The organism is Actinomadura parmotrematis (assembly GCF_019458805.1).
Taxonomy (GTDB): domain Bacteria; phylum Actinomycetota; class Actinomycetes; order Streptosporangiales; family Streptosporangiaceae; genus Spirillospora; species Spirillospora parmotrematis.
Genome location: NZ_JAIBOA010000005.1, coordinates 1 through 223,878 on the forward strand (window position 1 = coordinate 1; position 223,878 = coordinate 223,878).

At 74.9% G+C, this 223,878-nt stretch carries 217 protein-coding genes and 1 pseudogene (1 of these 218 only partly in view); 102 read left to right on the forward strand and 116 right to left on the reverse strand.

All coding sequences use genetic code 11. From position 1 onward, the window contains the following. The 4 genes from K1Y72_RS09250 to K1Y72_RS09265 form a co-directional block, all read right to left on the reverse strand. Positions 1-705, reverse strand: a 705-nt coding sequence (locus K1Y72_RS09250; protein ID WP_258572193.1) for a histidine kinase, incomplete at its 3' end; no start/stop codon positions are given. Between the two features lie 123 nt (positions 706-828). After that, the gene (locus K1Y72_RS09255) at positions 829-1,455 is read right to left on the reverse strand and encodes an IMPACT family protein (protein WP_220165193.1); all 627 of its coding nucleotides are present in this window, start codon (positions 1,453-1,455) and stop codon (positions 829-831) included. Positions 1,456-1,465: 10 nt separating this feature from the next. After that, complete coding sequence (locus K1Y72_RS09260) at positions 1,466-2,284, reverse strand: DUF3152 domain-containing protein (RefSeq protein ID WP_308286969.1); 819 nt, start codon at positions 2,282-2,284, stop codon at positions 1,466-1,468. A gap of 819 nt (positions 2,285-3,103) precedes the next feature. After that, entirely contained in the window at positions 3,104-3,889 is a 786-nt protein-coding gene (locus tag K1Y72_RS09265) for an HAD-IIA family hydrolase (RefSeq protein ID WP_220165197.1), read from the reverse strand. A gap of 248 nt (positions 3,890-4,137) precedes the next feature. On the opposite strand from K1Y72_RS09265, the gene K1Y72_RS09270 reads away from it, so the two are divergent. Together K1Y72_RS09270 and K1Y72_RS09275 are read left to right on the forward strand one after the other, a co-directional pair. Beyond that, the gene (locus K1Y72_RS09270) at positions 4,138-5,874 is read left to right on the forward strand and encodes a class I adenylate-forming enzyme family protein (protein WP_220165199.1); all 1,737 of its coding nucleotides are present in this window, start codon (positions 4,138-4,140) and stop codon (positions 5,872-5,874) included. Between the two features lie 48 nt (positions 5,875-5,922). Then, on the forward strand, positions 5,923-6,360 hold the full coding sequence (locus K1Y72_RS09275) for a RidA family protein (protein ID WP_308286970.1): 438 nt from the start codon (positions 5,923-5,925) through the stop codon (positions 6,358-6,360). Positions 6,361-6,577: 217 nt separating this feature from the next. On the opposite strand, the gene K1Y72_RS09280 is transcribed toward K1Y72_RS09275, so the two are convergent. The 4 genes from K1Y72_RS09280 to K1Y72_RS09295 form a co-directional block, all read right to left on the reverse strand. Then, positions 6,578-7,153, reverse strand: coding sequence for a TerD family protein (locus K1Y72_RS09280; RefSeq protein ID WP_220165201.1), 576 nt, complete (start codon positions 7,151-7,153; stop codon positions 6,578-6,580). A 669-nt stretch (positions 7,154-7,822) separates the two neighbouring features. After that, positions 7,823-8,266 carry a hypothetical protein gene (locus K1Y72_RS09285; RefSeq protein WP_220165203.1) on the reverse strand — a complete coding sequence of 148 codons (444 nt, stop codon included), beginning with the start codon at positions 8,264-8,266 and terminating at the stop codon, positions 7,823-7,825. A 549-nt stretch (positions 8,267-8,815) separates the two neighbouring features. Continuing rightward, positions 8,816-10,669 (reverse strand): acyl-CoA dehydrogenase family protein, encoded by a 1,854-nt coding sequence (locus K1Y72_RS09290; RefSeq protein ID WP_220165205.1) that lies wholly within the window; start codon positions 10,667-10,669, stop codon positions 8,816-8,818. A 111-nt stretch (positions 10,670-10,780) separates the two neighbouring features. Then, the gene (locus tag K1Y72_RS09295) at positions 10,781-11,761 is read right to left on the reverse strand and encodes an acyltransferase domain-containing protein (RefSeq protein WP_308286971.1); all 981 of its coding nucleotides are present in this window, start codon (positions 11,759-11,761) and stop codon (positions 10,781-10,783) included. A 230-nt stretch (positions 11,762-11,991) separates the two neighbouring features. Here K1Y72_RS09295 and K1Y72_RS09300 point away from each other — a divergent pair. Continuing rightward, positions 11,992-13,215: pseudogene (locus K1Y72_RS09300) on the forward strand (3-oxoacyl-ACP synthase III family protein); the annotation flags it as partial. 40 nt (positions 13,216-13,255) lie between these two features. Here K1Y72_RS09300 and K1Y72_RS36080 read toward each other — a convergent pair. Both K1Y72_RS36080 and K1Y72_RS09305 read right to left on the reverse strand, forming a co-directional pair. After that, positions 13,256-13,672, reverse strand: coding sequence for a DoxX family protein (locus K1Y72_RS36080; protein ID WP_258572194.1), 417 nt, complete (start codon positions 13,670-13,672; stop codon positions 13,256-13,258). Between the two features lie 87 nt (positions 13,673-13,759). Beyond that, positions 13,760-15,205, reverse strand: coding sequence for a PucR family transcriptional regulator (locus K1Y72_RS09305; RefSeq protein ID WP_220165209.1), 1,446 nt, complete (start codon positions 15,203-15,205; stop codon positions 13,760-13,762). 352 nt (positions 15,206-15,557) lie between these two features. On the opposite strand from K1Y72_RS09305, the gene K1Y72_RS09310 reads away from it, so the two are divergent. Continuing rightward, positions 15,558-17,303 (forward strand): glycoside hydrolase family 16 protein, encoded by a 1,746-nt coding sequence (locus K1Y72_RS09310; RefSeq protein WP_220165211.1) that lies wholly within the window; start codon positions 15,558-15,560, stop codon positions 17,301-17,303. A 56-nt stretch (positions 17,304-17,359) separates the two neighbouring features. Here K1Y72_RS09310 and K1Y72_RS09315 read toward each other — a convergent pair whose 3' ends face one another. From K1Y72_RS09315 to K1Y72_RS09330, 4 genes are all read right to left on the reverse strand, one after another. Further along, complete coding sequence (locus K1Y72_RS09315) at positions 17,360-18,139, reverse strand: carbonic anhydrase (protein ID WP_220165213.1); 780 nt, start codon at positions 18,137-18,139, stop codon at positions 17,360-17,362. A gap of 87 nt (positions 18,140-18,226) precedes the next feature. After that, complete coding sequence (locus tag K1Y72_RS09320; RefSeq protein ID WP_220165215.1) at positions 18,227-18,481, reverse strand: three-helix bundle dimerization domain-containing protein; 255 nt, start codon at positions 18,479-18,481, stop codon at positions 18,227-18,229. Between the two features lie 59 nt (positions 18,482-18,540). Continuing rightward, positions 18,541-19,908, reverse strand: coding sequence for a hypothetical protein (locus K1Y72_RS09325; protein WP_308286972.1), 1,368 nt, complete (start codon positions 19,906-19,908; stop codon positions 18,541-18,543). A 3-nt stretch (positions 19,909-19,911) separates the two neighbouring features. Beyond that, positions 19,912-20,400 carry a hypothetical protein gene (locus K1Y72_RS09330; protein ID WP_220165217.1) on the reverse strand — a complete coding sequence of 163 codons (489 nt, stop codon included), beginning with the start codon at positions 20,398-20,400 and terminating at the stop codon, positions 19,912-19,914. 125 nt (positions 20,401-20,525) lie between these two features. Between K1Y72_RS09330 and K1Y72_RS09335 the strand changes: the two genes are divergently transcribed. From K1Y72_RS09335 to K1Y72_RS09345, 3 genes are read left to right on the forward strand one after another with little or no spacing between them, the layout of a single operon-like run. Continuing rightward, the gene (locus tag K1Y72_RS09335) at positions 20,526-22,397 is read left to right on the forward strand and encodes a hypothetical protein (protein WP_220165219.1); all 1,872 of its coding nucleotides are present in this window, start codon (positions 20,526-20,528) and stop codon (positions 22,395-22,397) included. Next, positions 22,394-22,591, forward strand: a complete 198-nt coding sequence (locus K1Y72_RS09340; protein ID WP_220165220.1) for a hypothetical protein — start codon at positions 22,394-22,396, stop codon at positions 22,589-22,591. The genes K1Y72_RS09335 and K1Y72_RS09340 overlap by 4 nt, the downstream gene beginning before the upstream one ends. A 26-nt stretch (positions 22,592-22,617) precedes the next feature. Continuing rightward, positions 22,618-23,394 (forward strand): SDR family NAD(P)-dependent oxidoreductase, encoded by a 777-nt coding sequence (locus tag K1Y72_RS09345; RefSeq protein WP_220165222.1) that lies wholly within the window; start codon positions 22,618-22,620, stop codon positions 23,392-23,394. 31 nt (positions 23,395-23,425) lie between these two features. Here the strand turns inward: K1Y72_RS09345 and K1Y72_RS09350 are convergent, their stop codons facing one another. The 8 genes from K1Y72_RS09350 to K1Y72_RS09385 all read right to left on the reverse strand — a co-directional run bounded on the left by K1Y72_RS09350 (position 23,426) and on the right by K1Y72_RS09385 (position 33,857). Further along, on the reverse strand, positions 23,426-24,250 hold the full coding sequence (locus K1Y72_RS09350; RefSeq protein WP_220165224.1) for a class I SAM-dependent methyltransferase: 825 nt from the start codon (positions 24,248-24,250) through the stop codon (positions 23,426-23,428). After that, complete coding sequence (locus tag K1Y72_RS09355) at positions 24,247-24,555, reverse strand: 4a-hydroxytetrahydrobiopterin dehydratase (RefSeq protein ID WP_220165226.1); 309 nt, start codon at positions 24,553-24,555, stop codon at positions 24,247-24,249. The genes K1Y72_RS09350 and K1Y72_RS09355 overlap by 4 nt, the downstream gene beginning before the upstream one ends. A gap of 91 nt (positions 24,556-24,646) precedes the next feature. Then, positions 24,647-26,749 (reverse strand): glycosyltransferase family 39 protein, encoded by a 2,103-nt coding sequence (locus tag K1Y72_RS09360; protein ID WP_220165227.1) that lies wholly within the window; start codon positions 26,747-26,749, stop codon positions 24,647-24,649. A gap of 20 nt (positions 26,750-26,769) precedes the next feature. Then, on the reverse strand, positions 26,770-28,938 hold the full coding sequence (locus K1Y72_RS09365; protein WP_220165228.1) for an ArnT family glycosyltransferase: 2,169 nt from the start codon (positions 28,936-28,938) through the stop codon (positions 26,770-26,772). After that, entirely contained in the window at positions 28,935-30,179 is a 1,245-nt protein-coding gene (locus K1Y72_RS09370) for a bifunctional glycosyltransferase family 2/GtrA family protein (protein WP_220165229.1), read from the reverse strand. The genes K1Y72_RS09365 and K1Y72_RS09370 overlap by 4 nt, the downstream gene beginning before the upstream one ends. Positions 30,180-30,245: 66 nt before the next feature. Next, positions 30,246-31,685 carry a sensor histidine kinase gene (locus K1Y72_RS09375; RefSeq protein WP_220165674.1) on the reverse strand — a complete coding sequence of 480 codons (1,440 nt, stop codon included), beginning with the start codon at positions 31,683-31,685 and terminating at the stop codon, positions 30,246-30,248. Continuing rightward, complete coding sequence (locus tag K1Y72_RS09380) at positions 31,685-32,386, reverse strand: response regulator transcription factor (RefSeq protein ID WP_220165230.1); 702 nt, start codon at positions 32,384-32,386, stop codon at positions 31,685-31,687. Before K1Y72_RS09380 ends, K1Y72_RS09375 begins: the two co-directional genes overlap by 1 nt. An 85-nt stretch (positions 32,387-32,471) precedes the next feature. Continuing rightward, on the reverse strand, positions 32,472-33,857 hold the full coding sequence (locus K1Y72_RS09385; RefSeq protein ID WP_220165231.1) for a hypothetical protein: 1,386 nt from the start codon (positions 33,855-33,857) through the stop codon (positions 32,472-32,474). A 236-nt stretch (positions 33,858-34,093) separates the two neighbouring features. Between K1Y72_RS09385 and rsgA the strand changes: the two genes are divergently transcribed. Next, positions 34,094-35,176 carry a ribosome small subunit-dependent GTPase A gene (gene rsgA, locus K1Y72_RS09390; RefSeq protein ID WP_220165232.1) on the forward strand — a complete coding sequence of 361 codons (1,083 nt, stop codon included), beginning with the start codon at positions 34,094-34,096 and terminating at the stop codon, positions 35,174-35,176. A 47-nt stretch (positions 35,177-35,223) separates the two neighbouring features. Here rsgA and K1Y72_RS09395 read toward each other — a convergent pair whose 3' ends face one another. Together K1Y72_RS09395 and K1Y72_RS09400 are read right to left on the reverse strand one after the other, a co-directional pair. Beyond that, a complete protein-coding gene (locus K1Y72_RS09395; RefSeq protein ID WP_220165233.1) occupies positions 35,224-36,063 on the reverse strand; it encodes an ABC transporter permease in 840 nt (279 codons plus the stop codon). Continuing rightward, on the reverse strand, positions 36,060-37,040 hold the full coding sequence (locus K1Y72_RS09400) for an ATP-binding cassette domain-containing protein (protein ID WP_220165234.1): 981 nt from the start codon (positions 37,038-37,040) through the stop codon (positions 36,060-36,062). The genes K1Y72_RS09395 and K1Y72_RS09400 overlap by 4 nt, the downstream gene beginning before the upstream one ends. A gap of 103 nt (positions 37,041-37,143) precedes the next feature. Between K1Y72_RS09400 and K1Y72_RS09405 the strand changes: the two genes are divergently transcribed. Beyond that, positions 37,144-37,914 (forward strand): TetR/AcrR family transcriptional regulator, encoded by a 771-nt coding sequence (locus K1Y72_RS09405; protein ID WP_220165236.1) that lies wholly within the window; start codon positions 37,144-37,146, stop codon positions 37,912-37,914. A 48-nt stretch (positions 37,915-37,962) separates the two neighbouring features. Here K1Y72_RS09405 and K1Y72_RS09410 read toward each other — a convergent pair whose 3' ends face one another. The 6 genes from K1Y72_RS09410 to K1Y72_RS09435 all read right to left on the reverse strand — a co-directional run bounded on the left by K1Y72_RS09410 (position 37,963) and on the right by K1Y72_RS09435 (position 42,115). After that, complete coding sequence (locus K1Y72_RS09410) at positions 37,963-38,334, reverse strand: hypothetical protein (RefSeq protein ID WP_220165237.1); 372 nt, start codon at positions 38,332-38,334, stop codon at positions 37,963-37,965. 11 nt (positions 38,335-38,345) lie between these two features. Beyond that, positions 38,346-38,792, reverse strand: coding sequence for a roadblock/LC7 domain-containing protein (locus tag K1Y72_RS09415; RefSeq protein WP_258572195.1), 447 nt, complete (start codon positions 38,790-38,792; stop codon positions 38,346-38,348). 29 nt (positions 38,793-38,821) lie between these two features. Continuing rightward, positions 38,822-39,655: a hypothetical protein gene (locus K1Y72_RS09420; RefSeq protein WP_220165238.1), complete on the reverse strand. Its 834-nt coding sequence runs from the start codon at positions 39,653-39,655 to the stop codon at positions 38,822-38,824. 49 nt (positions 39,656-39,704) lie between these two features. After that, positions 39,705-40,094, reverse strand: a complete 390-nt coding sequence (locus K1Y72_RS09425; RefSeq protein WP_220165239.1) for a hypothetical protein — start codon at positions 40,092-40,094, stop codon at positions 39,705-39,707. Positions 40,095-40,340: 246 nt separating this feature from the next. Next, positions 40,341-41,678, reverse strand: a complete 1,338-nt coding sequence (locus K1Y72_RS37055; protein WP_308286974.1) for an alpha-amylase family glycosyl hydrolase — start codon at positions 41,676-41,678, stop codon at positions 40,341-40,343. Further along, positions 41,675-42,115 carry a MarR family winged helix-turn-helix transcriptional regulator gene (locus tag K1Y72_RS09435; RefSeq protein ID WP_220165240.1) on the reverse strand — a complete coding sequence of 147 codons (441 nt, stop codon included), beginning with the start codon at positions 42,113-42,115 and terminating at the stop codon, positions 41,675-41,677. Before K1Y72_RS09435 ends, K1Y72_RS37055 begins: the two co-directional genes overlap by 4 nt. A 161-nt stretch (positions 42,116-42,276) precedes the next feature. On the opposite strand from K1Y72_RS09435, the gene K1Y72_RS37060 reads away from it, so the two are divergent. Continuing rightward, positions 42,277-43,614 (forward strand): FUSC family protein, encoded by a 1,338-nt coding sequence (locus K1Y72_RS37060; RefSeq protein WP_220165241.1) that lies wholly within the window; start codon positions 42,277-42,279, stop codon positions 43,612-43,614. Positions 43,615-43,651: 37 nt separating this feature from the next. On the opposite strand, the gene K1Y72_RS09445 is transcribed toward K1Y72_RS37060, so the two are convergent. Beyond that, on the reverse strand, positions 43,652-44,200 hold the full coding sequence (locus tag K1Y72_RS09445) for a nuclear transport factor 2 family protein (protein ID WP_220165242.1): 549 nt from the start codon (positions 44,198-44,200) through the stop codon (positions 43,652-43,654). A gap of 140 nt (positions 44,201-44,340) precedes the next feature. Between K1Y72_RS09445 and K1Y72_RS09450 the strand changes: the two genes are divergently transcribed. From K1Y72_RS09450 to K1Y72_RS09470, 5 genes are read left to right on the forward strand one after another with little or no spacing between them, the layout of a single operon-like run. After that, positions 44,341-45,330 carry an NAD(P)H-dependent glycerol-3-phosphate dehydrogenase gene (locus K1Y72_RS09450; RefSeq protein WP_220165681.1) on the forward strand — a complete coding sequence of 330 codons (990 nt, stop codon included), beginning with the start codon at positions 44,341-44,343 and terminating at the stop codon, positions 45,328-45,330. A 7-nt stretch (positions 45,331-45,337) separates the two neighbouring features. Beyond that, positions 45,338-46,018, forward strand: coding sequence for a class I SAM-dependent methyltransferase (locus tag K1Y72_RS09455; protein WP_220165243.1), 681 nt, complete (start codon positions 45,338-45,340; stop codon positions 46,016-46,018). 60 nt (positions 46,019-46,078) lie between these two features. Continuing rightward, entirely contained in the window at positions 46,079-46,633 is a 555-nt protein-coding gene (locus K1Y72_RS09460) for a hypothetical protein (protein ID WP_220165245.1), read from the forward strand. Next, on the forward strand, positions 46,630-47,679 hold the full coding sequence (locus K1Y72_RS09465) for a PrsW family intramembrane metalloprotease (protein WP_220165247.1): 1,050 nt from the start codon (positions 46,630-46,632) through the stop codon (positions 47,677-47,679). Before K1Y72_RS09460 ends, K1Y72_RS09465 begins: the two co-directional genes overlap by 4 nt. A 46-nt stretch (positions 47,680-47,725) precedes the next feature. After that, positions 47,726-48,601, forward strand: a complete 876-nt coding sequence (locus K1Y72_RS09470; RefSeq protein WP_220165249.1) for a LysR family transcriptional regulator — start codon at positions 47,726-47,728, stop codon at positions 48,599-48,601. Positions 48,602-48,618: 17 nt separating this feature from the next. On the opposite strand, the gene K1Y72_RS09475 is transcribed toward K1Y72_RS09470, so the two are convergent. Next, entirely contained in the window at positions 48,619-49,221 is a 603-nt protein-coding gene (locus K1Y72_RS09475; RefSeq protein WP_220165251.1) for a histidine phosphatase family protein, read from the reverse strand. A gap of 224 nt (positions 49,222-49,445) precedes the next feature. After that, the gene (locus tag K1Y72_RS09480) at positions 49,446-49,970 is read right to left on the reverse strand and encodes an Lrp/AsnC family transcriptional regulator (protein WP_308286975.1); all 525 of its coding nucleotides are present in this window, start codon (positions 49,968-49,970) and stop codon (positions 49,446-49,448) included. Positions 49,971-50,066: 96 nt separating this feature from the next. On the opposite strand from K1Y72_RS09480, the gene pdhA reads away from it, so the two are divergent. The 4 genes from pdhA to paaK are packed head-to-tail and all read left to right on the forward strand — an operon-like array spanning position 50,067 to position 54,722. Then, the gene (gene pdhA, locus K1Y72_RS09485; RefSeq protein ID WP_308286976.1) at positions 50,067-51,179 is read left to right on the forward strand and encodes a pyruvate dehydrogenase (acetyl-transferring) E1 component subunit alpha; all 1,113 of its coding nucleotides are present in this window, start codon (positions 50,067-50,069) and stop codon (positions 51,177-51,179) included. Further along, the gene (locus tag K1Y72_RS09490) at positions 51,176-52,156 is read left to right on the forward strand and encodes an alpha-ketoacid dehydrogenase subunit beta (protein WP_220165254.1); all 981 of its coding nucleotides are present in this window, start codon (positions 51,176-51,178) and stop codon (positions 52,154-52,156) included. Before pdhA ends, K1Y72_RS09490 begins: the two co-directional genes overlap by 4 nt. Continuing rightward, positions 52,153-53,454, forward strand: coding sequence for a dihydrolipoamide acetyltransferase family protein (locus K1Y72_RS09495; protein WP_220165255.1), 1,302 nt, complete (start codon positions 52,153-52,155; stop codon positions 53,452-53,454). The genes K1Y72_RS09490 and K1Y72_RS09495 overlap by 4 nt, the downstream gene beginning before the upstream one ends. 2 nt (positions 53,455-53,456) lie before the next feature. After that, positions 53,457-54,722, forward strand: coding sequence for a phenylacetate--CoA ligase PaaK (gene paaK, locus K1Y72_RS09500; protein WP_220165256.1), 1,266 nt, complete (start codon positions 53,457-53,459; stop codon positions 54,720-54,722). A 36-nt stretch (positions 54,723-54,758) separates the two neighbouring features. On the opposite strand, the gene K1Y72_RS09505 is transcribed toward paaK, so the two are convergent. Beyond that, a complete protein-coding gene (locus K1Y72_RS09505; protein WP_220165257.1) occupies positions 54,759-55,334 on the reverse strand; it encodes a helix-turn-helix domain-containing protein in 576 nt (191 codons plus the stop codon). A gap of 47 nt (positions 55,335-55,381) precedes the next feature. On the opposite strand from K1Y72_RS09505, the gene K1Y72_RS09510 reads away from it, so the two are divergent. Beyond that, positions 55,382-56,245: a class I SAM-dependent methyltransferase gene (locus tag K1Y72_RS09510; protein WP_220165258.1), complete on the forward strand. Its 864-nt coding sequence runs from the start codon at positions 55,382-55,384 to the stop codon at positions 56,243-56,245. 6 nt (positions 56,246-56,251) lie between these two features. On the opposite strand, the gene K1Y72_RS09515 is transcribed toward K1Y72_RS09510, so the two are convergent. Then, the gene (locus K1Y72_RS09515; RefSeq protein WP_308286977.1) at positions 56,252-56,740 is read right to left on the reverse strand and encodes a MarR family winged helix-turn-helix transcriptional regulator; all 489 of its coding nucleotides are present in this window, start codon (positions 56,738-56,740) and stop codon (positions 56,252-56,254) included. A gap of 94 nt (positions 56,741-56,834) precedes the next feature. Between K1Y72_RS09515 and K1Y72_RS09520 the strand changes: the two genes are divergently transcribed. After that, positions 56,835-57,035 (forward strand): hypothetical protein, encoded by a 201-nt coding sequence (locus tag K1Y72_RS09520; RefSeq protein WP_220165259.1) that lies wholly within the window; start codon positions 56,835-56,837, stop codon positions 57,033-57,035. Positions 57,036-57,048: 13 nt separating this feature from the next. Here K1Y72_RS09520 and K1Y72_RS09525 read toward each other — a convergent pair whose 3' ends face one another. After that, positions 57,049-58,008: a quinone oxidoreductase family protein gene (locus K1Y72_RS09525; protein WP_220165260.1), complete on the reverse strand. Its 960-nt coding sequence runs from the start codon at positions 58,006-58,008 to the stop codon at positions 57,049-57,051. 87 nt (positions 58,009-58,095) lie between these two features. Between K1Y72_RS09525 and K1Y72_RS09530 the strand changes: the two genes are divergently transcribed. Further along, positions 58,096-58,515, forward strand: a complete 420-nt coding sequence (locus K1Y72_RS09530) for a MarR family winged helix-turn-helix transcriptional regulator (RefSeq protein ID WP_220165261.1) — start codon at positions 58,096-58,098, stop codon at positions 58,513-58,515. A gap of 12 nt (positions 58,516-58,527) precedes the next feature. Here the strand turns inward: K1Y72_RS09530 and K1Y72_RS09535 are convergent, their stop codons facing one another. Next, positions 58,528-59,496, reverse strand: a complete 969-nt coding sequence (locus K1Y72_RS09535) for a Ppx/GppA phosphatase family protein (protein WP_220165262.1) — start codon at positions 59,494-59,496, stop codon at positions 58,528-58,530. Positions 59,497-59,628: 132 nt separating this feature from the next. Between K1Y72_RS09535 and K1Y72_RS09540 the strand changes: the two genes are divergently transcribed. Together K1Y72_RS09540 and K1Y72_RS09545 are read left to right on the forward strand one after the other, a co-directional pair. Beyond that, positions 59,629-60,297, forward strand: a complete 669-nt coding sequence (locus tag K1Y72_RS09540) for a response regulator transcription factor (RefSeq protein ID WP_220165264.1) — start codon at positions 59,629-59,631, stop codon at positions 60,295-60,297. After that, the gene (locus tag K1Y72_RS09545; protein ID WP_220165266.1) at positions 60,290-61,441 is read left to right on the forward strand and encodes a sensor histidine kinase; all 1,152 of its coding nucleotides are present in this window, start codon (positions 60,290-60,292) and stop codon (positions 61,439-61,441) included. Before K1Y72_RS09540 ends, K1Y72_RS09545 begins: the two co-directional genes overlap by 8 nt. Here K1Y72_RS09545 and K1Y72_RS09550 read toward each other — a convergent pair. Continuing rightward, positions 61,393-62,610 carry an RNA polymerase sigma factor gene (locus K1Y72_RS09550; RefSeq protein WP_220165268.1) on the reverse strand — a complete coding sequence of 406 codons (1,218 nt, stop codon included), beginning with the start codon at positions 62,608-62,610 and terminating at the stop codon, positions 61,393-61,395. The two genes, K1Y72_RS09545 and K1Y72_RS09550, sit on opposite strands and share 49 nt — an antisense overlap. Next, the gene (locus tag K1Y72_RS09555) at positions 62,607-62,978 is read right to left on the reverse strand and encodes a YciI family protein (protein ID WP_220165270.1); all 372 of its coding nucleotides are present in this window, start codon (positions 62,976-62,978) and stop codon (positions 62,607-62,609) included. Before K1Y72_RS09555 ends, K1Y72_RS09550 begins: the two co-directional genes overlap by 4 nt. A gap of 400 nt (positions 62,979-63,378) precedes the next feature. On the opposite strand from K1Y72_RS09555, the gene K1Y72_RS09560 reads away from it, so the two are divergent. The 4 genes from K1Y72_RS09560 (at position 63,379) to K1Y72_RS09575 (ending at position 68,288) form a co-directional block, all read left to right on the forward strand. Continuing rightward, a complete protein-coding gene (locus K1Y72_RS09560; RefSeq protein ID WP_220165272.1) occupies positions 63,379-66,429 on the forward strand; it encodes a Tn3 family transposase in 3,051 nt (1,016 codons plus the stop codon). After that, positions 66,407-66,571, forward strand: a complete 165-nt coding sequence (locus K1Y72_RS09565; protein ID WP_220165274.1) for a hypothetical protein — start codon at positions 66,407-66,409, stop codon at positions 66,569-66,571. The genes K1Y72_RS09560 and K1Y72_RS09565 overlap by 23 nt, the downstream gene beginning before the upstream one ends. 107 nt (positions 66,572-66,678) lie before the next feature. Continuing rightward, positions 66,679-67,389, forward strand: a complete 711-nt coding sequence (locus K1Y72_RS09570) for a TIGR02391 family protein (protein ID WP_220165276.1) — start codon at positions 66,679-66,681, stop codon at positions 67,387-67,389. 170 nt (positions 67,390-67,559) lie between these two features. Beyond that, the gene (locus K1Y72_RS09575) at positions 67,560-68,288 is read left to right on the forward strand and encodes a recombinase family protein (protein ID WP_220165278.1); all 729 of its coding nucleotides are present in this window, start codon (positions 67,560-67,562) and stop codon (positions 68,286-68,288) included. Positions 68,289-68,299: 11 nt separating this feature from the next. On the opposite strand, the gene K1Y72_RS09580 is transcribed toward K1Y72_RS09575, so the two are convergent. Next, positions 68,300-68,965 carry a hypothetical protein gene (locus K1Y72_RS09580; RefSeq protein ID WP_220165281.1) on the reverse strand — a complete coding sequence of 222 codons (666 nt, stop codon included), beginning with the start codon at positions 68,963-68,965 and terminating at the stop codon, positions 68,300-68,302. 503 nt (positions 68,966-69,468) lie between these two features. On the opposite strand from K1Y72_RS09580, the gene K1Y72_RS09585 reads away from it, so the two are divergent. The 3 genes from K1Y72_RS09585 (at position 69,469) to K1Y72_RS09595 (ending at position 74,086) form a co-directional block, all read left to right on the forward strand. After that, entirely contained in the window at positions 69,469-69,819 is a 351-nt protein-coding gene (locus K1Y72_RS09585) for a hypothetical protein (protein ID WP_220165283.1), read from the forward strand. Then, positions 69,816-72,674, forward strand: coding sequence for an ATP-binding protein (locus tag K1Y72_RS37065; protein ID WP_220165285.1), 2,859 nt, complete (start codon positions 69,816-69,818; stop codon positions 72,672-72,674). The genes K1Y72_RS09585 and K1Y72_RS37065 overlap by 4 nt, the downstream gene beginning before the upstream one ends. A 476-nt stretch (positions 72,675-73,150) precedes the next feature. Beyond that, positions 73,151-74,086, forward strand: coding sequence for a recombinase family protein (locus K1Y72_RS09595; protein ID WP_220165287.1), 936 nt, complete (start codon positions 73,151-73,153; stop codon positions 74,084-74,086). A gap of 88 nt (positions 74,087-74,174) precedes the next feature. Here K1Y72_RS09595 and K1Y72_RS09600 read toward each other — a convergent pair whose 3' ends face one another. Then, a complete protein-coding gene (locus K1Y72_RS09600; RefSeq protein ID WP_220165289.1) occupies positions 74,175-75,167 on the reverse strand; it encodes a hypothetical protein in 993 nt (330 codons plus the stop codon). A gap of 248 nt (positions 75,168-75,415) precedes the next feature. On the opposite strand from K1Y72_RS09600, the gene K1Y72_RS09605 reads away from it, so the two are divergent. Then, on the forward strand, positions 75,416-75,634 hold the full coding sequence (locus tag K1Y72_RS09605; protein WP_220165291.1) for a hypothetical protein: 219 nt from the start codon (positions 75,416-75,418) through the stop codon (positions 75,632-75,634). 225 nt (positions 75,635-75,859) lie between these two features. Here K1Y72_RS09605 and K1Y72_RS09610 read toward each other — a convergent pair whose 3' ends face one another. Both K1Y72_RS09610 and K1Y72_RS09615 read right to left on the reverse strand, forming a co-directional pair. Further along, on the reverse strand, positions 75,860-78,973 hold the full coding sequence (locus K1Y72_RS09610; RefSeq protein ID WP_220165293.1) for a Tn3 family transposase: 3,114 nt from the start codon (positions 78,971-78,973) through the stop codon (positions 75,860-75,862). Between the two features lie 163 nt (positions 78,974-79,136). Next, positions 79,137-80,135 (reverse strand): hypothetical protein, encoded by a 999-nt coding sequence (locus tag K1Y72_RS09615; protein ID WP_220165295.1) that lies wholly within the window; start codon positions 80,133-80,135, stop codon positions 79,137-79,139. A 958-nt stretch (positions 80,136-81,093) separates the two neighbouring features. On the opposite strand from K1Y72_RS09615, the gene K1Y72_RS09620 reads away from it, so the two are divergent. After that, positions 81,094-82,029, forward strand: coding sequence for a DUF2716 domain-containing protein (locus tag K1Y72_RS09620; RefSeq protein ID WP_220165297.1), 936 nt, complete (start codon positions 81,094-81,096; stop codon positions 82,027-82,029). Between the two features lie 36 nt (positions 82,030-82,065). Here K1Y72_RS09620 and K1Y72_RS09625 read toward each other — a convergent pair whose 3' ends face one another. Further along, entirely contained in the window at positions 82,066-82,518 is a 453-nt protein-coding gene (locus K1Y72_RS09625; protein ID WP_308286980.1) for a winged helix-turn-helix transcriptional regulator, read from the reverse strand. A gap of 86 nt (positions 82,519-82,604) precedes the next feature. Between K1Y72_RS09625 and K1Y72_RS09630 the strand changes: the two genes are divergently transcribed. From K1Y72_RS09630 to K1Y72_RS09640, 3 genes are all read left to right on the forward strand, one after another. Beyond that, a complete protein-coding gene (locus K1Y72_RS09630) occupies positions 82,605-83,813 on the forward strand; it encodes an MFS transporter (protein WP_308286981.1) in 1,209 nt (402 codons plus the stop codon). A 90-nt stretch (positions 83,814-83,903) separates the two neighbouring features. Next, the gene (locus tag K1Y72_RS09635) at positions 83,904-85,064 is read left to right on the forward strand and encodes a tyrosine-type recombinase/integrase (protein ID WP_220165303.1); all 1,161 of its coding nucleotides are present in this window, start codon (positions 83,904-83,906) and stop codon (positions 85,062-85,064) included. Between the two features lie 179 nt (positions 85,065-85,243). After that, on the forward strand, positions 85,244-85,447 hold the full coding sequence (locus tag K1Y72_RS09640; RefSeq protein WP_220165304.1) for a hypothetical protein: 204 nt from the start codon (positions 85,244-85,246) through the stop codon (positions 85,445-85,447). A gap of 121 nt (positions 85,448-85,568) precedes the next feature. Here the strand turns inward: K1Y72_RS09640 and K1Y72_RS09645 are convergent, their stop codons facing one another. Then, positions 85,569-86,030: a CBS domain-containing protein gene (locus K1Y72_RS09645; protein ID WP_220165305.1), complete on the reverse strand. Its 462-nt coding sequence runs from the start codon at positions 86,028-86,030 to the stop codon at positions 85,569-85,571. Positions 86,031-86,141: 111 nt separating this feature from the next. On the opposite strand from K1Y72_RS09645, the gene K1Y72_RS37070 reads away from it, so the two are divergent. Further along, a complete protein-coding gene (locus tag K1Y72_RS37070; RefSeq protein ID WP_220165306.1) occupies positions 86,142-87,467 on the forward strand; it encodes an acyl-CoA dehydrogenase family protein in 1,326 nt (441 codons plus the stop codon). Then, entirely contained in the window at positions 87,464-88,510 is a 1,047-nt protein-coding gene (locus K1Y72_RS09655) for a phosphotransferase family protein (protein WP_220165307.1), read from the forward strand. The genes K1Y72_RS37070 and K1Y72_RS09655 overlap by 4 nt, the downstream gene beginning before the upstream one ends. 31 nt (positions 88,511-88,541) lie before the next feature. On the opposite strand, the gene K1Y72_RS09660 is transcribed toward K1Y72_RS09655, so the two are convergent. The 10 genes from K1Y72_RS09660 to K1Y72_RS09705 form a co-directional block, all read right to left on the reverse strand. After that, positions 88,542-89,021 (reverse strand): hypothetical protein, encoded by a 480-nt coding sequence (locus K1Y72_RS09660; protein WP_220165308.1) that lies wholly within the window; start codon positions 89,019-89,021, stop codon positions 88,542-88,544. Positions 89,022-89,035: 14 nt separating this feature from the next. Beyond that, a complete protein-coding gene (locus K1Y72_RS09665; protein ID WP_220165309.1) occupies positions 89,036-89,644 on the reverse strand; it encodes a TetR/AcrR family transcriptional regulator in 609 nt (202 codons plus the stop codon). Between the two features lie 111 nt (positions 89,645-89,755). Further along, positions 89,756-90,481 (reverse strand): enoyl-CoA hydratase-related protein, encoded by a 726-nt coding sequence (locus tag K1Y72_RS09670; protein ID WP_220165310.1) that lies wholly within the window; start codon positions 90,479-90,481, stop codon positions 89,756-89,758. Continuing rightward, positions 90,478-91,773: an amidohydrolase family protein gene (locus tag K1Y72_RS09675; RefSeq protein WP_220165312.1), complete on the reverse strand. Its 1,296-nt coding sequence runs from the start codon at positions 91,771-91,773 to the stop codon at positions 90,478-90,480. Before K1Y72_RS09675 ends, K1Y72_RS09670 begins: the two co-directional genes overlap by 4 nt. Before the next feature lie 31 nt (positions 91,774-91,804). Beyond that, on the reverse strand, positions 91,805-92,128 hold the full coding sequence (locus K1Y72_RS09680; RefSeq protein ID WP_220165314.1) for a hypothetical protein: 324 nt from the start codon (positions 92,126-92,128) through the stop codon (positions 91,805-91,807). Beyond that, positions 92,094-92,513, reverse strand: coding sequence for a hypothetical protein (locus tag K1Y72_RS09685; protein WP_220165316.1), 420 nt, complete (start codon positions 92,511-92,513; stop codon positions 92,094-92,096). Before K1Y72_RS09685 ends, K1Y72_RS09680 begins: the two co-directional genes overlap by 35 nt. After that, positions 92,510-93,214, reverse strand: coding sequence for an ABC transporter ATP-binding protein (locus tag K1Y72_RS09690; RefSeq protein WP_220165318.1), 705 nt, complete (start codon positions 93,212-93,214; stop codon positions 92,510-92,512). The genes K1Y72_RS09685 and K1Y72_RS09690 overlap by 4 nt, the downstream gene beginning before the upstream one ends. After that, positions 93,211-93,858, reverse strand: coding sequence for an ABC transporter ATP-binding protein (locus K1Y72_RS09695; RefSeq protein ID WP_308286983.1), 648 nt, complete (start codon positions 93,856-93,858; stop codon positions 93,211-93,213). The genes K1Y72_RS09690 and K1Y72_RS09695 overlap by 4 nt, the downstream gene beginning before the upstream one ends. Positions 93,859-93,901: 43 nt before the next feature. Further along, the gene (locus tag K1Y72_RS09700) at positions 93,902-95,881 is read right to left on the reverse strand and encodes a branched-chain amino acid ABC transporter permease (protein ID WP_220165322.1); all 1,980 of its coding nucleotides are present in this window, start codon (positions 95,879-95,881) and stop codon (positions 93,902-93,904) included. Beyond that, the gene (locus K1Y72_RS09705) at positions 95,881-97,260 is read right to left on the reverse strand and encodes an ABC transporter substrate-binding protein (protein WP_220165324.1); all 1,380 of its coding nucleotides are present in this window, start codon (positions 97,258-97,260) and stop codon (positions 95,881-95,883) included. Before K1Y72_RS09705 ends, K1Y72_RS09700 begins: the two co-directional genes overlap by 1 nt. Before the next feature lie 274 nt (positions 97,261-97,534). Here K1Y72_RS09705 and K1Y72_RS09710 point away from each other — a divergent pair, with 274 nt between their 5' ends. The 11 genes from K1Y72_RS09710 to K1Y72_RS09760 all read left to right on the forward strand — a co-directional run bounded on the left by K1Y72_RS09710 (position 97,535) and on the right by K1Y72_RS09760 (position 107,647). Next, positions 97,535-98,227 carry a carboxymuconolactone decarboxylase family protein gene (locus K1Y72_RS09710; RefSeq protein WP_220165326.1) on the forward strand — a complete coding sequence of 231 codons (693 nt, stop codon included), beginning with the start codon at positions 97,535-97,537 and terminating at the stop codon, positions 98,225-98,227. A 6-nt stretch (positions 98,228-98,233) separates the two neighbouring features. Beyond that, on the forward strand, positions 98,234-99,502 hold the full coding sequence (locus tag K1Y72_RS09715) for an aromatic ring-hydroxylating oxygenase subunit alpha (protein ID WP_220165328.1): 1,269 nt from the start codon (positions 98,234-98,236) through the stop codon (positions 99,500-99,502). Further along, positions 99,486-99,806 carry a hypothetical protein gene (locus K1Y72_RS09720; protein ID WP_220165330.1) on the forward strand — a complete coding sequence of 107 codons (321 nt, stop codon included), beginning with the start codon at positions 99,486-99,488 and terminating at the stop codon, positions 99,804-99,806. Before K1Y72_RS09715 ends, K1Y72_RS09720 begins: the two co-directional genes overlap by 17 nt. Position 99,807: 1 nt before the next feature. Continuing rightward, entirely contained in the window at positions 99,808-101,037 is a 1,230-nt protein-coding gene (locus K1Y72_RS09725) for a metal-dependent hydrolase family protein (RefSeq protein ID WP_220165332.1), read from the forward strand. Then, positions 101,027-101,455: a nuclear transport factor 2 family protein gene (locus tag K1Y72_RS09730; RefSeq protein ID WP_220165334.1), complete on the forward strand. Its 429-nt coding sequence runs from the start codon at positions 101,027-101,029 to the stop codon at positions 101,453-101,455. The genes K1Y72_RS09725 and K1Y72_RS09730 overlap by 11 nt, the downstream gene beginning before the upstream one ends. After that, positions 101,452-102,546 (forward strand): acyl-CoA dehydrogenase family protein, encoded by a 1,095-nt coding sequence (locus tag K1Y72_RS09735; protein WP_220165336.1) that lies wholly within the window; start codon positions 101,452-101,454, stop codon positions 102,544-102,546. Before K1Y72_RS09730 ends, K1Y72_RS09735 begins: the two co-directional genes overlap by 4 nt. Before the next feature lie 2 nt (positions 102,547-102,548). Continuing rightward, positions 102,549-103,349 (forward strand): acyl-CoA dehydrogenase family protein, encoded by an 801-nt coding sequence (locus K1Y72_RS09740; protein ID WP_220165338.1) that lies wholly within the window; start codon positions 102,549-102,551, stop codon positions 103,347-103,349. Between the two features lie 84 nt (positions 103,350-103,433). Next, entirely contained in the window at positions 103,434-104,612 is a 1,179-nt protein-coding gene (locus K1Y72_RS09745; RefSeq protein WP_220165340.1) for an FAD-dependent oxidoreductase, read from the forward strand. 59 nt (positions 104,613-104,671) lie between these two features. Next, positions 104,672-105,433, forward strand: a complete 762-nt coding sequence (locus K1Y72_RS09750) for an MBL fold metallo-hydrolase (RefSeq protein ID WP_308286985.1) — start codon at positions 104,672-104,674, stop codon at positions 105,431-105,433. 7 nt (positions 105,434-105,440) lie between these two features. Next, positions 105,441-106,382: an RNA polymerase sigma-70 factor gene (locus K1Y72_RS09755; RefSeq protein ID WP_220165342.1), complete on the forward strand. Its 942-nt coding sequence runs from the start codon at positions 105,441-105,443 to the stop codon at positions 106,380-106,382. 80 nt (positions 106,383-106,462) lie between these two features. Beyond that, positions 106,463-107,647, forward strand: coding sequence for an NAD(P)/FAD-dependent oxidoreductase (locus tag K1Y72_RS09760; protein ID WP_220165344.1), 1,185 nt, complete (start codon positions 106,463-106,465; stop codon positions 107,645-107,647). A gap of 31 nt (positions 107,648-107,678) precedes the next feature. On the opposite strand, the gene K1Y72_RS09765 is transcribed toward K1Y72_RS09760, so the two are convergent. Genes K1Y72_RS09765 through K1Y72_RS09775 form a run of 3 tightly spaced genes read right to left on the reverse strand, consistent with a single transcriptional unit; the run spans position 107,679 to position 111,015 of the window. Beyond that, positions 107,679-108,461 (reverse strand): enoyl-CoA hydratase, encoded by a 783-nt coding sequence (locus K1Y72_RS09765; RefSeq protein WP_220165346.1) that lies wholly within the window; start codon positions 108,459-108,461, stop codon positions 107,679-107,681. A 9-nt stretch (positions 108,462-108,470) separates the two neighbouring features. Further along, positions 108,471-109,646, reverse strand: a complete 1,176-nt coding sequence (locus tag K1Y72_RS09770; RefSeq protein WP_220165348.1) for an acyl-CoA dehydrogenase family protein — start codon at positions 109,644-109,646, stop codon at positions 108,471-108,473. Next, positions 109,630-111,015: an acyl-CoA dehydrogenase family protein gene (locus K1Y72_RS09775; RefSeq protein ID WP_220165350.1), complete on the reverse strand. Its 1,386-nt coding sequence runs from the start codon at positions 111,013-111,015 to the stop codon at positions 109,630-109,632. The genes K1Y72_RS09770 and K1Y72_RS09775 overlap by 17 nt, the downstream gene beginning before the upstream one ends. Before the next feature lie 171 nt (positions 111,016-111,186). On the opposite strand from K1Y72_RS09775, the gene K1Y72_RS09780 reads away from it, so the two are divergent. Next, positions 111,187-111,846, forward strand: a complete 660-nt coding sequence (locus tag K1Y72_RS09780) for a TetR/AcrR family transcriptional regulator (RefSeq protein ID WP_308286987.1) — start codon at positions 111,187-111,189, stop codon at positions 111,844-111,846. Positions 111,847-111,889: 43 nt separating this feature from the next. Further along, positions 111,890-112,729 (forward strand): acyl-CoA thioesterase, encoded by an 840-nt coding sequence (locus K1Y72_RS09785; protein WP_220165354.1) that lies wholly within the window; start codon positions 111,890-111,892, stop codon positions 112,727-112,729. On the opposite strand, the gene meaB is transcribed toward K1Y72_RS09785, so the two are convergent. Genes meaB through K1Y72_RS09800 form a run of 3 tightly spaced genes read right to left on the reverse strand, consistent with a single transcriptional unit; the run spans position 112,709 to position 116,206 of the window. Continuing rightward, the gene (gene meaB, locus K1Y72_RS09790) at positions 112,709-113,590 is read right to left on the reverse strand and encodes a methylmalonyl Co-A mutase-associated GTPase MeaB (protein ID WP_220165355.1); all 882 of its coding nucleotides are present in this window, start codon (positions 113,588-113,590) and stop codon (positions 112,709-112,711) included. The genes K1Y72_RS09785 and meaB overlap by 21 nt on opposite strands. Then, complete coding sequence (locus K1Y72_RS09795) at positions 113,587-114,741, reverse strand: thiolase family protein (protein WP_220165356.1); 1,155 nt, start codon at positions 114,739-114,741, stop codon at positions 113,587-113,589. Before K1Y72_RS09795 ends, meaB begins: the two co-directional genes overlap by 4 nt. Further along, positions 114,734-116,206 carry a class I adenylate-forming enzyme family protein gene (locus K1Y72_RS09800; protein WP_220165357.1) on the reverse strand — a complete coding sequence of 491 codons (1,473 nt, stop codon included), beginning with the start codon at positions 116,204-116,206 and terminating at the stop codon, positions 114,734-114,736. The genes K1Y72_RS09795 and K1Y72_RS09800 overlap by 8 nt, the downstream gene beginning before the upstream one ends. Positions 116,207-116,259: 53 nt before the next feature. Here K1Y72_RS09800 and K1Y72_RS09805 point away from each other — a divergent pair, with 53 nt between their 5' ends. From K1Y72_RS09805 to K1Y72_RS09825, 5 genes are read left to right on the forward strand one after another with little or no spacing between them, the layout of a single operon-like run. Next, a complete protein-coding gene (locus tag K1Y72_RS09805) occupies positions 116,260-117,021 on the forward strand; it encodes an SDR family NAD(P)-dependent oxidoreductase (RefSeq protein WP_220165358.1) in 762 nt (253 codons plus the stop codon). Positions 117,022-117,035: 14 nt separating this feature from the next. Further along, entirely contained in the window at positions 117,036-117,764 is a 729-nt protein-coding gene (locus tag K1Y72_RS09810; protein WP_220165359.1) for a hypothetical protein, read from the forward strand. After that, positions 117,761-118,516, forward strand: coding sequence for a hypothetical protein (locus tag K1Y72_RS09815; protein ID WP_220165360.1), 756 nt, complete (start codon positions 117,761-117,763; stop codon positions 118,514-118,516). Before K1Y72_RS09810 ends, K1Y72_RS09815 begins: the two co-directional genes overlap by 4 nt. A gap of 16 nt (positions 118,517-118,532) precedes the next feature. Further along, the gene (locus tag K1Y72_RS09820) at positions 118,533-119,102 is read left to right on the forward strand and encodes a cytochrome c oxidase subunit 3 (RefSeq protein ID WP_220165361.1); all 570 of its coding nucleotides are present in this window, start codon (positions 118,533-118,535) and stop codon (positions 119,100-119,102) included. Between the two features lie 3 nt (positions 119,103-119,105). Then, on the forward strand, positions 119,106-119,366 hold the full coding sequence (locus K1Y72_RS09825; RefSeq protein WP_220165363.1) for a cytochrome C oxidase subunit IV family protein: 261 nt from the start codon (positions 119,106-119,108) through the stop codon (positions 119,364-119,366). Position 119,367: 1 nt separating this feature from the next. Here K1Y72_RS09825 and K1Y72_RS09830 read toward each other — a convergent pair whose 3' ends face one another. The 11 genes from K1Y72_RS09830 to K1Y72_RS09880 all read right to left on the reverse strand — a co-directional run bounded on the left by K1Y72_RS09830 (position 119,368) and on the right by K1Y72_RS09880 (position 132,149). Then, the gene (locus K1Y72_RS09830; protein WP_220165365.1) at positions 119,368-120,144 is read right to left on the reverse strand and encodes an enoyl-CoA hydratase/isomerase family protein; all 777 of its coding nucleotides are present in this window, start codon (positions 120,142-120,144) and stop codon (positions 119,368-119,370) included. Between the two features lies 1 nt (position 120,145). Continuing rightward, positions 120,146-121,234 carry an acyl-CoA dehydrogenase family protein gene (locus K1Y72_RS09835; RefSeq protein WP_220165367.1) on the reverse strand — a complete coding sequence of 363 codons (1,089 nt, stop codon included), beginning with the start codon at positions 121,232-121,234 and terminating at the stop codon, positions 120,146-120,148. Next, the gene (locus K1Y72_RS09840) at positions 121,221-122,114 is read right to left on the reverse strand and encodes an acyl-CoA dehydrogenase family protein (RefSeq protein WP_220165369.1); all 894 of its coding nucleotides are present in this window, start codon (positions 122,112-122,114) and stop codon (positions 121,221-121,223) included. The genes K1Y72_RS09835 and K1Y72_RS09840 overlap by 14 nt, the downstream gene beginning before the upstream one ends. Further along, the gene (locus K1Y72_RS09845; protein ID WP_220165371.1) at positions 122,092-123,495 is read right to left on the reverse strand and encodes a class I adenylate-forming enzyme family protein; all 1,404 of its coding nucleotides are present in this window, start codon (positions 123,493-123,495) and stop codon (positions 122,092-122,094) included. Before K1Y72_RS09845 ends, K1Y72_RS09840 begins: the two co-directional genes overlap by 23 nt. Next, entirely contained in the window at positions 123,492-124,586 is a 1,095-nt protein-coding gene (locus K1Y72_RS09850) for a CaiB/BaiF CoA transferase family protein (RefSeq protein ID WP_220165373.1), read from the reverse strand. Before K1Y72_RS09850 ends, K1Y72_RS09845 begins: the two co-directional genes overlap by 4 nt. Further along, positions 124,583-125,542, reverse strand: a complete 960-nt coding sequence (locus K1Y72_RS09855; protein ID WP_220165375.1) for a TIGR03564 family F420-dependent LLM class oxidoreductase — start codon at positions 125,540-125,542, stop codon at positions 124,583-124,585. The genes K1Y72_RS09850 and K1Y72_RS09855 overlap by 4 nt, the downstream gene beginning before the upstream one ends. A gap of 69 nt (positions 125,543-125,611) precedes the next feature. Then, a complete protein-coding gene (locus K1Y72_RS09860; protein WP_220165377.1) occupies positions 125,612-126,013 on the reverse strand; it encodes a cobalamin B12-binding domain-containing protein in 402 nt (133 codons plus the stop codon). Next, positions 126,013-127,590, reverse strand: a complete 1,578-nt coding sequence (locus tag K1Y72_RS09865) for a methylmalonyl-CoA mutase family protein (protein ID WP_220165379.1) — start codon at positions 127,588-127,590, stop codon at positions 126,013-126,015. Before K1Y72_RS09865 ends, K1Y72_RS09860 begins: the two co-directional genes overlap by 1 nt. Before the next feature lie 79 nt (positions 127,591-127,669). Then, a complete protein-coding gene (locus tag K1Y72_RS09870; protein WP_220165381.1) occupies positions 127,670-129,097 on the reverse strand; it encodes a FadD3 family acyl-CoA ligase in 1,428 nt (475 codons plus the stop codon). Further along, entirely contained in the window at positions 129,094-130,272 is a 1,179-nt protein-coding gene (locus K1Y72_RS09875; RefSeq protein ID WP_220165382.1) for an amidohydrolase family protein, read from the reverse strand. Before K1Y72_RS09875 ends, K1Y72_RS09870 begins: the two co-directional genes overlap by 4 nt. Positions 130,273-130,307: 35 nt before the next feature. Further along, on the reverse strand, positions 130,308-132,149 hold the full coding sequence (locus K1Y72_RS09880) for an AMP-binding protein (protein ID WP_220165384.1): 1,842 nt from the start codon (positions 132,147-132,149) through the stop codon (positions 130,308-130,310). Positions 132,150-132,213: 64 nt separating this feature from the next. On the opposite strand from K1Y72_RS09880, the gene K1Y72_RS09885 reads away from it, so the two are divergent. The 3 genes from K1Y72_RS09885 to K1Y72_RS09895 are packed head-to-tail and all read left to right on the forward strand — an operon-like array spanning position 132,214 to position 134,715. After that, positions 132,214-133,215, forward strand: a complete 1,002-nt coding sequence (locus K1Y72_RS09885) for a ferredoxin--NADP reductase (RefSeq protein WP_220165386.1) — start codon at positions 132,214-132,216, stop codon at positions 133,213-133,215. 26 nt (positions 133,216-133,241) lie between these two features. Beyond that, entirely contained in the window at positions 133,242-133,961 is a 720-nt protein-coding gene (locus tag K1Y72_RS09890) for an enoyl-CoA hydratase/isomerase family protein (protein WP_220165388.1), read from the forward strand. Then, complete coding sequence (locus K1Y72_RS09895) at positions 133,951-134,715, forward strand: alpha/beta hydrolase fold domain-containing protein (protein ID WP_220165391.1); 765 nt, start codon at positions 133,951-133,953, stop codon at positions 134,713-134,715. The genes K1Y72_RS09890 and K1Y72_RS09895 overlap by 11 nt, the downstream gene beginning before the upstream one ends. On the opposite strand, the gene K1Y72_RS09900 is transcribed toward K1Y72_RS09895, so the two are convergent. Both K1Y72_RS09900 and K1Y72_RS09905 read right to left on the reverse strand, forming a co-directional pair. Then, positions 134,708-135,913 (reverse strand): CaiB/BaiF CoA transferase family protein, encoded by a 1,206-nt coding sequence (locus K1Y72_RS09900; protein ID WP_220165393.1) that lies wholly within the window; start codon positions 135,911-135,913, stop codon positions 134,708-134,710. The two genes, K1Y72_RS09895 and K1Y72_RS09900, sit on opposite strands and share 8 nt — an antisense overlap. Continuing rightward, the gene (locus tag K1Y72_RS09905; protein WP_220165395.1) at positions 135,910-137,403 is read right to left on the reverse strand and encodes an aldehyde dehydrogenase family protein; all 1,494 of its coding nucleotides are present in this window, start codon (positions 137,401-137,403) and stop codon (positions 135,910-135,912) included. The genes K1Y72_RS09900 and K1Y72_RS09905 overlap by 4 nt, the downstream gene beginning before the upstream one ends. 191 nt (positions 137,404-137,594) lie before the next feature. Between K1Y72_RS09905 and K1Y72_RS09910 the strand changes: the two genes are divergently transcribed. The 7 genes from K1Y72_RS09910 (at position 137,595) to K1Y72_RS09940 (ending at position 143,873) form a co-directional block, all read left to right on the forward strand. Beyond that, positions 137,595-138,401, forward strand: coding sequence for a TauD/TfdA dioxygenase family protein (locus K1Y72_RS09910; protein WP_220165396.1), 807 nt, complete (start codon positions 137,595-137,597; stop codon positions 138,399-138,401). After that, positions 138,398-139,102, forward strand: a complete 705-nt coding sequence (locus tag K1Y72_RS09915) for an SDR family NAD(P)-dependent oxidoreductase (RefSeq protein WP_220165397.1) — start codon at positions 138,398-138,400, stop codon at positions 139,100-139,102. Before K1Y72_RS09910 ends, K1Y72_RS09915 begins: the two co-directional genes overlap by 4 nt. Before the next feature lie 65 nt (positions 139,103-139,167). After that, positions 139,168-140,028: a mycofactocin-coupled SDR family oxidoreductase gene (locus tag K1Y72_RS09920; protein WP_220165398.1), complete on the forward strand. Its 861-nt coding sequence runs from the start codon at positions 139,168-139,170 to the stop codon at positions 140,026-140,028. Between the two features lie 23 nt (positions 140,029-140,051). Beyond that, positions 140,052-140,243, forward strand: a complete 192-nt coding sequence (locus K1Y72_RS09925; protein ID WP_220165399.1) for a ferredoxin — start codon at positions 140,052-140,054, stop codon at positions 140,241-140,243. Positions 140,244-140,256: 13 nt separating this feature from the next. Further along, positions 140,257-141,633: a cytochrome P450 gene (locus K1Y72_RS37075; protein ID WP_220165400.1), complete on the forward strand. Its 1,377-nt coding sequence runs from the start codon at positions 140,257-140,259 to the stop codon at positions 141,631-141,633. Then, positions 141,630-143,306 carry a thiolase C-terminal domain-containing protein gene (locus K1Y72_RS09935; RefSeq protein ID WP_220165401.1) on the forward strand — a complete coding sequence of 559 codons (1,677 nt, stop codon included), beginning with the start codon at positions 141,630-141,632 and terminating at the stop codon, positions 143,304-143,306. Before K1Y72_RS37075 ends, K1Y72_RS09935 begins: the two co-directional genes overlap by 4 nt. 36 nt (positions 143,307-143,342) lie before the next feature. Then, entirely contained in the window at positions 143,343-143,873 is a 531-nt protein-coding gene (locus K1Y72_RS09940) for a DoxX family protein (protein WP_220165402.1), read from the forward strand. Here the strand turns inward: K1Y72_RS09940 and mftF are convergent. The 7 genes from mftF to mftA form a co-directional block, all read right to left on the reverse strand. Beyond that, on the reverse strand, positions 143,833-145,323 hold the full coding sequence (mftF, locus tag K1Y72_RS09945; RefSeq protein WP_220165403.1) for a mycofactocin biosynthesis glycosyltransferase MftF: 1,491 nt from the start codon (positions 145,321-145,323) through the stop codon (positions 143,833-143,835). The two genes, K1Y72_RS09940 and mftF, sit on opposite strands and share 41 nt — an antisense overlap. Further along, positions 145,320-146,120 (reverse strand): mycofactocin-coupled SDR family oxidoreductase, encoded by an 801-nt coding sequence (locus K1Y72_RS09950; RefSeq protein ID WP_220165406.1) that lies wholly within the window; start codon positions 146,118-146,120, stop codon positions 145,320-145,322. Before K1Y72_RS09950 ends, mftF begins: the two co-directional genes overlap by 4 nt. Then, positions 146,117-146,788 (reverse strand): mycofactocin biosynthesis peptidyl-dipeptidase MftE, encoded by a 672-nt coding sequence (gene mftE, locus K1Y72_RS09955; RefSeq protein ID WP_220165408.1) that lies wholly within the window; start codon positions 146,786-146,788, stop codon positions 146,117-146,119. Before mftE ends, K1Y72_RS09950 begins: the two co-directional genes overlap by 4 nt. Before the next feature lie 19 nt (positions 146,789-146,807). After that, complete coding sequence (gene mftD, locus K1Y72_RS09960; RefSeq protein ID WP_220165410.1) at positions 146,808-147,989, reverse strand: pre-mycofactocin synthase MftD; 1,182 nt, start codon at positions 147,987-147,989, stop codon at positions 146,808-146,810. After that, entirely contained in the window at positions 147,982-149,211 is a 1,230-nt protein-coding gene (gene mftC / locus K1Y72_RS09965) for a mycofactocin radical SAM maturase (protein WP_220165412.1), read from the reverse strand. The genes mftD and mftC overlap by 8 nt, the downstream gene beginning before the upstream one ends. Before the next feature lie 500 nt (positions 149,212-149,711). Next, positions 149,712-150,023 carry a mycofactocin biosynthesis chaperone MftB gene (mftB, locus tag K1Y72_RS09970; RefSeq protein WP_220165414.1) on the reverse strand — a complete coding sequence of 104 codons (312 nt, stop codon included), beginning with the start codon at positions 150,021-150,023 and terminating at the stop codon, positions 149,712-149,714. Positions 150,024-150,033: 10 nt separating this feature from the next. Further along, complete coding sequence (mftA, locus tag K1Y72_RS09975) at positions 150,034-150,159, reverse strand: mycofactocin precursor MftA (protein WP_220165416.1); 126 nt, start codon at positions 150,157-150,159, stop codon at positions 150,034-150,036. Between the two features lie 98 nt (positions 150,160-150,257). Between mftA and K1Y72_RS09980 the strand changes: the two genes are divergently transcribed. After that, positions 150,258-151,100, forward strand: coding sequence for an NAD(P)-dependent oxidoreductase (locus K1Y72_RS09980; protein ID WP_220165417.1), 843 nt, complete (start codon positions 150,258-150,260; stop codon positions 151,098-151,100). Here the strand turns inward: K1Y72_RS09980 and K1Y72_RS09985 are convergent. Further along, on the reverse strand, positions 151,075-152,550 hold the full coding sequence (locus K1Y72_RS09985) for an amidohydrolase family protein (protein WP_220165418.1): 1,476 nt from the start codon (positions 152,548-152,550) through the stop codon (positions 151,075-151,077). The genes K1Y72_RS09980 and K1Y72_RS09985 overlap by 26 nt on opposite strands. A 381-nt stretch (positions 152,551-152,931) precedes the next feature. Next, positions 152,932-154,110 carry a CoA transferase gene (locus K1Y72_RS09990; protein WP_220165419.1) on the reverse strand — a complete coding sequence of 393 codons (1,179 nt, stop codon included), beginning with the start codon at positions 154,108-154,110 and terminating at the stop codon, positions 152,932-152,934. A 418-nt stretch (positions 154,111-154,528) separates the two neighbouring features. Between K1Y72_RS09990 and K1Y72_RS09995 the strand changes: the two genes are divergently transcribed. Then, positions 154,529-155,551 carry an enoyl-CoA hydratase/isomerase family protein gene (locus K1Y72_RS09995; RefSeq protein WP_220165420.1) on the forward strand — a complete coding sequence of 341 codons (1,023 nt, stop codon included), beginning with the start codon at positions 154,529-154,531 and terminating at the stop codon, positions 155,549-155,551. Positions 155,552-155,559: 8 nt separating this feature from the next. Here the strand turns inward: K1Y72_RS09995 and K1Y72_RS10000 are convergent, their stop codons facing one another. Further along, positions 155,560-156,360, reverse strand: a complete 801-nt coding sequence (locus tag K1Y72_RS10000) for an NAD(P)-dependent oxidoreductase (protein WP_308286999.1) — start codon at positions 156,358-156,360, stop codon at positions 155,560-155,562. 161 nt (positions 156,361-156,521) lie between these two features. Here K1Y72_RS10000 and K1Y72_RS10005 point away from each other — a divergent pair, with 161 nt between their 5' ends. The 3 genes from K1Y72_RS10005 (at position 156,522) to K1Y72_RS10015 (ending at position 159,614) form a co-directional block, all read left to right on the forward strand. Then, complete coding sequence (locus K1Y72_RS10005) at positions 156,522-157,184, forward strand: HEAT repeat domain-containing protein (protein WP_220165422.1); 663 nt, start codon at positions 156,522-156,524, stop codon at positions 157,182-157,184. Positions 157,185-157,190: 6 nt separating this feature from the next. Next, on the forward strand, positions 157,191-158,195 hold the full coding sequence (locus K1Y72_RS10010; protein WP_220165423.1) for a MerR family DNA-binding transcriptional regulator: 1,005 nt from the start codon (positions 157,191-157,193) through the stop codon (positions 158,193-158,195). A gap of 330 nt (positions 158,196-158,525) precedes the next feature. Next, on the forward strand, positions 158,526-159,614 hold the full coding sequence (locus tag K1Y72_RS10015) for a helix-turn-helix domain-containing protein (protein WP_220165425.1): 1,089 nt from the start codon (positions 158,526-158,528) through the stop codon (positions 159,612-159,614). A gap of 86 nt (positions 159,615-159,700) precedes the next feature. Here the strand turns inward: K1Y72_RS10015 and K1Y72_RS10020 are convergent, their stop codons facing one another. Together K1Y72_RS10020 and K1Y72_RS36130 are read right to left on the reverse strand one after the other, a co-directional pair. Next, a complete protein-coding gene (locus K1Y72_RS10020) occupies positions 159,701-160,069 on the reverse strand; it encodes an STAS domain-containing protein (protein WP_220165427.1) in 369 nt (122 codons plus the stop codon). A gap of 69 nt (positions 160,070-160,138) precedes the next feature. Then, positions 160,139-160,402, reverse strand: coding sequence for a hypothetical protein (locus tag K1Y72_RS36130; RefSeq protein ID WP_308286988.1), 264 nt, complete (start codon positions 160,400-160,402; stop codon positions 160,139-160,141). Between K1Y72_RS36130 and K1Y72_RS10025 the strand changes: the two genes are divergently transcribed. Then, positions 160,383-161,066, forward strand: a complete 684-nt coding sequence (locus K1Y72_RS10025; RefSeq protein ID WP_308286989.1) for a cytochrome P450 — start codon at positions 160,383-160,385, stop codon at positions 161,064-161,066. The two genes, K1Y72_RS36130 and K1Y72_RS10025, sit on opposite strands and share 20 nt — an antisense overlap. A 76-nt stretch (positions 161,067-161,142) precedes the next feature. After that, positions 161,143-161,973 carry an SAM-dependent methyltransferase gene (locus K1Y72_RS10030; RefSeq protein WP_220165429.1) on the forward strand — a complete coding sequence of 277 codons (831 nt, stop codon included), beginning with the start codon at positions 161,143-161,145 and terminating at the stop codon, positions 161,971-161,973. Here K1Y72_RS10030 and K1Y72_RS10035 read toward each other — a convergent pair. Together K1Y72_RS10035 and K1Y72_RS10040 are read right to left on the reverse strand one after the other, a co-directional pair. After that, positions 161,954-162,382: a hypothetical protein gene (locus K1Y72_RS10035; RefSeq protein WP_220165431.1), complete on the reverse strand. Its 429-nt coding sequence runs from the start codon at positions 162,380-162,382 to the stop codon at positions 161,954-161,956. The genes K1Y72_RS10030 and K1Y72_RS10035 overlap by 20 nt on opposite strands. Before the next feature lie 59 nt (positions 162,383-162,441). Further along, the gene (locus K1Y72_RS10040; protein WP_308286990.1) at positions 162,442-163,209 is read right to left on the reverse strand and encodes a class I SAM-dependent methyltransferase; all 768 of its coding nucleotides are present in this window, start codon (positions 163,207-163,209) and stop codon (positions 162,442-162,444) included. A gap of 153 nt (positions 163,210-163,362) precedes the next feature. Here K1Y72_RS10040 and K1Y72_RS10045 point away from each other — a divergent pair, with 153 nt between their 5' ends. After that, positions 163,363-163,926, forward strand: a complete 564-nt coding sequence (locus K1Y72_RS10045; protein ID WP_258572200.1) for a TetR family transcriptional regulator — start codon at positions 163,363-163,365, stop codon at positions 163,924-163,926. Positions 163,927-163,936: 10 nt separating this feature from the next. Here the strand turns inward: K1Y72_RS10045 and K1Y72_RS10050 are convergent, their stop codons facing one another. The 3 genes from K1Y72_RS10050 to K1Y72_RS10060 all read right to left on the reverse strand — a co-directional run bounded on the left by K1Y72_RS10050 (position 163,937) and on the right by K1Y72_RS10060 (position 165,817). Continuing rightward, positions 163,937-164,797, reverse strand: a complete 861-nt coding sequence (locus tag K1Y72_RS10050; RefSeq protein WP_220165436.1) for a TIGR03620 family F420-dependent LLM class oxidoreductase — start codon at positions 164,795-164,797, stop codon at positions 163,937-163,939. A 94-nt stretch (positions 164,798-164,891) separates the two neighbouring features. Further along, the gene (locus tag K1Y72_RS10055; RefSeq protein ID WP_220165438.1) at positions 164,892-165,323 is read right to left on the reverse strand and encodes a MarR family winged helix-turn-helix transcriptional regulator; all 432 of its coding nucleotides are present in this window, start codon (positions 165,321-165,323) and stop codon (positions 164,892-164,894) included. Between the two features lie 26 nt (positions 165,324-165,349). After that, the gene (locus K1Y72_RS10060; protein WP_220165440.1) at positions 165,350-165,817 is read right to left on the reverse strand and encodes an NUDIX domain-containing protein; all 468 of its coding nucleotides are present in this window, start codon (positions 165,815-165,817) and stop codon (positions 165,350-165,352) included. Between the two features lie 237 nt (positions 165,818-166,054). Between K1Y72_RS10060 and K1Y72_RS10065 the strand changes: the two genes are divergently transcribed. Next, positions 166,055-167,398 carry a hemolysin family protein gene (locus tag K1Y72_RS10065; protein ID WP_220165441.1) on the forward strand — a complete coding sequence of 448 codons (1,344 nt, stop codon included), beginning with the start codon at positions 166,055-166,057 and terminating at the stop codon, positions 167,396-167,398. Continuing rightward, positions 167,398-168,423: a hemolysin family protein gene (locus tag K1Y72_RS10070; RefSeq protein WP_220165442.1), complete on the forward strand. Its 1,026-nt coding sequence runs from the start codon at positions 167,398-167,400 to the stop codon at positions 168,421-168,423. Before K1Y72_RS10065 ends, K1Y72_RS10070 begins: the two co-directional genes overlap by 1 nt. Before the next feature lie 17 nt (positions 168,424-168,440). Here the strand turns inward: K1Y72_RS10070 and K1Y72_RS10075 are convergent, their stop codons facing one another. After that, positions 168,441-169,250 (reverse strand): SAM-dependent methyltransferase, encoded by an 810-nt coding sequence (locus K1Y72_RS10075; RefSeq protein ID WP_220165443.1) that lies wholly within the window; start codon positions 169,248-169,250, stop codon positions 168,441-168,443. A 186-nt stretch (positions 169,251-169,436) separates the two neighbouring features. On the opposite strand from K1Y72_RS10075, the gene K1Y72_RS10080 reads away from it, so the two are divergent. After that, the gene (locus K1Y72_RS10080) at positions 169,437-170,897 is read left to right on the forward strand and encodes an aldehyde dehydrogenase family protein (RefSeq protein ID WP_220165444.1); all 1,461 of its coding nucleotides are present in this window, start codon (positions 169,437-169,439) and stop codon (positions 170,895-170,897) included. Between the two features lie 24 nt (positions 170,898-170,921). Here the strand turns inward: K1Y72_RS10080 and K1Y72_RS10085 are convergent, their stop codons facing one another. Together K1Y72_RS10085 and K1Y72_RS10090 are read right to left on the reverse strand one after the other, a co-directional pair. Further along, complete coding sequence (locus tag K1Y72_RS10085; RefSeq protein WP_220165445.1) at positions 170,922-171,236, reverse strand: DMT family transporter; 315 nt, start codon at positions 171,234-171,236, stop codon at positions 170,922-170,924. After that, on the reverse strand, positions 171,233-171,571 hold the full coding sequence (locus tag K1Y72_RS10090) for a DMT family transporter (protein WP_220165446.1): 339 nt from the start codon (positions 171,569-171,571) through the stop codon (positions 171,233-171,235). Before K1Y72_RS10090 ends, K1Y72_RS10085 begins: the two co-directional genes overlap by 4 nt. 156 nt (positions 171,572-171,727) lie before the next feature. Here K1Y72_RS10090 and K1Y72_RS10095 point away from each other — a divergent pair, with 156 nt between their 5' ends. The 4 genes from K1Y72_RS10095 (at position 171,728) to K1Y72_RS10110 (ending at position 175,998) form a co-directional block, all read left to right on the forward strand. Beyond that, positions 171,728-172,879 carry a carboxymuconolactone decarboxylase family protein gene (locus K1Y72_RS10095; RefSeq protein WP_220165447.1) on the forward strand — a complete coding sequence of 384 codons (1,152 nt, stop codon included), beginning with the start codon at positions 171,728-171,730 and terminating at the stop codon, positions 172,877-172,879. A 69-nt stretch (positions 172,880-172,948) separates the two neighbouring features. Then, on the forward strand, positions 172,949-174,310 hold the full coding sequence (locus K1Y72_RS10100; protein ID WP_220165449.1) for a cytochrome P450: 1,362 nt from the start codon (positions 172,949-172,951) through the stop codon (positions 174,308-174,310). Then, positions 174,307-175,155, forward strand: a complete 849-nt coding sequence (locus tag K1Y72_RS10105) for an SDR family NAD(P)-dependent oxidoreductase (protein ID WP_220165451.1) — start codon at positions 174,307-174,309, stop codon at positions 175,153-175,155. The genes K1Y72_RS10100 and K1Y72_RS10105 overlap by 4 nt, the downstream gene beginning before the upstream one ends. 75 nt (positions 175,156-175,230) lie before the next feature. Beyond that, positions 175,231-175,998, forward strand: a complete 768-nt coding sequence (locus K1Y72_RS10110; RefSeq protein ID WP_220165453.1) for a crotonase/enoyl-CoA hydratase family protein — start codon at positions 175,231-175,233, stop codon at positions 175,996-175,998. 5 nt (positions 175,999-176,003) lie between these two features. Here the strand turns inward: K1Y72_RS10110 and K1Y72_RS10115 are convergent, their stop codons facing one another. Further along, the gene (locus K1Y72_RS10115; protein WP_220165455.1) at positions 176,004-177,092 is read right to left on the reverse strand and encodes an epoxide hydrolase family protein; all 1,089 of its coding nucleotides are present in this window, start codon (positions 177,090-177,092) and stop codon (positions 176,004-176,006) included. 87 nt (positions 177,093-177,179) lie between these two features. Here K1Y72_RS10115 and K1Y72_RS10120 point away from each other — a divergent pair, with 87 nt between their 5' ends. Then, positions 177,180-177,653 carry a MarR family winged helix-turn-helix transcriptional regulator gene (locus K1Y72_RS10120; RefSeq protein ID WP_220165456.1) on the forward strand — a complete coding sequence of 158 codons (474 nt, stop codon included), beginning with the start codon at positions 177,180-177,182 and terminating at the stop codon, positions 177,651-177,653. 55 nt (positions 177,654-177,708) lie between these two features. Next, a complete protein-coding gene (locus K1Y72_RS10125; RefSeq protein ID WP_220165457.1) occupies positions 177,709-179,571 on the forward strand; it encodes a glycoside hydrolase family 15 protein in 1,863 nt (620 codons plus the stop codon). On the opposite strand, the gene K1Y72_RS10130 is transcribed toward K1Y72_RS10125, so the two are convergent. Beyond that, on the reverse strand, positions 179,572-180,204 hold the full coding sequence (locus tag K1Y72_RS10130) for a nucleoside/nucleotide kinase family protein (RefSeq protein WP_220165458.1): 633 nt from the start codon (positions 180,202-180,204) through the stop codon (positions 179,572-179,574). A 122-nt stretch (positions 180,205-180,326) separates the two neighbouring features. Here K1Y72_RS10130 and K1Y72_RS10135 point away from each other — a divergent pair, with 122 nt between their 5' ends. After that, positions 180,327-181,112, forward strand: a complete 786-nt coding sequence (locus K1Y72_RS10135) for an RNA ligase family protein (protein WP_220165459.1) — start codon at positions 180,327-180,329, stop codon at positions 181,110-181,112. Continuing rightward, positions 181,099-182,253 carry an AAA family ATPase gene (locus tag K1Y72_RS10140; RefSeq protein WP_220165460.1) on the forward strand — a complete coding sequence of 385 codons (1,155 nt, stop codon included), beginning with the start codon at positions 181,099-181,101 and terminating at the stop codon, positions 182,251-182,253. Before K1Y72_RS10135 ends, K1Y72_RS10140 begins: the two co-directional genes overlap by 14 nt. 29 nt (positions 182,254-182,282) lie before the next feature. Here K1Y72_RS10140 and K1Y72_RS10145 read toward each other — a convergent pair whose 3' ends face one another. Genes K1Y72_RS10145 through K1Y72_RS10165 form a run of 5 tightly spaced genes read right to left on the reverse strand, consistent with a single transcriptional unit; the run spans position 182,283 to position 187,088 of the window. Next, positions 182,283-183,350, reverse strand: coding sequence for an alcohol dehydrogenase catalytic domain-containing protein (locus K1Y72_RS10145; RefSeq protein WP_220165461.1), 1,068 nt, complete (start codon positions 183,348-183,350; stop codon positions 182,283-182,285). After that, a complete protein-coding gene (gene phnE, locus K1Y72_RS10150) occupies positions 183,347-184,180 on the reverse strand; it encodes a phosphonate ABC transporter, permease protein PhnE (protein WP_220165462.1) in 834 nt (277 codons plus the stop codon). Before phnE ends, K1Y72_RS10145 begins: the two co-directional genes overlap by 4 nt. Then, on the reverse strand, positions 184,177-184,962 hold the full coding sequence (locus K1Y72_RS10155) for a phosphonate ABC transporter ATP-binding protein (protein WP_220165463.1): 786 nt from the start codon (positions 184,960-184,962) through the stop codon (positions 184,177-184,179). Before K1Y72_RS10155 ends, phnE begins: the two co-directional genes overlap by 4 nt. A 9-nt stretch (positions 184,963-184,971) precedes the next feature. Further along, on the reverse strand, positions 184,972-185,883 hold the full coding sequence (locus K1Y72_RS10160) for a phosphate/phosphite/phosphonate ABC transporter substrate-binding protein (RefSeq protein WP_220165466.1): 912 nt from the start codon (positions 185,881-185,883) through the stop codon (positions 184,972-184,974). 11 nt (positions 185,884-185,894) lie between these two features. Continuing rightward, on the reverse strand, positions 185,895-187,088 hold the full coding sequence (locus K1Y72_RS10165; RefSeq protein ID WP_220165468.1) for a TIGR03364 family FAD-dependent oxidoreductase: 1,194 nt from the start codon (positions 187,086-187,088) through the stop codon (positions 185,895-185,897). Positions 187,089-187,231: 143 nt separating this feature from the next. Between K1Y72_RS10165 and K1Y72_RS10170 the strand changes: the two genes are divergently transcribed. The 5 genes from K1Y72_RS10170 (at position 187,232) to K1Y72_RS10190 (ending at position 192,284) form a co-directional block, all read left to right on the forward strand. After that, positions 187,232-187,993 (forward strand): GntR family transcriptional regulator, encoded by a 762-nt coding sequence (locus tag K1Y72_RS10170; protein WP_220165469.1) that lies wholly within the window; start codon positions 187,232-187,234, stop codon positions 187,991-187,993. Continuing rightward, positions 187,990-188,685, forward strand: a complete 696-nt coding sequence (locus tag K1Y72_RS10175; RefSeq protein WP_220165471.1) for a phosphonatase-like hydrolase — start codon at positions 187,990-187,992, stop codon at positions 188,683-188,685. The genes K1Y72_RS10170 and K1Y72_RS10175 overlap by 4 nt, the downstream gene beginning before the upstream one ends. A 52-nt stretch (positions 188,686-188,737) precedes the next feature. Beyond that, positions 188,738-190,438, forward strand: coding sequence for a SpoIIE family protein phosphatase (locus tag K1Y72_RS10180; RefSeq protein ID WP_220165472.1), 1,701 nt, complete (start codon positions 188,738-188,740; stop codon positions 190,436-190,438). Then, the gene (locus K1Y72_RS37080; protein WP_220165474.1) at positions 190,435-191,430 is read left to right on the forward strand and encodes a cobalamin B12-binding domain-containing protein; all 996 of its coding nucleotides are present in this window, start codon (positions 190,435-190,437) and stop codon (positions 191,428-191,430) included. The genes K1Y72_RS10180 and K1Y72_RS37080 overlap by 4 nt, the downstream gene beginning before the upstream one ends. Positions 191,431-191,528: 98 nt before the next feature. Then, on the forward strand, positions 191,529-192,284 hold the full coding sequence (locus K1Y72_RS10190; RefSeq protein ID WP_220165476.1) for an SDR family oxidoreductase: 756 nt from the start codon (positions 191,529-191,531) through the stop codon (positions 192,282-192,284). Here the strand turns inward: K1Y72_RS10190 and K1Y72_RS10195 are convergent. Then, positions 192,281-192,940 (reverse strand): hypothetical protein, encoded by a 660-nt coding sequence (locus K1Y72_RS10195; protein WP_220165478.1) that lies wholly within the window; start codon positions 192,938-192,940, stop codon positions 192,281-192,283. The genes K1Y72_RS10190 and K1Y72_RS10195 overlap by 4 nt on opposite strands. A 171-nt stretch (positions 192,941-193,111) precedes the next feature. Here K1Y72_RS10195 and K1Y72_RS10200 point away from each other — a divergent pair, with 171 nt between their 5' ends. Continuing rightward, positions 193,112-195,349, forward strand: coding sequence for a sensor histidine kinase (locus K1Y72_RS10200; RefSeq protein WP_220165480.1), 2,238 nt, complete (start codon positions 193,112-193,114; stop codon positions 195,347-195,349). After that, a complete protein-coding gene (locus tag K1Y72_RS10205) occupies positions 195,346-196,077 on the forward strand; it encodes a response regulator transcription factor (protein ID WP_220165482.1) in 732 nt (243 codons plus the stop codon). The genes K1Y72_RS10200 and K1Y72_RS10205 overlap by 4 nt, the downstream gene beginning before the upstream one ends. A 111-nt stretch (positions 196,078-196,188) precedes the next feature. On the opposite strand, the gene K1Y72_RS10210 is transcribed toward K1Y72_RS10205, so the two are convergent. After that, the gene (locus K1Y72_RS10210; protein WP_220165483.1) at positions 196,189-196,902 is read right to left on the reverse strand and encodes a DsbA family oxidoreductase; all 714 of its coding nucleotides are present in this window, start codon (positions 196,900-196,902) and stop codon (positions 196,189-196,191) included. 165 nt (positions 196,903-197,067) lie between these two features. Between K1Y72_RS10210 and K1Y72_RS10215 the strand changes: the two genes are divergently transcribed. Then, positions 197,068-197,625 (forward strand): GNAT family N-acetyltransferase, encoded by a 558-nt coding sequence (locus K1Y72_RS10215; protein WP_220165485.1) that lies wholly within the window; start codon positions 197,068-197,070, stop codon positions 197,623-197,625. A 135-nt stretch (positions 197,626-197,760) separates the two neighbouring features. Here K1Y72_RS10215 and K1Y72_RS10220 read toward each other — a convergent pair whose 3' ends face one another. Beyond that, positions 197,761-198,711, reverse strand: a complete 951-nt coding sequence (locus tag K1Y72_RS10220) for a helix-turn-helix transcriptional regulator (protein WP_308286991.1) — start codon at positions 198,709-198,711, stop codon at positions 197,761-197,763. Positions 198,712-198,817: 106 nt separating this feature from the next. Here K1Y72_RS10220 and K1Y72_RS10225 point away from each other — a divergent pair, with 106 nt between their 5' ends. Next, positions 198,818-199,615 carry an alpha/beta fold hydrolase gene (locus tag K1Y72_RS10225; RefSeq protein ID WP_258572272.1) on the forward strand — a complete coding sequence of 266 codons (798 nt, stop codon included), beginning with the start codon at positions 198,818-198,820 and terminating at the stop codon, positions 199,613-199,615. On the opposite strand, the gene K1Y72_RS10230 is transcribed toward K1Y72_RS10225, so the two are convergent. The 6 genes from K1Y72_RS10230 to K1Y72_RS10255 form a co-directional block, all read right to left on the reverse strand. Continuing rightward, complete coding sequence (locus K1Y72_RS10230; RefSeq protein ID WP_220165487.1) at positions 199,569-200,339, reverse strand: phosphatase PAP2 family protein; 771 nt, start codon at positions 200,337-200,339, stop codon at positions 199,569-199,571. The two genes, K1Y72_RS10225 and K1Y72_RS10230, sit on opposite strands and share 47 nt — an antisense overlap. 101 nt (positions 200,340-200,440) lie before the next feature. Next, on the reverse strand, positions 200,441-202,222 hold the full coding sequence (locus K1Y72_RS10235; RefSeq protein ID WP_220165489.1) for a fatty acyl-AMP ligase: 1,782 nt from the start codon (positions 202,220-202,222) through the stop codon (positions 200,441-200,443). Between the two features lie 82 nt (positions 202,223-202,304). Continuing rightward, positions 202,305-203,252 (reverse strand): acyl-CoA desaturase, encoded by a 948-nt coding sequence (locus K1Y72_RS10240; RefSeq protein ID WP_220165491.1) that lies wholly within the window; start codon positions 203,250-203,252, stop codon positions 202,305-202,307. 352 nt (positions 203,253-203,604) lie between these two features. Beyond that, a complete protein-coding gene (locus tag K1Y72_RS10245; protein WP_258572201.1) occupies positions 203,605-205,155 on the reverse strand; it encodes an AI-2E family transporter in 1,551 nt (516 codons plus the stop codon). Between the two features lie 194 nt (positions 205,156-205,349). Continuing rightward, positions 205,350-206,516, reverse strand: a complete 1,167-nt coding sequence (locus tag K1Y72_RS37085; protein WP_220165493.1) for a hypothetical protein — start codon at positions 206,514-206,516, stop codon at positions 205,350-205,352. Between the two features lie 61 nt (positions 206,517-206,577). Further along, positions 206,578-207,348, reverse strand: coding sequence for a TetR/AcrR family transcriptional regulator (locus K1Y72_RS10255; protein ID WP_220165495.1), 771 nt, complete (start codon positions 207,346-207,348; stop codon positions 206,578-206,580). A gap of 118 nt (positions 207,349-207,466) precedes the next feature. Between K1Y72_RS10255 and K1Y72_RS10260 the strand changes: the two genes are divergently transcribed. The 3 genes from K1Y72_RS10260 (at position 207,467) to K1Y72_RS10270 (ending at position 212,906) form a co-directional block, all read left to right on the forward strand. Further along, positions 207,467-208,459: an ABC transporter ATP-binding protein gene (locus tag K1Y72_RS10260; protein ID WP_220165497.1), complete on the forward strand. Its 993-nt coding sequence runs from the start codon at positions 207,467-207,469 to the stop codon at positions 208,457-208,459. Beyond that, the gene (locus tag K1Y72_RS10265; protein WP_258572202.1) at positions 208,459-209,577 is read left to right on the forward strand and encodes an ABC transporter permease; all 1,119 of its coding nucleotides are present in this window, start codon (positions 208,459-208,461) and stop codon (positions 209,575-209,577) included. Before K1Y72_RS10260 ends, K1Y72_RS10265 begins: the two co-directional genes overlap by 1 nt. A 206-nt stretch (positions 209,578-209,783) precedes the next feature. After that, positions 209,784-212,906 carry a hypothetical protein gene (locus K1Y72_RS10270; RefSeq protein ID WP_220165499.1) on the forward strand — a complete coding sequence of 1,041 codons (3,123 nt, stop codon included), beginning with the start codon at positions 209,784-209,786 and terminating at the stop codon, positions 212,904-212,906. 348 nt (positions 212,907-213,254) lie between these two features. On the opposite strand, the gene K1Y72_RS10275 is transcribed toward K1Y72_RS10270, so the two are convergent. Beyond that, a complete protein-coding gene (locus tag K1Y72_RS10275) occupies positions 213,255-213,620 on the reverse strand; it encodes a cupin domain-containing protein (protein ID WP_220165501.1) in 366 nt (121 codons plus the stop codon). Positions 213,621-213,689: 69 nt separating this feature from the next. Between K1Y72_RS10275 and K1Y72_RS10280 the strand changes: the two genes are divergently transcribed. Continuing rightward, positions 213,690-214,310, forward strand: coding sequence for a TetR/AcrR family transcriptional regulator (locus tag K1Y72_RS10280; protein WP_220165503.1), 621 nt, complete (start codon positions 213,690-213,692; stop codon positions 214,308-214,310). 88 nt (positions 214,311-214,398) lie between these two features. Here K1Y72_RS10280 and K1Y72_RS10285 read toward each other — a convergent pair whose 3' ends face one another. The 4 genes from K1Y72_RS10285 to K1Y72_RS10300 all read right to left on the reverse strand — a co-directional run bounded on the left by K1Y72_RS10285 (position 214,399) and on the right by K1Y72_RS10300 (position 218,733). Then, positions 214,399-214,986 carry an ATP-binding protein gene (locus K1Y72_RS10285; protein WP_220165505.1) on the reverse strand — a complete coding sequence of 196 codons (588 nt, stop codon included), beginning with the start codon at positions 214,984-214,986 and terminating at the stop codon, positions 214,399-214,401. Between the two features lie 828 nt (positions 214,987-215,814). Then, entirely contained in the window at positions 215,815-216,018 is a 204-nt protein-coding gene (locus K1Y72_RS10290) for a DUF3040 domain-containing protein (RefSeq protein WP_220165507.1), read from the reverse strand. A gap of 112 nt (positions 216,019-216,130) precedes the next feature. Further along, complete coding sequence (locus K1Y72_RS37090) at positions 216,131-217,780, reverse strand: glycoside hydrolase family 10-like protein (RefSeq protein ID WP_220165509.1); 1,650 nt, start codon at positions 217,778-217,780, stop codon at positions 216,131-216,133. A gap of 149 nt (positions 217,781-217,929) precedes the next feature. After that, positions 217,930-218,733, reverse strand: coding sequence for an SDR family NAD(P)-dependent oxidoreductase (locus K1Y72_RS10300; protein ID WP_220165511.1), 804 nt, complete (start codon positions 218,731-218,733; stop codon positions 217,930-217,932). A 145-nt stretch (positions 218,734-218,878) separates the two neighbouring features. On the opposite strand from K1Y72_RS10300, the gene K1Y72_RS10305 reads away from it, so the two are divergent. From K1Y72_RS10305 to K1Y72_RS10320, 4 genes are all read left to right on the forward strand, one after another. After that, complete coding sequence (locus K1Y72_RS10305) at positions 218,879-219,607, forward strand: spermidine synthase family protein (RefSeq protein ID WP_220165513.1); 729 nt, start codon at positions 218,879-218,881, stop codon at positions 219,605-219,607. 181 nt (positions 219,608-219,788) lie between these two features. Next, positions 219,789-220,373 (forward strand): biotin transporter BioY, encoded by a 585-nt coding sequence (locus K1Y72_RS10310; protein WP_220165515.1) that lies wholly within the window; start codon positions 219,789-219,791, stop codon positions 220,371-220,373. Positions 220,374-220,919: 546 nt separating this feature from the next. Further along, positions 220,920-222,167 (forward strand): isochorismate synthase, encoded by a 1,248-nt coding sequence (locus tag K1Y72_RS10315; RefSeq protein WP_220165516.1) that lies wholly within the window; start codon positions 220,920-220,922, stop codon positions 222,165-222,167. A gap of 88 nt (positions 222,168-222,255) precedes the next feature. Next, on the forward strand, positions 222,256-223,116 hold the full coding sequence (locus K1Y72_RS10320; RefSeq protein ID WP_220165517.1) for a DMT family protein: 861 nt from the start codon (positions 222,256-222,258) through the stop codon (positions 223,114-223,116). 24 nt (positions 223,117-223,140) lie between these two features. On the opposite strand, the gene K1Y72_RS10325 is transcribed toward K1Y72_RS10320, so the two are convergent. Then, positions 223,141-223,878, reverse strand: partial view of an Fpg/Nei family DNA glycosylase gene (locus K1Y72_RS10325; RefSeq protein WP_220165518.1) — the 3' portion only. It continues 84 nt past the right edge of the window; only the last 738 of its 822 coding nucleotides appear in the window; its start codon lies off the right edge, out of view; it ends in the stop codon at positions 223,141-223,143.

Consider the following 223,878-nt stretch of genomic DNA (forward strand, 5'->3'; position numbering starts at 1 on the left):
CCCGGGGGGGGGGCGCCCCCCCCCCCCCCCCCCCCCCCCCGCCCCGCCCCCCCCGGCGGGGGGGGCCCCCCCCGCCCCCGCCGCGACCTGCAACGCCCCCGCGCGCACCGCCAGCAGCGCCAGCTCGTGGCCGAGCGAGTCGTGCATGTCGCGCGCGATGCGCGCCCGCTCGCGCAGCCGCGCCCGCTCGGCCACCATCCGCTGCTCGCGCTCCAGCCGCGCCGCCCGCTCCCACCCTGCGTGCAGCAGCGCCGTGTACTGGCGCCACGACCGGCCCGCCAGCCACGGCAGCACGCCCAGCAGCACCAGCCACACCGTCAGCGGGAACCACGACGTCACCGCCACCCCGCGCGCCAGGTTCCAGCCCGCACCCGCCACCAGCACCGCCACGAACACCGCCGGGAACGGCCACAGCGCCGCCGACCGCCGCCCCGCCAGGTAGGCCACCACCGGCAGCCCGAACACGAAATTGCCGTGCACTGCCGTCAGCAGCAGGACCGCCGCCAGCGGCACCACCGGCCACCGCCGCCCGGCCGCCACCGCGGCGGCCAGCACCACCAGCCCCGCCGGCTGCGCCCACCACCGCATCCGGTCCGCCTGCTGCGGCCATCCCGCACCCGCCACCACCGGCACGGCCAGCACCAGCCACAGGGCCGCGTCCACCAGCACCGCCACCGGACGCGCCCGCCCCATCCACGCCGTCATCGGCCCCACGCTACAAGCCGCCCACCAGCGGTCGATACTGCCGAAAGTCAGGTCCACCGGGCCGCCGGCGCCCCGCGCAAGAGGGCGACGGGACAGGGGCGCGGGGCGGGAGAGACGGGGGGATCAGCCGGTCACGGGGACCTCGGTGTAGCCGCGGGCGCCCTCGCTCAGCCGTGCGCGGCCCGCCGTCGCCTCACCCGCCCACGCCGCGAACTCGGCGGCCCGCTCCAGCGCGACGGGCACATCGACCTGCACGTCCGCGCCGTAGCGCACCTCGGTCGGCTGGAGTCCGCGCGCGTGCAGATCGCCCAGGAAGCGGCCCGCCGGCGCGTGCTCGAGCCGCACCGTCACCGTGACGACCGGCACCAGCTCGGCGATCCCCACCGCCTGCACCGCCGCCGCGACCACCTGCCCGTAGGCGCGCACCAGACCGCCCGCCCCCAGCTTCACCCCACCGAAATAGCGGGTCACCACCGCGGCGACGCCCGTCAGGCCGCGCCGCGTCAGCACCTCCAGCATCGGCACCCCGGCCGTGCCCGCCGGCTCCCCGTCGTCGCTGCTGCGCGTGAACTCCCCGCGCTCGCCCACCACGTAGGCGCTGCAGTTGTGGGCGGCCTCGCGGTGCGCGCGGCGCAGGCCCGCCACGAACGCGGCGGCCTCGGCCTCATCGCCCACCCGCGCCAGCGTGCACACGAACCGCGACCGGCGCACCTGCAGCTCGGCCGCGCCGCCCGTGCGGACGGTGAACACCCCGCCGGCCCTACCCTCCCGGGAACGGCCAGGGATTGGGACGGCACCCCTGCAGCGACTTGGTCTGCTGCACCATCGTCGGCGCGAGCCGCCCGCGCCCCGGGCACTGCAGATGCCCGTGCCCGAGCGCGTGCCCCACCTCGTGATTGATGACGTACTCGCGGTAGGTCACCAGGTCACGGCCGTAGGTGGCGGCCCCCAGCCCCCACCGGCGCGCGTTGATGACCGACCGCAGACCGCTACGGCACGACAGCTCACCGCCGGTGATCAGCGGCGCGCACATCCGGTCGGTCAGCGCCGGGCTCGACAGCGCCACCTTGAACCGCACCGGCCCCGACGACACCCGCTGGAACCGCATCCGCCCGCCGTGCCCCCACGACCGCGGATCGTTCAGCACCCGCTGCACCTGCGCGGCGAAGTCGGCGCCCTTGAACGGCAGCCCCCGCTCCACCTCGACCGCGTACCGCACCAGCGGCCCCCGCGACCCGCGCGGCGGCGCCGCCGACCCTCTCACCATCGCATACCGGCCCGACGCCGCCTGGGGCGAGCGGACCCGCGGCGGCTGCACCCGCCCGTTCACCACCGGACCCGACGCCGACGGCGATGACGACGATGACGACGGTGACGACGGTGAGGGCGTGGCGGAGCGCGAAGGGGCGGCCGGCGCCTGCGACGATCCGCCCGCCGAGGCGGCGGGAGCACCGGCGCCCGAGCCCGCCCGGTCCGGCTCGTCGCCCGGCAGCAGCGCCACCGCACCCGCGCCCGCGGCCAGCACCGCCGCCCCGGCGACCGCCGACAGCACCACCACCCGCCCGCGCCGCCCCCGCACGCGGGAACCGCGCGGCGGCACCGCGGGCACAGGCTCTTTGAGATCGTGCACGACACTCCGGTCAGTGATCGGTAAGGGGGAGTCACTGCGCATCGTAACGGCCCCGCCCCACCGGCACCCCCCGCCACACCCACCGCACCCGGCACGCCCGCTCGGCGCCCCGCCGTCCGGCCACCCGTCCAGCCGCCGCTCTGCGCCCGAGCCGACGACACGGACACCGCCGGGACGGCGCCGCCAACGCCTCACCCTCGCAGGGCCACCGCAGAAACGCCGCAGGAACACCGCAGGAACACCGCAGGAACACCGCAGGAACACCGCAGGAACACCGCACAGCCGTACACGCGCTGGCGAACCGCCGGCGAACCACCATCCCACCAACGGCGCACCCGACGGCCCACCCTCACGGCGATCGCTCACCTGGCACCAGGGGCCTGGGGTCCTCGGACGCCGAAACGCCGACCGATTCGGCGGCCCGGCGCCCGACCTTGCGCACTACTCCCCCGGCGACGGCCGTCGGGTTCCGCCGCGCGTCCAACGGGACCACTGCACCGGGCGGGACCGGGCGCGGCGCGCGGTGGGCGCGCCGCGCCCATCGGCGGACGGCCCCGAACGCGCGCCCGAACGCGCGTCGCAAGACCGCGTCACGCCGTGGCCCGTCATGGGCGGGACGTGGGCGAGAACGCCCGGTCACGGGGCGAGAGCCGGCGGGCGGGCACGGGAGGCGTGGGAGCGGCCGGTCCGGCGGGCCGGGCAGGGCGGTATGCGGCGATGCGCGGCGGCGTGCGGAACGTTCCAGGGCGGGCCGTGTCCGCGCGCGGCTCAGCCGTCGACCAGGTCCACCACGTCGGCGATCGAGTCCACCACCCGCGTCGGCCGGAACGGGAAGCGCTCCACGTCCTCCTTGCGGGTCACCCCCGACAGCACCAGGATCGTCTCCAGCCCCGCCTCCACGCCCGCCACGACGTCGGTGTCCATCCGGTCGCCGATCATCACGGTGCTCTCGGAGTGCGCCCCCACCACGTTCAGCGCGGTGCGCATCATCAGCGGGTTGGGCTTGCCCACGAAGTAGGGCGCCACCCCCGTCGCCTTGGTGATCATCGCGGCGACCGCGCCCGTCGCCGGCAGCGACCCCTCGGTCGAGGGACCGATCGGGTCGGGGTTGGTGGCCACGAACCGCGCGCCCCGCTCGATCAGCCGGATCGCCCGGGTGATCTGGGAGAAGCTGTAGGTGCGGGTCTCCCCCAGCACCACGTAGTCGGGGCTGAGGTCGGTCAGCACGTACCCGGCCTCGTGCAGCGCGGTGGTCAGCCCCGCCTCGCCGATGACGTAGGCGGTGCCCTCGGGCCGCTGCTGGGACAGGAACGCCGCGGTCGCCAGCGCCGAGGTGAAGATCGCGTCGGCGGGGACGTCCAGCCCGAGCTGCGCCAGCCGCGCCGACAGGTCGCGGCGGGTGTAGATGGAGTTGTTGGTCAGGACCAGGAACGCCCGGCCCGAGTCCTTCAGCCGCTGCACGAACTCGGCGGCGCCGGGGATCGCCTGCCCCTCGTGCACCAGCACCCCGTCCATGTCCGACAACCACGACTCGATCGGCCTGCGCTCGCTCATGGCGCCATCATCGCAGCACCCCGCCCCCGCCGCCGCACACCGCCCCGCCGCCGGCCGGGGCGCCGAGGCCGTCATCGACGTGCCCGGGCGGTGCGCCGCCGGGGCGTGCGGGTCCACAGCGGCGTGCGCGCCGCGTTGTGACGGGGACGCGCGCCGCGCCGCGGCCGCCCGGCCGCCCGGGGCCCGAGGTTGACCCGGCGCCGCCCCCGGGAGCACAGTGATCCACATCACGCCCCGGGAGGAGCACCATGACGACCCTGGCGCAGGCCCGCGACGCCCTGACCGGCCCCGGCGGGCCCTTCGAGATGGACACCGTCGCCATCCGCGGCGTCCCCACCCGCGTCTGGCGGCACGCGCCCACCACCCTGGCCGACATCGCCGAGGTCTCGCGCGGCCACGGCGACGCCCCCTTCCTGATCTACGGCGAGGAGCGCCTGTCGTTCGCCGACCACCACGCCTGGGCGCTGCGCTTCGCCCGCCACCTGGCCGCCGACCTGGGCGTGGCCAAGGGCGACCGCGTCGCCATCGCCATGCGCAACCACCCCGAATGGTCGGTGGCCTTCTTCGGCGCCGCGCTCGCCGGCGCCGTCGTGGTCCCCCTCAACGCCTGGTGGAGCGCGGACGAGCTGGCCTACGGGCTGCGCGACAGCGGCGCCCGCGTCCTGGTCGCCGACCCCCAGCGCGCCGAGCGCCTGGCCGGAGTCCTGCCCGGACTGGACCTCACCCTGCTGGTCGCCCGCGCCACCGGCCCCCTGCCCCAGGGCGCCCGGCCCTTCGAGCAGGCCCAGACCGGCCCGCGCCCCGGCGCGCCCGCCGTCCCCGTCGCCCTGGACCCGGAGGACCCGGCGACGATCTTCTACACCTCCGGCACCACCGGACGCCCCAAGGGCGCCCTGGGCAGCCACCGCAACATCGCCGGCAACCCCGTCAACATCGCCTACGGGGTGTTCTCCGGCGCCCTGCGCGCCGGCCGCACCCTGCAAGAGCTGGCCGCCCCCCAACCGCGCGTCACCCTGCTGAGCGTCCCGTTCTTCCACGCCACCGGCTGCCACTCGGTCCTGGTCGGCAGCGCCCTGCAGGGCGGCACCGTGGTGCTGATGCACAAATGGGACGCCGAGCAGGCCCTGCGGCTCATCGAACGCGAGCGCGTCACCGGCTTCGGCGGCGTGCCGACCATGGCCTGGCAGGTCCTGGACCACCCCCGCTTCGCCGACTACGACACCTCCAGCCTCACCGGCGTGTCCTACGGCGGCGCGCCCGCCGCCCCCGCCCTGCTGCGCACCATCGGCGAGCGCCTGCCCCAACGCACCGCCGGCAACGGCTACGGCCTCACCGAGACCTCCTCGGTCACCACCTACAACTCCGGCGCCAACTACGCCGAGCACCCCGACAGCGTCGGACCGCCCGTCGCGGTCTGCGACGTCAAGGTCGTCGACCCCGGCGCCGGCGCCGACGCCGCCGACGCCGCCGACGGCGGGGAGCCGCTGCCCAACGGACAGGTCGGGGAGCTGCTCATCAAGGGCCCCAACGTCATCAAGGGCTACTGGAACCGCCCCGAGGCCACCGCCGCCGCCTTCACCGGCGGCTGGTTCCGCTCGGGCGACCTGGCCCGCATCGACGACGACGGCTTCGTCTACATCGTCGACCGCGCCAAGGACATGCTGATCCGCGGCGGCGAGAACGTCTACTGCGCCGAGGTCGAGGCCGCCCTGCACGAGCACCCCGCCATCGACGACTGCGCCGTCATCGGCATCCCCGACCCCGTCCTGGGCGAGCAGGTCGGCGCCGTCGTGCACACCCGCCCCGGCACCGACCCCGCCGACGTCACCACCGAGGCCGTGCGGGCGTTCCTGGACGGCCGCATCGCCGCCTTCAAGATCCCGGTGCGGGTGTGGGCGCGGACCGGGGAGCTGCCCCGCAACGCCAACGGCAAGCTGCTGAAGACCCGCCTGCGCGACGAGCTCCTCCCGCCCCCCACCGCATGATCGGCCGCATGATCGGCCGCGGGGGAGGGCGGGGCTACAGTGGTGCCGGTGAGCGACGAGCACCTGCGCACCGGCACCGGCACCGGCATCCGCCAGTACGCCCCGCCCGGCCTGGCCCCCGGCAACGGCTACAGCCACGCCGTCTCGGTCGAGGTCCCCGGCCGCCTGGTCGCCGTCAGCGGCCAGATCGCCCTGGACGCCGACGGCCGGCTGGTCGGCGCCGGCGACGCCGGCGCCCAGACCCGCCGCGTCCTGGCCAACGTGCACACCGCGCTGCGCGAGGCCGGCGCCGGCTGGGAGCACGTGGTCAAGCTCGGCTACTACCTGCGCGACCTGGCCGACCTGCCGGCCGTGCGCGCTGCCCGCGACCAGACCCTGCCCGCCGGCATCGCCCCCGCCTCCACCCTCGTCCAGGTCGCCGGCCTCATCCGCGACGACCTGCTGGTGGAGATCGACGCCCTGGCCGTCGTCCCCCTGCACCCCTGACCGACCCCGGCCCGGCCGGATCCGCAGACCTGGCCCGCAGACCTGGCCCCGACCGGCCTGCGCACCAGGCCAAGGGCAGCGTGCGAACTCGGCCGAGGCCGGCCTGCGCACCGGCGCCCGGACCAAGCCGCGTGCCGGGGCCGGGCAGGAAGACGCCGGGGCGGCCGCGCTCGCACGCGCCCGCCCCGGCGCCCCGGACCCGCCCGCCCGGCAGCGGTCAGACGCTCACTCCGAAATCGGCGGCGATGCCCGCCAGCCCCGAGGCATAGCCCTGGCCCACCGCGCGGAACTTCCACTCCGCGCCGTTGCGGTACAGCTCGCCGAACACCATCGCGGTCTCGGTCGAGGCGTCCTCCGACAGGTCGTAGCGGGCGATCTCGCCGCCGCCGGCCTGGTTGACCACCCGGATGAAGGCGTTGCGGACCTGCCCGAAGTTCTGCGACCGCCCGTCGGCGTCGTAGATCGACACCGGGAAGACGATCTTGGCGGCCTCGGCCGGCACCGCCGCCAGGTCCACCTTGATCTGCTCGTCGTCGCCCTCGCCCTCACCGGTCAGGTTGTCACCGGTGTGCTCCACCGAACCGTCGGGGCTCTTGAGGTTGTTGAAGAACACGAAGTGCTGGTCCGACAGCACCTTGCCCTCGCCCGAGACCACCAGCGCGCTGGCGTCCAGGTCGAAGTCGGTCCCGGTCGTGGTCCGCACGTCCCAGCCGAGGCCCACCACGACCGCGGTCAGTCCGGGAGCCTCCTTGGTCAGCGAGACGTTGCCGCCCTTGCTCAGACTGACACCCACTGTTGTCCACCTTCCGTATCGCGACCCGAACGCGGGCGCTCACCGCCCGCACGTTCTGTAACCAAGAACGGTAACCAACCGGCGCTGGTTCCACCCGCCGCCACGAGGACCCCGACGCGACCCGCACCGGCACCGGCACCGTCCCCCGGCCCGTCCCCTCCTGCCCGCCGCGAGACCTTCCGACTCATGCCCGGTGCGCTTGCGGCAGGCGCACGACGGCGGCACCGGCCTGGGACTCCCCGAACTCCCAGCCCGCCACCAGCGAGCACCCGAGCGGTTCCAGGACGTCGGGCACGGGCCAGTGGTCGGTGCCGCATCGGTGCCGCAGTAGAAGCCGCCCTCGCTGCGCGCGGCGTCCGGCGTGCGGCACAGCAGCCGCAGACGCTCGCCAAGGGCGGGAGGGGAGACCGCCTCCAGCCGCTCCCGCCAGCGCTCGTCGGTCGAGCCGGGCCGCGCGGCCTCGCGCGCCGCCACCAGGTGGCCGGGGCCGCGCCCGGTGAACGTCGCCGCCCGCATCGCCCCCTCCAGGGTCCCGTCGGTGGCCACGCGCAGCAGCACCGCCAGCCACCCGTTCAGCTTCCTGGCCCTCCTGCCCGTGAAGTCGACGCCGTGACGGCCCAGCAGCGGTCCCAGCCGCGCCCCCGACACCACGGCCTCACCGTCTTGCTCTCAGCAAGACGCCGCCCGCAGGTCGGCGACGAAGGCGTCGTCGAACGGCCGCGGGCCCTTGTGCCCGCCCTCGCCCCACGGCCCGGTCCCGGCCAGCAGGTCGGGGTCGAAGCAGAACAGCGACGCGCCGACATCGAACCGCCACGGATAAGGCGAGAAGGGGAACTCCTCCTCCTCGGCCTCCGGCAGCAGCCGCGGCTCCCGGGCCGCCAGCGCCTCGGGCGTCGCCCAGCGGCAGGGGAACAGGAACTCATCGAACGACTCCGAGGCGTAGTACACCCCGTAGCGGGCGGCCGGGTCACCGGCCGGCCGCCCGCCGAGCAGAAGCGCGAAGGCATCGCTCAGCGCCTCGTCCCAGTCGCCGGGAGCGGCCTGCGGGGACGTTTCGGCCGTCCTGATCGGTGCTCCCCGGACAGGACCGGCGGAACCGGCGGAACGTGACATCGACCGCACCCTGGCCACCCCCGCCGACACCGGGCCGGACCGGCTACGGCGCGGGACGGCGCGTGCCGGTCAGGGCGACTTCGGGCGCGGGCGTCCGCCGGTCCGTCGCGGGCCGCACCGGCGGACCCGGTGTGCGGCAGCGCGGCCAGGAGCCGCAGTTTCTCGTCGCTGTCACTGCCCTTCTCATGCACCGCTGGACCGAACGCGACGGCACCCACGACGACCTCGTCGCACAGCGATCCCAGGCCCTGGCCATGCTCCCCGACCGCTAAGGCCGACACCCCTGCTTCCCGGCCGGCGACCTCATCACTCCTCATCGCTCCTCGCCCGAACCCCGCCACCCGAACGGCCTCGCCCTGCGCGGCCCGCCGCCGGACGGCGACGGCTTCAGCGGCGGACGCTCTCCGGTTTCCGGCGTCCTGAACCCGATCCGCCCGCTGTGAAGGCCCGGCCCGGCATGCGGGCCGGGCCTTCACAGTCCCCGCCGCCCGAAGGCGGGCGGAGAGGGTCCAGCGGGCCGCCCGGGGCGCGGCGGCGGAGGCGGGGCGGTCAGGGGGCGGTGATGAAGGAGATCGGGGCGGTCAGTTCGGTGGGCGGGTCCAAGGCGGCGGCCAGGGCGGCGGCGCGCGGGCCGAGCTCGTCGCTCAGGCGGCGGCGCGCCTCCCAGACGCCTGCGATCAGCCCCGGGCCCGCCACACCGGTGTCCAGCAGCAGACCCGCGCGGCGCTCCATCCAGTCCAGCGCGTACAGCCCCAGCAGCGGGCGCATCACCGCCGGGCCCGCCTCCACCGCCTCGGCCACCACCGCCAGCTCCGCCCGGTCGGCGAACGCGCCCGCCGCCGCCGCGCCCAGCGCCAGACGGTCGTTCCAGACCGCGAACGGCTCGGCGCCCGCCCGCGCGGCCTCGGCCACCCCCGCGGTCAGCCGGTCGCCCAGACGGCGCTCCAGGTCGCCCGCCAGGTGCAGCCACACCCGCGGATCCAAAAAGTCGCCGCCCGCCGGCACCGCGCCCGCCACCTGCGGCGGCGCGTAGCGGTCGCCCTCGGCCATCGCCCGCGCGGTGTCGAACAGGATCAGCTCGTTGTCACCGCCGGCGTTGGTGTAGGCGTGCGCCAGCTGCCGGTAGCCGTTCAGCCGGTCGACGGCGGCGAACCCCGGCGCGCCGCTGTGCAGCCGGCACAGCGACACCGCCTCCTGCGCCCGGCCCGTCGCCGACACCTTGAACAGCGCCAGGTCCCGGTCCACCGCCGACCACGGCGCCCACGCGCCCCCGCCCGCCCCCGGCGGCAGATCGGCGTCGATGCGGCGCGCCTGCACGTGCCCGGCCACCGCCGTCAGCGCGTACGCCGACGCCAGCGCCCCCAGCACCGCCTCGCGCTGGTTGCGGTAGTCGGTCAGCGGACGCTGCGGCGCCAGCCGCCCCAGCGTCACCCGCCCCGCCGAATGCGCCAGCAGCAGGCCCGCCGACGCCCGCGTCACCGCCGCCATCGCCGAGATCACCGCCCGCCACACCGCCGGCGCGATCCCCATCGAGCGCGTCAGCCGCGCCGCCGCCCCGCCCGCCGGATCCACCAGCGACCCGTCGGCCGCCAGCGACGCCCCGTCGCGCAGCCAGGCGTCATAGGGCACCCGCACCCCCGACAGCCGCACCGCCGCATAATCCACCTGCAGCCCCGACGTCTCGGGCGCCGCCACGATCGACACCCCCGCCGGCACCGACCCGTCCAGGCCGCGCAGCGGCACCACGAACACGAACACCCCCTGCTCGCGGCCCTGGTGCACCAGCGTCGCGTACACCGCCGCGACCTTCGGGACGTCCGGGTGCGCGCTGTTGGTGGGGAACTTGGCCGCCGCCGCGTCCGGGGTGTCCAGCACGAACTCGCGGGCCGCCGCGTCGAAGCGCGCCGTGGTGCGCGGCGACAGGTGGCTGTTGCTGCGCCCCGCCTCGGTCATCAGCAGCGTCCCGAACGAGCGCAGCGACTCCAGGTCCTCGCGCGCCCCCGCCACCCCCGGCTGCCCCGCCCCGAACCGCAGGATCGGCCCGAGCGCCAGGGTGTAGTGCAGCAGCATCACATGGAACAGCGCCGGATCGGCCACCGCCGCCCGCTCCAGCAGCGCGCACAGCGCCGGCGGATCGGCCAGCAGCTCGCGCGCCGGCGGCGCCTCCCGCCCCGCCCGCGCCAGCCGCCGGTACGTCAGCTCCTGCCGCTCGCGCGCGCTCAGCCCGCCCGGATGGGAGAAGAACTCCGCCGGGACCGCCCGCGCCAGCCGCTCGCGCACCTTGCCGTCCAGCGGCCCGCGCACGAACCGCAGCAGACCCGCGTCGGGCACCGGCAACGCCGACGGGCCGGGGGACGGACCGGAGGACGGACGGGAGGACGGGGCCGGGGTGGGTGTGGTCATCGCACTGCTCCTGCCGCTCGAAGGACACGCAAGGACGTTGAGGGACGTTGAGGGCGCTGGGGGGGGCGTGGGGGGCTGCGGGACGCGGGGACGTTGAGGGACGCGGGCCGCTCAGCCGCCGCCGGGCGCGGCCGCCTCCAGGGGCGCCAGCGTCCGCGCGCCCGGGATCGCCAGCCGCGCGCACTGGCACAGCGCCGCACCGCCGCCCGCCTCCACGAACACCCGCGCCCCGGCGCGGTGCACCGCGCGCAGCGCCGCCGGCAGCCGCACCGGCGCCACGATGCAGTCCGCCAGCGCCCGGTGCAGATCGTCGTCGTCGCGGTAGGCGCGGCCGCGCACCGGCGAGTGCACCGCCATCCGCAGCGGCCGCTGCCGGAAACCGCGGATGATCTTGTACCATTCCTCGTCGGCGCCCGCCATCGCCGGATGGTGCGCCAGGTAGGGGACCGCCAGGCGCACCGCCCGCACCCCGCCCTCGCGCGCCGCCGCCAGCACCCGCTCCAGGGCGCCCTGCGGACCCGCCAGCACCGTCGCCTGCGGCGCGTTCACGCACGCCACCACCACCGACGGCTCCCCCGCCGCCGCGACCAGCTCGCCCGCCGCGCGCTCGTCGGCCAGCACCAGGCCCATCCCGCCGCCCGCTCCCCGCTCGCCCAGCACCCCCACCAGGCTCGCCGCCATCGCCGCGCCCTCGGCCACGGTGAACACCCCCGCGCACACCAGCGCCGCGATCTCCCCGAAGCTCTGCCCCACCGCGAACCCCGGCACCACTCCCGCCGCCGCCATCCCCCGCACCACCGCCACCGACGCCGCGTACGCCGCCAGCTGCGCCGTCCCCGCGTCCCCGGCGACCGCGCCGTAGGACGCCGGATCGTCCACCAGCACCCGCTCCAGATCCGGCCCGCCCGCCGGCACCCCCCGCGCCACCTCCGCCAGCGCCCCGCGCACCGCCTCCTCGACCGCGCCGCCCGCCGCCACCGCCCGCCGCAGATCCGGCGGTCCCGACGAGCCGGTGCCCGCGAACAGGAACGCGCACACCGCCCCCGGCCCCGGATCCGGCGGCCACGCCGCTCCCACTGCCCCGTCACCCACGGCCTTTCTCCTTACCTGAAGGGAAGAAAACCCACCCCGAGTAGATAAACACCACCTAACGGACAGATACGGGATATAAATGACGAAACTAAATTATTCATGTGTAGAAATGGTCTGACAACCTTCTGTGGCGAAAACCGGGCAACCGGCCGGCACGTCACCGCGTCCGGCCGCCCGGCGCCGCGCCGACCGCCCGATCACCACCCGGACCGGGCGAGGGGAGCACGCACATGAGCGAGCAACCGGACGGACCCGGCCGTCCCGCCGCACCGCACGCGCACACCCACCGCCCCACCCGCGACCACGGACGCGATGCAGGACGCGAGCACGCGCGCACCCGCCGCCCCCAACGCGCCCCCGCCGACGCCGCCGGACCCGCCGCCCCGCCCGGCCCCCGGCAGCACCCCGCGCACGGCCGCCCGCACGCCGGCCGCGTCACCGCCCGCCACCCCTGGGGCGTCCTCGGCACCGGCGTCCACCTGCCCGCCCAGCGCCTCAGCAGCGACGAGCTGTCACGCTCCATCGGCCTGGAACCCGGCTGGATCGAGCAGCGCACCGGCATCCGCCACCGCCACCTCGCCGCCCCCGGCGAAGCCGCCTCCGACCTCGCCACCACCGCCGCCCGCGCCGCCCTGGACGCCGCCGGCCTCACCGCCGCCGACCTCGGCCTCATCGTCCTCGGCACCTCCACCCCCGACGAGCTCGGCCCCGCCACCGCCTGCCGCGTGCAGGCCGCGCTCGGCGCCGCCCACGCCGCCGCCTTCGACATCGCCGCCGCCTGCACCGGCTTCGTCTACGGGCTGCACACCGCCGTCGGCTGGCTCACCACCCACACCCCCGACCACACCCCCGGCCAGGCCACCGGCACCGGCGGCGGCACCGGCCCTTACGCCCTGGTCATCGGCGTCGAGGTCTACTCGCGCTTCCTCAACACCGGCGACCGCGCCACCGCCGCCCTGTTCGGCGACGGCGCGGCCGCCGCCGTCATCGGCCCCGTCCCCGCGCCCTACGGCATCGTCTCCATGGGCCTCGGCTCCGACGGCACCCGCGCCGGCGACGTCCTCATCCCCGCCGGCGGCAGCCGCACCCCCGCCAGCCCCGCCACCCTGGCCGGCCTCGGCCACACCATCCACATGGACGGCGCCGCCGTCCGCGACTTCATCACCGCGATCCTGCCCCGCCTGGTCGGCGAGGCCGCCACCGGCGCCGACCTCAAACCCGCCGACCTGGACCTGGTCGTCCCCCACCAGCCCAACCCCAAGCTCGTCGCCGCCCTCGCCCCCCGCGCCGGCCTGGAGGACCACCAGCTCGCCATCGCCGGCCACGACGTCGGCAACATCGGCGCCGCCAGCCTCCCCTACGCCCTGCACCGCGCCGCCTCCGACGGCCGCCTGCACCCCGGATCCCTGGTCCTGCTCGCCGGCTTCGGCGCCGGACTCACCTGGGGACACGCCTTGCTCATCTGGCCGCCCCGCCCGCGAGGACCAGCCGCGCTCAGCGCCCGAACAGGACGCGCAGCAGCGCGAGCGTGCCGGCGCGGCGCCGCCGGGCCACGAAGGCGAACAGCACGCCCAGGACGAGGGGGAACGCCGCGCCCGCCACCGAGCCCAGCACGGTGACCTGCACGGCGGCCGCGCCGATCATCAGCGCGATCAGCCCGGTGGCCGCCGCACCCGCCAGCCGCGGGACCATCAGGCCGATCGCCCCGGCCGCCTCGAAGAACCCGGTGACGTACCGCAGCCACTGACCCCAGCCGATCTCGGCGATCACCCGAACGGCGTCGCTCTGCCCCACGAACTTGGGGATCGCCGACCCCACCAGCAGGAACAGCCCCACCAGGACCTGCAACGCCCACAGGACACGCGTCGAAGTAGAGGCGGAGGCGGCGGCGGGGGTCTGGATCGCGGTCATGACGGTCTCCTTCGCAAGGCGCTGAGTCGTGCTCTCACCCCTGCGTCGAACACCCCGCCCCCGATCGACACCGCGCCCGGGAACTTCTCAAAGATCTTCCGCGTCCGCTCCGGCGCGCGCCCGCTCGATCCACACGTGCAGCACCAGCATCAGCTCCAGCCGGATCTGCGGATCCTCGAAATCGAACTCCAGCAGCTCGTGCAGCTGCCCCAGCCGGTAGCGGACGGTCTGCGGGTGCACGTGCAGCGACGCCGCCGCGCCCGTGGCGTTGAAACCGTTCTTCAGGCACTCCAGCAGCGTCACCGCCAGCCGCAGCCCGTGCTTGGGCCGCGCCGCCGACAGCGGACCGAGCCGCCGCGCCGCCACGATCTCCGCCAGCGCCCCGCCCTCGTGCAGCAGCAGGCTCGGCAGATGCTCCTCGGCGTACACCAGCATCCCCGCCCGGCCCCCGCCCCGCCCCCCGGCACCCGGTCCGGCCGCCCGCACCGGGCGTGCCGCGCGGCCGCGCGGACCCTCCGGCGCCCGCACCGCCCCGCCCTCCACCAGCTCCAGCGTCCGCCGCGCCCACTGCAGCGACACCCCCGCCTGCCCGGGCTCCACCACCGGGCCCACCGCCCCCGTCCACCCCGCCAGCATCCCCGCCAGCCGCTCGGCCTGCCCCGGCCCCGCCGGATCGGGCATCACCAGGCACGGACGCCCGTGGTCCAGCCCCGTCAGCACCTCCGGCGGCAGCCCCGCCGGCCCCTCACCGCCCTGCCCCGCCCGCGGCCGCAGCACCACCACCGCCAGCCGCTGCGGCAGCGGCCACCCCGCCAGCGCCGCCTGCTCGCCGACCACCTCCGCCGGCACCGCCGCGTCCGACAGCAGCAGCCCGAGCAGCCGCCCCCGCCGCTGCTCGCGCTCGCCCGCCGCCTTCTCCCGCGCCCGCGCGTACCCGTTGGCCGCCGCCGACGTCAGCTCGTCCAGGTAGGCGAAGTTCGCCTCGGCCATCACGCTCATCATCCGCATCGGCCGGCCCTGGCGCTCGTACTCCACCGCCAGGCACCGCCAGGCGATCCGCGACCCGATCCGCATCGCGTTCTGCAGGTTCTCCAGGCTGCGCCCCTCCACCGCCTCCCCGTACCCCACGTCGAAGTAGACCTGGTAGATCTCCTTCCACGAGGTGTCGGGATCGGCGATGATCTGCACGAAGTGCTCCATCGCGTGCGCCACCGCCGACTCCACCACCCGCAGGTACACCGCGTCCCCCGGACGCGCGTACTCGGGCACGTGCCGCAGCACCCCCTCCACCATGATCGTCTGCACCTTCGGCAGCTGCGGCCGCATCCACCGCGCCTCCTCGGCCGGCACATCGCGCCACGGCTGCGCCGACAACGCCGCCCGCACCGGCCGCACCACCGCCTCCGCACCGCCCGACCCGGCGCGGACGGCACCATCCGGCCCACCATCCGGCCCACTGCCCGATCCGCCGCCCGCCGCGGCGGCCGCCGCCTCGCCCGCCGGCGCGTCCACACCCGCTCGCCGCAACGCCATCCTCGACCACCTCCGACCGACCGCATCCGCGAGCCCGCCCCCGGGGCTCCAGGGCTCCGACGGTAAGTAACCGAAGCCAGGAACGACACTCACCGCGCGTACGCCACCCGCGCCCGCGTTGTCACCCCGCTGACAACACCCCCGCCCCGCACCGCCCGCGCCCGGACGCACGTCCAGCCCGGCGGCCGTCCCACCGTCCAGACCACCGTCCGGGCCACCGGCCCGCCGGCGGGCCGGACACGCAGCGTCAGACCCAGAACGATCCCGGACGAAGGCTCGCCCCCACCGGCGAACCGGCACAGAATCGGCACCAGCACCCCACATCACCGCACCCGATGTCGGGAGACACCCCATGCGACGACTGGCCGCCTGGACCGCCTCCGCCGCCACCGGCGGAGCCCTCGCCGGAGCGCTCGCCGGACTCCTGCTCGCCCCCACCACCGGCGCGGCCGCCCCCCGCTCGGCCACCACCACCGCCGACCGCCCCGACCCCGGCACCCGCCACCTCGCCCTCAACATGGACGCCGGCGACCGCGCCAAGGCCGCCGCCCTCGGCTACGACCTGTTCGACGTCGGCCCCGACCCCGCCGAGATCGACGCGCTGCCCGCCGGGACCAAGGCCATGGTCTGGGCCGGCAACTTCACCTGCGGCGACTTCGCCCTGGACATCGACGACTTCACCGCCGCCGTCGAACGCCTGGCGCACAACCCCCGCGTCTACGGCTGGTACCTGTCCGACGAGCCCGACCCCCAGCAGTGCCCCGGCATCGCCGCCGACATCCGCCGCCGCGCCGACACCGTCCACGAGCACGCCCCCGGCCAGAAGGCGTTCGCCTCCCTCACCGACTGGTCCATGCGGCCCCTGCGCCCCGACGCCACCCACCTGGACCTCATCGGCCTGGACCCCTACCCCTGCCGCACCGGCCGCACCGGCTGCGACCTGGACGCCGTCGACGCCATGGTGAAGCAGGCCGACAAGGCCGGCTTCCCCCGCCGCATGATGGTCCCGGTCTTCCAGACCTTCGGCCAGACCTGCACCTCCGGCGACGACTCCTGGCGCCTGCCCACCGCCCGCCAGCTGCAATCCCTCCTGGACCGCTGGCACGGCCTGGTCCCCCGCCCCGCCCTCGACATCAGCTACTCCTGGGGACACCAGCAGCAGTGGGCCTGCCCCACCCTCGCCGACGCCGACGGCACCGACGGCCACCCCGACCTGCAAGCCGTCATGAGAAAGCACAACGCCGCCCGCACCACCCCCGCCGACCCCGGCACCGGCGCCGGCGGCAACGACGACGGCGCTGGCGACGGCGCGGACGGCAACGGCGGCTGGGGCGCGCCCGCCGTCACCGAGGACTTCGACGGCACCCGCCTGGACCCCGCCAAATGGGTCGTCTACGACAGCCCCGACGCCAAGGTCAACCCCCGCACCCGCGCCGCCACCACCGTCTCGGGCGGGCAGCTGCACCTCACCGGCGCCCTCTACGACGGCAAGGACCTGTCCGGCGGCGTCGCCTCCACCCTCGACCAGCGCTACGGCCGCTGGGAGGTGCGCATGCGCGCCGACGCCGGCGCCGGCTACTCCGCCGTCGCGCTGCTGTGGCCCGAGCACTTCGGCCGGCCCGAGAAAGCCGAGATCGACTTCGCCGAGGTCACCGACGCCACCCGCCGCACCACCGGCCTGTTCACCCACCAGGGCGACGACGACGCCCAGGCCGGCCGCACCGTCACCGCCGACTTCACCCGCTGGCGCACCGTCGCCCTGGACTGGCTGCCCGGCGGCCTGACCTTCTGGATCGACGGCCGCAAGGTCTGGACCTACACCGGCCCGATCCGCCCCCGCCAGACCCCCATGGGCCTGGCCCTGCAGAACGACCAGATCTGCGACCGCGGCCCCGGCTCCTGCCGCGACCGCACCACCCCCGCCAAGGTCGTCATGGACGTCGACCGGGTCCGCATCTGGCGCGCCCCCGCCGACGGCTCCACCCCGAGCCCCGCCCCCACCCCCACAGCGACGGCGACCGGCGGGACACCCTCGGACGAGACACCCTCGGACGAGACCCCTGCCCCCTGCGCCCCGACCCCCACCCCGACGCCCTGACGCCCTGACACCCCTCGGGCCGCCCGCGCGAGCCTCCCGCCCGGCGGCCGGGACGTTCAGACGGCGACGCCGACCGGACCCGCCGTCGACAGGACGCTCACCCACCCCGAGTCCAGGCTGTAGTAGGCGCCGACCACCCCCAGCGTCCCCGCCCGCACCCGCGCCGCCAGCAGCCGGTCACCGGCCACCGCGCGCGCCGTCCGCACCACCTGCGCCCGCACCGTGCGCTCCACCAGGTCGCCCGCCCCCGCCCGCCGCGCCTCGTAGTAGGCCGGACGCAGCGCCCCCACCACGTCGGCGAGCCCGCCCGGCGGGCGCCGCCCCGCCTCCAGCGCCGCGACCGCCGCCGTCACCGCGCCGCAGCGCTGGTGACCGAGCACCACCACCAGCGGCGTCCCGCCCTCCAGCGGCCCGAAGGCAACCGAGCCCGCCACCAGGCCGTCGAGCGTCTGCGCGCCGGTGCGCACCGCGAACACGTCCCCGAGCCCCTGGTCGAACACCACCTCGGGCGCCACCCGCGAATCGATGCACGCCACCACCGTCGCCAGCGGCGCCTGCCCCGCCGCGACCTGCCGCCGCCGCGCCGCGTCGGCGTCCGGACGCCGGGGACGCCCCGCCGCCCACAGCCGGTTGCCCGCCGCCAGCCGCGCCCACGCCTGCGCCGCCGACAGCCGCTCGCGCGGATCGCGGCCGCCCGCCGCGGCCGCATGCCGCGCCGTCCCCGCGCAGCCGCCCGCACCGCCCAGCACCACCGGCCCCAGCGCCATCGACCCCAGCAGCGCGGGCCCCGCCGCCAGCAGGGCACGACGGCCGACCGGCGCGCACGCGAAAGTCATCGGTTCTCCCCTTCAGACCCCCGCCGCACCACCATCATGGCAGGTCAGCGGCGGCCCGAAGGAGGGAACGCCGATGAGGGGAGTGGGTCAGGCGGCGGTGAGTCGCTGGCGGGCGTAGCGCTCCACCAGCACCGGCACGAAGTCGCGGATCGGGCGCCCGTCGAAACGGTGGTGGATCTCGTCGATGGTGCGCGCGACCTCCTGCGCGCCGCGATCGGCGCCGAAGGTGCTCACCAGGCGGTCGGTCACCTGGTGCATGGCGGTCTGCTCACGGGTCGCGACATCAGCATCCATACCGGCACGGATTCCCGCGAACCGGTGTGCCGAGACCGTCCAGAACATGACCAGCACATGAACAACGGGTGAACCGGCTTCGCCTGGCGACCGGCGCGCGCCCGGCCTCAGCCGCTGAGCAGGGCGAACAGGCCCGCGCACGTCAGCGCCACCATCACCAGCGCGATCGGCGCCTGCCCCCGCAGCGTCCGGTCGCGCGGCCGCGTGCGCAGCGCCAGGTCGTGCGCGGCGATCGTGCCGCAGATGTGCCCGAGGACGATCGCGTTCACCTGCACCTGCGCGGTGACCGCCGGGGTGACCAGGCCGTAGTCCACCCGGTAGCCGGTCTGCCCCAGCAGGTTCGCCCCCGTCGCGAACGGGTCGCTGGCCAGGATGAACGTCATCTGCCCCTCCAGCAGGAAGAACGAGAAGTAGTGCGCCAGCGTGTAGCCGAACGCGATCGGCAGCAGCGTCGCGGCGAACCGCCCCGCCAGCGCGGCCGCGTCCTGGCCGGTCAGCCCGGTCAGCGCCGCGCTCGCCCGCATCGCGCCGAAGTACAGCAGCGCCACGACCCCGATCGCCGCCGCCAGCCCCGCCGTCCCGGCGGCCAGGCTGCGCGGGTCGACGTTGTCGCGCCAGTAGGTGGTGCGGGTGACCCCGTCGAAACCCGTCGAGCCGATCAGCACGCACGCCGTCGCCGCCAGCCCCGCCTCGCCGCCCACCCGCATCAGCCCGGTCAGCGGCGTCCGCCACACCAGCGTCCCGTCCGAGCGCCGCCCCACCGGGCAGAGCCGCGCCATCAGCGACGAGTACGCCTCGAAGCCGTCGCCGCGCGTGAACCACCCCCGCCCGAACCACCACGCCGCCGCCACGTTCACCACCGCGTACCCCACGATCAGCCAGCCGACCACGCGCGGATCCGAGCGGTTCGGCGCCACCAGCTCCAGCCACACGAACCCCGTCAGCCACCCGGCCGCCGGCCGGTACCCGACGGCCTCGGGCAGCGCCCGCCGCCCGCCCGGATCGGTGCGCGTCAGCGCGCACAGCGCCGCGTGCACCGTGCGCAGCGGGTTCACCCGCCGCCACACCGGGCCCAGCAGCACGCTCGCCGGCACCAGCCCCACCCAGAAGGTGACGAACAGCGCCCACGGCGCCAGGTTCTCCGCGTCGGTGGGCGGCCCGGCGAACGCCACGACCACCACCAGCAGCGCCGCCGCCAGCGCCAGGACCCGCCCCGCCCAGGTGAGCGCGCGCCCGTCCAGGACGCGCGCCAGGCCCGCCGGCAGCGGACGGCCGCCCTCGGGGCGAAGGCGCGGGCGCTTCCACGCCACCGTCAGCGCCAGGAACGACGCCGCCACCGCCGCCCCGCCGCCGACGATCGCCGTCAGCCCGTCCATCGGCAGGTCCGTGCGCCCGCCCAGGCCGTGCGCCAGCACCCCCTCGCCCAGCACTACGCCGCCCGGCATCCCGCCGGCCGGCAGCCCGCCGCCCAGCACGGGTCACTTCACCTGCAGCTCGAAGGCGCGGGCGCCCGAGTGGTGGAACTCGGCCTCGAACACCCCGGGCCGGTCGGCGGTGAACCGCAGCGACGCCGGCCGGCCCGCCGCCACCTCCGCCTCCCGGTCGTAGCCGTGCAGGTGGAACTCCTCGGCCACGTCGCTGGTGACGGTGACCTGCACCCGCGCGCCCAGCCGGACCTTCACCGTCCGCACCGCCGCGCCGCCCGGACCCACCGACGCCCGGACCCGCCCCTGGGTGACGCTCACGTTCACCTGGGTGAGGGCACTGTCACCGCCCGGTGACGCCGCGGGGCCGCTCGCGGCAGCGGACGGCGTCGCCGCCGTCGCCGGCGTCCCCGTCGCGCCGCCCGCGTCCGGCGGGGGCTCGCCGCACGCCGCGCCGCAGGCCAGCACCACCGCCGCCACCGCAGGCACCAGCATCCGCACCGGACGCTTCCCGATCCGGCCCCGCGGCCTCCTGGCTCCCATCGCGCCTCCCTCTCCGGGCACGGTGCCCCGCACCACAGAACGTGACACTAGACAATGACACATTCAAGAGTGACATAATCCGTTGGGGGGGTTCGCACCCCGAAACGGCGGTCATGGGAGCACCCGTGTTGGATCGAGTGGCAAGAACAGGGCTGGACGCGGCGGCGCCCCTCCTCGGGGCCGCCGGGAACAGGCCGGCGGGCGGCGCGGCGCTCGGACAGGTGATCGGCGCCTCGGTCGCCGCCGCCGTCCTCACCGCCGTCCTGCTGGTCCTCGGCTGGGGGCACCGCAGCGGCCGCATCACCCTGCTCGGCCGCCTCGCCGCGCTGTCCGAGCGCGGCCTCGGCCGCGGCCTGCCCGGCTGGTCGTCGCTGCCCATCATCGTCGCCCTCGGCTCGCTGCTCACCGCACTGCTCGGAATGTACTGGGACATCTCCCTGCACATCACCCGCGGCCGCGACAGCGGGCCCCTCGCCAACATCGCCCACTACCCGATCCTCATCGGCCTGTTCGGCATCTTCACCGCCGGCGTCCTGGCCGTCGTGCTGCCCGCCAAGGGCGTGCGCCCCGGCCGCGCCGCCGTCCGCATCACCCGCGACTGGTACGCCCCCGCCGGCGGCGTCCTGCTCGCCGGCACCGGCTTCTACGCCCTGCTCGGCTTCCCCCTCGACGACGTCTGGCACCGCATCTTCGGCCAGGACGTCACCCTGTGGGGCCCCACCCACCTGATGCTCATCGGCGGCGCCGGCCTCTCCCTGGTCGCCATGATGATCCTGGAGCGCGAGGGCCGCGCCGCCCACGACGACAGCACCGGCGACCTGCCCGCCTGGGGCCGGTACGTGCGCCGCGGCATGCACGCCGGCGGCCTGCTCATCGGCCTGTCGGTCTACCAGGCCGAGTTCGACTTCGGCGTCGAGCAGTTCCGCCAGGTCCACCAGCCGCTGCTCATCGCCCTGGCCGCCGGCGTCGCCCTGGTCGCCGCCCGCCTGTGGGTCGGCCGCGGCGGCGCGGTGTTCGCCGTCGTCTTCTACATGCTCGTGCGCGGCGGGGTGTCGCTGCTGGTCGGCGGCGCCATCGGCCAGCTGTGGGCCTCGGTGCCCCTGTACTTCGGCGAGGCCCTCTGCGTGGAACTCGCCGCGCTGCCGCTCGCCCGCCGCCCCCTCGCCCTCGGCGCGGTGTCGGGCGTCCTCATCGGCACCGCCGGGTTCGCCACCGAGTACGCCTGGACCCACGTGGCGTTCGTCCTGCCCTGGACCGGCGACATCGTCGTCGAGGGCGTCCTGATGGCCGTCGTCGGCGGCGTCGCCGGCGGCGTGTGCGGCGCCATGCTCGCCGAAGGACTGCAGGGCCGCCTGCCCCGCCCCGCCATCGCCCGCGGCCTGTTCACCGCCGCCATCATCGCCTTCTCCGCCGCCGCGCTGAACTGCCAGCTCTTCCAGACGCCCAAGAACCAGACCGCCACCATCGACCTCACCGACGCCCGCAGCGGCGACCACCGCACCGTCAACGCCGTCGTCACCTTCAACCCCCGCACCATCGCCGACCACCCCGCCTGGGTCCAGATCACCGCCTGGCAGGGCGGCGGCCTGCACGTCGAGCGCCTCACCGAGCAGTCGCCCGGCGTCTACCGCACCACCCGGCCCGTCCCGGTCCACGGCGACTGGAAGACCCTGGTGCGCGTCCACGACGGCCGCGACCTGGCCGCCGTCCCCATCTACCTGCCCGACGACGAGGCCATCGGCGCCAAGGAACTGCCCGCACCCGCCCACTTCACCCGGCCCGTGCAGAAGGAGCGCTCGATCCTGCAGCGCGAGCTGAAGTCCGACGTGCCCGGCTGGCTGTGGGCCGCCTGCGCCGCGATCGTGCTGCTCTGCACCCTGGCCATGGTGATCGCCCTCGGCTGGGGCGTCGCCCGCATCGCCCGCGCCCTGCCCGAACCCGCCCGCGCCCCCACCGGCACCGAGCCCCAGGGGCCCCGGGAACCGGTGACCACATGACCCCGCCGCTCCCCGCCGGCGAGGGCGTCCTCGCCACCCACTCGGTGGTCAGCGCCATCCCCTTCTTCGTCCCGACGTTCGTCGTGGTCGCCGTCATCGCCGTCATCGTCTGGCGCGACCGCCACCGCGACGACGAGGACGAGAGCGCGCAGGACGTCGAGGACGAGGAGGAACGCCCCGGCGTGTCGGGCTAGACCCGCGCCCTGGCTAGGGTGCGCACATGAGCAACGACTACCTGTCCGGCCTGTTCTCCCTGGACGGCACCACCGCCCTGGTCACCGGCGGCGCCACCGGCATCGGGAGGGCCATCGCCGAGGCCCTGGCCCGCGCGGGCGCGAGCGTCGTGCTCGTCGCCCGCCGCGAGGCCGAGCTGGACAAGGCCGTCGCCGAACTGCGCGGCCTCGGCTGCCGCGCCGCGCGCGTCAGCGCCGACCTCGCCGACCGCGACACCCTCAAGCGCGCCGCCGACGAGGCCGCCGCCGTCTTCGGCGAGCCCGACATCCTGGTCAACAACGCCGCCGTCAACCTGCGGCCCCCGCTCGGCGAACTCGGCGAGGACGTCTGGGACGCCACCATGGCCGTCAACCTCGACGCCCCCTTCCTCCTCGGCCAGCGCTTCGGCCCCGGCATGGCCGAACGCGGCTTCGGCCGCATCCTGCACATCTCCTCCCAGCAGGCGTTCCGCGCGTTCGTCTCCAGCGGCGCCTACGGCGTGTCCAAGGCCGGCCTCACCGCCCTGGCCCGCTCCCAGGCCGAGGCGTGGTCGCCCCACGGCGTCACCTGCAACACCCTGGTCCCCGGGTTCGTGCTCACCGAACTCAACCGCCGCCTGCAAGAAGACCCCGAACGCATCGCCCAGCTCGCCGCCGCCACCACCATCGGCCGCAACGGCCTGCCCGAGGACTTCGCCGGCGCCGCCGTCTTCCTGGCCTCCCGCGCCGCCGGCTACATCACCGGCCAGACCCTGTTCGTCGACGGCGGCATGGCCGCCCACTGATCCTCACCGGACGCCGCGCGGCGCCGCCCGGTCAGGACGCGAACCGCAGCTCCAGAATCGACATGCGCAGGTCGCGGACCAGCGGCACCCGTCCCGCCAGCGGCGCCAGCGCGTACAGGCCCCGCCCCCGCGGATACGCCAGGCTCCGCACCGACGCGATCGCCGGGGACGCCGTCGCCACCCGCCGCCAGGCGCGCGGCGGCAGCGTCCACCGCCACGCGGGCGCCCGGTACCCCGCGCCACCCGCACCCGACGCCGCACCCGACGCCGCTCTGGACGCGGTGCCCCGGGCCAGCAGCGGCGGCACCGCGTCGAACACCATCGCGCCGCCCGGGAGGGTCTGCGCGCACGCCGCCAGCAGCCCCCGCACCTCCGGCGGCTCCAGGTACATCAGCGGGCCCTGCGCGGTGACCAGGACGCCGCGCGAGGCGTCCACCTCGTCGGTCCAGCGCAGGTCCAGCGCCGAGCACGCCAGCGAGCGGCGGCGCGGCGGATCGCCCGGCAGCAGCCGCTCGCGCACGTCCAGCGTCTCGGGCAGATCGACCGTCAGCCACCGCACCCGGCCGTTGTCGACGCGCCAGAACTGCGTCTCCAGGCCCTCGCCGAGCGCCACGACCTGACCGTCGGGGCAGCGGTCCAGGAAGCGCCGCACGGCCCGGTCGAAAGTCCGCACGCGCAGCGCGTGCCACGGCGCCATCGCCGTGCCGCCGAACCGCCCGAACGGGTAGTCGATCTCCTCCACCAGCTCGACGGCCCGCGGATCCTCCAGCACGGGGCGCGGACCGCGCGCCGCAGCCGCCCGCTGGTACAGGTTCCACAGCAGCGTCTCGGGGACGCCGGTCAGCTCGACCCTCACCGCGCCCCCTCGCAGCCGGCCTCGCCCGCCAGCCGGTCGATGGCGGCGGCCAGCGCGAAGTCCTTGGCCGTCAGGCCGCCCTCGGAGTGGGTGGACAGCGCGAACGTCAGCGTCCGCCACCGGATGTCGATGTCGGGATGGTGGTCGGCCTCCTCGGCCGCCTCCGCCACCCGCGCGACCAGGCCGATCCCGGCGAGGAAGGACGGCGCCTGCAGCGTGCGGCGGATCTCGTCGCCCGCGCGCGTCCAGCCGGGCAGCTCCGCGAGGCGGGCGGCGATCTGCGCGTCGTCGAGCAGGGCGGGCATCGCGATCACTCCTCGGTGCGGCGTCCCGCCAGCATAACGAGGCCCGCCCCCGCCCCCGGGGAACCGGGAGCAGGGGCGGGGAAGGGACGGGTCAGCGCGCGGCGGTCAGGTCGTACATGGTGACCCCGCCGACCGTCGTCGCGGTGAAGTTCGCCGCCACCCACTCGCTGATCCTCTGGGCGGCGTCGCTGCCGCTGCTCGCGCGGCCCGCCATCCCGCCGCCGCTGCCGCCGCCGACGAAGTAGTGGATCTTCTTGTCGGACACCAGCCGCTGGAACCGCGCCAGCGTCGGAGCCGGGTCGGTGCCGTTGAAGCCGCCGATCGCCATCACCGGCAGGCCCGTCGCCAGCTGGTAGCCGGCCGCGTTGTTGGACCCCACCGTCGCCGCCGCCCACGTGTACGCCGAGGCGTTCGCCTTCAGCGCCGCCGTGGCCTGCGCGCTCGGCGTCGCCGCGTTCAGCAGCCCGCCCGGACCGCCACCGCGCCCGCCACCACCGCCGCCGCCGGGACCGCCCTGGCCACCGCCGCCGGGGCGGAAGCCGCCGCCGAACGGGTTGCCGCCGTTCTGGCTCTGGTTGCTCTGCCCGTTCTGGTTCTGGCCGGTTCCGGTGCCGCCGCCCGGCGGCATGCCGCCGAAACCGCCACCGCGCATGCCCTGGCCGCCGCCGTTCCAGCCGCCGCGCGGACCCCCGCCGCGCATCCCGCCGAAACCGCCGCCCGTGCTCGGACCCGCCGTCACGATCGCACCGGTGTGCGGCGTCTGGACGGTGTCCAGCGCGTACGCGCCCGGCGCCACCAGCAGCACCAGCGCCGCGGCGCCGCCGGCGACCGCGACCACCCGCTCGGGCAGGAAACGCCCCGCCGCGAGCGCCGCCGCCAGCCCCAGCCCCGCGACCAGCACCAGCGGCCGCAGCCACCCGTGCCAGTCCGGCGTCCGCGACAGCAGCACGTAGGCCCACCACGCGCTCACCGCGACCGCGCCCGCCAGCACCGGCGTCCAGCGCCGCTCCCACAGCACCCCGGCGCCGATCCCGACCAGCGCCGCGATCGCCGGCGCCAGCGCCACCGTGTAGTAGTCGTGGAAGATCCCCTGCATGAACGAGAAGACCAGCCCGGTGAGCAGCAGCCAGCCGCCCCACACCAGCAGCCCCGCCCGCACCCGATCGGTGCGGGCCGCCCGGTACGTGGCCGCCAGGCCCGCGACCAGCAGGACCAGCGCGGCCGGCAGCAGCCAGGAGATCTGACCGCCCGACGCCGAACCGAACATCCGCAGCAGCCCCGAGTCCTGGTTGAGGTTGCCCAGGCCGCCGGTCTCGTTGCCGTTCAGCCGGCCGATGCCGTTGTAGCCGAGCGCCAGCTCCAGCACGCTGTTGTGCTGCGACCCGCCGATGTAGGGCCGCGACCCGGCCGGCGTCAGCGCGACCGCCAGCAGCCACCAGCCCGCCGCGACCACCATCGCCGCGCCCGCCACCAGCACCTGCACGATCCGCTGGCGCACCGCCACCGGCGCCGTCACCAGGTACACTAGCGCGAACACCGGCACCACCAGGAACGCCTGCATCATCTTGGCCAGGAACCCCAGCCCGACGAGCGCCCCGCACACCGCCATCCAGCGCGTGGACCCGCGCTCCTGCGCCCGGACCAGCGCGTACGCCGCGCCCGTCAGCAGCAGCACCAGCAGCGCGTCGGGGTTGTTGAACCGGAACATCAGCGCCGCGACCGGAGTCAGCGCCATCGCCGCGCCCGCCAGCAGCGCCGGGACGACACTGGCGGGCGTGCGGCCGAGCGTGCGCCGCACCGCCGCGTACAGCAGCGCCACCGTCGCCACGCCCATCAGCGCCTGCGGCACCAGGATGCTCCAGGAGTTCACCCCGAAGATCCGGGCCGACAGCTCCATCGGCCACAGCGCCGCCGGCGTCTTGTCCACCGTGATGGCGCCGACGGCGTCGGAGGAGCCGAAGAAGAACGCCTTCCAGCTCGTGGCGCCCGCCTGCACGGCCGCCGAGTAGAACGCGTTGGCCCACCCGGACGCGCCGAGCCCCCACACGTACAGCACACCCGTCGCGGCGAGCAGCACCAGCAGCGCCGGCCGCGCCCACACCGGATCGCCCGGCCGCTGCCGCCACCCGGCCCGCCACCCGGCCCGCACGGCCGTCCCCCGGCCGGTCTCCGGCCTCGGCAGTGTCGAGGTCATCTGTTCTCCGTCCCCCTGTATCAGCTCAGCTTGTACAGACCCGTGGACGCCGTGCCATCGCCGGAGCCGCTGCCCGACGTCGACCCCCCGTACTCACCTGCCTTCACCGGCGTCCCGTGCTGCTGCACCCAGGCGGTGACCGACGCGCTCCCCGAGTCGGGACCGCCGCGCATGCCGCCGCCGTTGACGATGATGTAGCGGAGCTCGCCCTTCTTGACGTACTCCTGCAGCTTGGCGACGGTCATCGCCGGGTCCGACCCGGTGAAGCCGCCCATCGCCATGACCGGCCGGCCGGTGCTCAGGATGATCGACGAGGCGCTCTGCGCGCTCGACACCGCCACCAGCCACCGCGCCGACCCCTGGTTCTTCTCCAGGTAGGAGATCATCCGCTGGTCGACCTGGCCGCCGGGGCCGCCGAAGCCGCCGCCCATGCCGCCGCCGGGGAAACCGCCCCCGCGGTTCCCGCCCCCCGTGCCGTTCCGGGCGCCGTTCTCCGTCCCGTTGTTCGGCGGGGCGCCGTTCTCGGCGCCCGACGGCGGCTGGCCGCCGCCCGGGAACTGCGGCATCTGGCCGCCGCCCGGGAACTGCGGCATCTGGCCGCCTCCGGGGAACTCGCCGCCGCGCATCCAGCCGCCCCGGCCACCGCCGGGGCCGCCCTGGCCGCCGGGACGGCCGAAGCCCATCCCGCTGCTCGGACCGGCCGCCGGGTTGGTGCCGTTGACCTGCGTGGACGCCGCCGACAGCGCGTAGGCCCCCGGCCCCGCCAGGCCCGCCAGCAGGGCCAGCACGGCGCCCGCGCCGAGCACCGGCGTCGCGATCCGCGCGCCGATGCGCGGCACCAGCGCGACCAGCAGTCCGAGCACGGCCAGTACCGTCGCCACCGCGACCACGTACCGCAGCCACGGGTGCCAGTCCGGCGTCCGGTTCAGCAGGGTGAACGACCAGAGGCCCGTCATCGCCACGCCCGCCGGCAGCACCCACGCCCACGCGCGCGACCGCCGCCCCGCGTCGAACACCAGCGCGGCGCCGCCGCCGACCAGCGCCGCGATCGCGGGCGCCAGAGCGGTCGTGTAGTACGGGTGGAAGGTGCCCTCGGCGAAGCTGAACACCACGAAGTGCACCGCCAGCCAGCCGCCCCACAGGATCAGCGCGGCCCGCGCCAGGTCCGCTCGCGGACGCCTCCACAGCAGCACCAGCCCCGCGACCAGCAGGATCGCCGCCAGCGGCAGCAGCCAGGAGATCTGACCGCCGATGATGTCGTTGAACATCCGGCCCGCGCCCGGCTGGCCGCCGAACGAGGCGCCCATCCCGCCGCCCCTGCCGCCGCCGGGCCCGCCCCCGCCGCCGCGGTTCTCGCCGAAGATGCGGCCGAGGCCGTTGTAGCCGATGACCAGGTCCCAGACGGTGCCGTCGGTGCTGCCGCCGATGAACGGACGCTTGCCCGCCGGGATGAGATCGACGATCACCATCCACCAGAAGCTCGACACCGCCAGCACCGCGCCGGCCGCCAGCAGGTGCACGATCCGCCGCACCCATCCCGGCGGCGCCGCGATCAGGTAGGCCAGCGCCAGCGCGGGCACCAGCACCCACGCCTGCAGCATCTTGGTGTTGAAGCCGCAGCCGACGAAGAACGCCGCCAGCAGCAGCGGCCGCAGCCGCCCGGTCTCGATCGCGCGCTGCGTCGCCCACGCCGCCAGCACCAGCAGCAGCACCAGCAGCGTGTCGGGGTTGTTGTCCCGGTCGATCGCCACGGTGATGGGGGTGAGCGCCAGCACCAGCGAGGCCACCAGCGCCGCCGGGTACCCGAACGCGCGCCGCACCGTCGCCCACAGCACCGCGACGGCCGCCACGCCCTCCAGCACCTGCGGCAGCAGCATGCTCCAGGAGGAGAACCCGAAGACCCGCCCGAACAGCGCCATCACCCACAGCGCCATCGGCGGCTTGTCGACGGTGATGAACGAGGCGGCGTCCAGCGAGCCGAAGAAGAACGCCTTCCAGCTCTGCGTGCCGCTCTTCACCGCGGCCGCGTAGTAGGAGTTGGCGTAGCCGGCGCTGTTGATGCCCCAGGCGTACAGCGCGAACGCCAGCACCAGCACCGCCGCCAGCGCGGGCCAGGCCCAGCGCGGCCGGACGGCGGCGTCGCGCTCGCCGGCGCCGGGCCGGGCCGAAGTGATCGTCTCGGTCGTCATGATTCGCCCTCCTGCCGGCGCAACCGCCGGGGGTGGAAGATCCAGGCACGCATCAGCAGGAACCGCACCAGCGTCGCCAGGCCGTTGGCGCACACCAGCGCGAGCAGCTCCACGAGCCGCGACGCGCCGGGCGCGAGCGCGTGCAGCAGCGCCAGGCCCCCGGTGCTGAGCGCCAGCCCGAGCAGGAACGTCAGGCCGCCCTCGATCTGGTGGCGCAGCGCGCCCCGCGACCCGGTCACCCCGAAGGTGAAGCGCCGGTTGGCGGCGGTGTTGCCGACGGTGGTGATGATCAGGGACACGGCGTTGGCCCACAGCGGGCCCATGAACAGGCGCAGCAGCACGAACAGCACCAGCTGCGCCAGCGTGCTGACCACGCCGATGACCGCGAACACCGGCAGCTGGCGGCGCATCCCCGCCGGCAGCTGCGGCTGCGGCCGGCCCCGCACGGGCGTGGTGAACCCGCCGGTCAGGATGCGGCGCCCCACGCGCGCCATGCCGCGCAGATCGTCCAGCGCGGTGCGCAGCACGTCCACCCTCGAATCGGGGTCGTCGGTCCAGTCCACCGGCACCTCGTGGATGCGCAGCCCGTTGCGCTCGGCCAGCAGCAGCAGCTCGGTGTCGAAGAACCACTCCTCATCCTCCACCGACGGCAGCAGCGCCTGCGCGATCTCGGTGCGGGCCGCCTTGAACCCGCACTGCGCGTCGCTGAACCGGGCCGCCAGCGCCGTGCGCAGCAGCAGGTTGTAGCAGCGCGACACCACCTCGCGGCGCGGCCCCCGCACCACCGCCGACCCGCGCGTCAGCCGGCTCCCGATCGCCAGATCGCTGTGCCCGGAGATCAGCGGCGCCACCAGCGGCAGGAACGCGTCCAGATCGGTGGACAGGTCCACGTCCATGTACGCCACGACGTCGGCGTCGCTGCCGCTCCACACCGCCCGCAGCGCCCGGCCCCGGCCCTTGGCCTCCAGCCGCACCGCCCGCACGTGCGCCAGCTCGGCCGTCAGCTCCTCGGCGATCCGCCACGTCCCGTCGGTGCTCGCGTTGTCGGCGACGGTGACGCGGAAGGCGTAGGGGAAGGTGGCGGAGAGGTAGCCGTGCAGGCGCCGCACGCTCGACGCCAGCACGCGCTCCTCGTTGTGGACGGGCACCACGACCTCGACCAGGCGGCCCCTGCCGTGGTGCTCCGTCGGCTCGGGGGGCGGCCCGGCGGGGGTGTCCCGCTCGGTGACCAGGTGGCTCATGTGACCACTGTCGGCAACCGCCGTGGGAGGGCCCTGAGCCCTTTCTTAACGGAAGATGAGAATGCGTCAGTCGACGGGCTCGGCGGTGCCCGGCAGCCACGCCCGCGCCAGCGTCCCGCCGCCGGGGGCGGGCTCCAGCGCGACCTTGCCGCCGCCCTCGCCGACGACGCGCGCCACGATCGACAGGCCGAGGCCCGAGCCGGGCAGGCTGCGCGCCGACGGCGACCGCCAGAACCGCTCGAACACGTGCGGCAGGTCCGCGCCGTCGATGCCGGGGCCGTGGTCGCGGACGGTCAGCTCCCCGTCGGCGAGCCGCACCTCGATGTCCCCGCCCGGCGGGGAGAACTTCACCGCGTTGTCCAGCAGGTTCACCACCGCCCGCTCCAGCGAGCTCGGCTCGCCGTGCACGAACCACTGCTTGATCTGAGCGTCGATGTGCAGGCCCGGGCCGCGCAGCCGGGCCCGCTCCACGGCCCGCTCCACCACCTCGTGCAGCGCGACGGTCTCGCGGCTGGGCTCGCGGTCGGCCGGACGGGCCAGCTCCAGCAGGTCGCCGACCAGGCTCGACAGCTCCACCATCTGCGCCTTCACGCTGGTCAGCAGCCGGTGTCGGGTCTCGGGCGGCAGCTCCCGGCCGGTCGCCTCCGAGCGCAGCATCAGGTCGATGTTGGTGCGCAGGCTCGTCAGCGGCGTCCGCAGCTCGTGGCCGGCGTCGGCGATGAGCTGCTGCTGGCGCTCCCGGGACGCCTCCAGCGCCGCCGTCATCGTGTTGAACGAGTGGCTGAGCCGCGCGATCTCGTCGGTCCCCTCCTCGGGGATGCGGGTGTTGAGGTCCTCGGTGCGGGCGATGTGCTCCACCGCGCCGGTCAGCCGGTCCACCGGCCGCAGCGACGCCCGCGCGATCATCAGGCCGGCGCCCGCCGACACCACCACGCCGAGCGCGGCGACCGCCACCAGCGCGAGCGCGAGCCCCTCCAGCGGCGCGTTCACCTCGTCCAGGTCGATCGCGACCGACAGGGCGCCAAGAGGCTGCTTGGTCACGTCGTCGACGAGCTGGACCGTCCTGATCCGCACGTCGGTCCTCTCCCCCGAAGAGGTCACTCCGTGCCCGTTGTGCACGGTCCCCTCCCGCTTGCCCGCCGCCACCGTCCGGTCGGCGCCGGTCACCGTCAGGGCACCTCCGTTGGGCAGCGTGCAGGCGTCGCCCTGGACGTTCACCACCTGGATGAACTCGGCCGGCCCCGAACGCGGCGGCAGTTCGTCGGAAGTCTGGGGCTTGGCGGTGCAGGCGTTCAGCGCGCGGGCGATCTGCTGGTCGCGCCAGCCGCCGCGACCCGGCGGGAAGCCCGGCCCGCCCGGCGAGCTCGCCATCAGCCGCCCGTCCAGCTCGTGGTAGAGCTGCTGGCGGACCACGAACCAGCTCAGCACCGCGCACGCCGCGACCGCCACGGCCACCGCCGCCGCGATCAGCAGGGCGAGGCGGCCGCGCAGCGACAGCCGGCGCATCACGATCCCGAGCGCAGCACGTAGCCGACGCCGCGCACGGTGTGCACCAGCCGCGGCAGCCCGCCCGCCTCGGTCTTGCGCCGCAGGTACATCACGTACACGTCCAGGGAGTTGGAGGCGGGCTCGAAGTCGAACCCCCAGACGGTCTCCAGGATCTGCTCGCGCGTCAGCACCTGCCGGGGGTGCAGCATGAACATCTCCAGCAGCATGAACTCGGTCCGCGTCAGCTCCAGCGGCCGGCCGGCGCGCGTCACCTCGCGGGTCGCGGTGTTCATGACCAGGTCGTCGAAGGCCAGCACGTCCTGGTCGGGCCGCTCGGGCGCGGGCGCCACCATGGCGCTGCGGCGCAGCAGGGCGCGGACGCGGGCCAGCAGCTCGTCCAGCTCGAACGGCTTGACCAGGTAGTCGTCGGCGCCGGCGTCCAGGCCGGTGACGCGGTCGCCGACCATGTCGCGGGCCGTCAGCATCAGCACCGGCATGGTGGCGCCCTGCGCGCGCAGCCGCCGGCAGGTGGTGAGGCCGTCCATCCGCGGCATCAGCACGTCCAGCACGATCAGGTCGGGCTCGCACTCGGCGGCGCGCTCCAGCGCCAGCACCCCGTCGGCGGCGGAGTCGACCTGGTAGCCCTCGAACTCCAGGCTGCCGGCCAGTGACTCGCGGACGGCCGGCTCGTCGTCCACGATCAGAATCCGCTGCTCCATGCACCCACCGTAACCAGCGGGAACGGCGATGCCAGCACCGGACGGCCTATTCTCATCGATCTCTCACGATCTCCTGAGCAGGCGTTCAGCCCGCGCTCGGGGACGCCTCGCCGGGGGCGTGCGCGCCGGTCCGGACCGTCGCCGCGACGGTCCGCCCGGACGGCCCGGACACCGCCGTCAGGATCGGCACCGCCAGCGCGGCGCCCGCCCGCCGCGGGGTGGTGCGGCGGCCCGGACGGTAGCGGGCGGCGCCGCGCCGCGGGCCCGCCGCGATCGCCGGAACCCCGGCCCGCACCAGCACGTCGGTGCGCTCCAGCACCTCGCCCGCCGGGGCGGCGGTGACGACGGTCCCCGACGCGCGCATCGACGCCCGCGCCGCCCGCACCGCCATGTCGGCGAACGAGTCGGTGAACGACGGGGCGCCGCCCTCGGCGGGCGCCGGCGGGACCGGCCGGGTCGCGGCCTGCCAGCTCCTACGGGTGACGTCGACGACCACGTCCCGGGCGACGTCGCGCATGAGGCCGCGCAGCCGCTCCTTCAGCGCCGCCTTCAGCGCCTCGCGCAGCAGCTCCGACACGACCGCCTGGACGGCGAGCGCGGTCGCCCGCGTCGCGCCGCGCACGGCCAGGTCGCGGGCGGTGCGGGCCAGCTCGCTGCCCGCCACGGCGGTCAGCAGGTCGCGCGCGGCGCGGCCCGCCTCGCTGCCGGCGGCCTGCCCGGCGGCGTCGCCCACGGCGGCGGCGAGCGGCCCGAGCCCGGCGGCGTCGGCGCGGTCGCGGACGGTCCCGGCGACCTCGCGGGCGGCCTCGCGGGCGACCCGCCGCACCACCTGGACGATCACCGGGCGGCCCACCTCCAGGGCGACCTCCACCGCGACGTCGGCGACGGTGTCCAGCGCGGCGTCCATGACGGTGCGGGTGGCGGCCTGCACCAGCGGCGCGGACGCGGCCCGGTTCGCCACGTCCAGCGCGGTGGCGGCCGCGGCCCGCGCGAACGGCGACTGCGCGGCCAGCCGGGCCGCGGCGGCCGCCATCGGATGCTGGACGGCCTGCCCGGCGAGCGTGACGGCGGTGGTGGCGCCGGCGAACGCGGCGCCGGTGACGGCGTTGGACTCGGCGGCGGCGCGCGCCTCCAGCACGGCCTTCTCGGCCGCCGCCGAGGCGGCCTTGACCGCGGCGTCGCGGGCCGCCCGCTCGATGACGCCCATGGCGCCCGACCGGTCGAGCTGGTCGATGATCTGCGCGGCGGCGCGGTCGGCGGCGTCCCGCCCGGCCTGGCGGACCGGGCCGGTCAGCTCCAGCGCGCGGCGCGCGGCGTCCGAGGCGGCCGGCGCGAGCCCGGCCCAGGCGTCCTCCAGGCGGCGCGCGGCGGCCCGGTCGAGCGTCGCGGGCAGCCGCTCGGCCCGCCCGTCCGCCCGCCCGTCCGCGCCGGCCCCAGGCGTCCCGCCCGGCCCTCCCACCTGCTGGTCCACGGCCAAGCCCCCTCGTATCGGGTCCCTTCGATTCACCATAACCGGCGAAAAATCGTTTCCACCTCATACCAGGGTGGGAGCTACACTGGCCCCCGAGCCCGAGAGGAGGTGGACGTATGGCCGTCATCGCGGCCGCTGCCCTGCGCAGCCTCCGAACCGTCCACCCGTTCCGGGCCGGCGTCTGACCGCGCGTCACCGACCGCCTCCGCCGGCCCTTGCACCCAAGGGTTCTCGCGTTGAATCACGCTTTCCCGCAGGCTCTCGTCCCCTATGGCTGGGACGCGGCCCTGCAGCAGTCCTTCCTCCCCTTCACCGAGGACGGGCTCGTGCCCGTCCGCGTCGCCGCCGTCGACCGCGGCCGCTGCGACGTCATCACCCCCGGCGGCCCGCAGCGGGCCGCCCTGGACCCCGCCCTGCCGACCGGCGACCCCGCCGCAGCGCCCTGCACCGGCGACTGGGGCGCGCTGCGCGCCGGCGACCCGCCGGTGCTCGCCGCGCTGCTGCCCCGCCGCACCGCGATCGTCCGCTCGGCGGCGTCGGGCGCCTCCCGCGGGCAGGTCCTGGCCGCCAACGTCGACACCGTCGCGATCGCCGTCTCGCTGGAGACCCGCCTCGCCCTCGGCCGCGTCGAGCGCCTGCTCGCGCTGGCCTGGGAGAGCGGCGCCCGGCCGGTGGTCGTGCTCACCAAGGCCGACCGCAGCCCCGACCCGGACGCGGCGGCCGCGCAGGTCGCCGAGGCCGCGCCGGGCGCGGACGTCGTCACCGTCAGCGCCGCCACCGGGCAGGGCGTGGACGTCGCCGCGGCCGTGCTCACCGGCACCGTGGTGCTGCTCGGCCCCTCCGGCGCCGGCAAGTCCACCCTCGGCAACGCGCTGCTCGGCGCCGACCTGCTCGCCACCGGCGCCGTGCGCGACGCCGACGGCAAGGGCCGCCACACCACCGTCCGCCGCGAGCTGCTGCCGCTGCCCGGCGGCGGCGTGCTCATCGACACCCCGGGCCTGCGCGGCGTCGGCCTGTTCGACGCCGCCGAGGGCGTCCAGCGCGCCTTCGCCGAGATCGAGGAGCTCGCCGAGGGCTGCCGCTTCGGCGACTGCGGCCACGACACCGAGCCCGGCTGCGCCGTCCAGGCCGCCATCGCCGCCGGCGCCCTGCCGCCCCGCCGCCTGGACAGCTACCGCAAGCTCGTCCGGGAGAACGAGCGGATCGCCGCCCGCAGCGACGCCCGGCTGGCCGCCGAGCGCGCGAACCGCTGGAAGACCATCAGCAAGGCCCAGCGGCAGGGCTACCGGATGCGCGGCGGCAAGGACAAGGGCCGGTGACGGCGCCGGTGACGGGGACGGGGACGGGGACGGCGGGCGGGCGCGCCTCAGCGGCCGCGCCTGCGGTAGGTGCGGACCGACAGCGGCACGAACACCGCCAGGATGACCGCCGACCACATCAGCACCGCTAGGACGGGGTGCTCGACCGGCCAGGCGCCGTCTCCCGGCGCCTGGCCGGGGTTGCCGAACAGCTCCCGGCTCGCGGCCGTCAGCGCGCTGCAGGGGTTCCAGTCCGACAGGAACCGCAGCCACGCCGGCATCCCCGCGGTCGGCACGAAGGAGTTCGACAGCATCGTGAACGGCAGCACCAGCGGCCCGAGCTGGTCGGCGACCTGCTCGTCGCGCACCATCAGCCCGAGCCAGGAGCCCAGCCAGGCGAGCGCGTAGCGCATCAGGCAGATCAGCGCGAACGCCTCCGCCGTCGGCACGAGGCCGCGGTGGGGGCGCCAGCCGACGACCAGCCCGGCCCCCACCATGATCGTCAGGGCGAGCAGGCCGCCGACCATGTCCGCGCCCGCCTGCCCGAACGGCACCGCCGAGCGGGCCGTCGGCATCGAGCGGAACCGGTCCATGACCCCGCGCGAGGCGTCGGCGGCGACCTTCAGCGTGACGGCCATCAGCGAGGTGAAGGTGACCATGCTGAACAGGCCCGGCATCAGGTACTCGCGGTAGTTCCCGCCGCCCGGCACGCTGATCGCGCTGCCGAACACGTAGCCGAACAGCACTACCATGATCGCCGGGAAGACCAGCGCGGCGACCAGCTGGCCGGGGTGGCGGCGGATGCGGCAGAACTCGCGCCCGACCAGCGTGAGCCCGTCGGCGAGCGTCCAGCGCAGCCGCCCCACCGGGCCGGCGGGCGCGACCGGAGTGAGCGAGGGGGCGGTCATCGCACGGCCTCCGGGGCGGCGGTCGTCTCGGGCGCGGGGGCGTCCTCGGCGGGACGGCCGGTGAGGCGCAGGAACACCTCGTCCAGGGTGGGGCGGCGCAGCCCGACGTCCTCGGCGGCGACGCCCGCGCCGTCCAGCTCGCGCAGCACGTCCAGCAGCCGCACCGGGCCGCGGGTCAGCGCGACGCTCAGCCGGCCGCCCTCCAGCTCGGGGTAGGCGCCGGCGAGGCGGCTCATCGCCTGCGCCGCCGGGGCCGCCTGGGCGGGGTCGGCGAGCACCACGTCCAGGCGGTCGCCGATCTCGGACTTCAGCGCGTCGGGGGTGCCCTCGGCGATGACGCGGCCCCGGTCGACGACGGCGATGCGGTCGGCGAGCCGGTCGGCCTCGTCCAGGTACTGGGTGGTGAGCAGCACGGTCGTGCCGTCGGCGACCAGCTCGCGGACGCTGTCCCAGATCTCCCCGCGGCTGCGCGGGTCCAGGCCGGTGGTGGGCTCGTCCAGGAACAGCACCTGCGGGCGCAGGATCAGGCTGGTGACCAGGTCCAGGCGGCGGCGCATGCCGCCCGAGTAGTGCCGCACCTGGCGGCCGGCGGCCTCGGCGAGCCCGAACCGCTCCAGCAGCTCCTCGGCCCGCCGCCGGGCGGCGGATCGCGACAGGTGGTAGAGCCGGCCGAACATCCGCAGGTTGTCGCGGCCGGTCAGCTGCTCGTCCACCGCCGCGTGCTGGCCGGCCAGGCCGATGCGGGCCCGCACCCGCTCGGCGTCGCGGACCACGTCCAGGCCGGCGATGCGGGCGCGCCCGGCGTCGGGGTCCGCCAGGGTCGCCAGGATGCGGATCGCGGTGGTCTTGCCCGCGCCGTTCGGGCCGAGCACGCCGCAGACCTGGCCCTCGGGCACCGCCAGGTCCAGGCCGCGCAGCGCGCGGGTGGCGCCGAAGCGCTTGTGCAGCCCCTCGGCGACCACCATCGGGTCGTCCATCGCCCCTCCAATTGGGTACGTCGTACGCTTTTCACCGCCGCGGGTAGCCTAGGCACATGAGTACGGTGTACGCAACTAGGATGGGCGGACGAGGAGGTGAGCGGTGGCGGGCACCGGGCACACGAGCATCTGGACGGTCCCCGAGCGCCCCGCGCGCGGGCCCCGGCCGGCCTACAGCCGCGCCCAGATCACCGCGACCGCGGTCGCGATCGCCGACGCCGAGGGGCTGGAGGCGGCGTCCATGCGGCGCATCGCCGCCGAGCTCGGCACCGGCGCGATGTCGCTGTACCGGTACGTGCCGAGCCGCGGCGACCTGCTGGCGCTGATGGTGGACCACGTGCTCGGCGAGGCCGAGCTGCCCGAGCGGCCGAGCGGAGACTGGCGCGCCGACCTGCGGCTGTACGCCCACCACACGCGCGCCGTGGCGGCGCGCCACCGGTGGCTGTGGAACCTGAACCCGCGCCCGGAGTTCGGGCCGAACCAGCTGCGCGTCGCCGAGTTCGCCTTCGGCGCGCTCGACATCGACGGCCTGACGATCGACGACATCTTCGTCTACGTCGGCATGGTGACCGGCTACGCGCAGAACGCCGTCCGCGACGAGATCGGCGCGAGCGAGGGCGAGAGCGCGGAGGAGCGGATGCGGCGCAGCGCCCCCTACGTGCGCAGCGTGCTGGCGACGGGCCGCTACCCGATGTTCGAGCGGATCATCCGGGAGGCCCGCCAGCCCCACATGACCCCCGACGAGCGGTTCGCCTACGGGCTGGAGCGCGTCCTGGACGGCATCGCCGCGCAGCTTCCCGACCGCAGCGGCCTGACCGAGGCGTTCCTGGCCGGCCGGGACGCGGCGCTGCTCGGCGAGCAGGGCCGCGACTGACCGGCGGCCGGCCGGGGAGCCCCTCGGCGAGGGGCTCCCCGGCCGGTCTCACACCTCCAGGTCGGTCTCGATGCCCTTGAGCTGGTGGCGGGCCATCGCCAGGTTGGAGCGGCCCCGGTCCAGCGCCAGGTAGAGGAACAGGCCCTGGGACTTGCGGCCGGTCACCGGGCGGATGATGTGGTACTGGCCCGACAGGGTGATGAGGATGTCCTCGATGCTGTCGTTGAGGTTCAGCTGCTCCATCGTGCGCATCTTGGCGCGCATGACCTCGGTGTTGCCGGCCGCGGCGACCTGCAGGTCCAGCGCCTTGGAGCTGCCGAGCATGCCGAGCGCCATGCCGCTGTTGTAGTCGACCACCGCGGCGCCGACGGCGCCGTCGATGGACATCATGTCCTTGAGGGCCAGGTCCATGTTGCTCATGGGGGTTCCTTTCACTCGCGGTGGATGCTGTCGCCGGCCTCGGGGTCGAGGGCCGACGCGGCCAGGTGGCCGGCGATGCTGCGGGCGACGGGGCGCGACTCCAGGTGCAGCCGGCCGACGTTGACGCCGGAGCCGGCCAGCACGGTCAGGGACGCGGCCCGGCCCGCCGAGTAGATGACGACGTAACCCTCGGTGCCGCGCACGACCACCTCGTGGAACGAGCCGCCGTGCGCGGTCGCGGCGAGCCGGTAGGACAGCGCGAGCTCGGAGGCGGTGAGGGCGGCCATGCCCGCCGGCTCGACCCGGTCGGGCAGGTCGCAAGCGATGACCATGCCGTCGGACGAGGCGACCAGGCTCCCGACCAGGTCGGCGATGCGGTCGCGGAGCGCCTTCAGCTCGGCCATGACCACCGGATCGGGTGCGAAGTCGGGTGCGGGCATCTTCGTCAGCCTCCCCATCAGGTCTCCGAACCGTCTCCTCGGCGCGTTCACGCAAGCTCCTCCAGGGCCGCGCGCAGCCGGACGAGGACGTCCAGGTCCGGCGGCGTCCACCAGCTGTCGGTTCCGGCGGGCCGCTCGGGCGCCGTGCCCGCCGCGCGCCGCCCGCCGAGCGCCGCGCCGGGCACGGCGGGGACGGCGGCGGGCGCGTCCGGCGCGTCCGGTACGGGCGGCTGGACGGCGGGCGGCTGGACCAGCCCCGCCGCGACCAGCGACCGGACCGCCAGCAGGCAGCCGTAGGTGGTGCGGCCGAGGTCCATGGCGAGCTCGGCGGGCGAGCGCCGCCCGTCGGCGTTCACCAGCAGCTCCGCCTCCAGGCCGGTCAGGATGACCCGCTGGCGGCGGATGCGGGTGACCGGCACGACCGGCGCCCGGTCGGCGAGCGAGGACGGCCAGGGGGTCGCGGCGCCGTCGCGGCGGCGCTCGCACTCGTGCGCCAGCGTGGCCGGGGTGACCCGGCACACCGGCGCCAGCCAGTGCGCGGGACCCTCCTCGAACACCGGGGCGGACGCGGACTCCAGCAGGAAGAACGCCGCGTCGAACAGGGCGAGCAGGGCGAAGGTCTCCAGCTGGGACCGCCGGATCGGGACGGTGCCCCAGGGCTGCCGGTCCGCCCGCAGGTCGCCGTGCTCGCCGAGCCGGATCCGCCCCCAGTCCTCGGCGCTCACCGCGCCCGACTCCACGACGAGCCGGTCCAGGCCGGTGGCGCGGCGGCTGCGCGCGAACGCGACCGCGCCGTCGGCCACGTGGAAGGCGCCCTCGTCGCCGGCGTGCAGGACGCCGGTCCGGCGCTCCTTTTCCAGGCGGCGCAGTTCGGCGTGCACGCCCCGCTCCCCGTGCGCCGTTCGGGGGGCGGCCGTCGCCGGGGCCTGGCTAACCATGACCGGTGACACCCAATTCTCCGATGAGGTCGCTTACCTGGATGCGGGCCAAGGCGAGATTGCCCTTGTCCCGGTCGATGAGCAGATGCACGAACAGCTGCCCGTCGAAGGTCCCGTTGATGAGCGTGAGCAGATGGAAACCGCCCGCCCCGCACACGATGATCTCTGCGATGTCGTCCCCGGTGCGGCTGGTGCTGAGCGCCGGGCTGGCCAGGATGGAGCGCACCACCTCGGTGGTGCCGGCCGCGTCCTCGTGCTGGTCGACCAGGTCGCCGCGTCCGGCGGCGGCGACCGCGAGGCCGCTCGCCCCGTCGACCAGCGTGACGCTCAGGGCGCCCGGGATCTCCATCATCCGTTTCAGGCAGCCGTCGATGCCGAGCATTCGTTCACCCCCGCCAGCTGAGAGTTGCAGTGCCTGACGTTACACGCGCTATCGGGCGGTTGTGAGCGGAATCGAGAGGGAATTTCTAATCAATGCGCGCCACGGCCGAAACGGGTCACAAGCACGCAGTTGCCAGGGTAAAGATACTGATCAGAATGAGAATTCAACCGCGCCGGAGGAAACATACCTGTCGGTATTCATCCTCTTTTAGAGGAAATTCCTCCACTTCGCGGGACGGGGCGGGCGTCACCGCGCCGCGCCGGCGACGGCCCATCCGTGCGGCGGAACGAGCAGGGCGCCGCCCTCCTCCGTGGCCTGCCCGGCGAGGACGGGTCCGGGGACCGGACCGTGGCGCAGCGGGGCGTCGGCGAGGTTGAGGTAGACGCGCAGCGCGCGGCCGTCGTGCTCGGCGTCGTAGACGAGCTGCTCGTTGGTCTGCGACACCACGCGGACGCGGGCGCGGTGCAGCCAGGCGTGGCGGCGGCGCAGGCCGATGAGGTCCTGGTGCAGCCGCAGCGCCTCCTGGCCGCCCGGCGGCAGCAGGTCGGGCACGGCGGGGAAGGCGGGGCGCACGGCGTCGTCTCCCCCGGCGCGCTCCTCCTTCAGGCCGGTCATGGCCCGCTCGTCGCCGTAGTAGACCGCCGGGGTGCCGCCGACGGTGAACAGCACGGCCAGGGCGTGCGGCAGATGGCGCGGGTCCTCCAGGCGGGACGCCAGGCGGGTGACGTCGTGGTTGCCGACGAAGGTGAACGGGACGAAGGCGTCCAGCCAGGCGTCGTGGCGGCCGAGCGTCCAGGTCAGCTCGTACAGGTTGCGGTCGTTCAGCGCGCTCCAGATCGACTTCCACAGCTCGTACTGGGTGACCGAGTCCAGGCCGCCGGCGGTGACGGCCTGCGCGTAGTCGCCGTGGATGACCTCGCCGACGATGTAGGCGTCGGGGTGGGCGGCCCGCACGCGCGGCAGGACCGCCGCCCAGAACCGCGGCGGGACCGCGTAGGCGGCGTCCAGCCGCCAGGCGTCGGCGCCCCGGTCCAGCCAGTGCACCATGACGTCCGCGACGTACTCGGCGACGGCGGGGTCGGCGTGGTCGAGCGTCACCAGGCCGCCGTGGCCCTCGAAGACCCGCAGGCCGTCGGGCCCGGCGGGGTCGTCGACGAACCAGGACGCGCGCGGGTCGGCCGCCGCGCCGCCGAGGCGCGCGGCGACGGCCGGGTGCTCGCGGCCGACGTGGTTGAAGACGCCGTCCAGCATCACCCGCAGCCCGCGCTCGCGCGCCGCGGCGATCAGCCGGTCGAAGTCGGCGTCGTCGCCGAGCCGCGGGTCGATGCGGTAATGGTCCAGGGTGTCGTAGCCGTGGCCGGTGGAGTCGAACACCGGGCCGAGGGCGAGTCCGGAGGCGCCGAGCCGGACCGCGTAGTCGAGGTAGGCGGTGACCTGGGCGAGGCCGCCGGCGGGCGCGCGGTCGGCGCCCGTGGTGTCGGCGCCGGTGAAGCCGAGCGGGTAGACGTGCCACCAGATCGCGTGGTGGACCCAGCCGGGCTCGCGCACCGGCCCCCGCCCGTTCCCGTTCCCGTGTCCGCTCACGCGGTCCTCCCCGAGGTCGTGCCGGCGAGCCGGTCCATCAGTTCCGCGGCGATCCGCACGATCTCCACCTCGGCGTCGGTGAGCGACTCCAGGGCGCCCTCCAGCCACGCGTCGCGCAGCGCCATGTCCGCCCCGAGCGCCCGGCGGCCCGCCGGCGTGATCGCCAGGACCGACTCGCGCCGGTCCCGGTCGCCGGCGGTGCGGGAGATCAGCCCGCGCGCCGCCAGCTCGGCGTAGGTGCGGGTCAGCGACTGCGGCCGCTGGTGCTCGGCGGCGGCGACCGCGCCCGGCGTGCTCGGGCCGTGCCGGTGCAGGTGGGCGAGGACGCCCACCGCGTTGGCCGTCAGGGCGTGGTCGGGCCGCTCGGCACGGAGCCGCCGGGCCAGCCGGGACACGCCGGTGCGGATGACCGGGACGGCCTCTTCTCTGCTCGCCATACAACCAAGCTATCACTTACGATCTACAGCCGACGATTCCCGTAGAACGGTCGTTTCACGCCATGATTCGATACGCATTGCTTAGTATCTCGGCACGGTTGCGCGCCTGCTCGGCCCGGCTGCCCTCCCTGCCCCGGAACGGCCCCCGCGACACCTTGCTGGTGATCGTCCCGACCGCGGTCGCCTTCGCGGCCGGCCGGTGCGTGCAGTCCCTCGCCGGCCTGCACGCCGGCATCGTCGTCCTCGCGACCGCGCTGGCGCTGACGCTCGGGCGGGTGCAGCGCGGCCACCCGAGCCGGGACCGGGCGGCCGCCCTGCTGATCGTCCCCGGCTGCGCGGCGGCCGCCGCGGAAGTCGGCCGCCTGATGGACCGCCACCGCGCGACCGGCGAGGCGCTGTTCGTCCTGGCGGTCGCCGGAGCCGTCTGGATCCGCCGGTTCGGCGCGCGCGCCGGCCGCGCCGGAACGCTGGCGACGCTGCCCTTCGTGGCGCTGCTGATCGTCCCCGTCACGGTCGGGCGGGGCGCCCACCCGGGCTGGTGGGCGCTGGTCGCCCTCGCCGCCGCCGTCGCGACGGGCCTCGCCCACCGCCTCGGTGAACGCCTCGGCGTCCCCGCGCCCGAGCCCGACCCTCCTCCGGCGGCGACGCGGCTGCGCCCGGCGCCGAGCACGCGGCTGGCCGTCCAGATGGGCGCGGGCCTGGCCGCGGCGTTCGCGGCCGGCCACTGGCTGTTCCCCCAGCACTGGGCCTGGACGGTGCTGACCGCCTACATCGTCGCCGGCGGCAACCGGGGCCGGGGCGATGTGGCCTACAAGAGCGTGCAGCGCGTCCTCGGGGCCGCCGCCGGTACCGCGGCCGCCACCGCCGTGGCGGGCCGCCTGCCGGCGGGCGACCGGACGGCCATCGTGCTGATCTTCGTGGTGCTCGCCGCCGCGCTGTGGCTGCGCGCGCTCTCCTACGCCTGGTGGGCCGCCGGGATCACCGCGGCGCTCGCCCTGCTCTACGGCTACTTCGGCGAGGCGGGCACGGCGCTGCTGCGCGACCGCCTCGCCGCGATCTGCGCCGGCGCCGCCGTCGCGGTGGCGGCCGCCTGGACGGTGCTGCCGATCAGGACCGGCGACGTCGTGCGGCGGCGCCTCGCCGACGCCCTCGCCGAGCTGACCGGCCACCTCACCGGCTCGCCCCCGCCGCCGGAACGCGACCGCCGGGATCTGGAGGCGGCGTTCACCCGCTTGGACGAGGCGTTCCGGCCGCTGGCGGCGCTGCGGCGCGGACGGCCCGACCATCCGGTGGCGCGGCTCCTGCGGTGCCGGCCCGAACTGGCGTCCCTGCACCTGCTCCCCGAGGCCGAACGCGCGGCGCTGCGGGCCGACACCGTCCGCGCGCGCCGCAGCCTGCGCCCCGGCGGCGCGGCGCCGGAGGAGGACGACCGGCGCCCGCCCGCGACGCCCCTCGGCGCGGCGCTGCGGTGCATCGAGGCCGGACGGCTCGCCCGGTAGCGGCCAGGCTCAGGAGGCAGAGCTCAGGAGGCAGGGCTCAGGAGATGGTGCGCCACTGCTGTTCGAGGCGCATCGCCCGGCTCCGCCACCCGTCCGGGGCGCGCACCAGGGTGTGGTGGTAGACGCCGCCGCCGCGGATGAGCCCCGAGGCGTCGGCGCGCACCATCTCGCGCGACGGCGACAGCGTGTCGGTGAACGGGGCCCGCACGCTCGCGCCCCTTTCGTCGAAGGAGACCGAGGCGGGGCCGAGCAGGTGCTGGCGGCCGGGCCAGGAGGGCAGGGTCTCGGCGAGCCACGCCTTGACCTGCTCGCGCGTCCCCTTGGGGCCGCCGGTGGACGACAGGTCGATCTCGGCGTCGGCGGTGAACACGGTGTCGAGCAGGTCCCACTCCCCCTCGTCCACGGCGCGGGCGTAGCGGGCCAGCAGTTCGCCGATGTCGGCGCGGTGCACGAGGTCCTCCAGGCGCGTCATGCCGCCAGCTGTACCACGGGCGGGCGCCCGGTCATAGGGCTCCTCCAGGGCGCCGGCGATCTCCTCGGCGGGCCGGCGGGGAGGCGTCCGACGCAGGGCCCCGGTGCCGTCCATGCGGCGGCCCTGGATCGCCGCCGGACGATCCGGCGCCCCCGGTGGCGGCATAATTGCCGGGGCGGTCCCCACCCCCGGCCGCCGACCAGGAGGAGGCCCGACCCGTGAGCAGCAGTCCCACCCGGCCGCGCGCCGCCGTCATGGGCGCCGGGTCCTTCGGGACCGTGTTCGCCCGGATCATGGCCGACGCCGGCTGCGACGTGACGGTCTGGGGCCGCCGCGCCCCCGTCGTCGAGGCGATCAACGAGCGGCACGCCAACCCCGACTACCTGCCGGACATGGAGCTGCCCGCCACGGTGCGCGCCACCACCGACCCGGCCGAGGCCCTCGCCGGCGCCGGGCTGGTCGTCCTCGCCGTCCCCGCCCAGACGCTGCGCGCCAACCTCGCCGACTGGCGCGGCGCGCTGCCCGGCGACGCGGTGCTGGTCAGCCTCATGAAGGGCATCGAGCGCGGCACCGGGATGCGGATGTCGCAGGTCATCGCCGAGGTCACCGGCGCGGACGCGCGCCGGATCGCCGTCGTCACCGGCCCGAACCTGGCCGCCGAGATCGCCGCGCGCCAGCCGTGCGCCGCCGTCGCCGGATGCACCGACGAGGACACCGCGCGGCGCGTCCAGGCCGCCTGCATGACGCCCTACTACCGCGTCTACACCAACACCGACGTCATCGGCTGCGAGCTCGGCGGCGCCGTCAAGAACGTCATCGCGCTCTGCGTCGGCGCGACCGTCGGCCTGGGGTTCGGCGACAACACCCGCGCCATGCTGATGACCCGCGGCCTCGCCGAGACCGCCCGCCTCGGCGCGGCGCTCGGCGCCGACGAGCACACCTTCGCCGGGCTCGCCGGGATGGGCGACCTCATCGCCTCGTGCAGCTCGCCGCTGTCGCGCAACCGCACCTTCGGCGAGAACCTCGGCAAGGGCATGAGCGTCGACGAGGTCGTCGCCATCACCAAGCAGACCGCCGAGGGCGTCAAGTCCTCCGAGGCCGTCCTGGAGCTGGCCCGCAAGCACGACGTGGAGATGCCCATCACCGAGGTCGTCGCGTCGGTGATCCACCACGGCATGGACATCAAGGACGCGGTCGTCGCGCTGATGACCCGCTCCCCCAAACCCGAGCGCTACGGAGTCTGAGCCCACCGTGACCGCCGCCTCCGCCGAGGTCGCCGCCGCCTACGACGACGTCGCCGACCTCTACACCTCGCTGTTCGCCCGCGCGCTCGACGACCAGCCCCTGGACCGCGCCGTCATCGGCGCGTTCGCCGAGCTGGTGGACGGCGGCACCGTCGCCGACCTCGGCTGCGGCCCCGGCGCGATCACCGCGCACCTCGCCGCGCTCGGCCTGGACGCCTTCGGGATCGACCTGTCCCCGCGCATGATCGAGCTGGCCCGCCGCGACCACCCCGGCCTCCGCTTCGCCCGGGGCGACCTGACGGCGCTGGACCTGCCCGACGGCTCCGTCGACGGCGTCCTGTCCTGGTACTCGCTCATCCACCTGCCCGTCGCGGACGTGCCGCGCGCCCTGGCGGAGTTCAGGCGCGTCCTCCGCCCCGGCGGCCACCTGCTCGCCGGGTTCTTCGCCGCCGGCGGCGAAGAACCCGTGGACTTCGACCACAAGGTCGCCACCGCCCGCCGCTGGCCCGCCGAGCGCATGGCCGGGCTGCTGGCGGACGCCGGCTTCGCCGAGGTCGGCCGGATGGAGCGCGAGCCGCGCGAGGGCGAGCGGTTCCGGCACGGCCGCCTCCTCGTCCAGGTCAAGGACGGGGGCGGCGCCGGCCAAGAGACGACAGATCCGGCCCCGGCCGCCCCGCCGTCCGCTTAGCGGTGGTCCGTACCGGAAAGAGAACCCTTAACGAAGATCATCTTTGATGGGGGGCGGCCGGTGCGGATGCGGGCGGTGCTCATCGCGGCGGCCGTCGTCGTCGCGCTCACGGCGGGCTGGCCGACGCTGGAGGCCCTGCTCCCCGACACCGGGGCGGCACCCGCCGGCACGCCGCTGCGCATCGGCCCCGAGGACGACGACTCGGCCCGCTTCACCCTCGGCCCCGGCTGGTCGGTGGTGCGCGCCGAGACCTCCCCCGACCGGAGCTGGATGCTCAGCCGCGAAGGGGTGGTCATGGACGTGGCCTATCTGACCCCGGCGCGCGGGACCACGCCCGCCGCCCTGTGGAACGGACTCCGCGACGTCACGCGCGTGCAGGACCCGGACGCCGCGCTGTCCGCCCCGGCCCCGGCGACGACCCGGCAGGGCGTCCGCGGCCAGACGGGGCGGCTGCGCCAGAACGGCGAGACCGGGACGCTGACGGTCTTCCGCAGCCCGCGCGGAGGCTTCGCCGTCCTGACGACCGTGCTCGGCGGCGTGGACGCCACGGCGGCGGCCCGCGCCGCCGCCGAACGCGCCACCGCGTCCATCGCCTTCCCCGGGCGCGGCCGGTGACCGGGACGCGGGCCGCCGGACCGGAACCGGTCTGGACGCCCGCCCGCCTCGCCGGGATCTTCATGGCGGTCGCCTGCGCCTTCGGGCTCGGCACGCTCGTCCTGAAGTTCTTCGGCGTGCTGCGCGTCTTCCCGGGCGCCGCGGTCCTCGCCGTGCTGATCGGCCTGGTCGTCCTCGCCATCGGCTACGCGCTGATCCGCCGGCTGACGCCGGTGCGGTCGCCGCCGCGCGACCCGTCGCTCGTCGCCGTCGCCTGGGGCGCGACGGCCGCCTCCGGCTGCGCGCTGGTCGCCAACTCCGGCCTGATGGGCATCTGGTCCAAGACCACGAGCCTGGAGTTCGCCGAGGACTGGCGGGCCGCGCTGACCGCGCCGCTCAACGAGGAGCTGCTGAAGGGCGCCGGCGTCGCGCTGCTCGCCGTCCTCGCGCCCCGCGCGCTGCGCGGGCCGATGGACGGCATGGCGTACGGCGCCCTCACCGGACTCGGCTTCCAGATGATGGAGAACGTCACCTACGCGCTGAACCAGCAGATCACCACCGGCGGCGCGGGCGAGGTCGCGGCGGTCGTCCAGGTCCTCGTCGTGCGGGTCGGCCTGACCGGCCCCGGCTCGCACTGGGCGATGTCGGCCGTCGCCGGCGCCGGCATCGGCTACCTCGCCGCGCGCGGCGTCCGCGGGCTGCCGCAGGCCGTGCCGCTGGTCATCGCCGCGATGGCGATGCACTGGCTGTTCGACGCGCCGCTGATGGACTCCGCCGCCGGCGTGGCGGCCAAGACGGCCATCAACTTCGCCGCCGTCGTCGCCCTGTACGCCGCGCAACGCTGGGGCTTCATGGCGCGGGCCCGGCAGCTGCTGCACCAGGACGTGGCCGCCGGGCGGCTGCCCGCCGACGAGGCGGCCGCCGTCCCGAGCCGCCGCCAGCGCCGCGGGATCCTGCTGAAGACGCCCGAGGGGCCCGAGCGCGAGGCGATGGTCGAGCGGCAGCGCGACGCCCTCGAACGCGTCCACGAGCAGGCCGCCGACGCCTGCACCATGCCGCGCGCCTGACGCGGCGCGGATCTCCCCCGCGGCGGCCGCACTAGCATCGGCGGGCATGGAGCTGAGGCAGCTGGAGTACTTCGTCGCCGTCGCCGAGGAGCGCAACTTCACCCGCGCCGCCGAGCGCGTGCACATCAGCCAGTCCGGCGTCAGCGCCCAGATCCGCCGGCTCGAGCACGACCTCGGCGCCGAGCTGTTCGACCGGTCGGCGCGCGCGGCGACCCTCACCGTCGCGGGCAAGGCCGCGCTGGAGCACGCCCGCGCGGCGCTCGCCGCGGTGGACGCGGCCCGCCAGGCGGTCGGCGAGGTCACCGGCCTGATCCGCGGCCGGCTCGCGGTCGGGATGGTCACCGGCTGCACGGTCACCCCGCTGTTCGACGCCCTCGCCGCCTTCGACCGCGACCACCCCGGCGTCGAGCTCACCCTCGTCGAGGACGCCTCGGACGGGCTCGCCGCCGGCGTCCGCGACGGCACCCTGGACCTGGCGCTCGCCGGCACCGGAGCCGGGGCGCCCGAGGGCCTGGAGACCCGCACGATCGTCAGCGAGCGGCTCGTCGCCGCCGTCCCGCCCGGCCACCCGCTGGCCTCCGGCGGCCCGGTGGACCTCGCCGCGGTGACCGCGCACCGGGTCGTGTGCATGCCGCCCGGGGCCGGGCTGCGCACGGTGTTCGACCGCTGCTGCGCCGCCCGCGGCCTGCGCCCGGTGATCGCGATGCAGGCCGGCGCGCCGGACGCCATCGCCGACCTCGCCGCGCGCGGCCTCGGCGTCGGCATCCTCAGCGAGTCGATGGCGGCCGGCCACCGCGACCGGCTCGCCGCGCCCCTCATCGAGGACGCCGCCGAGGACGCGCTGCTCGCCCTGCTGTGGCGGCCCGCCCCGGTGCCCGCCGTGCGCGCGCTGCTGGAGCACTGCCGGCGGGCCTTCTCCTGACGGGTCCCGCCTGGCGCTCAGCCGCCCGCGTTGAGCTCCAGCAGCCCCGTGACGGCGCCGTCGCGCCGGATCTCGGTGCGCGCGCAGTTGCGCAGCTCGGGGAACAGCCGCCGGTAGCCGTCCAGCGGCAGGCCGAGCAGGCCGCACAGCGCGAGCCGGATCGCCGTCGAGTGCGCCACGACGAGGACGCGGCCACCCTCGTGGCGGCGGGTGAGGTCGTCCAGGCAGGCGGTGAAGCGCGCCGCCGCTGCGGCGGGGTCCTCGCCGCCGGGCAGCGGCGCGCTCGCCGGAGTCCGCAGGAAGGCGTCGAGGGCGGCGGGGAAGCGGTCGCGCATCTCCGCCCGGGTGAGGCCCTCGCCGTCGCCGAAGTCCAGCTCGCGCAGGCGCGCGTCGGCCCGCGGAGGCAGCCCGGCGGCGCGGGCGCAGTGCTCGGCGGTGATGCGGGCGCGCTTCAGATCGGAGCTGTAGACGGCCGCCAGGCCCGCGTCCGCCGCCCACGCCGCCAGCCGCTCGGCCTGGCGGATGCCGTTCGCGGTGAGCGCGACGTCGCTGCTCCCCGCGTACCGGTTCTCCTCGTGCCACACGGTCTCGCCGTGCCGGACCAGCACGATCCGCGTCATCGCGTCCCCCTCGCCGTCCCCGGAATGCTAGGGCGTGTTTTGTGGGTCTTGTTCGTCGTGAGCGGTGTCCAGGTGGTCCCCGGCAAGGCGGAGGAGGGAGTCGGCCCGGTGTTGGCCGGCGACCGACGACAACGCCGCCGGGCGCCGCGCAACAGAACGTAGATCCACAAAACACGCCCTAGGGGAACCGCGGACCGTTCCAGCGGGTTTCGGCCCACCGGGGCTCAGCCCCGCCCGGCCTCGGGGAACAGGTCGTCGGAGGACTCCTCGAAGATCAGATGGGTGCGGGTGCTGCGCACGCCCGGGATCGAGTGCAGCCCTTGCAGGACCAGGTCGCGCAGCTCGCTCTGGTCGGCGACGCGGACGAGCGCGAGCACGTCGAAGTCGCTGCCCATGAGCGCGAAGTGGCGGATGCCCGGCAGCGTCCGCAGCCGCGCCGAGACCTCCCGCCAGGAGTTCTGCTCGATCGTCAGGGAGATGTAGGCCGACGTCGTCAGCCCGATCCGCACCGGATCCAGGCGCACCCCGTAGCCGCGCACCACCCCGTCACGGGTGAGGCGGTCGAGCCTGCTGTAGGCGCTGGCGCGCGAGATGTGCAGCCGCTCGGCGAGCGCGCGCACCGAGATCCGGGCGTCCCGCGACAGCTCGGCGATGATCCCCCGGTCCACCGCGTCCAGGTCGGCCGCCGGGCGCCGCGCGGACGGCCCGCCGGGGACGGCGTCCGGGTCAATCCGCCTGCCGTCCGGCACGGAATCACCCCATCTGTCCACGTCTCGGCCCGGAATCTGGATATTCGGTGAGATCGAGCTCACTCTAGCGGTCAAACGCTCCCGAAGGAGGGTGCCGTGGTCGCCCCATCCGGTTCCGCGCTGCTGCCGCCGCCCGAACCCGTCCAGCTCATCGACCCGCAGGGCGCCCGCGCCCCCGAAGCGCGCGCCGCCGGCCACGCCGTGCCGGACGCGGCGACGCTCCTCGCCGCGCACCGCGCGCTCGTGCGGGGCCGCCGCTTCGACCGGCAGGCGACCGCCCTGGTCAAGCAGGGCCGCCTCGCCGTCTACCCGTCGGCGCACGGGCAGGAGGCCGCCGAGGTCGGCGCCGTCCTCGCGCTCCGCGCCACCGACTGGCTGTTCCCCACCTACCGCGACAGCGTCGCCCTGGTCACCCGCGGCATCGACCCCGTCGAGGTGCTGACGCTGCTGCGCGGCGACTGGCACTGCGGCTACGACCCGATCGCGCACCGCACCGGCCCGCAGTGCACGCCGCTCGCCACGCAGGCGCCGCACGCCGTCGGCGTCGCCTACGCCGCCAGGGCCCGCGGCGAGGACACCGTCGTGCTGGCCTTCCTCGGCGACGGCGCCACCAGCGAGGGCGACTTCCACGAGGCGATGAACTTCGCCGCCGTCTTCCAGGCCCCCGTGGTGTTCTTCGTGCAGAACAACCGGTACGCCATCTCGGTGCCGCTCGCCCGCCAGACCGCCGCGCCGTCGCTGGCGCACAAGGCCGTCGGCTACGGCGTCCCCGGCATCGGCGTGGACGGCAACGACGTCGCCGCCGTCCTCGCCGTCGTCGGCGCCGCCGCCGAGCGCGCCCGCACCGGGGGCGGCCCGACGCTGGTCGAGGCGCACACCTACCGGATGGACGCCCACACCAACGCCGACGACGCCAGCCGCTACCGCAGCGACGAGGAGGTCGCCGCCTGGCGCGACCGCGACCCGCTGGACCGCATCACCGCCCACCTGCGCGGCGCCGGCCTGCTCGACGCCGCGCTGGAGGCCGAGATCGCCGCGCAGGCCGAGGCCGACGCCGCCGACCTGCGCGAGCGCCTGCCCGCCGGCCCCGTCCCGGGCGGCGACGAGCTGTTCGCGCACGTGTACGCCTCCCCCACGCCCCAGCTGCGCGACCAGGCCGAACGGCTGCGCGCCGAGCAGGCCGCGGACGAGCTGGAGGACGCCCGATGAGCTCCGTCACCGTCGCGCAGGCCATCAACACCGCGCTCGCCGACGCGCTCGCCGAGGACCCCTCGGTCGTGGTGTTCGGCGAGGACGTCGGCGCCCTCGGCGGCGTCTTCCGCATCACCGACGGCCTCACCGGCGCCTACGGCGAGGACCGCTGCTTCGACACCCCGCTCGCCGAGTCCGGCATCGTCGGCGTCGCGGTCGGCATGGCGATGAACGGGCTGCGGCCCGTCGTGGAGATGCAGTTCGACGCCTTCGCCTACCCCGCGTTCGAGCAGATCGCCAGCCACGTCGCCAAGATGCGCAACCGCACCCGCGGCGCCGTCACCCTCCCCATGGTGATCCGCATCCCCTACGCGGGCGGCATCGGCGGCGTCGAGCACCACTGCGACTCCTCGGAGTCCTACTACGCCCACACCCCCGGCCTCACCGTCGTCACCCCCGCGACCGCCGAGGACGCCTACAGCCTGCTGCGCGAGGCGATCGCCTCGCCCGACCCGGTCATCTTCCTGGAGCCCAAGCGGCTGTACTGGAGCCGCGCCGAGGCGACGCTGCCCGCCAAGACCGAGCCGTTCGGGCGCGCCGCCGTCCGCCGCGCGGGCCGCGACGCCACCCTCGTCGCCTACGGGCCGAGCGTGCCGGTGGCGATGCAGGCCGCCGAGGCCGCCGTCGCCGAGGGCTGGGACCTGGAGGTGGTGGACCTGCGCACCCTCGTCCCCCTGGACGACGCCACCGTCATGGCGAGCGTCGCCAAGACCGGCCGCGCCGTCGTCGTCGCCGAGGCGCAGGGCTTCGCCAGCGTCGCCTCCGAGGTCGCCGCCCGCATCGCCGAGCAGTGCTTCCACGTCCTGGAGGCGCCCGTCCGCCGCGTCACCGGCCTGGACATCCCCTACCCGCCGCCCAAGCTGGAGCACCACCACCTGCCGAACGTCGACCGGGTGCTGGACGCCGTCGCGACGCTGCAATGGGAGGACGCGTGACCGCCCGCGAGTTCGCCCTGCCCGACCTGGGCGAGGGCCTCACCGAAGCCGAGATCGTCCGCTGGCTGGTGGACGTCGGCGACGAGGTCGCCGTGGACCAGCCGGTCGTGGAGGTCGAGACGGCCAAGGCCGTCATGGAGGTCCCGACGCCCTACGCGGGCGTGGTGACCGGCCGCCCCGCCGCCGAGGGCGCGGTCCTGGACGTCGGCGCGGTGCTCGTCGTCATCGACGACTCCCCCGTCCCCGCCGCCGCCCCCCTCCAGGACGCGGCGGCCGCCCGCTACGCCGAGGAGGAGCGGGCGGGCTCGACGTCCGGCAACGTCCTCGTCGGCTACGGCACGTCCGACACCGCGCGACGGCGGCGGGCGCGCCGCCGCCCGATGCCGAAGGCCGCACCGCCCGCGCCGGGGCCGGGACGCACCCGCGTCGCCTCGCCGCTCGTCCGCCGCCTCGCCCGCGACGGCGCCGTCGACCTCACGGCGGTGGAGGGCACCGGTCCCGACGGCCTCATCCTGCGCTCCGACGTGCTGAAGGCGATCGCCGCCACCACCGCCCCGACAGTGGCACCGGCACCGGCAGCGGCGCCGGCGGGCGACCTGCCGCGCCCCGTGCGCGAGCGGATCCCGCTGCGCGGCGCCCGCCGCGCCGCCGCCGAGGTGTTCGCGCGCAGCCGCCGCGAGGTCCCCGAGGCCACCGTCTGGGTCGACGTGGACGCCACCGGGCTGGTCGAGTTCCGCCGCCAGGCCAACGCCGGCCGCGCCGTCCCCCTCGGCCTGCTCGCGCTGATCTCCCGGTTCGTCCTCGCCGGGCTCGCCCGCCACCCCGAGCTGAACAGCCGGGTCGACGAGGCCGCCGGCGAGATCGTGCTGCTGGACGGCGTCAACCTCGGGTTCGCCGCCCAGACCGACCGCGGCCTCGTCGTCCCCGTCCTCAAGGACGCCCACGTGCTCAGCGCCGCCCGCCTGCACGACGGCCTCACCGGCCTCGCGGACGCCGCCCGCGCCGGAAGGCTCGCCCCCGCCGACATGACGGGCGGCACCTTCACCCTCAACAACTACGGGATGTTCGGCGTCGACGGCTCTGCCGCGATCATCAACCATCCCGAGGCGGCCATCCTCGGCATCGGCCGCATCATCGACCGGCCCTGGGCCGTGGACGGCGCGCTCGCCGTCCGCAAGGTCGCCCAGCTCTCGCTGGTGTTCGACCACCGCGTCTGCGACGGCGGCACGGCCGCCGCGTTCCTGCGGTTCGTCGCCGACTGCCTGGAGCGGCCGCACGCCGCCCTGGCCGATCTGTGACCATGGAGGGCACCATGGACATCGACGAGCTCCGCGCCCTCCAGCTCGACCGGCTGCGCTGGACGCTCCGCCACGCCTACGACAACGTCCCCGCCCACCGGCGCCGCTTCGACGCGGCCGGCGTCCACCCCGACGACTGCCGCACCCTGGACGACCTCGCCCTCTTCCCCTTCACCACCAAGGACGACCTGCGCGCCGCCTACCCCTACGGGACGCTCGCCGTCCCGCACGACCAGGTGCGGCGCTTCCACGCCTCCAGCGGCACCACCGGGCAGCCGACCGTCGTCGGCCACACCGCCCGCGACCTGGACGTCTGGGCCGACCTGGTGGCCCGCTCCATCCGCGCGGCGGGCGGCCGCCCCGGCGACAAGGTCCACGTCGCCTACGGGTACGGGCTGTTCACCGGCGGCCTCGGCGCGCACTACGGCGCCGAGCGGCTCGGCTGCGCGGTGATCCCGGCGTCCGGCGGGCAGAGCGCCCGGCAGGTGCGCCTCATCCACGACCTGCGGCCCGACGTCGTCATGGTCACCCCCTCCTACATGCTCGCCCTCGTCGACGAGTTCGAGCGCCAGGGCCTGGACCCGCGCGCCTCCTCGCTGCGCGTCGGCATCTTCGGCGCCGAGCCGTGGACCGAGGGGATGCGCCGCGAGATCGAGGAACGCCTGGACCTGGACGCCGTCGACATCTACGGGCTGTCGGAGATCATGGGTCCGGGCGTCGCGCAGGAGTTCGCGACCACCAAGGACGGCCTGCACGTCTGGGAGGACCACTTCCTGCCCGAGATCGTGGACCCGGTCACCGGCGCCCCGCTGCCCGACGGCGAGGACGGCGAGCTCGTCCTCACCACCCTCACCCGCGAGGCCGCCCCGATGGTCCGCTACCGCACCCGCGACCTCACCCGCCTGATGCCCGGCACCGCCGACCCGCGGTTCCGCCGCATCCGCCGCATCACCGGCCGCGACGACGACATGATCATCCTGCGCGGCGTCAACGTGTTCCCCACGCAGGTCGAGGAGGCCGTCCTCGGCGTCCCCGGCCTCGCACCGCACTTCCAGCTCCACCTGACCCGGCCCGGCCGCCTCGACGAGATGACCGTGCGGGTCGAGGCCCGCCCGGACGCCGCCGGGCACGTCCGGCTCGCCGCCGCCGAGCGCCTCGTCCGCGAGCTGAAGGACGGCGTCGGCGTCAGCGTCTCCGCGCAGGTCGTCGACCCCGGCACCCTGGAACGCTCGGCCGGGAAGCTGCGCCGCGTCATCGACGACCGCTGACCGAGGGAGAGAAGCGGGACCGGCGCCCGGCGGGGACTACTCGCCGGGGCGCAGGTGGGTGCGCCGGCCGTCGGGGTCGAAGATGCCGATGACCTCGGCCGGTCCGCCGTCGCAGCCGAAGGCGTGCGGGACCATCGTGGAGAACTCGGCCGCCTGGCCCGCCTCCACCCTGATCGTCCGCTCGCCGAGCAGCAGCACGACGGTGCCCGACAGCACGGTGAACCAGTCGCGGCCCGGATGCACCCGCAGCTCCTCGGTGCCGCGCCGCACCGGCCGGGTGATGCGGATCTTGGCGACGGTGAGGCCGTGCGCGCCCGCCTCGCGGCTCAGCGTCCAGGTGGTCGTCCCGCGCACCTCGTCGTGGTGCGGCCGGATGACCACGTCGGCGTCGTCGGCGGACTCCACGAGCCGGTCGAGCGTCGTCCCGAGCGCGCGGGCGATCGCGGTGAGCTGGTCCAGGCCGATGCGCCGGTGCCCGGTCTCCAGGCGGCTCAGCGTGGACGGGCTCAGGTGGCAGCGCTCGGCGAGGTCGTCCAGCGACCAGCCGAGGGCCGCCCGCATCCCCCTGATCCGCATGCGGACGAGGGCGTCCAGCTCGCTGTCTTGCGTCATACGCAAGATGGTATGCCAGTTAGGCAAAAGGTGCCTAGGCTCGGAGCATGGAACAGCACCACCAGCACGAACACGGGCACGAACACGGGCACGGGCACGCAGATGAGCACGCTCTAGGAGAGATCCTCGACCTCGACGCCGAGGTCTTCGGCGCCCTGCTCGCCGATGTCACGGCGCGGCTCGCGAAGGCGCTCGCCGCGCCGCCCGACCGGATCCTCGACCTCGGCAGCGGGACGGGCGCCGGCGCCCTCCCCCTCCTGGACCGCTTCGCCGGCGCCGAGGTCGTCGCCGTGGACGCCTCCGCCTCCCTGCTGCACCGCCTCGCCGCCAAGGCCCGCGAGCACGGCGCCGCGGACCGCGTCCGCACGATCGAGGCGGACCTGGACGGCACGTGGCCCGACCTCGGCGGGCCCTTCGACGCCGCGTGGGCGTCGGCGTCCCTGCACCACATGGCCGACCCCGACCGCACGCTCGCCCGGCTGCACGGTGTCCTGCGGCCGGGCGCCGTTCTCGCGCTCCTGGAGATGGACGGCTTCCCGCGTTTCCTGCCCGACGACATCGGCGTCGGCCGTCCCGGCATGGAGGCGCGCCTGCACGAGGCGCTGGCCGCCGCGCAGGCCGAGCAGGTGCCGCACCTCGGCGCGGACTGGGGCCCGCGCCTGGCGGCGGCCGGTTTCACCGTCGAGGAGGAGCGCACCGTCGGCGTAGACGCGGCCCCGCCCGCGACCGGGCGCTACGCGCGCGCGTCCCTGCGGCGCCTCCGCACCCACCTGTCCGACCGCCTGGACGAAGGCGACCGCGCCGCTCTCGACGCGCTCCTGGACGACGACGGTCCGCACGCCGTGCTGCGCAGGGACGACCTGGCCGTCCGCTCCACGCGCTTCCTCTGGCTGGCCCGCCGGCCCGGGTGACCGGGCTCAGCCGCCCGCGGCCGGGACGCTCCTGGCCGCGGCGATCACTTCGGTGAGCGCGCCGTGCAGGGCGCGCAGCTCGCCGATGTCCATGCCGAGTCGCTGGACGATGGCGGGCGGGATCTCCAAGGCCCGCTCCCGCAGCCGCCGCCCGTCCTCGGTCAGCATCACCGCGAGGGCGCGCTCGTCCCGCACGGCGCGGCGCCGCTCCACCAGGCCCGCCGCCTCCAGGCGTTTCAGCAGCGGCGACAGGGTGGCCGGCTCCAGTTGCAGCAGGCCGCTCAGCTCCTTGACCGACAGCGGCGAGCGCTGCCAGAGGGCGAGCATCACCAGGTACTGGGGGTGGGTCAGCCCCATCGGCTCCAGCAGCGGCTTGTAGACCGCGATGACCGACCGGGCGGCGACGGCCAGCGCGAAGCAGACCTGGTTCTCCAGTGCCAGCGGGTCGATGTCCGCCGGCAGAGCCGGGGACGCGGCGTGGTCGAGATCACTCACGGGTTCCTCCGGCGCTCTCGGATCGGCGACACACGTATCGTACACTAACGGTTAGTGCGCTAATCATTAGTGGTCGATTACCGGAGGTCCGCCGATGCCCGCCCTCAAGCGGCCGTCCTTCCTGCCGTCGCTGGAAGACCTGGAGCAGGACGCGCTGCGCCGCTCGGAGCAGCGGTCGCGGCCCGGCTCGCAGTTCGACCATCCGACGGCCAAGAACATCTTCGTCGCCGGCCTGGTGCTGACCGTCGCCGCCCACGTCATCGGCGCCATCGTCTTCGCCATCATCGGCTTCTGACCCGCCGCCGTCGTCAGGGCGTGATGACCACGCGCTCGCCCGGCGCGACGGGCGCGTTCCACGCCTCCTCGACGCGCGCCAGCGGCACCGGCCGCGCGCGCACCGCGAGGGCGCCCGACGCGATCTCCTCGGCGAGCGACGGCAGCTCGGCGACGATGCCCGCGGTGGTCACCGAGCCCTGGCCGCTGCCGAGCAGCCGCAGGTCGGCGGCGCGCAGCAGCGCCGAGGGCAGGGCGAGGTCGGGGCCGGCGACCGAGCCGATCTCGATCCAGGCCAGCGTCCGCGCCCGGTCGGCGCGGGCGGTCAGCAGGGCGCGCATGGCGTGCTCGGACGGCCGCCCCCACAGGTAGTCCAGGACGACGTCCACGTCGGCGGCGGCGCGCGCGAGCCGGTCGGCGACCTCGCCGGCGGCGCCGTCCAGGCTCACCGCCTCGTCGGCGCCCAGCTCCTTGAGCAGGGCGAGGCGCCGCGCGTCGCGTCCCGCGCCGACGACGCGGGCGGCCCCGAGGCGCCGGGCGATCTGCACCGCGAGCCGCCCGGCGCTGCCGGTGGCGCCCAGGACCAGGACGGCGGCGCCCTCGGCGAGCGCGATCCGGCGGCGCAGCGCCACCCACGACGACATCGCCGGGTTCATCGCCGCGGCGACGGCGACCGCGTCGGTGCCGGCGGGCAGCGGGACCGCCCGGCGGCGGTCGACGACGGCCCGCTCGGCCATCGTGCCGAGCGCGGAGTCCGGCGCGACGAAGTAGAGCAGCTCCCCGTCGCGGGTGCGGCCGACGGCGTCGATGCCAGGGACCATGGGCAGCTCCCCGCCGGAGGTGTAGTGGCTGCCGTCGGCGGCCGAGCGCACCCGCGGGTGCAGGCCGGCCGCGAGCACGTCGACGAGGATCTCGTCGTCGCCGGCGGGCACCGGCGCCGGGACGTCCTCGCAGCGGGGCGGGGCGTCGAACGAGCGCACGAGCGCTGCCTTCATGGGGACCTCCCGGAACGGAACTGGTTTGCGTCACGTACTACCTCGACGGTAGTTCGCGCCGCGTACCACGTCAACTAGGGTGTCCCCATGACCGCCGACGAACCGCCCCTCAGCACGGTGGACGCCCTGGTGCAGCTGTCCTTCCTGGTCCAGCGCGCGCTGGCGGAGGCCGGCGCCGAGCACGGCCTGTCGGTCGTGCAGATCCGGCTGCTCGGCGTCCTGCGCGACCGGACCGCCGGGATGCTGGAGATCGGCGGCCACCTCGGGCTGGACAAGTCGTCCATGACGGGCCTGGTGAGCCGCGCCGAGAAGCGCGGCCTCGTCCGCCGCTCCCCCTCCCCCCACGACGGGCGCGCCGTGCTGGTCTCCCTCACCGACGAGGGACGGCGCCTCACCGAGCAGGGCGCCGAGCAGATCGGCCGCCGCGTCGCCGCGCTCACCGCCGGGCTCACCGAGGCGCAGCGCACCGAGCTCACGCGCCTCGCCGGCGCCGTGATCAACGGCTGAGGCGCCGCCCGCTCACAGCGGGTGCAGGAGGTGCTCGATCAGCCGGGGGCGGGTGCGGTCGGTGAAAGCGGCGAGGCGGTGCAGGGCGGCGCCCTCGCGCAGGGCCCACGGGCAGATCTCCAGGGCGGGCAGGTCGAGGGTGCCGAGCAGCGAGTCGGCGACGATGGCACCGGCGACGATCTGCCGGGCCCGGGGGCGGGTGATGCCGGGCAGCCGGGCCCGCTGGTCGGCGGCCATCACCGTCAGCGGGCCGAGATGCTCGATGAGCGGCCGGTGCTCCAGCAGGCCCGGCCTGCGGTCGGGGCCGGTGGTCAGCGCGGCCAGCTGCGCGAGCGTGCGGGACGCGGCGACCGCGCGGTCGACCCCGCCGTCCAGCTCCAGGTCGTCGGCCAGGCCGGTGACCGCGGCGTCCACCAGGCGGCGCAGCGCCTTCACCTGGCGCGGCCGCGGCGGGTCGGCGGGCAGGTGCTCGGCGGTGAGGCGCCGCGCGCCGAGCGGGAGGGAGACCGCGATGTCGGGGACGGCGCCGGCGCCGTAGGCGATCTCGATGGTGCCGCCGCCGATGTCGGCGACCAGGAGGCGGTCCGCCGAGCGCCCGCACCAGGCGCGGGCGGCCAGGAAGGTCAGCTCGGCGTCGGCGCGGCCGTCCAGGAACCCCAGCTCCACGCCGGTGGCGGCGGCGATCCGGCGCACGGCCTTGCCGGCGTTGGGGGCGTCGCGGACGACCGAGGTCGCGAACGCCGCCAGCTCGTCCATCCGCTGCCGGCGCGCGTGGTCGACGCACTCGCCGACGGCGACGGCGGCCCGCTCGATCTCGGCGGCACCGAGGCGCCGGTCACCGGGCGCGTCCTGCCCGAGGCGGGTGGGGCGCTTCAGCGATCCCAGCGGCCGCAGCCGCTCCCCCGCGGTCAGCTCGAACATCGCCAGATGGGCCGTGGTCGAGCCGACGTCCAGCACGCCGAGCCGTATCCGCCGCGCCATGGCCGCTCACCGCCTCCACGTCATCCCGGTCCCCTCCTGCCCACCTCGCGACCGGCGTACCATCGGCGCCCGCCGTGCGGCCGGCGGTCCGCCATACGCCGACGATACGCACCGGCTCGTAGCGTCGAGGGCATGCGCGTGCTGATCGTCGAGGACGAACCCTTCCTGGCCGAAGCCGTCCGCGACGGCCTCCGCCTGGAGGCCATCGCGGCCGACATCGCCGGCGACGGCGGTACCGCCCTGGAACTGCTGGGCGTCAACGCCTACGACATCGCCGTCCTCGACCGCGACGTCCCCGGGCCGTCCGGCGACGAGATCGCCGAACGCATCGTCGCCTCCGGCAGCGGCATGCCGATCCTCATGCTCACCGCGGCCGACCGGCTCGACGACAAGGCGTCCGGATTCGCGCTCGGCGCCGACGACTACCTCACCAAGCCGTTCGAGCTGCGCGAACTCGTCCTCAGGCTGAGGGCGCTCGACCGCAGGCGCGCCCACAGCAGGCCGCCCGTGCGGGAGATCGCGGGCCTGCGGCTGGACCCCTTCCGCCGCGAGCTCCACCGCGACGGCCGCTACATCGCGCTCACCCGCAAGCAGTTCGCCGTCCTGGAGGTCCTCGTCTCCGCCGAGGGCGGCGTCGTCAGCGCGGAGGAACTCCTGGAACGCGCGTGGGACGAGAACGCCGACCCCTTCACCAACGCCGTGCGCATCACCGTCTCGGCGCTGCGCAAGCGGCTCGGCGAACCCCCGATCATCGCCACCGTGCCGGGCTCCGGCTACCGCATCGGGGACGGGCGTGCGTAGGGCGCCCGGGCTGAGCGTCCGCCTCAAACTCACCCTCAGCTACGCCGCCTTCCTCATGCTCGCCGGCGTCCTGCTGCTCGCGGCGGTCTGGGCGTTCCTGCTGCGCTACGTCCCCGACCGGGCGCTCCTCGGCCCCACCGTCACCACCGTGGACGGCGTCTTCCCCATCCGCTCGGTCCTGCTGCGCGTCTTCGCGCCGAAGGCCGCCCTGGTGCTGGCGTTCCTGCTGGTGTTCGGCCTGGCGGGCGGATGGATCCTCGCCGGCCGCATCCTCGCTCCCCTGACCCGCATCACCAACGCCACCCGCCTGGCGTCGACCGGATCGCTCTCCCAGCGGATCCGGCTGCCGGGCCGCAAGGACGAGTTCCGCGAGCTCGCCGACGCCTTCGACACGATGCTCGCGCAGCTCGAAGCGCACGTCGCCGTCCAGCAGCGGTTCGCCGCCAACGCCTCGCACGAGCTGCGCACCCCGCTGGCCGTCTCGAAGGCGCTCCTCGACGTGGCGCGCGCCGACCCCGGCCACGACACCCGCGAGGTCATCGACCGCCTCCACACCGTCAACACCCGGGCGATCGAGCTCACCGAGGCGCTGCTCCTGCTCAGCCGCGCCGACCAGCGGTCCTTCACCCGCGAGCACGTCGACCTGTCCCTGCTCGCCGAGGAGGCCGTCGAGACGCTCCTGCCCCTGGCGGAGAAGCACGACGTCACCATCGAGACCTCCGGCGACGTCACCCCCGTCGCCGGCTCACCGGCGCTCCTGCTGCAGATGACCACCAACCTCGTGCAGAACGCGATCGTCCACAACCTGCCCGAGCAGGGCATCCTGCGGATCAACACCGGAACCCGCTCCGGAACGGCGGCGCTGACCGTGGAGAACACCGGCGAGAAGCTCGCTGCCGAGCTCGTATCGACGCTCACCGAACCGTTCAAGCGCGGCACCGAACGCCTCCGCACCGACCAGGCGAACGTCGGCCTCGGCCTGGCCATCGTCGACACCATCGCCCGCGCGCACGACGGAACCCTCACCCTCGCCCCGCGCCCGTCCGGCGGGATGAGCGTCACCGTGGAGCTACCCGCCGGGGAAGGCCGAAGGAGTCAGGCCAGTGCGGCCGCCTTGCGCAGCAGCACCGAGCGTTCGCGCTGATTGGCGCACAGCCGGGCCGCCAGTTCCAGCTCGGCGCGCGCTTCCGCGCGCCGCCCGAGCCGGGCCAGCAGTTCGCCGCGCACCGTGGGGACCAGGTGCGAGCCGGGGAGCCGGTCGGAGGCGACGAGCTCGTCCACGAGGGCCATGGCCTCCTCCGGGCCGGAGGCCATGGCGACGGCGACGGCCCGGTTGAGCTCGACGACGGGCGAGGGGGCGACCCGCCCGAGCGCCTCGTAGAGCACCACGATCCGGTCCCAGTCGGTCGCCTCGACCGAGGGCGCCGCCGCGTGGACGGCGGCGATCGCGGCCTGCAAGCCGTAGGGGCCGAGGCCGCGCGCCGACGCCCTGGCCAGCGCGGCCAGCCCGCGGCGGATCGCCGCACGGTCCCACCGCCGCCGGTCCTGCTCGGCGAGCAGGACCGGCGAACCGTCCGGACCGGTCCGGGCCGGGAAGCGCGCCGCCGTCAGCTCGCACAGGGCCAGCAGGCCGTGCACCTCCGGCTCGTCCGGCTGGAGCGCGGCCAGCGTCCGCGCCAGCCGGATCGCCTCGTAGGCGACGTCGGGGCGCAGCAGCCGGTCGCCCGACGTGGCCGTCGCCCCCTCCGTGAAGATCACGTACAGGACGCTGAGCACGCCGCCCAGCCGCTCCCGGCGCTCGGCGGCCGGCGGCGCCTCGAACGGCACCCCGGCCGCCGCGATCGTCTTCTTGCCCCGGGTGAGGCGGGCCTGCACGGTCGGCACCGGCACCAGGAACGCGCGGGCGATCTCCTCGCTGGACAGGCCGCCGACCACCCGCAGCGTCAGCGCCACCCGGGCCTCCGGGGAGAGCACCGGATGGCAGCTGATGAACATCAGCGCCAGCACGTCGTCGTCGATCCGGTCGGGATCGACGTCCTCCTCGGCCACCGGGCCGGCCGCCAGCAGGGCGTACCGGTCCTGGAGGGCGGTCCGGCGGCGGATCGCGTCGATCGCCCGCCGCCGGGCCGTCGCCATCAGCCACCCGGCCGGGTTCGCCGGGGCGGCGACCGGCCAGGACACCAGCGCCTCGGCCACCGCCTCCTGGGCGGCGTCCTCGGCCAGCCCGAAATCGCCGGTGAGCCGGGTCAGCGCGGCGACGATCCGCGCCGCCTCGATCCGCCAGACGGCCTCGACGTCGGCCGCGCCGGTCATGCGCCGGCCAGGGGCACCTCGTCGCTCCCCGCCACCCGCCGCACCTCGATCTTGGTCCCGCGGGCCGCCGGAACCCGCCTGGCCCACTCGACCGCCTCCTCCTTGGAGGCGACGTCGAGCAGGAAGAAGCCCCCGAACAGCTCCCTGGTCTCGCCGTACGGCCCGTCGGTGACCACCGGGGCCTCGCCGCCGAAGTCGACCACGGCGCCCTGGCGCGGATCGTCCAGCCCCTCGGCCTCCAGCAGCACGCCGGCCTTGACCATGTCCCCGATGAACCGCTGGGTGGCGGCCATCAGCTCGTCGATGTCGGCCATCATGGCCGCGTTCGACGCGTCGGTGCCCCGCATGATCAGCAGGTACTTCGCCATCGCGCTCTCCTCGTCCGCCGGGACCGCCTCTCGGCCCGCGCACCCTTACGTCGAACGAGCGGCCCGCGGATCGACACGACCCTGCGGAAATCTCTCCCCGCGAGCCGACGACGAGCGTGACCGGACGCTCACAGCCTAGCCACGGGCGTGCAGGCCCCGACGCTCTACCACCACTTCGGGGAGCGGGCCGGACTCGTCCGCGCGCCCGCGTCGGGGGTCGACGAACATCGGAACGAAAAGTCCCGTTAGCGGCTCTGTCGGCCGAGGCCTCGATTTGGCGCCGGGTTCGTGCTGTTGACCTGCGTATTCGTGTTCCGTCGCGGGCTTGGTTGCTGGCGGCGCGTAACGGTTGGATCTTCGTGCTGAGGCGGGGGTCTGGCTCGCTCTACTTTCTGGGCTCATGCCAGTTGAGTTCTTGAGTGATGGCGAGGCGGCTGCCTATGGCCGGTTCGCAGGAGTTCCGCCTCGGGCGGAGCTGGAGCGGTTCTTCTTCCTGGACGATGCGGATCGAGCGCTGGTCGCGGGGCGGCGTGGTCCGCACAATCGGCTCGGCTGGGCGTTGCAGGTGACGACGGCTCGGTTCGTGGGCCGGTTCTTGCCCGATCCGCTGGAGGTGCCGGAGGAGGTCGTGGTCTATCTGGCGGAGCAGCTGGGGATCGAGGACGTCTCGCAGGTGAAGCGGTATGCCGAGCGGCGGGCGACGCCGTTCGAGCATCAGGAGGAGATCCGGAAGGCCTACGGGCTGCGGGAGTTCGGGGCGGTGGAGGCGGAGTTCACGGCGTGGGTGGACGCGCGGGCGTGGTCGACCGGCGACGGCAAGAAGACGATCTTCCATGACGGGGTGGTGTGGCTGCGGGAGCGCAAGGTGCTGCTGCCCGGGGTCACCACTTTGGCCCGGCTGGTCGCCCGTGTGCGCGACGATGCGACCGAGCGGCTGTATGACGCGCTCTTCTACGTCATGACGCCGCGCCAGAGGGCCGTGATGGAGCTGCTGCTGGAGGTGCCCGACGACCGGCGGGTCTCAGATCTGGAGCGGTGGCGGCAAGGTCCGTCGGTGCCATCGGGTCGGAGCATGGAGCGGGCGCTGGACCGGGCGGCGGAGATCCTGTCGGTCGGCGCGGGCGGCCTGACGATTCCGCCCGAGGTGCCCTACCGCAGGTTGGTGGACCTGGCCCGGTACGGGATGCAGGCGACCGCGACGCTGCTGCGCCGACACGGACCGTCCCGGCAGCTGGCGACGCTGCTGGCCACCGTCATCTACCTGGAGGGCAAGGCCGTCGACGACTGCCTGGACCTCCTCGACGTCCTCATGACCACGGAGCTGATCGGCAAGGCCGAGACCGCCACGAGCAGGGAACGGGCCCGGCAGCATCCCAAGCTCGCCAAGCATTCGGCGACGCTCGCGACCGCGATCGACACGTTGCTGGAGACGCTGGAGTACGGCGAGGATCTGCGCCTGGACCAGCTGATGGAGTCGATCGACGCGATCGTGCCGCGCCGGCAACTGCGGGAGGCGGCCGATGCGGTGCTCGAGATGGTGCCGCCGCCCGGCGCCGATCCCGATGGCGAGGTCCGGGCGCAGCTCGCCGCGAAGATCTCAACGGTGTCGGGGTTCCTCAAGACCCTCACCACGGTGATCGAGTTCGGCGCCACGACCGAGGCGGATCGGGTGCTGGCGGCGATGAAGGAGCTGCCCAGGTTGCTGGACGGCCGCAAGAAGAAGGTCTTGCAGACCGACGTCGACGCCGCCTTGGTGACCGGGTCGTGGCAGCGGCTGGTGTTCAAGACGATGCCGAACGGCAGCACGGTCGACAAGAACGCCTACGCGATGTGCGTCCTCACCCAGTTCCACAAGCACCTGCGGCGCCGCGACATCTACTCCCAGGTCTCCGCCCGCTGGAAGGACCCGCGCGGCCAGCTCCTGGACGGCCACAAGTGGGAAGCGGCCAAGGGGCCGGCACTCACCGACCTGTCCCTGCCCGAAGACCCCGGTCAGCTCTTGGCCGAGCACGCCCTTGTGCTGCACCAGGCGCTGCGGGATGTCGGCTCACGCCTGTGTGAAGAAGGCGTCGGGGTCAGTGTGGATGAGGACGGGCGGCTGCATGTGGCGGCGCTGGCGGCGCTGCCCGAACCGCCCTCGCTGGTGGACCTGCGTAAGCGGGTCTCCGACATGCTTCCGCGCGTCGACCTGCCCGAGCTGCTGCTGGAGACCATGGAGCGGTACCCGCGGTTCACCGAGGCGTTCTCCTCGGCTGACGGCGGGGAGAGCAAGCTCGCTGACTTCACGACCTCGGTCGCCGCCTGCCTCACCTCCCAGGCGTTGAACATCGGCTACGCGCCCGTCGTCAAGCCCGGTCCCCCGGCGCTGGAGCGGGCGCGGCTGTCGCACATCGCCCAGAACTACCTGTCGGCCGAGACCTACACCCTGGCCAACGGGCCGCTCATCGACGCCCAGGGGCAGATCGGGTTCGCGAGCGCGCTCGGCGGCGGCTTGGTCGCCGCGATCGACGGGATGCGGTTCGTCGTCCCTGTCCCGTCCATCTACACGCGACCGAACAAGAAGTACTTCGGCCGCAGGCGCGGCGTCACCTGGCTCAACATGATCAACGACCAGGGTGCCGGGCTGGGGGCGAAGGTCGTCACCGGCACCGTCCGCGACTCCCTGCACATGATCGACGTGGCGTTCCGGCGCGACGGCGGCGCCCGGCCCGAGGTCCTGGTCACCGACACCGGCTCCTACTCCGACATCGTCTTCGGGCTCGTCCACCTGCTCGGCATGCAGTACCGGCCCGCTCTGGCCGACATCCCCGACCAGAAAGGCTGGCGGATCCAGAACACCGACTACGGGCCGCTGAACAGGTTCGCCCGCGGCAAGGTCGACCTGGACAAGATCGTCCGGCACTGGCCCGACATCCTGCGGGTCGTCGTGTCGATCTACACCGGCGAGGTCCGCGCTCACGACGTGCTGCGGATGATCCAGCGCGACGGGAACCCCACCCGGCTCGGCGACGCCATCGCCCACTACGGCCGGATCTTCAAGACCCTGCACATCCTCACCTACGCCGTCGAGGAGCCCTACCGCCGCGACATCAAGGGCGTCCGCAACCTGCAAGAAGGCCGCCACGCCCTCGCCTCGCGGATCTTCCACGGCAAGAAGGGCGAGCTGTACCAGCGCTACCACAAGGGCATGGAGGACCAGCTCGGCGCCCTCGGCCTGGTCCTCAACTGCGTCACCCTGTGGAACACCTTCTACATCGACGCGGCCCTCGACCAGCTCAAAGCCCAGGGCTACCCCGTTCAGGACGCCGACGTCGCACGGTTGTCGCCGTTCGTCCGCAAGCACATCAACGTGACGGGCACCTACTCCTTCACCAGACCCGACCTCGGCCCGACCGGTGTTCGCCCGCTGCGCGATCCCGATCAGCCCGATGGAAACGAAGATCATTCGTAAGGGCCGCGTGCGCGAGGTTCTGTCTCACCGTTGGGTGCGGAGCCGGCTCATCGACCAGGCGCTCTACCACGTCGAACATGCCCAGATGGGCCTGCCCGACCTCCCTGCCGAAGCCCTCGAACCCGCACCGGCCAAGGCCTGACCTTCGAGAGGTCATCTGCCGGCCCGGCGTCCTCAGCCACCGAGTGAGTCGATGCGTTCTCGCGTGTTCGACGCCCAGCCGGACCGAGGTCGCCCAGGATGGCGGTCATGAACAACCAGTCCTGGGAGCTGTCGCCCGAAGAGGTCCTCACCCTTCCCCTCGACGAACTCGCGCTGCACGTCCTGCGGGACGCCAAGATCAACGGAGAGTGGAACTGGGGAAACTGGCTGATCTCCGCGAAACAGGGATACGGCCGGCGCCCCGACGTCCTCGGGGCGTTGTCGGAAGCATGGGGATGGCTCCAGACCCACGGCCTCATCGCCTGGAACCCCGGCCAGAGCGCCCAGCAGGCGTTCGTCATCAGCCGCCGCGGTGAGCAGCTCCTGAACCTCGGTCTGACCTGGCTGCGAGCGGTCCAGCGCCTGGACATCGAGATGCTGCCGGTGCTGGAGCAGAAGGTACGCCCGCAGTTCATGCGAGGCGACTTCGAGATCGCCGCGTTCACCGCCATGCGCGAGGTCGAAGTCCAAGTCCGTCAGCGCGCCGGGTTCGGCAACGACCAGTACGGCGTCCGCCTGATGCAACTCGCCTTCGCCGCTGACCCACCCGGCCCGTTGTCCCACACGGACGTGGAGAAAAGCGAGCGGGTCGCCACTATGGAGCTGTTCAAGGGCGCGATCGGCGTCTTCAAGAACCCACCCAGCCACCGCCAGGTCGACTTCGACGACCCCACCGAAGCAGCCGAGATCATCCTGTTCGCCGACCTCCTGCTGCGACTGCTTGACAAGACCCCAGACCACTCCTCCAACACCCCGTGATCTCACCCGGCGAGCCGTCCCCGGGTGTTGAGAATCGTTCGATTCACAACACCCCCACCCGAAGGTGCCTGCGCGACCGGCCGGACCCCGAACAACTGTCGAAAAAACGTGTTGCGAGATCATGCTGTTCAACAAGTCCGGGTGAGCCCTTTCTCCTACACTTCTCGGCTGTGGACTCCCTTCCTGCTCCTGAACAGGCCATCGCGATCACCGGTGACCCGCTCGCGGCCGAACCGGCGGTCCTCACCGGCGCGCTCGTCGGCTATGCCCGGGTGTCGACCAAAGACCAGCGGCTCGACCGGCAGACCCTCGCCCTGGAAGCGGCGGGCTGCATCCGGATCTTCGCCGACAAGAAGTCCGGCAAGAACGTCGAGCGCGAAGAGCTGTGGAAGGCCCTGGACTACCTGCGGCCCGGCGACACCCTCGTGGTCCCGTCCCTGGACCGGCTCGCCCGCTCGCTCCAAGACCTCATCGCGATCGTCGCCGGCCTGCGCAAGCGCGGCATCGGGTTCCGGTCGCTGAAGGAAGCCCTCGACACCACCACCGCCGGCGGCCGCCTGGTCTTCCACGTGTTCGCCGCACTCGCCGAGTTCATCCGCGAACTCATCATCGAAGGCACCCACGAGGGCCTGGCCGCCGCCCGCGCCCGAGGACAGCGGCTCGGCCGCCCGCCCGCGATGACACCCGAGCAGGTCCGGCACGCCCGAGCCCTGCTCGCCCAGCCCGACGCCACCATCGCCTCGATCGCCCGGCTCCTCGGGGTCAGCCGCTCCACGATCTACAAGTACGTGCCCGAGCTCAAGACCGGCAGCGACCACCAGAGCATCGACGTCCCCGCCCAGCGACTCGAACTCGCCGCAGAGGCCGACCATGCGAATGGCGGCTCACCGCAGAGGTAGGAGTTCCGGACCTATTTACGCATCGGCCACAGGCGGCGAAGCGCCCTTCTCCACGCCGGCAACGAGCGGACTGCGACCGGAGTTTCGAAGGTCGTGGGAGGCATCCGGGACCAGGCGCCGTGCGTGAACGGGGCGCTGACGCCCGTATGCTCCTGAGCCCACCGGAACAGCTTCTCGAAGTCGGCGACCAACCGCTCGGCGAGCTCGGCGTTCAGCAGGGCGACGATCTGCGGCTCACCATCGCCCTCGTTGATCTCCTCCGTCTGCACCAGTTGGTCTCGCAGCTTGACCCGGCAACCGGGGTCGGTGTGCATGAGGTAGTTCCGCCACCTACTGATGTACAGCAGCAGCGCGGCCCGGTCGGGGTCCAGCTCGAAATCACCCGAGCGCCCCAGGGCGCGAGCCGCCTGCGGAAACTCCTTCCATGCCTGCTGCCACTTGAGGAAACCCGGGTGGCGTTCAGCCCGGAGATGCACCCAGCTGCCGTAGGCCTCAGCGGCCGCCTGCGTCAGCAGCACCGTGACGATCGCGGCATCCGCCTCGCGGTTCCCTGGTTCGACACCACTGCCGCCCGCCGCACGCTCGGCCTCAGCCTCGCGACGGTAGAGCCGGGCAAGCCTCGCGGAATCGAGCGCGGCGCGGAAGTGCACCTGGCTGGCGTCGTAGACGAAGTCCATCCCCCGATGATCCTCCTAGAAGCACCAGCAGCGAACTCACGCACGGCAAAGACTCGACTGCTACGGGCTGACCAGCACCAACTCACACCCGAGCGACATCGGAACGAAAAGTCACGCTAACGAGCTCGGCCAGCCCCGCTTAGCGGGACTTTTCGTTCCGATGTTCGTCATGCCCCGGCTCCGCGCCCGGTCGCGCCCGGTCGCGGCGGGGCGGGGAGCCGGGCCGCAGGGAGGTTCTGTCGGGTCCTGCCCCGGGTGTATCGCCTAGCAAGCTCCTCACCGGCACCCCGATACCCGGACGTTGACGCGTGTGTCTCTTGGCCGTTTGGTCGCCGAGACTGTTTGCGTTGGTTTGTGTGGCGGGCAGGCGGTGATGCGCCGATGATGGCGGCATGAGAGGGGACGCTGGCAGTACGGGCGGTTCGAGCGGTGCCGGGGATGCCGGGGGGAGGCGCCGCAGGTGGCAGGTCGGGGCGGGCGCGGGCCTGACGGTGGCGGCGCTGGTGGCGCTGGTGGTGTACTTCGCGGCGGTCGGGCTGGACAAGGCGGACAAGCTGGGCAGCGTGATCGGGGTGCTGATCGCGGTGGTCGGCCTCGCGCTCGCCGCCTATGGGTTGCTGACCCCGCAGCCCCCGGATTCGGCTGCAGCGGGGCGCCGGGTCCGGCAGGAGGCCGAGGCCACCAAGGAGGGCGAGATCATGCAGATCGGTGGCAGCCAGGGCAGGCCGTCGGGGCGACGTCGGGGGCGGGCCGGCGGTGAGGTGGAGCAGCGGGCGCGCGCTCGCAAATCCAAGGTCACCCAGATCGGCGGGGATCAGGAAGGCGAGGGCCGGGAGCCGCGGGAGACCCCGTGACCGGGCGGTTCGGCGGTCCGCCGCCCGGCGACCGTGACCCGCGCCAAGTGGATCAGCGGACCCGAGTGGATCAGCGGGCCGATGCCCGCAAGGGCGGCCGCGTCACCCAGGTCGCCGGCGACCAGTTTCTGGGTGGTCATCACGTCCACCATCATCTCCGGCTGGCGGCTGCGGCGCCGCGGGTGGTGTCGCTGCCGGCGGCTCCGCCGCACCTGGTGGGCCGCCAGGACCGTGTCGGGGAGCTGCTGGAGCTGCTGGCGCCCGGCCCTCCACCAGGTAGCGGGCCGGCCAGGCCGGCAGAAGCCGGTTCGGAGGTGGTCGTGACGGCGGTGCAGGGGCCGGGGGGCATCGGCAAGACCGCACTGGCGTTGGAGGCCGCGCATCAGGCCGTCGAGCAGGGCTGGTTCGGCGGTGGTGCGCTGTTCGTGGACATGGCCGGGTACGATCCGGCCGGCCCGGTGTCGGCCGGGCAGGCGGTCGGGGTGCTGCTGCGCGCGCTCGGCGTCGCCGATGACCACCTGGCGGCGACGCCGGCTGAGCAGGTGGACCAGTATCGGGCCGAGCTGGCCCGCCGCGGGCAGGATGGGCAGCGGGTGCTGATCCTGGCCGACAGCGCCGCATCGGCGGACCAGGTCGCGGCGCTGGTGCCGGGCGGGCGGCAGCACCGGCTGCTGGTCACCTCCCGCGACACCCTGGCCGACCCCGCCCTGCCCGGGGCCCGCCTGATCGAGCTGGACGAACTCGCCGCGCCCGCCGCGGCCCAGCTGATCACCACGGCTCTGCGGCTGGCCCGCGGCGACGACCCGCGCCCGGCTGCCGACCCGCCGGCGGTCGACCGGCTGGCGGAGCTGTGCGGGCGGTTGCCGCTGGCGCTGGGGATCGTCGCCGCGATCCTGATCGGCGACCCCGGGCAACCGGTCGGCGTCCTGGTGGACCACCTGGCCGACGAACGCACCCGGCTGGACCGGGTACGCCTGCCCGGCAACGACGGCTCCACGGGGTCGGCGCCGGTCCGGGCGGCGTTCGCCCTGTCCCACCGGCGGTTGACCGCGCCCCAGCAGCAGATGTTCGCGCTGCTGGGCCTCAATCCCGGCCCGCACGTGAGCACCGAGGCCGCCGTCGCCCTCGCCGATCGGCCCGCCGATCACGTGCGGCCGCTGCTGGCCGCACTGGCCCGCGCGGGACTGCTGACCGAAGCCCCGGCCGGATCCGGCACCTGGCGGATGCACGATCTGATCAAGCTCTACGCCACCGAACTGCCCCTGCAGATCGGCGGCAGCGACGCCGAGCACACCACCACTGCCGACGGTGACGACGACGGTGACGACGGCGGCCGCGACGCCGAGCCCGGCGGCACCGGCCCCCAGAAGCCCGCCGCGGTGCACAGGCTGCTACGGCACTACCTGAAGCTCGCCGATGCTGCCGACGATCATCTGCGCGCGCTGCCCGGCAGCCCCGTCCCCGACCGATTCACCGGCCGCCGAGATGCCCTGGCCTGGCTGGACGCCGAACGCCCCAACCTGATCGCCGCCGTCGCCCTGTGCACCACCGCCCACCCCGACCTCACCGCCCCTCTGGCCGGATGCTTGAACCGGTACCTGCACTGGCGCCGCCACTTCGACGACGCCCTCACCACCGGTCGGCACGCCCTCACCACCACACGCGAGTTGGGCGACCGGCACGGCGAAGGGCAGGCGCTAGGCAACCTGGGGATCGCGCTGCGGGAGGTGCGGCGGTTCGATGAGGCGATCACCGCCCACACCGACGCCGCCGCCATCTGCCGCGAGCTCGGCGACCGGCACGGCGAAGGGCAGGCGCTGAACAACCTGGGGAACGCGCTGCGGGAGGTGCGGCGGTTCGATGGGGCGATCACCGCCCACACCGACGCCGCCGCCATCTTCCGCGAGCTCGGCGACCGGCACGGCGAAGGGCAGGCGCTAGGCAACCTGGGGATCGCGCTGCGGGAGGTGCGGCGGTTCGATGGGGCGATCACCGCCCACACCGACGCCGCCGCCATCTTCCGCGAGCTCGGCGACCGGCACGGCGAAGGGCAGGCGCTGAACAACCTGGGGATCGCGCTGAAGGAGGTGCGGCGGTTCGATGAGGCGATCACCGCCCACACCGACGCCGCCGCCATCTTCCGCGAGCTCGGCGACCGGCACGGCGAAGGGCAGGCGCTGAACAACCTGGGCAACGCGCTGCGGGAGGTGCGGCGGTTCGATGGGGCGATCACCGCCCACACCGACGCCGCCGCCATCTTCCGCGAGCTCGGCGACCGGCACGGCGAAGGGCAGGCGCTAGGCAACCTGGGGATCGCGCTGCGGGAGGTGCGGCGGTTCGATGGGGCGATCACCGCCCACACCGACGCCGCCGCCATCTGCCGCGAGCTCGGCGACCGGCACGGCGAAGGGCAGGCGCTGAACAACCTGGGGATCGCGCTGCGGGAGGTGCGGCGGTTCGATGAGGCGATCACCGCCCACACTCAAGACCTGGACATCTGCCGCGAGCTCGGCGACCGGCACGGCGAAGGGCAGGCGCTGAACAACCTGGGGATCGCGCTGGAGGAGGTGCGGCGGTTCGATGAGGCGATCACCGCCCACACCGACGCCGCCGCCATCTTCCGCGAGCTCGGCGACCGGCACGGCGAAGGGGCGGTGCTGAACAACCTGGGGATCGCGCTGCGGGAGGTGCGGCGGTTCGATGAGGCGATCACCGCCCACACTCAAGACCTGGACATCTGCCGCGAGCTCGGCGACCGGCACGGCGAAAACATCGCGCTGAACAATCTGCGCATAGCCAAGCGGTCCAAGCGACGTTCCTGGTGGCGTATCGCCTTCCAACAGCGTCGCCGCTAACACGGTACGCCTCGCCGCCGTCGGCGCCCCGCGCGGGCCGCAGGTGGCGCCCGGAATCTGATCACGCAGCGTCACATTTTGCACGCGCTGTAACCGCACTCGGGTTCACGTCGGCGGTGCCCGGACGTTTGCACAGGTCAAAAGGGGGGGCGACCGGAATACGGGAGAAAGGGGCCGCCGGGACTTGACCTGGCGTCGCGATCCACCGACGCAGCCGGACTCCCCCGCGGACGCCCGCGGGGAGCCGAGCCTGGTCGTCTCCGGTGGTGCGGGCGTGCCAACGGCCAATCAACTGTGGGGGCGGAATGGGCCGAATCCGCCCCTGCGCCCGATCCAATCAGGAACCCGCACGCCACCTGCCGGAACGAGCCGCCGATCCAATCGGATCCGATCCCGAGTTCCGCCCCTCCTTTTCGCCCCCGCGATAGGGTGCTGAAGCCGCCGGGAACTCGCTCGGCCAACCTGGACGGGGCCACATGACGGACCGGATCTACCTGCGGCACTCCACCGACAAGCAGACCGACGCCCGCCAGCGGCACGCCCTGGCCGCGCTGATCGCCGCCGGCGCCCCTGCCTACGACGACCCCGCCACCTCCAGCCGCCAGCTGTCTCTGGACCGGGCGGGGTTCACCCGGCTGCTGGGCGAGGCCGCCGTCGGCGACACCATCCGCATCGCCGACGCCGCCCGCCTGTTCCGCTCAGTCGCCGATATCCTCGCCCTGCGCCCGGTCCTGATCCGGCGCGGCCTGCACCTGCGGGTGGAATCGGGACTGCTGTCGGGGATCGACCTGGCCGCCGACGACCCCGGCACCAAGATGATGGTCTCGGTCCTAGCGGCCGTGCTGGAGTTCCAGCGCGACATGATCTCAGAGAACACCCGCCAAGGCGTCGCCGCCGCCGAGGCCTCCGGCAAGACCCTCGGCCGCCCCACTGCCCTCGACGACGGCACGGCCGCCGACATCGTCACCGCCTACCAGGAGGGCACGGCGGTCAAGGCGCTGGCCCGCCAGCACCACGTCGCGCCCAAGACCATCCGCCGCATCCTGGACGCCGCCGGAGCCCGCCAGCTCCCCGCCGACCTGGCCACTGAGCTGGACGCGCTGCCTGTTCCCGCCGAGCCGCCCGGCCCGACCGCAAACACCCCGGTGACGCTCGACCTGCCCGGCCTGCTCGCCGACCACCTGCGGGCCGTCGGTGATGACGCCATCCGCTTCGCGGTCATCGGGGGGCGGATCATCCGCCGTGGCAAGGGCTACTCCATCCGCCTCACCGTGCCGCTGCACCTCCACCAGGCCGCGCTGCAGCAGAGCGCGGCCCTGGCCGCCGAGGGCGCCGGATCGGCCGAACGCAAGGCCTACCGGGTGTACGCAACCCGCGTCACCACCGCCCAGCAGCCACGATCAGGACGCTGACCCACCCGCATCAGAATGCTGGACGGCGGCAACCCGCCCTCTCCCGGCCCGCTACCGCCGTTGACCGTTCGGTTGCTGCTCACGACCGTCACGTCGAACTACTGCCGGGCGGTTCGGAGGGCAGCGCTCGGATCAGGGCTTTGACGTCTTCCCTGTCCATGATCAGCTGGATTTCGGACAGGGAAAGGCGGACCTTCTGCAGGTACCGGAAGCTGTCCAGAACATCCCCTTCGTCGCTGGCGAGGGCGTTCCACGCGCGTGTGCAGCAGGAGCTGGCGTACATCGCCTTGGTCAGGGCGTAGAAGGTGTACTTAACGGGATCGTGAAGCATCGTTCCGGTGATGCGTCGCGCGTCGTTTCCCAGCCGCCCGAGCTCGACCCACATCTGACTATCGTTGTTCACCTCCACCCAGATATTGATCATCGTTTGGTGTACCGCGTTCACTCTCGCCGGATACCACCCCAGGGCCGAGGACAGGTCGGGGTCCTGCGCGGCCTGGAGATCGTTCATCTCTTGGGCGAACTGGGCCGTGATCTGCTCGCAGACTCGATGCGCGTGATCGACAAGGTTGCGCATTGCGGCGAACCGGTCGGCATAGCTTTCATTGCTGATCTCTTCCAGGAACTCGTCCAGGTCCTCGGTCGGCTCCTCCCCTGAGGCCAGCCGAGCACCGAAGCGAGCAGCCAAGGATTCGAAACGGACGTCTTCGGCTCGTTCTTCGGCGGCTTCCTGATCGCGGCGCCGCTGGCCGTACTTGTTCTGGACAGCGCTTGCTTGCACTCCGCCGAGTACCTGGCCGATGGCCTCCCACGGCACATGGCGTTCACGGGCCTGCTCAACCAGGTCGCTGATCACGACCTCCAGAGCTTCCCGAAGTTTGTGAGCGGTGTGCAGAGCACCGATCTCCGGACCGAGAGCCTGAAGCTCCTGCAGGTGAGCCACCGGGGCCACGGTCGTTTTGAAGATCTGCGCCACCGCCTGCCGCACCTCGAAGATCTCCAATGAGTCAGCAAAAGCCCACTCATCTTGATCGCATTTGGCTTTGGGAGGGGACGTGCTGAACCAGCCTTCTGTGGTCATAGCGCTGATGCTAGGCGGCAGCGCGCGAAGCGGCATCGAAACCGAGAAGTCTTGAAGCATGCCGAGGTGGCTTTGTCAAGCGCGAGCGCTCCACGTGAAATGGATCCGCTCCACTCTCGAAAGTCGATCCTGTCTCGGGGTTTCTGCAACATGGGACTGGTCAGGACGGGCGACTCCCCTGCTCCAACAGGGGGCCGCCCCAGGTCCTGTCTTCGCACCGGTGTCGTGAGGCAGAAGGAGAACCACCCATGAGGCCACGAACCAAGCGGCGCCCACGCCAGGAGGAGGCCCCCCGGCCTGAGACTCCGAGCGCCCCTGGCGGCAGGACGCTGCTGCCGCTGCGCTCGCTCATCCTGCTGGTGCTGGCGGCCGATTGCGGCGTGCTGGGCTTTCACCACCCCGCAATGACGACCGCGATCGGCGCTTCGGTCGTCATGCTCGTCGCGCTGAACAACCTCGTCGAGTGACACCGCAGACCTAGCCCACAGCGCGCAAGGAAGCAAGCTTGCTTCCTTGCGCGCTTCTGCGCCCAGGGCCCCACTCCCGCCGCGACAACTTCAGACGGATTGGCACCAGGATTGAGGGTGGGCTTTGATCGTGAAGTGCGACCCGGCGCAGGCGTTCGTTACCCGCGACAGCGTCCCCGGGCAACGCCAGGGGCCTGCGAGCCCGCCGGGATGGAGTGAGGGGCTTTAGGTGCTCGGGGCGAACAGGACGCGGGGTTCGAGGTCGAGTCGGGTGGTGGGGGCCTGGCCGGGTGGGGTGAGGTCGAGGGTCCAGTTGCCGAAGCGGCGGATGGTGTGGGTGATGTAGGGCGAGATGGTGGCCAGGTCGTCGGTGTCAACGGGGTGGCCTTCGGCGGCGATGGCGTTGGCGGCGTCGGTGATGTCGCAGGCGTTGGAGTAGATGACGCAGTTGGCGATCAGCTCGTTGAACTTCACCACCTTCTCCTGGTGGTCGGGGTCGTTGTGGCCGATGAGCTTGCCGCCGAACATCAGCCAGCCGGCGAACCCGTGGAATGCCTCGGTGCGGTTGGTCACGGCGGTGATCTGGTCCCGTAGCTGCGGTTCGGACAGGTAGCGCAGCAGGGTGATGGTGCGGATCGCGCGGCCGAGCTCACGGAAGGCCCGGTACAGGCGGTTCTTGCGGGAGTGGTTGCCGAGCCGCCGCAGCAGCGTCACTGACGACAGCTTGTTCTCCCGGATGGAGATCGCGGTGCGCAGCAGGTCGGTCCAGTGGGTTTCGATCAGGTCCCAGTCGATTGTGTCGTCGCCGAACAGCGAGTCGATGTGCTGATACCGGGTGCCGGCGTCCGGGCGGTAGAAGATTAGGTCGTGCCAGTTGCGGATGCGGGGCAAAAGGTCGAAGCCCAGCAGCGCGCCGAGGCCGAAGACCGGCAGCGCCTGGCCTTGGGTGTCGGCGTGGATGGTGTCGGGCTGGATGTCGGAGGTGTTCTTCAGCAGCCCGTCGATGATGTAGACCGCCTCCCACACCCCGCACGGGATGAACCGGGAGAATAACGCGACGTAGGTGTTGGAGATGTGCCGGTAGGCGATCCCGCCGTATCCGCCGTACCGGATCGAGGTCTCGGCCAGCAGGTTGTTCTCCCAGGTGTCGATCTGCGAGCCGTCGGCCGCGACCGTCTTCCCGTCGCCCCACACGCTCGCCACATCCAGCTTGTTGAAGGCGTTCACCACGTCCACCGACGCTTTGTCGACCTTGGTGGCGTTGGCGTGCTTGTTGCCCAAGGACAGCTCGTGCACGCTGACCAGGCCGCGCATGTGTGCGGCGACCTGGGCTGGGCCGAGCAGGGTGCCGTGCGCGAACGCCGTCAGCACGTACCGGGCCATCGCGTCGCGGATCTTGGGGTCCGAGCCGGACGCGGGCCCGAAATGGCGATGCCATTTCAGCAGGTAGGCGGTGCGGGTGAGGATGTCCAGCAGCGCCCGCTGCGGCAGCCGGTCATGGATCGCGGCCTCCAGCGCCAGCGCCGAGGGCCGGCGTTCGGCGCCCTTGCGGCGGCGCAGCACCGGCCGCCCGCCCTCCAGCAGCAGATCGGTGTTGGCCGGGTACCCGGCGTCGACCGCCGCCGCGATCGCGGCGAGCTTGTCCCGGTAGTGTGCGGTCAGCGCCGCCGCGGTGGCCGGGATACCGGCCTGAGCGCAGAACGCCGGCACCAGCGGGCGGCACTCCTGCCACGACATCAGCTGGTCGTGCAGGTTGGCATAGGAGTCCGACCCCACCACGGCCAGGTCGCCTGAGCGCAGCTCGGCCGCCAGGTAGGAGAACACGCACACCTCCAGGTGGCGGCGCACCAGCATCCCGGGACGGCTGGAGTCGCGCAGGATCTTGCGCCACTGCCCAGAGGCGAACGCCTCCACCTCGATCCGCAGCCGCACCTGGGCCGACTCCCCGGCGGGGCCGGGCCGCTCCACCGTGATCTCCTCCGGCACGAACGCGGCCTTGGCACCGCGCAGCTCGCGCAGGAACTCCACCGCCTCCAGCACGCTGCGCTCGGCCGTGGTGGCCTCCAACTCGATCGCATCCACCAGGGTGAACAGCGCCGACCGGTGCGAGCGGTAATGCTGGTCCAACAGCGGCAGGTAGTTGTTGCCGTGATGCGCCGACACCGCCTCGTGCGCGCCGACCAGCGCCTCCAAGCCACCTGCTTGTTCCAGCGTCTTCAACACCATCCGCCCGGCCCGCTCGGCGACTTCCTGTGCCGTCGGCAACGCGACCGGCACCGGGTCAGACGCGACGGTGCCATCGCCCAGGCCCGTCGGGGCACCGGCCGGGGATGCGGCCTCCTGCACCACCGACAACACATCGCCGAACACCTCCAGCAGCCGCTCGGACTCAGCCCGGTGCGCCTCCCGCAATGCCTCCAGATGGTCACGGCCCCTCTTGTGGATCGCGGCGATTCGCTTGCAGAACATCGTCACCACGTCGTCGCGGACCCCGGTCGCGGCCGTGTGCACGAAACAGGCCAGCAACGTCAACCGCTTGTCCTCGCCGACCTTGCGCATGTCGGCGGCGTCGGTGACGTGCGCCTCCCCGGCGAAATGCCCAACCTTCCCCAGCGGCACGCCCTGCAGCCACACCCCGGTCGGACCGATCGCTTCGATGTCGGCCAGCAGCGCCAGCCGCTGCTTGAACTTGCTCAGCGACGCCGCCTTCGCCACGTCCTTCAACCGGTCGAACTCACTGCGCCGAGTCACCGGATCCACCACCAGCAACCGAGCCAGCCGGGAACGCGCACCCGCGTCCAGCCGTTCTGCCACCGTCTGGAAGAACCCGGTGTTGACCTCGGTACGGATCGAGGCGGCCATCGTGTCCAACGTGCTGTACCCCGGCAGCTCACACCGCTGCCGGACCAACTCCTCCAACGCCACGTTGATCAGATCGGCCGGGTCGTCCTTGGACTGCACCGCCCGCCGGATCGCCTCCTCGGCGACCTGCCGGACCTGGGGCGCGTCGTACACCACACCCAGCCGCTTGCGGACGAACTCACGATGCCGCTTGGCCGACCTGGCCGCCGCACGCTCCAACTCGACATCGTCGCCCAGGCCCAGCGCGCCGCGCACGTGCCCAACCACCGCCGCCGGAACATCCTCGACCTTCGGAAAGTACCCAAGCCGCTGGTAGGCCTTCAACCACACCATCAGCGCCAGCTGATGGTTCTCATCCTGAGTCCGGCCCCGCGCCCACTCGACCTCGGCCTCAGTCGGTGAGAACGCCTCCGCCAACTCCCGCGCCGACACCACCCTGGCAAACCCCGGATACGCCGTCCGATCGACCGAGGTCACCCGAAACCCCCAAGACCGCCACCAACACCACGACGGTCACCCTAATCAGCGACGCTCAGCCCACGGCCCCTTTCTCCCGTATTCCGGCCGCCCCCCCTCAGCGACCGCGCGAGCTACGTCACCGGCATGGCCCTCGGCGTCGACGGCGGCACGCACTGAACCCTTAGGCCGGCGGCTCCGGAGCCGGAACCGCCGCCTCGGCACGGGCGGCGAGCGCCGCTTCGGCACGCGCCGCGCGTTCGCGCTGCGCGTGAGAGTCGGCGCGGGACGCGGCCAGGTCGGCTTCCAGCCGATCGACCAGGGCGCGAGCAGCGGCCACATCGGTGCGCGAAGAAACGAGCGCCTCCCGAGTGGCGTCATGATCGCGCTGCGCGGACTCCAGACGGGCGGCGAGGTCATGGCCCCGCGCCTCGGCGGCGGCCCCCTGCTCGCGAGCCGCCGCAAGCGCGGCCTCCGTCGCCTCCGCCCGACTACGAGCCGCACGCGTCTCACCCTGCGAAGCGGCCAGCGCCTCGCGAGCGGCGGCCAGAGACTCCTGAGCCCGGCCGGCCTTGTCGCGCAGGGCGTCCAGTTGCGCCGCGAACTCCTGCTGAGCGGCCTGCGCGACCTGCCGGGACTCCTCGAGCGCTTGGCGCAGCTCGCGGGCTTCGGCGGTCTTGGCATCGCGGGCGTCCTCGGCGGTGGCCTGGGCCTGCTGGGCGGCCTCGCGCAGGAGCCGGTGCGCCTCGACGGCCTCGGCGGCGTCCGCCCGAGCCCGCTCGGCGGCCGCGGCGGCCCGAGCGGCCTGCCCCTCAGCCGCGACCTGGGCGTCCTCGGCGTCGGCCGCGGCGCGCACGGCCGCCGCGCGCGCCTGCTCGGCCGTGGCCGTCCGGGCGTCGGCGTCGGCGGCGAGCTGGCGTGCGGCGACCGTCTCGGCCTCGGCGTGCTGCACGCGCGCCAACGCCCCATCCTGCGCGGCGGCCAGGAACTCGCGTAGCTGCGCGAGCTGCTCCGCAAGTCCCTCCAACGGCAGAGCGGCGGCCAGCGCCTCGGCCCGAGCCAAGGGCTCGTCGACCGTCAGAGCATCGGCGGCACGCCGATCACGGCTCGCCTGATCGGCGTGGGCCTTGCTGCAGTACTTCGGCCGGCGCCCCCGCCCCTGCACCACCGGAAGCGGCAACACGCACCCCTCCAATGCGCACACACCAGCTCCCCCACCACCTTCATCCCCGCCGCTAGCCCCATCTCCAGCGCCCACTCCACCCTGCCGCACCGCACCAAGCTCCCCATCGACCATGCCCTCATCCTATCTTTCAACGCGTAGTAGCACGCGAAACTATCAACGCGCCACGCGAAAAGGTTAAATATCACTCCTCCGCGACACCGTGATAATGACCCTTATCCCGGTGTTAGCTCGAGCGAAGCCGTACGCGGTCGCAGCCGGTGTCCCCACTGCCGGTAGTGCCCCTTCCGGAGGTACGACCGCACCCTGCGGCTATGGGCAGGGCATCCGTGGCTTAGTAGGAGCCGGGCAGGTAGAAAAGTGGCCAGAGCGACGGTGGGGCCCGGGCGCAGCCTCGCCGAGGGCTGCCGAGGTCCTGGGCACGACGCCTGGTTCCGTCAGCTCGGCGCCGGCTGCCGAGCTGACGCTTGCCGACACCGCCACCACCGTGCGGCTCGCCATGCCGATGGTGCCTGACGTCTTCACCAGGTGCCCGCCGGACCTGGACGGGAAAGTACTTGGGCCGCACCCGCGTCGTCGCCACCTGCTGACACAGCCTGCGGCACATCATCCGCCGAAGGCGCCCGGACCTCCCGTCCGGGCGCCTTCGCGCCGGCCCCGGCGAAGCGTATGCCGCGCCCGAGAGGCCCCATTGAGCGGTAGTGCCTCAAGCATTCCCCTGTTTGAATGCCGGCGTGGCGTTGGACAAGGGGTGGCTCCTCGCGGAGCACGACCGCGGACTGCGAGGTCGCGTTCGGACGCCTCCGCTGTTCGGCACGGTCGTAGAACGGATCGGCTCGCTGAATCTCACGCACTACGGCACCCACTGCGTCGCCGACCACCGCCCGCTGACGGACCCGGCTTCGGTCGTACGAGGTGCAGGCGTCCGCAGCCGCGCATGTGGAGCCCGTGGAGTGGCGTGTGCTCCACCACGACGCGGCCGCGCCGCACCTTGACCGCCGCGCTCGACACCGTCGGCTTCGCGGCGGGTTGGGAGCGCAGCGTCCTGGTCGGGGAAGCCGCCGAACTCAGCCTCCCCGAGCCGGAGCTCGGTCCGGTGGGACGAATCGCAAGCGCAGCCGGCACTCGAACTCGCGGCCCGGACCGGCCCGCACCGGGTCCCCTTGGCGGCCCGGCGCGCCGTGCGCGCCGACTCGTACCGGGACGTCGAAATCCGTGCGTTGACCCATCGTGGAAGGGCCGTCGCGGCCTGCCCCGGCCATCGCTGCGGCGGTTCTGTCCGTCCAAGCCGTTCCTGGTCGCCGACGCCGACGGGAAGGTCCGCGACGCGCTGCTCGCGATTGAATTCCGTGAAGTCACGACCGCGCGATCCCACTTCTGGACTCCGCCGGGCGAACCCGCGGTGACTCCGCCTGCAAGGCACTCGCTCTATAGCGGCGAGAGCGAGCGGATCGGACGCCGCTGCGAAGCCCGTGTCGGCTTCGACTATGACAGCGGCAGAGGCCGCTATCGTGCGCCGGCCGACTCGCGCAGCTGGTTCCACGGCCTGCTCGGCGGTCACGACGACCCGACGATCGCGGCCGCCGAAGGCGTCATCGAACGCGGTCTGCGCGCCTGCGTCCGGCCTGGCGAATGGGTGTACGAGTACCGGCCCTACCTCGACGGATGGGAGTTCGACCCGCACCGCGTCGGCGGCCCCGGGCAGCCGTCCTGGCCGGGAAGCGCCATCGCCGGCGGCGAGTTCCAGTTCCTCGCCACGGCGGACGCACGCGTGGGCACGTTCGGCCACTATGTGGAACGAACTCTCGTCGTGTTCGGGGAAGACCTCGTCGTGCAGGTCGCGGACGACCTGGAGCGGCTGCTCGGCGACGGGACCTGGACCTTCGGCGCGTAGACCTCCGGCGGTCGGGCGCGGGGACGGGCCGCGGGTTCAGGTGGTCTTTCGGACGTGGGATGTCGTTGCGGAGAGGGGGCGGCCGTCCTGCCCGCGGGGGACCAGCTCGGGCACCGCTCCCCCGTTGTCGTCGAGCAGGACCGAGTGCGGCTCGTCGTCGGCGAAGGCGTGCCGCTCGCCCCACTGGCGCAGCGCCACGACGGTGGTGAACAGGTCCTGGCCGGCGTCGGTCAGCCGGTACACGTGCCGCTTGCCGCCGGGCGGGGTGCTCGTGGCGAGGACGCCGTGGTCCACGAGCCGGCGGAGCCTGTCGGTGAGGATGTTGCGGGCGATCCCGAGCCGCTCGCGGAAGTCGGTGAACGAGGACGCGCCGTCCATGGCGTCGCGGATGATCAGCAGGCTCCACCGGTCGCCCACCAGGTCGACGGTGCGCGCGACGGGGCACCTCGGGTCGGTCCATCCGCCCGCGGGTCCGGACACCACGTCCACCTGGACACCTCCATCAACGGTTGCGAAGTGAAACCAGTATGCCCTACGGTCGAATGGTTTCATATTGCTACCAATGGAGGTGGGCGGTGGCGACCGTCTCGGGACCGCAGCGGTGGGTGCCGGCAGTGGTGTGCGCGGTGGCGGTGTCCACGATCTACGCGATCCAGCCAGTGCTGGAGACCGCGGGCGCCGACCTGGGGCTCCGGCCGGAGTCCCTCGGCTGGCTGGTCGCGGCGGGGCAGGTCGGTTACTGCGCCGGCCTGGTGCTGCTGGTGCCGCTCGGCGACCTGCTCGACCGCCGCCGGCTCATCATCGGGCACCTGCTGCTGACCGGTGCGGGGGCCGGCGCGGCCGCCGCCGCGCCGAACGGGGCCTTCGCCATCGCCGGGCTGGCGGTCGCGGGGCTGTTCGCGGTGGTCGTGCAGGTCACGGTCGCCTACGTCGCCGCCGTCTCGCCGGCGGGCGAGCGGGGCCGCAGCATCGGGGCGGTCACGTCGGGCGTGGTGATCGGCATCCTCGGGGTGCGCGTCCTCGCCGGCGTGCTCGGCGACACGCTCGGCTGGCGCGCCGTCTACGTCGTCCTCGCGCTGCTCTGCGCCGCGGCCGCCGTCGCGGTGCGGCTGGCCCTGCCGGCCGACGCGCGGCGGGCGGACGAGCGCTACATCCGGGTGCTCGCCTCGATGGCGAGGCTCGCGGTCGCCGACCGGCTGTTCCTGAGCCGCGGGCTGATCGCCTTCTTCCTCTTCGCGTCGTTCGGGACGCTGTGGAGCGGGCTCGCGCTCGTGCTCGGCGCCCGGCCCTGGGAACTGGGCGGGACCGAGACCGGCCTCTTCGGGCTGGTCGGCCTCGCCGGGGCACTCGGCGCCGCCCGCGCGGGCCGGTGGGCCGACGCCGGCCGCGCGCAGGCGGTCAGCGGCTGGTCGCTCGCGCTGCTCGCCGCGTCCTGGCCGCTCATCTCCCGGACCGGGACGACGCTGTGGCCGCTGATCGTCGGGATCGTCCTGCTCGACTTCGCCGTCCAGGCCGTCCACGTCAGCAGCCAGCACCTTCTCACCACGGCCCATCCGGACAGGGCCGGCGCGGTCATCGGCGCCTACATGGCCTTCTACTCCCTGGGCTCCGCCACCGGCGCGATCACCACGGCCTGGGCCTACGCCGCCCGGGGCTGGACGGCGTCGAGCCTGCTCGGCGCCCTCTACGCCCTGGCGGGGCTGGCGGTGTGGGCGCTCGGCCGAACGGCCGGCGGCCGTCGGGAGCAAAGGCGGCGGACGCGTGAACTCGAGCGCGCCGGGTGAGGGCGTTCCCCCGGGATGCGCCACTATGAAAGCGACCGCCCGTCATCGATCGCCGCCGGAGGCACCGTCCTGAACCCGCCCGATGACCCCGTGCTCCACGGAGCGGTGGTCGCCTCGGCGTCCGCGCCGCCGGCGGCCCCGGTTCCCGCGCCCTCGGCCCTTCCCGGCATCGGGCGGAACCCTGCCGGCGACGCGTTCGCCGAGGCCGTCGCGCTCCTTCCGGCGCTGCCCGCCGACGCCCCCGGCGACCGGTACGGGCTGCGGACGGTGACGGCCGCGTGGCTGCGCAGCCAGAACAGCGAGGCGACCCGCCGCGCCTACTACGGCGACCTGGCCGGATGGCTGGACTTCTGCGCGCGGACCCGGCTGGAGCCGCTGGCCGCCCGCCGCTCCGACCTCGACGACTGGACGGTCACGATGACCTCGCTGATCCGTTCCGGCGGGTCCCGCCCGGCGAGCGCGGCGACCAAGGCCCGCCGGCTGGCGGCCGTGTCGTCCTGGTACACCTACCTGCAGTCCAACGAGGTCACCGACCGCAATCCCGCCCTGCTGGTCAAACGACCGTCGGCGGCGGAGGTCCGCGCGTCCGCGCGCCGGGCGCCCACCCTGAGCGTCACCGAGACCGCGGCCCTGCTGGACGCCGCCGAGCGCAGGGCCCGTGAGCGGGACACCGAGGCGGCGTGGCGGGACGCCGCGACGATCGCGCTGCTGTTCTACACGGCGCTGCGCGTGTCGGCGATCACCGGCGCCGACATCGCCGACCTGACCGTCGAGGCCGGGTACCGGATCCTGTGGTACCGGGCCAAGGGCAAGGGCCCCGACGGGCGCGACTACGTGCGGCTGGACGGCGAGCTCACCCGCGTCCTGGACCTGTACCTCCAGGTCCGTGCGCGGCGTTCGGCCGGCGGCGCGTGCCCGCCGGGCCCGCTGCTGGTCACCACCCCGCATCCGCGCGACCCGTCCCGGCCCGGCGGCAAACGCCTCACCCAGCGCGACGTCACCAACGTCCTGCGCCGGCAGGCCGCGGCGATCGGACTGCCCGCGGCCGACACCCTCAGCCCGCACAGCGGGCGCCGCACCGTGATCACCACCCTGCTGGGCAACGACGTCCCCCTGGCCAAGGTCCAGGACCTGGCCGGGCACGCCGACCCTCGCACCACGCGCCGCTACGACGACACCAACCACAAGCTCGCGACCTCGCCCGTCACCGACCTCACCCGCATCCTGGCCCGCCACCGCACCCAGCAGTGACCACGACCCCGCAGCGCGGCCGCTGCTCGTCATGGTCGCCGCCGCCTGCGCGCCGTATCGTGGTGAGCGTGACGCCGGGCGGAGCCCGTTGCGCGCGCCGCCCGCGACAGAGGGAGACCCTGGGCCGCGTGCGTGCCGCCGTCCGGCGGAACCCCGAGGTTGGAAAGGGGGTGAGCCGTATGACCGGAACCCTCCTGAACGCCGCTGACGAGATCGACGTCGTCGTCGTGTCCGTCACGCCGTTCGCGCTTCTCGTCGAGACCGAGTCCGGTGTGCCAGGGCTCGTCCGCGGCGGCGGCGCCACGGCCGGCGCGACGGTCCGCGTGCGCGTGGTCGAGTACGACGCGACCGCGATGCGTTTCAGCGCGACGCTCATCGCCTGATCGGCGGCCGGAGCCGTCCTGCGCACGATCCCGTGCGGAGGACGGCTCCTCCGCTTCGCGCTGACGGATCCGTCGGCACGGTGAACCGCTCCTGCCCGAGAGGACCGGCCGGCGGGATGCTCTAGCGGGCTCGGGCGGCGGCGCGGTCCGCCGCGCGGGCACGGATGCCGGCTTCGGAGCAGAAGCCGAGGCCGGTGCGTTTCAGGCAGAGCAGCCCGAGGAGCCGGCCGTCCGGGTCGGTCACGGCGAGGCGGCGGCGACGCGCCGCGGTCATGGCCTGGCGGATGATGTCGAGGTCGGCGCCGGGCGGGACGGTGCGGCCGTGCAGGGTGCCCGCGCGGCGGGCCGCGTCGTGCGGCGGGCGGGCGTCGAGGTCGGGGCGCTCGACGACCGCGACCAGGGTGGCCGCCGGGGCGGCGCCGTCCACGATGAGGACGGCGTGGACGTGCTCGTTGGCGAGCGCCGCGCGGGCCTCGGCGACGGTCGTCGCCGGGCCGTGCACCTTGGGCGAGCGGATCATGGCGTCGGCCACGGTCGCCGCGGGCGGTGCGGGCCGGTGCGCGTCGCTCGTGCCGTCCGTCATGCCGTCCATCGTCGCAGGCGTCCGGGGCACGGGCCGATAGGGCCTCGCACATAGCCGCGAGAATGGCATTCTGTTATCGTGAGACGTGCATTCTCATCTGTGGGAGGCCGTGTGTGGGACTTCAGTACCGACCCTGATTTCCAGGGGAAACTCGACTGGGCCGACCGGTTCGTGCGGGCGGAGATCGAGCCGATCGACCTGCTCTCCCCCGGCACCGCCGACCCTTACCGGCGGGACGGCGCGGTGTACCGCGAGATCGTGCGGCCGCTGCAGGAGCAGGTCAGGGAGCAGGGGCTGTGGGCCGCGCACCTGCCGCCGTCGCTCGGCGGCATGGGGATGGGGCAGGTCCGGCTGGCGCTGCTGAACGAGATCCTCGGCCGGTCGATGTGGGCGCCCATGGTGTTCGGGACGCAGGCCCCCGACTCGGGCAACGCCGAGATCTTGGCGCACTACGGCACCGAGGCGCAGCGCCGCGAGTTCCTGGAGCCGCTGCTCGACGGCCGGATCGTCTCGACGTTCGCGATGACCGAGCCGACCGGCGGCGCCGACCCCGGCGGGTTCACCTGCCGGGCCGTCCAGGAGGACGGCGGGTGGGTGCTCGACGGGGAGAAGTGGTTCGCCTCCAACTACCCGCACGCCGCCTTCGTCATCGCGATGGCGATCACCGACCCGGACGTGCCGGTCCACCGCGGCTCGTCGATGTTCATCGTGCCGAAGGGCACCCCCGGCATGGAGATGATGCGCGCCACCGGCCTCGCCGGCGAGCCGGTCGGCGAGGGCGTGCACGGCTACCTGCGGTTCACCGGCTGCCGCGTGCCCGCCGAGAACCTGCTCGGCGAGCCGGGCACCGGCTTCGTCATCGCGCAGACGCGCCTCGGCGGCGGGCGCCTGCACCACGCGATGCGCGCCGTCGGGCAGTGCCGGCGGGCGCTGGAGATGATGACCGAGCGCATCGCCTCGCGCCGGACGCGGGGCGGCCCGCTCGCCGACCAGCAGGCGGTACGGCAGTCGCTCGCCGACGTCTGGATCCGCCTCGAGCAGTTCCGGCTGCAGGTGCTGCACGCCGCGTGGCAGGCCGACCGGGCCGCCGAGACCGGCGGGCGCGACGAGGCGCGGGCGGCGCGGCTGCACATCTCGGCGGTGAAGGCCGCCACCCCGGCGACGCTGGTGGACGTCGTCTACCGGGCGGTGCACGCGCACGGCGCGCTCGGGGTGTCGAACGAGCTGCCGCTCGCGCGGATGTGGCAGGCCGGTCCCGTCCTCGGCATCGCCGACGGGCCGACCGAGTCCCACAAGGACGTCGTCGCCCGCATCCTGCTCCAGGACGCGGTGCCTGCCGACGACCGGCTGTTCGGTTCCGAGCACGTCCCCACCCGGCTGGAGGCCGCCCGCAAGAAGTACGCCGGGATCCTGCCCGCGCTGGAGGGGGACCGATGAACGCGCACGACCCGCTCGTCGACGTGGACCGGCTGAACGCCTGGATCCGGTCCGCCGGCGTCCCCGGCGACGGCGACGTCGTCGCGGTGGACGACCTGCCCGGCGGCGCGCAGAACCTGCTGTACGTCCTGCGCCGCGCCGACGGCACCGAGCTGGTGCTGCGCCGGCCCGGCCGGCACGCCGGACCGGAGGCCGCCACGTCTTTCCAGCGTGAGAGCCGCGCTCTCGCCGCTCTCGCCGGCACCGCCGTCCCGCACCCCCGCCTGCACGCGAGCTGCGCGGACCCCGAGGTGATCGGCGCGCCGTTCTCCGTCCTGGAGAAGATCGAGGGCTTCACCCCGAAAGGGCGGCTGCCGGGCACCTACGCGACCGACCCGCAGTGGCGGCGGTCGATGGCGCTGGAGCTGGTCGACGGCGCGGCGACGCTGGCGTCGGTCGACCCGGTGAAGGCCGGGCTCGGCGACCCGTCCCGGCTGGAGGGCTGGCCGGAGCGGCAGGTCTCCCGTTACCGGGCGATGCTGGAGGGGTACCGGGAGTCCGCCGAGTACCGCGCGGCCGAGGCGCCGGGTGTGGACGGCGTCGCCGCCTGGCTGGGCGAGCACCGGCCCGCCGCCGCCACCGCCGGCATCGTGCACGGCGACCTGCAGTTCGCCAACGTGATGTTCGAGCACGGCGCGCCGCGCCTGGCCGCGATCGTGGACTGGGAGATGGCGTCCCTCGGCGACCCGCTGCTCGACCTGGCCTGGATCCTCACCGCCTGGCGCGAGGACGGCGACCCGCCCGGCAGCGAGCCCTACCTGCGGCCCTGGGACGGCATCCCGGGCCGCGCCGAGCTCGTCGCCCGCTACGCCGAGCGGACCGGCCGGGACGTGTCGGGGTTCCGCTGGTTCCAGGTCCTGGCCTGCTTCCGGCTCGCGGCCCTGCTGGAGGGCACCTACGTCCGCGCGCTGAACGGCCGGATGGACCGCGCGACCGGCGAGGGCCTGCACGCCTACGCCCGCTGGCTGTGGGCCAAGGCGGCCCAGGAGATCGCCGGGGGCTGACGCCGCCCCCGGCGATCCCGCGGAGCGGCGCTCAGACGAGCCGCGGCGGGCGGAACGGCGCGCCCGCCCGGAACGTCTCGACGGCCTCGTCGCGGCGCCCGGACGCCGACGCCGCCTGCAGCGCCTCGGCCTTGAAGGCGCGGGCCGCGACGCTCAGCCGGTGCCGGAGCGCACCGTCGCGGTCCTCCGCACCGTCCGCGCCGCCGGGGGCGGGCCCGCCCCACATCCGCACTTCGGCGCGCCCGTCGCCGGCGGCCCGGTCCACCAGCTCCCGGACCCGGGCGTCGGTCTCGTACAGCGCCGCGCCGAGCGCGACGGCGTCCGGCCAGGGCGAGCGGACGGGCGCGTCCAGCGCGGCGTCGAGATCGACGGTGCGGGCGCCGAGGATGCGCAGCGGCCGCGGGTCGGCGCCGCCGGCGACGAGGACGGTGACGTCCCAGCCCGCCATCACGCGGTCGAACAGGTAGCCGCCCGCGGCGTGCACCGCGTCGGCCGGGTCGGGGGCGAGCACCAGCAGGCGGTGCCTCAGGGCGTGTCGGAGGGCGGAGCCAGCTGCCGCGTGAGGGACGCGGTGTACTCCGTGAACACCTCGGTCAGCGGAATCGAAGGATCGAGCAGCCATGATGTCTGTATCCCGGTGATGAAGGCGACGATCTCGACGGACTTGACGGTGGGATCCAGGTCGGTGCGGTACCGTCCGGCGCGCTGACCGCGCCGGATGCCCTCGGCGAGGGTCTCCACGGCGACCCAGTACCTGGTGCGGAAGCGGTCGTGCAGCGGTGCGCCCGGCTCGATGTTCTCCATCTGCAGCACGGAGAACAGCCCGACGAGCTCGGGCGCCTCGCGGTAACGCTCGGCCACCCTCTCCAGCTCCTCGACGATGTCGCCCATCCGGTCGGCGCGGGCCTCGTCGAACGCGTCGCGGGCGTCGAGCACCGCGTGCAGGAGCTGTTCCTTGGACTCGAAGTGGTGGAGCAGGCCGGCGGGGGTGACACCGGCCTCCCGTGCGATCTGCACGATCGTCGTGCCGCGCGACCCCTGACGGCTGAGCAGGCGCTGCGCCACGGCGAGGATCCGCTGCCTGCGGTCCTCGCCCTTGGCGAGCAGCGCCGCGTAGGGCCGTTGATCGGTCACCGGACTCCCTCCAACCAACCTACCGAACACACGCTAGGTCGGTTTCCGATATGTGACAAGGGTCACTTCCGATTAGGAAAGGGGCGTTCTCAGGTCAGGTGCGGCCGTGGGTCACGTGCCGGTCCAGACGGGCGGGCGGCGCTCGGCGAACGCGCGGGCGCCCTCGCGCGCGTCGGCGCTGGTGAACACCTCGTCGACCTCGGCGCGGCTCCCCCACCGGCGTTCGCGCATCAGCCGCTTGGTCATGGCGACGCCGAGCGGCCCGTTGGCGGCGATGCGCGCCGCCAGCGCGCACGCCTCCCCCAGCACCTCGCCGGGCGGGACGACGCGGTTGACCAGGCCCATGTCCAGGGCCCGCGCGGCGGTGACCCGGTCGCCCGTCAGCCCCATCTCCAGGGCGAGCGCCATCGGGATGCGCGCCGGCAGCGTCGTCCCTCCTCCGCTGGCGAACAGCCCGCGCCGCACCTCGGTCATCGCCAGCTCGGCGCCCTCGGCGGCGACGGCGAGGTCGCAGGCGAGGGCGAGCTCGAAGCCGCCGCCGAGGGCGTGGCCGTTGAGGGCGGCGACCACCGGCGTCGCGGTCCCCCGGTGGTAGAACCAGACCAGTCCCCTGATGTCGCCGCCGGCGGCGAACGCCTTCAGGTCCAGGCCGGCGCAGAACACCGTTCCGGCGCCGGTGAGGACGATCGCGCGGACGCCGGGGTCGGCGTCGGCGGCGCGCAGCGCCTCCGACAGCCCGCCCATGAGGGCGGGGTCGAGGGCGTTGCGCGCGGCGGGCCGGTCGAGGGTCAGCACCAGGACCGCGCCGTCCCGCTCGGCGCGGACGGGTCCGCTCACGAGGACGCTTTCACCGCGGCGAGCGCCCGGGAGCGGTAGGCGGCGAGCTTCTCCGAGGGCGCGATGACGCGGTGGCTGCGCGACTGGACCGACACGTCGTGCCCGGCGGCCCTGGCGCGCAGCGCGCCGACCGTCGCCTCCTCGCGCGGGACGTGCGCGAACGGGTCGAAGGAGTACCAGCGCATGGCGTTCTCGTGGGTCATCTTGCGGACGTCGTCGTCGGGGACGTCGTTGGCGTCCAGGACGGCGCTCAGCTCCTCGGGCGCGCCCGGCCACATCGAGTCGCTGTGGGGGTAGTCGGCCTCCCAGCAGATGTTGTCGATGCCGATGTCGTGGCGCAGCCGCACGCCGAGCGGGTCGCTGATGAAGCAGGTGAGGAAGTGCTCGCGGAACACCTCGCTCGGCAGCCGCCCGCCGAAGTCCTGCAGCGTCCAGGTGGCGTGCATCTCGAAGGTGCGGTCGACGCGCTCCAGGAAGTAGGGGATCCAGCCGGTGCCGCCCTCCGACAGGGCGATGCGGATCGCCGGGAACTCCTTGAGGACGCGCGACCAGAGCAGGTCGGCGGCCGCCGAGACGATGTTCATCGGCTGCAGGGTGATCATGACGTCGGGCGGGGAGTCCACGGCCGGCACCGCGAGCCGCCCCGACGACCCGATGTGGACGTTGAGGACGGTGCCGGTGTCGCAGAGGGCGCGCCACAGCGGGTCCCAGTGGTCGCTGTGGAAGCTCGGGTAGCCGAGCACGGCCGGATTCTCGGTGAAGGTCAGCGAGTGGCAGCCCTTGCCGGCGACGCGGCGGACCTCGTCGGCGCACAGCCGCGGGTCCCAGATGGCGGGCAGCGCCATCGGGATGAACCGGCCCGGGTGGGCGGCGCACCACTCGTCGATGTGCCAGTCGTTGTAGGCGCGGACGAGGGCGAGCGAGAAGTCGGGGTCCTCGGTGGCGAACAGCCGGGCCGAGAAGCCGGGGAACGACGGGAAGTTCATCGAGGCGAGGATGCCGCCGGCGTCCATGTCCTTGACGCGCTCGTGCACGTCGTAGCAGCCGGGGCGGATCTCGTCGAGGCCCTGCGGCTCCAGGCCGTACTCCTCCTTGGGGCGGCCCGCCACGGCGTTGAGGGCGGCGTTGGGGATGACGGTGTCGCGGAACTTCCACACGTCGCTGCCGTCGTCGCGGTGGACGAGCTGCGGCGCGTCGGCGCGGTACCGCTCCGGCAGGTGGTTCACGAACATGTCGGGCGGCTCGATGATGTGGTCGTCGACGCTGATGAGGATGAGGTCGTCGCGGTGCATGACGGGTGCCCTTCGGATGGGGGGGCGGGTGTCAGTCGGAGGCGGGCAGCGGCTTGGCCGCCTTGACGGTCAGGGGGACGCCGTCGCTGGTGAGCTCGCCCGCCCCGGAGGCGGTACAGAGCAGTTCGAGCGTCCCGGCGCCGTCCACGTAGCGCTTGCCGATGAGCGTGGCGGCGCCCGCGTCCCCGTCCTGGCCGGGCGCGGGGCGCACGGCGGGGGCGGGGACCATCGGGCTGCCGCCGCAGGCGATCTCCGGTGCGGTCCCGGCGGGGACGCGCACGACGACCACCCTGGTCGTGCAGACGGCGCTGGCGAGCTGGTCACCCGGCCGCGGTGTCGTTGCCGGTGGGGTCATGGCCGGCGTCTCCTTCCCTGATGCGGTCGGCGAACTGGGCGAGGTCGTAGGAGCGGCGGGCCATCCAGAAGCGCAGGAACCCCGTCAGCGAGTAGCGCAGGAACAGCGCGGACCCGACGACGCTCGCGGTGACGCCGCCGAGGCCGAGCGCGAGGGCGTCGCGCTGCACGAGCGCGTCGCGGGTGCCGTGCGAGACCAGGTAGGCGGCGACCGCGAGGACCGGCCCGAGCGCCATGAGCGCCCCGCCGAGGCGGAGCCAGAGCGCCGACCGGGCGGCCGCCGGGTCGGGGATCTTCAGGTCGGCGAGCTCGCGGGCGAACCGCTCGGCGCGCGTCTCGGCGCGCGGCTCGGCGGCCCGCTCCGGCGCCGCGTCGGTCTGTGTCATCGGGGACTCCCCAGGTAGAGGGCGGACAGCTCGGCGCGCAGGCCGTCGTCGGGGCGGCCCCGCCAGGCGACCCGGCCGCGGACGAGGACGGCGGCGCGGTCGGCGACGCCGAGGACGGCGGCGGCGAACTGCTCGACCACGAGCACCGCCACCCCCTGCCGGGCGATCTCGGCGACCTGCTCGTAGAGCCGCGCGACGACGAGCGGGGCGAGCCCCATGGACAGCTCGTCGAGCAGCAGGACGGCGGGGTCGGTGGCGAGGCCGCGGGCGAGCGCGAGCATCTGCTGCTCGCCGCCCGACAGCGTCCCGGCGTGCCGGGCGGCGCAGCGGGCGAGGACGGGGAAGCGGGCGAACGCCGCCTCCTCGATCTCCTCGCGGGTGCGGCCGGTGCGCGTCATCATCAGCAGGTTGTCGCGCACCGTCAGGTTGGGGAACACGCCGCGGCCCTCGGGGATCAGGCGGACGCCCGCGCGGGCGAGAGCGCGCGGGTCGGCGCCCGTCGCGTCGCGGCCGCCGAGCAGGACACGTCCCCCCGAGGCGGGGTGGACGCCCGCGGCGACCCGCAGCGTCGTCGTCTTGCCCGCTCCGTTCGGGCCGAGCAGGGCGGTGACGCGCCCGGCGGCGGCGGTGAGGTCCACGCCGTGCAGGACGGTGATCCCGTCGTGGGCGGCGCGCACCCCGCGCAGTTCGAGCACGTTCACGCGTCCCCCAGATAGGCGGCGAGGACGGCGGCGTCCCGCGAGACCTGCGCGGGCGTGCCGGCGGCGATGACCTTGCCGAGGTCGAGGACGTGGACCTCGTCGCACACGTCCATGACCAGGCCGGTGTCGTGCTCGACGAGCACGACCGCCGTGCCGTCGGCGGCGACCGAGCGGAGCAGCGCCGCGAACCGCTCGGTCTCGGGGCCGTCCTGCCCGGCGGCCGGCTCGTCCAGGAGCAGCAGGCGGGGCCGGACGGCGAGCGCCCGGCCCACCTCGACCAGCCGGGCCGCCCCCGTCGAGAGGGCGCCCGCCGGGCTGTCGGCGAGGTGCTCCAGGCCGAGCCTGTCGAGCAGCGCGGTGACGGCGCGGGCCGCGTGCCGGCGGTCGGGGCCGAGCTCGGCGGCGACGAGCAGGTTGTCGCGGACGCTGAGGCGGCCGAACAGCTCCAGCCGCTGGAAGGTGCGGGCCAGCCCGTGCCGGGCGCGGCGCGCGGGCCCGAGACGGGTGACGTCGCGCCCGTCCAGGGAGACGCGCCCCGCGGCGGGGCGGCGCAGGCCCGACACGACGTCGAACAGGGTGCTCTTGCCCGCGCCGTTCGGGCCGATCAGGCCGGTGATCCGGCCGGGGCCGGCTGTCAGGTCCACACCGTCGAGAACCCGGTTCCCGCCGTAGGAGACGGTGACTCCGCTAACTTCCAGCGATGCCACGGGCGAGCACCTCCCCGTCCTCGGGCCGCCAGGGGCGCCGCACGCCCCACCATTCGACGGGCACCTCCGATTCGCCACGCCGTGCCGTGAGACCCTGCGCGAGACGGCGCACGCCCGCGCGCATGGCGGGGATGAGGCCGTCGGGGTTGCGGGCGAGGCCCAGCCCGGCGAGGCCGGGCAGGAGCGCGACGAGGTTCTGCGACCCCGGCGCGAGGGCGACCAGCAGGTTCACCGGGCCGATGTAGGCGGTCCCGGTGAACAGCCCGCAGCCGATGGCGCCGAGGCCGCCGATCACCGCGACCAGGAACACCGGCAGGCCCGCGACCAGGCTGAACTGGTCGGCGGTGACCGACCGAAGCTGCATCCCGTACAGGGCGCCGCCGAGCCCGGCGATGCCCGCCGACAGGGCGAACACCGCCACCTTGGCGACCAGCAGGCCGCCGCCGAGCGTGGCGTAGGCGGCCTCGCTGTCGCGCAGCGCGACGAGCCGCCGCCCGTAGCGGCTGCGCCGGAGCGCGGCCACCGCGACCGTGGCGAGGGCGAGGCAGACCGCGGCGAGCACCATCAGCTCCGCGCCGCCGTCCAGCCGGTGCCCGAACAGCCGGGGCCCGGCGAGCTCCACCGAGCCCTGGTCGAACAGCGCGATCCGCACCCCGAGCACCTCGAACGAGGGCAGCGTGAAGATCCACCGGTCGAGGACGACGGCGAACGCGGCCGTGCCGAGCGCCAGGTAGACGCCCGACAGGCGGAGCGCGGGGAGGGCGACGAGCGCGCCCGCGAGCGCGGCGACCGCGACGGCGGCCCCGAGCGCCCACCACGCGCCGTCCGCGCCGAGATGCGCCCACACCACCGCGCCGACGCCCGCCATGCTGAGCTGGCAGAGCGAGATCTGCCCGGCGTACCCGGCGAGCGGCACGTACGACAGCGCCACCAGGCCGAGCGAGAAGACCGGCCCGTAGGTGACCAGGTCGCCCTCGCCGAGGACGGCCGCGAGGACCGTGCCGGCCGCGACGATGGCGGCCGCGAGCAGCGCCGTCCCGCGCCACGCCGGCACCGGCGCCCGTCCCGCCCGCTCGTCGCTCCCGCGCAGCCGCCGGTGCGGGAACGCCAGCAGCGCGAGGAACAGCAGCAGCGCGGGCGCGGCCAACCGGAGGCCCGGCAGGTAGGCGTTCTGCGGCAGGTAGCCGGTCAGGTAGCTCTCGGTGCAGCCGACGACGGCGGCGCCGAGGAAGGTGAGCGGCAGGCTGCGCAGCCGCCCGAACACCGCCGCGGTGTAGGCGCTGACGATGAGCAGCGACAGCTGCGCGGCGTCCAGCGTCACCGTCGGCGCGATGAGGATGCCGCCGAGGGCGGCGAGCTGGGTGCCGAGGATCCACGCCGCCCGGCTCGCTCGGACGGGATCGCCGCCCGCGAGCACCACCAGCGTCCGGTCGTCGACCGTCGCGCGCATCTCCGCGCCCGTCCGCGTCCGGTGCAGCAGCACCCACAGCCCGGCCGCGACCGCCACCGCGACCACCATGGTGAGCCCCTGATGCCAGGTGACGGTCGCGGGCCCGAGGCGGAGCGGCGCGCGGCCGGCGAAGAACGTCGGCAGCGGCCGCGGCACGTTCGGATCCCACACCCAGCGGGCCAGCGCGATGAGGCCGCTCAGCAGCGCCACCGTCATCACCAGCCGCTCGGCCTGCCCGAGCCGCTGCGCCGGGCCGAACAGGGCGCGCTCGGCCAGCAGCCCGAACGCCGGAGCGAGGACGAGCAGCACCACGGCGAGCGCGACCGGCACCGGCCAGCCCCAACCGGCGCTGAGCTGCCAGTAGGCGAACGCCGCCATCATCCCGGCCGCCCCGTGCGCGAAGTTGAACACGCCAGTGGTGACGTAGGTGAGCACGAGCCCGCTGCCGATGACGGCGTAGACCGCGGCCGTGGTGAGGCCGACGATCCCGAAGGCGGCGAACCCGTCCATTACTTCACGTCGCTCATGCTCTTGCCGACGTCGGCGAGGGTGAGGGGACGCCCGTAGTTCCCGGTGTAGCGGTAGGCGGGCGCGTCGCAGCGGTAGGCGCCCTTGTCGGGCTTGAAGTCGGCGGGCTGCCAGCCCGCCGGCGTCGCCTTCTCGATGTTGTAGCACTTCAGCGGGGTGTCGCCCTTGGACAGGTCGACCGGCGCCTGCAGCCCGCCGCCCGTCCAGGCGGTCTCCTTGCGGGCCGCCTCGTAGACGCACGTGCGGGTCACGTTGTTCCCGCAGGTGGAGGCGGCCTTGGCGAACAGCAGCCAGGCCGAGAAGGCGCGCACGGCCGGCATGGTGACCTGCGCCTTGGGCGCGTACCGGGAGAACAGGTCGACGACCTGCTTGGTGGCGGGGTTGTCGGCGGCCTTCTCCAGCGGGTACACGCCGGACAGGTCGAGCAGGTTGTTCTGGGCCGACAGCGAGCCGGCGGCGAGCTTGATGAAGGCCGGGCCGTAGGCGTTGCTGTTGGCGTCGATCCAGTCGGGCTTGTAGCCGATGTTGGTGAGGACCTGCTCCAGCTTCGACAGGCTGAGGAAGTCGCCGTAGAAGACCAGGCCCTTCACCTTCTTGCTCTTGATGGCCTGCGCGTACGGCGTCCAGTCCGTGACGCCCTGCACGGGGTAGACGTCCTTGTAGGCGATGGTGGCGCCCGCCGCCTTCAGCGCCTCCTCGGTCTGCGCGCCGAGCACCTTGGTCACCGGCGAGTCGCCGCCGATGAGCCCGACGGCGCCCGCCGACGCCGGGTACGCCTCCTTGACCAGCCACTTGTGGTACCCGGCGTAGCGGTTGTAGGAGACGCCCGCGCCGAGCTGGTAGACCTGCAGCCCCGAGCCGTTGGCCTGGATCTGGCTCGTCTGCGCGGGGAAGTCGGGCAGCAGGCACGAGAGGCGGTCCTTGACGCCCGCGGCGTCGAGCCCGGAGCCGCCGCCGACGAGCGCGAAGTCCTCGCGGCACGCCTCCAGGACGCGCTGGCGGACCTCCATGAAGCGCGCGTCGCGGACCTTGGCGACGAGCTTGCGGCCGTTCACGCCGCCCGCGGCGTTGCACCAGGACGTGAACACCTTGGTGGTGTCCCCGAACTCGGAGTTCTTGGTGAAGCCGACGTCGCTGAGAACGCCGAGGTCGATCGCGTCCGCGGTGACGCCCTGCGCGGGCGTCCCGCTCGGCGAGCCGGTGCGGCAGACGCTCTTCAGGTCGCCGAAGTCGCCCGTCACGGCCGGCCCGGCGGGCGCGGACGCGGTCGGGTCGGCGTCGTCGCCCGATCCGCTCCGGCCGCAGCCGGCGGCGAGCAGGGCGACCGCGACCAGGGCGGCGGCGGTGGTCTGCGGTCTCACAGGGGTCCTCCTCGCAGGAGCGTCTCGGTCCGGGCAGGGGGTGGGGCGGGTCGAGCCGGCCCGGCCGCCTGGCACCGTCCTCTCGTTGCGTGGAAACTAGCTTCTCATTTTAGGAGAAGCAACAGTACGCCTCAAGGTCGGGACAGCGCGGACGGGGCGGCATTGACGCCGGATCGAGGTCCGTGAAAATCTGCCACTCGGTCGCGAGAATGCTATTCTCAAGATTGAGAACGGATGGGCGGCACGGTGCCCCCGTCCGGGAAGGAGCCGGTCGATGCGCCTGCCGCCCCTGCCCGACGACCAGTGGGACGACCGGGCGCGCGCCGCGCTCGCCGCCCTGCTCCCCGAAGGCCGCCGCGACGCCGCGTCCGCCGGCAACGCCCTGGCGACGCTCGTCCGCCACCCCGACCTCACCCGGGCCTTCCTGCCGTTCAACGCGCACCTGCTGATGGGCACCACGCTGCCCTCGCGCCTGCGCGAGCTGGCGATCCTGCGCGTCGCGCACCGCCGCGCCTGCGCCTACGAGTGGGCGCACCACTCCCGGTATGCGCCCAAGACCGGGCTGACGGATGCCGAGATCGCCGCCGCCGGGAGCGGCCCCAGGAGCCACGCCGGGAACGGCACCGGGAGCGATGCCAGGAGCGATGCCGGCGGTGATGCCGGGAACGGCATCGGCAGCGATGCCGGCGGTCATTCCGGGAGCGGCACCGTCGTCGACGGCGGCAGCGGCGGCAGCGGCGACGGTGACGGCGGCGAGGCCGTCGCGCTGCCCGGCCTGGAGGGCGCCGTGCTGCGCGCCGTCGACGAACTCGATGGCGGCGCGGCCCTGTCGGACCGCACGTGGGCCGAGCTGTCCGCCGAGCTGTCGGAGCGCCAGCTCATGGACCTGGTCTTCACGATCGGCGCCTACGGCCTGCTGGCGATGGCCTTCACCACCTTCGGCGTCGAGCCCGAGAACGAGAGGTAGACCGCTGTGTCCCACTTCGCCAAACCCGACCAGGGCAGCTGGACCGAGCAGTACCCCGAGCTCGGCACCGGCCCGGTCGACTACACCGACTCGATCGACCCGGACTACTACGCCGACGAGCGGGCGGCCATCTTCAAGCGGACCTGGCTGAACGTCGGCCGGGTCGAGCTCGTGCCGCGGACCGGGAGCTACTTCACCAAGGAGCTCGCCGTCGCCGACACCTCACTGATCATCGTGCGGGGCCGCGACAAGCGGGTCCGCGCCTTCCACAACCTGTGCCGCCACCGCGGCAACAAGCTCGTGTGGAACGACTTCCCCGGCGAGGAGGTCAAGGGCACCTGCCGGCAGTTCACCTGCAAGTACCACGCCTGGCGGTACGGCTTGGACGGCGCGCTCACCTTCGTCCAGCAGGAGTCGGAGTTCTTCGACCTGGACAAGGCCGACTACGGGCTGAAGGAGGTGCGCTGCGAGACCTGGGAGGGGTTCGTCTTCGTCAACCTCGATCCCGACGCCGCGCCCCTCGCCGACTACCTCGGCAAGATGGCCGAGGGCCTGGAGGGCTACCCCTTCCACGAGATGACCGAGGTCTACACCTACAAGGCCGAGGTCGGCAGCAACTGGAAGCTGTTCATCGACGCGTTCGCCGAGTTCTACCACGCGCCCGTCCTGCACCAGAAGCAGGCGGTCAAGGACGAGGCCGACAAGCTCCTCGGGTACGGCTTCGAGGCGCTGCACTACGAGCTGCACAGCCCGCACGCGATGATCTCCTCGTGGGGCGGGATGGCGCCGCCGAAGGACCCCTCGATGGTCAAGCCGATCGAGCGGGCGGTGCGCAGCGGGCTGTTCGGCCCCTGGGACCGGCCCGACATCGAGGGCCTGGACCCGCTGCCGGCCGGCATCAACCCGGCCAGGCACCGGGCGTGGGGCACCGACTCCTTCGAGTTCTTCCCCAACTTCACGCTGCTGTTCTGGGCGCCCGGCTGGTACCTCACCTACCACTACTGGCCGACGGCGGTCGACCGGCACGTGTTCGAGGCCAACCTGTACTTCGTGCCGCCCAAGAACGCCCGCGAGCGCCTCGCCCAGGAGCTCGCCGCGGTGACGTTCAAGGAGTACGCCCTCCAGGACGCCAACACCCTGGAGGCCACCCAGACGATGCTGAAGAGCCGCGCCGTCACCGAATTCCCGCTGAACGACCAGGAGATCCTCCTCCGCCACCTGCACAAGGTCGTCGGCGACCACGTGAAGGAGTACCGCGATGCCGCTGCCCGCTGAGTTCGCCGACCTGGAACCGTTCACCGGCTGGGCGCTCGCGACCGAGCCCGAGCGCTACGCCCGCCGCCTCGCCTCGTCCATGGACGAGATGCAGGCGCTCTACGACGCGGTGTTCCCCCGCCTGGAGGACGCCATCGCCTACTGCGACGCGTCCTGGGGCGACCTCACCGAGGAGGCCCGCACGCTGATGCATCTGCTGCAGTCGCTCGTCATGGTGTCGTTCCCGGTCGAGGTGTGGAAGCAGGCGCGGGTGCCCGACAGCGGCGCCGCCTACCTCGACCTCGTCACCGAGCCCGTCGTCTGAGATGCCGACGCTGAAAGCGGCCGGGCTGCTGGACGTGGACGCCGGCGAGATCGTCCGGCCCGGGATCCTGCACGTCGACGGCGACCGCATCGCCGGCGTCGGCGGGCCCCCGGGCGCGGACGTCATCGATCTCGGCGACACGGTCCTGCTGCCCGGCCTCATGGACATGGAGGTCAACCTGCTGATGGGCGGGCGCGGCGAGACCGCCGCGTACTCGCCCGTGCAGGACGACCCGCCGCTCCGCGTGCTGCGCGCCGTCGGCAACGCCCGCCGGACGCTGCGGGCGGGCTTCACCACCGTCCGCAACCTGGGCCTGTTCGTGAAGACCGGCGGCTACCTGCTGGACGTCGCGCTCGCCAAGGCCATCGACGCGGGCTGGATCGACGGCCCGCGCGTCGTCCCCGCCGGGCACGCCATCACCCCGACCGGCGGGCACCTGGACCCGACGATGTTCGCCGCGATGATGCCGGGCGTGCTGCCGCTGACGGTGGAGGAGGGCATCGCCGACGGCGTCGCCGAGGTCCGCCACGCCGTCCGCTACCAGATCAAGCACGGCGCCCGGCTCATCAAGGTGTGCGCGTCGGGCGGCGTCATGTCGCACACCGGCCTGCCCGGCGCGCAGCACTACTCCGACGAGGAACTGCGCGCGATCGTGGACGAGGCGCACCGCCGCGGCCTGCGCGTCGCCGCGCACACCCACGGCGCCGACGCGGTCCGCGCCGCCGTCGAGGCGGGCATCGACTGCATCGAGCACGGCTTCCTCATCGACGACGACGCGATCGCGCTGATGGTCGAGCGCGGCACCTTCCTCGTCCCGACCACCTACCTGGCCGACGGCATGGACGTGTCCAAGGCGGCGCCCGAGCTGCGGGCCAAGGCCGCCGAGATGTTCCCGCGCGCCCGCGCGTCGGTCGCGGCGGCCGCCAAGGCCGGCGTGAAGATCGCCGTCGGGACGGACGCGCCGGCGATCCCGCACGGCCGCAACGCCAGCGAGCTCGTCGCGCTGGTGGAGCGCGGCCTGGACCCGCTGCACGTGCTGCGCGCCGCGACCGTCAACGCCGCCGAGCTCATCGACGTCACCGACCGCGGGCGGCTCGCCGCGGGCCTGCTCGCCGACGTGATCGCCGTCGACGGCGACCCGCTGGCCGACATCACCGCCACCCAGCGGGTCCGGTTCGTGATGAAGGGCGGCGAGGTCTACATGGAGGGAGGCCGCTACCGTGGCCGATGACACCGGCGGCACCGACGACCTGGTGGAGATCCAGCAGCTGCTGGCCCGCTACGCGGTCACCATCACCCGCGGCGACATCGACGGGCTGCTCGCCGTCTTCACCCCCGACGGCACCTACAGCGCCTTCGGCGACACCTACGCGCTCGGCGAGTTCCCCGAGCTGGTGGAGGCCGCGCCGAAGGGGCTGTTCCTCACCGGCACCGCGGCCGTCGAGCTGGACGGCGACGCCGCGACCGGCACGCAGCCGCTCTGCTTCGTCGACCACGCCACCCACGAGATGCGGATCGGCTACTACAGCGACACCTACCGGCGGACCGGCGACGGGTGGCGGCTCGCGACCCGGTCCATGACGTTCATCCGCCGCAGCGGCGCCCACGACTCGGGACGCCCCCACGCGCACCGCGGCGCCGGGGCGTGACCGGCGTCGCGGGGTTCCGGTCGGGCCTCCGCGCCTGGCTCGACCGGAACGACCTGTCCCCCGGCGACGACGGCACCCTGGACGGGCAGGTCGCCCAGCTCGCCCGGGTCCGCCGCGCCCTGTACGAAGCCGGGTGGATGCGGCACGGCTGGCCCGCCGAGGTCGGGGGACTCGGCGGGCCGGCGGTGCTGCGCGCCGTCCTCGGCGAGGAGGTCGCCGCCCGCGGCCTCGCCGAGCCGGGCATCTACTCGATGGTCGAGGTGCTCGTCCCGACGCTGATCTCCTACGCGCGGCCCGAGCTCGCCGCGCACGCGGTGCCGCTGCTGCTGAGCGGCCGCGAGCAGTGGTGCCAGGGGTTCTCCGAGCCCGGCTCGGGCAGCGACCTGGCGTCCCTGACCACCCGCGCCGTCCCCCGCGACGACGGGACGTGGGCCGTCACCGGCCAGAAGGTCTGGACGAGCCTCGCCCAGTACGCCGCGCGCTGCGTCCTGCTCACCCGCACCGCGCCCGGCCACGGCGGCATCACCGCCTTCTTCGTGGACATGGACGCGCCCGGCGTCACCGTCCGGCCGCTCCGCACCATGCACGGCGTGGACGAGTTCGCCGAGGTGTTCCTCGACGACGTGCGGGTGCCCGCCGACCGGATGCTGGGCCGTCCCGGCGACGGCTGGCGGCTCGCGATGGACCTGCTCCCGCACGAGCGCTCGACCTGCTTCTGGCACCGCATCGCGCACCTGTACACCCGGCTCGACCGGCTCGCGGACGAGACGCCGGTCCCCGACGACGCCGCGCTCGGCGCGGCGTACCTGGCGCTGCACACCGTCCGCTGCCGCTCGCACGCGACGCAGCGGCGGCTGGACGCGGGCGCGCGCCTCGGCGCCGAGACCTCGGTCGACAAGGTGCTTCTCGCGGGCGCCGAGCAGCTGCTCTTCGACACCGCCCGCGACCTGCTGCCCGGCGTCCTGGAGCTGTCCGGCGGCCCGTGGCGGCCCGAGTACCTGTACTCGCGGGCCGCCACCATCTACGGCGGCACCGCCGAGATCCAGCGCAACATCATCGCCCGCCGCCTGCTCGATCTCGGACAGGAGTGACCGTGGACGCCGCCGACCGCGACCTGCTCGCCGGGACGCTCCGCAAGACGATGGACTCGTGCACCGGCCCGCGCCTGGACGCCGCGCTCACCGAGATCGGCTGGCCCGAGCTGCTCGCCGCCGAGCCCCGGGACGCCGTCGCGGCGGTCTTCGGGCTGCTCGGCGAGACGGGCGCGCAGGCGCCGCTGCTGAACGACGTCGTGCTCGCCGAGGCCGGGCGGGCGATCGGCGGGACGCTCCCCCTGCCCTACGCCGGCGGTTCCTGGGTGGTGTGGGAGCGGACGGGGGAAGGCGGGGGCCTGGACGCCGAGCTGCCGATCAGGAGGGTCGATCCCGGCGACGCCGTCCCGCTCGCGGACGGCCGCCGCGCGCTCGGCTGGTGGCTGGTCGGCTCCGGGCGGGCGATGCTGGCCCTCGCGCGGGCGCACGCGCTGGACCGCGTCCAGTTCGGCCGCCCGATCGCCTCCTTCCAGGCCGTCCGGCACCGGCTCGCCGAGACGCTCGTCGCGCTCGACGGAGCCGAGGCGACGCTCACCGCCGACACCGGCGACCCCGGCTCGCCCGGCCACGAGCTCGGCGCACTGCTGGCCAAGGCCGCCGCCGGGCGCGCGGCGCTCACCGCCGCGCGCCACTGCCAGCAGGTGCTCGGCGGCATCGGGTTCACCGCCGAGCACGACCTGCACCGGCACGTGCGGCGCGTCCTGGTGCTGGACGGACTGCTCGGCTCCGCGCGGGACCTGACCCGCGAGGCGGGGGCGCTGCTGCGGCCGGGACGCCCCGCGCCGCGGCTCACCCAGCTCTGAGACATCCTTGTTCTTTTGGGGCTTCACAACGACGACGTGTAGTACTACAAATAGTCGTACTACACGTCGTCGTGGAGGTGCCGGATGCGGGTGCTGGTCGTGGGAGCGGGGATCACCGGGCTGGCCGCGGCGCGGGGCCTGCTGCGGGCGGGCCACGAGGTGACCGTCCTCGAACGCGCCGGCGCCCTGCGGACCGGCGGCGGCGCGATCAGCCTGCTCGGCGGCGGCACGCGCGTCCTCGCCGCCCTCGGCGCCGACGTGCGCGGCGACGGCATGCGGCTCGGGAGCCTGGAGGCGGTGAGCGCCGCCGGACGCCGGGCGGTGCGCATCGACGCCCACCGGCTGGAGCGCGTCCTCGGCGGACCGGCGCTGATGATCCTCCGGCGCGCGATCCTGGAACGCCTCGCCGCGACCCTGCCGCCCGGCACCGTCCGGTACGGCGCGGAGTTCCACGTGCTGCGCTCCGGACACCTCGACGGCGACGAGCAGGTGGAGATCGGGACGCGGGACGGCGAGCGCCACACCGCCGACCTGCTCATCGGCTCCGACGGCGCCCACTCCCGCGTGCGGGCGGCGCTCTTCGGCCCCGTCCGGCAGCCCCGCGCCGCGGCCGCCAGCTATCTGGGGACCGCCCGCCTGCCCGTCGACCTCGGCGACCGGTCGCTGATGTACCTCGGCCGGCGGGGCATCGTCGGCCTCGCGCCGCTCGGCGGCGGCCTCACCCAGTGGTTCCTCGACGTCCCGTGGCGGCCGGGGCCGCGACCGGCCGACCCCGTCGCCGTCCTGCGGGAACGGTACGGCCGCTGGGCGGCGCCGGTCCCCGACGTCCTGGACGCGGCCGCCGAGCTGCACGCCGCCGGGACCGGCGAGTTGCGCGCCTACCCGCACTACCGGCTGCCCACCCTGCGCCGCTGGACGCGGGGCCGCTGCGTGTTGATGGGCGACGCGGCGCACGCCATGTCGCCGGTCCTCGGCTTCGGCGCGAACCAGGGCCTTGAGGACGTCGCCGAGCTGCTGCGCGACCTCGACGCCGCGGCGCCCGGCGTGGAGGGCCTGCCCGAGGCGCTCGATCGCTACGGACGCCGCCGCAGATGGCGGGCCGCCACCGCAGCGGCGGTCGGCGGCAGCGCCATCGCGCTCACCGGACCGCGGAGCCTGGCGCAGACCGAACCGGGCCTGCGCCTCGCCTCCCTCGTCCCCGACGGGGTGGCGACCGGGGCCTTCGGGCTGATCACCACGGTCATCAGCGCCGGACGCGGGTGAGACGGCGGCCGCGGACCCTGCTAGCTTTCGGAGACGTGCGCTGAGGGGAAGGGGCCTGCGTGAGCGGGATCCGCCGTGGGACCGTCCAGGAGGTGGCGTCCGGCGTGTTCGCCGCGGGCGGCACCGACGTCAACTGGTTCCTCGTGCGCGAGGGCGGCGAGCTGACCGTCATCGACGGCGGCTGGGCCGGGGACGCCGAGCTGCTGGAGGCGTCCGTCCGCGCCATCGGGCACCGTCCCGAGGACGTGCGGGCCGTTCTCCTCACCCACGCCCACATCGACCACATGGGCGGGCCTCTCCTTCTCCAGCGGCGCTACGGCACGCCGGTGCTCATGCACGCGGACGAGATCGCCCAGACCTCCGACGGCCCGCTGGAACAGGCGGGCGCCCGGGACGTCGTGGTGCGCGCCTGGCGGCCGAGCGTCCTGGCGTGGTCGCTGCGCATCGCCCGGGCCGGCGCGCTCCGCAAGCCCGAGGTCCCGCCCGCCGGCCCGCTGCCCGCCGCCGGACCGCTGGACCTGCCCGGCGGGCCCGTCCCGGTGCCCTGCCCCGGCCACACCTCAGGCCATACCGCCTACCACCTGCCGGCCGCCGGAGCGCTCGCCACCGGCGACGCCCTCGTCACCGGCCACCCCCTCTCCAGGACCACCGGCCCGCAGCTCCTTCCGTCGATGTTCTCCCACGACCAGCCCGGATCCGTCGCCGCCCTGGAGACCCTCGGCGCCGTCGACGCGGGCGTCCTCCTTCCCGGCCACGGCGCCCCCTGGGAGGGCCAGATGGCCGACGCGGCGCGCGGCGCGGACCCGCGCCGAGGATTATGATCACTCCATGTCGCTGACCATGGACGACGTCGACCGGTTCGAGCGGTCGCGGCCCCGCCTGGCGGCGATCGCCTACCGCCTCCTCGGCTCCGCGGACGAGGCGGAGGACGCCGTGCAGGAGACGTTCCTGCGCTGGCAGGCCGCCGACACCGGCCGCGTCGAGGTCCCCGAGGCATGGCTGACGAAGGTGCTCACCAACCTGTGCCTCAACCAGCTCGCCTCCGCGCGGGCGCGCCGCGAGACCTACGTGGGCCCGTGGCTGCCCGAGCCGCTGCTCGCCGGGGATCCGCTGCTCGGCCCGGCCGACACCGCCGAGCAGCGCGAGTCGGTGTCGTACGCGGTCCTCACGCTGCTGGAGCGCCTGACCCCCAACGAACGGGCCGTGTACGTGCTGCGGGAGGCGTTCGCCTGCCCGCACCGGGAGATCGCCGACATCCTCGGCATCACCGAGGCCGCCAGCCAGCAGATCCTGCACCGGGCCAAGGACCACGTCGCGCGCGGCAAGGCCCGCGCCGAGATCGACGCGGCCGCGGCCCGGCGGGTCGTCGAGGAGTTCCTGGCGGCCGCCGCCAGCGGCCGGACCGACGAGCTCGTCCGCCTGCTCACCGCGGACGCCGTGGCCATCGGCGACGGCGGCGGGAAGGTCCCCGCGCGCACCAAGGGGTTCGAGGGCGCCGCCGCGGTCGCGCGGTTCCTGCGCGGCCTGTTCAAGCCCGCCGAGGCCAAGCGCGCCATCGTCGGCGGCACGCCCGAGATCTACGCCTGGACCGCCAACGGCGAACCCGCCGTCGTCGCCGTCACGGAGGGCCGGGTCGTCGCCGTCATGTGCCTGGAGGTCACCGGCGACGGCGTCACCGCCTTCCGCACCCAGGCCAACCCCGACAAGCTCGCCCGCGCGACCGCGCGGTGGGCGGCGGCCGACCACGGGGAGCCCCTGCTCGTCCTGTGACGTGCATCACCAACGGATCCCGTCAGGGAACGGCCCGCCATCCGGTTCAAGGGGCGGAACCGAACCGATGGGAGCCCGAAATGCAGCACCGCATCCTCGTCCTCGGCGCCGGATACACCGGGGCGTCCGCCGCCGGCCGCCTCGCCAGGCGGCTGCGGCGCGACGACGTCGCCATCACCCTCGTCAACGCCGAACCCGACTTCGTCGAGCGCGTCCGCAACCACCAGCTGGCGACCGGGCAGGAACTCAAGCGCCGGCCGCTCGCCGCGATGCTCGCCGGCACCGGCGTCGAGCTGAAGCTCGCGACGGTCACCGGCGTCGACGCCGACCGCCGGACCGTCGCCGTCGACGGGGCGGACGGCGCCGAGGAACTGGCGTACGACACCCTCGTGTACGCCCTCGGCAGCCGGTGGAACGGCCAGGGCGTCCCCGGCGTCGCCGAGCACGCCGACGAGATCGCCGGACGCGCCGGAGCGCTCCGGCTCCGCGAGCGCCTGGCGGGTCTGGACGCCGGGCGGGCCGTGGTGGTCGTCGGCGGCGGCCTCACCGGGGTGGAGGCCGCCACCGAGATCGCCGAGGCCCGCCCGGACCTGGACGTCGCCCTCGCCGTCCGGGGCGGCCTGGGCGACTGGCTCTCCCCCAAGGGCCGCGCGCACCTGGTGAAGGTCCTCGGCAAGCTCGGCGTCACCGTCCACGAGCACGCCGACGTCAGCGCCGTCGCCGCCGACCACGTCACCACCGCCGACGGCACCGTCATCCCCGCCGACATCACCGTGTGGAACGCCGGCTTCGCGACCCACCCGATCGCGGCCGCGACGACGCTGGAGGTCGCCGCCACCGGGCAGATCGTCGTCGACCGGACCATGCGCTCGGTCTCCCACCCCGACGTGTACGCCGTCGGCGACGCGGCCCTGGCGCCGGGCGCCGGGGACAGGCCGTTGCGCATGTCGTGCGCCTCGGGGGTCCCCGCCGCCTGGCTGGCCGCCGACGCGATCGCGGCGCGCCTCACCGGCGGGAAGGTCCCCGACAAGACGATCGGCTACTTCAACCAGTGCATCTCGCTGGGCCGCAAGGAAGGGCTGATCCAGTACGTCACGGCCGACGACAGCGCCAAGAAGGCGGCCCTGACCGGAAGGACGGCCGCCGTCTACAAGGAGCTGATCTGCCGGAGCGCCGCGTGGGGCGTCGCCCACCCGACGATGGGGATGCCCGCACGGCGCCGCCACGTCACGTATGAGCGTCCCCTCGCACCGGCGAGCGCGTGAGGAACGCCGCCGCCGGGCACGGCGACGCGCGCTACTTCAGCTTCTCCTTCATCTCGTCGAGCTTGACGAGGATGGGGTAGCCGCTGACGCTGAGCGCGTTGCCGTGCCCGGTCTGGTGGATGTCGAAGACCGACTGGACGGCGGCGTGGAAGCCCTGCACGTCCAGGGTCTGGTTGACGGCGCGCTTGGCCTGGCGGAGCGCGAACGGCGGCATCTTGGCGATCTGCTCGGCGAGGTCGCGCGCCTCGGCGTCGAGCCGGTCGCGGGGCACGACGCGGTTCACCATGCCGGCCCGCTCGGCCTCCTCGGCGGTCACCGGGCGGCCGGTGAACAGGATCTCCTTGGCCTTGCGGGCGCCGAGCTCCCAGGTGTGGCCGTGGTACTCCACGCCGCCGATGCCCATGGTCGCGACCGGGTCGGAGAACAGCGCGTCCTCGGCCGCCACGATCAGGTCGCACGGCCAGCAGAGCATCAGGCCGCCCGCGATGCACCGGCCCTGCACCGCCGCGATCGACGGCTTCGGCACGTTGCGCCAGCGCAGCGTGTACTCCAGGTACCGGCGGCTCTCCGCACTGTAGATCCACTCCAGGGTGATGGCGTCGGGCGAGGGCCAGCGGTCCTTCAGGTCGTGCCCGGCGGAGAAGTGGCGGCCCTCGGCGCGCAGCACGATCACCGACACGTCGGCGTCGTCGGCCGCCCGCGTCCAGGCGGCGTCCAGCTCGTCGAGCAGCGCGGCGTTCTGGGCGTTGGCGACCTCGGGCCGGTTCAGCGTGATCGTGGCGATCCGGTCGGCGGCCTCGTAGAGCACGTGCACGGTGGCGCCTCACTTCCTGGGGAGTCCGAGCAGCCGCTCGGCGATGATCGTTCGCTGGATCTCGGAGGTGCCGCCCGCGATGGTGCCGGCGAAGCTGCGCGCGTAGCGCTCGAACCAGCCGGCGGCGAACGCCTCCAGGTGCAGGTGGGCGTGCGGCGCGGTCGTCGCCGGGTGCGCGAGCGCGCCCGGCCCGGCCGCCTCCAGGGCGCGCTCGGAGGCGGCCTGCACCGCCTCGGAGCCGAGCAGCTTCAGCACCGACAGGGCCGCGACGTCCTGCTCGCCGCGGTCGGCGCGGGCGAGCGCCTCCGAGCCGAGCAGGCGGAGGGCCTGCGCGTCCATGAGGAGGGTCGCGTAGGCGTCGCGGTCCAGCGGGGTGACCGGCCGGAAGTCCTCGGCCAGCTCCTCCAGCCGGGCCGCGAAGCTCAGCCAGAGGAGGGTGCGCTCGTGGCCGAGCGAGCCGGTCGCGACCCGCCAGCCGTCGTTCAGGTCGCCGAGGAGGTTGGCGGCGGGCACGCGGGCGTCCTCGAAGAACACCTCGTTGAAGTCCAGGTCGTCGGCGCCGGCGATGGAACCGAAGGGGCGGCGCGTGACGCCGGGGGTGGCGGTCGGGACGAGCAGGACGCTGATGCCCTTGTGCTTGGGTGCGTCGGGGTCGGTGCGGACGAAGGTGAGCAGGACGTCGGCGTCGTGGGCGCCGGAGGTCCAGACCTTCTGGCCGTTGACGACGAAGTGGTCGCCGTCCAGGACGGCGCGGGTGCGGAGGCCGGCGAGGTCCGAGCCGGCGCCGGGCTCGCTCATGCCGAGCGCGGCGGTGATCTCGGCGCGCAGGATCGGAACGGCCCAGCGGCGCTTCTGCTCCTCGGTGCCGAACGACAGCAGCGAGGCGGCGACGATGCCGAGGCCCTGCGGGTTGTAACTGTGGTAGATCCGGCGGCGGGCCAGCTCCTCCAGATGGACGTACTGCTGGAGGAGGGTGGCGTTGCGGCCGCCGTACTCGGGCGGGTTGCCGGGCAGCAGCCAGCCGGTGTCGAACAGCAGGCGCTGCCAGCGGCGCGCCCACTCGGGAACGTGGGCACTGGAGCGCGAGCGCTCGGCGGCCTCGGCGCCGTCCGGGGCGTGCTCGGCGAGGAAGGCGGCGAACTCGGCGCGGAAGGACTCGACGTCGCCGTCAAAGGTGAGCCGCATGCCGCTCCCCGCCGTCGGTGACCGGCGGACGTCCCGCCCCGGGACGCCCGCCGGCGAGAGGGTCGCCGGTGGGACGGCCGCCGGCGAGGTGCTCGGCGGCGAGGCGCGCGCGGTGCTCGGCCGCGCCGCCGAGCATCAGCTCGCCGGCCTTGGCCCGCTTCAACGCGAACTGCACGTCGTTCTCCCAGGTGAAGCCCATCGCGCCGAAGAGCTGCAGGCCGTTGCGGAACACCACGGACTGGCACTCGCCCGCCGCGGCCTTGGCCATCGTCGCGGCCGTGCCGCGGCGCGGGTCGCCGGCGGCGATCGTGAGCGCGGCGTAGTAGGCCAGCGCGCGGGCGCGCCGCACCGCGACGTGCATGTCGGCGGCCTTGTGCTTGACGGCCTGGTAGGAGCCGATGGGAGCGCCGAACTGGTGGCGGGAACGGACGTGCTCCAGCGTCAGGTCGAGGACGCGGCGACACGCCCCGACCATCGTCACGGCCATCCCCGTGAGAGCGAGGTCGCGAGCATAGGAAGAGCCCGCACTGACACCCCCGCCAATGCCCGCGCCGATGCATACGTCAACACCCGCGCTGGTACCCGTACCGATGCCCGCGGCAGTGCGTACGTCTGCGGCGGTGCGTACGTCGGTGCCCCCACCGGTGCCTGTGATGGTGCCTGCGTCGGTGCCTGCACTGAAGTTTGCGCCGGTGCGTACGTCGGCGCCCACGCTGGTACCGGCGCGGGAGTTCGCGTTGATGCCTGCGCTGGTGCGTGTGTCCGCGCGTTCGTCGGTGCGTTCGTCGGTCCGTTCGGCGGTGTCGGTGTCCGGACCGGTGTCGGCTCCGGTCGCGTCGGCGGTGGTGACGAGCACGCCGTCGAAGGTGACCTCGGCGACGTGCAGGAGGGGGTCGAAGGCGGGGACGCGGGTGGCGGTGACCGCCTCGGCGGGGACGGTGAACACGCCCGCGCCGGTGACGACGGCGAGCCGGTCGGCGCGGTCGCCGTCCAGGACGTGGGGGGCGGTGCCGTCCAGCAGCCAGCCGCCGCCGTCGGGGCGGGCGGTGACGCCGTCGAGGACGGCGGCGCCGGCCACGCCGGGCCGGTGGTCGCCGGGCGCGAGCGGCGCGAACTGCGTCATCGTGGCGAGGTAGGGCGTCGGGTCGGCGGCGCGCCCGAGCTCCTCCAGCACGATCGCCAGCTCGACGGCCTCGCCCGGCGCGGTCAGCTCGGTCCAGCCGAGCCGGTTCCAGGCCCGCCAGAGGGGGCCGGGATCGGCCGCCTCGTCGGCGACGGCGCGCACGAGCGCGGGCGGGCACTCCTTGGCGACGGCGCGGCGCACCGAGTCCTGCCAGAGACGCTGGTCGGCGTCGAACTCGAACAGCATCGGCCTCCTTCCGGAGCACGTCCTTCCGGTGCACAACAGCGTGAGAATATCATTCTCGTGAGATGAAAGTAAGAGTCTCGACATTGCGACCGGAAAGGGCGGCAAGACGCAGGCGGCCTCCCGGTACGGTGCAGTAATGTTCTACGTATGGCACAGAGTACGGATCGGTCCGTGAGCCTTCCGAGTGACGAGCCGGCCTGGAAACAGCGTGCGGTGGAGCGGTCCACCAAGGCCGCCAAGCTGCGCGCCGAGCAGCGCGTGGAGCGGTTCCTCGACGCGGCCCAGGCGATCATCACCGAGAAGAACACGACGGACTTCACCGTCCAGGAGGTCGTCGACCGGTCGCGGCAGTCGCTGCGCAGCTTCTACCAGCACTTCGACGGCAAGCACGAGCTGCTGCTCGCGCTGTTCGAGGACGCGCTGCGCCAGGCCGCCGAGCAGATCCGCGCCGCCGCCGCCGGCCACCCCGACCCCCTCGACCGCATCCGGGTCGCGGTGCAGCTGCTGTTCGAGCTGTCGCGCCCCGACCCCGACGCGCAGCGCCCGCTGTTCACCGACTTCGCGCCGCAGCTGCTGATCACGCATCCGGCCGAGGTGAAGGTCGCGCACGCCCCGCTGCTCAACCTGTTCACCGAGCTGATGGGGCAGGCCGAGGCCGCCGGCCGCCTGCACGAGGGCCTGTACCCGCGCCGCGTCGCGGCGCTGGTGATGCAGACCGTCATGTTCGTGGCGCAGTCCAACGGCGTCGGTGACGACGAGAACGCGCACCCGCTGACCGGCGAGGAGGTCTGGGAGTTCTGCTCGACCGGCTTCGTCGCCGTCGACGAGTGAGAATGTCATTCTCCTAGACTGAAATTTCATTTACGATCGTGGCATGAGCACTCCCGCCACGACGTCCGCCGGCCTCTGGGACGACCTGCTCGGCTGCCTCGACCTGCGCGCGCTACCGGACGGCGACGGCGCCCCCGCCGCCGCCGTCTTCGAGGGCTCCAACCAGCGGCTCGGCTACCACCGCCTGTTCGGCGGCCAGCTGCTGGCCCAGTTCGTGCAGGCCGCGGCCCGCTCCTGCCCCGGCAAGTCCGTCAAGTCCCTGCACGCGCTGTTCCCCCGTGCGGGGCGCACCGACGAGCCGGTCCGCTACGAGGTGGCGCGCCAGCACGACGGCGGCACCTTCGCGACCCTGGCGGTCACCGCCCGGCAGGAGCGCGGCGTCATCGCGACCGCCGCCGTCTCCCTGCACGTCCACGAGGACGGCCCCGAGCACCAGGACGCGGCGCCCGTCGGGCAGGTGCCCGGACCCGAGCACCGGACGCCGCTGCACCTGCTGCCCTGGGAGGTCCGCACCACCGCGGACCTGGACGCCGCGGCCGCCGCCCCGCCGGAGTTCGAACTGTGGTCGCGCACGCCGAAGGTCGAGGCCGGGCTCGTCCCGGCGATCACCGCTTACGCTACCGACCTGACCCTGATCGGCACCGCGCTGCGCCCCCTCGACGGCGTCGGGCAGCGCGACGCCGGCACCGCCTTCACCTCGGCGGTCACCTCGCACTCGCTGTGGTTCCACCGGCCCTTCCCCGAGGGCGGGTGGCTGCTGCTGCGCCAGCACAGCCCGGTCGCGGCCCACGGCCGCTGCTTCGGGCGCGGCGACGTCCTCTCCGAGGACGGAACGCTCCTCGCCTCCTACGCGCAGGAGGCTCTACTCCGCTTCACGGCCTGACTCCCCGAAGAGCCGCTCGACCGCCGCGTAGGGATCGAGGCGGCCGGCGGCGACTCCGGCGGCGAGCCCGGCGAGGTCCGGGTGCGCGCGCAAGCGGGTCTGGGCCAGCGCGAGGATCTGCGCGCCGGCCCGCTCCGCGCGGCGCTCCGGGGTGTCGGCGCGCTCGTGCCCGTCGATCGCCTCCACCAGTTCGGGCAGCCCCTCCCCCGCGGTCGCGACGAGGGTGAGGACCGGGGCGCCCGTCTCGGCGCGCAGGTCGCGGACGGTCTGCGCGGCGCCGTCCCGGTCGGCCTTGTTGACCACGATGAGGTCGGCGACCTCCAGCAGGCCGGCCTTGGCCGCCTGGACGGCGTCGCCCGCGCCGGGCGCGAGGAGGACCACGGCGGGGTCGGCGACGGCGGCGATCTCGATCTCCGACTGCCCGACGCCGACCGTCTCCACCAGCACGAGGTCGTGGCCGAGCGCGGCGAGGACGCGGACGGCGGCCGGCACGGCGGCGGCCAGCCCGCCGAGGTGGCCGCGCGTCGCCAGGGAGCGGATGAGGACGCCGGGGTCGGTCGCGTGCGCCGCCATCCGGATGCGGTCGCCGAGCAGCGCGCCGCCGCTGTAGGGCGACGACGGGTCGACGGCGAGCACCGCGACGCGCAGGCCGCGGGCCCGGTAGGCGCCGACGAGCGCGCCGACCGTCGTGGACTTGCCCGCGCCCGGAGGCCCCGTCACGCCGACGACGCGGACGCCGCGCGCCGGGCCGAGGGCGGCGAGCACCTCGTCCCGGCGCGGTCCCTCGATCAGCGTCAGCAGCCGCCCGGCCGCGCGGAGGGAGCCGCCGCACGCGGCGGCGACCAGCTCCCCGACGGTCACGGGGCGGCGACCTCGATCACCATCGCCGAGCCCATGCCGCCGCCCGCGCACATCGCCGCGACGCCGACGCCGCCGCCGCGCCGCCGCAGCTCGTGCACGAGCGTGACGAGCATCCGGGCGCCGGTCGCGGCCACCGGGTGGCCGATCGAGCAGCCGCTGCCGTTGACGTTCACCCGCTCGGGGTCCAGGCCGAGCCGGCCGACGGTGGCGACGCACATCGAGGCGAACGCCTCGTTGATCTCGAACAGGTCCACGTCGCCGGCGGCGAGCCCGGCGCGGGCGAGCGCCTTCGGGATCGCCTTCACCGGGGCGAACCCCGTCTCGGCCGGGTCGACGCCGACCGACGCCCACGACCGGACGGTGCCGAGGGCGGCGAGGCCCTCGCGCTCGGCCAGCCGGCCGCTCGCCACGGTCAGCACGGCCGCGCCGTCGTTGGCGCCGCAGGAGTTGCCCGCGGTGATGCTGAACCCCTCGATCTCGGGATGCAGCGGCTTGAGCTTGGCGAGCTTCTCCATGCTGGTGTCGCGGCGCGGGTGCTCGTCCACGGAGAACAGGCCGTGCGGGGTCTTCACCGGGACGATCTCGTCGGTGAAGCGCCCCTCGTCGATGGCGCGGATCGCGTTGCGGTGGGAGCGGAGCGCCCAGGCGTCCATCTCCTCGCGGGACACGTCCGCGCGGACGGCGGTGTTCCAGCCGATCGCGATGGACATGTCGAGGTTCGGCGCGTCGGGTCGGTCGGGATGGGTCGGCGGGTGCCACGGCTCCACCCACTCCCCGTCCACGCGGAACCGCGACCGCGGGGAGGTGGAGGCGGAGTTGACGCCGCCCGCCACGACGAGCTCGTCCATGCCCGCGCGGATGCTCGCGGCGGCCTCCTGCACGGCGGCGAGGCCCGCCGCGCAGTGCCGGTTGCAGGCGAGCCCGGCGACGTGGGTGAGGCCGGTCGTGACGGCGGCGTGGCGGGCGAGCACGCCGCCGCCGTAGAGGCCCTCGCCGAGGACCACGTCGTCGATCAGGGCGGGGTCCAGGCGCTCGGCCGCGGCCGCGACGACGTGGTGGGCGAGGTCGTAGGCGTTGGTGTCGCGCAGCGTCCCCTTGAACGCGGTGCCGACGGGCGTGCGCAGGGCCGACAGCAGAACGGCTTCAGGCATGGGCGGACTCCATCTCTGCGAGCAGGACGCGGCGCAGCAGCTTGCCGGTCTCGGTCTTCGGCAGCGCGTCGCGGAACACGACGGCGTCGGGCGTCTTGGACGAGCGGAGCCGCTCGCGCGCCCACGCCCGGATCTCCTCGGGGTCGCCCCGGCCGACCAGGACCGCGACGATCCGCTGCCCCCACTCGGGATCGGGGACGCCGATGACGGCGGCCTCGGTGACGCCGGGGTGGTCGAGCAGGACGTCCTCGATCTCGGCGGGCGCGATGTTCTCGCCGCCGCGGATGATGGTGTCGTCGGCGCGGCCCTCGATGAACAGGTAGCCGCCGGCGTCGAGGCGCCCCCGGTCGCGGGTGGCGAACCAGCCGCCGGCGTCGAGGACGGTGCGCTCCCCGTACTCGCCGGAGATCTGGTCGCCGCGCACCCACACCAGGCCCGTCTCGCCGGCGGGCACCAGCTCGCCCTTCTCCGTGCGGATCTGGAACTCCACGCCCGGCAGCGCCCGCCCCACCGACCCGAGCCGTGCCCGCACCTGCGGATCGTCGGAGGCGAGGGCCTTGCGGTGGTCGTTCGGGCCGAGGACGGCCACCGAGGACGCGGTCTCGGTGAGCCCGTAGGCGTTGACGAAGCCGGTGCCGGGGAAGACGCGCAGCGCCTTCTCCAGGACGGGCCGGGGCGTGCGCGCGCCGCCGTAGGCGAGGGTGGCCAGGGTCGGGGTGCGGGCGTCGTCGCCGTCCACGGCCGCCACGATGCGCGCCAGCATCGTCGGGACCAGCAGCGCGTGGGTGATGCCCTCGCGCCGGACGGTCTCCAGCCAGCCCGCGGCGTCGAAGGACTCCATGTAGACCACGCGGCGGCCGGTGTAGATGTTCGTCAGCAGGTTGGCCAGACCGGCGATGTGGTACGGCGGGACCGCCACCAGAGCGGCGTCGGTCTCGGCGGCCGACGCGAACTCCAGCGTGTTCAGCACGTAAGCCAGCAGGTGACGGTGACGCAGCACGGCCGACTTCGGCGCGGCCGTCGTTCCGCTGGTGTAGAGGAGCACCGCGACGTCGTCGGGATCGGGAGGCGGCGGCAGCTCGCCCGCAACGGACACGTCCCCGGACGCGCCCGCCCCCGCCGCACTCGCCGCGTCGTCCGGCGGATCCAGCAGGGCGTCCAGGTCGCCGGGATCGAGGACGAGCGCGCCGGGGTGGCGGGCCTTCAGCTCGGTCAGCTGCCGCTCGCCGAGCCGGTAGTTGAGCGGGACGAAGGGCACGCCCGCGATGGCCGCGCCGAACAGCGCCACCGGGTAGGCGAGGTGGTTGGCCCCCGTGTACAGCACGGCCGGGCGGCCTCGGAAGCGCAGCGCCGCGGCACCGGCCAGTTCCAGGAGCCGCGCGGCCGTCAGGGACCGGCCGCCCGACGTCACCGCCGTCCGGTCGCCGGCCGAGACCGCCATCTCAAGGATCATGGTGATAGTCATGAGAATGCTATTCTCATTCAAGTAGATTGTTGTTCGCAAGAGAGGACAATCACATGCAGATCAGTGGCGGCTCCGCGCTCGTCGTCGGCGGTGCGGGCGGGCTGGGCGAGGCCACCGTCCGCCGGCTGCACGAGGCCGGCGCCCGGGTGGTCGTGGCCGATCTCGCCGACGACAAGGGCAAGGCCCTCGAGGACGAGCTCGGCGTCCGCTACGTCCGCACCGACGCGACCGACGAGGCGTCGGTGCGCGCGGCGATCGGCGAGGCGCTCGCGGCCGGGCCGCTGCGGGTCTCGGTGGACGTGCACGGCGGCCCCGCGACCGGCGGCCGCCTGGTCGGCCGCGACGGCGAGCCGCTCGACCTGGACGGGTTCCGCCGGACCCTGGAGGTCTACCTCGTCGGGGTCTTCAACGTCATGCGCCTCGCCGCGGCCGCCATGGCCGGCCAGGAGCCGTCCGGCGAGAGCCGTGGCGTCATCGTCAACACCGCCTCCATCGCCGCCTACGAGGGCCAGATCGGCCAGCTGCCCTACGCCGCCGCCAAGGGCGGGGTCGCCGCGATGACGCTGGTCGCCGCCCGCGACCTGTCGCCGAGCGGCGTCCGCGTCGTCACGATCGCGCCCGGCACCTTCCTCACCCCCGCCTACGGCAAGGCGGGCGACCAGCTGGAGGGCTATTGGGGCCCTCAGGTGCCGCACCCGAAGCGGATGGGGCGCTCGCCCGAGTACGCCGCGCTGGTCCAGCACATCTGCGAGAACGACTATCTCAACGGCGAGGTGATCCGGCTCGACGGCGCCCTGCGCTTCCCGCCGAAGTGACGCGGCCCGCCGAGATGGCCCGGCCCGCAGGGACGCCCCGGCCGGTACCGGTCACCGCGCAGTGGACCGCCCTCTGGCTGGCCGGGGTCTTCGGGCTCGTGCTGCTCGGCGCCTTCGTGGCGTTCCCCGGCTTCCTGCCGCCCATGTCGCCCCGGATGAGCGCCGCGCAGGTGGCGGCGTTCTACCGGGACGACACCGCGATGATCCGGTTCAGCATGATCCTGTTCGACATCTGCGGCGTCATGCTCGTCCCCTTCGCGATGGTGATCGCGGTGCAGATGAAGCGGATGGCGACGCCGACGACGGTGCTCGCCTACTGCTACCTGAGCGCGGCGGCGTCCGGCGCGACGCTGTTCGCGCTCGCCGACCTGCTGTGGCTCGCCGCCGCGTTCCGGCCCGCGCGCGACCCGCAACTGATCCTGCTGGTGAACGACCTGGCCTGGATGGTCTTCACCGCCCCGGTCGGCACGGTCGTCGTGCAGAACCTCTGCCTGGCGCTCGCCGTCCGCCTCGACGCCGGCCCGCGGCCGGTGTTCCCTCGCTGGGTCGCGCCGTTCAGCGTCGTCACCGGGCTGGCGATGGTCCCGGCGGCGGGCGGCGCGGTCGTCACGTCGGGGCCGCTGGCCTGGGACGGCGCCGTCTCGTTCTGGCTGCGGATCGCCGCCTACGGCGTGTTCTTCGCCGGGATGTTCTGCGTGCTGCCGGGGGCGATCCGGCGGCAGGCCGCGGAGGAGGCCGCGTGAGCGGCGCGGCGGCCGCCCGCACCGCCGCGGACGCGTCCGGCGGGCGCCGGCGGGGCGGCGCGGTCGACCTGTGGATCTGCTGGTGGGTGCTGCCGGTCTTCTACGTCCTGTTCGGCTTGATCTTCGTGCTTCTCGCGCGGGTGATCCCGCCGCCTCGGCCGGACCGCTCCCCCGAGGAGGTCGCGGCGTTCTTCCACGACCACGCCGCGACGATCCGGATCGGGTTCGCGGCGCTGATGGTCGTCATCGGCTTCACCGGCGTCGCCAACGGCCTGGTCGCGCACCAGATGAAGCGGATGGCGGTGAGCCCGGTGTTCGCCTACGCCTACATCGCCGCGCTCGCCGTCGGCGCGCTGCCGGGCTGCCTCATGGCGGCGTTCTGCTTCCTCGCCGCGGTGTTCCGGCCGGGCCGCGACCCGCACGTCCTCGCCCTGCTCTACGACATCGGGCTGCTCACCTTCGTCGGGTCGCTCGGCTGCTTCACGACCCAGTACCTGGTGCTCGCGCTGGCGATCCTGCTGGACCGCCGCCGGATCTTCCCGACGTGGATGGCCTACGTCTGCGTCTGGCAGATCGTCACCGAGCTGCTCGCCGCGCCGGTCTTCGTGTTCAAGGACGGGCCGCTCGCCTGGGACGGCTCCATCAGCTTCTACATGGGCACGGTCATCTTCGGGATCTACGAGGTGTGCATCATCGTCCTGCTGTTCAAGGCGGTCCGGGACCAGCCGCCCGGCGAGCCGGTCCAGGACTGAAAGGGGGCCGGGGACGGTGACCGCCGAGCGCGAGACGGCCGCGCGCCTGCCGGGGGACCCGGGGATGTGGGTGTTCGTCCTCGGGGACCTGGCCTTCTTCTCCGCCTACTTCGTCATCTTCATGGTCCACCGCGGCCGGGAGCCGGAGCTGTTCGCCGCCGCGCAGCGCCACCTCAGCCCGGCGGTGGCCGTCGCCACCACGCTGCTGCTGCTCACCGGGTCGTGGCTCATCGCCCTCGCCGTCCAGGCGTCGCGGGCGGGCGAGCACCGCCGCGCCCTGCGGCTCACCGCCGGCACCCTGCTCACCGGCGTGCTGTTCATGCTGGTCAAAGCGGGCGAGTGGGCGTGGGAGGCGAGCCACGGGCGGACGTTCGCGAGCGGCGACTTCTTCATGTTCTATTACCTGCTGACCGGCGTGCACCTGTTCCACATGCTGCTCGGCCTCGTCGTCCTCGGGGTCGTGCTGCGCGAGCTCCGCGCCCCCGGCCTCCGCAGGACGGCGGTGGTCGAGACGGGCGCCACCTACTGGCACATGGTCGACCTGCTGTGGATCGTCATCTTCGTGCTGGTCTACCTGATGAGGTGAGCGGTGAACGGAACGCCGGGCGCCCGGACGACCCGCGTGTGGGCCGCCCTCTGCGCCGTCACGGTGCTGTCCTGGCGGCTCGGCACCGAACGGACCGCCGGCGCGGCGGTCACCGTCGCCGTGCTGGCGATCGCCCTGGTCAAGGCGCGGTTCGTCGTCCGCTGCTTCATGGAGGTCCAGGACGCGCCGGCCTGGCTCCGCCGCCTCACCGACGTCTGGCTCGCCGCGCTCTGGACCGCGCTCGTCGTCCTCTACCTGGTCTGACTCAGAACTTCCCGGCGTTGAGCTTGGCGATGGTGGTGCGGAAGTCCTCGGTCTGGAACGTCTGGTCCTCGGCGGTGATGGCGAAGTCGAGCGTGGCGAGGACGGCGCGCTCCAGGTGCAGGTTCAGCAGCCGCTTGGTGCTCTCGACGGCCTGCCGGGGCAGCTCGGCGATGCGCCCGGCGCAGGCGAGCGCCTCGGCGAGCGGGTCGGCGACGACGTGGTTGGCGAGGCCCATGGCGACGGCCCGCTCGGCGGTGATGCGCGCGCCGGTGAGCGCGTACTCCTTGGCGAGCAGCAGGCTGGTGTGCAGCGGCCAGGTGAGCGGGCCGCCGTCGGCGGCGACGAGCCCGACGCGGACGTGCGGGTCGGCGAGGTAGGCGTCCTCGGCCATGTAGACGATGTCGCTGAGTGCGACCAGCGAGCAGCCGAGCCCGACGGCGGGCCCGTTCACCGCGGCGACGACCGGGACGCGGCAGCGCGCCATGCCGAGCACCAGGTCGCGGCCGTGCGCGATGGTGCGGGCGCGCAGCGCGTCGTCGCGGCTCAGCTCTTCGAGGTAGGCGAAGTCGCCGCCCGCCGAGAACGCCTTTCCGCCGCCGGTGAGGACGGCCGCCCGCGCGTCGCGGTCCTCGGCGAGCTGCGGCCAGAGGCGGGCGAGGCCGGTGTGCAGGGCGTCGTTGACGGCGTTGAGGGCCGCCGGCCGGTTCAGGGTGATGATCCGCAGCGGGCCGTCGGCCCGGACGTCGATCTCCTCCGGCACGTCGTACACGTCGGCCATGTCAGGCTCCCAATCCGAGGATGCGCGCGGCGATGATGTTCTTCTGGATCTGCGAGGTCCCGCCCATGACGCTCTGGGCCCGGCTGTAGAGGTAGGTGGCGAGCAGGTCGGGGTCGGCGGCGCCGCCCACGGCGAGCGCGGCGTGCCCGACGGCCTGCTCGGCCCAGGTCATCAGCAGCTTGTCCAGCGACCCGTCGGGGCCGTGGACGACGCCGTCGAGCTGCTCGGACAGCCGCCGCCGCACGTGCAGGCGGAGCATCTCGGTCTGCACGGCCGCCCAGGCGAGCTCGCGCGGCGGCGCGTCGCCGGTCCGCGCGGCGAGCTCGCGGACGACCTTGCCGTAGCGGGCCGCGTAGCCGAGCGTGGACGGCTCGCGCTCGTGCCCGACGACGGTCATCGCGAGCGCCCAGCCCTCGCCGGGCGCGCCGACCATCCGGTCGGCGGGGACGCGGGCCCCGTCGAACAGCACCTGGCCGAACTCGGTGGTCACCCCGTTGATCATGCGGAGCGGGCGCTGCTCGACGCCGGGCTGGTCCATCGCGATGACGAAGGCGGAGATGCCTTTGTGGCGGGGCGCGTCCGGGTCGGTGCGGGCGAGCAGCAGGCAGTGGTCGGCGACGTCGGAGTAGCTCGTCCAGATCTTGTGGCCGTGCACGACGTAGGCGTCGCCGTCGCGGGCGGCGGTGGTGGTGAGGGAGGCGAGGTCGGAGCCCGCGCCGGGCTCGCTGAAGCCCTGGCACCAGCGCTCGGTCCCGGCGATCATCCCGGGGAGAAAGCGGCGCCGCAGCTCCGCCGAGCCGTGCCGGCCGAGCCCCTGCACGAGGTAGCCGAGGCTCGGGCGGGGCGGCGCGCCCGCGCGGGCCAGCTCCTCGTCGAGGATGACGTCGTAGACGGGCGGCAGCTCCTGGCCGCCGTGCTCGCGCGGCCAGGACAGGCCGAAGAACCCGGCCCCGTAGAGGGCGCGGTGCCAGTCGCCCTGGCGGGTCCAGTAGTCGTCGCCCGAGGTGGGGAAGTCCGCGGCGCGCTCGGCGAGCCAGGCGCGCAGCCGCTCGCGGAAGGCGGCCTCGGCGGGCGCGTCACGATAGTCCAAGGTCGATCTCCTCCAGGCGGACCGGGAACAGGTGGGCGGAGGCGAGCGCCCGCCGCAGGAACACGTGGGCCAGGCAGTCCCAGGTGTTGCCGATGCCGCCGTGCACCTGCACCGCCGTCTCGCAGACGGTCCGGGCGGCGTCCGCGCAGTAGACCTTGGCGATGCGAGCGGCCCGCAGGGCGTCGGCGGCGGGCAGCTCGTCCACCGCCCACGCCGCGTGCCGCAGCACGCTCACCGAGCCCTCGATGAGCGCGAGGCCCTCGGCCAGCGGGTGCGCGACGGCCTGGTTCGCGCCGATCGCCCGCCCGTACTGCTCGCGGACCTTGGCGTAATCGCAGGCCAGCGCGTGCGCGCCGCGCGCCGCGCCGACCAGGTCGGCGCAGGTGACGACGATCGCCAGCGCGGGCCAGCGGGCGGCGTGCTCGGGCGGCGGCTCGGCGACGGCGCGCAGCGGGCCGGTGATCGCGGCGTTCACCCGGGTCAGGTCGGCGCCGGGGACGGGCGCGCCGACGTCGCCCGCGCGGACCTCGGCACCGTCCAAGACCACGGCCTCGGTGCAGCCTTTGGCGTCGACGGCCGTGCCGCCGGCGGCGATCGTGGTGCCCGGCGCGCCGGGGCGCAGGTCGTCGGCGAGGGACGGGCCGAGGAACGGCGCGTCGACGAGGCCGCGGCCGAACTCCTCGGCGACGAGCGCGACCTCGACGCCGGACGCGCCGTCCGAGCGGAGCGTACGCCAGCCGGTCGCCGCGACGGCCTTCTCCAGGCGGGCGGCGCGTTCGGCGTCGGCCAGGTCGAGGACCGACTTCGGGCCGAGGTCGGCGGCGAGCCGCGCCGCGGCGTCGCGCAGCTCGCGCTGCTCAGCGGTCAACCGGGCGTCCATGGCTCTCCTTGAGGACCCGCCGCAGCACCTTGCCCGACGGCAGCCGGGGGATCTCGGGCACCAGCACCACCCGGCGCGGCCGCTTGTAGGAGGCGAGCCGGTCGCCGACGAGCGCGACCAGCTCGGCGGGGTCGACGTCGCCGGCCGGGGCGACGGCCGCGACGACGGCCTCGCCGTCGGCGGCGTCGGGCACGCCGAACACCGCGCAGTCGGCGACGGCGGGGTGGCCGTGCAGGACGGCCTCGACCTCGGCGGGCGCGACCTGGAACCCCCGCACCTTGATCATCTCTTTGGACCGGTCGGTGAGCCGGAGCCGCCCGCCGGCGTCCAGGCTCCCGACGTCGCCGGTGCGGTACCAGCCGTCGTGCAGGGCCTCGGCGGTCGCCTCCGCCGGCAGGTAGCCGGCCATCAGCGACTCCGCGCGCGCCTCGATCTCGCCGACGCCGCCGGGCCCGACCGGCTCGCCGGTGTCCAGCGACACGACGCGCAGCAGGACGCCCGGGACGGGGCGCCCGACCGAGTCCAGCCGGGCGTCGCCGATCGGGTTGCAGGCGATGACGGGCAGCTCGCTCGTCCCGTAGGCGGGCACCCAGCCGACGCCGGTGCGGCGCGTGACGGTCTCGGCGATCTCCGGGGCGACCGGCGTCGCGCCCCACATGATGTAGCGCAGCGAGGACAGGTCGTGCTCCTCCAGCTTCGGGTGGGAGGCGAGCGCGAGCGCGATCGGCGCGACGGCCATCTCCACGGTGATGCGGTCGGCCTCGATGTGGTGCAGCATGCGCTCCAGGTCGAAGCGGCGGTGCAGGCGCGTCCAGGCGCCGGCCTCCAGCGCGGTGACGATGTTGAGCAGCCCGAGGATGTGCGAGGGCGGCGTGGTGATCTGGATGCGGTCGGCGGCGGTGAGGCCGAGCGCGTCCCGCCAGTGCCGGACGGCCGCCGCCAGCGAGCCGTGCGTGTGGCGGACCGCCTTCGGCATCCCGGTCGTCCCGGAGCTGAACACCAGCACCGCGTCGGCACGCCGGTCGGGAACGGGCGCGTCCGCCGGGGCCGCCGCGAACGGCGCGTCCAGGTGCAGCATGGGCATGAGCCCGGCGAGGACGGGATGGTCGCCGGCGGCGTGCGCCGGGCGGGTGACGGCGAGGGCGTGCTCGACCTCGGCCCGCTTCCACGCGGGGCTGAGCAGCACGACCGCCGCGCCGAGCCGCCAGATCGCGTGGACGGCGACGACGAACTCGGGCCGGTTGGACGACATGAGCGCCACCCGGTCGCCCGGCCCGACGCCGCGGGCGGCGAGGACGGCGGCGAGCCCGCCGGCCAGCGCGTCCAGCCGCTCCCTGGTGTACTCCTGCTCGTCGAAGGCGAGGACGGTCGGCGCGCTCACGGCGCGCCGCCTGCGGATGGCGCCATCGGGGGCTCCCGTCTGTCGTGTTCGCCGAGGTGGGGCGGGGGGCCGTAGGCGGGTGCGTGCCCGGCGGCGCGGATCGGGCTGCCGACCAGCCGGAACCCGCCCGCCGACACGACGGCCTCGGGGGTCGCGGCGAGCGCTTCGGGGAGCGTCCGCACCGCTGCGACGGGGACGCCGCGCGCCCGCAGCCGCGTCTCCCAGCCGTCGGCGGTGTCGGCGGCGAGCGCGCGGGTCACCAGGGCCAGCACCTCGTCGCGGTGGGCGGCGCGCTCGGCCATCGTCGTGAAGCCCGAGACGCCCGCTTCGGCGCAGAAGCTCTTCCAGAACGCGTCGTGGGTGACGAACAGGGCCAGGTGGCCGTCCGCGGTCGGGAAGAGCTGGGCGGGGACGTAGTAGGAGTGCGCGCCCATCGCCAGCCGGCGCGGCTCGGCGCCGTCGTTGAGGTAGGCTGACGCCCGGTAGTTCAGCTGGGACAGCATCACGTCCCGCAGCGACACCTCGACCTGTCCGCCGCGCCCGGAGACGATCTGCGCGAGCAGGCCGAGGGCGGCGGCGAGGCCCGCGCTGTTGTCGGCCGAGGAGTAGCCGGGCAGCGTCGGCGGGCCGTCCGGATCGCCGGTGAGGGCGGCCACGCCGGTGGCGGCCTGGACGATGTAGTCGAACGCCGGGACGTCGCCGGCGTCCATGCCGAAGCCGGTGAGCGCGACGCAGACGAGCCGCTCGTTCCAGCGGCGCAGCGCGTCGTAGGTGAGGCCGAGGCGGCGGATCGCCGACGGCTTCAGGTTGGCCAGCAGGGCGTGCGCGCCGGCGGCCAGCTCGCCGAGGCGCTCCTGCCCGGCGGGCGTCCCGAGGTCCAGGCGGACGCTCCGCTTGCCGCGGTTCAGGCTGGCGAAGTAGGCGTCGCCGACCTGCCGGGAGATGTCCCCGCCGGCCGGCTCGATCTTGGTGACCTCGGCGCCGAGGTCGGCGAGCAGCATCGTCGCGTAGGGGCCCGCCAGCATGTGGCCGACCTCCAGGACGCGGACGCCGGCGAGCGGCCCGGCCGTCACGGGCGGGCTCCCGCTCACGGCAGGTCCGCGGCGAGCGCGGCGAGCATCTCGCGGGTGCGGCGCTTGGAGGCGACCAGCTCGTCGCGGGTCTCGCCGATCGGCAGCAGCCGTACCGACAGGTCGGTGACTCCGGCGTCGGCGAACCGGCGGAGCCGGGCGGCGATCGCCGCCTCGTCGCCCGCCGCGCAGAGACCGCCGATGTCGGTGGCGTCGCCGTGCTCCAGCAGGCGCTGGTAGTTGGGGGAGATCTCGGCCTCGCCGAGGATGCGGTTGGCGCGCTCGCGCGCCGCCGCGACCTCCCCCGGCCGGCACAGGCAGACCGGGACGCCCGCGACGACGCGCGGCGCGGGCCGGCCGGCGTTCTCGGCGGCCTTGGTGATGCGGGGCACGACGTGCTCGCCGACGGCGCGCTCGTCGGCCATCCACAGCACCGTCCCGTCGGCCCGCTCCCCCGCGATCGTCAGCATGACGGGGCCGAGCGCCGCCACCAGCACCGGCAGCGGGCCGCCGACGGGGGCGAGGTCCAGAGGGTTGTGCACGGTGAACGTCGCGTTCTCCACGTTCACCGGGCCGGGGCCCGCCAGCGCGGCGGCGAGGACCTCCAGGTAGTCACGGGTGTAGGCGGCGGGCCGCTCGTAGGGCAGGCCGAGCATGTCGCGCACGATCCAGTGGTGGGAGGGCCCGACGCCGAGCGCGACCCGCCCGGGGGCGGCGGCCTGCGCCGCGATCGCCTGCCGGGCCAGCGCGACCGGGTGCTGGGCCTGCAGCGGGACGACGGCGGTGCCGATCTCGATGCGGGACGTGCGGGCCCCGAGCAGCGCGACCGTGACGAGGGCGTCGAGGTCGGTCGGGAGCTGCGGCACCCAGACGGTCGCGAGGCCCGCCTCCTCGGCCCACCGCACGTCCTCGACCATCCGGCCGATCTTCCGGGCCGGGTCGCCCCGGTCCGGGCCGGTCATCACACCGATCCGCACGCTTCCTCCAGGTCTCCACGGTTCGGCCCGCCCGGTGGCGGGGCGGGGCAGGGCGAGGGTGGGGCGGGATCAGGGCGAGGCGGCCGCGGCGGCGAGCGCGCGGACCTCGGCCACCAGCTCGTCCAGCGGCGTGCCGGTCGGGAAGACCGCCGCGGCGCCCGCCTCCTTCAGGAGCGGGACGTCGGCGGCGGGGATGGTGCCGCCGACGACGACGGTCACGTCCCCGGCGCCCGCCTCGCGCAGCGCCGCGGTGACGCGGGCGGTCAGCGCGACGTGGGCGCCGGACAGGATGCTGAGGCCGACGACGGCGACGTCCTCCTGCAGCGCGATCGCCACGATCTCCTCGACCCGCCGCCGGATCCCGGTGTAGATCACTTCCAGGCCGGCGTCGCGCAGCGCCCGCGCGACGATCTTGGCGCCGCGGTCGTGGCCGTCCAGGCCGGGCTTGGCGACGAGCACCCGGGCCGGCATCAGAACACCACCGGCTGCTGGAACTCGCCCCACACGCCGGTGAGGGTCGCGACCATCTCGCCCACGGTGCAGTACGCGCCGGCGCAGTCGATCAGGGGGCCCATGAGGTTGGTGTCGCCCTCGGCGGCGCGGGCGAGATCGTCCAGGCGGGCGCGGACGGCGGCGGCGTCGCGTTCGGCCTTCACCCGGGCGAGGCGTTTCAGCTGCCGCTCGCGGCCGGCGGCGTCCAGCGCGTAGGCGGCGGTTTCGGGGACCGGCTCGCCGGTGGCGAAGCGGTTGACGCCGACGACCGGGCGCTCGCCCGACTCGACGTCGCGGTGCAGGCGGAACGCCTCGTCGGCGATGAGGCGCTGCAGGTAGCCGTCCTCGATCGCGCGGACCATGCCGCCGTGCCCCTCGATGTCGGCCATCACCTGGGTGATGCGCTCCTCGGTGGCGTCGGTCAGGGCCTCGACGAAGTAGGAGCCGCCGAGCGGGTCGGCGACGCGGGCGACGCCGGTCTCGTGCGCGAGGATCTGCTGGGTGCGGAGCGCCAGCGTCGCCGACTCCTCGCTCGGCAGCGCGAACGGCTCGTCCCAGGCCGCGGTGAACATCGACTGGACGCCGCCGAGGACCGAGGCCATCGCCTCGTAGGCCACCCGCACGATGTTGTTGTGCGCCTGCGGCGCGTACAGCGACGCGCCGCCCGCCACGCACCCGAAGCGGAACATCGACGCCTTGCCGGTGGTCGCGCCGTAGCGCTCGCGGACGATCGTCGCCCAGCGGCGGCGGCCCGCCCGGTACTTGGCGATCTCCTCGAAGAAGTCGCCGTGGGTGTAGAAGAAGAACGACACCTGCGGCGCGAATCGCTCGATGGTCAGGCGGCCGCGCTCCAGGACGGTGTCGCAGTACACCACGCCGTCGGCGAGGGTGAACGCCATCTCCTGGACGGCGGTCGCGCCCGCGTCGCGGAAGTGCGCGCCCGCCACCGAGATGGCGTTGAACCGGGGCACCTCGGCCGCGCAGAACTCGATCGTGTCGGCGATCAGCCGCAGCGAGGGGTCCGGCGGCCAGATCCAGGTGCCGCGCGAGGCGTACTCCTTGAGGATGTCGTTCTGGATCGTGCCGGTCAGCTTCGCCCGGGGCACGCCCGCGCGCTCGGCGGCCGCCACGTAGAGCGCCAGCAGGATCGCGGCCGTGCCGTTGATGGTGAAGCTGGTGCTGATCCGGTCCAGCGGGATGCCGGCGAACAGGATCTCGGCGTCGGCGAGGGTGTCGACCGCGACGCCGACGCGGCCGACCTCCTCGCCGACCTCGGGATGGTCGGAGTCGTAGCCGCACTGCGTCGGCAGGTCCAGCGCCACCGACAGGCCGGTGCCGCCCTGGTCGAGCAGGTAGCGGTAGCGGCGGTTGGACTCCTCGGCCGTGCCGAAACCCGAGTACTGCCGGATCGTCCAGAGCCGGCCCCGGTAGCCCGTCGGGTAGTTGCCGCGGGTGAAGGGGAAGGCGCCCGGCGGGGGCGGGTCGGCGGCCCGGTCGTCCGGCCCGTAGACCGGACGCACCGGGACGCCCGAGGAGGTGTGCGCGAAGTCGTCCATCGCCGATTACGCTACTTCCAGTTTACGAGAATGCCAATACCGTAGATGAGAATGATATTTCCGCAGGGTCGGGCGGCGGTCATCGCAGCAGGTCCTTCATGACCTTGCCGGTGGCGTTGACCGGCAGCTCGTCGAGGAACCGCACGGTCCGTGGCACCTTGAAGCCCGCCATCCGGGTGCGGCTCCAGGCGATCAGGTCGTCGGCCGACAGCTCGCCCCGGCGCACCACGTACGCCCGGCCGACCTGGCCGAGCCGCTCGTCGGGCACGCCGACGACGGCGACCTGCGCGACCCCGGGATGCTCCAGCAGGAAGCCCTCGATCTCGGCGGGGTAGGCGTTGAAGCCGCCGACGATGAACATGTCCTTCTTGCGTCCGGTGATCTTCAGGTGGCCGCGCGCGTCCAGCTCGCCGAGGTCGCCGGTGCGCAGCCACCCGTCGGGGTCGATCGCCTCGGCCGTCGCGGCGGGGTCGTCGAGGTAGCCCTTCATGACGCTGTAGCCGCGCACGAGGACCTCGCCGTCGGGCGCGATCCGCACCTCCAGGCCGTCGCAGGGCGTGCCGACGGTCGTGGCGATGTCCTCGAAGGTGTCGCCGGCCCGGGACGCGGTGGCGGTGCCGGCCTCGGTGAGCCCGTACCCCGTCATGATCGACTGGAAGGGCAGCTCCTCGCGTACGCGCCGGATCAGCTCCACCGGGATGTCGGCGGCGCCGGTCACCGCCGCCCGCAGCGACGACAGGTCGCGCTCGCCGGCCGCGTCCAGCAGCGCGTGATAGAGCGTCGGCGGGCCGGGCAGCATCGTCACGCGCTCCCGCTCGACCAGGTCGAGGACGCGCTCCACCTCGAACACCGCGACCGGCAGGATCGTCGCGCCCCGGATGAGCGAGGCGACGCAGCCCGCCTTGTACCCGAAGATGTGGAAGAACGGGTTGACGATCAGGTAGCGGTCGCCGCGCCGCAGGTCGGCGAGGTCGCACCACTCGGCGTACATCCGCAGCGTCTGGGCGTGCGTCATCATGACGCCCTTCGGGCGGCCGGTCGTGCCCGAGGTGAACATGATGTCGCAGACGTCGTCGCCCTCGCCGTGGCGCTCCAGCGGCGTCCCGCTGCCCAGGAAGTCCGAGGTGATGTCGATGGCCGGGACGCCGTCCGGGGCGGTGTAGTCCGCGCCGAGGAAGCCGGGCCGGACGAGGACGCCCTTGGCCCCGCTCCGCCGGATGATGTCGCCCGCCTCGTCGGCCTTGAACCGGGTGTTGATCGGGACCAGCACGCCGCCGGCGGCGAGCAGCCCGAACGCCGCGATGATCCACTCGGCGGAGTTGGGCGCCCACACCGCCATCCGGTCGCCCGGCTCCACGCCGAAGGAGGCGTAGGCGCCGGCGGCGACGCGGACGCGTTCGGCCAGCTCGGTGAAGGTGAGGCGGAGCGGCCCGTCCACCACCGCCTCGGCGTCCCCGAACCGCTCCGCCGCGTCCAGGACCATCCGGGAGATGGTCGGCCAGGTCATACCGACATCAAGCGGGCCAGGTTGCCGCCCATGATCTTGGCCTGGTCGGCCTCGCCGAAGCCGCTGAGGGCGTCGACGTAGCTGACCGGGTCGGCGAGGCCCTCGGGGTGGGGGTAGTCGGAGCCGAACAGCACCCGCTCGACGCCGATGAGGCCGGCGAGGTCGACCATGTCCTCCTCCCAGAACGGGCTGACGTGCAGGGTGCGCTTGACCGCTTCGACCGGGTCCTCGCCGAACGCCTCGGGGGCCTTCTTGTGAACGTCGGCGAGCTGGCCGAGCAGCGGTGCCACCCAGGACGAGCCGTTCTCGATGACCGCGATCTTCAGGTCGGGGAACCGGGTGAGCAGGCCGTGGCAGGCCATCGACCCGACCGCGTCGGTGACCGGCCGCCACTCGCCGAGCATCCGGAAGGCGTTGGTCTTGAACGGCAGCATCTCCGCGCCGTGGCCCTCCCAGTCGTTGGCGTACCGGCTGTAGCCGCTGTCGGAGGAGTGCATGCCGACGACGATGCCCTCGTCCACGACGCGCCTCCAGAACGGGTCGAACTCCGGCAGCGCGAACGAGCGCGGGCCCCGGTAGCCGGGGACGGGCGCGGGCCGGATCAGCACCGTCTTCGCGCCGCGCTCCAGGCACCAGTCCAGCTCGGCGATCGCCTTGTCGACGATGGGCAGGCTGATGACGGGCGTGGTGAAGATGCGGTCCTTGTAGTTGAAGGACCAGGTCTCGTGCAGCCACTGGTTGAGGGAGTGCACGACGATGTGGATCAGCTCGGGGTCGTCGCGCATGCGCTCCTCGATGAGGCTCGCGAGCGTCGGGAACATGAGGGTGCGCTGGATGCCGAGCTCGTCCATCAGCTCCAGGCGCGGCTGCGGCTCGCGGAAGGCCGGGATGGAGCGCATCGGCTTGCCGAAGATCTCCCGGCGGCTCTTGCCCTCGGGGTTGCCGTTGCGGAAGTACTCCTCCATCGCGCCCGGCCGGGCGACGACCTCGAAGGTCGGGTTCGGGATGTAGTCGCTGATCTGGCCCCGGATGGCGATCTTGGTACGGCCGTTCACCTGCACGTACTGGATCGCGCTCTCGTACTGCTTCGGCAGGTACCGGGTCAGCGCGTCCTCGGTCTCGTACAGGTGGTTGTCGGCGTCGAACAGCGGATAGGGCAGCTCACGCGAGGGCATGGAATCCTCCTTTGCCGAATATGAGAATGCTATTCTCATACACGGTTGGCCGCAATGTCTCGGCGGAGAATGAACTTCTGAACCTTGCCGCTGGCGGTGCGCGGCAGCTCCTGGACGGGGTGCAGCTCCTCGGGCCACTTCTGCCGCGCCATCCCGAGGCGGTCCAGGTGCTCGCGGACCTCGGGCAGGCCGGGCGGGCGGTGCCCGGGGCGGACGCGGACGAACGCCGCGGCGCGCTCGCCGAGCCGCGGGTCGGGCGCGGCGACGACGGCGGCCTCGGCGACGGCGGGCAGGGCGAGCAGCGCCTCCTCGACCTCCAGGGCGCTGATGTTCTCGCCGCCGCGGATGATGACGTCGGCCTTGCGGTCGGTGATGGTGAGGTAGCCGTCGCCGTCGATGACGCCGATGTCACCGGTCCGGTACCAGCCGTCGGCGTCGAAGGCGCGGGCGGTGAGCTCGGGGTCGGTGTAGCCGAGACAGAGATCGGGACCGCGGCTCAGGATCTCGCCGTCGTCCGCGAGCCGGATCTCCACGCCGGGCAGCGGGTCGCCGTCGGTGTAGAGGCGCTTGGCGGCGGGCGCGGTGGCCTTGCTGCCGGTGATGGACGGATGCTCGGTGCTGCCGTAGGAACGCCATACCGTGATCCCGAGCCCCTCCAGCCGGGCCGCCACCGCCGCCGGGACCGCCGCGCCGCCGAGGCCCGCGTACCGCAGGTTCGCCAGGTGCCCCTCGGTGAAGTCGGGGTGGTCGAGCAGGCTCGTCATGTAGTAGGCCGCGCCGCCGCCGACGGCGAGGCCCTCGTCCTTGAGGAGGCGGAGCGCCTGCGCGGGATCCCAGACGTCGGCGAGGTTCACCGGGGTGCCGTCCAGCACCGGGATGAGGAACGCGTTGATCATGCCGATGAAGTGGCCGACCGGCGCCGCGGTGAGCTGGCGGCCGCGGTCGGGCGGGTAGAGGCCGGCCAGCTGGCGGGTCTCGAAGCCGAGCGTGCGGTGGCTGTGCACGACGCCCTTCGGCTCGCTGGTGGTCCCCGAGGTGAAGGCGATGAGGGCGGGCCCGTCCGGCGCCGCGTCGAGCACGCCGACCAACGGCTCGGCGGCCAGAAGCGCCCCGAAGTCCCACCCCACGCCCTCCCGGCCACCACCCCCTTGCCCGCCACATCCTTGTCCGCTGGTGTCCCGGCCGCCGCCTCCTTGACCGCTGGTGTCTCGGCCGCCACCTCCTTGACCGCTGGCGTCCCGGCCGCCGCTCCCTTGCCCGCCAGCGTCCCGGCCGCCGCCTCCTTGCCCGCCACCTCCTAGCCCGCTGACGTCCCGGCCACCACCCCCTTGCCCGCTGACGTCCCGGCCATCGCTTCCTCGCCCGCCGGCGTCCCCGTCGCCGCCTCCTTGACCGCTGGTGTCTCGGCCGCCGACCCTTTGTGCGCTGACGATGCCGACGGTGGGGACGTTCGCGGTGAGGTCGGGGTGGTGTGCAAGGCGGCCGAAGCGTTCGGCGGTGATGAAAACGCGCGGGCGGACGGCGGTCAGGATGTGGCCGACCTCCTTGCGCCCGTAGAAGTGCACGATCGGCACGACGGTCGCGCCGAGGAACGCCGACGCCCAGAAGACCGCCGCGGCCTCCATCCAGTTCGGCAGCTGGAAAGCGACGGCGTCGCCGGGTCCGACGCCGCGTTCGCGCAGGCCGGCAGCCAGCCGGCGTGCGACCAGTTCCACGTCCCGGAACGTTCCGCTCCAGGGCCGTTCGGCCGAGTGCACACGGAAGGGGGTGCCGGGCGCCGCGGCGAGGCCGCGCTCCAGCATCTGCCCGAGGGTGTCCCGGGTCCACCAGCCCTCCGCCTCGTACCTGGCGGCCAGGTCGGCAGGGATCGTCCGCATGGCGTCAGCCCCAATCCGTCGATGAGAATTGCACTCTCACATAGAGAGAAGCTAAATTCCATACATGGCGCGAGATCACGGCTTCCATCCGGTGCGGGTCGTCCGGGTCGTCGAGGAGACGGCGGACGCCCGCACGTACGTGCTGGACGCGCCCTTCCCCTACCGGGCCGGGCAGTTCGTGACCGTGCGGGTGCGCGGCGCGCTCCGCAGCTACTCGATGTCGAGCTCCCCCGACGCCGACACCGCGCTCGCGACGACGGTGAAGCGCGTTCCCGGCGGCCTCGTCTCGAACTGGATGATCGACAACCTGGGGCCGGGCGACGTCGTCGAGATGACCCGCCCGGCCGGCGTCTTCTGCCTGCGCGAGACGGCCGCGCCGCTCGTGGCGTTCTGCGGCGGCAGCGGCGTGACGCCGGTCCTGTCGCTGGCCAAGAGCGCCCTCGCCGCGCAGGACCGGCGGGTGCGGCTGCTGATCGCCGACCGGGACGCCGCCGCCGTCATCTTCGGCGCCGAGCTGGCCGATCTCGCGGCCCGCCACCCGAGCCGGTTCGAGGTCGTGCACCACCTGGACGACCGGGACGGCCTCGTCACCCCCGAGCGGGTGCGCGCCTTCGTCGGCGCCGACACCGGCGCCGACGTCTACATCTGCGGCCCCGGGCCGTTCATGGACCTCACCGAGCGCGCCCTGCTCGCGCACGGCGTCCCGCCCGAGCAGATCTTCATCGAGCGCTTCGCCGGCCCCGCCGCGCCCGCGGCACCGCCCGCCGAGGTGGCCGAGGCGGCGGCCGCCGAGGGGGACGTCACGATCGTCCTCGGCGGCCGCCGGCACACCGTCCCCCAGCATCCCGGCGAGACGCTGCTGCAGAGCGCACGCCGGGCCGGGCTCGCCCCGCCCTTCTCCTGCGAGGCCGGGAACTGCGCGACCTGCATGGCCCGCGTCACCGACGGCGAGGCCAAGATGCGCGTGAACGACGCGCTGGACGAGGACGAGGTCGACGAGGGCTGGATCCTCACCTGCCAGGGCGAGCCCACGACGCCGCACGTCACCGTCGTCTACGAGGACTAGCGAAAGACGAGCGAAGGAGCCGGCCCGTGGTGGACCTGGAACTGGACGAGGGGGTCGCGGTCGTCACCATCGACCGCCCGCACGCCCGCAACGCCATCGCGCTCTCCACCATGGACGAGCTGGACAAGGCGCTGGACGCCGCCGCCGGCGCCCGCGCGCTCGTGGTGCGCGGCGCGGGCGACCGGGCGTTCGTCTCCGGCGGCGACCTGAAGGAGCTCGCGGCGCTCCGCACCGTGGAGCAGGCGACGGCGATGGCGCTGCGCATGCGCGGCGTCTGCGACCGCATCGCGGCCTTTCCCGCGCCGGTGATCGCCGCGCTGAACGGGCACGCGCTCGGCGGCGGCGCCGAGGTCGCGGTCGCCGCCGACATCCGGGTCGCCGCCGCCGACATCACGATCGGCTTCACCCAGTCGACCCTTGCGATCATGCCGGCGTGGGGCGGCGCCGAGCGGCTCGCCGCGCTCGTCGGGCCGGGCCGCGCGCTGCTGCTCGCCGGGACCGGGCAGGTGCTGGACGCCGCCGCCGCCGAGCGCGCCGGCCTGGTCGACCGGGTGCTGCCCCGCGCGTCCTTCGAGGCGGGCTGGCGGTCGCTCGCCGCGGCGCTCGCGACGGCGCCCGCGCGGGAGATCAAGCGGATCACCGCGGGGTCCGTGCCCGCCGAGGAGGCGGCACGCGCGTTCGCGCGGCTCTGGGTCGCCGACGAGCACTGGCGGGCTGTGGAGAGGACGGCGCGACGTGGCCACTGAGCTGACGGTCGAGGAGACCCCGGCGGGACCGGCCGTCCAGGCGGCCGGTCCCGCCCGCGGCACCGTGCTCTACCTGCAGGGCGACCGCTACCTGGCGCACGACCCGTACGCCGCGCTCGACCTGGCCGGGCACCTCGCCGTGCGGACGGGCGCCCGGGTGCTGTGCGCGCGCTACCGGCCGACGTTCCCCGACGCGCTCGACGACGTCCGCGCCGCCTACGAGCACTGCCGCCCGGCGGGCCCGGTGACGGTCGCGGGCGAGCGGGCCGGGGCGGGGCTCGCGGCGGCGCTGATGGTCGGGCTGCGCGACTCGGGGGCCGCGCAGCCGCGCGCCGCCGTCCTGGTCTCGGCGCTGCTCGACCTCACTCTGCAGGCGACGAGCCTGCGCCTGAATGCCGCCGCCGATCCGGAGTTCGACCCGGCCGAGCTGCGGCGCCACGCCGCGCGCTACGCCGGGGGAACCGACCCGCACGATCCGCTGCTCAGTCCGCTGCACGCCAACCTGCACGGCCTGCCACCGCTGTTGTTGCTCACCGCCGGCACCGATCCGCTTCTCGACGACGCGCTGGCGTTCGCCGTCCGCGCCGCCCACTCGGGCGTCTCGGTGGATCTGCGGGTGCACCGCAGCGGCCCGGCCCTGCGGCGCCGGGCCGCGGCCGACATCGCCGCGTTCGTCGGCGCGGGGGCGGTGGACGGGCACCGGTCCCCGCCGCCGGGGGCCGGCGGCGGGGGCCGGGTGTCCGGGGTCAGGTGACGGCCCCGGCCTCCTTGAGCGCGATGATGCGCTCCCAGTCCAGCCCGAGTTCCATGAGGATCTCCTCGGTCTGGGCCGCGAACTCCGGCGCCGGGCCGAGGTCGGGCGCGGCGACGTTGAACTGCACCGGGCTCGCCACCAGCTCCAGCCGGCCCGCCCGCACGATGTAGTCGTTGGCGCGGACCTGGGCGTCCTGGCCCGCCTGCACCGCGTCCTGCACCGGCGCCCATGGACCGGCGAGCGTCGCGAACCGCTCGGCCCACTCGGCGAGCGGGCGCGCGCCGATGACCTCGCGCAGGATCGCGACGGCCTCGGCGGTGTTGGCGGCCAGGTCCTCGCCGGTGGCGAAGCGCGGGTCGTCGGCGAGCTCGGGGCGGTCGACGTGGCGGCACACGTCGGCCCAGAACTTGGCGGGCTGGAGCATCACGAAGCTGATGTAGCGGTCGTCGGCGGTGCGGTACAGGCCGGTCAGCGGGTTGACGGGCGAGGCGTGCGCGCCGGGCGGCGCCGGCACCCAGGGCTCGCCGAGCAGCAGCGACAGCGCGATGCCGTGGCCCATCGCCCAGAGGCCGCTGCCGAGCAGCGACACGTCCACCACCGAGGTCTCGCCGGTGCGCTCGCGCCGGAACAGGGCGGCGGCGATGCCGCCGGCCAGGTTGGTGCCCGAGATGGTGTCGCCGTAGGCGGGCACCGGCGGGCTGATCATGCCTTCGACGCCGGGCGGGGTGAGGCTCGCGGCGGTCGCCGCGCGCGCCCAGAACGCGGTCGCGTCGTAGCCGCCGCGCTCGGCCTCGGCGCCGCGCGGGCCGAGCGCGCTGCCGCGGGCGTAGACGATGCCGGGGTTGATCGCGCGCACGTCGTCGACGTCGATGCCGAAGCGGCGGCGGGCGGCGGGCAGGAAGCTGGTGAGGAAGACGTCGGCGCGGCGGATCAGCCCCTCCAGCACCTCCCGGCTCGCGGACTTGGACATGTCCAGGCCGAGGCTGCGCTTGCCGCGGTTGGCGTGCTCGATGTTGGGGTTCGGGTCGCCCTCGACGTGGAACGCGCCGGTCCGCCGCAGCCCGCGCTGCGGGTCGCCGGTGACGGCGTGCTCGATCTTGACGACGTCGGCGCCCCAGTCGGCGAGCACGGCGCCCCCCGACGGGACGAACCCGTACATCGCCACCTCCAGGACGCGGACGCCCTCCAGCGGCCTCATCCGAGGGCCTCGGCGAAGGTCTTGCGCTCCTGGAACTCCTCCAGGCCCGCGACGCCCATCTCCCGGCCGATGCCGGACTGCTTGTAGCCGCCGAACGGCGCGTCCGGGGCGAAGTAGTTGCCGCCGTTGATGCTGAGGGTGCCGGTGCGGATCCGGCGGGCGACGGCGATGGCGCGGTCCCGGTCGGCGCTGTGCACCGCGCCCGACAGTCCGTAGGGCGACCGGTTGGCGATGCGCACCGCGTCGTCGTCGTCCTCGTAGGGGATGACGACGAGGACGGGGCCGAACACCTCCTCCTGCGCGATCTCGCTGTCGGGGTCGACGCCGGTCAGCAGGGTCGGCTTGTAGAAGAAGCCGGGGTCCACGCGCTCGCCGCCGGTGACGAGGGTGGCGCCCGCCTCGACGGCGCGGCGCACCATGCCGTCGACCTTGTCGCGCTGGCGCTCGCTGATGAGGGGGCCCATGAAGGTCTTGGGGTCGGCCGGGTCGCCGTAGGGGACGCGGCCGAGCATCGCCGCGACCCGCCGCACGACGGCGTCGTGGTCGCGGGCCGGCACGAGCAGCCGGGTGGTGATCGCGCAGCCCTGCCCGGCGTGCGAGCAGATCATGAACGCGGCGAACATACTGGTGGCGTCGTAGTCGGCGTCGTCCAGCAGGATCATCGCGGACTTGCCGCCGAGCTCCAGGAACACCCGCTTCAGCGTGCCGCTCGCGGCCTTCATGATGGCGCGGCCGGTCGCGGTGGAGCCGGTGAAGCTGACGACGTCCACGTCCGGGTGCGTCGTCAGCGCCTCCCCCACCTCCGCGCCCTGGGACGACAGGACGTTGACGACGCCGGGCGGGATGCCGGTGTCCTCGGCGATCAGCTCGCCGAGCGCGAGCGTGATGAGCGGGGTGTCGGGGGCGCCCTTCAGCACGACGGTGCAGCCGGCGGCGAGCGCGGGCGCGAGCTTGGCGAGGGCGAGCTGGTTCGGGTAGTTGTACGCGGTGATCGCGGCGACCACGCCGGCGGCCTCGCGCTCCACCCAGCGGCGGTGCCGCCGCCCCTGCAGCTCGATCTCGCCGAGCTCCTCGGTGCGCGGGTGCTTCTTCAGCAGGTCGGCGTAGTAGCGGACGATCTCGATGGGCTGGTCGAGCTGCGGGCCGTGGGTCAGCGAGCGCGGCGCCCCGACCTCGGCGATCGTGAGGTCGCGCAGCTCCTCGCGGCGGTCCACGAGGGCGCGGTGCAGCCGGTCCAGGCAGTCCACCCGCAGCTCCACGTCGGTGGCCCAGCCGGTGGTGTCGAAGGCCCGGCGGGCGGCGGCGACCGCGGCCGCCGCGTCGTCCGCCGTCGCGTCGGGCGCGTACCCGACCGTCTCACCCGTCGCGGGGTCGATCGAGGGGAACGTCCACCCGCTCCCGGTGAGGCGCCCGTCGATGAGCATGCGCCGGGTGGCCTCCCCGCCGACCACCGATCCCGCCGGGCGCGCCCCGCTGTCATCGGATGGCATCCCGCCTCCTTCACGACGATATCCCGATTCTCAAATCTGGAGTATGACGTTCTCATACTCGTTCGGGATGTCAAGGGCGCACGTCCCGGACGTCCGGACGTCCCCGCGGCCGCCGCGGGCGTCCGGCATCGGCCCCTTCCGCTTTCCAGCCTGCCGAGAGTAAGGTTCTCGTATCCGGAAGGGAGATTCTCGTGATCGAGACGAAGGCGCTCAGCCCGTCCCTGGGCGTGGAGGTCACCGGCGTCGAGGACCTGCTCGACCCGACGGTGATCGCACGGCTCACCGAGGCGCTGAAATGGCGCGGCGTCCTGCTCATCCGCGGCCTGCACCTGGACGACGCGGCGCAGCTGGCGTTCAGCCGGCGGCTCGGCGAGGTGGTGGCCCTCGGCGGCAACGAGATCTTCACGGTCACCCTGGACCCCTCGAAGAACCCGGCCGCCGAGTACCTCAAGGGGACGTTCCACTGGCACATCGACGGCACCACCGACCCGGTGCCGGTGAAGGCCACGATGCTGACGGCCCGGCACGTGGCGATGACCGGCGGCGGGACGCAGTTCGCCAGCCTGTACGCCGCCTACGACAACCTGCCCGAGCAGGATCGCAAGCGCTACGACGAGCTGCGCGTCGTGCACAGCCTGGGGGCCTCGCAGCGGCTGGTGTACCCCGACCCCTCCCCCGAGCAGCTCGCGCAGTGGGAGCAGTTCCCCGGCCAGGAGACCTCGCTGGTCTGGCGCCGCCGCGACGGCCGCCGCTCGTTCGTCATCGGCGCCACCGCCGACCACATCGTCGGCATGGACCCGGCCGAGAGCCGCGCCCTGCTCGACGAGCTGGTCGAGTGGTGCGGCCAGGAGCGGTTCCGCTACACCCACGAGTGGCAGGTCGGCGACCTGGTCATCTGGGACAACACCGGCATGCTGCACCGGGCGCTGCCCTACGACCCCTCCTCCGAGCGCTCCCTGCAACGCACGACGATGCGGGGCGACGAGGCGTTCAGGTGAGGACGGCCGTCGTCACGGGCGGGGCGTCCGGTATCGGCCGCGCCATCGCCGAGCGGCTGCGCGCCGACGGCCACCGCGTCGCGGCGCTCGACCTTGCGCCCGAGGGCGACCCGTCCGCCGAGAAGGCCGACGTCACCGACCGCGCCCAGGTGGACGCCGCGCTCGCCGCGGTCCGCGAGCGGCTCGGTCCGGTCCACATCCTGGTGAACGCCGCCGGGCTGGACGGGTTCAAGCGCTTCACCGACCTGTCCTTCGCGTCCTGGCAGCGGGTCCTCGACGTCAACCTCAACGGCGTCTTCCACTGCGTCCAGGCGGCCCTGCCCGACATGCTCGACGCGGGCTGGGGTCGCATCGTCAACATCTCCTCCTCCAGCGCCCAGTCCGGCCAGCAGTACATGGCGCACTACGTGGCGGCCAAGTCGGCCGTCAACGGGTTGACGAAGGCGCTCGCGCTGGAGTTCGGCCCCGCCGGCGTCACCGTCAACGCGGTGCCGCCCGGCTTCATCGACACCCCGATGCTGCGCAAGGCCGAGGCGCGCGGGCTGCTCGGCGGCGGCGTCGAGGAGCACATCGGGCGGACGCCGGTGCGCCGCGTCGGCCGTCCCGAGGACATCGCCGCCGCCTGCGCCTTCCTCGTCTCGGAGGAGGCCGGCTACATCACCGGCCAGATCCTCGGCGTCAACGGCGGGCGCAACACCTGACCGCGCGCCCGCGCCCCGTCCCCGCACCCCACCCCGGCAGAGCACGACCCGAAAGGACCGAAACGATGGGACGAGTGGAAGGAAAGGTCGCGTTCATCACCGGCGCGGCCCGCGGCCAGGGGCGCAGCCACGCGGTGCGCCTCGCCGAGGAGGGCGCCGACATCATCGCCGTCGACCTCTGCCGGGACTTCGAGACGGTCGGGTACGCGCTCGCCGCCCCCGACGACCTCAAGGAGACCGCGAGCCTGGTGGAGAAGGCGGGCCGCCGCGCGGTGACGGCCGTCGCCGACGTCCGCGACCCCGAGGCGCTGCGCGCCGCGCTGGAGCGCGGCGTCTCCGAGCTCGGCCACCTCGACGTCGTCGTCGCGCAGGCCGGCATCGCGCCGCTGAAGGGCAAGCCGCCGCTGCAGGCGTGGTCGGACGTCATCGACATCAACCTGGTCGGGACGATCAACGCGGTGCAGGCGGCGCTGCCGCACCTCACCGAGGGCGCCTCGGTCATCGCGACCGGCTCCACCGCCGCGCTCATGGTGCAGGGCATGGTGCAGACGCCCGGCGCCGACCCCGGCGGCGCCGGCTACGCCTTCGCCAAGCGCACCCTCGCCGCCTACATGCACGAGCTGGCCCGCAACCTCGCGCCGCTCGGCATCCGCGCCAACGTCGTGCACCCGACGAACTGCAACACCCCGATGCTGCAGAGCGAGCCGATGTACCGGTCGTTCCGCCCCGACCTCGACCACCCGACGCGCGCGGACGCCGAGCCCGCGTTCCACGTCCAGCAGGCCATGCCGATCCCCTTCGTGGAGCCGAAGGACATCAGCGACATGGTGCTGTTCCTGGCCTCGGAGGAGTCGCGCTACGTGACCGGCATGCAGATGCGCGTGGACGGCGGCGGCTACCTCAAGTGGCACGACTTCCACCTGTGAGCACCCCCGACAGGAGAACCGACATGAAGGTCAACGTCGACGCCGGGCGCTGCCAGGGCCACACCCTCTGCGCCATGATCGCCCCCGACGTCTTCGAGCTCGACGACGTCGACGGGCACGCCACGCCGGTCGACCCGAACGTCCCGGCGGACCAGGAGCGCAAGGTCGCCGAAGCCGTCCGCTCGTGTCCCGAGCGCGCGATCTCCACGTCCTGAGAGGACCCCTTCCGTGAGCACTGCCGATCCCACCGGCGCCGAGCCCACCGACGAGGACCGGAAGAAGGTCCGCTACCCGTTCGAGCGGCACACCCCCGAGTACCGCGGCCGGTTCGAGGAGATCGCCGGCGAGATGCACGCCCGCTGCCCGGTCGCCTGGAGCGACACCTACGGCGGCCACTGGGTCGCGGCCGGCAACCAGGAGGTGTTCGACCTCGCCCGGTCCGCCGAGTACCTGTCCAACGACCACGACGTCAAGGGCGAGCGGCGCGGCTACCAGGGCATCTCCATCCCGCCGCCGACCCGCGCGGGCCGCGGCGGGTTCCTGGAGATGGACCCGCCCGAGCAGCGGCACTACCGGCAGGCGCTGAACCCCTACCTGTCGCCCGCCGCCATCGCCCGCTGGATCCCGGTCATCGACGAGCTGGTCCGCGCCTGCCTGGACGAGCGCATCGAGAGCGGCACGATCGACTTCGTCGACGACCTCGCCAACATCGTCCCGGCCGCGTTCACGCTGGCGATGATGGGCATCCCGCTGAAGAAGTGGACCATCTACAACGAGCCCGCGCACGCCGCGATCTACACGCCGCCGCACTCGCCGGACATGCCGCGCGTCGCCGAACTGCACGGCGCGATGGTCCGCGACCTGTTCGGGCAGCTGCTGGAGATCAAGGCGAACCCGCGGCCCGGCCTCGTCGACGCGCTCGTGCACGCCGAGATCAACGGCGCGAGCCCCACCGACGAGGACCTCATCGGCGTCCTGTCGCTGCTCATCGGCGGCGGGTTCGACACCACGACGGCGCTCACCGCGCACGCCCTGGAGTGGCTGTCGGAGCACCCCGGCGAGCGCGACCGCCTCAGCCGCGAGCGCGACACGCTGCTGAACTCGGCGACCGAGGAGTTCCTGCGCTTCTACACTCCCGCCGTCGGCGACGGCCGGACCATCTCGGCCGACTGCGAGATCGCCGGGACGCGGTTCAAGGAGGGCGACCGGCTCTGGCTGTCGTGGGCGATGGCCAACCGCGACCCGAAGGCGTTCCCCGACCCCAACAGCGTCGACATCGCCCGCAGCGGCAACCGGCACAACAGCTTCGGCCTCGGCATCCACCGCTGCATCGGCTCCAACGTGGCGCGCACCGTCTTCAAGCGGATGATCGTCCAGGTGCTGGACCGGATGCCGGACTTCCGCTGCGACCCTGCCGGCGCGGTGCACTACGAGACGATCGGCGTCATCAACGGCATGCAGCACCTGCCGGCCGTCTTCACCCCCGGCGAGCGGATCGGCGCGGGCCTCGACGAGACCCTGGACGCCCTGCAGCGGGTCTGCGACGAGCAGCGGCTCGCCGAGCCCGTCACCGTCCACCGGTCCCGCGCGAAGCTCGCCGAGTGAGTTCCGCCGACGGCGGCGCGGGCCGCCCGCTGCCCGAACTGACCGCCGAGAACGCGTTCTTCTGGACGGCGGGCGAGGACGGGCGGCTCCGCTTCCAGGAGTGCGCCGCCTGCGCGGCGCTGATCCATCCGCCCCAGCCGGTCTGCCGCCACTGCCGCGGCGGCCGGCTCGGGGTGCGGGAGGTGTCGGGCCGCGGGACGCTCGTGTCCTTCACCCTCAACGAGCGCTTCGCGCTGCCCGGCCTGCCTGCTCCTTATGTGGTGGCGCGGGTCGCGATCGACGAGGACCCGCGGGTCCGGCTCACCACCAACGTCGTCGGCTGCGACCCCGGCGACCTCGAACTCGGCATGCCGGTCGAGGTCGTCTTCGAGCGGCACGAGGACGTCTGGCTGCCGTTGTTCCGCCCGGTCCCGGGCGGGGAACCGCGCCCGCTGCCGCCCGACGGTCCCGAGCCCGAGGACGTGGCGCGGCACGTCCGGCCCATGGCCACGGCGGACAAGTTCGAGGACAGGGTCGCCCTCACCGGCGCCGGCGCGTCCGAGATCGGCCGCCGCCTCATGCGGCCGCCCCTCGCACTCACCGTGGAGGCGTGCGCGGCGGCCGTCGCCGACGCCGGCCTGACCATGGACGACATCGACGGCCTCGCCACCTACCCGGGCGCCGGCCCGTTCGGCGGGTTCGGCGAGGGCGGCGTGACGGCGCTGGAGGCCGCCCTCGGGCTCCGGCCGACCTGGCACAACGGCGGGGCCGAGACCTTCGGGCCGGGCGGCTCGCTGATCGCGGCGATGCTGGCGGTCGCGGGCGGCCTGGCCCGGCACGTCCTCTGCTTCCGCACGGTGTGGGAGGCCACCTACAACGCGCTCGCCCGCGAAGGGAAGATCGCCGCGTCGCCGCCGGCCCGCGTCGGCGCCGGGCAGAGCTGGACGATGCCGTTCGGGGCGACGTCGGCGGCCCACTCCCTCGCCCAGAACGCGCAGCGGCACTTCCACCGCTACGGCACCACGCGCGAGACGCTCGGGTGGATCGCCCTCAACCAGCGTGCGAACGCCGCTCTCAACCCCGCCGCCGTCTACCGCGATCCGCTCACGATGGACGACTACCTGACGGCCCGGCCCATCACCGCCCCGTTCGGGCTGTACGACTGCGACGTGCCCTGCGACGGCGCCGTCGCGGTCGTGGTGTCCTCCCGCGAGGCCGCCCGCGACCTGGACCGGCCGCCCGTCCTCGTCGAGGCGGTCGGCACCCAGATCGTCGAGCGGCTCGAATGGGACCAGAGCACCTCCACGCACGAGCCGCAGGTCCTCGGCCAGGCCGCCCACCTGTGGACGCGGACGTCGCTGCGCCCCGACGACGTCGACGTGGCCGAGCTGTACGACGGCTTCACCCTCAACTGCCTGTCGTGGATCGAGGCGCTCGGGTTCTGCGGCATCGGCGAGGCCAAGGACTTCCTGGACGGCGGCAAGAACATCGCCCGCGACGGGGTCCTGCCGCTCAACACCCACGGCGGCCAGCTCTCGCACGGCCGCACGCACGGCATGGGCCTGGTGCACGAGGCCGTCGTCCAGCTGCGCGGCGAGGCCGGGGACCGGCAGGTGCCGGGCGCGCGCGTCGCGGTCGTCAGCAGTGGCGGGCTCACGCCGAGCGGCGCCATCCTGCTCCGCACGGACACTTGAACGGGCCGCGCTCGCGGCGGGACGAAGGAGGACGACATGGCGGACGCCGGGGACGTGGCGCTGCTGCTGGTCCGGGTGGTCGTGGGCGTGACGATGGCCGCGCACGGCTACAACCACTGGCGGGGCGGCGGCCGCATCGCGGGCACCGCGGGCTGGTTCGAGGGCCTCGGGCTGCGGCACGGGACGCTGCAGGCGTGGACGAGCGTCGTCACCGAGATCGGCGCCGGCCTGCTGCTCTCGGTCGGGCTGCTGACGCCGCTGGCGTGCGCGGCGATCGTGTCGGTGATGCTGGTGGCGGGGCTGCTCGCGCACCGGCCGAACGGGTTCTTCGTGTTCAAGGAGGGCTACGAGTACGTCCTCGTCCTCTCCGTGGTGTGCGTCGCGGTGGCGATGCTCGGGCCGGGCGGGCTGTCGGTGGACGACGCCGCCGGCATCGTGGTGGACGGCTGGGCGGGCGGCGCGGTCGCGGCCGGCGTCGCGGTGGTCGCGACGGCGGGCCTGCTCGCGGCGTTCTGGCGGCCGCGGGTCACCGAGAAGGAGAGCGAGAGCGCCGGCGTTCCGGGGTGACCGCGGTCTGGGGCCTGTCGATGCGCAGCGGGCGCCAGGCGACGAGCGGGCGCACGGGTGCGAGGGTGCGGGCCTTCCAGCAGCCGGTCCAGACGCCTGCGCCGTAGGCGACGTCGTCGGCGATCGACCCGAGCGCGTACCGGGCGGGACCGAGGTCGGGACGGCGCTCCCGCCACGTGTTGAAGGCCGGGCCGAGCAGCAGGGACGCGGCGGCGAGGCGCCGCCGGCGGCCGCCCGCGACGATCAGTGCGGCGAGGGCGGGGGCGGCGAACTGGGTGGCGTAGCGGCCCGTCCCCAGCCACGTCTGGCGGACGGCGTCCAGCATCGCGCGGGGCGTGCCCTCGGTGGGGACGCCCGCCTGCCGCAGCGTCCGGAGCATGACGAGGTTGGAGGCGCCGAAGGCGGCCGCCGCCGCGAAGGGCCGTCCGGCCAGCAGCGCGGCGACCGTCACGGCGGGCCAGGGGTGCAGGACGAGCGGCGGGACCGCGCCGGGATGGCGCTGCGCGAGCGGCGCCACGGACGTGCCGTAGCGGAAGCGCCGTTCCAGCAACCCGCGCCAGGTGGGGGGTTCGTGATGGCCGACCCGCACGGCGGGGTCGTAACGGATGCGCCAGCCCTGCTCGTGCAGGCGCCACACCAGGTCGACGTCCTCGCCGACGCGCATCGCGGCGTCGAACACCGCGCCGTCGCGGGCGACGGCGGTGAGAGCGGCGGCCCGCGCGACGAGTGCGGCGGTCGGTACATAGGAGATTCGCGTTCTCGGTACGACGCGGCCGGGTTGCCCGCCGAGGCCGAGGCTCTCGTTGGCTCGTGCGAAGCGGCCTGCTCCGGTGCCGTCGGCGCGGGCGGTGATGCAGGGGGCGACGGCGGCGACGGCGGGGTCGGCGAAGTGGGCGGCGAGGCGGTCGGCCCAGCCGGGCGGGGGGACGCAGTCGCTGTCGATGAACGCGACGAGGTCGCTGGTCACCGCTTCCAGGGCGGTGTCGCGGGCGGCGCCGGGGCCGCCGTTGACGGGCCGCCGGATGAGCGTCGCTCCGTGCCGGTGGACGGCGCGGGCGACGGCGTCGGGATCGCGGGAGCCGTCGTCGACGACGATGACGAGGTGGCGGCCGCCGAGGGCGGTGAGGCAGCGGTCGAGCAGGACGGGCCGGTCGCGGACGGGGATGACGACGGTGAGGTCGGTGCGGCGATCGGGGCCGGGGGGCGGCACGGGGTGCGCCAGTCCGGCGTCGGTGAGGCGGCGGGCGAGGGCGCCGGCGGCGGGCGAGGCGACGGGGCCGGTCTCCAGCTCGCACCAGGCGGCGCGGCCGGCGGCGGTGAGGCGGAGGACGCGGGCGGGCGACCCGCCGAACAGCAGTTCGTCGGTGAGCTGCCGGGCGCCGTCGTCCAGGGTGATCGCGAAACCGTCGGGCAGCGGCGGCGGGCGGCGCGTCACAGGGATGGTCGTCACAGGGACAGTCCCGCGTCCACCGGTACGACGGCCCCGGTCATGCCGCCGGACGCCGGGCTCGCCAGGAAGGCGAGGACGGCGGCGACCTCGGCCGGGTCCAGCAGGCGTCCCAGAGGTTGTTGCGCGGCGAAGGCGGTGGCGGTGGGCAGGCCGTAGAGGCGTGCGCTCTCGGCGAGGATCGAGGTTTCGGTCGAACCGGGGCTGACGGCGTTGGCGGTCACTCCCGAGGCACCGAGTTCGACGGCCAGCGCCCGTATCAGGCCGGTGACACCGGCCTTGGCGGCGCAGTAGGCGGCCAGCATGGGCAGGCCGCGGGTCGCGGCGGCGGACGCGACGGCGAGGAACCGTCCGGCGCGCGGCAGCGGTGCCCGCAGCAGGGCGGGAACGGCGGCGCGGGCGAGATTGAGGACGCCGCCGAGGTCGACGTCCAGGACGGTCTGCTCCTGTTCGGCAGGGACCTCCCAGAGCGGTGCCCCGCCCGCGATGACCCCTGCGGCAGCGATCGCGGCGTCGAGCCTGCCCCACTGGCGTTCGGCCTCCTCGACGCATGCGCGCAGCGCGTCGGCGTCGCGCACGTCGGCGGCGACTGCCTGGACCATGCCGGGGCGTCCGGCGAGGCGGTCGGCCTCCTTGACGACGGCGGTGAGGTCGGCTTCGGAGGCCATCGGGTACGGGAGGGCGGGGTCGTCGGCGGCGAGGTCCACGGCCATGACAGCCCAACCCTGCGCGGTGAGCGCGAGGGTGGTCGCGGCGCCGATGCCGCGGGCGGCGCCGGTGACCACGGCGACGCGCGTCATCGGTCCACCGCCTGCGCGACCAGGTCTTCCACGGCGTGCCGGAGGAGGCGGTCGCCCTCGCGGGCGCAGGCTCCCGCCGGGTCGCCGAGGACGCCGTTGGGCGTGACGGGCCGCAGGCCCTCGGTGCGGAGCCGTGGCATGAGGTCGGCGAGGGGCGCGGTGTTGCCCGCAGCGGCCCGGTCCAGGTGGACGCGGTGCGGGGCGAGGGCCAGCATGACGGAGGTCTCGGTGCGTCCGGCGTGCGCGTCGCCGCCCCAGCGCGGCGACCAGGCGGCGACGTCGTGGCCTTCGTCGCGGACGCGCCGCACCGCGCTCGTGACGGCGCGCGTGTTGCCGCCGTGCGCGTTGACCAGCAGGACGCGGGGGAACGTCGCGGCGGCCGAGCGCAGCAGGTGCATGAGGAGCAGCCCGGCGGTCTCGTGCCCGATGGACAGCGTGCCGGGGAACCCGCGGTGCTCGTCGCTGGCGCCGTAGGCGACGGGCGGCGCGACGACGACGCGGGGGACGCGCGCGGCGAGGCCGTCGGCGAGGGCGACGGCGATGTCGGTGTCGGTGCTGAGGGGCAGGTGCGGGCCGTGTTGTTCGGTGGCGCCGACGGGGATGACGAGAATCGCGTTCTCGATGGCGGCGGCGGTGTCCGGGGAGGCGAGGTGGGCGAGCCGCGTCACCGCTCCCCCCGGCCGCGCCTCATTCCGGGGCCCCGAGGGTGCGGGTGAAGCCGGGCGGGACGAGGACGTCGTCGGGGGTGAGGTCGTGCACCGACGCGCGGCCGAGGCCGAGCAGCGTCGAGTCGATGCCGTTGCGCAGGATGTCCAGGACGTTCTCCACGCCCGCCTGCCCGTTGGCGGCGAGTCCCCACAGGTAGGCGCGGCCGATGAGAACGGCCCTCGCGCCCAGCGCGAGGGCCTTCACGACGTCGCCGCCGCGGCGGATCCCCCCGTCGAGCAGGACCTCGACCTGGTCGCCGACGGCCGCGGCGACGGCGGGCAGCGCGCGGATCGTCGCGGGCGTCCCGTCGAGGTTGTTGCCCCCGTGGTTGGACACCGAGATCGCGGACGCGCCGGCATCCACGGCGCGCTTGGCGTCGTCGACGCGGATGACGCCCTTCAGCAGGAACGGGCCGCCCCATTCCTTGCGCATCCAGGCGACGTCGTCCCAGCTCGGCGGCGCGGTCTGCATCCACTGCCCGTAGGCGCCGAAGAACGTCGGCGCGGTCTCGCCGGGCGCGGCCAGGTTGGGGGTGGTGAGGTCGGGCAGGGTGCGGCGGCGCGCCCAGTCGAGCAGCCAGCGCGGCCTCGCCAGCACGGCGGGCGCGAGGCGCGCGGCCTCTTTGAAGTCCAGCGACTCGGGGATGCGGGGGCTGCCCCAGTCGCGGCCGTGGGAGAACGACCAGTCCAGGGTGACGATGAGGCCGCGCGCGCCGGCGGCGCGGGCGCGTTCCATCTGGCGGAGCATGAAGTCCTTGTCGCCCATCCAGTACATCTGGAAGAACGTCTGCGGGTTGGCCGCGACGACCTCCTCGACGGGCTTGCTGGAGAACGAACTGACGCCGATCGCGGTGCCGCGCGCGGCGGCGGCGCGGGCGACGGCGACCTCGCCGTCGGGGTGGACGGCCTGCACGCCGGTCGGGGAGATGACGACGGGCAGCGAGATCGGCTCGCCGAGGACGGTCGTGGCGAGGCCGCGCTCGGCGGCCGAGCCGGCGACGTGCGGCGCGAAGCCGAGCTCGGCGAACGCCTCGGTGTTGCCGCGGTAGGTGACGCCGCGCTCCGAGCCGGCGAGGAGCGCCCCGTACACCGGCGCGGGCAGCCGCTTGCGGGCGCGCCGCTGGGCCTCGGCGACCGTCTCGAACCATCCGCCGTCACCCATGCAGGACCTCCTCGGTGCGCATCCCCGCGAGCGGGCTCTCGTCGCAGAAGGGCGCCGGGCGGGTCGCCGGCATCCCGAGCATGACCGGCGCGCCCCGGACGGGGCCGCGGTGCGAATGGTCGCCGCTCGGCCGCGGCGTCGCGGCTGGGTCGGCGGTGGCGAGCGCCGCCTCGCCCCGTCCCTTGACGCATTCAGGGTCGGGGCCGTCCAGGGGCAGGCCGGTGAAGAACTTGGCCGCCATGCAGCCGCCGCGGCAGGTGTCGTAGGCCGAGCAGCTAGTGCAGGCGCCGCCGGTCTGCGGGCGGCGCAGGTCCAGGAACAGCGGGGACGTGCGCCAGACGCCGGCGAAGCCGCCCTCGTCGCGGACGTTGCCGGCCAGGAACTCGTCGTGGATCGCGAACGGGCAGGCGTAGACGTCGCCGACCGGGTCGATGAGGCAGACGACGCGGCCCGCACCGCACAGGTTCAGGCCGGGCAGCGGGTCGCCGCAGGCCGACAGGTGGAAGAACGAGTCGCCGGTGAGGACGTTCTCGCCGTGGCGGGTCAGCCAGTGGTACAGGTCGCGCTGCTGGTCCGCGGTCGGGTGCAGCTCGTGCCAGACGTCGGCGCCGCGCCCCGACGGGCGCAGCCGCGTCAGCCTGAGCTGCGCGCCGTACCGGTCGGCGAGGGCCTTGAAGGCGTCGAGCTGGGGGACGTTCTGGCGGGTGGCGACGACCGACACCTTGAAGCCGCGGACGCCTGCCGAGGAGAGCCGTTCCATGGCGCGGAGGGCCGTGGCGTAGGAGCCGGTGCCGCGCACGGCGTCGTTGACGTCGGCGGTCGCGCCGTCCAGGGAGATCTGCACGTCCACGTAGTCGCTCGCGGCGAGCCGCCGCGCCGCGTCCGGCGTGATCTTGACGCCGTTGGTGGAGAACTTCACCCCGACGCGGTGGGCGGTGGCGTGCTCGACGAGTTCCCAGAAGTCGGGGCGCACGGTCGGCTCGCCGCCGCCGATGTTGACGTAGAAGACCTGCATGCGCTCCAGCTCGTCGATGACCGCCGCGCACTCGGCGGTGCTCAGCTCCCGCGGGTCGCGGCGGCCCGAGCTGGACAGGCAGTGCACGCACGCCAGGTTGCAGGCGTAGGTGAGCTCCCAGGTCAGGCAGATGGGAGCGTCCAACCCGAGCTGAAAGTGATCGACCAGACGCCCCGTCCCCGCCGAAGCACCACCAGCAGCCCCCATACCCTCCGGGGCGGCGCCCGTGGACCCCGCGCTTGGCGGCCTCGCACCCGCCGGCACGGTGCCGGCGAACCCGGTACTCGGCTCAACGATGCTCGTGGCGGCACCAACAAGTTCGGCGCCGACCGGGGCGGTATCGGCGGCTCCAGCGCTCACCGCAGCGGTCCCAGCGGGCCCCGTGCGCGCAGACGCTGCGCTGGCCGGGACGGCGCTGACGGGCTCGCCACTCGCCGGAGTGGTACTGCCTGCAGCGAAGCCGACGGCCCCGGTGCTTGCCGAAGTTGCGCTGGCTGGGGCGGTACCGGCAGGCCCAACGCCGGCGGACGCTGCGCTCGCCGGGGCAGTCTTCGCCGGAACGTCGCCCGTGAGGGCGATGCCGGTCGGGGCGACGCCGGTCGGGGCGACGCCGGCAGGGGCGACGCCGGCGGGCCCGATGCCGCTGGGGGCGATATCGGTGAGGGCGGCGACGGCGGGGGCGTTACCGGGGGTGGTGGGGGTGGTCGTCATGGGGACTCCTCGCGCTTGACGATCATGTGGGAGGTGGCGAGGGTCGTGAGCGCCGCTCGGTAGCGGGGCAGGGCGGTGTCCGGGACGCCGGCGGCGCGGCAGGCGGCGCGGGCGTCCGGGCGGCCCGCCAGTTCGCGGACCACCGCGAGCAGCGCCGGGTCCTTCAGGAACGACAGGCGGCGCGTTCCGAAGTGGTAGAGCAGGGCGCCGAAACGCTCGGGGCGGACGGCGACCTGGGGATGCAGCCGCCAGGCGGCGTCCAGGTCGAAGCCGGGACCGGCGGCGGTGCTGGGCGGCGGGACCGGCATCGGCGGGCGCCTAGTAGACGCCGCACATGCCGTCGATGGAGACCTCCTCCACGAGCAGGTCCTCCTCGACGACGTCCGGCGGGGCGGGCTGCTCGGCGGGGGCGGCGGGCTCGGCCGCCCGGGCTGCGCTGTCCATGCGTGCTCCTGCTCTGCGAAGGTGAATGAGACTCTAACTCGCCAATAAAGAGAATGCTACTCTCAAGCTCTGGTCCCGTTCTCCCGTGAGGAGCTGTGATGCGCGTCGGCTTCATCGGCCTCGGCAGCCAGGGCGGCCCCATGGCCCGGCGGATCGTCGAGGCGGGGCACCCCACCACGCTGTGGGCGCGGCGCCCTGCCACGTTGGAGGCGTTCGCCGGCACCGCGGCGGCCGTGGCCGCGTCGCCGGCCGAGCTGGGAGCGGCGAGCGACATCGTCTGCGTGTGCGTCGTGGACGACGCCGGTGTCGAGGAGGTCGTGTCCGGTCCGGACGGCGTGCTGGACGGGCTCGCCGAAGGCGGCACGGTCATCGTGCACAGCACCGTCCACCCCGACACCCCGCGCAGGCTGGCGGAACGTGGGGCCGCGCGCGGCGTCTCCGTCCTGGACGCGCCGGTGAGCGGCGGCGGTCCGGCGGCCGAGCAGGGGCGGCTGCTGGTGATGGTGGGCGGCGACGCCGACGTGCTGGAGCGCTGCCGTCCGGTGCTCGCCGCGCACGCCGATCCGATCGTGCACTTGGGGCCGCTCGGCGCCGGGCAGGTCGCCAAGCTCCTCAACAATGTCCTGTTCACCGCCAATCTCGGCGCCGCGGCCGGAACGGTGGCGCTCGGTCGCGAGCTCGGCGTGGACGCGGCGCGGCTCGCCGAGGTCATCGCGCACGGGAGCGGTGCCAGCTTCGCGCTGGATCGGGTGAGCGCGGCGGGCGGCACCCTGGACCGCATCGCCGCCCACGCCGGGGCGCTGCTCCGCAAGGACGTGGGGCTCATCGCCTCGCTCGCCGGGCCGGCCGCGAAGGCCCCCGGAGGCGTGGTCGGCGCGGCCACCGACATCCTCGCCCTGATGGACGCGCGGCCGGTCACCGGTACCGACGGCCGCCGATGAGCGTGGCGCGCACGTGATCGGCCGACGGCCCGGCCAGGGCTGCGGCGAGCGGGACGCGCAGGACGACGAGGTCGGCGGCTCCCCCGGGACGCACGCGCCGGACGGCCCCGCCCGGATCGCCGGGCGGACTCAGGTAAGCGGCGAGAGCGGTCTTGGACGCGACCGCCTCGCTGGGAGACACGGGCTCACCGGCCGCCGTCCGGCGTTCGACGGCCGCGCGCATGACGCCCCAGGGGTCGAGCGGGCCGTAAGGCGCGTCGCTGGACAGCCCGACGGAGATCCCGGCCTGGACGAGCGAGGCGTGCCGGTACAGATCGGGCAGGTCGGCGGGCGGCACGTCGCGCAGGTAGTCGTCCCCGCGGTCGGCGATGAAACCGGGCTGGGTGACGACCCGCAGGCCGCGCTGTGCGAGGTCGCCGCGCAGCTCGTCCGGCACGAGCGCGGCGTGCTCGACGCGGTCGCCGGGGCGGATGCCGGTGATGGCGAGGGTGGCGAGCAGCAGGGCGAGGGCCTCGCGGCTGACGCAGTGGACGGCGACGGCGCGCCCCCGCGCGTGCGCCTCTTCGATGCGGTCGGCGAGTTCGCCGAGCTCGGGCATTCCGGAGTCGGCGAGCACGATCTTGTAGGGGCCCGCGGTGATCCGCGGGTGTCCGGCCCTCTCCCCCAGGGGCAGGCCGAGCAGATGCGCGCGCTGGGGAATGGCGCGGTCGCGGACGGCTGCGGTGAGCGAGGCGAGGGCCTCGGCGGACAGGTCCGGCGTCGCGTCGGTGACGGCGGTGACGCCGTACCGCGCGAGCTCCCGCCCCACCGCGGCGAGGTCGGGCGCCGGGGACGGCGGGAGGCGAGTGCGCAGCCAGCCGTCGGCGCGCCAGAGCCGCCCGGTCGGCGCGCCGTCACCGTCGCGCTCGATGCCGGGATGGTCGGCGCCGGCCAGACCCGCAGCGGCCACGGCGGCGCTGTTCAGGGTCCAGAGCGCACCGCTGCGGTGCTGGACGCGAACCGGCCGGTCGGCGCGGAACGCGTCGAGCAGGGCGGCGTCGAGGTCGCCCGCGACGCTCTCGAAATAACCGACACCGCGAATCCAGCCGTGCTCGTCCGGAACGGCGGCGCGCAGGGCGGCGGCGAGGGCGTCCGGTGTGCTCACCGCAGGCGGCCCGCAGTTCAGGGACCGCTGCCAGGCTGCGAGGGCGTGCAGGTGCAGATGGTGATCGCAGAGTCCGGGAAGCAGCGCGTTCCCTTCGCAGTCCAGCACCTCCTCCCCTGCGGCGCGCCGCAGGGCGGGCCCGACCTCGACGATTCGCGCACCGCGAACCCGCACGTCGCACCGGGCCCTGCCGTCGAGTTCGGCGTCACGCAGGAGCAGCCCGCTCACGGCGTCGGCGTCCCGAGCACGCACATCGCGCCAGGTCGTCCGGCCGGGCTCGGCGCTGCGTGGGACAAGATCACTCATGGCGGCAGCGTCCGAGCAGGTGCGTCGCGCGGGTCGTCCGGCCGAGTTCGGAGTCGCTCGGGGCTAGGTCGGTCATGGCGACGGCGTCCCGGGCACGCGCGTCGTCTCGGCACGTTCGACCGGGTTCGGCCCTGTGCGGGACAAGGTCAACCCTGGCGGCAGCGTTCTGGGCACGCGCGTCGCGTCGGGTCCTCCGACCAGATTCGGGCTTGCGCGGGGCAGTGGCGGTCGTGGCGACGGCGTCCTGGGCAAGCGCGTCGTCTCGGGACGTTCGGCCGGGTTCGGAGGTGCGTGGGGCAGTGGTGGTCGTGGCGACGGTGTCCTGGGCACGTGCGTTGTCTTGGGGTGTTCGGTTGGGTTCGGTGGTGGGCGGAAGGTCGGTCATGGGAGGGGGATTCTCAGTTCTTGGAGCACTTCAGTGGTGTCGCGGCCGGAGAGTGGAGCTTCGCCGCTCGGCGCGCGGGGGCTGGGTGGGGCAGAAGGAAGTGGGGGGCTCGGGTTCGTTGCCGGGCCGTCGAGCGTGGCCGCGATGACGTCGGCCATGGCGATGTCGAGCAGGGTTCCGGGAGGTACGGACGCGGCCAGGGCGGCGGCGGTAACGCCGGTGAGCGGGTCGGCGATGGCGTCACCCGCGAACAGCGGCGTTCCGTCGATGTCACGGCAGACGAGGCCGGAAGCGGCGGCCACGTCGTCGCCGAAGCCGACGCGGTCGGCGGCACGGCCGTACGCGGTGATGGAGATCCAGGTGGTGCCGGTCGCAGTGCTCGCGGCGGCGTTCAGGCCGAAGCGGGCGAGGGCTCGAGGTCGGGACGCTTCGATGACGATGTCGGCGGCGGCGACGAGCGCTGCCATCGCTTTCCTGCCGCCGCTGGTGGTGGGGGCCAGGACGACCGAGCGGTGACCCGCGTGCAGCAGCCGATAGAAGTCGGGGTTCCCGCGCCTGGCGCCGTCGGGCCGGTCGGGCGTCTCGACCTTCACGACCCGCGCTCCGGCCAGCCCCAGCAGGTGGGCGCAGAGCGGGCCCGCCCACAGAGCGCTGAAATCGACCACCAGAGCGTCCCGTACGGAGCGTCCTGTCCCCTGTCTTTCGAGCGGAGACTTCGCTTGGCGGGGGTTGACGGGGCCTGCGGCCAAGCCGAGCAGTTCGGCTCGTTCGGCCAGTTCCGCGCCGGTGTGGTCGCGCAGCCAGGCGGTAACCGGGGGCCATGGGTCCGCGCCGACGGGAGTGCCGACGAGGGCTCCCAGCAGTGCCGGATCGTCGGGACGAGCGCAGGAGACGGCGGCCCAGCCGTCCGCCGTCGGCAGCAGGCGGCAGGCGCCGCCGACCGACGTCCGTCCTCGGCGCCCGCAGCCGGTGAAGGCGGCGCGTTCGGACAGCAGGCGCGCCCCGTCCAAGCGTGCGAGAACGGCGCTCTCGGTGGATGCGGCGAGGCTGCGGAGCGCCTGTCGCGCGGCGGTCGCGCCGCTGCCGGGTGGAAGCAGGGGCGGCCCGTCGCCGCGTCCGGACAGTGCCGCCACCCCGCTCTCCGCCCAAGCGGCCGCGTCCTCTTCCGCATCCATCAGGCTCCTCGCGAAAGGTTCAGGTAACTGGGATGGCCGAGCTTCGGCGTAAACCCGTGACCGCTCGGGCAGGTTGTGCGGCGCTTCCACGCATCTCTGCGGCCGATCTTGCAGGGGAGGTGCTCACTACCGAGACGCTCGGGAGCACTGGGCTTCCACGCGAACCTATGGCCGGCCTTGCAGACGGTGCGCTGCTTCCGTATATCGCCGTGGGTGACCCGGCGCGCAGGGTGCTCGCTGCCAACGTGCTCGGGAGTGCTGCGCCTCCGCGCATCCTTAGGGCTGGCCTGACGTACGGTGTGCTGATTTCGTGCGTCGCCGTGGGCGACCCGGCGAACAGGGTGCACGTTATGACGTGTTCGGGGGTGCTGAGTCTGCGCGCGGCTTGGCGGACGGGATGTTGATTCCGCGTATTTCCGTGGCCGATCTGGCGGACGGGGCGCTCGCTGCCGATGTGCTCGGGGGGCCGGTGCCTGATCCGCTCGCCGTGGTCGATCTCGATGGCGACCACGATGCGCGGACCGTCGAGTCGGCCGCTCGCCGGGCCGAGGAGACGGATCGGGTGCTGGTGGGGGTGACGGTCGGAACGCCGCCGCCAAGCCTCGCCCGCGCCATGGATCTGTCCCTGGGCGGCGCACCGGCCTCCGCGTCCCGGTACGTCGTCGCCGTTCCCGACGTCGGCGCGGCGCTCGGTCTGATCGCCGGTACCGCTCGGAAGAACCCGCAGGCTGCCCTGGTGTTGCGCCGGGTGCTGCGCACGACGGGCGAGCTGCCCGTTCCGGCCGCGCTGGACGTGGAGTCGTTCGCCTACTCCACGCTGCTCGGCGGTGCCGAGTTCGCGCGCTGGCTTGAAGCGCGCGGGCAGCGTCCGGCGCCGCCCGAGGCCGCCGAGCCCGTCCTGATCGGCCGCGCTGGGGACCGGCTGCGCGTCACCCTCAACCGTCCCGAACGCCGCAACGCCTACGGCCGGCATCTGCGCGACGCGCTCACCGACGCGCTGCGCGTCGCCCTGCTCGACCCCCAGATCTCCCGGGTCGACCTGGACGGCGCCGGGCCGGCGTTCTGCTCCGGCGGCGACCTGGACGAGTTCGGCACCGCCCCCGACCTGGCCACCGCGCATTTCCTCCGCACCCGCGCCGGGGCGGCGATGCTGCTGCACCGGCTCGCCGAGCAGGGCAGGACCGTTCACGCCTTCGTCCATGGGCCCTGCGTCGGCGCGGGCATCGAGTTGCCCGCGTTCGCGCATCGCGTTACCGCCCGCGCGGATGCCGCTTTCCGGCTGCCCGAGATCGCCATGGGCCTCATTCCCGGCGCGGGCGGCACCGTCGGCGTCCCGAGGCGCATCGGCCGATGGCGCACCGCTCACCTCGCTCTCACCGGGCAGGCCATCGATGCCCGCACCGCCGCGTGCTGGGGGTTGGTGGACGCGGTCCGCGCCTGACGGCCGCGTCACCGCGTCCGCGTTCCCGCTCCGCTCGGCACGGCGCTCAACGCGTCGCCCAGCGCACCGAGGTCGCCGCCCAGTTCGGCGACGGCCCGCCGGACGACGGCGATGTCCTTGCCGAGGAAGCCGCCCACCGACGTGGTGAACGCCTCGACCGAGCCCCGCGCCGCGGCCCCGGCGAGCGCCCGGCTCGCGCCGCTCCCGTGCGGGAGGGCGCCGAGCAGCGTGCGCTCGTCCACGCCCAGCCGCGTCCCGAGGCGGACGGCCTCGGCCAGCAGCCCGATGTGGGCGGCGAAGAGCGCGTTGTTGACCAGCTTCACCCGCACGCCCGTCCCCGCCGGACCGACGTGCAGCACGGGATCGCCGTAAGCCTCCAGCGCGGGCCGCACCCGCTCCATCGCCGTGTCCGGCCCGCCGGCGAACACCGTCAGCCGCCCGGCGGCGATGTCGTGCGGGCCGCCGCTGACCGCGGCGTCCACCACGTCGATGCCGCGCGGCCCTGCGCGCTCGGCGACGTCGGCGACCGTCCCGGGGCTCACGGTCGTGTGCAGGACGACGACCGAACCGGGCGGCATCTCCTCCAGTACGGGCCCGGAGAGGCACACGTCCCGCACCTGCTCGTCGGTGAAGACGCACACCAGCACGGCGTCGGCTCCGGTGGCGACGGGCGCGGCCTCACTGAACGACGTGACGCCTTCCTGCTCAAGCGCGTGTCGGGCCGCGTCCGACCGCGCGAGCGCCCGGACGTCGTGCCCCGCAGCGCAGAGTTGCCGCACCATCGGGAGGCCCATCCGCCCGGCACCCACGAATCCCAAGCGCACAGGATCTCCCTTGGACGGCATCAACGATCTCGAATGAAGAGAATCATATTCTCATCTTTCTGCCAGGGGAATGCATGATCGGCGGGGTCGGCGGCTTGACCTTGACACGATGGCAGGTACTTCACTGTGCCGAGGAGGTGGGACCGATGACCGTGCAGGACCAGGACACGATGCGGGCTCTCCGGGGGCTCGAGCACAGCGACGCGTCGGTGCGGCTGCGCGCCGCGATGGCGGTCGGGACGGAGCCGGGCCCGCAGTTCGTCGACAAGCTCATCGAGCGGTGCGGGGTCGAGCCCGAGTTCTTCGTGCGGGACATGCTGACGTGGGCGCTCACCCGCCACCCGGCGGCGACGACGGTCCCGAGGCTGGTCGGCGAGCTGCGCTCGGAGCACGCGCAGGCGCGGAGCCAGGCGCTGCACACGCTGTCCAAGATCGGGGACCGGCGGGCGTGGCCGGCGATCACGCGGGCGCTGCTGACCGACGCCGCCGACGAGGTGGCGCGGAGCGCCTGGCGGGCGGCGGTCGTGCTCGTTCCCGAAGGCGAGGAGCCCGAGCTGGCCGCGGTGCTGGCGACGCAGCTCGGTCGTGGCGGCCGGGAGACGCAGCTGAGCCTCAGCCGGGCGCTGACGGCGCTCGGCGAGGTGATCGTGCCGGTGCTGCGCGCCGCGTCGGCGGCTCCCGACCCCGGTGTGCGCGCGCACGCGATGGCCACCGAGCGGCTGCTGCGCGACCCCGACGCCGGATTCGAGTCCGCGATCGAGGAGGCGAAGCGGCTGATGGCCCTCGGCACCGCCGGGCGGGAGGGATGACGGGCGATGCTCATCGGTGAGGTCGCGCGGCGCTCCGGGGTCAGCGCCCGCATGCTCCGGCACTACGAGGCGCTCGGCCTGATCCGGCCGTCGGGGCGCACCGCGGCCGGCCACCGCGAGTACTCCGGCGAGGACATCCGGCGGATCTTCCACATCGAGAGCCTGCGAACCCTGGGGCTGTCGCTGCGCGAGGTGGGGCGCGCGCTGGACGATCCCGGCTTCACTCCCGCCGGGCTCGTCGACGACCTCGTCCGCCGGACGCGGGAGCGCATCGCGGCCGAGCAGGAGCTGCTCACGCGCCTGTGCCGGATCGGTTCGACCGGACCCGCCGATTGGGAGGACGTCCTGCAGACCGTCGGGCTCCTCCAGGCGCTGGGGTCGGACAGCGCCGCAAGGCGCCAACGCGCGGCGCTGTCCTCGGCCGAAGAAGGAGCGGCGCCGGTGGAGGCCCTGGTCGAGGCGGTGCTGAGCGAGGCGGACCCGGGCGTCGCCGGGGCCCTCCGCTGGGCTTTGGCGCGGTCGGGCGGCGACGGGCTGCCGCTTCTGGCCGAGGGTCTCGGCTCGCATGCGGCGGACGTGCGGGAACGCGCCGTCCGGGCCATCATCGAGATCCCGGACGGCGCGGCGGCCGCGCTGCTCAAGGGCGCCCTCGCCCATCCCGACGTCACGGTCCGCAGGTGCGCGGCTCGGGAGCTGGGGGCACGCGGCGCGGTCGAGGCGGTGCCGGCGCTCATCGACATGATCGTCGACGGGGTGAACGACACGGAGGCGGCCGACGCGCTGGGCGCGCTGGCGAGCGATCCAGCGACGGCGGACCGGATCGCCGCCGGACTCGTCGACCGCCTCGCCGGCGGCACCGGCGAGGCGCCCGCGCGCAGGCGGCTGGCGCAGGCGCTCGCCGACATCCCGGGGGCCACGGCCTCGCGCGCCCTCGCCGACCTGACGCACGACGAGGACCGAGCGGTCGCGCTGACCGCGACGTACGTTCTCAAGCTGCGCGACGAGCCCTGACGGCTATCGAGGACGTTCCTATCGTCATGGCATATGCGTGTGCACATCCGCATACCGGATCGCGATACCTCGCACATGAGGCCGCCAGTGCTCCCGGGTCTCGCGTTTCCGAGACCCGGTGCGCCGCGTCCCGGAAACGCGAGCGATCCCTTAAAGGAAAGAGGGAAAGAACCGGCCCACCGGCCGGGAGGTGATCAATCGGACTCTGGTCGCACGGAGGCCATCACGGCCTGTAAGGTTCCGCTCACAGTCGAAAACCAGTTCGGCCCCCAACGGTGCGTCCAACACCGCTGAGGGCCTGACCACACCAAGACTTCGAAGGAGTCTCAGGTGGATACCCATCATGCTAGCGCGGGCGTGCAGGCGCCGCCGGAAGAGCGCCGCACCGCCGGCGTTCGCCGCGTCAAAGCACGCCACGACGCGCACTTCACGATCATCCCCAACGGCCTCGCCCAGCAGAACGGCCTGTCGCTGCGCGCCCGCGGCCTCGCCCTGTTCCTGCTGTCGATGCCCGACGGCACCGACGCCAGCATTAAAGGTCTCGCCGCGACCATGCGCGAAGGGCAGACCGCCATCGCCGCCGCCCTGCGCGAGCTGGAGGCCGCCGGATACCTCATCCGCGCCCTCGTCCGCGACGCACACGGCCAGGTGAGCACCCGCACCGTGCTGTGGGACGTCCCCGCCGCCGACGCCGGGACCGCGTGCGAGGCCACCCCGCCTGCCACCCCGGACGCGCCCGAGCCCCGGCCACGTCCCGTCCCGGCCCGCCTCGGCTCGTCCGCACGCGGCGTCCCGGCGCCGCAACCTGCCGCACCCTCCGCGCCACCCCGCGCTCTCACCGGGCTCACGCCCGTCGTGCCGTCCACCGCCTTGCCTACCGCACCGTCCGCCGTCACGCCCGCCATCACGGTCGTGCCCAAGCCTCGGCAGCCTTGTCTCAGCCCGTCCGCGCGCGGCGTCCCGGCGCCCGAATCCGCCGCACCCGCCGCCCCGCCCCGCGCACTCGCCGAGCTCACGCCCCCCGCACGCCTCCTCCTGGAGGCCACCGGCAGCGACGCCCGCCTGACGCTCGGCGCCACCGAGATCCCCGGCCTGGCCGAACTCGTCGACCAAGCCCTCACCGCAGGCGTCCCCGCCTCCCACATCCGCGAACGCCTCACCACCGGACTGCCACCGAACGTCCGCCACCCGGCCGCCCTCCTGCGCCACCGCCTGACCGAGCACCTCCCGATCTGGCGGGCCGCCGCCGCGCTGCGCGCCGCGCCCGAACCACCCGCACCGCGTCTCGCCGAATGCACCACCTGCCGCGACCCGCTCCGACACCGCACGCCCGACGGCTTGTGCACCGCCTGCCGCCGGTCGCGCCCGCACGACATGCCCAGCGCCGCAACCGACACATCCGCATCACGCTCGGGATAGACGATCCCGACCGGCTCGCAAGCCGCCGCTGCCCCGGCGTCGTGGCGCCTGCCGTCTCGCCGCTGCTCGTGCGGGCCCGGACCCCCTCAGCGGAGGTCGGTGAGGGCCTCGTCGACCGTGGAGTACAGGGTCAGGTGGCGGTCGAGGCCGACGATGTCGAGGACGCGGATGACGCCGGGGCGGAGCGCCGCCAGCATCAGCCTGCCCCTGGCCTGGACGGTCGCGTGGTGCAGGCGCAGCACGACCTTCAGGCCGGCCGAGTCCAGGAAGGTGAGCTCGCTGAGGTCGAGCACCACGTCCAGGCGGCCTTCGGCGAACGCCGAGCCGAGGTCGGCGAGGATGTCGACCGCGGCCTGGTCGGCGGCCTCGCCCAGCGTCAGCTCGCCCGACAGCGTCACCACCGTCACCGTGCCCTCGGCCCGCGTGGCGGCCTTCAGCCCCATCCTGTCCCCCATGATCCCCGTACTGCCGTCATCAGTGATTATCGGGCAGCTCGCGCACCCGTTGCACCGCTTCGGCAGGGTTCAGCGGGGTTCGGCGGGGATCGCGTGGAGGAGGGGGACGAGGTAGGTGCGGGCGAAGGCGCGCCGATCGGCGTCGTCGCCGGTCGGGATGCATCCCTGCGGGGTGAGGTGGAAGGACAGCGCCAGCCGGACCATGATCTCGGCGGTGGCGGCCGGGGCGGGCACCGGCGGGGAGTCCGCGGAGCGGCGGAACTGCTCGGCGAGGAAGTCGCGGGCGAAGGCCAGGCCCGGACCGGCCTCGGTGGTGAGGTGGGGCAGGATCATCTCCGGCTCGGAGCTGATCCGGCTGGTGCGCCGGCTCGGCAAGGAGCGGCGCGGCGGGTCCGGCGACGACCTGGTCACCCGGCTGGTGACGCCGAACGCCGACGGCGAGGCGCTCACCTTCCAGGAGGCCGGGTCGTTCTTCATCCTGCCGGTCGCCGCCGGCAACGAGACGACCCGCAACGCCATCGCGCACGCCCTGCGGCTGTTCACCGAGTTCCCCGAGCAGCGGCGCCTACTCATGGCGGACTTCGAGGGCCGCATCGCCGGGGCCGTGGAGGAGGTCGTCCGCCACTCCACGCCCGTCATCCACTTCCGCCGCAACGTGACCCGCGACTGCGAGCTGAACGGGGCGCCGCTGAAGAAGGGCGACATGGTGGTGCTGCTCTGCAGCTCCGCCAACCGCGACGAGGCGGTCTTCACCGACCCCGACGCCTTCGACATCACCCGGTCCCCCGACCCCCACGTCGGGTTCGGCGGCCCCGGCCCGCACTACTGCCTCGGCGTGCACCTGGCGCGCCGCGAGGTCACGGTGATGCTGCGCAAGCTGTTCACCCGGCTGCCCGACATCCGCGCGACCGGCGACCCCGACCGCCTGGCGTCCTCCTTCAGCAACGGCATCAAGCGCCTGCCGTTCGACTTCACCCCGCCCGCGCCGGACGCCTGACCCGGCGCGGAAAAGGGATCGGCCGGTGTTCCGAACGGCCTTCGGCGGCGGCACGCCGCGTGCCATCATGATCGGCATGACGGCCCGACCGCTGCCCGGCATCGACACCGCCCGCCCGTCCGCCGCGCGGGTGTACGACTACCTGCTCGGCGGCAAGGACAACTACGAGGTCGACCGGCGGGCCGCCGACGCGGTCCTGCAAGGGTCGCCGCAGGCCCGCGAGGCCGCGGTGGAGAACCGTGCCTTCCTCGGGCGGATCGTCCGGCACCTGGTCGAGCACGAGGGGGTGCGGCAGTTCATCGACCTCGGCGCGGGGCTGCCCACCGCCGACAACACCCACCAGATCGCGCAGCGGCTCGACCCCGGCGCCCGGGTCCTGTACGCCGACCACGACCCGATCGTGCTGGCGCACGCCCGCGCCCTGCTGGCCGACCAGCCCGGCACCGCCTACGTGCAGGCCGACGTCCGCGACGCGGACGCCGTCCTCGCCGCCCCCGAGACCCGCGACGTGATCGATTTCGACCGGCCGGTCGCGGTGCTGGCGATCGCGGTGCTGCACTTCGTCCGCGACGGGGAGGACCCGGCCGGGCTCGTCCGCCGCTACGCCGCCGCGCTGCCGGCCGGCGGCTTCATCGCGCTCAGCCACGTCACCAGCGAGGGCATGGACCCCGAGGTCCGCGCCCGGATCCACGCCACCTACGACGACGCGCCCTCGCCGCTGCAGGTCCGCAGCCGCGAGCAGATCACCGCGCTGTTCGGCGACCTGGAACTCCGGCCGCCCGGCGTCGTCCCGGTGCGGGAGTGGCCGCGGCCCGGTTACGGCGAGCCGCTGCCGCTCACGCTGCTGGGCGGCCTGGCCCGCGTCGCCCCTCCGGCCGCTCAGCCGGTCACGCCGCCAGCAGGGTGACGCCGAGCGCGACCAGCAGCGCGAGCTTGGCGGCCTCCAGCACGATGTAGACCAGGTGGCCGTGCGAGCGCGGCAGGTCCTCGCCCGCCAGGACGCGGTCGGAGCGCCGGTTGAGGCGCGGGCGGACGACGCCGAGCTGCACCGCGAGCAGCACCGCCAGGCAGGCGGTGAGCACCACGGTCGCGGCCGGCGGGGAGCCCGCCGCGACCGCCACGACCACGACGACCGCGAGGGCGGTCTCGGCCAGGTTCAGGGCGCGGAAGACGATCCGGCCGATGCCGAGCCCGACGGGGATCGTCACGCCGGGGGCGCGGAACTTCAGCGGGGCCTCCAGGAAGGAGATGGCCAGCACCATCCCGGCCCACACGAAGGTCGCCGCCGCCGCGATCGCGCTCGCGGTCTGGTCCATCCCGCACCGCCCTCCCGGCCGGTTCCGTCCCGCCACGGGAAGGATACGACCGGCCGGCCTCAGGGCTCCGTGCGGGTCGCGGTGACGACGCCGGCGGTGTAGTCGACGTCGACGGCGCCGCCCGCCTCGTCGACGGCGGCGCCCGCGCCCGCCAGGACTTCGGCGAGCCCGTCCGGCGGGAGGCGGGTGAAGGCGCCCTGGGTCGGCATCATGTCCAGCAGCTCGTCGCGGGTGTAGGTCCGCGACCAGGCGAAGTCCCAGCGCTCGGGCTCGCCGAAGGCGCCCGTGCCGCGGATGCCGCCGGCGGCCCTGCCGAACCCCGCCTCGTAGCCGCGCAGGGCGCCGCCCTTCGCCATCGCGCGGAAGTCGAACGGCGCGCCGGGCATCACCCGCTCGCAGACGTCGGCGATGGCCGCCGCGACGCCGTCGGGGAGGGCGAACACGTTCCAGAACAGTGCCAGCCTCCCGCCGGGGCGGAGGACGCCAGCGGCCTTGGCCGCACCGGCGGCCGGGTCGATCCAGTGCCAGGACTGCGCGGCGATGACGGCGTCGAAGGCGCGGCCCGCGGGCTCCCACTCCTCGAACGTCGCCACCTCGACCTCCAGGCCGCGGCGGCGGGCGAAGGCCGCCATGCGCGCGTCGGGCTCCACGCCGAGGACGGCGCATCCGGCGTCCTGGAACTGCCGCGAGGCGATGCCGGTGCCGCAGCCGACGTCGAGGACGGAACGGCCCGGCGCGGCGGCGGCGACGCGCTCCACCATGGCCGCCGGATAGCGCGGCCGAGTACGGTCGTAGCGTTCGGCGTCGATGCCGAACGACTCCGCCACTTGGCGGAGGCGATGCGGTTCGGGGACAGGTCCGGGCAGGCTTTCCGGCGACGGAGTGGGCATGCGCCCACTATGAATGGGCGGGCGCCCACTCGTCAACCGGTGCGGGCCCGTGCGAGAGGAGGGGACGGTCCGTTGCCGACGGGGACGGCCATGCGCGACGCGCGCACGCAACTGTTCGACGCCGCCGAGCGCGTCCTGCTGCGCGCGGGCCCGGGCGCCCTGACCAGCCGGGCGGTCACCGACGAGGCCGGCTGCGCCAAGGGGGTGCTGCACCGGCACTTCGCCGACTTCGACTCCTTCCTCGCCGCGCTGGTGCTCGACCGCGCCGGCGCCCTGGAGGTCCAGGGCGCCGTGCTGCGCGGGTCGGCCGGGACGGGCACCGTCGCCGGCAACCTCGCCGAGGCGCTGACGGCGCTGTTCGGCTCGGTCGCGGTCGCGATCGTCGGCCTCGTCGCCGCCCGCGACGGCCTGCGCGCCAAGCTGCGCGAGACCTGGCCGACGGGCGTCCCGGTGCTGGCCGAGGGCACCTCGATCGTGGCGTCGTACCTGTCGCTGGAGCGTGACCTCGGCCGCGTCGCGCCCGGCGCCGACATCGAGGCGCTCACGCTCATGCTGATCGGCGGCGGGCACCTGCTGTTCGCCGGGCGCGAGGACGTGCCGCCGGACGCGGTGCACCGCATGGTGACGGCGGCCCTGGCCGGAGCCTCGACCTGATCCGGCGGGGTCAGCGCAGCGCGTCGGCCAGGCGGCGCCACTCCTTGCGGGGGAAGGCGCTCGGTTCGGCGGTGAGGACCTGCAGGCAGACGTGGTCGGCACCGGCGGCGCGGTGCTCGTCCACCCGGCGCTTGATCGCCTCCTCGTCGCCCCAGGCGATGAGCGCGTCGAAGACGCGGTCGCTGACGGTGTCCAGGTCCTCGTGGGAGAAGCCGAGGCGCAGCAGGTTGTTCGCGTAGTTGGGCAGGGCGAGGTACGCCTTCAGCCAGCCGGTGCCGATCGCGCGCGCCTCGTCGGCGTCGGCGCTGAGGATCGCCGTCTGCTCGGGCAGCACGAGCGGGCCCGCGCCGAGCGCCTCGCGGGCCGCGCGGGTGTGGTCGGGGGTGACCAGGTAAGGGTGGACGCCGCGGGACCGGCCGGCCGCCAGCTCCACCATCTTCGGGCCGAGCGCGGCGAGCACGCGCTCGGCGGCCGGCACCGGCGGCGCGGCGCCGTCCAGGCCGTCGAGGAAGCCGCGCATCGCCGCGAGCGGGCGCCGGTAGCGGCCCGGCTCCTCGTGGTCGATGAGCGGGGCGTGGCTCACCCCGATCCCCATCAGGAACCGGGCGCCGTGCTCGGCGGTGAGGGCGGCGTGGGAGGCGGCGGCGTCCGCGGGCTCGTGCATCCAGAGGTTGAGGATGCCGGTCGCGACGACGGTGCCGCGGGTCGCCGCCAGCAGCCGCCCGACGGCGTCGAACACCGGCCCGCCGACGTCGGGCACCCACAGGGCGCTGTAGCCGAGCTCCTCCAGTTCGGCGGCGGCCTCGGCGGCTTCGGCCGCGTCGCCGTAGCGCAGTTCCTGGCTCCAGATACCGACACCGGACAGCTCCATGGCGGCCCTCCTCCTGGTAGGCGCGACGTTCCGCGCTCCCGACCCTAGACCGGCCGCCGGGCCCGCCTGCGGGGCGCCCCGGGCGGCGCGCGGGTCAGCCGGGCGGCCGGGCCGCGATCTCCCGGGCGAGGGCGGGCAGCGCGGTCGCGGCGGCGGCCCGCTCGTGCGGCGCGAGCCGGTCGATCATCTGCCGGAGGGCGGCGGCGCGCTCGGCGCGGCGCTGTTCCACCAGGCTGGTCCCGGCGCCGGTGACCTCCACGAGGACGCCCCGCCGGTCGCGCGTGCTGGCGATCCGGCGCACCAGGCCCTCGCGCTCCAGGCGCGTGAGCATCTGCGTCATCGCGGGCTGCGAGATGCCCTCGGCGCGGGCCAGTTCGGTGATGCGCCGGGGCCCCTCGTGCCGCAGCCGGTTCAGCACCGACGAGGACGCGGTGCTGAGGCCGCCGGCCGTGGCCACCTGGCGGATGTGGCGCGCCAGCTGTTCGAGCGCCGCGACGAGCTCCTCGTCGGGGCCGGCGGAGTCCATAGGGGCACTATAGGTCCCTGGGCGCGCTACAGGTAGTTCTCCAGCAGGCGGGCGAGCGGCGTGCGGATATCGACAGGCCGCAGATTCAGGCCGGCGAAGTCCTCCGGCCCGGCCCAGAGCAGTTCGTAGTGGTCGTCCGGGCCGTTCCGCAGGGCTTCGGGACCCGACAGTTCAGGCGTGCCGGTGATGTCCGCCATGAGGAAGTAGGAGGCGGGGCGGTCGAAGTGCAGGCCGGTCCACAGCAGGCGGTCGATCCGCGCCCGCAGCGTGGTCTCCTCGGCGAGTTCGCGCAGGGCGGCCTCCTCGCGCGTCTCGCCGTCCTCCACGTGACCGCCCGGCAGGATGGCGTAGCGGTGGCCGGGGCAATCGGGACCCTGGACGCCTATTTCTGTACAGAAGCGACACTCGGCCGAGGTGGCGCGGCGGCGGTGGCGCTTGAGGACGAGGACGCGGGGGCCGTCGACGACGACGGCGACCGCTCGCGGGATGGGCATGGTCCGAGCCTGGCAGGCGGCGGCGTCCCCGGCGGGCGGCATCGATGTATGACAAATGTAGTATTCGCGTGCGTGTTTGCCACCCCCGGGTCGGCGGATACGTCTTGACCTGGGGGTTTCGGAGCGGTTCCGGAACTTTCCGCGCGCCCGCACCGTCGGTGCTGGTGAAGACCTGCGACCAGAGAGAGACATGCACCGCGACCCCGCCCACCGGACCGCCCACCGGACCGGCCCGCGATGACGGCCCTGCTCTCGCTGCTGCTCGGCGTGGCGGTGGTCCTGCTGATCACCGCTCTCACCGGCTACTTCGTGGCCCAAGAGTTCGCCTACATGGCGGTCGACCGGTCCCGCCTGAGCGTCCGCGCGGACGGCGGCGACGCCGCGGCCGGCCGCGCCCTGCGGGTGACCCGGCGCACCTCGTTCATGCTGTCGGGCGCGCAGCTCGGCATCACGGTCACCGGGCTGCTCGTCGGCTACGTCGCCGAGCCGCTGATCGGCCGCGCGGTCGGCGACCTGTTCGGCGGCGCCGCGACGGCCGTCGCGGTCGGGACGGTGGTCGCGCTCGCGTTCTCCACCCTCGTGCAGATGCTGTTCGGCGAGCTGTTCCCCAAGAACCTGGCGATCGCGCGCCCCGAGCCGGTCGCGCTGCGCCTCGCCCGGTCCACGCTGGCCTACCTCAAGGCGTTCGGCCGGCTCATCTGGATCTTCGACCAGGCGTCCAACCTGCTGCTGCGGCTGCTGCGGATCGAGCCGGTCCACGACGTGGAGCATTCGGCGACCGAGCGCGACCTCGCGCACATCGTCGCCGACTCGCGGCGCAGCGGCGACCTGCCGCCGGACCTGTCGATCCTGCTGGACCGCATCCTGGACTTCCCGCGGCGCGACGTCGAGCACGCGATGATCCCGCGGTCGCGGGTCGACACGGTGGCGGGCGGCGTCCCGGTCGCCGAGGTGCGGGCGGTCATGGCCGCCGGGCACTCGCGCTACCCGGTGCTGGACGACGGCGAGCGGGTGACCGGCGTCGTCCACCTGGACGACGTGCTGGCGGCCGCCGACGGCGACCGGCCCGTCGAGGAGCTGATGCGCCCGGCCGTCATGCTGCCGACGCTGATGGCGCTGCCCACCGCCCTGGACGAGATGGCGGGCCGGCGCGCCGAGCTGGCCTGCGTGGTGGACGAGTTCGGCGGCTTCGCCGGCATCCTCACGCTGGAGGACCTGGCCGAGGAGCTCGTCGGCGAGATCACCGACGAGCACGACGAGCGGGAGGCCGCGCCCGCCGCCGACGCGGCCGGCACCTCGTGGGTCATCCCGGGCGGCTTCCACGTGGACGAGGTGGAGCGCACCATCGACCACCGGCTGCCCGCCGGCGACTACGAGACGCTGGCCGGCCTGGTGATCTCCGCGTTCGGCGCGCTGCCCCGCCCGGGCGAGCAGGTCGACATCGAGCTGCCCGCCGACCCCGCCGACCTGGCGCGGGCGGGCGACCCGCCGGTGCGGTTCGTGCGCGCCGAGGTGCTGGAGGTGGCCGACCACGTGCCCGCGTCGGTGCGGCTGCGGATCGGCGAGCGGAGGGAGGGCTGATGGGGAACCCGTGGGTCGTGCTCGCCGCGACCGTGGCGATCATCGCGCTGAGCGCGTTCTTCGTCGCGGTGGAGTTCGCGCTCATCGCCGCCAAGCGGCACCGGCTGGAGGACGCCGCGCCCGCCAGCCGCGCCGCGCGCGCCGCGCTGCGCAGCGCGTCCGAGCTCACCGTGCTGCTGGCCGGGGCGCAGCTCGGCATCACCGTGTGCACGCTGGCGCTCGGCGCGATCACCAAGCCCGCCGTGCACCACTGGCTGACACCCTGGATGGCCTCGTGGGGCCTGCCGCACTGGCTGGCCGACGGCGCGGGCTTCGTGCTCGCCCTGGTCCTCGTGACGTTCCTGCACCTGGTGGTCGGCGAGATGGCGCCGAAGTCGTGGGCGATCGCGCATCCGGAGCGGTCGGCGACGCTGCTGGCGCTGCCGATGCGGGCCTTCATGGCGGTGACCCGGCCGCTGCTGCGCTCCCTGAACCAGGCCGCGAACCGGTGCCTGCGCCTGGTCGGCGTCGAGGCGGCCGACCAGGTCGCGGCGGGGCAGGACGCGGACGCGCTGCGCCACCTCGTCGAGCACTCCGCCAACGTCGGCGCCCTGGACGCCGGGTACTCGGCGCAGCTGTCGGGCGCGCTGGACCTGCAGGAGCTGCTGGTCGGCGACCTGGTGCGGGCGGGCGCCGAGCCGGTCGCGGTCGACGCCGGCGCCACCGTCGCCGACGTGCAGCGCGCCGCGCAGGCGTCCGGGCACCTGCGGATCCTGGTGCGCGACGGCGGCGCCGGCTGGGGCGTGGTGCACGTGCGCGACACCCTGGCCGAGCCGGACGGCGCCCCCGTCGCGGGGCTGGCGCGCCCGGCGTTCCAGGTCCCGGCGGGCACGCCCGTCTACACCGCGCTCACCCGGATGCGCGAGACGAGCAACCAGCTCGCCCTCGTCACCGAGGGCGGCGCCGAGGGCGGCCGGGTGCTCGGCGTCGTGACGATCACCGACGTGCTGCGGCGGCTGTTCCCGCGCGCCGGGGCGGCGGCCTGACGGGCGCGGCGGCGCGGTCAGCCCTTGCGCGCGACGCCGCCCCACATGCCGGTGATGACCGACGGGTCGGGCGGGGTGTCGGGGCGCCAGTCCTGGATGGGGACGACGCCGGGGTCGAGGAGCTCGTAGCCGTCGAAGAAGCGGGCGACGCCCTCGCGGGTGCGGAAGGTGACCTTGTAACCCATGGTGCGGGTCAGGGTCTCCTCGGCCTCGGCCATGCTGCCGGGGAGCTGGTCGATGGCGGGCTGGGTGATGGCGAGGTGGCTGCCCGCGGGCAGTGCGTCCATCAGGGTGGTCACCAGGCCGGCCGGGTCGTCGGCGTCGGGCACGCAGTGCAGCAGGGCGATCATCAGCAGGCCGACCGGGCGGGTCAGGTCCAGCAGGAGGCCGGCCTCGGCGAGGATGGCGCCGGTGTCGCGCACGTCGGCGTCCACGAACGAGGTCGGCGCGGACACGCCGGTGAGCAGGGCGCGCGCGTGCGCCAGCACGATCGGGTCGTTGTCGACGTAGACGACGCGGCTGGCGGGGTCGAGGGCCTGCGCGACCAGGTGGGTGTTGCCGGCCGTCGGGATGCCGGTGCCGATATCGACGAACTGGGTGACGCCCTGCCCGACCATGTGCCGCACGGCGCGGCCGAGGAAGGCCCGGTTGCTGGTCACGCCGGGCCTGACGGTCGGGGTGGCCTTCATGACCTGCTCGGCGGCCAGCCGGTCGGCCGCGAAGTTGTCCTTGCCGCCGAGCCAGTAGTCGTAGATGCGCGCGATGTGCGCGGTGCTGGTGTCGATCCCGGCGGGTGCCTGCTCGGCGCGCGCCCCCTGGTCGTCCATCACGGGTGGTGGGGTCCTTCACTCGCGGTGCTGGTCGGGCCCAGCGTACGCGCGCCGACCCCGGAAAGATCATCGTTTCGGGATGTACCGGCACATCTCCGTCGCGGCCGGGGCGCCGGACCCCTGGTCGCCGACCTCAACGAACCCCTAAATTCAGACAATTCAGGCTAGAGAAAGGATCGTGCCGTGTTCCTCGACGAAGCGGACTGGCAGCGCCACATTTTCATCGACGGGTCCTGGGCGCCCGGCTCGGGCGGCACCGCCCCGGCCGTCGAGCCCGCGACCGGCGCCGAGCTCGGCGAGATCGGCGTCGCCGACCCCGGCGACGTCGCCCGCGCCGCCGAGAGCGCGGCGGCCGCGCAGCGCGCCTGGGCCGCCGTCCCGCACACCGAGCGCGCGGCGGTGCTGCGCCGGGCCGCGCGGCTGTGGGCCGAGCACGCCGAGGACGTGGCGTGGTGGAACGTCCGCGAGGTCGGCGCCGTCCCGGGGATGGCCGGGTTCGCCGTGCACGTCGCCGAGCAGGAGTGCCACGAGGCCGCCGCGCTGCCCGGCCGCCCCTACGGGGAGCTGCTGCCGAGCGAGGAGCCGCGGCTGTCGATGGCCACCCGCACGCCCGCCGGTGTCGTCGGGGTGATCGCGCCGTTCAACGTGCCGCTGATCCTGGCGATCCGGTCGGTGGCGCCCGCGCTGGCGCTCGGCAACGCGGTGATCCTCAAGCCCGACCCGCGGACCGCCGTCACCGGCGGCGTGACGATCGCGCGCGTCTTCGAGGAGGCGGGGCTGCCCGCCGGGCTGCTGCAGATGCTGCCGGGCGGCGCCGACGTCGGCGAGGCGATCGTGACGCACCCGCTGGTGCGGGTCATCTCCTTCACCGGCTCCACCGAGGCCGGGCGCAAGGTCGGCGAGCTCGCCGGCCGCCACCTCAAGCGCGCCCACCTGGAGCTCGGCGGCAACTCGGCGATGATCGTCCTGGCCGACGCCGACGTGGACGAGGCGGTGAACCTCGCGGCCTGGGGCAGCTTCTTCCACCAGGGCCAGATCTGCATGACCACCGGCCGCCACCTGGTCGCCGAGGGGATCTACGACGCGTTCGTGGAGCGGCTCGCCGCCAAGGCCGCCGGGCTGCCCGTGGGCGACCCGGCGGGCGGCGCGGCGGCGCTCGGCCCGGTCATCGACGCGGGCCAGCGCGACAAGATCCACGCGCTGGTGACCGGCAGCGTCGAGCAGGGCGCGTCGCTGGCCGCCGGCGGCACCTACGAGGGCCTGTTCTACTCCCCCACGGTGCTGGCGGGCGCGACGCCCGGGACGCCGGCGTTCGCGCAGGAGGTGTTCGGGCCGGTCGCGCCGGTCGCCCGCTTCGGCGGCCTGGACGAGGCGGTCGCGCTCGCCACCGCGACCGAGTACGGGCTGTCGCTCGGCATCGTCACCCGCGACGCGATGCGCGGCCTGGAGCTCGCGCGGCGCATCCCGACCGGGATCGTCCACATCAACGACCAGACGGTGAGCGACGAGGCGAACTCGCCGTTCGGCGGCGTCGGCGCGTCGGGCACCGGCTCCCGGTTCGGCGGTGCCGCCGCCAACATCGAGGCGTTCACCGAGACCCGCTGGATCACGATGCGCGGGCAGGCGCCGACCTACCCGTTCTGACCCGGCCGTTCCGACGCGGCGCGCTCAGCCGAGCTCGACGAGCAGGACCCCGGCGGCGATCACCGCGATGCCGAGCAGCATGCGGCGGGTGAGGGGGTCGCGCCAGATGACGCGGGCGAGCAGGGCGACGGCGGCGATCCCGACGGCGGTCCAGACGCCGTAGGCGACGGCGACGCTCATCCCGGCCCGCAGGGCGAGCGAGAGGAAGGCGAAGGCGGCCAGGTAGCCGGCGGCGACCGGCGCGAGCCAGCGCCGCCGGCGCAGCCCCTCGCTCGCCCGCAGGCCCAGCGTCCCGGTGATCTCCGAGGCGATCGCGGCGAGCAGCCAGAGCCAGCTCACGGGGCGGCCTCCCCGGCGTCGCGCGACCCGGTCTCCACCAGCACGACGCCCCCGATGATGAGGCCGATCCCGGCGACGGCGGTGGCGCTCAGCACCTCGCCGAACAGCACCGTGCCGAGCACGGCGGTGAGCGCCACCCCGACCGCGCCCCAGATGCCGTAGGCGACGCCGAGCGGCAGCCGCTCGCGCAGGGCGAGCCCGAGCAGGACGAACGCGGTGAGCTCGCCGGCGACGGTCAGCGCGATCCAGGCGGGGTGCTCGACGGTGGCGCGCAGCGCCATGGTGCCGGTGACCTCGGTGCCGATCGCACCCGCCAGGTAGAGCCACTTCCTCATGCCGGCCTCGCGCCGGCGGCGGCGCGGGCCCGCGGGCCGCGACGTCCCTCGAATGCTGCGATCACCGCCCAAGGCTACGGCCGCCCCGCGCATGGCCCGCGTCCGGGAGGGCAGGGGGCCGGCATCCGCGACCGGCGCGGGCGGAAGGGGGCGCGGATGTCCGGCATGCATGCGGGGCGGGGCGGCGGGCCCGCGCGGGTCCGCTCGGTGGTCGCCTGGCGGTCGGCCCGGCGGAGCGATCCGCCGCCGGCCGGGCTCTTCGGCGGGTCCGGGCGGCTGGCGCGCGGCCACCGGCGCTTCGAGACCGGCCTGTTCGCGCTCGGGCGCCTGCCCGCCGACGCGGCGGGCGCGATCGCGCTGCGGGCGGCGGCGGGCCTCGGCGACCCGCGCCTGTTCGAGTACTGGGCGCGGCGCCCGCACGGCCTGCCCGCCCCGGTCGTCGCCCGGCTGCGTGCCGGCGGCGCCGCGCCGTGGCCGCCGCGCGTCGCGGCGCTGCTGGACGCGGTCCGCGACCTGCGCGCCCACCGCATGATCGGCGAGGGCACCTGGCGGCGGCTGGCCGCCTTCCTGGACGACGGGCTGATCGTCGAGCTGTGCATGATCGCGGGGCACGTGGAGGCGACCGCGATGCTGCTCGGCGCGACGGAAGCCGGGGACGCCGGCGCCGCACCCGTCCCCTCCACCGCAGGGCAGCCGTTCCCGGACGTGGAGGCGGGCCCGTCCTCGCCGCTGCCGGTCGGGCGGCGCGTCGTCGCGCACGCGCGGCGGGACGGCGTCCTGCCGGTCGCCCGGATCGCCGGCCGCTCCATCGGGGCCCGCCGGATGGCGCTGTTCGACCTGCTCGACCGCAGCCCCGGCGCGTTCTGGCCCTGGACGACGCTGTGGACGGCCGTCGTGGCGGGCGGCGGGCTCGCCCCCGCCGACGTGGAGCGCGCCGTCCTGCGCACCGGCTGGTGCTGCGGCTCCTCCTACGAGTGGCAGCATCACACCGCGACCTCGGTCGCCTCCGGCCTCACCGGCGCCGACCTGGAGCGCCTCGCCGTGGGGCCGGACGCCTCGGGCTGGGACGCCCGCGAGCGCGCGCTGCTGCGCGCCGTGGACGAGCTCTGCGCCGCGCGGGCGCTGACCGCCGACACGCGCGAAGCGCTGGCGGACTTCCTGGACGAGCGGCAGCGCGCCGCCCTCGTCCTGCTGGTCGGCACGTACGCGATGCTCGCCATGGTGCTGAACAGCTTCGGCGTCCGCGACAAGGATCCGAGCGCCTGGGAGCGCGCCCCGGTCCCGATCGGCCGCGCCCGGCGGCGCTGACCCCGGCCCGCCCATGTGTTCAACGCCCTCCCCACGGGCAGGGGGGCGCCGCACCCGAAGGAGCTGATCATGGTTGTCCCGCTGATGTCCGAGTCCACCGGCACCTCGGTGGCGACCGCCTCGGTCGCCGACACCCTGCGCGTAGGCGCCCAGGTGCTGGCGCCGACCGTCGCCAAGGGCATCCTGGCGCGCCGCCCCCGGGTGGTCGCGCTGGCCGAGAGGATGCAGGCCGACGCGCACGCGGGCCGCTACCTGCGGTCGCTGCGCGCCCGCTACGGGCCTGGGCCGCTGAAGCTGCGCGTCCCCGGGCGCCCGTTCGCGCTCGTGCTGTCGCCGCCGGACGTGCGGCGCGTCCTGGACGGGTCGCCCGAGCCGTTCGCGCTCGCCACCAAGGAGAAGCGCGCCGCGCTGGCGCACTTCCAGCCGCACGGCGTCCTGGCGTCCACCGGCGCCGAGCGGGCCGACCGGCGCGCCTTCAACGAGCGGGTGCTGGAGACGGGCCGGCCGGTGCACGACCACGCCGCGGCGTTCACCCGCAAGATCGACGAGGAGGCGGCGCGGCTCGTCGCGGCCGCCGGCGAGCGCGGCGAGCTGACCTGGGACGGCTTCCGGGTCGCCTGGTGGCGCGTGATCCGCCGGATCGTGCTGGGCGACGCCGCCCGCGACGACTCCGAGATCAGCGACCTGCTGACCCGGCTGCGGATGGACGCCAACTGGGCCTTCGCCCACCCGCGCCGCCGCCGGGTCCGCGAGCGGTTCGACCGCCGCCTCCAGGGCTACCTGGACCGCGCCGAGCCCGGGAGCCTCGCCGAGATGGTCGCCGCCGCGCCGAAGAGCGCCGTCACCGAGCCCGAGCAGCAGGTCCCGCAGTGGCTGTTCGCCTACGAGCCGGCCGGGATCGCCGCCTTCCGCGCCCTGGCGCTGCTGGCCGCCCACCCCGAGCACCGGGAGCGCGCCCACGCCGAGGCCGACGCCGGCGGCCCGGAGCTCCCGTTCCTGCGCGCGACGGTGCTGGAGTCGGTGCGGCTGTGGCCGACGACGCTGTCGATCCTGCGCGACACCAGCACCGACGTCGACTGGAACGGCACGGTCCTCGCGGCGGGCACCGGCCTGCTGATCCACACCCCGTTCGTGAACCGCGACGAGGACAACCTGCCGTTCGCCGACGCGTTCGCGCCGCGCATCTGGTTCGACGGCACGGCGCAGGAGAGCGGGTCGGTCGTCCCGTTCAGCGCCGGGCCCGGCGAGTGCCCGGGCCGCGACCTGGTCCTGCTGACCACCACCCTTTTCATGGGCGCGCTGCTGCGCGCCTTCGACCTGCGCCAGGCGGCGGGCACGCCGCTGCGCCCCGACCGGCCGCTGCCCCGCACGTTCGGGCCCTTCCGCGTGCGGCTGGCGGTCCGCCCCCGTCCCGAGAGGAGCACCGAATGAACGACACGCCCATGGATGACACGCCGGTGGACGGCACGCCGGCCGGTGACGCCCGGCCGCTGGCCGTCGTGACCGGAGCGTCGAGCGGCATCGGCCGCGAGCTGGCGGGCGAGTTCGCCCGCCACGGGTTCGACGTCGTCATGGCCGCCGAGGACGCCGGCATCGTGGAGGCGGCGGCCGCGGTCGCCGCCGAGACCGGCGTCACCGCCCTTCCCGTCCGGGTCGACCTCGCCGCGTTCGACGGCGTCGAGGAGCTGCACGGCCGCGTCCAGGCGCTCGCCCGCACGCCCGCGGCGCTCGCCGTGAACGCCGGCATCGGCGTGAACGGCGACTTCGCCCGCGAGACCGGCCTCGACGACGAGCTGCGGCTGGTCAACCTGAATGTGACGTCCGCGGTCCACCTGGCCAAGCGGGTCCTGCCCGCGATGGTCGCGGCGAACGAGGGGCGGGTGCTGTTCACCTCCTCCGTCGCCGCGACGGGCCCCGGCCCCTACCAGGCGACCTACGCCGCGTCCAAGGCGTTCCTGCTGTCGTTCTCCGAGGCGCTGCGCCACGAGCTGCGCGACACCGGCGTCACGGTGACGGCGCTGATGCCGGGGGCGACCGACACCGAGTTCTTCGACCGGGCCGGGATGCAGGACACCAAGCTCGGACGGTCCGGGGGCAAGGACGACCCGGCGAAGGTCGCCGAGCAGGGCTTCAAGGCCCTCATGGCCGGCAAGGACCACGTCGTCGCCGGGTCGTTCAAGAACAAGCTCCAGGCCGCGGCCGCCAAGGTGGCGCCGGAGAAGGCCAAGGCGAAGCTGCAGGGCAAGCTCACCGAGCCGGGTTCCGGTGACAGGTGACCCGGTGACCCGGTGACCCGGTGGTAGCTTCCGGGCGGGCCCGCCCGGTCGGGGCGGGCCGGGGAGGGGAGCGCGATGACCGGCACGATCACCGTCCGCACCGAGGGGCCGGTCACGCTGATCGGCATCGACCGGCCCGAGCGGCGCAACGCCGTGGACGGGCCGACCGCCGCGGCGCTCGCGGCGGCGTTCCGCGCCTTCGACGCCGACCCCGATGCCGCCGTCGCCGTCCTGTACGGCGAGGGCGGCACGTTCTGCGCGGGCGCGGACCTGCGCGCGCTCGGCACCGCCGACGGCAACCGCGCGGACCGCGGCGGGGACGGCCCGATGGGGCCGTCGCGGCTGCGGCTGTCCAAGCCGGTGATCGCGGCGGTGGAGGGCCACGCCGTGGCGGGCGGGCTGGAGCTGGCGGTCTGGGCCGACCTTCGGGTGGCCGCCGAGACGGCGGTGTTCGGGGTGTACTGCCGGCGCTGGGGCGTCCCGCTCATCGACGGCGGGACGGTGCGGCTGCCCCGGCTGATCGGGCAGAGCCACGCGCTGGACCTGATCCTGACGGGCCGGCCGGTGGACGCCGCCGAGGCGCTGCGGATCGGCCTGGCCAACCGGGTGGTGCCCGAGGGTCAGGCCGTCCGGGCGGCGGTGGAGCTGGCCGGGACGCTCGCCCGGTTCCCGCAGACCTGCCTGCGGCGCGACCGGGCGTCGGTGCTGGACCAGTGGGGCCTGGACGAGGAGGCCGCCATGGTGGCGGAGTTCCGCCACGGCGAGCACTCCCTCGCAGAGGCCCTGGAGGGGGCGGCCCGGTTCGCCTCCGGCGCGGGCCGCCACGGCTCCTTCGAGGGCTGAGCCGGTCAGGCCGCCCCGTCCAGGAGCTTGGTGAAGAAGGCGCGGACGTCCCCGGCGAACAGGTCGGGGACCTCCATCGCCGCGAAGTGGCCGCCGCGCTCGAACTCGCTCCAGTGCACGATGTTGTGGGCGCGCTCGGCGATCGGCCGCACCGACAGGACGATGTCGTGCTTGAAGACCGCGACGCCGACCGGGACGCGGGTCGGCGCGGCGCCGAAGCCGCTCTCCTTGGTGAGGCGCGCGGCCGACCCGGCGGTGGCGGTGAACCAGTACAGCGCGACGTCGGTGAGAATGCGGTCGTCGCCGATGTCGCTGGCGGGGTCGGGCCACTCGTGGAACTTCTCGGCGATCCAGGCGAGCTGCCCGACGGGCGAGTCGGTGAGGGCGTAGGCGACCGTCTGCGGGCGGGTGCCCTGGAGCACCTGGTAGCCGGGGCGGTTCGCGGCCATCGCCATGGTGGCGGCGAGCCGCTCGCGGTCCTCGGCGCCGAGGGCGCTCTCGTCGCCGGCCGAGGGCGTCGGCAGGTAGTTCAGGTGGACGCCGACGACGTGCTCGGGGGCGGCCGCGGCGAGGGCGCGGGCGATCCCGGCGCCCCAGTCGCCGCCCTGCGCGCCGTAGCGGTCGTAGCCGAGGCGCTCCATCAGCGCGGCGAAGGCGCGGGCGACGCGGTCCGCGCTCCAGCCGCGCTCGCGGGTCGGGCCGGCCGGGCCGAAGCCGGGGATGGAGGGGATGACCAGGTGGAAGTCGCGGGACAGGTCGTCGATGACGTCCAGGAACTCCAGGACCGAGCCGGGCCAGCCGTGCACGAGCAGCAGCGGCAGCGCGTCGGGCGCGGCGGCGCGGACGTGCAGGAAGTGCAGGCGCTGGCCGTCGATCTCGGTGGTGAACTGCGGGTGGCGGTTCAGCTCGGCCTCGTGGGCGCGCCAGTCGTAGCCGTGGCGCCAGCGGTCGGCCAGCGCGCGGACGCGGGCGAGGGGGATGCCGTAGTCCCAGCCGGCGCCCTCGACCTCGTCGGGCCAGCGGGTGCGGTCCAGGCGGGCGGCGAGGTCGTCCAGGTCGGCCTGGGGGACGTGCAGGCGGAAGGGAGTGATCATCGGGACTCCAGAAGTTGGCCGAACCAATGTTGGTGATGCCAACGTTAGCATTCGTTGGCGCGGCCAACAAGTGGGTAGGGTGGGCGCATGACGTCAGAGGACCGGCCGCTCACGCGGCTGCGGGAACTACCGACCTGGCTCGTCTCGCAGGTCGCCGGGCAGGGCCACCGGCTGCTCTCCGAGCGGCTCGCCGCGGCGGGCACGCGCGGCTACGACACCCGGCTGCTGGCCGCCCTGCTGGAGCACGGCCCGGCCAGCCAGGCCGAGCTCGGGCGGCGCACCGGCATCGACCGCAGCGACGTGGTCGCCTCGCTCAACGACCTGGCGGCGGCCGGCCTGGTGGAGCGCTCCCCCGATCCCGGCGACCGCCGCCGCAACATCGTCACCGTCACCGAGGACGGGCGGCGGGCGTTCGCGGGCTTCGCCCGGATCATCGACGGCGTCCAGGACGACCTGCTCTCCCCCCTGTCGGCCGCCGAGCGCGCGGAGCTGATCCGGCTGCTGTCGGCCCTGAACGAGCACCATGGCGCGAAGGCGCCTTGGCAGGGCGCTGGCGAATAGCGGGGGTCCGGCAGAACCCCGGACGGGCAGGTTCCCCGGTGGAACGGGGGGCGCGATGACGGACGTGCCGGAGGAGTACCTGCCGATCGGCGACCACGGTCTCATCGGGGACCTGCGCACGGCGGCGCTGGTCGGCCTGGACGGGCGCATCGACTGGTTCTGCGCGCCCCGCTTCGACTCCCCCAGCGTGTTCGGGGCGCTGCTGGACGCCGGGAAGGGCGGCGCGTGGGAGATGGCGCCGCGCTGCGAGCACGCCGAGCACCAGCAGTTCTACTTCCCCGACACCAACATCCTGATCACCCGTTTCCTCACCGAGGACGGCATGATCGAGGTGCAGGACTTCATGCCGGTCCTGAAGGAGCGCGACCCCGACCACCGGCAGCGGCTGGTGCGGCGCGTCGTCGGCGTCCGCGGCACGATGCGGGTGCGGACGCGCGTCGCGCCGCGCCTGAACTACGCGCGCGACCCGCACCGGCTGGAGCTGCTGCCCGGCGGCGCGCGCTTCACCGGCCCCGCCCTGACGCTGTCGCTGCGCAGCACCGTGGACCTGGCGGCCGACGGCGGCGACGCGACCGGCGAGTTCGAGATCTCCGAGGGCCGCACCGAGCTGTTCGTCCTGGAGGCGACACCGGGCGGCGCCCCGGCGGACGCCCCGGCGGGCGGTGATCTGGACGGCGACCTGGACGGCGCGGACTCCGAGCGGCTGTTCGACGCCACGGCGGCGTTCTGGCGACGCTGGCTGGCGGGCTCGTCCTACACCGGCCGCTGGCGCGAGACGGTGCACCGCTCGGCGCTCACGCTGAAGCTGCTCACCCACGAGCCGACCGGCGCCGTCGTCGCGGCGCCGACGCTCGGGCTGCCCGAGCACTTGGGCGGGGAGCGCAACTGGGACTACCGCTACGTGTGGATCCGGGACGCGGCGTTCTCGCTGTACGCGCTGCTGCGGCTCGGCTTCACCGCCGAGGCCGAGGCGTTCGTGGACTGGCTGGCGCGCTGCCTGCGGCGGGCCGGGGACGGAGCGAAGGGGCCGCTGCGCGTCATGTACTCCATCGACGGCGACGCCGACCTGCCCGAGGAGGAGCTCGGCCACCTGGAGGGCTACCGGGGGTCGCGGCCGGTGCGGATCGGCAACGGCGCGACGGGCCAGCTGCAGCTCGACGTCTACGGCGAGCTCGTCGACTCGGTGTACCTGTTCGACAAGCACGGCACCGGCATCTCGCACGAGACCTGGTCGGACCTGTCGGCCGTGCTGGGGTGGCTGCTGGACCACTGGGACCAGCCCGACGAGGGCGTCTGGGAGACCCGCGCGGGGCGCCAGGACCACACCTACTCGCGGTTGATGTGCTGGGTCGCGGTCGAGCGGATGGTGCGGGTGGCGCGCCGGCGCGGGCTGCCCGCCGACCTGACGCGCTGGACGAGCGTCCGCGACCGGATCTACCGCCAGATCATGGAGCGCGGCTGGGACGCCGAGCGCGGCACGTTCGTGCAGCGCCTGGCGCCCGATGACGGCGCGGCGCCCGCGCCGGTGCTGGACGCCTCGCTGCTGCTGATGCCGATGGTGAAGTTCCTGGCGCCGCACGATCCGCGCTTCCTCGGCACGCTCGCCGCGATCGGCGCGGAGCTGGTGACCGACAGCCTGGTGTTCCGCTACGACCCGGCGATGAGCCCCGACGGCCTGGCCGGCGCGGAGGGCACGTTCTCGATCTGCTCGTTCTGGTGGGCGGAGGCGCTGGCGCGGGCCGGGCGCGTCGAGGAGGGGCGGGTGGCGCTGGAGAAGACCTTCACCTACGCCAACCACCTCGGCCTGTACGCCGAGCAGATCGGCCCGACCGGCGACCAGCTGGGCAACTTCCCGCAGGCGTTCACCCATCTGGCGCTGATCAGCGCGGCCGTCAACCTGGACCGGACGCTCGGCTGATCACCGCGGGCCGGTGACGAGCGCGGGGTGGCGCGGGTCGTCGACCCGGACCGGCACGTCGGCGGCGTCCTCGGGGCCGGTCTCGGCGCGGTAGCGGTCGTAGGCGGGCAGCGTCCAGGCCAGGTCGGGGGCGGTGCGGCGGGCCAGGGCGGCGGGCGAGAGCGCGAGGTGGACGGTCAGGTCGAAGGGCAGGCCGCGGCCGAGCAGCAGGGCGCCGTCGACCAGGACGACGCCGCCGGGCGGCAGCGTGCGGTAGGGCGCGCGGGTGGCGCGGTCGGCGGCGGCGTCCCGCAGGCTGGGCAGGAAGCGGCCGCTGCCGCCGGGCTCCAGCGGGGCGAGCACCTCGCGGGTGAGGGCGCCGGTGTCGAGCCAGAGGTCGTGGAAGGCGTCGGGGTCGCGGCGGCCGTGCTCGTAGCGCAGCGACGCCGGGCGCAGGAAGCCGCCGGCGGGCACGCGGACGGCGGGGCGGCCGAGCACGCGCAGCGGGTCCACCAGGGCGTCGGCCAGGTCGCCGGGGGACGCGGCGGGGGCGCCGTCGATCGCGACGCGCACCCACCGGTCGCGGGGCGCGGCGGCGATGCGGTCGCCGATCTCGGCGACCAGCGCCTCGGGTGTGATCGGCCTGACCTGCATCGCCCCCCACGGTAGCGGCCCCGGCCGCGCTGATCGCGGCGCGGGCGGGGCCGGGCGACAGGGCGGCCCGAGGGCCGGAAAACCGGTTGGCCGGCGGAGGCGCGCTTCGCTACAACCGGTACATGTTGCGCAAATATCCGCGCACCCGGCATCTGCAGGGTTCCCGGTTGCAGACGGGCGACCACGATCTGGCGGCGGTGCCGTTCGCCGAGATCGCCGGGCGGTTCCTGGTCGTGGAGGAGAAGCTGGACGGCGCCAACTGCGGCGTCAGCTTCGACGCCGGCGGGCAGCTGCTGCTGCAGAGCCGGGGCCACTACCTGACGGGCGGGCCGCGCGAGAAGCAGTTCGCGCCGCTGAAGGCGTGGGCGGCGTCGGTGCAGCACCTGCTGTGGCCACGGCTGGGCGAGCGGTACGTGATGTACGGCGAGTGGCTGTACGCCAAGCACACCGTCTTCTACGACGCCCTCCCCCACTACTTCTGCGAGTTCGACGTGCTGGACCGGGCCGAGGGGGCGTTCCTGTCGACGGCGCGGCGCCGCGAGCTGCTGGCGGGCGCGCCGGTGGTGCCGGTGCCGGTCCTGCACGAGGGCCCGCTGGCGAACGTGCGGGAGCTGACGTCGCTGGTGGGGCCGTCGACGTGCCGGACGCCCGCGTGGCGGGAGGCGCTGCGCGCGGCGGCGGTCGCGGGCGGCGCCGACCCCGACCGGGTGGCGGCCGAGACCGACGCGCACGAGGAGATGGAGGGCCTCTACATCAAGGTCGAGGAGGGGGGCCGCACCGTGGACCGCTTCAAGTGGGTGCGCGCCAGCTTCCTCAACACGATCGCCGACGCGGGGACGCACTGGCAGGACCGTCCGCTGGTCGCCAACGGCCTCGCCGATCCGGAGGTGCTGTATGCGGGCGGCTGAGCCGGGGGCGTGGGACGGCGGCCCGTTCGCGGCGCTGTGCCCGGCGCCGCCGTCCTGGCAGGTGCCCTGGGAGCGGGTCCGCGAGGCGTTCGGGTGGGTGCGCGACCTGGCGGGCGTCGAGCAGGACGCGGTGCACCACGCCGAGGGCGATGTGGAGGTGCACACGCGGATGGCGTGCGAGGCGCTGGCGGGGCTGGCGGAGTGGCGGGCGCGCCCGGCCGCCGAGCGGGTGCGGCTGTTCGCGGCGGTGCTGCTGCACGACGTCGCCAAGCCGTACTGCACCGCCCGCGACGACGACGGCCGCGTCACCGCGCGCGGGCACTCGCGGCGCGGGGACCTGATGGTGCGGCGGATCCTGTGGGAGCTGGGGGCGCCGGTGGCCTGGCGCGAGCACGTGGCGGCGCTGGTGCGCCACCACCAGGTGCCGTTCTGGGCGCTGGAGCGGCCCGACCTGCGGCAGATCGCGTTCCGGGTGAGCCTGCTGGCCCGCAACGACGACCTGGTGCTGCTGGCGACGGCCGACATCCTCGGCCGGATCTGCGGCGACACCGCCGAGGTGCTGGAGAGCGTGGAGCTGTACCGGGAGTTCTGCGCCGAGCAGCGCTGCCTGGACGCGCCGCGGCTGTTCCCCTCCGACCATGCGCGGTTCTGGTACTTCCGCAAGCCGGACCGCGATCCCGACTACGCCGCCTACGACGACACGCGGCTGACGGCCACGGTGCTGTCGGGGCTGCCGGGCGTCGGCAAGGACCACTGGATCGCCGCGCACCGGCCGGGCGTGCCGGTGGTGAGCCTGGACGCGCTGCGCGCCGAGCTCGGCATCGGGCCGGGCGCCGACCAGCGTCCGGTGGCGGCCGCCGCCTACGAGCGGGCCCGCGAGCATCTGCGGGCGGGCCGGTCGTTCGTGTGGAACGCCACCAACGTGTCGCGGCAGCTGCGCGAGCAGTGCACGGGCCTGGTCGCCGACTACCGGGGGCGGGTGGAGGTGGTGGCGCTGGAGGCGGCGCCGGGGGTGCTGCGGGCGCGCAACCGGGCGCGTCCGGCGCCGGTGCCCGACGCGGTGATCGACCGGCTGGTGCGGCGGTGGGAGACCCCCGACCCGACCGAGGCGCACCGGGTGGAGTGGACCGTGACGGGCTGACCCGTCCCGGCCCGCTCCCCTCGGGGTGTTCAGCGGGTGGGGTCGACGGCGATGCGGACGGCGTCGCCGCGGGCGGCTTCGGCGAGGGCGTCGTCCAGGCGCGACAGCGGGTGGACGGTGCCGAGGAGGTCGGCGACGGGCAGGCGGGCGGCGTTGCGCTCGGTCCAGGCGACGGCCTCGGCCAGGTGCTCGGGGGCGTAGTTGTGGACGCCGCGCACGGTGAGCAGGCCGCGCACGACGTCCTCGGCCTCCCAGTCCAGCGGCGCGCCGGGCGAGACGGTGCCGGCGAGCACGATGGTGCCGCCGGTGACGGTGCGCGCGACGGCGCGCCGGGCGGCGGCGGGGGCGCCCGACAGTTCGAGGTAGGCGTCGGCGCGGGGCGGTTCGGCGGCCGCGTCCAGGGCTCGGGCGGCGCCCATGCGCAGGGCGGTCGCGCGGCGGCGCGGGTCGGGGTCGAGGACGGTGACGGTCGCGCCGCGTCCGGCGAGCATGGCGGTGGCCAGCAGGCCGAGCAGGCCGGCGCCGCACACGGTGACGTCGCTCCGGTCGGTGTCGCCCGCGGCGGCGACGGCGGCGACGGCCGTGGCGGTGGCGCAGCCGAGCGGCGCGGCGAGGGCGGCGGGCAGGGCGGGGTCGACGGCGGCGAGCGGCGTGCCCTTGCGGACGCGCAGGTGGGTGGCGTAGCCGCCCGACAGCGGGCCGGCGTCGGCCAGCGGAGCGTGCCCGTACTTGAACAGGCGCTCGCATTTCTGCGGCAGGCCGCGGCGGCAGCGGGCGCAGCGCCCGCAGGCGGCGTAGATGCCGACGGCGACGCGGTCGCCGGTGCGGACGGGGCGGCCCCGCACGTCCAGGCGGGCGGGGCCGCCGCCGGTGCGGGCGACGGTGCCGACGGCCTCGTGGCCGAGGACGCCGGGCGCGGGGCCGGGGCGGCGGCCGGAGACGGTGTGCAGGTCCGAGCCGCAGACGGTGGCCAGCTCGACGCGGACGAGCAGCTCGCCGGGTGCGAGGTCGACCTCGTCGACGGCGAGGGGGCGGTGCGGGGCGTCCGGGCCGGGCCAGACCATGGCGGTGGCGGGCGGGTGCAGGGCGAGGGTCACGGGGCGAGCCTTCTGCGGACGAGGGAGCTCAGCACGTCCACCGCCACGACCAGGACGAGCACCATGAGGATGTAGGTGAGCATCTGGTCGAAGCGGAACTCCTGGATGGACTGGTTGATGAGGAAGCCGATGCCGCCGGCGCCGACCAGGCCGAGGACCAGGGAGGCGCGCACGTTGACGTCCAGGCGGTAGAGGACCAGGCCGACGAGCTGGGGCAGGCAGGCGGGCAGGACGGCGTGGGCGACGAGCTGGGTGCGGCGGGCGCCGGCGATGCGCAGGGCCTGGGCGGGGCCGTCGTCGACCTCCTCCATCGCCTCGGCCCACAGCTTGCCCATGACGCCGGTGTTGTTGCAGACCAGCGCGAGGACGCCGGCGAAGGGGCCGAGGCCGACGGCGGTGACGAACACCAGCGCGAACACCACGTCGGGGACGGCGCGCAGGAACGACAGGACGCCGCGGGCAGCCTGGTACACGGCGGCGTTGCCGTTGGTGGCGCGCGAGCCGAGGACGCTGAGCGCGATGGTGAAGGGGATCGACAGGGTGGTGCCGAGCAGCCCGATCCACAGCGTGACCAGGCACGCCTTCAGGCCGTCCTTGACGACGGGGTCCCAGGCGAGGTCCGGGGGGACCGCCTCGGAGACGAAGCGGACCATGCCGTGCCAGCCTTCGGCGAGCATGCCGAGGTCCATCTCGGCGCCGATCCAGGCGGCGACGTGCAGCGCGGCCAGGACGGCGAGGACGGCGGCGCCGGTGGCGAGAGTGCGGGGGTCGCGCCGCCGGCGCGGGACGGGCAGGCGCCGCGGGGCCGGTTCGGGGGCGAGCGCGCTCATGCGGGGACCTCCTGGTCCACGACGTACAGGGCCGACACCTGGTCGGCGGTGACGGCGGCGGTGGGGGCGGCGAAGGCGATGCGGCCGTCGCGCAGGCCGACGAGGCGGTCGGCGTGGCGGCGGGCGAGTTCGGGCTGGTGCAGGACGGCGGCGACGGCGAGGTTCTCGGTGCGGGCCAGGTCGGTCATGACGGCCATGACGTTCTCGGCGGCCGAGGGGTCCAGGGCCGAGACCGGTTCGTCGGCGAGCAGGACCTCGGCGCGCTGGCAGAGGGCGCGGGCCAGGGCGACGCGCTGCTGCTGGCCGCCCGACAGGGCGCCGACGCGCTCGTGCGCGCGGCCCGCGAGGCCGACGCGGTCCAGGCAGCCCATGGCCTCCTCGCGCAGGGCGCGGGGGAAGGCGGCGGGCGACCAGGAGCGGGTGATCGGGAGGCGGCCGAGGGCGCCGGCGCAGACGTTGTCCAGCGCCGAGCGCCGCCGCACCAGGTGGATCTGCTGGAAGACCATGGCGACGCGGGTGCGGGCGCGGGCGGCGGCGCGCGTCCCGTCGAGCAGGTCGGCGCCGTGGACGCCGGCGCGCCCCTCGTCGGGGCGCACGAGGCCGACGACGCATTTGAGGGCGGTCGACTTGCCCGACCCGTTGGCCCCGAGGAGCGCCACCACCTCCCCGGGAGCCACGTCCAGGTCGAAGCCCGTCAGCACGGTGCGGCCGCCGAAGGACTTGCGCAGCCCCCGGACGGTGAGGGCGGCGGTCGCCGGTGCGGGGGTGGTGGTGGTCTCCATCGGCGTGTCCTAGACGTCCTTCTCGGTGAGGCCGAGGCTCTGGGCGAGGTCGAACAGGGGCTGGTAGTTCTGCTTGGTGACCGGGACGAGGGGGCCGGGCTCGACGTCGAGGTAGGAGCCGACCTTGGCGACGTCCTGGGGGCTGAGGGAGGTGAGGGCGGCGACGAGCTTGGCGCGGAAGGCCGGGTCCAGGTCCTTGGACACGGTGATGGGGTCGTTGGGGATGGGGTCGGACGCCCAGATCTGCTTGAACTTCGCCGGGTCGAACTGGCCCTCCTTGGTGGAGGTCGCCTGCTGCTGGGTGTTGATCTCGGCGGCGTCGACCTTGCCGTTGGTGAGGGCGAGCAGCGACTGGGGGTGGCCGCCGGCGTACTGGAGCTTGACGTCGCCGGCGCCGAGGCCGGCCTTTTTCAGGGCGTAGCGGGGCAGGGCGTCGCCGGAGGTGGAGCCGGTGTCGGACAGGGCGAGGGTGTGGCCCTTGAGGTCGGTGAGGGAGGCCAGGGGGCTGTCCTTCTTCACCCAGATGCCGGCCTTGTAGCTGGACACGGTCTTGTCGGGGTTGCCGAAGGACGCCACGGCCTCGGCGCCGGCGCGCTGGGCGGCGAAGACGTAGCCGAGCGGCCCGAACTGGGCGATTTCCAGCTTCTTGTTCTGCATGGCGAGGACCTCGGCGGAGTAGCCCTGCACGATCTGGACCTCGACGGGGCAGCCGAGCTTGGCCTGCAGCGCGCTGCCGAGGGTCTTGTAGGCGGGGGTGAGCTTGGCGGCGTCCTCGAACGGCTCGACGCCGAAGCGGATCTTGCCGTGGGGGCAGGCGTCCTTGCTCGCGGACGCCTTGCCGTCGCTCCCGCAGCCGGTGAGGGCGAGGGCGGCGGCCGGCACGAGGGCGGCCAGGGCGAGGGGAAGCCGGAATCGGCGCATGGTCGGGCCTTTCAGAGGAGGGAGTCGAGGACGGCCTGGGCCAGGCCGTGCGCGGTGGTCATGCCGATGCCGGAGGTGACCGAGACGGCGCGGACGCCGCTCGCCACCTCCGCGTCCAGGAAGTCGGTGCGGTCGGAGGAGGCGTACTCGCCGCGCCAGCGGCGCAGCACGCGCAGGCCGGGGACGCCGAGCAGCCGCGCGCCCTCGCGCAGCAGCAGCTCGGCGGTGTCCTCGTCGTCGAAGGGCGTGTGGGTGGCGGCGTAGTGGTGGGTGTCGCCGAGGACGATGGCGCCGTCGGGGCGCTGGGTGAACATCAGGTTGACGCCGGCGTCCAGCAGTTCGGGCGACGCGGCGGTGACGGCGTCGCGCAGGGCGGCGGCGGAGGGCTGGGCGGCGAAGCCGCTGTAGCGCAGCAGGGACAGGCCGGTGAGGACGCCGGGGGCGACGCGCAGGCCGCCGGGGGCGGCGACCTCCAGCATCTGCAGGCGGCAGCGGGTCATGCCGGCGGCGTCGGCGGCGGCGGGGTGCAGGCGGTCGAGGTCGTGGCCGACGGCGAGGACGGTGCGGTCGGCGCGCACGTCGCCGCGGGAGGTGCGCACGAGGCCGGGCTCGGCGGACAGGACGCTGGTGCGCCAGGCGATGGGGACGCCGCGCCCGGCGAGCCAGGCGGCGAGGGCGGGGATCGCGGCGCGCGGGTCCAGGCGCAGGTCCAGCGGCAGCAGGGCGCCGCCGAGCGGCGCGGCGCCGGGGGCGGGCAGGTGGCGGGCGACGCCGGCGGCGTCCAGCAGGCGGACCTGGTCGGGGCCGCGGTCGGCGGCGAACTCCTCCAGGACGGCCATCTCCTCGGGGCGGCGGGCGACGACGAGGGTGCCGCTCTCGGCGACGGCGAGGCCGGTCTCGGCGGCGAGGCGGAGCCAGCGGTCGCGGGCGGCCAGGGCGTAGCCGAGGGCCGGGCCGTCCTGGGCGGTGGTGCAGATGTGGCCGAAGTTGCGGACCGAGGCGCCGGCGGCGAAGGCGTCGCGCTCCACGACGGCCACCGACAGGCCGCGCAGGTGGGCCTCGACGGCGTGGGCGAGGCCGACGACGCCGGCGCCGGCCACCAGGAGGTCGACGCGGCCGGCGGGCAGCCCGGCGGCCAGCCCGGTGGGCAGGCCGGTGGGCAGGGCGCCGGGCGGCTGCGGGGCCGGTTGCGGGGGCGGGGTCATGGCCCTGAGATTCGTGGCCGCGGCGCGGCGCCGTCAAGGCGGAACGCGTCTTGTACAAACAAGTTAACCTCCGCTTCATCCTGCTGCTTTCCGGCGTTCCCGGACGTTGACAGGACGGCGCGCGCAACTTGTATGGTCAACTCATGTCGTCAGGACCACTGCACGCCAGGCTCGCCGACGCGCTGCGCGAGCGGATCGTCTCGGGGGCGCTGGCCGTCGGCGCGCCGCTGCCGTCGGAGGCCCATCTGGTCGAGGAGTTCGCGCTCTCGCGGGGCACCGTCCGCCAGGCGCTGTCGGCGCTGCGCCACGAGGGCCTCATCGAGGGCGGGCGGGGGCGGCGCCCGGTGGTGCGGCGGCGCCCGATGGGCCAGCCGTTCGAGACGTTCCTGTCGTTCACCGCGTGGGCGCTGCAGTCGGGGCACGTCCCGGGCCAGCGCACCATCGAGCTCGCGCGGCGCGGGGCGGGCCCGGAGGCGGCGGCGGCGCTCGGCGTCGCGCCCGGCGAGCCGGTCGTGGACGTGCTGCGGCTGCGGCTGCTGGACGGCGAGCCGGTCATGCTGGAGCGCAGCACCTTCACGCTGGCGATCGGGCGGCTGCTGTTCGACTTCGACCCCGACGCCGGCTCGATCTACGCGGGCCTGCACGAGCGCGGCGTCGACATCGCCGGCGCCACCCACACCATCGACGCGATCGCGGCGCCGGGCGAGGACGCCCGGCTGCTCGGCGTCGCCAAGGGCGGCCCGCTGCTGCGCGAGCGCCGCACCGCGACCACCACCGGCGGCGACCCGGTGGAGTACGCCGACGACCGCTACCGCCCCGACCGCGCGACCTTCACCATCGCCAACGCCCGCGCGCACCATCTGGCGTTCGCGCGCACCCTGCCCGACCAAGGAGAGACCCCGTGAGTGCTCACCCCCCGTTCGCCCTGGCCGCCCTGGACATGGCCGGCACGACCGTCCAGGAGGGCGGCGCCGTCTACGCCGCCCTCGACGAGGCCGTCGCCGCCCGCATCGGGCGGGCCGTGCCGGCCGAGACGCTGCACCGCTGGACCGGCACCAGCAAGCGCGAGGCCGCGGCGGGCCTGCTCACCGAGCTGACCGGCGCCGCCGCGGAGGCCGACGTGGACGCGGTGTACGCCGATTTCACCGTCCGGCTCGCCGAGGCGTACGCGGCGTCCCCGCCGGTGGCGCTGCCGGGGGTGACCGAGGCGGTCGGGGAGCTGCGCGCCGCGGGCGTCAAGGTGGTGCTGCAGACCGGCTACTCGCGGGAGGTCGCCACCTCGATCCTGAAGGCGATGGGCTGGACCGTCGCGGACGGCGCCGGGGGGACCGTGGACGGGCTGGTCGCCAGCGACGAGGTCGCCGCGAGCCGTCCCGCGCCCTACCTGGTGTTCCGGGCGATGGAGCTGGCGGGCGTGACGGACGTCGCGCGGGTGCTGGTCGCCGGCGACACCCCCAACGACCTGCGGGCGGGGGTGAACGCGGGCGCGGGGTTCGTGGTCGGCGTCCTGTCGGGGGCGGGCACGGCGCCCGAGCTCGGCGCGTGCCGCCACACCCACCTGCTGGAGTCGGCGGCGCTGCTTCCCGGTCTGCTCTAGCGGCCCCCGCGGGCGCCCCTGATCGTCCCGGCGTTCGCCCCCGGGGGCGTGCGTGGCTGCCGTAGCCTGGGCCGTTCGGGCGCCCTGGGGGGAGACGGGCGCGATCCCGGGAGGTCGTCCTCTGCACGGCGGGGAGCAGGGCGGGAGCGAGGGGCCGGCACGCGAGTGCACCGGCCGGGTGGTGGCGCGGCCGGCGTCCGGCGAGGGCGGCGAGGCGGCGCCGCGCGAGCTGCTGGACGCGCTGGACGAGGCGCTGGTGATGCTGGACGCCGCGGGCCGCGTCGGGGGCCTCAACGCCGCCGCCCGCGCCCTGCTGCCGGGGGTGTCGCCCGGGTCGGCGCTGCGCGACGCGCCGGTGCCGGAGCTGCGCGAGGCGCAGGCGGCGGGGCGGGCGCGGTTCGACGGGCTGTACCGGGGGCGGCGGCTGACGGGCCGCTGGGTCGGGCTGCCGAGCGGGCGGTCGGCGTGGGTGGTGCGCGATGTGACGCGGGAGCGGGCGCGCGAGGACGAGCTGCTGGAGGAACGCCGCCGCAAGGCGCTGCTGGCGCGCACCGGCCGCGCCCTGTCGGGGACGCTGCACCTGCGGCGCGCGCTGTCGCTGGCGGCGCGGCTCAGCGTGGACACCCTGGCCGACGGCGCGGCGGTGACGCTGCTGTGTCAGCCGGGGCTGGCGGAGACGGCGGTGTGCGGCGGCGAGGACGTGGTGTTCCGGACCGGCCCGCCGGCCGGTGCGGGCACGGTGCGGGTGCTGGGCACCGGGCGGCTGGAGCGGCACGAGGGGGTGACGGCGCGCCAGGGGGCGGACTTGTGCGCGCCGGGGCTGGCGCCGCCGGAGTCGGGCAGCGTGCTGTTCGTGCCGCTGCTGGCGCGCGGCGCGTGCCTGGGGGTGCTGACGCTGGTGCGGGCCTGCCCCTACGGGGACGCCGAGCTGGAGCTGGTGCGCGAGCACGCCGAGCGGATCGCCGCGGTGCTGGACACCGCGTCGCTGTACCGGCTGCAGTCGGTGGCGGGCGAGCGGCTGCGGGCGGCGCTGCGTCCGGCGCCGCTGCCGGAGGTGCCGGGCACGCGCCTGGGGGTGGCCTACCGGACGTCGGGGCGGGGCGCGCTGATCGGGGGCGACTTCTGCCAGGTGCTGCACTCGGCGTCGGAGGGGTGGCTGTTCGCGATCGGCGACGTGTGCGGGGAGGGCATCGGCGCGGCCGTCTACAGCGCCCGGGTGCGGCACGCGCTGGAGACGGTCGCGGTGGCGGGCGGTCCGCTGGAGGAGGGGCTGGCGCTGCTGAACCGGACGCTGGCGGCGTCGGGCGAGGCGCGGTTCGTGTCGCTGGTGGCGGGCCGGCTGCGGGTGCGCGGCGACGGTTCGGTGGGGGTGGCGCTGATCGGGGGCGGGGCGCCCGATCCGGTCGTGGTGCGCGAGGGCGGGGGCGTGGAGCGGGTGGCGCTGGGCGGGACGGTCGTGGGGGCGCTCCCGGAGATCGGTTTCGGGCGGGCCGGGGTGGAGCTGGCGCCCGGGGACGCGCTGTACGTCTGCACCGACGGGGTGCACGAGGCGCGCGACCCGCAGGGGCGGCGGTTCGGGACGGCGCGGCTGCTGGAGGCGCTCGGCACGTGCGCGGGGGCGCCGCCGGGGGCGGTGGTGCAGCGGGTGGAGCAGCTGGTGGTGGAGCATCTGGACGACCGCGAGCACGACGACCTGGCGCTGTTCGGGGCGCAGGCGTGGCCGGCCGGGCACCGGATGCGGGGCACGCGGTGAGCGGGGCGGGGGCCGCCGGGGTCGCGGCGGCCGGCGAGGTGTACTTCGCGGCGCTGCGGGACGCCGACGAGGACGCGGCGGTGGGCGCGGCGCTGGGGCTGCTGGCGGGCGGCCTGTCGGTGCCACAGGTGCTGGCGTCGCTGGTGGTGCCGGCGCAGCGGCGGGTGGGGGCGTGCTGGGAGGGCGGGCGGTGGGACGTGGCGCGCGAGCACGCCGCGACCCACATCAGCGACCGGGTGGTGGCGGCGCTGGGGGCGCGGCTGCCGGAGGTGCCGCGGCGCGGGCGGGTGGTGCTGGCGTGCGTGGACGGGGAGTGGCACGCGCTGGCGGCGCGGATCGTCGGGGAGACGCTGCGGGCGGGCGGCTGGCGGGTGACGTTCCTGGGCGCGAGCACCCCGGCGGCGCGGCTCGGGGAGTACGTGCGGGAGGTCGGGCCGGACGCGGTGGCGCTGTCGTGCTCGGTGGCGGCGTGGCTGCCGACGGCGCGGACGATGGTGCGGGCGGCGCGGGGCGTGGCGGTGCCGGTGCTGGCGGGCGGGCCGGGGTTCGGGCCGGACGGCCGGTGGGCGCGGGCGCTCGGCGCGAACGCCTGGGCGCGCGACGCCGCGCATGCGGTGGAGCTGCTGGGCGGCGGCTGGCCGCACTACGCCGAGCCGGCGCCGCCGCTGGCCGTCCCCGATGACGAGTTCGAGCGGTTCGGGGCGCGGCGGGCGCTGCTGGCCGAGCGGCTGCGCGGCGCGCTGTGCGGGGAGGGGCCGGCGGCGCTGGGCGAGGGGTTCGGGCGGTTGCCGGGGTTTCTGGCGGCGGCGCTGCTGGTCGATGACGAGGAGGTGCTGGTGGCCCAGGTGCGGTGGCTGGCGGGGATGCTCGCGGCGCGGGGGGTGGAGCCGCGGGCGGTGGGCGCGGCTCTGGCGCGGGCCGCGGGACTGCTGGAGGGTTTCCCGCGGGCGAGGCGGATGCTGGCGGCGGCACGGGCCGACGTGGGCGGCTGACGGGGCTGGCGCCTGACGGGGCGGGCTGCTCGCAGGGCGGGCGGGGGTGCTGGCAGACTGCGCGCGTCAGCGGGTCGGCCGGGTGCGGAGGGTGCGGGATGGGCGTGTCGGGGCAGGTCGCGGTGGTGACGGGGGCGGGGTCGGGGATCGGCGCGGCCGTCGCGCGGGCGCTGCTGGACGGCGGCTACGGCGTGGTGCTGGCGGGGCGCCGCGAGGAGCGGCTGCGGCGGACCGCCGAGGGGTTCCCCGAGGAGCGGGCGGCGGTCGTCCCGGCGGACGTGACGGATCCGGCGTCGGTGGAGGCGCTGTTCGCGGCGGCCGGCGACCGGTTCGGCCGGGTGGACCTGCTGGTGAACAACGCGGGGGTGTTCGGGACGCCCGCCCCCGTCGAGGAGGTCGGGTTCGGCGAGTGGCAGCGGGTGCTGCAGACCAACCTGACGGGGGCGTTCCTGTGCGCGCAGCGGGCGTTCGCGATGATGCGGGCGCAGTCGCCGCAGGGCGGGCGGATCATCAACAACGGGTCGCTGTCGGCGCACGTGCCGCGGCCGGGGCAGGTCGCCTACACCGCGAGCAAGCACGCGATGAGCGGGCTGACCAAGTCGCTGTCGCTGGAGGGGCGGGCGTACCGGATCGCGTGCGGGCAGATCGACGTCGGCAACGCCGCCACCGACATGACGGCCTCCTTCGGCGGCGGGACGCCGCAGGCCGACGGGTCGGTGAGGGCGGAGCCGGTGATGGACGTGTCGGCGGTGGTGGCGGGCGTCCTCTATATGGCGGGCCTGCCGCTGGAGGCCAACGTGCAGTTCATGAGCGTGCTGGCCACCGCGATGCCCTCGTTCGTCGGCCGCGGCTAGCGCGGGTCGGCTCCCCCGCCGCGCTGCTCGCCCGTGGTCGGGGCGGCGGTGGTGAGGGCGTCGGCGGGGCGCAGGGCCAGGCGCAGGCCGAGGGAGGTGAAGACCAGCAGGAGCCAGGCGGCGCCCGTCCAGGCGGAGGCGTCCTTGCCGAAGGCGGCCTGGACGGCGACGGTGGCGATGAACCACAGGGCGCAGGCCAGGGGGTGCCAGCGCAGCAGGCCGCGCCAGCGTCCGGCGACCGCGACGGCGATGCCGAGGACGAGCAGGTAGAGCTGCGACAGCGGCCAGGAGGCGTCCAGGACCGCGGCCCAGGCGGGCAGCTTGTCGTCGTAGGTCTCCAGGCTGGTGATGGCGTAGACGTTGAAGGCGGCGGCCAGGGGCATCAGGGCCAGTTCGGGCAGGGGCAGGAAGCGGCCCTTGCGGGCGCCGGTGGCGCGGGTGGCCAGCAGCGTCCAGCTGAGGGCGAACAGGCCGATGACGTAGGCGATGCCGGTGACCTCCTGGGGGACGACGACCTCGTCGGTGTCGGTGCCGTAGACGGCGGCGGCGGTGCCCCAGGCCAGGGAGCCGGCGGCGAGCAGGGCGCCGGCGGCGCGGACGGCGGCGGCGGGCGGCCCGGCGGTGGCGGTGCGGGTGGCGGGCTGGTGGGTCTGCATGGGTGGTCCCTTCGGTCGGGTGGTGCTGGTGCGAGGTTGGGCGCGCGGCGTCCCGGGCGGGAAGGGCGCGGGCGCCCCGGCGGTGCCCCGGATCGCCCGGGGCGCGGTGCCCTGGCGGGTTGGGACGCTGCTCCCGGGCAGGCGGGACGTCCCCGGGGCGATGCTGGTGCGATGAGGGGTGCCGAGCAGGGCCGCGACGAGGTCCGGGACGCCGCCCGGGACGCCGGGCAGGACGCCGGGCAGGGCCGCGCCGCGCGCGCCGATGGTCGCCTGGCGCGGGCAGCGGTGGTGCTGGCGGTGCTGGGGACGGCGGCGACGGCGGCGACGGTCTGGCTGGACGTGCTGGTGGGTGCGGGGCCGGCCGGTCCGCGGCTGCCGGCGCCGCTGGACTGGCCGCACTGGGGATCGGCGCTGGCGGGGTGGCCGCTGATGGTGGCGGGCGGGGTGCTGGGGACGCGGCTGCCGCGGCATCCGATGACGTGGCTGCTGCTGGCGGGCGGGGCGGTCGCGGTGGCCGACGGTGCGGGGGCGGCGTACGCGGGGCTGTCGCTGCTGCATCACGGGGGCGGGCTGCCGCTGACGTCGGCGGCGGTGTTCGTCGGTGCGCGCTTCGGTCCGGCGATCAACCTGCTGGTGCCGGTGACGCTGCTGTTCTTCCCCGACGGGGGCCTGCCGTCGCGGCGGTGGCGGTGGCCGGTGCGGTGCGCGGTCGGCGCGCAGGCGCTGGGGGTCGTGCTGGCGCTGATGATGCCGTGGTGGGAGTTCTCCCTGCACGAGCGGCTGTCGCCGGCGCTGCGCGGTCTGTCGCTGGATCCGCTGTCGCCGCCGCTGCCGCCGGGGTTCTGGCAGGTGGCGATGCCGCTGTGCCGGGATTCGTTCTTCGCGGCGTTCGCGGTGGCGGTGGCGGCGTTCGCGGTGCGGTTCCGGCGGGCCGGGGAGGTGCGGCGGGCGCAGCTGCGGTGGATGCTGCTGGCGGTGCTGGTCGACATCGCCATCGTGGGGGGCAGTTCGGCGCTGACGGTGGCGGGGCCGGACTGGGCGCTGTGGTGGGTGGGCGACATCGCCTTCGCGCTGATGCACGCGGTGGTGGCGGCCGCGGTGGTGGTGGCGGTGGCGCGCCACCGGCTGTACGACGTCGATCTGCTGCTCGGGTGGACGCTGCTGTACGGGGCGGTGGCGGTGGCGGTGATCGCGGTGGACACCGCGGTGTTCGTCGGGGCGGGGCGGGTGTTCGACGATCCGGTGGCGGCGGTGCTGGCGGCGGGGGTGGTGGCGGTGCTGTACGGGCCGCTGCGGCTGCGGTTGCAGCGGTGGGTGACGCGGCTGGTGACGGGCCGGGGCGATCCGTACGACGTGGTGTCGGCGCTGGCGCGCCGGCTGGAGGACTCGCGGGGGCCCGACGAGCTGCTGGCGGAGGTGGCGCGGGTGGTGGCGGTGTCGTTCCGGTCGCCGTACGTGCGGGTGGAGCTGGAGCGGAGCGGGGGCGGGGCGGTGGTGGTGGAGCACGGGCGGCGGCGGGCGGACGCGGTGGTGCTGCCGTTCGCCTACCGGGGGGTGCGGATCGGGACGCTGGCGCTGGTGGCGCGGGCGGGGGCGCGGCTGTCGGAGGCCGACCAGCGGCTGCTGGCCGACATGATCCGGCAGGCCGCGGCGGCGGCGCGGGCGACGGCGCTGGCGGTGGATCTGCAGGCCAGCCGGGAGCAGCTGGTGTCGGGGATCGCCGAGGAGCGGCGGCGGCTGCGGCGGGACCTGCACGACGGGCTGGGCCCGTCGCTGGCGGCGGCCGCGTTGAAGATCGAGGCGGCGCGGGCGCTGGCGTCCCGGGACGCCGGCGCGGCCGACGCGACGCTGGCGGACGTGCGGGGCGACCTGTCGGTGGTGCTGGGCGACGTGCGGCGGCTGGTGCACGATCTGCGGCCGCCGTCGCTGGACCAGTTCGGGCTGGCGGGGGCGGTGGAGCAGCTGGCCGGCCGGTTCCGGTCGCGGGCGCTGTCGGTGGCGGTGGAGTGCGGGGAGGGCCTGGGGGTGCTGCCGGCGGCGGTGGAGGAGGCGGCGTACCGGATCGTCGGGGAGGCGCTGCACAACGTGGCGCGGCACGCGGGGGCGTCGGGGTGCGCGGTGCGGCTGGCGGCGGGGGCGCGGGAGCTGCGGGTGGAGGTCGCCGACGACGGGCACGGGGTGCCGCCGGGGGTGGTGGCGGGCGTGGGGCTGGTGGGGATGCGCGAGCGGGCCGAGGAGCTGGGCGGCCGCTGCGAGGTGGCGGCGCGTCCCGAGGGCGGTACGCGGGTGCTGGCGACGCTCCCCTACGGCCCCGCGGGCCGCGCGGCGGGCACGGGGGCTCGCGTCGGCGCCGGAGCGGGTGCGGGCTCGGGTGGCCGGGGCCGGGCGGTGGAAGGGAGCGGGGTGTGAGCGGACCGCGGGTGCTGATCGCCGATGACCATCCGATGTACCGGGACGGGCTGCGGCTGGCGCTGGAGTCGTCGGGCCGGGTGCGGGTGGTGGGCGTGGCGGACGGCGGGGCGGCGGCGGTGGAGCTGGCGGCGCGGCTGCGTCCGGACGTGGTGGTGATGGACCTGGCGATGCCGGGAGTCGACGGGGTGGAGGCGACGCGCCGCATCCTGTCGGCCGCGTCAGGTGCGGCGGCCTCAACGGCTGCGGCGGGCGCGGTCGTGCCGGGGGTGCTGGTGCTGACGATGCACGACGATGACGAGCACGTGCTGGCGGCGATGCTCGCGGGGGCGCGCGGTTATCTGGTGAAGGGCGCCGGGCAGCAGGAGATCGTGCGGGCGGTGGAGGTGGTGCACGGCGGCGATGTGATCTTCGGGGCGGCGCTGGCGGGCCGCGTGGCGTCCTATTTCGCGGTGCGGGCGGGTGCGGACGCGCGGGGCGGGGCGGGTCCGGGGGACGCGGCGGGCGCGGCGGCGCTCCCCCGGTTGACGGCGCGGGAGCGGCAGGTGCTGGAGCTGATCGCGGCCGGCCTGTCCAACGCGCAGATCGCGGGGCGGCTGGGATTGGCGTCCAAGACCGTCCGCAACAACGTGTGCACGATCTTGGCCAAGCTCCAGGTCGCCGACCGGGAGGCCGCGGCGACGGTCGCGGCGCGATCGCCAGGACTCGGGCGGGGTTTCGACCGTTGACCGGCGCCGGCACCGGCTCGGTCGCGGCGCGGCGGCGTCCGCGCGGGGCGGGGGTGGCCGGTGCGCCGCGACCGAGGCGGGCCGGGCCGGATCGGGCCGGGCCGGGTCGGGTCAGTGCTGGGGGATGTCGCAGCCGTCGGGGCCGCAGGTGTCGGCGTCGGGGGCGCCGGCGAGGGTGGTGAGGGGGCTGCGGCTGTCCCATGCCTGCTGGAGGGCCTGGGTGAAGACCTCGGCGGGCTGGCCGCCGGAGACGCCGAGGCGGCGGTCCAGGACGAAGAAGGGCACGCCGGTGGCGCCGAGGGCGGCGGCTTCGCGCTCGTCGGCGCGGACGCGGTCGGCGTAGGCGGCGGGGTCGTCCAGGACGGCGGCGGCCGCGTCGCGGTCCAGGCCGGCCTCGGCGGCCAGGTCCAGGAGCCGGTCGCGGTCGTAGATCGATCGCTGCTCGGCGAAGTTGGCGCGGTAGGCCAGGTCCAGGAGGCGTTCCTGGCGGCCGTGGTCGGCGGCGAAGTGCAGCAGGCGGTGGATGTCGAAGGTGTTGCCGTTGTCGCGGCCGTCGGTGATGTAGTCGAGGCCGGCGTCGCGGGCGTTGGCGGCGACGCGCTGCTCGGCCTGGCGGGCCTGCTCCAGGGTCATGCCGTACTTGGCGGCGAGCATGGGGACGACCTCGCTGGTGGTGCCGGTGGGCGAGGCGGGGTCCAGTTCGAAGGACCGGAAGACGACCTCGACCTGGTCGCGGTGGGCGAAGTCGGCGAGTCCCTGGGTGAAGCGGGCCTTTCCGATGTAGCACCAGGGGCAGGCGATGTCGCTCCAGATCTCGACCTTCATGCGGTTGTCAGCTCCCGAGTCGGCGTGGGGTGTTCGGTGTCGAATGATGTCCGGCACAACAGTCCAGGTCATGCCGGTTGTTCCCGGTTCGGGGTGGTGGGTGGGACGGCCGGGCGGGGGTTCGGGGGGCGTGCGGGGCGGGTGCGGTGGCTTAGGATCTCCGGTGTGCTGCGCCCCGATTACCCGTTGCGGACCGATCGCCTGCTGCTGCGTCCCTTCGAGCCGGGCGACCTGGCCGAGCTGTACGCCTACCAGTCGCTGCCCGAGGTGGCGCGGTTCCTGTACTGGGAGCCGCGCGATCTGGAGGAGTCGCGGGTGTTCCTCCAGCAGAAGATGGCCTCCTCTGCGCTGGAGAAGGAGGGCGACTGGCTGGTGATGGCGGTGCTGTGGCGCGAGACCGGCGCGCTGGTCGGCGAGGTCAACCTGCAGTGGCGCAGCCGGGAGCACCGGCAGGGCGAGATCGGCTACATCTTCAATCCGGCCTATCACGGCCGGGGGTTCGCGACCGAGGCGGCCGAGGAGGGCCTGCGGCTGGGGTTCGAGGACCTCGGGCTGCACCGGATCGTGGGCCGGCTGGACGGGCGCAACACCGCGTCGGCGCGGGTGCTGGAGCGGCTGGGGATGCGGCGCGAGGCGCACCTGGTGGAGAACGAGTTCGTCAAGGGCGAGTGGAGCGACGAGATCGTGTACGCGATGCTGCGCCGCGAGTGGGACGCCCGCTGACTCCCGGCCCGGCGACCCCGATCCGCCGGCCCCTCCCCCAGGAGCGCCGGCCGGTGACGCCGGCCGCTGATCGCGGCCCCGTGGCGCTGTCCGATGGTCGCGGGAGCGCCGTCCGGCGGTGGGGGCGGGGCGTGGTCAGGGGCGGTCGGCCTGGGTGGTGAGGTGGGCGGCCAGGTCGCGGACGGCGTCGCGCAGGGCGGCGGGTTCGCGGACGGTGAAGGGGTGGCCGAGTCCGGCGAGCATGCGGGCGGCGTCGGCGAGGTGCTCGACGCGCATGTCCAGGAGCGTTCCGCCGTCCTCGGCGTGCAGGGTGGCGACGGTGGCGGGGATGCGGCGGCGCGCGGTGGCGGGGTCGGTGTGCAGGAGCACGCGCACGCGGTGGGCGTAGGGCACGGCGGCCAGTGATCGGGTGAGGTGGCCGACGGGGTCGGTGTCGCCGGGGTCGTCGAAGGCGGTGTCGAGCAGGTCGGCGCTGTGGACGCGGTCCAGGCGGAAGGTGCGGGTGGCGGCGCTGCGGTGGTCGTGGCCGGTGACGTACCAGCGGCCGGCGTGGAAGACCAGGCCGTGGGGGTCGAGGTCGCGTTCGGTGCGCTCGCCCTTCCAGGAGCGGTAGGCCAGGCGGGTGCGGCGGCGGGTGCGGGCGGCGGTGGCCAGGGTGAGCAGGACGCCGGGCGCGGGGTCGGTGCCGTCGCGGGCGTCCAGGGTGAAGCCGAGGGTGTCCTGGAGGGCCTGGACGCGGTCGCGCAGGGCGGCGGGCAGCACGCGGGCGATCTTGGCGTGGGCGCTCTCGGCGGGGGCGGCGGGCAGGCCGAGGCGGCGTCCGGCGAGCAGGGCGAGGACGACGGCGGTGGCCTCGTCGCCGGTGAGCATCAGGGGCGGGAGCCGGTAGCCGGGCGACAGGCGGTAGCCGCCGTGGCGGCCGCGGTCGGCGGTGACGGGGATGCCGAGGTCGTCCAGGCGGGCGGCGTAGCGGCGGACGGTGCGCTCGTCGACGCCGAGGCGGGCGGCGAGGTCGGGTCCGGTGAGCCGGTGGTGGGTCTGCAGGAGTTCCAGCATGGCCAGCACGCGGGTGGTGGGGTGTGACACGGGTCACTCACCTCATCCGGGCGGAGGTCGTCCGGTTTCGATCGTAGCGTGCGGGCGTCGGAGGAGAGCGGCCGGTGCGAGGGTGCGGCGGCCGGTAGGTGAAGGGGTGAGGTCGTTGGCGACGTTCGTGCTGGTTCCGGGGTTCTGGTTGGGCGGCTGGGTGTGGGAGGCGGTGGCGGCGCGGCTGCGCGGGGCGGGTCACGAGGTGCACGCGGTGACGCTGGCGGGGCTGGCCGAGCGGGCCGGCGAGGCGTCCCCTCAGGTGGATGTGGACGCCCACGTGCGCGACCTGGTGTCGCTGGTGGAGGGCCGGGGCCTGCGCGAGGTCGTGCTGGTGGGGCACAGCGGGGCGCACATGCCGGTGGCGGGTGCGGTGGACGTGCTGGCGGCGCGGTCGCCGGGCCGGGTGGCGCGCGTGGTGTACGTCGACACCGCGCCGATGCCGTCGGGGATGGCGTCGCTGGACTTCGGTCCGCCCGGGGAGCGGGCCGAGGTGGAGCGGCGGGCGGCCGAGGAGGGCGGGGGGTGGCTGATCCCGGTGCCGCGGTTCGTGCCCGCGGAGGGGCCGTCGCTGGAGGGGTTGTCGGCGGCGGATCTGGAGGCGCTGCGCACGCGGGGGACGCCGCAGCCGCTGGCGACGGCGACGCAGGCGCTGCGGCGTCCCGATCCGCTGCCGCCGGTGCCCTCGACGATGGTGGCGTGCTCGATGCCGGTGGCGGCGGTGCGGGCGATGGTGGCGTCGGGGGCACCGGTGTTCGCGCCGATGGCGGGGCCGGAGTGGGAGTTCCGGGAGCTGGCGACGGGGCACTGGCCGATGCTGTCGGAGCCGGCCGCGCTGGCGGGGCTGCTGGCGGAGATCAGCGAGCGGGGGCCGTCGGTGCGGGGGGTGTGCGGGCGGGGATGAGGGCGCGTCCGGCGGTGCCGAGCAGGGTGCCGAGGGCCCAGCCGGCGAGGGCGTCGGTGGCCCAGTGGTAGCCCAGGGCGACGACGGCGACCGCGACGGTGGCGGCGAGGGCGTGCGCGGCGATCCGCCATCGGCGGGCGGCGCCGGTGAGGGCGGTGATGACCAGCCAGCAGGCGGCGGCGTTGGCGGCGTGGCCGGAGGGGTAGGACAGGTAGCCGTCCTGGAACAGCAGGTCGTGGCCGGTGCGGGGCGGGGTGCGGCCGAAGGCGATCTGGGCGCCGCGCACGATGATCTCGGTGGACAGCAGCCACAGGCCGCCGCGGACGGCGGTCCACACGTCGCGGGCGCGGCGGGCGGCGGCCAGGACGGCCAGGGCGGTGAGGGTGCCGACGAGCCAGTACTGGCCGGCGTTGACCAGGGTGCGCCAGAACCAGTGCCAGGGGCCGGTGCGGGGCGGCAGTCCGTCGGCGAACAGCCAGGTGTCCAGGTGGCGGAGCGGGCCGCCGGCCAGGACGTCGGCGGTGGTGGCGACGGCGACCACGGCGGCGGCGACGGCGAGACCGCGGGCCGCGCCCCTGCGCGCGGTCGCGCCCGCGGTCGCGCTCGTGGTCACGATCGCCGTCGCGTCGCCGGTCGCGCTCGCGTCGGTAGTCGCGCTCGTGGTGGCGCTCGCGTCGGTGGTGGTGGCGGGAGGGCGTCCTCCCCCGGTTCGGCGGCCCTGCATGCCTCCGATCCTGCCTCATCTGCGGTGATGCCGCGGACGGCGGCGTCCCGGGCGCGCCGGGACACCGCCGGAGAGGGCCGTCGGGGGGCGGCCGGCCGGGGTCAGGCGTCGGGGGCGGCGGGCCGGGCGGTGACGGGCAGGGTGCCGTCGGTGTAGGCCTTGCGGCAGGCGCTGCGGGAGATCTTGCCGCTGCTGGTGCGGGGCAGGCCGCCGGGTTCGATGAGGACGACCTCGCTGACGCGCACGTCGTGGTGCTGCTTGACGGCGGCGCGGACGGCGGCGGTGACCTCGCCGATGTCCAGGCGGCGGATGGGGACGCGGCGGTTGCGTTCGGCGACGACGACGAGGTTCTCGGTCTCCTCGCCGCGGACGGCGAACGCGGCGGCGTACTCGCGGCGCACGCCGTCGTGGGCGTGGTAGGCGGTGTACTCCAGGTCCTGCGGGTAATGGTTGCGGCCGTCGATGATGACCAGGTCCTTGATGCGGCCGGTGACGTAGAGCTGGCCGTCGTGCCAGACGCCGAGGTCGCCGCTGCGCAGCCAGGGGCCCTCGGGCAGGTCGCCGCGGTCGCCGGTGAGGGTGGCGCCGAAGGTGTCGGCGGTGTCGGCGGGGCGGTTCCAGTAGCCGGCGGTGACGTTGGGGCCGTGGATCCAGATCTCGCCGACCCTGCCGTCGGGGCGGCGGGCGCCGGTGGCGGGGTCGGCGATGGCCAGGTGCTGGCCGTAGGGCTGCCCGCAGCCGACCAGGACGGTGGCGCGTTCGTGGTCGCGGTCGACGGGGACCAGGGTGCCGTCGCCGAGGGCGTCGCGGTCGACGGGGGTGACGGTGGGGGGTTCGTAGCGGGAGGAGGAGCAGACGTAGACGGTGGCCTCGGCCAGGCCGTAGGCGGGGACCTGGACCTCGGGGCGCAGGCCGTGGTCGCGGTAGGCGTCCAGGTAGGCGGTGAGGGTGTGCTCGCGGATGGTCTCGGCGCCGTTCATGAACACCTGCACGCCCGACAGGTCGAGGGCGGCCTTCTCCTCCTCGGGGACCTTGGTGGACAGGTACTCGTAGGCGAAGTTGGGCGCGCAGGTGAAGGCGTGGGACTGGCGGGAGAGCAGCTCGAGCCAGCGGGTGGGGCGCATGATGAAGGCGACGGGGTCCATCAGGACGGCGGGGCTGGCGTGGGCGATGGGCAGGGCGATGGCGGTGACCAGGCCCATGTCGTGGAAGAGGGGGAGCCAGTTGACGCCGGTGGACACGCGCGGGATGCCGTCGAAGGTGCCCCAGCACTGCTCGGCGTTGACGGCGATGTTGCCGTGGGTGACCATGACGCCGGCCGGGACGCGGGTGGAGCCGGAGGTGTACTGCAGGTAGGCCAGGTCGTCGGCGTCGATGGGTTCGTCGTCCCAGGTGAGGGTGGGGTCGACGGCGTCGACGGCGAGGATCTCCTTGGGGTGGGGGACGGTTCCGGTGGCGAAGAACGCCTGGACGTGGGGCAGGGCGGCGGTGGTGGTGAGGACGGTCTGGGGTTCGGCGTCGCCGTAGACGGCCAGGAGGCGGTCGGCGTGGCCGGGCAGGTCGGGGGAGAACAGCGGGACGGCGATGACGCGGGCGTACATGCAGCCGAGGACGGCGACGATGTAGTCCAGGGTCTGGGGGGCCAGGATGGCGGCGCGCTCGCCGGGGGCGGTGATCTGGCGCAGGGCGGCGGCCAGGGCGCGCGAGCGGCGGTCCAGTTCGGCCCAGGTGAGGTCGATGGCGGTGCCGTCGGGGTCGGTGCTGTAGTCCATGAAGGTGTAGGCGCGGTCGTCGGGGTACTGCTCGGCCCAGCGGGCGAGGCGCTGGACGAGCGGGGTGCGGTCCAGGGCGTGGGGGTCGGGCGGTGTCGGGGCGCTGGTCATGGGGGCTGCCTTTCGGGGGGCCGCACGGGCCGGGCGGGGCGGGTTCGGATGACGCGGGGGCGCGGGGTCAGGCGCCTCGGGGTCAGGTGGCGCGGCGGGTGGCGAGGCGTTCGTGGTCGGGCCAGCGCACGTCCCAGACCCAGCCGGCCTTCTCCATGAGCCAGATGACGCGGGCGCTGATGTCGATCTGGCCCTTGAGGACGCCGTGGCGGGCGCAGGTGGGGTCGGCGTGGTGCAGGTTGTGCCAGGACTCGCCGAAGGAGGGGATGGCGAGCCACCACACGTTGCGCGACCGGTCGCGGGTCTTGAAGTCCTCCTTGCCGAACACGTGGCAGATGGAGTTGATGGAGAAGGTGATGTGGTCGCCGGCCAGCACGCGCAGCAGCCCGGCCCAGAACAGGGCGGTGACGGCGCCGTGCCAGGACCAGGTGAGCAGGGCGCCGAGGCCCATGGGGACCAGCAGGGTGGTGGCGGCGATGAGGACGTAGACGTCGTTGCGGCCGAGGAACCGCAGGTCGGGGTCCTTCAGCAGGTCGGGGGCGTACTTGGTGCGCGAGGTGCGGTGCTTGCGGAACAGCCAGCCCATGTGGGCGTGGAACAGGCCCTTGGTGAGGCCGATGACGCCGGGGCCGTAGGCCCAGGGCGAGTGGGGGTCGCCCTCCTGGTCGGCGTACTTGTGGTGGCGGCGGTGGTCGGCGACCCAGAAGATGACCGAGCCCTGCCAGGCCTGGCCGCCGAGGACCGCCAGGGCGATGCGCAGCCAGCGCTTGGCCTTGAAGCCGCCGTGGGTGAACAGGCGGTGGTAGCCGACGGTGATGCCGAGGGCGTTGAAGGGGTAGAGGAACGCGAAGATCGCCACGTCGGTCCAGCCGAGGCCCCAGCCCCAGAAGAAGGGGACGGCGGCGGCGAGGCCGACGATGGGCGCGACGACGAACACCACGACGCTGGCCCGTTCGATGAACGGGACCGGTTTGGGAGAGATGTCGGGCAGCGGGGCGCGCTGGCCCACATCGGCGGTACCCGCGGTCATGGGGGCTCCTTGGTGCGGTCGGGGACGTCGGGCGGCCGGGGGCGCCCCGTGATGGTGGCCACGAACGTACGGGCGGCGCCCGGAGGTGTCTTTGTGCTGGCGTCACCAGTTGGCTGTGCGATTGTGAAGCCCGGTGACAAGAACCCTGGTCAGCGCGTCGCGTCCCGCCGGGGCGGGGCCGGGGGTCGCCTGACCGGTCGCGGACGGCCCGTCGCCGGGTGCTGTGAGGGATGAGCCCGCAGCGTGCAGCGCTCTCCTCCTGATCGGGGTTCAGGGTGGAGGCGGCGCGTCGACGGATAGGCGGGCATGGAGTCGTGCCGTGTGCCGGGAGGCGGCGGTGACGGCGTCAGCGTCACGCCGAGGGCGCGCCGTTTTCGCCCGTCCCGTCGCCCGTCCCGTCGCCCGTCCCGTCGCTGGTCGCGTTACCTGTCGCGTCGCCGGTTCCGTCGTTCGTTCCGACGCCGGCGCCGCCCCTCGTCCCGTCCTCCGTCCTGTCGTTCGTTCTGCTGTCCGGCCCGTCGTTCGTTGCGTCGTCGGGGGGCGTCTGCGGCTGCCGGTCTTGCCTGCCGGAGTCGCGGTGGCGGCGGTGCAGGGCCAGGTGCGTGCGGCTGTGGCGGCGGGGGGCGGTGACGGCGGTGAGGGGGTGGTCCTCGACGGTGTAGCGGCGGATGTAGGCGCTGAGGAAGGCTTGCAGGCTCGCGCCGACGGGCAGGGCGAGCAGGGCGCCGATGGGGCCGATGACGGCGGTGCCGCCGATGACCATGCCGAAGGCGACGGCGGGGTGCATGTCCAGGGTGCGGGCGGTGATGCGCGGCTGCAGGAGGTAGTTCTCGAACTGCTGGTAGGCCAGGATGAACAGCAGGACCCACAGGGCGGTGATGGGGCTGCTGGCCAGGGCGATGAGGACGGGGACGGCGCCGGCCAGGTAGGTGCCGACGGTGGGGATGAACTGGGAGACCACGCCGACCCACAGGGCCAGGGTGAGGGCGTAGGGCACGTCCAGCATCCACAGGACGGCGAAGTGGGCGACGGCCGAGAACACCGCGAGCAGGGCGCGCGAGTAGATGTAGCCGCCGGTCTTGTCGATGGCGATCTCCCAGGCCCACAGGACCTGGCGCTGGCGGCGGGGCGGCAGCAGCGAGCAGACGGCGCGGCGGAACTGGGGGCCCTGGGCCGACAGGTAGAAGGTGAACAGCAGCACGCCGAGGCCCTGGAACAGCACGCCGGCGGCCGTCGCGCCGATCCCCCACACGTTGCCGGCGAGGTCGGAGACGTGCTTGGACAGCTCGTCGGTGATGGTGGGCAGGCGGGTGAGGACGTTGCTACGCGACAGGTGGGTGCCGAAGGTGCCGTTGATCCAGTCGATGACCTGGTCGACGTAGCCGGGGAAGCCGGAGATCAGGGTGGTGGTCTGGGAGAGCAGCAGGGAGCCGAGGACGCCGAAGAAGGCACCGGCGCAGATGCCGATGACGACGAACATCAGGCCGGTGGCCAGGCCGCGGCGCCAGCCGCGGGCGGCGAGCCAGTTGACGGCGGGTTCGATGGCGAAGGCCAGGAACAGCGAGGTCAGCAGGAGCAGCAGGAGGCTGCGCAGGCGTTCCAGCAGCCACAGTCCGGCCACGAACATCAGGACGGTGGCGCCGAACAGGACGAAGGCGCGCGGCAGCCAGGAAGGCATGCGGTGCGGGTCGGGTGCGGCGCCGCCGCCTCCGGCGCCACCATCGCCGCTTCCGCTTCCGCTGCCGCCGGCGCCGGGGATGGTGGGGTCGGCGGGCAGGGCCGTGATGCCTGGCTGGGGCGCGCCGGTGCGGTCGTCTCCGCGGGCGTCGCCGCTGCTGTCGGTGCTGGTGGGGGCGCTGGGCGGCGGGGTGCGGGGTGCGGGGTCGCCGGGTGTGTGCGCCATAACGGGTCACGCTAGGGCGGGTGCGGCCGGGCGCGCGGTGAAGGGCGGGGCGCCGTGCGGAGGTTTTGCCGAACCTTCAGGTCCCGTGGACGGGCGGTACCCGCGCCTCCGTCGCGGGTGGCGCGGCGGATTTCGGCCCGGTGCATCCCTACGGCCCGGTTCCCGTCCGGTTTTCGAGCGGGTCGGCGGTGCGGTCAGGGGCGCGGGGCGGTGTGGGGGGCAAGGCGGGAGTCGAGGTCGTCCAGGTGGTGGCGCAGCGTGGTGTGCAGCCAGTCGGCGCCGGCGGTGCAGTGGGCGAGCAGCCAGGGCGGCAGGGCGGCCGGGGCGGGGAGGCTGTCCGGGAGGCCGTCCGCGTCGAGGCGGTAGTGGATTTCGGGGACGGCCGGGTGGGGCGGGCCTGTCGTCTGGGGCGTGTCGCGGTCGGTGAGGACGGCGATGAGGTCGGGGCGGGCGGCGCGGGCGGCGTGCAGGAGGGCGTTCAGGTCGGGGCGGCCGTTCTCGCCGTTCCCGGCGTGCTCGCCGTTCCCGGTGTCTGGGGTGTGGAGGGTGTGCAGGCGCGGGCAGAGGCGCGTCAGCCGGTGGGCGAGGGCGTGCAGGGGCGTGGTGCCGGGCGCCTCGGGGTGGCGGGTGGTGTCCAGGACCAGGGCGAGGGTGCCGTGGAAGGGGGCGGCGGTGTCCAGGTTCAGGTCGGCGTCGGCGAGGGGCGGGGTGCGGAGGGGGTCGGGCGGAGGGCAGGCGGTGGGCGGGGCGTCGGGGGCGCCGGTGTACAGGTCGGTGACGCGGGTGAGGACGTGGGGTGGGGGCGCGGGGGTGAGGAAGCGCAGCAGGCGGCGTTGCAGGTGGGGGGAGCCGGTGTCGCCTGCGGCGATGCGGCGGGCGCAGTGGCGGGCGGTGCTGGTGCCGAGGGCGTGTTCGTAGCAGTCGAGCAGGGCGGTGCGGCGGGTGGCGATGAGGGTGGGGGCGTCGGGGTGTTCCAGGACGAAGCGCAGGATCGCGCGGGTGGTGTGCTTGTGGTTGGCGCGCAGGCGGCGCAGGGCCAGCAGGGTGGTGAGGACGGTGGCGGGCGGCAGGGCCAGGGTGAGGACGCGGGCGGTGGCGGCGAGGGTGGCGCGGGTGGGCGCGTCCAGGCCGGCCTGGGAGGCGGCGAGGATCTGCAGCAGGGTGCGGGCGCGCTGCCAGGGGTGGGTGCCGGCGGTGAGCGACAGCAGGGCGTAGCGCTCGGGGGCGGCGCGGTGGGCGGCGCGGTGCAGGCCCGCGTCGTCCCAGCACAGGGTGCCGCCGCGCGGCAGGGTGAGCGGTGTGCCGTGGGCGTGCAGGTGGGCGAGCAGGCCGGGGGTGTCGATGGGGCCGGGGGTGTCCATGTGTGCCTCCGCGAACATGGAGTCTAGGAACGCTCGCGGGTGCCCTGGCAACGGGTTTTGATCAGGCGGGTCCGCGGGCCGCTCCCCCGGCGCCGTCCGGGGCGCCGTCCGGGACGGCGTCGCGGCCGGTGTCGCCGTCGGTGGGGTCCTTCCCGGGGCCGGCGGCCTCGCCCGTGGCGGGGTAGCCGGCGATGCCGTGTTCGAGCAGATCGAAGGCGCGGTCGGCGACGGCGTGCATCTCGCGCAGGAGGTCCTCGGTGCCCGCTCCGGCCAGGCGGCGGTCCAGGGCGTGCCGGGTGAGGCCGCCCTGCACGGCCATGATCATGGCGGCGACGGTGCGGGGGGTGATGTCGCCGGGGCCGGCGCCGGTGGCCTCGGCCAGGGCGGCGGCGAGGCGTTCCTCGGAGCGGCGGCCGATCTCGCGCTGGAAGGCGACCAGGGCGGGGCTGGCGTTGACGGTCGCGGCCCAGCGTTCGGCGCCGGGGTGGACGCCGCTGTAGATGACGTCGTCGTCCAGGCCGGCGTGGAAGGCGCGGCGGAAGGCGGCGGCGGCCGACTCGCCGGGGCGGCGGGCGGCGAAGACCGCGGCGGCGTGCTCGACGACCTCCTCGATGCGGTCGAAGAACAGCTCTTCCTTGGTCTTGAAGTAGTTGAAGACGGTGTTGACCGACACGTCGGCGGCGCGGGCGACGTCGGCGACGGTGACCTGGTCGAAGCCGCGCTCCAGGAACAGTCCGGTGGCGATGTCGGCGATGTGCAGGCGCGTCCGGCGCTTCTTGCGCTCGCGCAGCCCCGGTTCGGGCGCGGCCGGGCCGGCGTTCGGGTCGGTCATGCCCCCGATCCTATCTTCGCTGGATCGACACAAATTTTTCAGTGACACCAAGTTTGCTGTTACTCTACTTTTCGTTGGTGCGGGTACGGCTGCGGGAGGCGGCGTGGGTGGAGCGGACATGATCGAGGCGAGCGGGCTGGCGCGCTCGTTCGGCTCCGGGCGGGGGCGGGTGGAGGCGGTGGCCGGCCTGGATCTGGCGGTCGCGGCGGGCGAGGTGGTGGGCCTGCTCGGTCCCAACGGGGCGGGCAAGAGCACCACGATGCGGATGCTGGCGACGCTGCTGGCGCCCTCGGCGGGGCGGGCGCGGGTGGCGGGCCGCGATCTGCGGACCGATCCGGGCGGGGTGCGGCGGCGCATCGGCTACGTGGCGCAGGGCGGCGGGACCGGCCCGGACGTGCCGGTCGCCGAGGAGCTGGACTTGCAGGCGCGCCTGTACGGGGTGGCCGACCGCGGGGCGCGGACGGCGGAGCTGCTGCACCGGCTGGACCTGGCCGATCTCGCGGGGCGGCCGTGCGGGACGCTGTCGGGCGGGCAGCGTCGGCGGCTGGACGTGGCGCTCGGGCTGGTGCACGCGCCGGCGCTGGTGCTGCTGGACGAGCCGTCCACGGGCCTGGACCCCCACAGCCGGGCCGGGCTGTGGGAGCACGTGGCGGGGCTGCGCGACCGCGAGGGCACGACGGTGGTGGTGAGCACCCACTACCTGGAGGAGGCCGACGCCCTGTGCGACCGCGTCCTGATCATCGATCGGGGGCGGGTGGTGGCCGAGGGCTCGCCCGCCGACCTCAAGCGGCGCGTGTCGGGCGATGTGATCGTGGTGGAGCCGGGCGCCGGCGCGGAGTTCGGCGCCGGCGGCGGAACGGGGGCGCCGGGGTCGCCGGGGGTGCTGGAGCGGGCGCGTGCGGCGCTGGCGGTGCGTCCGGAGGTGCACGAGGTGGCGGTGGCGGGCGGCCGGCTGCGGCTGCGGGTGCAGGACGGTGAGCGCGCCGTGCCGCAGGTGCTGCGGTCGCTGGAGGCGGCGGGCCTGCCGGTGGCGTCGCTGAGCCTGGCGCGTCCCTCGCTGGACGATGTGTTCCTGGCCGTGACCGGGCGGCCTTTGGGCGAGGCGGCCTGATGGCGGAGGCGGCGGGCGCGGCGAGGGCCGGCGGGGCACGAGCGGACGGCGGTGCGGGGCGGCGGGACGGTTTCCCGGCCGGGACGACCGGCGGCATCGGCGCCGCCACGGGCGACGGCGCCGAGAACATCGAAGAGAGGACGGTCATGGGCACGGCGGACAGGACGGACAGGACGGACGTGGCGGGCGGGACGGAGAGGACGACGGCGCCGGCGGGCGAACGCGAGAAGCGGACGGCCGGCACGGCGCGCGGGACGGCGGTGACGAGCGGCGCGGACGCCGCGTCCAGGACATCTGGGACAGCCGGGGTGACCGCAGCGGACGATGTGGCCGCGGTGGACGGGACGGGCGGGTTCGGTGCGCTGGTGCGCGACACCTGGCTGGTGTTCGCCCGGCACGGCCGGCGGACGCTGCGCACCAAGGTGGCGGTGGCGTTCGGGGTGATGCAGCCGCTGCTGTATCTGGTGCTGTTCGGTCCGCTGCTGGCCCAGGTGGCGGGGACGCGCGGGTTCGGCGAGGGCGGGGCGTGGCAGGTGTTCGTGCCCGGCGTGATGGTGCAGCTGGCACTGTTCGGTGCGGGTTTCGTCGGGTTCGGGTTGATCGCCGATCTGCGGTCGGGGGTCGTGGAGCGGCTGCGGGTGACGCCGATCAGCCGGGCGGCGCTGCTGGCGGGGCGCGTCGCGCACGACACGGCGGTGGTGACGGTGCAGGCGGTGCTGCTGCTGGGGGTCGGGACGGCGTTGGGGCTGCGCGCGCCGGTGGCGGGGGCGGTCACGGCGGTGGCGCTGGTGGTGGTGCTGGCGGTGGCGGTGGCGTCGCTGTCGTACGTGCTGGCTCTGGCGACCCGCTCGGAGGACGCGTTCGCGCCGCTGCTGTCGGCGGTGACGCTGCCGCTGATGCTGCTGTCGGGGATCTTGCTGCCGATGGGGATGGCGCCGGGCTGGCTGCGCGCGCTGTCGTGGTGCACTCCGCTGCGGTACGTGGTGGACGCGGCGCGGGCGGCGCTGCTGGGGCGGTTCGAGTCGGTGGCGCTGGTGCGGGGCGCGGGCGTGGCGCTGGTGCTGGCGGCGCTGTCGTTGGCGCTGGGCGTGCACCGCTTCCGCCGCGAGAACGCCTGACGCCGCACCCTGTCCGCCCCCCTCCCCCGGAACCCTCCAGCGCTCCCCACGCTCTCGGTGCGTGTCGTCGGCGTTGTCGCGGGGCGTTCCCTTGCGGGGTGCCGCGGGGTTTGCTGGGTGTTGATGGTGGATGTCGCCCGCTGGGCGGTGGATGAGGTTGTCGGAGGGTTCGGGCCGGTGGCGTGGTCGGGGCTAGGATGCGCGGGATGAGTTGGCAGGGGGCCGGGGCGCAACCCGGTGCAGGCGGTGGGCCGCCCACGGCGGCGGGGACCTCGGACGGGCGGGCCGACCTGTTCGCCGCGGTGGAGGGCAACGTCGCCGAGCTGGTGGCCTCGCCGTGGTGGCAGGGCGCGCCGCCGCCGCAGCGGGCGCAGCAGATCGTCGCGCGGATGCTGTGGAGCGCGGGCGAGTGGTGGCTGTACGGGGCGTGGGGGCGCTGGTACCGGTGCGGGCTGGACGGCAGCTGGCATCCCAGCCCGCCGCCGTCGGACGCGGCCGAGCGGGCGGTGGCGCAGCCGGCGCCGCAGGGCGCCGGGACGCCGCCGGTGCCGCCGCAGCTGTTCCCCACGGGTCCGGATCTGCGCAGCGGGCGGATGACGTCGACGGGGTTCCTGGGGGCGCTGCCCGACACCGCGGTGGTGGCGCGGATCTCGCAGGCGCTGACGACGGCGCTGGCGGTGAACCCGGCGCAGTTCGCCCAGCACGATCCGATGTTCCAGCCGGGGACGCCGAGCACGGTCGCGGCGGCGTGGGGGGCGCTGCTGTGGTGCGCGGGGGCGCCGGTGGCGCTGACCGAGCATCCGCTGATCGAGTCGTTCACCTACTACCTGACCACTCCGGCCGAGCGGCTGCACTGGATGATGCCGCCGGACTTCGCCACGCTGGCGGGCTACTACGCGGCGCGGTTGGGTGCGGGCGACGGTGCGGGCGCCGCGCATGTGGCGCGGGTGATGTACGAGGTCGCCTCGGGGTTGCAGGGCGATGCGCGGTTCCGTCCGGGCGCCGATGCGCTGGCGGCGGTGACGGGGCTGTCGCTGCGGTACGTGCAGCAGGATCTGGCGACGGCCCGGTACGGGCCGGCGGCGGTGGTGCAGGAGTGGCGGCGGCGCTGCCCGCCGGAGTTCACCACGCCGCTGATGCGCGACACCGCGCCCGGGGAGTATCTGCGGCTGGCGCTGTACGACCTGCAGCAGCTGGTGGCGGCGCTGGGCGGGGCGTCGGTGGGCGGGCCGGGCGGCCGCGGGCACGACCGGGTGCGCCATGCCGGGCTGGCGGTGCTGGCGGCGGATCTGCAGGCGGCGCCGGCGGCGCTGGGCGCGCTGGCGCGGTGGCTGGATCCCGAGAGCGCGCGCGTGCTGCAGGGGGTGCTGGCCGATCCGGGGCATCCGCTGCGGGCGCTGTGGCCGGTGGAGGGGCGGCTGCCGGAGGTGCTGCGCACCCAGGACGCCGAGCTGCTGGCGGCGCTTTTGTCCACCACCTACAGCCTGGGGCTGACGTGGTGCCGGCTGGCGCAGGTGCCGCCGCCGGCGACGGGGTTCGCGGTGCCGCAGGCGGTGGCGGCGGAGCTGACCTCGCCCGCGCTGTACACCCCGCCCTCGACCGATGAGCTGAGCGCGTGGGACATCATCTCGGCGGCGCGGGCGCATCTGGCGGCCGAGCGGGCGGGTTCGGCGCCCGACGCGCCGGTGGCGCCGCTGCCGCCCGAGCGGCGCGAGGCGCCCGAGCCGCCGCCCGCGGTGGCGCCGGCCCCGCCGCCGCAGGCGCCACCGGGCGTGGACGCCGCGGGCCTGAACGCACCGGGGATGGACGCAGCGGGTCCGCCGTTCGCAGGTTCGCCCGGCCCGCCCGGCCCGCCCGGTCCGTCCGGCCCGTCCGCGCCGGACTCGTTCACGCCGGGTTCCTTCATGCCGGGCCCGTCGACGCCGCCGCCGGTCCCTCCGCCGGGCGATGCCGGTCCTTTTGCGGGCTACCCGGGCGCGGGGCGTCCGGGCGATGGTGGAGCGGCCGGGGACGCGGGTTCCTGGGACGAGCCGCCGCGGATCGCGCCCCCTCCCCCGCCGCCCCTGCCACCGGGTCACACGTCCGGTCACATGCCCGGGCAGGCGTCCGGGCAGGCTCAGGGGGCGCCGCCCGTGACCGAGTCCTCCGGTGGCGGCGGTGGCACTGCCTCGGGGAGTGAGGCGGCTTTTGAGTCGCCTCCTCCGTTGCCGCCCCCGCCTCCGCTCCCGCCGGTGTCGCCTGCGCCGCCGACGGCGGTGGCGTGGCCGGGGGCCGAGGACGCGGGACAGGGTGCTCCGGCGTGGCCGCAGGCGCCGGCGACGCAGTTCGATCCGGGGGCCGATGCGGGGACGCGTCTGGATGCGGGCGTGCAGGCGCCGCAGCCGCCGCGCACGCAGCTGGACACCGGTGGCGGCCGGGGCTGGACGGCGGGTGCGTCGGCGGGGGCCGGGGGGCCGGAAGTGCCGCCGCCGCCCGCGCCGGTGGCCGAGGCGCCGCCGCCGGTGCCGCCCGCGCCGGTCGAGCCGTCGGGTCCGCGGATCGTGGAGGCCTACGGGATCCGTTTCCTGTGCGGTGCCGATGACATCGAGCGGGTGGTGACCGAGGTGCGGCGGCGCGGCAAGTGGGCGGCGCGGCTGCGGGGGCAGGAGGTGTCGTCGGCGTCGGTGCCGGCGCTGCTGCTGATCGGCGGCCCGTCCAGCGGGCAGCGGCGGCTGGCGCGGATGGTGGCGCGGGCGCTGGCGGAGGTGCAGGTGTCCAGCGGCGAGGTCCGCACGGTGCACGCCGAGCAGGTGCGGGAGGGCGGTCCGGAGGGGCTGCGGGCGGCGCTGGACGAGCACGCGGGGCACGCGCTGGTGCTGGAGGGCCTGGACGAGCTGATCCTGGACGCCGGGCAGGGCCGCGCCTACGCCTCCGCGCTGTACCGGGCGCGGTTGGAAGGGGTCAGCGACACGGCGCTGCTGGCGACGTGCGCGCCCGAGCGGGTGGGTGAGCTGTCGGCGGCGTCGCCGGAGCTGCTGGCCGATCTGCGGGCCGTGCGGCTGCCGGATCTGTCGGATCCGCTGGTGCGGGAGGGTCTGCTGGGGTTGCTGGCCGAGGAGCGGCGGTTGCGGCTGGAGGCGGGTGCGTGGCCGGTGGTGCGGCGTGAGCTGCCGCTGCTGCGGGGCCGGGGCCGGCTGGTGGGCGCGCGGTTGATCGAGGCGTATCTGGACCGGGCGGCGACGCGCGAGCTGGGTCGTGCCGAGGCGACGCAGGCGATCGGCAGTGCGGGTGCGCTGGTGCTGTCGGCCGCCGACTTCGCCGGCGTCGCCCAGGAGCTGTCGGCGACCTGACCCCCGGGCACGGCGGGCCTCGGCGCCCGCCCGGCGCCGCGCCGCTGTGCGGCGCCGGGCGGCGTGGGGGTCCCGGTGCCCGCGATGCCGGGGGTCGGGCCGCGTGCGGCGATCCGCCGCGACGGCCGCGCGGGCGTGCCGCCGGGCGGCGGGAGATGCGGGCCGGTCGCGGCCCGCGGGTCAAGCGTCGATGCCGCTGCCGCACGGGCCGGAAGCCGGGACCGGGAGCGGGACCGGGCGTCGGCCCGGGTCAAGCATCGCGGTCGCATCGGTCGGGCGCCGGGGGCGGGACCGGACGCGGGGGCCGGCTCAGCGGCGCGGTCGCGTCCCGAGATGGGGGCCGGGCGGCTATTGGCCGGGCCGGGGTCCCAGAGGGCCGCCCGTCGATTCGGCGGCGCCGGTGGGTTCCTTGCCGGCGGGTTCCTTGAGTTCGATGAACATCGCGTGGGTGTCGGTGTCGCCGATGTTCTCGCCCGCGTGCTCCTGGGCGTCCAGCCAGCGGGCCTGTCCCGCCTCCAGCCTCACCTGCGCCTGCCGGTCGCCGGAGGTCAGCCGGCGGGTGAAGGACGACAGGGTCACCATGACGCTGTCGGGATGGGCGTGCGGGCGGGTCTTGTCGCCGGGGCGGTCGCGGTAGGCCAGCACCCGGACCCGCTCGTTCTCGAAGACCACCGAGTAAAGGTCGGGGTTGGTCGCGACGGGATCGTGGCTCATGACCGCCTCCCAGGGGTCCGCCGTTCGTGGGACACGAGTCCCACATGGGATGACAGTACCATGATGGGCATGTCGGTACCATATGAACTGACCGGCCGCCACCGGCAGAAGGCCCGCACCCGCCTCGCCCTGGTCCAGGCCGCCCGGCGCCTGCTGGCCGACGGCGTCGAACCCGCGGTGGAGGACGCGGCCGCCGCGGCGGGGATCTCCCGCACCACCGCCTACCGGTACTTCCCCAACCAGCACGCCCTGCTGTCGGCCGCCCATCCCGAGATCGACCGGTCCACCCTGCTGCCGCCCGACCCGCCCGAGGACGCGGCGCAGCGGCTGGAGCTGGTCATGGCCGCCTTCACCCGGCTCACCCTGGACTGGGAACCCCAGCTCCGCGCTTCCTTGCGCCTGTCCCTGCAGCCCGGGGCCGACCAGCCCGCGCTGCGCGGCGGACGCGCCGTCGCCTGGATCCAGGACGCCCTCGCCCCGCTCCAGCGCACCCACCCCGGTCTGGACGTCCACCGTCTGGCGGTGGCGATCCGCTCGGCCACCGGCATCGAGTCCCTTGTCTGGCTCACCGACATCGCCGGTCAGACCCGGGCGCAAGCCGCACAGACCATGTGCTGGACAGCGCACGCCATGCTCACCGCGGCCCTGGACCAGCACCCGTCCCGGCCGCGCCCGCCACGCGGACCCTGACTCTCCCGGCTCTCACCGGCGCTTCCCGGCCGGAGGCCGCCATGGCGTGCGCGCCGGCGCGGGCGGGCCGGCGGGCGGGGGCGCGGTGTCAGGGGGTGGTGAGGCGGCGGGTGAACCAGACGGTCTTGCCGGCGGGTTCGGGGCGGGTGCCGAAGTCGGTGGCCAGGGCGTGGACCAGCAGGAGGCCGCGGCCGTCCTCGGACCAGTCGAGCAGGGCGGGGCCGGGGCCGGGCGGTCCGGGGGCGGTGGGGTCGCCGTCGGTGATCTCGGCGGTGAGGACGGTGCCGGCGGCGGTGGCGTCCAGGCGCAGGCGCAGGGTGAGGGGGCCGGTGCCGTGGACGACGGCGTTGGTGAGCAGCTCGTCGACCATGAGGACGATGTCGTCGGTGTCGGCGGGGTCGCCGATGTGCCAGTCGGTGAGGGCGTGGCGGGTGAGGGTGCGGGCGCGGGCGACGGTGCGGGTGCCGGGGGCGAGGTTCCAGGCGGCGGTGCGCGGGGTGCGCGGAGCGGGCCGGGCCGGGGCGGGCGCGGGCTGGTGGTGTGCGGGGGTCGTGTGCGCGGCGGCGTGGGTGGGTGGCGGGGCGGCCGGGTGGGCGGCGGTGGGGTGCGTGCGGCCGCCGCCGTGTGGTCCCTCGATGGTGTCGGTCCCGTCGATGCCGAGCGCGTTGGTGCTCATCCCCGTACTCCTCACTGTCGCCGGTGCGCGGTGGTGACCGCGTCGTGGTGGTGTCCCGGCGTGCGCCGCGCGGGGGGCGGTGCCTCCCGCGTCCGTCATGGGGAAGACGCGGGGCGGGGCGGGGTGGTGCACGGACGCAGACAACCCTCACCTGGAGGTGAGGTGGGCGACACGTGCGCGGTGAAGGGCGCGTGGTTGAGCCGGGCAGTGCCCGGGGGCGGTTACAGTGGAGGACGTCGGTGTGGTTTGTGTCCCCCGGGCTCTAATTACAGCCTTCGAGGAATACCGCCGGGCCCTTGAGGTCACGGGCCGAGAGCCTCGTTGTGCCTTTCGCCGTGAGGCGACCGCCCACACCGGCGTCCGCGCCGTGGTGTCGGCGACGACTTCGTGCCGTCGCCGACACCACGGCGTTCTGCATTCCCTACCGAGGGGACATGGCGCGCGCCGTGCACGACCGCGCGCAGGGACGTGTCTCGCCCGCCCTCCTGTCTCGCCCGCCTGCCCGCGTGCCGTCTGCCACCTGCCCGCGTGCTCGGCCGTGTGGCTGGTCGTGTGGCTGGTCGTGTGGGTAGCGGCGCCGGTGTCGTTCCTGCGGCGGGGTCGCCGGTGAGCCGCGCGTCGTCGCCGGCCGCTGCGGCCGGGTGCGCGTCGTGGCGGCCGTCGCGGGTCTTCGCGCCGTCGCGCCACCGTCGCACTGCCGTGACCTCGAGCCGTCACGCCGTCGCGTTGTTGAGCCCGTCGCGTTGTTGAGCCCGTCGCGTTGGTGTGCTGTCGCGTCGGTGCGGTGGTGTCGGGGTGAGGCGCGGGCGGGGCTGGTGTTGGGGCGGGTCAGCTGAACAGGGTGGCCAGGGCGGCGCCGATGACGGTGGCGATGCCGGTGAGGGCGAGGAGGACGGCTGCGGCGATGCGCAGGTGCAGGCGGGTGCGGGAGGCGCGGTGGCGGGTGAGGCGGCGGGCGAGCCGCGGGTCGTCGGCGCGCAGGTGGGTCTCGATCTGCTCGAGGATCTTCCGCTCGTGTGTCGACAGCGCCATGGGCGTCCCTTCAGGGGCGGGGCAGTGAGATGTTCCTGCCCCGCGGGCGCGGTTTTCATCCGTGCCCGCGGCGGGCCTCTGTCCTGGTGCGGGGCGGGCCGCCGCCGGCGGGTCAGCCGCGGTTGGGTTTGGGGACGGTGACGGTGACGGCGCGGGCGGGGGCGCTCTCGTGGTGGAGGCGGTCCAGCGCGGTGACGGTGTAGGTGTAGGTCTTGCCGGGGGCGGCGGTGGGGTCGATGATGCCGCCGCCGCGGATCGAGGCGACGAGCCGTCCGCCCTCGAGGGGGGTGCAGCCGGGGTGGGAGCCGTCGCGCCGGTAGACGGCGTAGGAGGTGGCGCCTTCGGAGACCCGCCAGGTGATCTTGGCGCCGCGGTTGCCGGTGACGCCCTTGCCGGTGCTGGTGTCGGTGTCGCCGCCGGTGGCGGCGGGTTCGGCGTGGACCTGCTGGACGGCGGGGGGCGGGTTGCCGGTGCCCGAGGGCGGGGGCAGCGCGGGGCGGCTGTAGTGGTCGGCCTGCAGGCGGGTGGCGAAGCCGCGCCGGTTGGCGGCCAGGTCGGCGGCCGAGAAGTAGACGTCGCCGCCGATCTGGGGGTGGCGGGCGTTGACGGCCAGGTGGCGCGACAGTTCGGCGGGTTTGCGCCAGGTGGCGTCCTCGCCGACGCGGTAGGCGGCCTGGCCGATGTACAGGCGGGTGGCGGTGCCGGCGACCTGCTGGGACCACCAGGCGGTCAGGGTGGTGTAGTCGGCGCGGGGGTCGCCGATCGGCCAGTACAGCTGGGGGACGACGTAGTCGATCCAGCCCTGCTTGATCCATTTGCGGGTGTCGGCGTACTGGTCGTCGTAGCTCTGCAGGGCCTTGGTGGCCGATCCGGCGGGGTCGTTGCTCTTGTTGCGCCAGACGCCGAAGGGGCTGATGCCGAAGCGGACCCAGGACTTGGCGGCGTGGATGCGGCGCGACAGGTCGCGCACCAGGGTGTCGACGTTGGCGCGGCGCCAGTCGGCCTTGTCCTGGCCGTGGCCGTAGGTCTTGTAGGTGGCCTGGTCGGGGTAGTCGCCGTCTTCGGGGTAGGGGTAGAAGTAGTCGTCGAAGTGGACGGCGTCGATGTCGTACTTGGTGACGACGTCCAGGACGGCCTTGGTGACCAGGTCGCGGACCTGGGGCAGGCCCGGGTCGTACCACAGGCCGCCGCCGTACTCGCGGACCCAGTCGGGGTGCTCGCGGGCGGGGCTGGAGGCGGGGAGCTTCTTCAGGTCGGTGTCGCGGGAGATGCGGTAGGGGTTGAACCAGGCGTGGAATTCCAGGTTGCGGGCGTGGGCCTCGCGCAGCAGGAAGTCCAGGACGTCGTAGCCGGGGTTCTTGCCGGGGGTGCCGGTGAGCCACTGCGACCAGGGTTCGTAGGGCGAGGGGTAGAAGGCGTCGCCGTTGGGGCGGATCTGGACGAACACGGCGTTGAGGTTGAGGGCCTGGGCGGTGTCCAGGAGCCGGCGGTAGGACGCCTGCTGCTGCGCGACGGTCTTGTCGCCGGTGCGGGGCCAGTCGATGTTGGCGACGGTGGCGATCCACATGCCGCGCAGGTCGCGTCCGGCGGGGTCGGCGGCGGGCCGCAGGGCGGGGCATTCGGCGGCGGCGCCGGCGCGGACGGGGTCGGTCGCGGGGGCGCCCGGGCCGCCGCAGGCCGCCAGCGCGCCGGCGGCGAGGACGCCGGCGGTCAGGGCTGAGGTGATCGTGCGGGTCGCCTGTGGGGTTCGTCGCCTGGCCATAGCGGCCCATTGTCACCCATGGGCCGCGGTGCTCGGGACCGAACGCGGCGCTCGGCGTTTCGGACATGCCCCTCCCGCGGCGCGCCCGGCGGGAGGGGCGTGAAGGACGGTGCGTGCGGGGACGCAGGGCGCGGGGTGCGGGGTGCGGGTCAGCGCAGGGTGGACAGGCCGCCGTCGACGTGCAGGACCTGGCCGGTGATGTAGGAGGCGCGGTCGGACAGCAGGAAGAGCGCGGCGTCGGCGACCTCCCAGGCGGTGCCCTGGCGGCCGAGGGGGATGAGGCGGGCGGTGCGGTCGCGGTCGGTGTTGCCGGCCGAGGCGGCGCGGCCCATGGCGGTGTCGATGAGGCCGGGGGCCACGACGTTGGCGCGCACGCCGTGCGGGGCGGCCTCGGCGGCGATGTGGCGGACCAGGCCGGTGAGGCCGGCCTTGGAGGCGTCGTAGGAGGGCGAGGAGCTGCCGGGTTTGGTGCCGGCGAGCGAGCCGGTGAACACCAGGGCGGCGCCGGGCTGCAGCAGGGGCAGGGCGGCGCGGGCGATGAGGAAGGGGGCGCGCAGGTTGACGGCCAGGACGTGGTCCCAGTCGGTGAGGGCGGTGCCGGCCAGGCCGTAGCCGGCGCCGATGCCGGCGTTGACGGCGACGGCGTCCAGGCCGCCCATGGTCAGCGCTGCGGCCGCGACCATCTCGGCGCAGGCGTCGGGGTCGGCGATGTCGGCGGTGAGGACGTGGGCGGTGCCGCCCTCGCCGGTGACCAGGCCGGCGGTGGCGGTGGCGGCGCCGGTGTCGAGGTCGGCGCAGGCCACCTCGGCGCCCTGGCGGGCGGCGGCGACGGCGATGGCGCGGCCGTTGCCGATGGGGGCGTCGGGGTCGTCGCTGGGGCGGGTGCCGGCGCCGACGACCAGCAGGCGTCGTCCGGCCAGCAGCGGGGGCGCGGGCTGCGCGGAGGCGGGCATGGGTCCGCACCCTAACCCCGCGGGACCGCCCTGCACAGGTCCCCGCGCGAGCTCCCGCCTCGGCCCCGCGCCGGTTCCCGCACCGGTTCGCCGGGTCGCCGGGGGGCCGCCGGAGGGGCGGGCGGGATCGGTAGGGTCGGGGCGCATGGACGAGGGCACGAGCGCGGGCACGGGCGGGGAGCCGGTGGTGCTGGAGCGCGCCGCGGGGGTCGGCGGGGAGCTGGTGCTGCGCCGGGCGGGCGCCGACTACGAGATCATCAGCAACGGGGTGTTCCTGATGGACACCCGCAACGGCGAGTCCGAGCGCCTGCTGGTGGAGGCGGCGCTGGAGGGGACCGCGGGGCCGGCGCGGGTCGCCATCGGCGGGCTCGGCGTGGGGTTCTCGCTGGCGCGCGCCGCCGCCGACCCGCGGGTGGCGCACGTGACGGTCGTGGAGCGCGAACCGGCGGTGGTGGCCTGGCACGCCGGGCCGCTGCGGCCGTTCTCGGCGGGGGCGCTGGAGGACGGGCGCGTGCGGGTGGTGTGCGCCGACCTGCTGGACTGGCTGCAGGACGCGGTGCCCGCCGGCGGCACGCAGGCGGACGCGGGCGCGGGTGCGCGGGCGGGTGCGGGGTTCGACGCGGTGTGCCTGGACATCGACAACGGCCCGCACTGGACGGTGACGCCGGGCAACGCGCGGCTGTACGACGCCGACGGCCTGGCGCGGCTGGCGGGCCTGCTGGCCCGCGGTGGGACGCTGGCGGTGTGGAGCGCGGGCGAGGCGCCGGGGTTCGCCGAGCGGCTGGCCGAGCGGTTCGCCGACGTGCGGGCGCGTCCCGTCCCGGTGCCCCGCGGCGAGCCCGATGTGGTGTACCTGGCGCGCGGGCCCCGCTGATCCCCGGTCCCGGTCGCGCCCGCCCTGCCTCCGCCCGTGGGCGCGGTCGATGGGCGGCCGGGTGGTGAAGGCCAGGTCGGACGGCCACAAAGCCGCGGCCGGTGTTTTGCACGGTGCCGCGCTGCCCCTCCCGAATGCGATTCGCTAGGTTTTCGCCTCGGAGCAATCTTTGGAGGGTTTTGTGGCTACTGCTCACGTGTCCCCGCGCCGCGCCGCCGTCCTCGGCGACCTGCTGCCCGGTTCCCTGGCCCGCGACGCCGCCCTGGTGGCGGGGGCGGCCGCGTTCGTCGGGGTGATGGCCCAGATCAGCGTGCCGCTGCCGGGGACGCCGGTGCCGGTGTCGGGCCAGACCTTCGCCGTGCTGCTGGCCGGCGCCGCCCTCGGCTGGGGACGCTCGGCCCTCGGCATGCTGGTCTACCTCCTGGCCGGCATGGCGGGCGCCCCCTGGTTCGCCGACGGCGGCTCGGGCACCTCGCTGCCCACGCTCGGCTACGCGATCGGCTTCGTGGTCGCCGCCGCCGTCGTCGGGCACCTGGCCGCCCTCGGCGGCGACCGCACGCCGCTGCGCACCGTGGCGACCATGGCCCTCGGCACGGTGATCATCTACTTGGCGGGCGTCCCCTACCTGGCCGCCTCGCTCGGGGTGGACCTGGGCAAGGCCGTCCACCTCGGCCTCACGCCCTTCCTGGTCGGCGACGCCCTGAAGGTGGCGCTGGCCGCGGGCCTGCTGCCCGCCGCCTGGAAGCTGGCCGGCCGCACCCGCTGAGCACCCCGCCCGCACGCGCCCCCGGCGCCCCGCCGCCCCACGCGGCGGGGCGCCGCCTCGTTCCGGTCGCCTCGTTCCGGTCGCCTCGTTCCGGTCGCCTCGTTCCGGTCGCCTCGTTCCGGTCGCGCCGTCTTGGTCGCGCCGTCTTGGTCCCGTTCGTTCTGGCCGCCTCGCTCCTGCGGCTTCCTTCCGCGGCCTGCCAAGGCGGCTAGGGCGGCGCGACCGGGCCTGGGCGAGCCAGCTGGGCGAGGCGGTCGGGCGAGGCGGTCGGGCGAGGAGAGTGAGTGAGCACAAGGCGGGCTCACCGTGCTCTTCCATGCCGGTGCAGGCGGAAGGCCGCCGCGCAGCCCCCGCACGCGAGGCGCGCGGGGGGGCTGCGCCAGGGCTTGCGGGGGCCGTGCGCGGGGCCGCATCGGCGGTGCGGGGACGGGTAGGTGGACGCCGTGCGGCAGGGCGTCCCCGCAGGCCCTGGCTGTGGCGCACGCCTCACCCCGACCCCCGCCCCCATCTGTTTGAACAGGTTCAATTCTGGCGTAGAGTGGCGGGGTGAACCTCGCCGTCACCGCACCGGACCGCCTGGTCGTCCGCACCGTCCCGGTCACCGATCCCGGCGACCTGATCGCGGCCCTGCCGCACCCGGCCGCCCTGGCCTGGATCCGCCACGGCGAGGGCATCGTCGGCTGGGGCGAGGCCGCCCGCCTGCACCCGACCGCCGGCCCCCACCGCTTCACCGACGCCGCCGCCCGGCTGCGCGACCTGTTCGCCTCGGCCACCATCGACGACCCCCTGCACCTGCCCGGCACCGGCCCCGTCGCCTTCGGCGCCTTCACCTTCGACCCCGCCTCCCCCGGCTCGGTCCTCACCGTCCCCCGCCGGATCCTGGGACGCCGCGACGGCCACGCCTGGCTCACCACCATCGGCGACCCCGACGACCCCGACGCCCCCGCCCGGCCCATGACCGCGCCCACCGGCCTCACCTGGCACCAGGGCGCCCTGCCTGCCCACACCTGGCAGCAGCGCGTCGCCACCGCCGTCCAGCGCATCCGCGACGGCCGCCTCGGCAAGGTCGTCCTGGCCCGCGACATCACCGCCACCGCCGACGCCCCCATCGACGCCCGCGTCCTGCTGCACCGCCTGGCCGCCCGCTACCCCGACTGCTACACCTTCGCCGTCGACGGCCTGGTCGGCGCCACCCCCGAGCTCCTGGTCCGCCGCCGCGGCGACCGCGTCGACTCCCTGGTCCTGGCCGGCACCACCGCCCGCGGCACGGGCCCCGCCGACGACGCCGCCCGCGCCGCCGCCCTCACCACCTCCCCCAAGGACCTGCACGAGCACTCCTACGCCGCCGACATGGTCCGCGACGCCCTGGCCCCCCTCTGCGCCGACCTGCACGTTCCCGACCGCCCCGAACTGCTCACCCTGGCCAACGTCATGCACCTGGCCTCGGCCCTGCACGGCCGCCTGGACTCCGACCGCTCGGTCCTGGACGTCGTGGCCGCCCTGCACCCCACCCCCGCCGTCGGCGGCGCCCCCACCCCCACCGCCCTGGACCTCATCGCCGAACTGGAGGGCATGGACCGCGGACGCTACGCCGGCCCCACCGGCTGGATCGACGCCCGCGGCGACGGCGAATGGGGCATCGCGCTGCGCTGCGCCGACATCGACGGCCCCCGCGCCCGCCTGTTCGCCGGCTGCGGCATCGTCGCCGACTCGGTCCCCGCCGACGAGCTCGCCGAGGCCCACAACAAGTTCCGCCCCATGCGCGAAGCCCTGCACGGCCCCCCGCACAACTGACCCGCCGCCCGCCAGCCCACACGTGACGGCCCACACGTGACGGCGCCGACGCCGCGCGCCGCGCCGCCGCATTCCGTAGGCTGACCGGATGATCCTCGGGCTGCTGGGCGCCATCGCCGCCGCTGTCTGCTTCGGCCTCGGCTCGGTCCTGCAGGCCCTGGCCGCCCGCCGCGCCCCCACCGGCCCCGCCGCCGACCCCCGCCTGCTGGTCCGCCTCGCCGGTCAGCTCCCCTTCGCCGCCGGACTGGCCCTGGACGTCGCCGGGTTCCTCGCCGAGCTCGGCTCCCTGCGCACCCTGCCGCTGTTCGTCGTCCAAGCCGTCGTCTCGGCCGAACTCGCCGTGACCGCCATCGCCGCCGGACCCATCCTGAAGATCCGCCCCACCCGCCGCGAATGGACCGCCGTCGCCGCCGTCTGCGCCGGCCTGTGCCTGCTCGGCCTGTCGGCCGGACGCGAAGGACCCGCCCGCACCGGCACCGCCCTGCACTGGGCCCTGCTCGCCGCCGCCCTGCTCATGGCCGCCGCCGGCTTCGCCCTCGCCCGCCTGGCGCGCGGCGCCGCCATGACCATCGCCCTCGGCCTGCTCGGCGGCCTGGGCTTCGGCATCGTCGCCCTGGCCGCCCGCGTCGTCACCGACCTGTGGCCGCCCCAGGAACTGCTCACCGACCCCGCCGCCTACGCCCTGGCCATCGGCGGGCTCGCCGGCTTCCTGTTCTACGCCACCGCCCTGCAGCGCGGCAGCGTCACCTCCACCGTCGCCGCCCTGGTCGTCGCTCAGACCGCCGTCCCCGCCGCCCTCGGCATCTGGCTGCTGGGCGACCACAGCCGCCCCGGCTGGGAACCCGCCGCCGTCCTGGGTTTCGCCGTGGCCCTCGCCGCCACCCTCACCCTCGCCCGCTTCGGCGAACCCGAACCCGAACCCGGGACCGAGCGGCCTGCCGGCACCTGACCCCGGTCCCCGCCCGACGCGCGCTCACCCCGCTCGCTGGCATCCCGGACACCAGAACAGGTTCCGGCCCATCAGCTCCCGCGCCCGTACCGGCGTCCCGCACACATGGCACGCCAGCCCCGCGCGCCGGTACACGTACACCTCACCACCGTGATCATCAACGCGCGGGGGGCGCCCCATCGCCTCCGGCATGTGCTCGGGACGCACCGTGTCGATCCGCCCCGACCGCACCCCCGCCGCCATCAAGACCACCAGGTCGTCCCAGATCCCCCGCCACTGCTCCGCCGACAGCGCACGCCCCTGCACCTCGGGCGAGATCCCCTGCCGGAACAGCACCTCCGCCCGGTAGATGTTCCCCGGCCCCGCCACCACCGACTGATCCAGCAGCAGCGCCGCGATCGGCAACCGGCTCCGCCGGACCCGCCGCCACGCCTCCTCCGGATCGGCGTCCGCCCGCAACGGATCCGGCCCCAGCCGGTCCAGCAGCCGCTTCACCCCGCCCGGCTCCAGCACCTCGCACGCCGCCGGCCCCCGCAGATCGGCGAACCCGCCCTCGCCCTCCAACCGCAACCGCACCGACTCCGCCGACACCCCCGCCGGCGGCACCCCCGTCCCGAAGGAGTACTTGCCGAACAGCCCCAGATGCACATGCACCCGCGACTCCTCGTCCCCGAACCCCAGCAGCAGATGCTTGCCGAACGCCTCCGCCACCACCAGCGGACGACCGTCGACACGCGCCGCACCGAGCGCGAACCTGCCCTG

Bases quoted from the DNA above. Each gene is read 5' to 3' on its own strand.
- K1Y72_RS09265 (WP_220165197.1), bottom strand. From the start codon at position 3,889: ATGAGCGAGCGCAGGCCGATCGAGTCGTGGTTGTCGGACATGGACGGG.
- K1Y72_RS09270 (WP_220165199.1), top strand. From the start codon at position 4,138: ATGACGACCCTGGCGCAGGCCCGCGACGCCCTGACCGGCCCCGGCGGG.
- K1Y72_RS09285 (WP_220165203.1), bottom strand. From the start codon at position 8,266: ATGTCACGTTCCGCCGGTTCCGCCGGTCCTGTCCGGGGAGCACCGATC.
- K1Y72_RS09290 (WP_220165205.1), bottom strand. From the start codon at position 10,669: ATGACCACACCCACCCCGGCCCCGTCCTCCCGTCCGTCCTCCGGTCCG.
- K1Y72_RS36080 (WP_258572194.1), bottom strand. From the start codon at position 13,672: ATGACCGCGATCCAGACCCCCGCCGCCGCCTCCGCCTCTACTTCGACG.
- K1Y72_RS09305 (WP_220165209.1), bottom strand. From the start codon at position 15,205: ATGGCGTTGCGGCGAGCGGGTGTGGACGCGCCGGCGGGCGAGGCGGCG.
- K1Y72_RS09310 (WP_220165211.1), top strand. From the start codon at position 15,558: ATGCGACGACTGGCCGCCTGGACCGCCTCCGCCGCCACCGGCGGAGCC.
- K1Y72_RS09315 (WP_220165213.1), bottom strand. From the start codon at position 18,139: ATGACTTTCGCGTGCGCGCCGGTCGGCCGTCGTGCCCTGCTGGCGGCG.
- K1Y72_RS09320 (WP_220165215.1), bottom strand. From the start codon at position 18,481: ATGTTCTGGACGGTCTCGGCACACCGGTTCGCGGGAATCCGTGCCGGT.
- K1Y72_RS09330 (WP_220165217.1), bottom strand. From the start codon at position 20,400: ATGGGAGCCAGGAGGCCGCGGGGCCGGATCGGGAAGCGTCCGGTGCGG.
- K1Y72_RS09340 (WP_220165220.1), top strand. From the start codon at position 22,394: ATGACCCCGCCGCTCCCCGCCGGCGAGGGCGTCCTCGCCACCCACTCG.
- K1Y72_RS09345 (WP_220165222.1), top strand. From the start codon at position 22,618: ATGAGCAACGACTACCTGTCCGGCCTGTTCTCCCTGGACGGCACCACC.
- K1Y72_RS09355 (WP_220165226.1), bottom strand. From the start codon at position 24,555: ATGCCCGCCCTGCTCGACGACGCGCAGATCGCCGCCCGCCTCGCGGAG.
- K1Y72_RS09360 (WP_220165227.1), bottom strand. From the start codon at position 26,749: ATGACCTCGACACTGCCGAGGCCGGAGACCGGCCGGGGGACGGCCGTG.
- K1Y72_RS09365 (WP_220165228.1), bottom strand. From the start codon at position 28,938: ATGACGACCGAGACGATCACTTCGGCCCGGCCCGGCGCCGGCGAGCGC.
- K1Y72_RS09370 (WP_220165229.1), bottom strand. From the start codon at position 30,179: ATGAGCCACCTGGTCACCGAGCGGGACACCCCCGCCGGGCCGCCCCCC.
- K1Y72_RS09375 (WP_220165674.1), bottom strand. From the start codon at position 31,685: ATGCGCCGGCTGTCGCTGCGCGGCCGCCTCGCCCTGCTGATCGCGGCG.
- K1Y72_RS09380 (WP_220165230.1), bottom strand. From the start codon at position 32,386: ATGGAGCAGCGGATTCTGATCGTGGACGACGAGCCGGCCGTCCGCGAG.
- K1Y72_RS09395 (WP_220165233.1), bottom strand. From the start codon at position 36,063: ATGACCGCCCCCTCGCTCACTCCGGTCGCGCCCGCCGGCCCGGTGGGG.
- K1Y72_RS09400 (WP_220165234.1), bottom strand. From the start codon at position 37,040: ATGGACGACCCGATGGTGGTCGCCGAGGGGCTGCACAAGCGCTTCGGC.
- K1Y72_RS09410 (WP_220165237.1), bottom strand. From the start codon at position 38,334: ATGAGCAACATGGACCTGGCCCTCAAGGACATGATGTCCATCGACGGC.
- K1Y72_RS09415 (WP_258572195.1), bottom strand. From the start codon at position 38,792: ATGGGGAGGCTGACGAAGATGCCCGCACCCGACTTCGCACCCGATCCG.
- K1Y72_RS09425 (WP_220165239.1), bottom strand. From the start codon at position 40,094: ATGCTCGGCATCGACGGCTGCCTGAAACGGATGATGGAGATCCCGGGC.
- K1Y72_RS09435 (WP_220165240.1), bottom strand. From the start codon at position 42,115: ATGGCGAGCAGAGAAGAGGCCGTCCCGGTCATCCGCACCGGCGTGTCC.
- K1Y72_RS09445 (WP_220165242.1), bottom strand. From the start codon at position 44,200: ATGGACGGCACCGGGGCCCTGCGTCGGACGCCTCCCCGCCGGCCCGCC.
- K1Y72_RS09450 (WP_220165681.1), top strand. From the start codon at position 44,341: ATGGGCGCCGGGTCCTTCGGGACCGTGTTCGCCCGGATCATGGCCGAC.
- K1Y72_RS09470 (WP_220165249.1), top strand. From the start codon at position 47,726: ATGGAGCTGAGGCAGCTGGAGTACTTCGTCGCCGTCGCCGAGGAGCGC.
- K1Y72_RS09475 (WP_220165251.1), bottom strand. From the start codon at position 49,221: ATGACGCGGATCGTGCTGGTCCGGCACGGCGAGACCGTGTGGCACGAG.
- K1Y72_RS09490 (WP_220165254.1), top strand. From the start codon at position 51,176: ATGAGCTCCGTCACCGTCGCGCAGGCCATCAACACCGCGCTCGCCGAC.
- paaK (WP_220165256.1), top strand. From the start codon at position 53,457: ATGGAGGGCACCATGGACATCGACGAGCTCCGCGCCCTCCAGCTCGAC.
- K1Y72_RS09505 (WP_220165257.1), bottom strand. From the start codon at position 55,334: ATGACGCAAGACAGCGAGCTGGACGCCCTCGTCCGCATGCGGATCAGG.
- K1Y72_RS09510 (WP_220165258.1), top strand. From the start codon at position 55,382: ATGGAACAGCACCACCAGCACGAACACGGGCACGAACACGGGCACGGG.
- K1Y72_RS09520 (WP_220165259.1), top strand. From the start codon at position 56,835: ATGCCCGCCCTCAAGCGGCCGTCCTTCCTGCCGTCGCTGGAAGACCTG.
- K1Y72_RS09525 (WP_220165260.1), bottom strand. From the start codon at position 58,008: ATGAAGGCAGCGCTCGTGCGCTCGTTCGACGCCCCGCCCCGCTGCGAG.
- K1Y72_RS09530 (WP_220165261.1), top strand. From the start codon at position 58,096: ATGACCGCCGACGAACCGCCCCTCAGCACGGTGGACGCCCTGGTGCAG.
- K1Y72_RS09535 (WP_220165262.1), bottom strand. From the start codon at position 59,496: ATGGCGCGGCGGATACGGCTCGGCGTGCTGGACGTCGGCTCGACCACG.
- K1Y72_RS09540 (WP_220165264.1), top strand. From the start codon at position 59,629: ATGCGCGTGCTGATCGTCGAGGACGAACCCTTCCTGGCCGAAGCCGTC.
- K1Y72_RS09550 (WP_220165268.1), bottom strand. From the start codon at position 62,610: ATGACCGGCGCGGCCGACGTCGAGGCCGTCTGGCGGATCGAGGCGGCG.
- K1Y72_RS09555 (WP_220165270.1), bottom strand. From the start codon at position 62,978: ATGGCGAAGTACCTGCTGATCATGCGGGGCACCGACGCGTCGAACGCG.
- K1Y72_RS09560 (WP_220165272.1), top strand. From the start codon at position 63,379: ATGCCAGTTGAGTTCTTGAGTGATGGCGAGGCGGCTGCCTATGGCCGG.
- K1Y72_RS09565 (WP_220165274.1), top strand. From the start codon at position 66,407: ATGGAAACGAAGATCATTCGTAAGGGCCGCGTGCGCGAGGTTCTGTCT.
- K1Y72_RS09570 (WP_220165276.1), top strand. From the start codon at position 66,679: ATGAACAACCAGTCCTGGGAGCTGTCGCCCGAAGAGGTCCTCACCCTT.
- K1Y72_RS09580 (WP_220165281.1), bottom strand. From the start codon at position 68,965: ATGGACTTCGTCTACGACGCCAGCCAGGTGCACTTCCGCGCCGCGCTC.
- K1Y72_RS09595 (WP_220165287.1), top strand. From the start codon at position 73,151: ATGACGGACCGGATCTACCTGCGGCACTCCACCGACAAGCAGACCGAC.
- K1Y72_RS09600 (WP_220165289.1), bottom strand. From the start codon at position 75,167: ATGACCACAGAAGGCTGGTTCAGCACGTCCCCTCCCAAAGCCAAATGC.
- K1Y72_RS09605 (WP_220165291.1), top strand. From the start codon at position 75,416: ATGAGGCCACGAACCAAGCGGCGCCCACGCCAGGAGGAGGCCCCCCGG.
- K1Y72_RS09640 (WP_220165304.1), top strand. From the start codon at position 85,244: ATGACCGGAACCCTCCTGAACGCCGCTGACGAGATCGACGTCGTCGTC.
- K1Y72_RS09645 (WP_220165305.1), bottom strand. From the start codon at position 86,030: ATGACGGACGGCACGAGCGACGCGCACCGGCCCGCACCGCCCGCGGCG.
- K1Y72_RS09655 (WP_220165307.1), top strand. From the start codon at position 87,464: ATGAACGCGCACGACCCGCTCGTCGACGTGGACCGGCTGAACGCCTGG.
- K1Y72_RS09675 (WP_220165312.1), bottom strand. From the start codon at position 91,773: ATGCACCGCGACGACCTCATCCTCATCAGCGTCGACGACCACATCATC.
- K1Y72_RS09680 (WP_220165314.1), bottom strand. From the start codon at position 92,128: ATGACCCCACCGGCAACGACACCGCGGCCGGGTGACCAGCTCGCCAGC.
- K1Y72_RS09685 (WP_220165316.1), bottom strand. From the start codon at position 92,513: ATGACACAGACCGACGCGGCGCCGGAGCGGGCCGCCGAGCCGCGCGCC.
- K1Y72_RS09700 (WP_220165322.1), bottom strand. From the start codon at position 95,881: ATGGACGGGTTCGCCGCCTTCGGGATCGTCGGCCTCACCACGGCCGCG.
- K1Y72_RS09710 (WP_220165326.1), top strand. From the start codon at position 97,535: ATGCGCCTGCCGCCCCTGCCCGACGACCAGTGGGACGACCGGGCGCGC.
- K1Y72_RS09720 (WP_220165330.1), top strand. From the start codon at position 99,486: ATGCCGCTGCCCGCTGAGTTCGCCGACCTGGAACCGTTCACCGGCTGG.
- K1Y72_RS09725 (WP_220165332.1), top strand. From the start codon at position 99,808: ATGCCGACGCTGAAAGCGGCCGGGCTGCTGGACGTGGACGCCGGCGAG.
- K1Y72_RS09745 (WP_220165340.1), top strand. From the start codon at position 103,434: ATGCGGGTGCTGGTCGTGGGAGCGGGGATCACCGGGCTGGCCGCGGCG.
- K1Y72_RS09755 (WP_220165342.1), top strand. From the start codon at position 105,441: ATGTCGCTGACCATGGACGACGTCGACCGGTTCGAGCGGTCGCGGCCC.
- K1Y72_RS09760 (WP_220165344.1), top strand. From the start codon at position 106,463: ATGCAGCACCGCATCCTCGTCCTCGGCGCCGGATACACCGGGGCGTCC.
- K1Y72_RS09770 (WP_220165348.1), bottom strand. From the start codon at position 109,646: ATGCGGCTCACCTTTGACGGCGACGTCGAGTCCTTCCGCGCCGAGTTC.
- K1Y72_RS09775 (WP_220165350.1), bottom strand. From the start codon at position 111,015: ATGCTGTTCGAGTTCGACGCCGACCAGCGTCTCTGGCAGGACTCGGTG.
- K1Y72_RS09785 (WP_220165354.1), top strand. From the start codon at position 111,890: ATGAGCACTCCCGCCACGACGTCCGCCGGCCTCTGGGACGACCTGCTC.
- K1Y72_RS09795 (WP_220165356.1), bottom strand. From the start codon at position 114,741: ATGCCTGAAGCCGTTCTGCTGTCGGCCCTGCGCACGCCCGTCGGCACC.
- K1Y72_RS09800 (WP_220165357.1), bottom strand. From the start codon at position 116,206: ATGACTATCACCATGATCCTTGAGATGGCGGTCTCGGCCGGCGACCGG.
- K1Y72_RS09805 (WP_220165358.1), top strand. From the start codon at position 116,260: ATGCAGATCAGTGGCGGCTCCGCGCTCGTCGTCGGCGGTGCGGGCGGG.
- K1Y72_RS09810 (WP_220165359.1), top strand. From the start codon at position 117,036: ATGGCCCGGCCCGCAGGGACGCCCCGGCCGGTACCGGTCACCGCGCAG.
- K1Y72_RS09830 (WP_220165365.1), bottom strand. From the start codon at position 120,144: ATGGCCGACGTGTACGACGTGCCGGAGGAGATCGACGTCCGGGCCGAC.
- K1Y72_RS09840 (WP_220165369.1), bottom strand. From the start codon at position 122,114: ATGGACGCCCGGTTGACCGCTGAGCAGCGCGAGCTGCGCGACGCCGCG.
- K1Y72_RS09860 (WP_220165377.1), bottom strand. From the start codon at position 126,013: ATGCCGGCCCGGGTGCTCGTCGCCAAGCCCGGCCTGGACGGCCACGAC.
- K1Y72_RS09865 (WP_220165379.1), bottom strand. From the start codon at position 127,590: ATGGACGACTTCGCGCACACCTCCTCGGGCGTCCCGGTGCGTCCGGTC.
- K1Y72_RS09870 (WP_220165381.1), bottom strand. From the start codon at position 129,097: ATGACCTGGCCGACCATCTCCCGGATGGTCCTGGACGCGGCGGAGCGG.
- K1Y72_RS09875 (WP_220165382.1), bottom strand. From the start codon at position 130,272: ATGCCCTCGCGTGAGCTGCCCTATCCGCTGTTCGACGCCGACAACCAC.
- K1Y72_RS09880 (WP_220165384.1), bottom strand. From the start codon at position 132,149: ATGCGGACGATCCCTGCCGACCTGGCCGCCAGGTACGAGGCGGAGGGC.
- K1Y72_RS09885 (WP_220165386.1), top strand. From the start codon at position 132,214: ATGGCGCGAGATCACGGCTTCCATCCGGTGCGGGTCGTCCGGGTCGTC.
- K1Y72_RS09900 (WP_220165393.1), bottom strand. From the start codon at position 135,913: ATGAGGCCGCTGGAGGGCGTCCGCGTCCTGGAGGTGGCGATGTACGGG.
- K1Y72_RS09905 (WP_220165395.1), bottom strand. From the start codon at position 137,403: ATGCCATCCGATGACAGCGGGGCGCGCCCGGCGGGATCGGTGGTCGGC.
- K1Y72_RS09920 (WP_220165398.1), top strand. From the start codon at position 139,168: ATGGGACGAGTGGAAGGAAAGGTCGCGTTCATCACCGGCGCGGCCCGC.
- K1Y72_RS09925 (WP_220165399.1), top strand. From the start codon at position 140,052: ATGAAGGTCAACGTCGACGCCGGGCGCTGCCAGGGCCACACCCTCTGC.
- K1Y72_RS09940 (WP_220165402.1), top strand. From the start codon at position 143,343: ATGGCGGACGCCGGGGACGTGGCGCTGCTGCTGGTCCGGGTGGTCGTG.
- K1Y72_RS09950 (WP_220165406.1), bottom strand. From the start codon at position 146,120: ATGACGCGCGTCGCCGTGGTCACCGGCGCCGCCCGCGGCATCGGCGCC.
- mftD (WP_220165410.1), bottom strand. From the start codon at position 147,989: ATGGGTGACGGCGGATGGTTCGAGACGGTCGCCGAGGCCCAGCGGCGC.
- mftC (WP_220165412.1), bottom strand. From the start codon at position 149,211: ATGGGGGCTGCTGGTGGTGCTTCGGCGGGGACGGGGCGTCTGGTCGAT.
- mftB (WP_220165414.1), bottom strand. From the start codon at position 150,023: ATGCCGGTCCCGCCGCCCAGCACCGCCGCCGGTCCCGGCTTCGACCTG.
- mftA (WP_220165416.1), bottom strand. From the start codon at position 150,159: ATGGACAGCGCAGCCCGGGCGGCCGAGCCCGCCGCCCCCGCCGAGCAG.
- K1Y72_RS09980 (WP_220165417.1), top strand. From the start codon at position 150,258: ATGCGCGTCGGCTTCATCGGCCTCGGCAGCCAGGGCGGCCCCATGGCC.
- K1Y72_RS09985 (WP_220165418.1), bottom strand. From the start codon at position 152,550: ATGAGTGATCTTGTCCCACGCAGCGCCGAGCCCGGCCGGACGACCTGG.
- K1Y72_RS09990 (WP_220165419.1), bottom strand. From the start codon at position 154,110: ATGGATGCGGAAGAGGACGCGGCCGCTTGGGCGGAGAGCGGGGTGGCG.
- K1Y72_RS10005 (WP_220165422.1), top strand. From the start codon at position 156,522: ATGACCGTGCAGGACCAGGACACGATGCGGGCTCTCCGGGGGCTCGAG.
- K1Y72_RS10010 (WP_220165423.1), top strand. From the start codon at position 157,191: ATGCTCATCGGTGAGGTCGCGCGGCGCTCCGGGGTCAGCGCCCGCATG.
- K1Y72_RS10020 (WP_220165427.1), bottom strand. From the start codon at position 160,069: ATGGGGGACAGGATGGGGCTGAAGGCCGCCACGCGGGCCGAGGGCACG.
- K1Y72_RS36130 (WP_308286988.1), bottom strand. From the start codon at position 160,402: ATGATCCTGCCCCACCTCACCACCGAGGCCGGTCCGGGCCTGGCCTTC.
- K1Y72_RS10030 (WP_220165429.1), top strand. From the start codon at position 161,143: ATGACGGCCCGACCGCTGCCCGGCATCGACACCGCCCGCCCGTCCGCC.
- K1Y72_RS10035 (WP_220165431.1), bottom strand. From the start codon at position 162,382: ATGGACCAGACCGCGAGCGCGATCGCGGCGGCGGCGACCTTCGTGTGG.
- K1Y72_RS10045 (WP_258572200.1), top strand. From the start codon at position 163,363: ATGCGCGACGCGCGCACGCAACTGTTCGACGCCGCCGAGCGCGTCCTG.
- K1Y72_RS10050 (WP_220165436.1), bottom strand. From the start codon at position 164,797: ATGGAGCTGTCCGGTGTCGGTATCTGGAGCCAGGAACTGCGCTACGGC.
- K1Y72_RS10055 (WP_220165438.1), bottom strand. From the start codon at position 165,323: ATGGACTCCGCCGGCCCCGACGAGGAGCTCGTCGCGGCGCTCGAACAG.
- K1Y72_RS10060 (WP_220165440.1), bottom strand. From the start codon at position 165,817: ATGCCCATCCCGCGAGCGGTCGCCGTCGTCGTCGACGGCCCCCGCGTC.
- K1Y72_RS10065 (WP_220165441.1), top strand. From the start codon at position 166,055: ATGACGGCCCTGCTCTCGCTGCTGCTCGGCGTGGCGGTGGTCCTGCTG.
- K1Y72_RS10070 (WP_220165442.1), top strand. From the start codon at position 167,398: ATGGGGAACCCGTGGGTCGTGCTCGCCGCGACCGTGGCGATCATCGCG.
- K1Y72_RS10075 (WP_220165443.1), bottom strand. From the start codon at position 169,250: ATGGACGACCAGGGGGCGCGCGCCGAGCAGGCACCCGCCGGGATCGAC.
- K1Y72_RS10090 (WP_220165446.1), bottom strand. From the start codon at position 171,571: ATGAGGAAGTGGCTCTACCTGGCGGGTGCGATCGGCACCGAGGTCACC.
- K1Y72_RS10095 (WP_220165447.1), top strand. From the start codon at position 171,728: ATGTCCGGCATGCATGCGGGGCGGGGCGGCGGGCCCGCGCGGGTCCGC.
- K1Y72_RS10100 (WP_220165449.1), top strand. From the start codon at position 172,949: ATGGTTGTCCCGCTGATGTCCGAGTCCACCGGCACCTCGGTGGCGACC.
- K1Y72_RS10105 (WP_220165451.1), top strand. From the start codon at position 174,307: ATGAACGACACGCCCATGGATGACACGCCGGTGGACGGCACGCCGGCC.
- K1Y72_RS10110 (WP_220165453.1), top strand. From the start codon at position 175,231: ATGACCGGCACGATCACCGTCCGCACCGAGGGGCCGGTCACGCTGATC.
- K1Y72_RS10115 (WP_220165455.1), bottom strand. From the start codon at position 177,092: ATGATCACTCCCTTCCGCCTGCACGTCCCCCAGGCCGACCTGGACGAC.
- K1Y72_RS10120 (WP_220165456.1), top strand. From the start codon at position 177,180: ATGACGTCAGAGGACCGGCCGCTCACGCGGCTGCGGGAACTACCGACC.
- K1Y72_RS10125 (WP_220165457.1), top strand. From the start codon at position 177,709: ATGACGGACGTGCCGGAGGAGTACCTGCCGATCGGCGACCACGGTCTC.
- K1Y72_RS10130 (WP_220165458.1), bottom strand. From the start codon at position 180,204: ATGCAGGTCAGGCCGATCACACCCGAGGCGCTGGTCGCCGAGATCGGC.
- K1Y72_RS10135 (WP_220165459.1), top strand. From the start codon at position 180,327: ATGTTGCGCAAATATCCGCGCACCCGGCATCTGCAGGGTTCCCGGTTG.
- K1Y72_RS10140 (WP_220165460.1), top strand. From the start codon at position 181,099: ATGCGGGCGGCTGAGCCGGGGGCGTGGGACGGCGGCCCGTTCGCGGCG.
- phnE (WP_220165462.1), bottom strand. From the start codon at position 184,180: ATGAGCGCGCTCGCCCCCGAACCGGCCCCGCGGCGCCTGCCCGTCCCG.
- K1Y72_RS10155 (WP_220165463.1), bottom strand. From the start codon at position 184,962: ATGGAGACCACCACCACCCCCGCACCGGCGACCGCCGCCCTCACCGTC.
- K1Y72_RS10160 (WP_220165466.1), bottom strand. From the start codon at position 185,883: ATGCGCCGATTCCGGCTTCCCCTCGCCCTGGCCGCCCTCGTGCCGGCC.
- K1Y72_RS10165 (WP_220165468.1), bottom strand. From the start codon at position 187,088: ATGACCCCGCCCCCGCAACCGGCCCCGCAGCCGCCCGGCGCCCTGCCC.
- K1Y72_RS10170 (WP_220165469.1), top strand. From the start codon at position 187,232: ATGTCGTCAGGACCACTGCACGCCAGGCTCGCCGACGCGCTGCGCGAG.
- K1Y72_RS10190 (WP_220165476.1), top strand. From the start codon at position 191,529: ATGGGCGTGTCGGGGCAGGTCGCGGTGGTGACGGGGGCGGGGTCGGGG.
- K1Y72_RS10195 (WP_220165478.1), bottom strand. From the start codon at position 192,940: ATGCAGACCCACCAGCCCGCCACCCGCACCGCCACCGCCGGGCCGCCC.
- K1Y72_RS10200 (WP_220165480.1), top strand. From the start codon at position 193,112: ATGAGGGGTGCCGAGCAGGGCCGCGACGAGGTCCGGGACGCCGCCCGG.
- K1Y72_RS10210 (WP_220165483.1), bottom strand. From the start codon at position 196,902: ATGAAGGTCGAGATCTGGAGCGACATCGCCTGCCCCTGGTGCTACATC.
- K1Y72_RS10230 (WP_220165487.1), bottom strand. From the start codon at position 200,339: ATGCAGGGCCGCCGAACCGGGGGAGGACGCCCTCCCGCCACCACCACC.
- K1Y72_RS10235 (WP_220165489.1), bottom strand. From the start codon at position 202,222: ATGACCAGCGCCCCGACACCGCCCGACCCCCACGCCCTGGACCGCACC.
- K1Y72_RS10240 (WP_220165491.1), bottom strand. From the start codon at position 203,252: ATGACCGCGGGTACCGCCGATGTGGGCCAGCGCGCCCCGCTGCCCGAC.
- K1Y72_RS10245 (WP_258572201.1), bottom strand. From the start codon at position 205,155: ATGGCGCACACACCCGGCGACCCCGCACCCCGCACCCCGCCGCCCAGC.
- K1Y72_RS37085 (WP_220165493.1), bottom strand. From the start codon at position 206,516: ATGGACACCCCCGGCCCCATCGACACCCCCGGCCTGCTCGCCCACCTG.
- K1Y72_RS10255 (WP_220165495.1), bottom strand. From the start codon at position 207,348: ATGACCGACCCGAACGCCGGCCCGGCCGCGCCCGAACCGGGGCTGCGC.
- K1Y72_RS10260 (WP_220165497.1), top strand. From the start codon at position 207,467: ATGATCGAGGCGAGCGGGCTGGCGCGCTCGTTCGGCTCCGGGCGGGGG.
- K1Y72_RS10265 (WP_258572202.1), top strand. From the start codon at position 208,459: ATGGCGGAGGCGGCGGGCGCGGCGAGGGCCGGCGGGGCACGAGCGGAC.
- K1Y72_RS10270 (WP_220165499.1), top strand. From the start codon at position 209,784: ATGAGTTGGCAGGGGGCCGGGGCGCAACCCGGTGCAGGCGGTGGGCCG.
- K1Y72_RS10275 (WP_220165501.1), bottom strand. From the start codon at position 213,620: ATGAGCCACGATCCCGTCGCGACCAACCCCGACCTTTACTCGGTGGTC.
- K1Y72_RS10280 (WP_220165503.1), top strand. From the start codon at position 213,690: ATGTCGGTACCATATGAACTGACCGGCCGCCACCGGCAGAAGGCCCGC.
- K1Y72_RS10285 (WP_220165505.1), bottom strand. From the start codon at position 214,986: ATGAGCACCAACGCGCTCGGCATCGACGGGACCGACACCATCGAGGGA.
- K1Y72_RS10290 (WP_220165507.1), bottom strand. From the start codon at position 216,018: ATGGCGCTGTCGACACACGAGCGGAAGATCCTCGAGCAGATCGAGACC.
- K1Y72_RS37090 (WP_220165509.1), bottom strand. From the start codon at position 217,780: ATGGCCAGGCGACGAACCCCACAGGCGACCCGCACGATCACCTCAGCC.
- K1Y72_RS10300 (WP_220165511.1), bottom strand. From the start codon at position 218,733: ATGCCCGCCTCCGCGCAGCCCGCGCCCCCGCTGCTGGCCGGACGACGC.
- K1Y72_RS10305 (WP_220165513.1), top strand. From the start codon at position 218,879: ATGGACGAGGGCACGAGCGCGGGCACGGGCGGGGAGCCGGTGGTGCTG.
- K1Y72_RS10320 (WP_220165517.1), top strand. From the start codon at position 222,256: ATGATCCTCGGGCTGCTGGGCGCCATCGCCGCCGCTGTCTGCTTCGGC.